Below are 230,686 nucleotides of genomic sequence, written 5' to 3'. Positions count from 1 at the left end.
GCCGTACAAGGTACTCCACTGCCATGGTGTAGCCCTGCGCACCGAGACCGGCGATCACGCCGCGGGCGATCGGAGAGAGGTAACTGTGGTGCCGGAAGGCCTCGCGGGCGTGGATGTTGGAGAGGTGGACCTCCACGAAACCCGGACCGTCGGCCACTTCGGCCAGGGCGTCGCGCAGGGCGACGGAGGTGTGGGTCAACCCGCCCGGGTTGATGATCACCGCGTCGCCGTCGTCGGCGGCCCGGTGCACCCGGTCGATCAACGCACCCTCGTGGTTGGACTGCAGGAAGTCGATGTCCACGCCGAGACGTGTGGCGTCGGCACGCAGCCCGTCCTCGATGTCGGCGAGGGTCATCGACCCGTAGATCTCGGGCTGGCGGCGGCCCAGGCGGTTGAGGTTGGGGCCGTTGAGGACGACGATGCGCATGGTGGTGTTCCTGTTCTACTGGTGGTTGTCAGGGGTGGTGTTGAGGTAGGCGGCGGTGAGGTCGTCCTGCGACGGGTCCACCAGCGTCCGGGGGGCATAGGAGCCGGTATCGTCGCTGACGACGACGATCCGCAGGCTGCCGTCCCTGTTCTTCTTGTCCCGGGCCATGACCTCGGCCAGTTCCTCCAGGGAGGCGTTACCGTAGCTGGTGGGCAGGCCCACGCTCTGCAGGATGCGCCGGTGCTGGTTGACGGCCTCCCCGCTGAGTAGGCCGGCGGCGTGGGCGAGCTCGGCCTCGAAGACCATGCCCACTGCGACCGCGTGGCCGTGCCGCCAGCGGTAGTTCTCATGCTGCTCGACGGCGTGACCGTAGGTGTGGCCGTAGTTGAGGATCTCACGCAGGGAGGACTCCCGGAGGTCCTGCCCCACCACGTCCGCCTTCACGGTGATCGCGGCCTCGATGAGCTCCGGCAGCGTGCCGTGGGGGTCGCATGCGGCGACCGGGTCTGACTCGTAGAGATCGAGGATATGACCGTCGCGGATGAAACCGGCCTTGATGATCTCCGCGCTGCCGGCGACGATCTCGGGGTGCGGGAGCGTCTCGAGCACGTCGAGATCGACGAGGACGGCCGAGGGCTCGTGGAAGGCACCGACGAGGTTCTTGCCCGCGGCGGTGTTGATGCCGGTCTTCCCGCCGACCGCCGCATCGACCATGGCCAGCAGCGTCGTCGGGTACTGGACGACGCGGATCCCGCGCATCCAGGTCGCCGCGATGAAACCGGCCAGGTCGGTGGTCGCCCCGCCCCCGACACCGACGATGACGTCCTGACGGGAGAGCCCAGCCCCGGCGCAGACGTCCCAGCAGGCCGCGGCACCCGCGACGGTCTTGGCCGCTTCGGCGTCCGGAGTCTCGTACAGGACCGGTTCGAGGCCGGCGGCGCGCAGCCCGTCGGCGACGCGGGCCGCGAGACCGGCCAGGGGCGGCTGGTGCAGGATCACGGCACGACGGGCGTCGGGGACGCTGTCAGCCACTGTGGCCGTCAGGTCGCGGCCGATGACCACGTCGTAGGGGTGGTCCGTGGCGACGTGCACGGTACGTGTGCTCGGTCCGGTCACAGCCGTGCCTCCTGCCCGGGGTCGTGTATGTCGCCGGCGTCGCCGGCGTCACCGGTGGCATCTGCATCATGGTCGCCGTGCACCCCGATGAGGGCGAGCACCTCGGCTACGGTGTGTCGCGGCGTCCGTCCGTCGGCGTCGACGATGTGGGTCGCGACCTCCCGGTAGAGCTCCTCACGTTGGGTGAGGATCTCGCGGTACCGCTCAGAGGGGTCCGCACCGTCGGCGGCGGCGAGTACCGGGCGAGTCGCCAGGTGCGCGGTGCGGCGTGTGCCCTCCTCTGCGGAGACCCGCAGGTAGACCACGGTATGCTCGGCGAGCAGCCGACGTGTCGCGGCAGACAGGACGGCACCACCGCCGAGGGACACGACACCGTCGGACATCAGTGCCTGGGCAACGTAAATCTCCTCGCGCCGCCGGAACTCCGGCTCCCCGAGCAGGGTGAACAGTTCACCGCAGGACATGCTGTTGTCGCGCTCGAGCAGTGTGTCTGAATCGACCACCCCGCAGCGCAGGACCTCGCCGAGGGCGTGTCCGACGGTGCTCTTCCCCGCACCGGGTGGGCCGACGAGGACGACCCGGGGAGCCGCCGCCGAATGGTCAGTACTGGCACTCATCTACGCTTCTCCCCAGGTCAGGCGCTTGTCCACGTCGTCCAGGTAGGACAGGTAGTTGCGGCGTGTCTCGGCGACACTGTCGCCGCCGAACTTCTCGAGCACGGCACGGGCCAGCACGAGGGCCACCATGGACTCGGCTACGACGCCGGCCGCCGGCACCGCGCACACGTCCGAGCGTTGGTGGATACCGGTGGCAGGGCGCCCGTCATCCATGTCGACCGTCGCCAGGGCACGCGGCACCGTGGAGATCGGCTTCATCGCGGCACGGACGCGCAGCTGTTCACCGTTGGTCATGCCGCCCTCGAGACCGCCTGCCCGGTTGGTCCGTCGTGACACACCGGAACTGTTGTCCACCCGGTCGATCTCGTCGTGCGCCTCCGAGCCCCGACGACGGGCCTCCTCGAACCCGTCGCCGACCTCCACTCCCTTGATGGCCTGGATGCTCATCAGCGCCTGGGCCAGCTGGCCGTCCAGGCGTGCGTCCCAACTGACGTGGGAGCCGAGCCCGATGGGCAGCCCCGAGACGACCACCTCGACGACGCCACCGAGGGTGTCACCGGACTTCCGGGCGGCCTCGATCTCGGCGATCATCGACTTTTCATGGCTGTCGCCGTGCACGGTGAAGGCGCGGACCGGCGAGCCGTCCACCGCGTCGAGGTCAGCCGGGGCCGGTGGTGGTCCGGTGTAGGTCTCCGACGGGCCGATCGACAGGACGTGACTGACGACCTCAGCGCCGGTGACCTCACGCAGCAGGGCGCGGGCGAAGGTTCCGGCGGCCACCCGGGCAGCGGTCTCGCGGGCGCTGGAGCGTTCCAGGACCGGACGGGCCTCGTCGTGCCCGTACTTGACCATGCCGGAGAAGTCGGCGTGGCCGGGACGCGGCCGGGTCAGGCGGGCGCCGCGGCCCGAATCCATCTCCTTGACCACGGCCTCGTCCGACATGTCGACCGGGTCGGCGGACATGATCGTGGTCCACTTCGGCCACTCGGTGTTGCCGATCATCACAGCGACCGGTGAGCCGATCGTCAGGCCGTGCCGCACACCGCCGAGGAAGGTCACCTCATCCGCCTCGAACTTCATGCGGGCGCCGCGGCCGTAACCGAGACGCCGTCGGGCGAGTTGCCGGGACACCTCGGCGCGGGTGACTGGCACCCCTGCCGGAATGTCCTCGACAACGGAAACAAGGGCCTGGCCGTGCGATTCCCCGGCAGTCGTCCATCGAAGCATGCCCTACATTGTCGCATGATCACCGGACCGACGTCACCACACCCCACTGTTTATGACCCCGGTCACCGCTGCCGTGGCGATGAGCATCCCCGGTCCGTGCGGCAGGGCGGAGGACCGGACCGTCGGGAACAGCGCGAACAGCAGCGTCACCGCCGACGCCGCAGCGATCGTGGCCGCCAGACCCACTACTCCCCCGGCGGCCGCGGCGACCGCTCCGAGGCTCAGGGCGAGTTTCGCATCGCCCCCACCGGCCCGGAGCCGGGCCGAAAGCATCCCCGGAAGCACGCACAACAGGAACCATGCCGCTCCTCCCACGACAGCCCAGCCGTGGCCGAGGAGAATGACCCCCACCCACGCCGCCGGCACCGCCGGCAGGGTCAACCAGTCCGGCAACCGCCTGTACCGGATGTCGTACACGGCCAGCGTGCCCGCCCACACCAGAACGATCAACCCCCCGATGACCCCCACCTGCAGTTAACTCCCCGTGTCCGCCGTGTACCCCGTGTCCCCCGACTGCGCCTCCAGGGTGCGTCGGTGCGCCCGCAGCAACCGGTACATCCCCTCGGTCGACGGCGTCTCCCCGGTGAACTGGCGGAACTGCTCCACACCCTGGCCGGCGAGCATCAGCAGCCCGTCGGACACCGGGCGTCCGGCACCCCGCGCCGCGAGCATCAACGGTGTGGGATACGGGTCGTAGATCACGTCGACCACCGCCGCCGCGGCCGCCAGATGCTCGGCCACGGCGGCGGCACCGGCCGCCGGGATCGTGGAGATCAGTGCGTCCGCGGAGGCACAGACCTCGCCCAGGCGGTCATCGTCCAGCCGCAGCCAGTCGAAGGTCATCCCGTAGGACTCCACCAGGCTCTGCAGGTTCAACGCCCGCTCGGACCGGGCGAGCACGGTGACCGAGGTGAAGCCCCCGGCGGCCAATGCGGCGACGGCCGGACGTGCCGTGCCGCCGTTCCCCACGACCACGCCCCGTCCCGCACCCGCGGCACGGTCCTCGCCGAGCACGGCACGCAGGCAGGCAGAGAGGCCGTCGACGTCGGTGTTGTCGGCCAGCCACGTTCCGGTCGGCTGTCCCCCGGCGTCCCGTACCGGGACGAGGGTGTTCGCGCTGCCGATGAGGGCGGCACGGTCGGTCACGGTGTCGGCGAGGTCATGGGCGGCGGACTTGCCGGGCATCGTCACCGAGAACCCGCGCACACAGGCAGGCGACTGCTGCATCAACCTACGGACCTCGGAAGGCTCCCCGGCGTCGACGCGGACGTACACCAGCGACTCGTTGCCCAGCATCGCGGCACTGCCCAGGTGGATCACGGGCGAGAGCGAGTGCCCCACCGGCCGTCCGAGCACGGCACACAGCTGGACGGCGGGTCCGTCCGGCGCATCCGCCTCGTCCTGGAGCCCGGCCGCCAGAGCGAGGAACTCCTCCACGCTGTACACCTCGGCCGCGTCATTCCCGGTTTCCCTCACCATGGTCCCATCCACCTCTCTGTCTACCGTGCGCTGTCCAGCACGCCGTTGCGCCGCGATTCCTCGATCGCCGCCTCATGGTCGGAGAACGACCGGTTGAACACCGTGCGCCCGTCCGTGTCCACGGTCACGAAGTACAGCCAGTCCCCCTCGGCCGGGTGCTCGACCGCCTGCAGGGCGGTGATGCCGGGCGAGGCGATCGGGGTGTCCGGCAGCCCCTTCTTCGCGTAGGTGTTCCACGGGGTGTCGCGTCCGCGGTCCTCGTCGGTGGTGGCGACCTCCTGGGCGGCGACGTCGTAGTTGACCGTGGAGTCGAACTCGAGCTGCTGGTCCTCGTCCAGCCGGTTGAGGATCACCCGGGCAACCTTGTCGAAGTCGCCCTCCGGAGCCTCACGCTCGATCAGCGAGGCGGCCGTGACCATCTCGTACGGGCTGAGACCCACACCCTCCGATGCCTCGAGCAGCCCGGTGCCCTCGTAGACCTCCGTGGAGTCCTCCAGCAGCGAGGTGAGGATCTCCTGCGGGCCTGCGGTCGGGTCGAAGAGGTGCACGCCCGGGGAAATGAGCCCCTCGATCCGTCGCGGGTCGTCCCCGCGGGCCTCGACATTGTCCACGGCCCACTCCGGGACACCCAGTTCGGCGGCCGGGGTCGTGGCGATGGTCTCGCGCAGGTCGTCGACGCTGACGCAGTCCTCCAGACCGTCCGTGAGGCCCTCCCGGCAGGAGTTGTTCGCGATGGAGGTGAAGATACCTTCGCGGGTCTCCCCTCCCACCACCGTGACGTCCTCGAGGGTGAGCCCGGTGGGGATGTCGATGACGCCGAGACGCCGTTCGTCGTCGGTGAGCGCCCCCATGGCGGCGTCCGCGGACATCTTCTGCTGGAGTGCGTAGTAGCCGGCCTCCAGACCACGGTTCTCGCCGCGCTGTTCGGCCTCGTCGGCCGCACTGAGCATCGCCGAACGGGAACCGACGACGTCATCCTCGAGCAGCTGCGGGATCAGACCGGAGACGGTGTCACCCTCGTCCACCCGGATGAGGACCGCGTTACCGTCGCCGGCCCCCTCGTAGTCGCGGGTGCCCACCACCTCGCGTTCGTAGTAGACGTAGGCCACGACGAAGACGAGCAGGAGGACCAGTGCGAGGCTGATGGCTATCGACCACTGTCTCCGACGGCGGTACCTGGGTTCGGTCCTGATCTTTCGAGGCAAGGTTCACTCCCACGTCTCTACTGTGTGTACAAGGTGTCAAAACGTCATGAAAACACTGTTGCGGGTCATTCTCGCACGAGGTGGCCGAAGTTCATTGATCGGACACCCGTTTACGGGCGGTTCGGGCGTCAAGCCAACCCTGCAGGATATGCACCGCCGCCGCCTGGTCGATACGTGCGCGCCCCTTACGCTCACTGACCCCGGACGCCCGCATCGCGCCGGTCGCCGCGACCGTGGACATCCGTTCGTCGACGAGCCGGACCGGGATCCCGTCCAGTGCCTCCTGCAGTGCAGCCGCGTAATTCTCGGCCCGCACGGTGCTCTCCGTCTTCCGCGACCGCAGTGTCACCGGTAGCCCGACGACGACCTCCACCACGAAGTTCTCCTCGACGAGTTCCAGGACCCGGCCGAACTCGGACCCCGGGCGCCTGCCGCTGCCCTTCTCCGCTGCGACGGTCTCCAGTGGCGTGGCGAGGATGCCGTCAGGGTCGGACAGTGCCACCCCGATACGCACGGTGCCCACGTCAAGTCCGAGACGACGGCCCCGACCGGGGTCGTCGTCACCGGGACGCTCCGGGACAGCCATCAGTTGGCGCCGGACAGGGCCGATTCGACGTGCGGACGGACGGCCGCGACCGCCGCGTCGATGCCCGACACGTCGCTGCCGGAGCCCTGCGCCATCGACGGCTTGCCGCCACCGCGACCGCCCATCAGCGGGCCGATCGCCTTGACGACCTCGCCGGCGGACAGGCCGCGGGCGACGGCGGCGTCGGTGACCGCGGCGATGAACGGGACCTTGCCGGAGTCCGGGTCGGCAGAGGCGAAGACAACCACGGCCTCGTCGGACCCGAACCGTGCCTTGGCGTCATTGGCGATCGTCCGCAGGTCCCCGCCGGCGATACCGTCGGCGACGCGGGCGGCGACGACGCGGACGCCGTCCACCGTGACAGCCTGCATGACGTAGTCACCCACCTTGGCGGTCAGCTCGGCCGTACGGAACTGGTTGATCCGCTTCTCCGCGGCCTGCAGCCGCTCGCTGATCTGGGCGAAACGCTCCGGAAGGTCCTCGGAGGTGACCTTCAGACGGGAGGCCAGGGAACCCGCCACGGCATTCTGGCCGGCCAGGTAACGCATCGAATCCATGCCGGTGTAGGCCTCGATACGCCGTGTCCCCGACCCCACCGACGACTCGCCCAGGATCGTGACCGGGCCCACCTGTGAGGAGTGGTCGACGTGGGTACCGCCGCACAGCTCCATGGAGAACGGGCCACCGATCTCGACCACACGGACGCGGGACCCGTAGTTCTCACCGAACAGGGCCATCGCACCCATGGCCTTCGCTTCGTCGAGGCTGGTCTCGATCGTGTTCACCGTGTAGTCGGTGTCCACGGCCTCATTGGAGATCTCCTGGATCCGACGCAGCTGGTCGTCGGTGAGCTGGGTGCCGTACGTGAAGTCGAAGCGCAGGTACCCCGGCTTGTTCATGGACCCCGCCTGCACCGCCGTCGGCCCCAGCACATCCCGGAGCGCGGCATGGATCAGGTGGGTGCCCGAGTGTGCCTGACGCGCGGCGTGACGCCAGGCGTGGTCGACATGGGCGGCGACCGTGTCGCCCACGGCCAGTTCACCGCCGGTGACGGTGACGCGGTGCAGGGAGACCTTGCGTCCGGTCTTCTGAACGTCCTGGACCTGAGCCAGACCACCGGGGCCGGTGAGGGTGCCGCGGTCGGCCATCTGGCCGCCGGACTCGGCGTAGAAGGGGGTGCGGTCCAGGATGACCTCGACCTCGCTGCCCTCCGGTGCCCGGTCCACGATCTGACCCCCGGAGACCAGGCCCAGGATATGGGCCTCCGCATCCGTGGTCTCGTAGCCCAGGAACACGGTGGGGTGGTTGTCGACGAAGGAACGGTACACGGACACGTCGGCGTGGACCTGCTTCTTCGCACGGTTGTCGGCCTTGGCCCGCGCACGCTGTTCGGCCATGCGGGTGTCGAAACCGTCCTTGTCGACCGTGAGACCGGACTCGGAGGCCATCTCGATGGTCAGGTCGATCGGGAACCCGTGGGTGTCGTGCAGCACGAAAGCGGCGTCGCCGCCGAGTTCAGTCCCGCCGGCAGCCTTGACCTTGGCAGCGGCATCCTCGAACAACCGGGTGCCGGACTCCAGCGTCTTGAGGAACGCCGTCTCCTCCCCGACGGCGACCGCCCGGATGCGCTCCCAGTTCTCGGTGATCTCCGGGTAGGACGGGGTCATGGTGCTGCGCACGGTGTCCATGAACTTCTCCATGGTGGCACCCGTGGCCCCGAGGAGCCGGGCAGACCGGATGATGCGGCGCAGCAGACGACGGAGAATGTAGCCGCGGCCCTCATTGCCCGGAGTCACGCCGTCGAGGATCAGCATGAGTGCGGTGCGGCTGTGGTCGGCGATGACACGGAAGCGCACGTCCTCGACGGAGTTCTCGACCCGTCCGTAGACCGAGCCGGTGAGCTGCTCGGCGACCCGGATGACCGGTGCCAGGAGATCCGTCTCGTAGACGTTCTCGACCCCCTGCAGGATGCAGGCGACCCGTTCGATGCCCATGCCGGTGTCGATGTTCTTCTGCGGCAGCTCGCCGATCGGCTCGAAGCCTTCCTTCGGGCTCTTCTCACCGCGGATGTCCTGCATGAACACCAGGTTCCAGATCTCGATGAACCGGTTCTCGTCCGCGGCCGGGCCGCCGTCGACACCGTACTCCGGCCCACGGTCGTAGAAGATTTCCGAGCACGGGCCGCCGGGCCCCGGTACACCCATGTCCCAGTAGTTGTCCTCGCCACCGCGGCGCTGGATCCGTTCCTCCGGGACCCCGATGTCCTCGTGCCAGATGGCGGCGGCTTCGTCGTCAGTGCGGTAGACGGTGGGCCACAGCCTGTCCGGGTCCATACCGAACCCACCCTCGGCGACCGGGTTGGTCAGCAGATCCCAGGCGAAACGGATGACTTCGCGCTTGAAGTAGTCGCCGAAGGAGAAGTTCCCCGCCATCTGGAAGAAAGTGTTGTGCCGGGTGGTGATGCCGACCTCCTCGATGTCCAGGGTGCGCACGCACTTCTGGATCGAGGTCGCCCGCGACGACGACGGTGTCTGCTCACCGAGGAAATAAGGCTTGAACGGGACCATACCGGCGTTGACGAACAGCAGGTTCGGGTCGTCCAGGATCAATGAGGCGCTGGGAACCTCGGTGTGACCTGCCTTCACGAAATGATTGAGGAATCGCTCGCGGATCTCATGAGTCTGCACAGTTACGGAACCTTCTTGATAGCTGAATCGTCGACACGGTGTCTTAACCGGAAACAGTCTACCCGTTACCCCGGACGATGCCGCGAAGGGTCTCCAGCCGGGTACGGAGGGTGTGCTCGCGACCGTGGTCGGTCGGCTCGTAGTACCGTGCCGCGGCGAGATCCTCCGGCAGATAGTCCTGCCGGAGGACACCACGGGGGTCGTCGTGCGGGTAGCGGTAGCCGACGGCATTGCCCAGTGCTTCCGCCCCGGAGTAGTGGCCGTCCCGCAGGTGCGGCGGCACCACCGGACCGCGGCCGTCCCGCACATCGGCCAAGGCGGCGTCGATACCCCGGATCACCGAGTTCGACTTGGCAGCGGTGGCGATGTGCACCGTGGCCTGCGCCAGGGGGATCCGTCCCTCCGGCATACCGATGAAGCTGACCGCCTGGTGGGCGGCCACGGCGACCTGCAGTGCCGTCGGATCGGCCATGCCGACGTCCTCGGAGGCGTGGATCACCAGCCGGCGGGCGATGAACCGGGGGTCCTCCCCCGCGTCGATCATGCGTGCCAGGTAGTGCAGGGCCGCATCCGGGTCCGAGCCGCGCAACGACTTCACGAAGGCGCTGGTGATGTCGTAGTGCTGGTCACCGTCCCGGTCGTACCGTGCCACGGCGCGGTCGGTGGAGGCCCGGACATCCTCGACGGTGAGTACCGTCCGGTCCCCGATCCCTTCGACCGCTGCCTCCAGGTAGGTCAACCCCCGTCGGGCGTCGCCGGCGGCGAGAGCCGCGAGCAGGTCACGGGCGTCGTCCTCGAGGGTCACCGCGCCGTCGTACCCCCGCGGATCGGCCGCGGCTCTGGAGAGCAGGGTGGCGATGTCGTCGTCCTGCAACGGTCGGAGCTGGACGAGAAGGGAGCGGGACAGCAACGGTGACACCACCGAGAAACTCGGGTTCTCGGTGGTGGCGGCGACCAGCAGCACGGTCCTGTTCTCCACCGCCCCCAGCAGGGCGTCCTGCTGGGTCTTGGAGAAACGGTGGACCTCGTCGATGAACAGCACCGTCGACTCCCCGCGGCTCAGGAGCCGCCGGGCATTGTCGATGACCGAGCGCACCTCCTTCACCCCGGCATTCAGGGCGGACAGCGCTTCGAACCGGCGGCCGGAGGCGCCGGCCACCAGGGAAGCCACCGTGGTCTTGCCCGTCCCGGGAGGGCCGTAGAGGATGACGGAGGAGTCCCCACGGCCGTCGATGAGACGACGCAGCGGAGAATTGTCCCCGAGGACATGGGACTGTCCGACGACCTCGTCCAGCGAACGCGGACGCATCCGGACCGCCAGCGGAGCGTGAGCCCCCGGGTGGAAGTAGGAGTCCGCCGACCGGGTCGGTGCGGGCTCACCGTCACCGCCACCCGCGGCAGGGACGTCGAAGAGGCTGTCGTCTCCGTTCATCACACCGACCGGCTCTAACGGATCTGTGGCTGTGCCCCGAGCTTGGCCAGGGTGGCCAGCAGCTCGGCGGCGAAGTCGCGGACGGCGGTGAACCGCTCGTCAACCTGGTTACGGTCGGCGAACCGACGTACGGCCTCCACTGTCGTGGCGAGGTCGGAGAGGTGCTCACTCGGCATGTGGTCGAGGCGACGCACCCCCTCGGCGGCGGAACCGGAGGTCTCGATGACCGCGAGAGTGCCGTGGTAGAGCAGGGACAGGCTCATCAGCGCCCAACCGACGAGAGAAGCCATCAACGCCTTCTCCAGACGGCCCTCCTCACGCACCGCGGGCCAGACCACCGACACCTCGGTCGACCACGACTCGATGAACTCGCGGAGTTCCTCGGAGTCCAGCAGCGGAGTGGTGATGTCGTGGGGGAAGCCGGCGATCACGCAGGCGACGTCCGAGACGATGTCACGGAACCCCGCCCACTCGTAGTCGAGGAAGACCACGGTGTCGGCGAGCATGATGTTGTCGGGGGTCAGGTCGAACGGGGTGAACGCCTGCACCCGGGTACGGGACTGGCGCTGACCGGCCTCGTGGGCGAACTCCTCCACCGTGGGGTCGACCGTGACACCGCTGCGACGGAGCAGGTCGAGACCCTGCTCGACCAGGGCGGCGACGTCGACGTCCCGGTCGGTCACGCGGGAGGCGGGAAGGTTGTGCCGCGAGTGCTGGCGACGGTTGAGCGTGTCGAAGGCCTCCTGGCCGTCTGCGGTCGCCACATGCATGCGTCCCAGGGCCCGCCCCAGCTTGCGCAGCGCGGCGGCCCGGTCCGTCTCATCGTCCATCGTGAGGATGTCGGAGTAGTTGCGTCCGTCACCCGAATCCGACAGCACCATGATGCGCTCGTCGATGTCATGGGCGAGCAGCTGTGGCCCGGGACGGTGCTCCTCGGCGAGGGTGTTGGTGTACTGGTAGGCCACCACCTCTCGGATCATCGCCGAGATGGCCTCGGCATCCGCGTCGCCGCGTCGGCCGTTCTCCCCCGACGTCACCGGTGGCAGCTGCTTGATGACGACCGTGCGCTCCTGGAGGAACGGGTTCGGCGAGACCTTCACCCGGATGACCAGCGAATCCCCGCTGCCCCCGAGATTCTCCGGGTGCGTCAGCTCCGGGGTACCGCCGAAACGGCTCCCCAGCAGGTGTGTGGCACGGGCCAGTGCGTCGTCTATGCTCAGCACGTCGTTGTCCTCTCTCGGACGTCCCTCCATGGTCGAAGGACTCAGGCGTTCTTCTTGGGTTTTGCGTCGATCCCGGACTCCTTGCGCTGCTGCGCGGTGATCTCGCCGGGGGCGTCGGTCAACGGGTCGACGCCGCCACCGGACTTAGGAAATGCGATGACGTCACGGATGGAGTCGTAACCGCCGAGGAGAGAGACGATGCGGTCCCAGCCGAAGGCGATGCCGCCGTGGGGCGGGGCTCCGAAGGCGAAGGCGTCGAGCAGGAAGCCGAACTTCTCGCGGGCCTCCTCCTCGGAGATGCCCATGACCGCGAAGACCCGCTCCTGGATGTCGCGGCGGTGGATACGGATCGACCCGCCACCGATCTCGTTGCCGTTGCAGACGATGTCGTAGGCGTAGGCGGTGGCCTCGCCGGGGTTCTCGTCGAAGGTGTCGATCCACTCAGGCTTCGGAGAGGTGAAGGCGTGGTGGACCGCGGTCCACGCCGAGTTCCCGAGTGCGACGTCGCCGGAGGCGGTGGCGTCGGCCGCGGGCTCGAACAGTGGCGCGTCCACGACCCAGGTGAATGCCCAGTCGCCGTCCTTGATCAGTCCGAGCCGCTCTGCGATCTCGCCGCGGGCGGCACCCAGCAGCGCGCGGGAGGACTTCACGTCGCCGGCGGCGAAGAAGATGCAGTCGCCCGGCTTCGCGCCGACATGTGCGGCAATGCCCTCACGTTCGGCCTCGGTGATGTTCTTGGCCACCGGGCCCGACAGCGTGCCGTCCTCGCCGACGAGGATGTAGGCCAGTCCCTTGGCCCCCCGCTGCTTGGCCCAGTCCTGCCAGGCGTCGAGGGTACGACGGGGCTGCGACGCACCGCCGTCCATGACCACGGCACCGACGTAGTCGGACTTGAAGACGCGGAAGGACGTGTTCTCGAAGAACTCGGTGCACTCGGTGATCTCGATGTCGAAACGCAGGTCAGGCTTGTCGGACCCGTAACGACGCATTGCGTCGGCGTAGGTGATCCGCGGGATGGGGGCGGAGATCTCGTAACCGATCTGCTTCCACACGGCGGCCAGGATCTCCTCGGCCAGGGCGATGACGTCCTCCTGGTCGACAAAGCTCATCTCCACGTCCAGCTGGGTGAACTCCGGCTGGCGGTCGGCACGGAAGTCTTCGTCGCGGTAGCATCGCGCGATCTGGAAGTAACGCTCCATGCCCGAGACCATCAGCAGCTGCTTGAACAGCTGGGGAGACTGCGGCAGGGCGTAGAAGCTTCCCGGGCGCAGGCGGGCCGGTACCAGGAAGTCCCGGGCCCCCTCGGGGGTGGAGCGGGTGAGGGTCGGCGTCTCGATCTCGGTGAAGTCCTGGTCGATCAGGACGCTGCGCGCCGCGGCATTCACCTTGGAGCGCAGACGCAGTGCGCGGGCCTGGTTGTCCCGGCGCAGGTCCAGGTAGCGGTACTTCAGGCGGGTCTCCTCGCCGACCTCTCCCCCGCTGGCGGAGTCGTCGATCTGGAACGGAAGTGCCGCGGACTCGTTGAGGATCTCGAGGCCGGAGACGTTGAGCTCGATGTCACCCGACGCCAGGTTCGGGTTCTCGGAACCTTCCGGGCGGGCTTCCACGACACCGGTGACACGCAGGCAGTACTCGCTACGCAGCGCGTGCGCCCGCTCGGCGACCTCGTTCTCACGGAACACCACCTGGGCGAGTCCGGAGCGGTCACGCAGGTCGATGAAGATCACTCCACCGTGGTCCCGTCGACGGGAGACCCATCCGGTGAGGGTTACCTCCTCGCCGATGTGGTCGGAGCGAAGGTCACCACAAAGATGGGTCCGCAGCACGTCGCGTTGTCCTTTCGGATAGTTCGGAATAACCCCGGTCGGCACGGTGATGCCGCCGGTGGCTCGATATCAGCGGCCCAGTGTACTACCCCGTCGCCGCACGGGGAACAACGGTGGCATGCTGGAGGGTGAGGTCGAAAGTCGACCGAGATGAAAGGACGGTCATCATGGCAGAGAATGCTTCCCCGACACCGGACGACGGCGCACAGGCCCAGGGGCGGCAACGCCACCCCGACTCCGACGGTATCGCCGACCAGGTCACCGTCGAGGACACGGTGGTCACTCCGTTGGATTCGCGGGACCCGTACCGACTGTTCTGGCTGACCAGTCAGATCGTCCTGTTCGTCTCCGCTCTGGTCGCCGCCGTCGCGCTGATCTACGGCATGGCGACAGGGACGGAGAGCTCCTGGATCAGCGGAATGGCCTGTCTCGGGATCAGCATGCTGTCGGTGATCGGTCTCCTGCTGGCGAGGTTGGGAAGCGATCTGAAATCGGCCGGGGTCATCTGACCGCCGCCAGGTCGGCACCCACCGTTACAGCCCGTCAGGCGCCGATGCCGTCCCAGTTGATCCGGCCCAGGGTGGCGTCGTAGATCTGCTGGGCGATGTCCCAGTTGCTGTAGGCCGCCCAGTCCCCTGCGTCGAGGGCCTGCTGTGCGAGGGCGATGATGTCCATTGTTCCGGTACTCCTGCGGGTCGTTGGGGGTCTCTGTCAGTCATCCCTGCCGTGATTCACGGCAGATGTGAATCGAAGTATAGTCTTCCGCGTCACAAAGCGCAGCTGCACCGTGCCACATGAGTCACATGAGCCACACGCGTCTACGCGTCCCTACGGTCGCCGCCTGCCCGCTACACTGCCACCATGTCCTTCAACAACAACCTGTCCGGTATGGGTGGACGGGCCCGCTCCGGTGGGAGTTCAGGCGGCGGTGGTTTCGGCATCGGTGGCGGTGGGCGCCCGGGCGGCAACCGCGGCGGTGGGATCCTGGGCATGCTCCTGATGAGCAGGGTCGGCCGGCGCTTCGGTATTCCCGGGATCCTTGTCGTGGCCGCTGTGATCTTCGTCGCCAACGGTGGGCTGGGCATGTTCAGCACGGACAGCGAACAGGGCCCGGACAGGGCGAGCGGGGCGGGCGGGAACCTGGAGCACTGCACCACCGTCGAGGACGCCAACACCTACGACGACTGCCGGATCGAAGGCACCGCCATCTCGCTCGACACCGTGTGGTCGTTCCTACTGCCCGAACAGTCCGGGATCAACTACTCGGAGCCTGGCCTGGTCATCGGTGACGGCCAGGTCAACACCGGATGCGGCACCGCGTCGACGGCGCAGACCGGACCGTTCTACTGCCCGGGCGACGAGACCGTCTACATCGGCGACGACTTCTTCTCGCAGCTGTCGTCCATGGGCGGATCCGACGGGCCGTTCGCACAGATGTACGTCGTCGCGCACGAGTTCGGTCACCACATCCAGAATCTCGAGGGGAACCTGGGACTGTCCGACTACGACGACCCGGGTGAAGACTCCAACGCCGTGAAGATGGAACTGCAGGCCGACTGCTACGCCGGCGTCTGGGCGTCCCATGCCGACAAGGGCGAGGACGCCGTCCTGGACCCGGTGACACCCGAGCAGGTCAACCAGGCCATCACCTCGGCCCAGGCGATCGGTGACGACGCGATCCAGAGTGCCGGGGGCGGGCAGGTCAACCCGGACGCCTGGACCCACGGTTCCTCCGAGCAGCGCCAGTACTGGTTCACCACCGGGTACGACAACGGAACCATGGCATCCTGCCGACAGGACTTCCGCTGACGTCCGGGAGACACGCCTAGGCTTCGCGGATCAGGTCGGCCGCCCGCTCGCCGATCAGCATGCAGGTGATGTTCGGGTTGACCGCCACCAGCTGCGGCATCACCGAGGCATCGACGACCCGCAGACCCGTCACACCCTTGACGCGCAGCTCCGGGTCCAACGGCGCCATCGGGTCATCCGTGGCACCCATACGCACTGTGCCGGCCGGGTGGTAGACGGTGTTGTGCGTCCTGGACACGTAGTCGGCGATGTCCTCGTCGGACTGGACGTCGGTCCCGGGGAACAGTTCCCGTCCCGCGTACTCCGCCATGGCGGGCTGCGCGACGATCTTCCGGGCGAGCTTGATTCCTTCCACCGCGATCCGCATGTCGTAACCGTCCTCGTCGGTGAAGTAGCGCGGATCCACCTTCGGTTTGTCCCGGAAGTCGCAGGAACGTAGCCGGACCGTGCCGCGTCCCTTGGCGTGGGTGATGTTCGGGGTCAGGCAGAACGACTCGTCGGCGGTGGGGTACCCCTGTCGCCGGGTATGCATGTCGAAAGGCATCGATCCGTAGTGCATCATCAGGTCCGGCAGGCCCAGGCCGTCGGCGCCACCGTCGTCCACCATGTCGAAGATGCCGATCTCCCACCACTGGGTGGCGTCGCGGGTCATCGGTACCTTCGACTCCCAGGAGATCACCGCTTCAGGGTGGTCCTGGAGATGCTCACCGACACCGGGTGCGTCCACCAGCGTCTCCACACCGACCTCGGCGAGATGCGCGGTCGGACCGATTCCGGACAGCATCAGGAGCTTCGGGCTGTCGATCGCGCCCGCAGAGATGATGACCTCGCGTGCGGCGGTCGCCGTCTTGAGCCGGCCGAAGGGGTTGTCCAGGTACTCGATGCCGACGGCCTGCGGGGTGCCGTCCTGCCCCTCGGAGAAGATCACCCGTGAGACCTGGCGATCGGTGAGGATGTCGAGGTTCTCCCGGTCGAGGACAGGGTGCAGGTAGGACACCGAGGAGGACGACCGGACATTCTCGTCCGTGGCGTTGATCTGGAACCAGTCGGCACCGTGGTTCACCGTGGCACCCTCGTTGAACGGGGTGTTGGGAAGCCCCTGCTGTCCACAGGCCTCGATGATCGCCGCACCCACGGGATCCTCGTGCGGGACCGAGCGCAACCTGACGGGACCGTCATGCCCGTGGTGCTCGCCCTCACGGTCATTGTTCTCCAGGCGTTTGATCAGCGGAAGCACGGTCTCCGAGTCCCAGCCGGAGGCACCCAGGGACACCCAGTGGTCGAGATCCTGCGCCGGGGTGTGGAAAGCGATGCAGGAGTTGTGCGACGAGCAGCCACCGAGAACCTTCGCCCGGGCGTGACGCATGTGGGAGTTCCCCTTCTCCTGGGGCTCGATTGGATAGTCCCAGTCGTACCCGGACTCCAGCAGACCGGGCCATTCCGCAAGGTTGAGGATCTCCGGTTTGTCCACGTCGGTGGGGCCCGCTTCGATCAACGCGACGGTCACGGCCGGGTCCTCGCTCAGACGGGACGCGACCACGGCTCCCGAAGAACCTGCTCCGACGACGATGTAGTCGTAGTTGTCTCGCATATCTTCTCCTTATCGTGTGTCCGGGTGCTACTTCTGGGGGAACCAGCCACTTGCGGCCGGTTCGGTGTTCTCGTAGATGTGCTTGGCCTCGCGGTACTCCTCAAGGCCGGCCAGCCCGAGCTCACGTCCGGTACCCGAGGCCTTGAATCCGCCCCACTCTGCCTGGGGCACGTAGGGGTGATAGTCGTTGATCCACACGGTGCCGTGGCGCAGTGCCCGCGACACCCGGTTGGCCACACCACGGTCAGAGGTCCACACCGCACCGGCCAGACCGTACTCGGTGTCGTTGGCGGTCGTGATCGCCTTCGCCTCCGTCGTGAAGGTCTCCACCGTGATGACCGGGCCGAATCCCTCCTCGACGACAGCAGGGTTGTCCGACGTGCAGTTGTCCAGGACCGTCGGCGCGTAGAAGCAGCCCTTCTCGTGCTCCGGGCCGCCCCAGTGGCCGCCACAGCGCAGTGTCGCGCCAGCCTCGATACCGCGCTGGACATAGTCGGTGACCTTGTCGCGGTGCTCCGCGGAGATCAGCGGGCCGGTCTCGGCCTTCTCGTCGAAGGGGCCTCCCATGACGATGCCCTCGGCCCGGCGGACCAGCTCGTCGACGAACTTCTCCTTGATGCTCTCCTCGACGATGAGACGGGTCCCCGCCGAGCACACCAGGCCGGAGTCGAGGAATCCCGCGTTCAGCGCGTTGTCCACCGCAGCGTCGAAGTCGGCGTCGGCGAAGACCACGTTCGGGTTCTTCCCGCCGAGCTCGAGTGCGACCTTCTTGACCGTCGGTGCCGCTGCCGCGGCGATCCGACGACCGGTGACCAGTCCACCGGTGAACGAGACCATGTCGACGTCCGGATGCGACGACAGTGGCGCACCCGCCTCGGCTCCGGCACCCAGCACCAGGTTGGCGACACCTGCCGGCACACCGAGCTTGTCGAGCACGTCGATGATCAGGATCGCGGTGTGCGGTGTCAGTTCAGCAGGCTTGAGCACGAAGGTGTTGCCGGCGGCGATCGCCGGGGCGATCTTCCAGCTGGCCTGCAGCAGCGGGAAATTCCACGGGGTGATCATGCCGCAGACACCGACCGGCTCGTAGACCACCCGCGAGATCACCGAGGAGTCGCCCGCATCGACGAGGCGGCCCGGGTGCTGGTCGGCGATCTTGCCGAAGAACCGGAAGCAGTTCATGATGTCGTCCATGTCGCCTTCGGCCTCGACCAGGCGCTTGCCGGTGTCCAGGGCCTCGGCGCGGGCGAATTCATCCTTGCGCTCCGCCATGGCGTCGGCGACCTTCAGGAGCAGATCTCCACGGTAGGCCGCCGAGGTGGACGACCACTCCCCCGCGTCGAAGGCGCGTCGGGCGGCCGCGATGGCCTTCTCCGTGTCAGCTGCGGTCGCCTCGGATACCTCGGCGACGACCGTGCCGTCAGCCGGGCAGGTGACTGTGCGTGTGCCGCCGTCGGTCGCGCCCACCCACTGTCCGTCGATGTAGAGCGTCTGTGGTGTGTCAGTCATGTGTGCTCGCTTCCTGTCTTTTCAGAGTCGTTGTCGTCGTCTGTCCAGAGTGCCGGTGCCGTTCCGTGGACATCGGCGGTCGGAGTACCTCTGTCACCGGTCAGGGACATGTACTCCACATGCGTATCGTAGGCGTCCAGGACGTCGGCGATCACCTGCTCCTTGGAGTACCCGAGGATGTTGTGGCCCCGGGAACCCGTGGCCGAGAAGATCTCCAGCGTGAAGTACACGTCGTGGTCCACGTTGAGGTTTACCGCGAAGTTCGGGACCTGCCCGGGCACCGGGTACGCCTGGTACTTGAAGTCGTCCTGCCCCGGGAACTTCACCAGGAGGTCGACGAAGTCGATCGGGTACTCGGGATGTGATTCCCGGGTGAGGGTGACATCCAGGCCGAGCTCGCGAAGTTCATCGGCGACCTCACCGATCGCGGGGGCCGCGGTGTTCTCGACATAGGCCTGGGTCTCGGCTGCCGACGGGAAACTCATCCTGCGTTTGAGCCGGTTTCTCCAGGCCAACCGTGGCTGTGGGGTTCCTGTCCGGTCCGACAGGGCCCCGGGCAACGACAACGAGCGGGACTGCAGCCAGTGTGCCTCGGCGCCCAGCACACGCCAGATACTGAACATCAGCAGATACATGATCACCGAGAACGGCAGTCCGATGAGCACCGTCGCCGCCTGCAGGGTGTACACGCCGCCGATGAGCAGCATCACCAGAGTGAGTGCGCCGGTCAGCACGGCCCACACGATGCGGAGCCACGGCGGGCCGTCGGAGTCCTCCACACTCGGCTTCGAGGTGATGTTGGCCATCACCAGCGACCCGGAGTCTGCGGAGGTGACGTAGAAGAGCAGGCCGGTGACCACGGCGAGTGCGACGGCGAAAGTCGCCCCGGGATACTGCTGCAGCAGGAGGAAGAACCCGGACTCGGGTGTGTTCACCGCGGTCTCGAGGAACTCCTCGTCGCCGTCCCGGAAGAATCCGAGGGCCGCGTTGCCGAAGATCGAGATCCAGACCGCGATGAACGTGAACGGGATGACCAGCACCCCCAGGATGAACTGGCGCAGGGTGCGGCCACGGGAGATCCTGGCCAGGAACAGACCGACGAACGGTGCCCAGGCGATCCACCAGGCCCAGAAGAACAGTGTCCAGTCCGACTGCCACTGGTCGGCCGGGTAATCGGCGGCGCCGTCGCTGTAGGCGAAGGTGTTCAGGATCATCGAGGGGAACCTGGAGACAAAGTCACCGATGTTCTGGACCAGTGCATTGAGCAGGTCGGCGGTCTTCCCCATCACCACGATCCACGCCATCAGGACCAGGGCGAGCCAGACGTTGAGCTCGGAGAGCCGACGGATGCCCTTGTCGACACCCGAGACCGTGGAAATCACGGTGATCAGGACGGACAGTCCGATCAGTGCGATCTGGACACCGGTGTTCGTCGGGATCCCGAAGATCTCGGAGAGCCCGTAGTTGAGGAAGACCACCCCGATGCCCAGGGACACGGCGATGCCGAACGCGGTTCCGATGGCCGCGGCAATGTCGACTCCGTGTCCGACAGCGCCGTGGATCCGTCGGCCGAACACCGGTGCGAGGGCGGAACGGATGCTCAACGGCATGTGGTAGCGGTACGCGAAAAGTCCGAAGGCCATCCCCATCAGGGCGTACATGGCCCACCCCGGGACTCCGTAGTGGAACATGGTCCACAACGGCGCCATGCGTGCCGCCTCGTCGGAGAGTTCAGCCGTCTCCGGCGGGGTGAGGAAGTTCGTCGCCGGGCCGGACACCCCGAAGAACATCAGGTCGACCCCGATGCCCGCGGCGAAGAGCATGGCGCCCCAGGTGAACAAACCGAAACGGGGTTGTGAGTGGTCGGGGCCGATCTTGGTGTTGCCGACCCGCCGGAACGCGATGATCAGGACGAACACCACGACGACACCGGCGGTGAGGACGTAGTACCAGCCCAGGTTGGTGGATACCCAGTCCTTCACCGCGTTGATCACGGTGTCCGCCTGGTCGGGTGCCAGCCACGCCCAGATGACGAACGCCGTCATCAGCCCGGCGGATACCGCGAACACGGGCCAGTTGACGGCGGAACTTTTCCCTGCGTGTGAAGATTCCTCATTCCCTGAAGAATAAGATTCAGCCATAAAATTACTCCTATGAGCTCAGTTTCAGATCTCTGTCATGAATAGAACTTTCAGGATTCAGAAACCAGGCTAGCGCACAGGCGCAGAAAACTCCCCCTGGGGGCAGGGTCAGCCCTCCGCCAGGGCCCTCTTCACCACGAGCTCCACGTCCTCGACGGTGACCTCCTCCTGCTGTCGGGTCGACAGGTCACGGACCACGACGGTGCCCTTGTCCAGCTCGTTCTCACCGAGGACCAGGGCGAAGAGAGCTCCGGCACGGTCGGCACCCTTCATCGCTCCCTTGAGCCCCCGGTCCCCGTAAGACATGTCCACGCTCACCCCGGCCCGACGCAGACGGTCCACGATCACGGCCATGCGACGCTTCGCGTCGACACCCATCGGGACGCCGTAGACGTCGACGCGCCGGCCTGTCGTGGGAGACACCCCCTCGGCCTCCAACGCCAGCACGGTCCGATCGACACCGAGGCCGAAGCCGATCCCGGAGAGGTCCTGGCCGCCGAGCTGGGCCATCAGCCCGTCATAGCGTCCACCCCCGCCGATCCCCGACTGTGCCCCGAGGCCGTCGTGGACGAACTCGAAGCAGGTCTTGGTGTAGTAGTCGAGCCCGCGGACCAGCCGCGGGTTGAGGGTGTAATCCACGCCCATGTCGTCCAGGGTGCCGGTGACGGTCTCGAAATGTCCACGTGCCGAGGTGGAGAGGTGGTCTGGCATCAGCGGGGCGTCAGCCATCATCTCCCGGACTTCCGGGCGCTTGTCGTCGAGCACGCGCAGCGGGTTGACCTCCGCCCGGCGACGCGTCTCCTCGTCCAGGGGCAGGGAGAACAGGAACTCCTGGAGCTTCGCCCGGTACTGCGGTCGACAGGTCTCGTCACCGAGGGTGGAGAGCTCCAGCCGGAATCCCGACAGGCCCAGCGCCCGGTAGCAGCGGTCAGCCATCGCGACGACCTCAGCGTCCAGGGCCGGGTCGTCCACCCCGATCGCCTCGACACCGACCTGCTGCAGCTGACGGTACCGCCCGGCCTGGGGCCGCTCGTACCGGAAGAACGGTCCGGAATAGGTCAACTTCACCGGCAGCTGCCCGCGGTCAAGGTTGTGCTCGATGACGGAACGCATCACTCCCGCGGTACCCTCCGGACGCAACGTGACCGAACGGCCGCCCCGGTCCTCGAAGGTGTACATCTCCTTGGAGACCACGTCGGTGGACTCCCCGACCCCCCGGGCGAACAAGGCGGTGTCCTCGAACACCGGCAGTTCGATGTGACCGTACCCCGACTTGTGGATGACGTCCTCGAAGGTGCTGCGCACAGCATGGAACGCCGCGGACGCCGGCGGTACGTAGTCCGGCACCCCCTTGGGGCCGGCGAACGTCTGGACCTGTCCGGTGGAACCGGTGCTGCTGGTGTCACTCACGGGGACCAACTATAGCGACCCGCCGACGGGCTCACACCACCCCCTGCAGGAACCCGTTCTGCTCCTTTTCAGCACCGACGGTCGTGGTGGGCCCGTGACCGGGTACGACGGTGTCGTCGTCCTCGAAGGTCGTCACCAGGCGCCGCAGGCTCTCCACCATCGCGGCCGGTTCCGAGAACGGGAGGTCGGTCCGTCCGACACCACCGCGGAACAGGACGTCGCCTCCGAGGATCAACCCCTGACCGTCCACGACACCCCGGAACATGACGGACCCCGGAGAGTGGCCCGGCATGTGGTGTGCGACGAACTCCACCCCGCAGATCGTCAGGACGTCCCCGTCCTCCACCGGGGTGGGAACCTCGGGGGTCTCCATCGTGGCGACGTCGTGGGCCTCCCCCGACGGGCCCATCCCGTCGAGCACCTCGCGCTGCAGGAAGACGTTGTCCGCCGGGTGCATGTGGGAGCTGACACCGTAAGCAGCCTGGACCACAGGCAGGTCGCGGACGTGGTCGATGTGGCCGTGGGTGAGCACGATCCCGGTGATCCGCAGCCCCTTCTGCTCGACTGCCCGGGCGATGAGTTCTCCGGCCCCCATCCCGGGGTCGACGACCGTCGCGTCCGCCCCGTCATGCAGCAGCAGACAGTTCATCTCGAAGGGACCGGTGGGCAGTACTTCCACAGTCAGATTCGCCATGGGAGCCACCCTACCGAGAAACCCGTCGGCGATCCCACGGGGAACACACAGCAACCAGGAGGCCTCGGTAGTGGAGTCGGAGGGGCCGGGGTGGAACAATGGGGCCGTTGATCTACGACCACCCCCGAGGGAAAGGCCACGGAGCTTTGTCCGACAACTCCTCCCGCCGCGATGCGGCACTCAAGAATCTCGACAAGGAACTGAAGTCGCGGTCCCGCCGCGAGAAGATGCGGCCCCTCGGCGTCACCCTGGCCACCCTGGTGGTCCTGGTCGTCCTCGTCGGTGGGATCTGGTTCGCCGCCACCCGTGGCAGCGACGACTCCGAGAATCTCGCGGACGACGCCCTCAACGGGGAGACCACCGCCGCCGAGGAGCCCCAGGGCCCCCAGGAGTGCGCCTACACCGAGTCCGGCGACGCCGCCAAGCAGGCCTCGGCCCCCGACGCCGACAACCTCCGGGAGGACGGCACCTCGGACATCACCCTGGCGACGAACAAGGGTGACATCGGCGTCACGGTGGACTACGCCCAGGCTCCGTGCGCCGCCAACAACTTCGAGAACCTCGCCTCACAGGACTACTTCAACGACACCGTCTGCCACCGCGTGGTCGTCAACGACGGCATGAGGATCCTGCAGTGCGGTGACCCTTCAGGCGACGGCGCCGGCGGCCCCGGCTACACCTTCCCCGACGAGTACCCTGTCTGGAACGAGGACGGTGAGAAGGTCGAGGACGAGGGCCTGTACAAGCGCGGCGTCCTGGCCATGGCCAACGGTGGTGAGAACACCAACGGCTCGCAGTTCTTCCTCGTCGACGACGAGACCCAGTTGCCCAACGACTACACCATCTTCGGCACGATCTCCGAGGACGGCCTGTCCACCCTGGACTCCATCATCGAGGAGAACGAGGGCGAGAACCAGGACAACAACGGCGACGGCGCACCGGTCGACGAGGTCCGCATCGAGACCGCGACGGTCGACGCCTGACCCGTCCCGTCTGCCGGGGGCTCAGCCGCCTGTCGTCACGCGGTAGACGTCGTAGACGCCCTCCACGTTGCGCAGCTGGTTCATCAGGTAGCCCAGCTGCTTGGTGTCGGAGACCTCGAAGGTGAACCGGCACATCGCCACCCGGTCCTCGGCGACATGGGTACTCGTCGCGATGATCGGTACCTTCTGCTCGCTGACCACCCTGGTGACCTCGCTGAGCAGTCCGGTGCGGTCCAACCCCTCGATCTGCAGGGTGACCACGAAAACCGCGTCGCGCACGTCCGAGGCCCAGGCCACGTCGATGAGCCTCTCGGGCTCGGAATGCAGCTTCTCGGCGTTGGTGCAGTCAGTGCGGTGCACCGACACCCCGCCCCCCTTGGTGATGAAACCGAAGATCTCGTCGCCGGGAACCGGGGTACAGCACTTGGCCAGTTTCGCCGAGAAGTCCGAGTTTCCCTGCACCAGCACGCCCGAACCGTCGCCCCGCCCGGACTGCACCGACTGCTGGGGGGTGGTGCGGCGCACCGTGGGCGCGGGGGCGACCGGGGAGTCGTCCTCGTCCGCGTCACCCTGGTAGATGTCCTGCAGCATGTGCACGACATGCCCGGCGGTGACACCCCCCTTGCCGATCGCATCGTAGAGGTCGTCCACCGAGTCGCGTGACAACTGTGTCGCCACCGTCCGCAGGGCCGCCGCGGTCACGAGCCGCTGCAACGGGATGCCGGTCCGTTGCGCCTCCGCGGCCAGCGCCTCCTTCCCCTTCTCCAGGGTCTCCTCGCGACGCTCCTTGTTGAACCACGCGCGGATCCTGTTGCGTGCCCGTGGCGACACCACGAACTTCTCCCAGTCCTTCGAGGGACCGGCGGTGGCGTCCTTCGAGGTGAAGATCTCCACCTTGTCCCCCGTCTTCAACGGGGACTCCAGTGCGACCAGCTTGCCGTTGACTTTCGCACCGATGCAGCGGTGCCCGACCTCGGTGTGCACCGCGTAGGCGAAGTCCACCGGTGTGGCGTCGGTGGGGAGCGTCACCGCGTCGCCGCGCGGCGTGAAGACGAAGATCTGGTTGGTCGACAGGTCGTAGCGCAGGGAATCCAGGAACTCATTGGGGTCGGCGGCTTCCTTCTGCCAGTCCAGCAGCTGGCGCATCCAGGCCATCTGGTCGACCTCGGCGGCATCGCCCTTGTGGGAACCCTTGGTCTCCTTGTAACGCCAGTGTGCCGCGATACCGTACTCGGCCTGGTAGTGCATCTCATGGGTGCGGATCTGCACTTCGAGTACCTTGGCGTCGGGACCGATCACCGTGGTGTGCAGCGACCGGTAGACGTCGAAACGGGGCTGGGAGATGTAGTCCTTGAACCGTCCGGGCATCGGCTGGTACTGGGAATGCACAGCACCGACCGCCGCATAGCAGTCCCGGATCTCGTCGACGAGGATCCGGATACCCACAAGGTCGAAGATCTCGTCGAAGTCGCGGCCGCGGACGATCATCTTCTGGTAGATCGACCAGTAGTGTTTCGGACGCCCCACGACTTCGGCGGTGATGTGCGATTCACGCAGCGTGGACTGGATCTCGTTGATGACCTTGGCCAGGTACTGGTCGCGCTTCGGGGCACGGTCGGCGACGAGACGGACGATCTCCTCGTACTTCTTCGGGTACAGGATCGCGAAGGACAGGTCCTCGAGCTCCCACTTGATCGTCGCCATACCCAGGCGGTGAGCGAGCGGGGCGATGACCTCCAGGGTCTGCCGCGCCTTCTTCGCCTGCTTCTCGGGCGGCAGGAAACGCATCGTGCGCATGTTGTGGAGACGGTCGGCGACCTTGATCACCAGGACCCGGGGGTCATGGGCCATGGCGACGATCATCTTGCGGATCGTCTCCGCCTCGGCCGCCGAGCCGAGAGCGACCTTGTCCAGCTTGGTGACCCCGTCGACCAGCAGGGTGACCTCGGCGCCGAAGTCGCGGGTGAGGTCGTCCAGCGAGTAGTCGGTGTCCTCCACCGTGTCGTGCAGCAGTGCCGCCACCAGTGTGGTGGTGTCCATGCCGATCTCCGCCGCGATGGTCGCGACCGCCAACGGGTGGGTGATGTACGGTTCCCCGGACTTACGTAGGACGCCGGCATGGAGACGCTCAGCCGTCGTGTACGCCTGATTCAGGATCTCGACGTCCGCCTTCGGGTGGTAACGCCGGTGCACGGCGATCAATGGGCCGAGGACCGGATTGATCTTGCTCTTGCCGGTGAGGCTGCGCGCAATACGCGCGGCCATCCACAGCGAGTTCTTCTCGTTCGTCATGCCTCACCGTTTCCCTACTGTGTGCAGCGTGTGAACGACAAGCCTACTGTCCGCGGGAAACCACGTACAACGGAAGGTCCCCCAAACGTTTCGCCCCTTCAAGTTCCTGCACTTCCAGGGCGACGGCGCCACCCACGACACGGGCTCCCGCAGTCTCCAGGAGCGCCCGTGCGGCCACCAGGGTACCGCCGGTGGCCAGCACGTCATCGACGAGGAGGACCCGACGTTCATGGAGATCAAGCCCCTCGGAGGGGATCTCCAGCGCGGCGGTGCCATACTCCAGGTCGTACTCCTGCCGGATCACCGGTGGCGGCAACTTCCCTGCCTTGCGGAGCGCCAGGACACCCACCCCGAGCTCCAGCGCCACAGCGGACCCCAGAAGAAATCCCCGGGCGTCCAGACCTGCGACGACGTCGACGTCGAGGGTGCGACAGACCTCCGCCATCTCGGTCACGATCGTCCGGAACGCCTCACCGTCGGCCAGCACCGGTGTGAGGTCCTGGAACATGATGCCGTCGCTCGGGAAATCCGGCACGAACCGGGTTCTTGCCGCCAGTGCCGATCTGGCGTCGGGGTACGCGCTCATGGTGTGTCCTCTGCAGTGGTCGCGGACGGTGCGGTGGACGTCGGGAAGTCCGGGGACACCCACCGGTCCATGTTCCAGCTCATTCCGGTCTCGCCCGGGTTGTCGACGACGTTGGACAACCCACGGTCCACGGCGACGGACCGCGGCTCAGCAGTCAGCGGCACCGTGGAGGTGGCGTCGGCCAAGGCATTCTCCGCGTCACGGAGCTGCCTGACGGTCGCCGTCCCGGACGCTCCGGACGACGCGGGGAACGACACCTCGGGGTTCTGCCCGAAAGCGGACCGGGTCTCCAGGAGGATGTCGTAGTCGGAGCCGAGTTCTCCGAAGTCGTCGACGCTCAACGGCACCGGCTCCACGGTCACGTCGGCGGCGGCGCATGAGTCGACCAGTGTGTCCACCATCGCGGCGTACCGGTCGACGTCGGCGAAGTATCCGACCCGGATCGTCGATCCCCCGAGCCTGTCCGAGGTCGGTCCGGTGTCGGTGTTGTTGTTGCGCGCCGCCACGTCCCCCAGGTTCTCCCCCGACTGTGCTCCGGGGGCGATCGTGCGGAACGGGGCCTCGTCGACGGCGATTCCTGACTCGGACGCGACGGCCTGCGCCATTGCCCGACGATCGACGCACCTGGCGAAGGCCTGCCGGTTCTCACGTGTCTCGAAGATCCCGGAGTCGGCGAGGGTCAGGCTGTCCACACGTGTCCCGGAGTCCCGGGTGACGGCGAAACGTCCCGATACATCGTCGGCGTCGGACAGGTCAGGGGCAGTTTCGTCGGCTCCCGCCCGGATCCCCTCATCATCCTCGTCTCCGTCTCCGCCGGCTGGGCTGTCGGACGGTTCAGGCGTCCCGGTGTCCGACGGGGGTCCCGACGAACTCGAGGTCTCGCTCGCTGCAGACGTGTCGGACGGCACGGCGAGTCCGGCTGAGACCGGATCGGTCTCCGGTGGCACATCGGCGACGTACAACTGGTAGTCGGCGGCGAGTTGTTCGAAGTCCGGCCCGTCGATGCCGGCGCCCGGTCCTGACCACATCACCACCTCGTCCAGGCCGGGACGCACGCCGGTCCACTCCGGGTTGACGGTCAGGACCAGGGACCCGTCCTCCCCGCGCGAGGACACACGGAACGGGCCGTAGGTGGGTACGTCCGCGGGGTCTGTCTCGGCCACGGTGAACGTGGACGACCATGCCTTTCCGAGCGCGGCCAGCTGGTCGGAGTTTCCCGAATCGATCGCCTCCACGACATTGTCCACCCCGGCACGTTGGCCGACCGTGTGGGAAGGAAGAACTTCACCCACGCTGAAGAGCTCCCGGTAGCGGCTCCCCATCCCCCGGTCGAACTCGATGGTGAAGTCACGGTCACCGGCGTCACAGTTGATGTCCTTCACCCGTTCGGTCAGACCGAGGTCCGATGAGAACAGGTCGGGGTATTTGGCTGCGACCCAGGTCAGCAGGAAATCGTCACACACCACCGGGGCGCCGTCCGAATACGTGGCCGACTCGCTGATGCGGTAGTCGACGATGTCACCGTTGTCCGGCGACGGCGTCGCGGTGACCAGGTCGGTGTTCGGCAGCAACCGGCCGTCGGGGCCGGTCAGGTAGGCGCCCGGGTAGAGACGCGCGGACACCTTCGCCGCATCGGTCGCCGCTCCGAGCGTACTTGCGGCGTTGAGGGTGACGATCGGACGTGGGAGGGCGTACCCGAACAGGGGGTCCGCCGCGTCCTCCACGCCGTCGTCAGAAGTGCAGGCGGTCACCCCGAAAGTGAGTGCCGCTGCTGTGAGCAAGACCGCCGGACGGCGGAACCGAAGCGTCATCGTTCCTGACTTCCTCTACATGCCGGGCCGCCAGGTGCGGCCCCTGTCCTCGCCGTTTACGCCGCTGTTCTCGCTGTCGGAACCGCGGGTGCGCGGAGGCAGCGTCACGGTCCGTCGCTGAGCAGCGTCGGTGTCATTCCCGGACTCTGCCGTACCGTCCTCCATCGGGGCTTGACTCTCCCCGGCAGCCGCCGGCACGTTCCCCCTGTCGGTGGCGAGCTCGCGGGCACGGGCGACCTTCCGGTCGTGCTCGACCATCTTCTTCTGCCGGCTCTTCAGGGTGACGAGCAGCGGCGCGGAGAAGTAGATCGAACTGAACGTTCCGGCGATCACGCCGACGAACTGCACCAGTGCCAGGTCCTTGAGGGTGCCGACACCCATCAGCCAGACTGCCACGACGAGCAACGACGCGATGGGGACCACCGAGAACAGCGACGTGTTCAGGGATCTCATCACGGTCTGGTTGACCGCGAGATTGACCTGTTCACCGTAGGTCGACCGTGTCGAACTCAACACGTCCTGGGTGTTCTCATGGACCTTGTCGAACACGATCACCGTGTCGTACAGGGAGTACGCCAGGATCGTCAACAGACCGATGATCGTCGCCGGCGACACCTCGAAACCGATCAGTGAGTAGATTCCGGCGACGAAGATGCCGTCCAACAGCAGGGTGACGATCGCGGAGATCGCCATGTCCCGCTCCATACGGATCGTGATGTACACGAACACGACCGCCAGGAACACCACCATGCCGATCACCATGCGTTGGGTGACGGACTGGCCCCAGGACTCCGAGACGGTCGAGTCACTGATGGCGTCGGGGCTGGGATTCCCCGTCTGATCGGCCGGCTGGAACTCGTCGTAGAGGGCGACACGGGCTTCGCGGATCTGGTCGTCCGACAACCGCTCCGAGGCGACCTCGATGTTCTGGCTGTTGCCTGTCCCCACCGTCTGCACCGACTGCGGGGTGACCCCCGTGGCGTCCTCGATCACCTGGGTGACCGAGGTCTCGGTCGCCCCGTCCGCCGGCGGCATCGTCAGTTTTGTGCCACCCTCGAGGTCGATCCCCAGGGTGAATCCCTTCAGTGCGATGACCAGGAAACACAACAGGGTCAACAGTGCGTAGATCCAGTACCAACGGCGGCGTTTGGCCACGAAGGCGAAGTTGCTTTCGCCGTTGTACATCTTCTCGAAGAAGCCGGCGGGCTTGGATTCGGTCGTCGCGTTCATGCTCACTGGTCCTTTCCGGTGTCAGTGGTGGACGAGATGCCGCCCTGGGGTTCGCTCTCCGGCAAAGAACCTGCCGTCGCATGTTCGTCGGCACGACGACGCTCCGCGGAGCGGAAGGCCGAGCGCAGGCCGTTGAGCCTGGGGGACGCGAACTTCTCCGAACGGGACATCAGGATCACCAGTGGTGCCGTGACCAGGAAGGCGATGACCACGTCGAAGACGGTCGACAGCCCCAGTGTGAAGGCGAAGCCCTTGACGTCGCCCACCGCCACGAAGTACAGCACCAGCGAGGCCGCGATCGACACGACGTTACCGGTGATGATCGTCGTACGGGCCCGCTTCCATGCGCGTGGGACAGCGGACCGGAAACTGTGGCCCTGCTGGATGACGTCCTTTATTCGTTCGAAGTAGACGACGAACGAGTCCGCGGTGGTACCGATACCGATGATCAGACCGGCGATACCGGCCAGATCCAGGCTGTAGTCGATCCACCGACCCAGCAGGATCAACGCCCCGTAGATCAGCAGCCCTGAAGCCACCAGTGAGAACACCGCGACCACACCGAAGCCCCGGTAGTAGATCAGCGACCAGATCGCCACGAGAATCAGACCGACGAGACCGGCGATCAGACCGGCCTGGAGTGAGGCACTGCCCATCGTCGGCGAAATGGTCTCGGCTGTACCGCCCTGTTCACCGTTTTCACCGGTGAAGCTCAACGGCAGGGCACCGTAGCGCAGGTTGTTGGCGAGATCGGAGGCTTCGCTCTCGGTGAAGTCACCGGTGATCTCGGAGTCGCGCCCGGGGGGCGTCGGCGACTGCATCACCGGTGCAGAGAGCACCTGGCTGTCCAGGGTGATTGCGACCTGCTTCTGTGCGTACTCCTGGCCGATGCGCTGCCAGGTCTCGCCACCGGGGGTCGCCTCCCCCGTCTTGAAGCGGAAGGTGATCTTGATCTGACCGGACTCCGAATCCAGGCCGCCGAAGATCTGGGAGTCGGTGTCGATCATGTCGCCGGTCAGGCGCGTACCGTTCGCCTCGTCCTCCTGACCGTTCAGCAACGGAGCCGGTTCCAGCAGGATCGGCTGCCCTTCGCTGCAACTGACCAGTGGGCGGGCCGGATCATCGGCACCCGCGAGCGGGTCGACGCCGTCGGAACAGGTCATCAGGAATGATGCCGCGATCTGGGCGTTGGTGTCCTCGGACTGCCGGTCGTCGCGGAGAACATCCGTGGTCTCCTGGCGACGGTCGGCCTCCTCGATCGAGTTGGCAGGCTCCGCAGGTTCCTCCGCGTTGACACTGAGGTCGCCGGCGGTCTCCATCCCCATCTGTTCCAGCGTGGCGGCGGCGTCCTCCAACTTGCCGTCGGCCTCGTCGGCGGTGAGGATGCCTGTGCTCACCCACCGGTCGGCCATCTCCGTCAGGACGTCCTCAAGACCGTCCTCCGGCATCCCGCCCTCCATCACCGGGCGGAACAGCAGCTGCGAGGTCTGGCCCAGTGTACGGGCCTCAGAGGAATCCTCGCCGGGGACGCTGATGACAAGCGTGTCTCCGTCGGAGACGACCTGTGCACCGCTGACACCCATACCGTTGACGCGGTTCTCCAGAATCCGGCGGGCCTGGTCGAGCTGGTCACCGGTGGGCTGCTCACCCTGGGGAACCAGCGTGACGCGGGTGCCTCCCTGGAGATCGATGCCCAGCTTCGGCGTGGGACTCTTGTCTCCGGTGAGGAAAACGAGGCCGTAGATGATGACCACGACGGCGATGAAGAGCAGAAGCGCCTTCTTCGGCCACGTTCTGGCCCGCGCGGCCGTTGAGCCCTGTGAACTCACTCGAGTTACTCCTGAAGTCTCGGGGATATCGGCGATGTAGGCATGAGAAAAGAACCACCGCCGTGTCGACGAATGAGTCTAGACCCTCTGTCTGGCAACGAGGGTCCCGGCGGTGCCCTGAGGGGATGAAAATGCTGGGGACGCGGACGCCGCGGCGTCAGGACTTCGGCGTGTCCCCGGAGTCCGGGCGGTCAGCCTCGTCGCCGTCACGTCCGGCGAACGGATTCTCCGCGGTGTCGTCGGTGTCGTCGGTGGCGTTGTCGGCCTTGTCTGTCTTGTCCTCGAACGGCGCGACCGTGTCGAAGTCCTCGAAGGTGGAGCTGTCGACCTGTTCTGCGGCGTCACCAACCTCCTGGACGTCGTCCTCGGGCGAGTCCGGGGTGTCCACGAGCTTCATGACGGCGCTGCGGTCCCAGGTCGTCGTGACACCGGGTGCCAGCTCCACGTCGACCGTGGTGGTACCCACCTCGGCGATACGTGCGTGGATGCCGGAGGTCATCTGGACGATCATCCCCGGTTCAAGTTGCGACTGGAACGACTTGATCTCGTTGATCTGCTTGGACTGCTTGCGCATCGACATGACCGGCAGACCCAGGAAGACCACGACGATGAGAATGAGAAGGAAAATTTCCATGTCGCCAGTCTGCCATACTGGGGTTTTGTCACCTATCAGCCGGTTGCTCGAGGCCGAGATGCCGCCAGGCTGCGGGTGTCGCGGTCCGTCCACGTGGCGTCCGGGAGACCATCCCCGCCCTCACGAGGTACGGTTCGCACACCTCCTCGACGGTGGAAGATTCCTCCCCTACCGCGACCGCCAGCGTGTTGACGCCCACCGGACCTCCGTTGTGGCCCCGCACCAGGGCATCGAGGACGGCACGGTCGAGGCGGTCAAGACCGAGTTCGTCCACGTCGAAGATCTCCAGCGCCGACCGCGCGACCTCCACCGTGATGATGCCGTCGCCCTCGACCTCCGCGTAGTCACGCACACGCCTCAGCAGCCGGTTGGCGATACGCGGTGTCCCCCGGGAACGGGACGCGATCTCGACCGCCGCATCGTCGGTGACGGTCACGCCGAGGATCCCGGCAGCTCGCGTGACAACCCGGGTGAGGTCAGGGGTGTCGTAGAACTCCATCTGCGCGGTGAACCCGAACCGGTCCCGCAGCGGCCCCGTGAGCATCCCTGCCCTCGTGGTCGCACCGACAAGGGTGAACTGCGGCAGCTCGATGGGGATCGATGTGGCTCCGGGGCCCTTGCCGACGATGACGTCGATACGGAAGTCCTCCATCGCCATGTAGAGCATCTCCTCGGCGGGCCGTGCCATCCGGTGGATCTCATCGATGAACAGGACGTCACCCTCGATGAGGTTGGACAGCATCGCCGCCAGGTCGCCAGCACGTTCCAGGGCAGGCCCCGAGGTCATCCTGACCGATGAACCGAGCTCCTGCGCGATGATCATGGCCATGGTCGTCTTGCCGAGTCCCGGAGGGCCTGCCAGCAGGACGTGGTCCGGCGAGACACCGCGTGCCTTGGCGCCTCCGAGAACCAGGTCAAGCTGACTGCGCACCTTGGGTTGCCCGATGAACTCGCGGAGCGACCGGGGCCGGAGTGACAGCTCTGCGTCACCCTCCCCCGGCTGCGGGACCGGCGAGAGGTCACCTCCAGGGAGCCCCTGTGGCGGTTCTGACGGCGCGGGGCCGGTATCGAATTCAGTGCGCTCGATATCACTCATGGTGTCGTGCCTTTCCCGCCACTACCGTCGTCCACCGAGGCGCGCCAGCGCCTGGCGCAGTACCGAAGCCGTGTCGAGACCGTCGGTATCCCCCAGCTCAAACAGGACCTTCTCCGCGTCACGCTCAGGAAAACCGAGCCCCGTCAGAGCTTCGACGACCTGCCGGGTAGATTCACTGTGGACAGGCGTCGCCTGTCCGTCCTCCTGCGCGGCAACCCCACCCACCAGCGCATCAGCGAACCCGTCGAGCTTGCCCTTGAGGTCGACAGCCATTCTCTCGGCGAGCCTCTTACCGACGCCGGGCGCACGCTGAAGGGCCTTGACGTCCCCGTCCGCCACGGCGTGGGACAGCTCCCCGGGACTCAGCACGGACATCACCCCCATCGCCAGCCGGGCACCGACGCCGGACACCGACTGGAGCAGTCCGAACACCTCGCGCGAGGCGGCGTCCGGGAAAGCGAACAGTGTCTGGGAATCCTCACGCACGACCATCGTGGTGAGCACGAACACCTCCTCGCCACGCGGGAGCGTGGCCAAGGTCGGAGCGGTGGCCTGACACAGGTACCCGACACCGGCGCACTCGATCACGACGGAATCCAGTCCCTTGTCGATGACGGTGCCTCTCAACGAAGCAATCACAGTGAACCTTTCCTCTCTGAGACCAGCGTAGAAAACGGGGAGCGCCAGCAGTGGCACACCGCCAGGGCCAACGCGTCCGCCGCATCCGCCGGTTTCGGCGGTTCCGACAACCCGAGGATACGGGTGATCATGTTGGTCATCTGGCGCTTGTCGGCCCGACCGTTCCCGGAGACGGCCTTCTTCACTTCACTGGGGGTGTACTGGTGCACGGGAAGGTCTCGACGCGCCGCACTGAGCATCAGCACCCCGACCGCATGAGCGGTGTTCATCACGGTGGACACATTGCCACGTTCGAAGACCCGTTCAATGGCGACGACATCCGGGCGGTAGTCGTCCATCCAGCTCTCCACGGCCTCCGACAGGCGCCGCAGGCGTAACGGCAGGGTCTCATCGGCCGGTGTCCGCACGACCCCGACCGCCACAGGAACGACGGAACGCCCCTGCCCGGACCGCACCACCGACAGGCCACACCGGGTGAGGCCCGGATCGATGCCCATCACCAGGGAGTTGTCGGCCTGTAGTTGTCCTGCCACTCTCCGGTGCCTCCTCGCACTGTCGTCCCCGGCGTATGTCGCACGCATGTCCGCAGAGCATGAACATAGCACACATGTGCGAAAGATGAGGCGTGCCCCACCCGTGGTGAGCCTCCGGGACTTAGTACTTATGTATCCGGTTCGGGTATCGTCATCTCTCGATGACACCTCTGAAAATATACCGGACCACCGCAATCATCGAAGCCGTGACCTGGGGACTCCTCATCCTCGGAATGGTTCTCAAGTACACCGGCGTCACCGAGGCCGGTGTCTCCGCAGCCGGCCCCGTCCACGGTCTCGCATTCCTGGCCTTCGTCGTCGTGACCATCCTGGTGTGGATGAACAACAGGTGGAGTGTGGGACAGGGACTGCTCGGACTGTTCTCCGCAGTGATCCCCTTCGCCACCGTCCCCTTCGAGCAGGCCGTCGCACGGCGCGGTGGCCTGGACGGTACCTGGCGAACCGATGCCGGTGCCGGCGCGCCGATGCGTGACCGGGTCCTCGCGGTACTCGTCGGTCGTCCGTATGCGTCAGCCGCCGCACTCGCCGTTGTGGTCCTCGTTGTCTTCGGTGCGCTCCTGATCGTCGGCCCGCCGTTCGGCTGAGCCTTCACCAGGGGCATCCGGTCAGGAGTCGAGCTCCGCCAACACCTCGTCTGACACATCCATGTTGGTGAAGACGTCCTGGACATCGTCCGACTCCTCGAGGGCGTCGATGAGACGGAAGATCTTCTTCGCACCGTCCGCGTCCAGGGGTACTTCGACGTCGGCACGGTAGTCGGGGTCGGCGGAGTCGTACTCGATACCGTTCTCGTCCAACGCCTCACGTACCTTGGTCAGGTCCGAGAGCTCGCAGACAACCTCGAACTTCTCCCCGAGGTCGTTGACTTCCTCGGCTCCGGCGTCCAATACCGCCATGAGAAGGTCATCCTCGGTGTTGTCCCCCTTGTCGAGGATAACGACACCCTTACGGTTGAACAGGTAGGACACCGAACCGGCATCCGCCATGTTGCCGCCGTTCTTGTTCATCGCGGTGCGGACATCCGTCGTCGCCCGGTTACGGTTGTCGGTGAGACATTCGATGAGGACCGCGACGCCGTTGGGCCCGTAGCCCTCGTAGACGATGGTTTCCCAGTCCGCTCCGCCGGCCTCTTCACCGGAACCGCGCTTACGGGCGCGTTCGATGTTGTCGTTGGGCACCGAGGCCTTCTTGGCCTTCTTGATCATGTCATCGAGGGTCGGGTTGGCGGAGGGATCTCCGCCACCGGTCCGGGCCGCCACCTCAATGTACTTGATCAGCTTGGCGAACTCCTTGCCTCGCTTGGCGTCATTCGCAGCTTTCTTGTGCTTGGTTGTCGCCCATTTCGAGTGGCCGCTCATCGTCTACCTGATCTCCCTTGGTCGGGTGCTTGACGAACCCATGATAGTGCACCAGGACGCTGTGCCGGGCCACCGCACCGCATCAGCCCGGTTTTACCCGCTGTTCCGCGACCATGCGGAGGAAGCAACGGTGCAGACGGTCATCGCCGGTGAGCTCCGGGTGGAAGGACAGGCCGAGCACCGCGCCCTGCCTCACGGCCACCACCGCGCCGTGTGCCGGACCACCGTCGCTGACACGTGACAGGACCTGAACCCCCGGACCGACCTCTTCGACCCAGGGGGCACGGATGAAGACCGCATGGACGGGAACATCCTCTGCAGCCCGTGTCCGCTCGTCCGGGGAGCCGGTGACACCGTCGACACTGAGGTCGGTCTCGAAGGAGTCGACCTGGCGTCCGAAAGCATTGCGTCGCACGGTGACGTCGAGCGCTCCCAGACTATGTGCGTCCGACCTGGTGTCGAGGACCTCGGTGGCCAGCAGAATCAGCCCGGCACAGGTGCCGTAGCACGGCAGGCCGGCGTCGATGAGGGTGCGGAGCGGCTCCAGCATTCCCCCGAGTTCGAGGAGCTTGGACATGGTGGTGGACTCACCGCCGGGGAAGACGAGACCGTCCAGTCCCTCCAGATGCTCCGGTCGGCGCACCAGCCGTGTCTGCGCACCACACCGCTCCAGCATCCTGACGTGTTCGACGACGCCTCCCTGCAGGGCGAGGACTCCGATCAAGGGGCTAGCGTCCACCTACTGCCCCTGCAGATCCGTCTTGATGGGGACCGACTGCTTCCCCTCCGCCAGTGTCCTGGTCAGCCCCTCCTGGGTGACCGATGCGACCAGGTCTCCACTCTGGTTGAAGATCCTGCCCGTCGTCAACGCACGGCCGCCGTGAGCGGACGGTGACGACTGGTCGTAGAGCAGCCATTCATCCGCCCGGAACGGACGCATGAACCACATGGCGTGGTCGAGCGACGCCTCCTGCACCGGCTCGTCCTTGTGCGGGACCAGCGCCGAACCCAGGAGCGTCATGTCCGACATGTAGGCCAACGTGCAGATATGGAACTTCTCGTCATCAGGCAACGGGACCTTGGACTTGAACCACACCACCTGCTGTGACGCCGCTCCGGGGCTCTGCTCCCACATGTCCTGCGGGACGATCCGGATGTCCCAGTCCTCCCAGTCCTTGGCGAAGGCGCGCCCGAGCGGACGGCCCCGGCCACCTTCCGGATCGATCTCGTCGGGCCCCGGGACACGCCGGACCATGTCGGAGTGCTCCGGACCTTCGTCGTCCCGGATGTGGAAACTCGCCTGCATGATGAACAGCGTCCGACCGTCCTGCACGGCCCGCACCGACCGCACGCGGAACGAGCGCCCGTTGCGCACCTCGTCAACGAGGTACACCGTCGGACGGTCCGAGTTCCCAGGGCCGACGAAGTAACCGTGCAGCGAATGGACCCGGTACTCCGACCCCACGGTCCTGGTCGCCGCGACCAGGGACTGGGCCGCGACCTGTCCGCCGAATGTCCGGGACAGCGCCGACGGAATCACCTGACCACGGAAGATCCCCGGCTCGATCTGTTCCAGGTCGAGAACGTCGGTGATACGGGGTCGACGACCGTGGGCCGCCTGCCCCTCGAGACCGGAGGACATCTACCAGCCCCGCTCTGCCAGACGGTGCGGCTCGGGGATCTCGTCGACGTTGAGCCCCACCATGGCCTCGCCGAGCCCCCGGGAGACCGAAGCGACCGTGGCGGCGTCCTCGTAGTTCAGTGTCGCCTGGACGATGGCGCGCGCACGCTTCTCCGGGTCGCCGGACTTGAAGATCCCCGAGCCCACGAAGACACCCTCCGCGCCCAGCTGCATCATCATCGCGGCGTCAGCCGGGGTGGCGATGCCGCCTGCGGTGAACAGAACCACCGGGAGCTTGCCGTTCTCGGCAACCTCACGGACCAGTTCGTAGGGGGCCTGGAGCTCCTTGGCCGCGACGTAGAGCTCGTCGGGTGCCATGGAGGTCAGCCGGTTGATCTCGGCACGGATCGTGCGCATGTGGGTCACCGCATTGGAGACGTCACCGGTGCCGGCCTCGCCCTTGGACCTGATCATCGCCGCACCCTCGTTGATACGCCGGAGCGCCTCGCCCAGGTTCGTCGCGCCGCAGACGAAAGGCACGGTGAAGTCGAACTTGTCGATGTGGTTCGAGTAGTCGGCGGGGGTGAGGACCTCGGACTCGTCGATGAAGTCGACGCCGAGGCTCTGCAGCACCTGCGCCTCGACGAAGTGGCCGATGCGGGCCTTCGCCATGACCGGGATGGTTACGGCCTCGATGATGCCCTCGATCATGTCGGGGTCTGACATCCGCGAGACACCGCCTTCGGCACGGATGTCGGCAGGCACTCGTTCCAGAGCCATCACGGCGGTCGCGCCGGCGTCCTCGGCGATCTTCGCCTGCTCAGGAGTGACCACGTCCATGATCACTCCCCCCTTGAGCATGTCGGCGAGTCCGCGCTTCACGCGACCGGTTCCCCTGGCGCCGACGGCGTCGGTACTGTTCTGCGTCATCATGACCTCTGATTCTCGAGTGACCTCGGTAGCCTAACGGTGATCAACGCGCATTCTACCGCTGACGACAGACCATGCGGTCCACAGGGTCGGTGATGCCATTCAGACCGTGCCGTCGCCCACCGACATCGCCTCGTAGAAGGCCGGCAGCGGGGCGGACCCGGCCAGGCGGAACGCGCGGACCACCGGACGTTTCCGCAGGTCGCGCGTGTCTCCCACGGCATCGTTGTAGAAACGTGCCGCGATGTCCACCTTCACCGACGCCTCGACGAACGCCGGATTGGTCACATCCTCGTCGCGCAGCTGACGCAGGAGGATGTTCTCGGCGTCGGAGCGGGCGTCCATGTCCGACGCCTTCAGGGCGACGGCGGTGGTACGTCCCGCCGCACGGACGAGGTCCGGGTGGATCGCGGACACCACCGCAGAACGTGCCTGGAGTGCCCCCTCAAGACTGAGCCGGGCAGCATCGGTGCGGATGTGCAGCCTGTTGAGGCGCGACGCCGTCAACGACAGCCACAGTCCCAGCAGCGCGGCGACCGCCACGACGATGACCAGAACCAGCGCCCACAGGGGAATCATGATCGCCGTACCTTTCGTCCGTCGGTGGCCACGGCCTCGTAGACACGTTCCACCTGAGTGGTCACGCGGTCCCAGTCGAAGTCGCGGCTGCGCTCATAGCCCCGCTTCACGAGCAGTTCACGGGTATCGCTGTCCTTGAGCACGGCGGTCACCGCGCGTGCCAGCTCCCTCCGGGAGCCGTTGGAGAACAACCGGCCCGCGTAGCCGTGATCGGTCACCGCCGCGAATGCGGGGATGTCGCTTGCGACGACGGCCGCCCCCGCAGCCATTGCCTCCACCAGCACGATCCCGAAGCTCTCGCCGCCGGTGTTCGGTGCGACGTAGACGTCCGACGCGGCCAGGGCCGCAGCCTTGTCGGCCTCACTGAGCCGTCCCAGGAGTCGGACGGTGGCGTCCGACTCCCCGACGCCCTCCACGTAGCTCACTCCGGCTTTCCGCAGAGACTGGATGAGTTCCCCAGTGTCCCCACCACCGACGACGACCACCTCGACCGCCGGGATGTCCCGGACAATCGCGGGCAGCGCCCGCATGAGCAGCGGGAACCCCTTCCGCGACTCCGTGAATCTGCCGAGGAACATTATCCGTGGCCGGGTGGGGTCGAGCGCCGGCATAGGGTCCGCCTCACGGTAGGTCACCGTGTCGACACCGTTGGGAATCAGCACCGGGTCCCCCGACAGCATCTCGACCTGCCACCGCCGCGCCTCCTCCGACACCGCGATCCCTCCCTGGATACGTTCCAGGAACGGTCGGAGCACCGGGAGGAAGATCCGCAGGATCAGCGACTCACTCGCTGACGCGTGGTAGGTCGCCACGATGGGCCCGTCAGCCTTGGCCAGGGTGATCATCGAGTAACTCGGGGAATTCGGTTCGTGGATGTGGACCACGTCAAAATCATGGCGGTCGATCCAGTCGCCGAGATGACGCCATGTCGAGGGGCCGAAGGCGAGCCGCGCGACAGACCCGTTGTAGGGGATCGGAATCGCGCCACCGCCCAGTTCCACGAAATCCGGGACGTCGGCATCCCCACCCCCGGGTCCGATCAGGCTCACCTCGTGTCCCCGACGGATCAGTTCCGTGCACAGGTCGAGCGCGTGGATCTGCACGCCACCGGGTTCATCGAAGGAGTACGGACAGACCATACCGATCTTCATCAGGCCTCCGCCTCGTGCCGGGCATCGCCAGCGCCCGGAGACTCCAGCCCCAGGCGTTGACGCCGTGACGTCGACAGGTCAGAGAACCACAGGGGCTGGAGCATGTGCCAGTCGGCAGGTGCAGCGGCGATGTTGCGTGCGAAGATATCAGCCTGCTGTTGGACGATGTCCGCCAACGGCACGCTGGTGTCGAGCTCCTCGCTGATACTCGATGCCCACCCGCCGGCCACGTACGACGAATGGTAGACCATCAGGGCCGCCCCGGTCTCCTGTGCCAGGCGTGCCGCCCCGGCGGGCATCGAGGTGCGTTCCCCGAAGAACGACACCTCGACTCCCCGACCAGACAGGTCCCGCTCACCGAGCAGACAGACGATCCCGCCTTCGTCGAGTACCTCCCGGAGACGTGCGAAGGGAGGTGCCTCACCGCCGGAGAGCGCCAGTACCTCGAATCCGAGCGATTCACGGTACTCCACGAACGCCTCGAACAGGCTCTCTGGTTTGAGCCGTTCGGCGACCGTGGCGAACTGACCGAAATGGTCGACCAGCCACACACCCGCCATGTCCCAGTTGCCCGAATGCGGCAGGCTCAGGACGACTCCCCTGCCGCGGCCGATGGCGTCATCGAGGCGCCGGACATCGGCAGCCCCGAAACCGGAGTGGACCTGTGCCGCCAACTCCGGTCCTGCGATACTCGGCAACTGGAAGGCTTCCCGCCAGTACCGCATGTAGGAACGCATCGAATCACGGACAAGCTCGCGGGTGACGTTGGCGTCACCGACCACGCGACCGAGGTTCGCACGCAACTGCTCCGGACCGCGGCCACCGTCCGAGACCTTGTCCGCCACCCAGGTGAACAGCCGGTCCGCGACCGGTGTCGGAAGGCGGCGCGTCAGCGCCCACCCCGCCTGGTAACCGAAGGAACTCAGTCGTTCGGCAAGAGTGCTCGAATCATTCATGGGTCCTGCTTCCCTCACTGTCGGTGTCAGCGGTGCTGTCGTCGCCATCATCGCCATCATCGCCATTGTCACCGAAGCTCTTGGCCCCCGTGGGCGGAGCAATGCGTTCTGACGCGGCATCCGAGCGGGAGACGATCACGAGACGTTCGAACACGGTGTAGACCGAACCGGCGGCGAGGAGGATGAGCCCGGCCCCCAGAATGTAGGGCACCCCGAGTCCAGACAGTCCGAGGGAGACCAGACCGATGATCAGTCTCTCGGGACGTTCGATCAGTCCACCGTCGACCTTGATCTGGGACGCTTCGGCGCGCGCCTTGACGTAGGAGGTCACCTGGCTGGCGATCATGATCACCAGCGCTGCGGCGAAAAGCCCCTTGTACGGCTCGTGGTCATGCTGGAAGGCCATCCACCAGGCGATCGCCCCGAAAAGTACACCGTCGGTGATCCGGTCGCAGGTGGCGTCGAGGGTGGCGCCGAACCTCGTGCCACCACCGAGCATCCGCGCCATCGTGCCGTCGATCATGTCGGTCGCCACGGTGATGCCCAACAGGATTCCGGCGAGGAAATGATGGCCCGTCGGGATCAGGGTCACGGCCAGGACCACAGCGACCCCGGTGGAGGTGACCGTCACAGCGTTGGGGGTGACACCCCAGTTAACCAACCGTCGGGCGATCGGCTCGATGACGACCGCCGCCGGCCGGCGTCCACGAACGCTCAACATGTCTCAGGTCTCCTTGCCGTGCTTTCTGACTTCATCTCCGCCGATATTCTCTCAGTTCCGTGTCAGTCGAGCTGTTGCCACGCCGTTGCGAGGAGCTCGCGGGTCTCCCCGAGGAGCTGAATGAGCACCTTGGAGCCTGACAGAACCGTCATGAAACTGGTGTCACCCTGCCACCGGGGCACGATGTGCTGGTGAAGGTGGCCCGGTACCGACCCACCCGACGCCCGTCCGAGGTTCATCCCGACATTCAGGGCGTCCGGCCCTGAGACAGCACGCAGGACACGGATGGCCTTCTTCGTGAACTCCGCCAGTTCCCGGGTCTCCGTGTCCGTGAGCTCCTCGTACGACGCCACCTTGCGGTACGGCAGCACCATCATGTGCCCGGGGTTGTACGGGTAGAGGTTCAGTATGCAGAACACCTTCTCCCCGCGGGCGACGATCAGGGCGTCCTCGTCCGACTTCGCGGGCAGCGAGGAGAACGGGTCGTCAGGGTCCGCAGACCCGCGGTCCCCGTCATCACCGCCGTTGCCCTGCTCCCCGAGATATGCGGACCGGTACGGGGCCCACAGTCGGGCAAGGCCGTCCGGTGCGCCGTCAGCTGAGCTCGCCAATGTTCTCTCCACTCGGCTGCTCATTGCGCCGGCCACGGACCCAGTCGGTGATGATACGGACCGCGTCCGCACGCGGCACACCGTTGACCTGGGTACCGTCCAGGAAGCGGAAGCTGACGGCGCCTGCCTCGACATCACGTCCGCCGGCCAGGAGCATGAAGGGAACCTTGCCGGTGGTGTGGTTACGGATCTTCTTCTGCATGCGGTCATCAGAGGTGTCCACGGCAGCTCGAATACCCTTGCTCCGCAGGTCAGCCGTTATGTCCTCCAGGTAGCCGACGAATTCGTCGGCCACCGGGATACCGGTGACCTGGTGCGGTGCCAGCCAGGCGGGGAACGCACCGGCGTAGTGCTCCAACAAGACACCGAAGAACCGCTCGATCGAGCCGAAGAGGGCACGGTGCACCATGATCGGCTGCTTCTTGGTCCCGTCGGAGGCGGTGTACTCGAGGTTGAACCGTTCCGGCATGTTGAAGTCCAGCTGCACGGTGGACATCTGCCAGGTCCGTCCAATGGCGTCCCGCGCCTGCACCGATATCTTCGGGCCGTAGAACGCGGCACCTTCCGGGTCCGGGACCAGCTCGAGGCCGGACTGGGTGGCCACCCGACGCAGCGTCTCGGTGGAACGTTCCCAGATCTCGTCCGAACCCACGGATTTCTTCGGGTCCCGGGTCGAGAGTTCGAGGTAGAAGTCGTCCAGGCCGTAGTCCCGCAGCAGGGAGATCACGAACTCGAGCACGGTGGTCAGCTCCTCCTCGAGCTGGTCCTCCGTGCAGTAGATGTGCGCGTCGTCCTGCGTGAAACCGCGGGCCCGCGTCAACCCCTGGATCACCCCGGACTTCTCGTAGCGGTACACCGTACCGAACTCGAACAACCGCAGCGGCAGCTCACGGTAGGACCTGCCGCGTGAGTCGAAGACCAGGTTGTGCATCGGGCAGTTCATGGGTTTGAGGTAGTAGTCCTGCGGCTGCTTGGTGCAGTTGCCGTCCTCGTCCCACTCGCCGTCGGCCTGCATCGGCGGGAACATCGCGTCCTTGTAGAAGCCCAGGTGACCCGAGCGCTCGTACAGGTCACCCTTGGTGATGTGCGGGGTGTTGACGAAGGAGTACCCGGCCTCGATGTGCCTGCGGCGCGAATGCTCCTCCATCTCCAGACGGACGATGCCTCCGTCCGGGTGGAAGACGGGGAGGCCCGAACCGAGGTCGTCCGGGAAACTGAAAAGGTCGAGCTCCTGGCCGAGACGCCGGTGGTCGCGCTTCTCGGCCTCCGCCAGCATGTGCTGGTACTCCTCGAGGGCCTCCCTGGACTCCCAGGCCGTCCCGTAGATCCGCTGCAGGTCTTCGCGGGACTGGTCGCCACGCCAGTACGCCGCCGACGACCGGGTGAGGGCGAAGGCCGGGATGTAGCGCGTCGTCGGGATGTGCGGGCCACGGCACAGGTCAGACCACTCCACCTCGCTGGTGCGCGGGTTGACGTTGTCGTAGGCGGTGAGCTCACCGGACCCGACTTCGGTGGCCTCGTCCGAATCCGGGTCGACGTTGCCCTTGTCCTGGATGAGCTCGAGTTTGAACGGCTCGGCGGCGAGCTCCTCAGCCGCGGCATCGGCCGAGTCATATACACGGCGCTCGAAACGCTGCCCTGACTTGATGATCTTCTTCATACGCTTCTCGAGCGTCTTGAGGTCCTCCGGGGTGAACGGCTCATCGACCTGGAAGTCGTAGTAGAACCCGTTCTCGATCGCGGGGCCGATGCCGAGTTTCGTCCCGGGGAACTCCTTCTGGACCGCCTGTGCCAGGACATGGGCACAGGAGTGCCGGATCACGGCGCGACCATCCGCGGTGTTTGCGGCGACAGCAGTGACCTCGGTATCGGTCTCCGGAACGAAAGCCAGGTCCCGCAGGGCCCCTTCGGTGTCCTTGACGCAGACGATGGCGTCGGTCCCCTTGTTCGGCAGTTCCAACGGACGCATGGCGGCCCCCGCCGACTCTCCGGCGGGAACGGTGAACGTCACAGGCGCCTTCACGGCGGGTTCCTGTGCGGCGTCCAGTGCTGATTCACTCACGGGTGGTGTGCTCCTTACACGGCAGATGATGACGGTCACATACCTGGTGACAGTCAGAAGTCGAGCACTACCTTACCTGCCGCCTCGCGTCTTGCGGCCACCCGGCCCGGACCGGCCCGGACGAGGTTCAGGAGTTCCGGCGTCCGTCATCGCCGGAATCGCCCGATTCGCCGGATGATCCCGAAGACATCGACCGGAAACGGGTGATCGCCACGACGAGGGCCCCCAGGACAACGATCACGCCGGCGATGCCGAGTGCGGGTCCTGCCCAGGACGGCATACCTGCATCGTCGTCGGCATTGTCTTCGGAATCGTCTGCCTCCTGAGACGGCTCGGAGCCGGAGCCACCACCGTCCGCGGCGAGAGTGAAGGCGTAGCTGCCGCGGGTGGCGTGACCGTCAGACGAGGTGATCTGGTAGCCGACGGTGTACTCGCCGTCGGACATCTCCACGTCTCCGGGGATGTCCAGGGTGAGGGTGCGTCCGTCAATCGTGGGTTCGCCGGTCACCAGCACCTCACCGTCACGTGACAGGGCGACGGTGTTGAAGTCGTCCCGCGGAATGCCGGAGAACTCGAGTTCAACGGAGTCGGGGGCCTCACTGACGGTACTGTCCTGTTCGGGAGTTGACCCGACCATCGCATCGTGCGCGGAGGCTTCCGGGAGGCCGGGAGAAGATCCCGCCCCGGAAACGACCGGCGCAGCCGCCAGGGCAAGGGCGACTGCTGGTGCGGCAATCAGACCGACACCGCTGGTCCCCCGTAGTGAGGATCGCCGGGGCGGACGATGGGACGGCAGACGGAACATTGACGGTCCTTTCCTTCGACTGGCACCGGGGAAGGTATGTCCACAGGTGTAGAGCACCCATCCTAACTGCACTTCCACGTGAAAGTCCCCCGGTGTGGCGCACTGCCCCGGACACGCCGAAAGCCCCCGGCCGGCAGTGCGTGGCACTGCCTGACGGAGGCGTTGAAGGTGGTCCCAGCTGGGATCGAACCAGCGACCTTTCCGGTGTGAACGGAACGCTCTTCCACTGAGCCATGGGACCTCGGTGGAACGAGAGGTAATCTATCATCACCGACCGTAAAGCGCGCAACTCCGCACGTCACAGCGGTGGCATGTGTTTCCGGGGACAGGGACTCCTCCAGAGCCCCGGGGGCGCGACATGTTGCACGACATATCGACGGGGCGAGCCGGTGCCACCGGGCCGCGCACCACTGTCGAATGACACCCGTGGTGTTCGAACCGTCGGCACAGTTCCTGCGACAGGTGCGCCTACCTGGCTGTTTGTGTGCGGTCGACGAAACCTATAGAGTTCTGGGTCGCACCGGTACTTCACGGTGCTTGCGGATGTAGCGCAGTTGGTAGCGCATAACCTTGCCAAGGTTAGGGTCGCGAGTTCGAGTCTCGTCATCCGCTCGGGTTCTCATTTCCTCTTCCGGTCCCCGACCGGTAGGGTCGAGATCCGGCACGAGGCGGCGACGCCACGGTGGAATGGCTGAGTGGCTTAGGCAACGGTCTGCAAAACCGTGTACACGGGTTCGATTCCCGTTTCCACCTCGCTCCACGCGCGTTTAGCTCAGCGGGAGAGCGCTTCCCTGACACGGAAGAGGTCACTGGTTCGATCCCAGTATCGCGCACGAACAGTCCCTCACGGGGCTGCTCAGCAGTAAGATTGCTAGAAAATGCGGATGTAGCGCAGTTGGTAGCGCATAACCTTGCCAAGGTTAGGGTCGCGAGTTCGAGTCTCGTCATCCGCTCCACTCCCCCGAACGGCACCCATCGGGTGCCGCGAGGATGGAGAGCCCGCGCGTTTAGCTCAGCGGGAGAGCGCTTCCCTGACACGGAAGAGGTCACTGGTTCGATCCCAGTATCGCGCACGAACAGTCCCTCACGGGGCTGCTCAGCAGTAAGATTGCTAGAAAATGCGGATGTAGCGCAGTTGGTAGCGCATAACCTTGCCAAGGTTAGGGTCGCGAGTTCGAGTCTCGTCATCCGCTCCATCGCCGAAGGCCCGTCGACCACCGTCGACGGGCCTTCGGCGTCCGTGCCGACCCGTGTTGACCCATGCCTTCCGGGGCCGCAGCGTGGGCCGGGTGCGTGGCGGTCCCGGGCATGCGCCCCTCAGCCACTAAAATTCACACAGTGACTGCACAGATGACCCCAGCCGATGCCGCTGGCGGTAACGGAGACACCGACAGCACCACGACGCACCGATCAGGTGGACTGCGTAGTTGTCTCCGGACACCGGCCGGCGCGTTCACCATGGCCGCCTGGCCGCTGGCTATCTTCACCATCATCCACCGGGTGTTCCTCAACCCGCAGAACAGCCACCCCACCGACGACTTCACGACCGTCTGGGACGCCCTGCACCGCTTCATCGACGGTGTACCGGTCTACGACGAGAACTACAGCTTCGTCGACCCCCACTACCTCTACTCCCCCGGCGGCACCCTCCTGCTCAGCCCCCTGGCCCTTCTGCCGTCCTGGGACATCGGCCGTATCCTCTTCATCTTCGCCAACGGCGTGGCCGTCCTCGTCGCGCTCGCCGTGTTGACGAAGCTGGCCCGTCGTCCCCTCACCGGACCGGTCCTCCCCGTGGCGGCGCTCCTGGTCTTCGCGAGCGAGTCCGTCACCAACACCCTGCTGTTCTCGAACATCAACGGGATTCTGCTGGTCGTCGAAGTAGTTTTCCTCTGGTGGCTGCTGGTCGGCTCCGGTAACCTCTCCTGGAGGTTCAGCCCCGGCACCGGGAAACGCAGCACGCTGGCCACGGTCCTCGCAGGCATCGCGGTGGGCCTGGCCATCACGGTCAAGCCGCAGTTCGCCGTCCTGCTCTTCCTCCCACTCGTCAAACGTCAATGGTGGGCACTCGTCTCCGGCATCGCGGTGCCAGTGGTGTTCAACCTGGCCGCCTGGCCACTGATGACACAACCCTCCGACTACCTCGACAAGCTCATGCCCTATCTGAGCGAAGTCCGCGACTACGCCAACTCGTCGATATCGGGCGTCGGGGTCTACTTCGGCATGGACGACTGGTTCATCACGGCGCTGCGCGCCATCTTCGCCCTCGGCGTCGCTGTCACCGTCCTCGGACTGCTGCGCTGGCGGAACTCCGACCCGCTGATGTGGGCGTCAACCACCACGGGCATCCTGATGACCGGGGTATTCATGGTGAGTTCGCTGGGGCAGATGTACTACTCCATGATGCTGCTGCCGATGATCTTCACCATCTTCTGCCGGTTGTCGGTGATGCACAATCCGGTCACCTGGATCGGGGTCTACTGGTGCATGTCCGGTGACTCGTGGAACTCCGACCGTTGGGAGTGGCCCGGGCGTATCGTCGAATACACACGCGGTACCGTCGGATGGGGCCTGATCATCCTCGCGGCGGCGACATCCGTCGTCGTCTGGCTCGTCACCGACTGGCGTCGTCAGACTAACGACCGTGACTCCACGACGGCACCGGGCGCAACCGAGGAACTCCGATCCGAACAGAGGTAACAACGATGACCGAGAACCGGCCCGACATCCGCCCATTCGAAGACTTCTCCACGCTCACTGACGCACAGTGGCGCGAGCGCCTGTCCCCCGATGAATTCCAGGTGCTGCGGAATTCGGCGACGGAACGTCCCTACACCAGTGAATACACCGACGCAGAGACGGAAGGCGTCTACCTGTGCCGCGGGTGCGGTGCAGAACTCTTCCGTTCCACCGAGAAGTTCCACTCCCACTGCGGGTGGCCGTCCTTCTTCGACCCGGCCGACTCCGACGCAGTGGAGACACGCGTCGACGACTCACTGGGGATGCGTAGGACCGAGGTCGTCTGCGCCACCTGCGGTGGGCACCTCGGTCACGTGTTCGAGGGCGAGGGCTACAACACTCCCACTGACCTGCGTTACTGCATCAACGGGATCGCCCTGCGCCTTCAGGAGAGCTGACTCGCCCCGACTCGCCTCAGGGAAGCTCGGAGATGAAAGTGGCGAGTTCGGCGGCGTCGCCGTTGACTCGACGCCCCGTGAAGAAGGGGACTTCCTCCCGGACGTGGCGCCGCGCCTCGGTGTAACGCATCTTGTACATCAGATCGACGATGCGGTCCAGGGTCGGGCTCTCGAAGGCGAGGATCCACTCGTAGTCACCCAAGGCGAAAGCGGGGACGGTGTTTGCGCGGACCTCGTCGTACCCCCGTGCCGCCATGCCGTGTTCAGCCAGGATCGTCCGGCGTTCCTTGTCCGGCAGCAGATACCACTCATAGGAACGGACGAACGGATACACCGCGATCCAGTCCCCCGGGTCCTCCCCCATGATGAACGAGGGAAGGTGGGACTTGTTGAATTCCGCCGGCCGGTGCAGAGCGGAATTCGACCAGTACCCGTCGCAGGCGCGGCCGAGGGTGGTCTCCCTGAGGAACCGACGGTACGCCCGCTGCAGGTCCTCGAACTTCTCGGCGTGCCACCAGATCATGATGTCCGCCTCCGCCCGCTGCCCGGTGAGGTCGTAGACACCGCGGACGGTCAGTTCCTCGTCGTCGAAGGAGGCGAGGAAGGATTCCAGGTCCGCGGCCACCGCAGCCCGGGCCTCACCGTCGTCCGGCAGCTCCCCGTTGCGGACCGTGAACACCGACCACATCGTGTACTGCAACTTCTCATTGAGTTCCCTGAAATCAAGCTTCGCCATGGTTCTCAACCACCTGTCCTGTCCGTCGACCTGTTGTATGTGTCCTGGCTGATCTTAGCCACCGTGTCCCGCGCCCCGACCAGCGGGAGCGCGGGACACACGTCGGAGTCCGTCAGAGTTCGTCAGCGATCTTGCGCGCCGCAGCCCGACCTGTCTCCGCGCAGGCGGGCACGCCGACACCGTGGAGGTACGCCCCAGCCACCGCAATTCTGGGAACCTCGTCGACCGCGGCCTCGGCGATGCCCATGAGTTCGGTGTGTCCCACACCGTAGACGGGAAGCCCGCCCCACCACCGCTGCACGAACGTCTCGGTAGGACGCCGGGTGACACCGGCGACACGTGCCAGGTCCTCGACGGCGTACCCCACGAGGGTGTCGTCGTCGGCGTCGAGGAGACGGCCGTCCCGGAACGTCCCGAAGCTGGCACGCACGAAACCGCCGTCCCTGCCGTGGCGCTCACCGATATGAGGCCATTTGCGGGAGGAGAACGTGAATGCCTTGGCGTGGGTGGGGCCGTCCGCACCGATGAGGATCCCCGACCGGTCGGGGATCCCTGCGCCACCGTCGGCACCGCCGTAGCTGAGACCGACCACTGCCGATCCTGCAAGGTCAACCCCACCGAGGATCTGCGCGGCATCCGGGACCAGGTCCTTGAGCAGAACCGACGCCGTCGGGGCCGGTGTCGCCACGACGACTGCATCAACGGTACCGACCGGTTCAAGGTAGATACGTCCGTTGTAACGGCCGATCTCCTCCACCTGTGTGTCGACATGTATGTCCGCACCGGAGAGTTCCGCGAGCCTGGTGATAAGCGTCCGGTACCCGGTCGCCAGTGAGTTGAACGCGGGTCCGGCGGCAGCCGTGGTGGACGACGCCCGCAGTGCCAGTGCCTCGGCCACTGCCGTGGACAGGTAGACGTCGTCCCCCCGTGCCGCGATATCGTCCATGGCCTCCGCGATCTGGGGAACCGTGGCCCGCAACCCGAGATCATCGGCCGAGGATGAGTACACCCCGCCGAGCATGGGAGACACCAGACGGTCGACGACTTCGTCGCAGTACCGTCGGCGTACCAGTTCACCCACGTTGACGTCGTCCCCGACGATCCACGGCAGCGCAGCGCCGTCGCGTTCGGAATCCACCATCGCCTGTGCAGACGGACTGAGCACACCGTCCACGTCTGAACCTCTCGCGGGAATGCCCATGACCGTCGCCGGCGGGATGTCCACGAGCTCACCGTCGACGAGGAACGCACTCCGCGCCCCCGAGGGTGTCCGGAGCTCCTCCCCCAGCCCGAGATCCTCGACAAGCTGTGCCATCCCGGTGTGTCTGGTCAGGAACGCCTCGGCCCCCATGTCAACCGGGCCGGTGGCGAAATCGACGGTCTTCAGTTTCCCGCCGAGTCTGCTGTACGCCTCGAGAACCAGGATCTGGGCACCGGGGCCCAGCCGACGCCGTAGTTCCCAGGCGGCGAACAGGCCACTGACGCCGCCTCCGACGACGGCGACACGCGGCCCGGTGCTGATACTCGGATCCGTCACTGCCCGTGCACCTCCGCGAAGGCCCGGGTGATCGCGTCCGGATCGGTTTCCGGGAGAACACCGTGCCCGAGGTTGAAGACATGGCCCCGGGCATCACCGGCGCTGACGGCCCGGTCGGCCTCTCGACAGACGCGGCGGACCTGGTCAGCGATCACCTCAGGTCCTGCCAGAAGGATGGCCGGATCCAGATTTCCCTGGATCGCACGGACACGCCGCTCAGCCGGGACCCGGGGGTCACCGGACTCGTGGGCGGTGGTCAAGGACGAGGTGACCCGGCGTGCAGCCACGTCCAGGGGGGTCTTCCAGTCGATGCCGACCACGTCCGGCCCCACTGCCGCCATCTCTCCGAGCAGCTCTCCGGTGTTCACCCCGAAGTGGATCACCGGAACACCGTACGGGCGCACAGCCTCGATGATCCTGTGCGAGTACGGGGCGACGAACTCACGGTAGTCGCGCAGGCTGAGGAATCCTGCCCAGGAATCGAAGAGCTGGACCGCATCCGCCCCTGCCTCGATCTGCACCTGCAGGAACCGGACCACGGTCGGTGTCAGCTTCTCCATCAGCGCGTGCCACAACTGTGGCTGTGAGTACATCATCGCCTTCGTCACACCGTGGTTCTTCGAGGGCCCGCCCTCGATCAGGTAGGACGCCAGAGTAAACGGAGCACCGGCGAAGCCGATGAGAACCTGGTCGTCCCGCAACTCCTCGAGGATCCCGCCGATCCCCTCGACGACGGCCCCGAGCTGCGAGGGATCGACGACCGGAAGTGTCTCGACCGCCTCCGCCGTGCGTACCGGTGATTCCAGGACCGGCCCACGTCCGGCGACGATGTCCACCCCCACCCCCGCCGCCTTCAACGGAACGACGATGTCGGAGAAGAGGATCGCCGCGTCAGCATCGTGGCGGCGCACCGGCTGCAGGGTGATCTCGGCGAGGAGGTCCGGACGGAAACAGGAGTCGAGCATCCCGACGTCCTTACGGATCTCGCGGTACTCGGGCAGGGAACGCCCGGCCTGGCGCATCATCCACATCGGACGACGGGACGGGACGTCCCCCCGGACGGCCGCCAGCAGCGGAGCATCGGGGGAGGCACGTCGGGCGGAGCGCGCCGTGCCGATCGCCTCTTCAGTCGGACGGAGATCGGCGACGCCGACCGGGGACGAATTCTGGTCAACCATGTCTCCAGATTATGCCAGTTCCCCGACGAAGTGGACCACCGACGGCGCGCCTGCACCACATCACGATTTGCGCCGGTTATGTTGACCCCTGTGAGCGTTGATTCAGAGACGACAGGTAACCCGGGTCAGGCCGCGACGGCCGATGCCACGGAGGCTGTCCCCGGCCCGTTCCGGGAGGCGGTCACCTCCATGCATGCCGCACCGGTCCGCAGTGGCATCACTGTGACCGACATCCGTCCGCCGCGGAAACTCGCCCCCTACAGCCATGCGATCGGCCTTGAAGTCGACCGATTACCGGGAGTGACCGACGCCGTCGGGACGTCCGGGCGCGACGGTGGGGAAGCCGCCGTGCCCACAGATTCCGAGGGTGACGCATTCGGCAGACTCATCCTGCTCCACGACCCCAGGGGGTCGGAGGGGCCGGGGATGATGAAGCTCGTGGCCTACATCCAGGCCGACCTCGACTCGGCGGTCGCCGAGGACCCGCTGCTTCCCGAGGTCGCCTGGGACTGGCTGACCGAAGGACTCACCGGCAACGCCGTCAGCGACCTCGGCGGCACCGTCACCGCCACCGCCTCCAGCCGTTTCGGGGACATCGGTGGCCCCGCCAACGCGTTCCAGATCGAGATGCGTGCCTCGTGGAGCGCGGCCGGCACCGACCTCTCCGGGCATGTCACCGCGTTCTCCAAGGTGCTCGCCAACGTCGCCGGTCTTCCTCCCGAAGGGGTGACCTCCATCAGCGGTCGGTAAGGTGACAGCTGTGGCTGAACACCTCTCCTCCCCCCGCGGCGGCGTCCCCGCCCTGTCCGACACACCGGAGACGGTGCACGCCGTCGCCGAGTCCCTCGCGCGCGGACGCGGCCCCGTCGCGGTCGACACGGAACGTGCGTCGGGTTTCCGGTTCGACGACCGGGCGTTCCTCGTCCAGCTGCGGCGGGACGGTGCCGGTACGCATCTGGTCGACCCCGCCACGGTGCCGCAGGCCGGAGAGATCCTCGCCCCGGTCATGGACACGGCACCGTGGATCCTGCACGCCGCCCACAGCGACCTTCCGGCGTTGACGTCGCTCGGTTGGCACACACCGGAACTCCACGACACCCAGATCGCCGGACGGTTGCTCGGTTACGGCCAGATCGGGCTGGCCGGCATGCTCGAGGAGTTTCTCGGGGTGACGGTGGCCAAGGACAAGGGGCGCGAAGACTGGTCTGCCCGCCCGATCCCCGATGCCATGCTCTCCTACGCCGCCCTTGACGTGGAGCTGCTCATCGAGTTGCGCGACGTCACCCTGTCCCGGCTCCGTGACCTCGGCCGGGACGACTGGTACCGGCAGGAGTGCGACCATGTCAGCAGGGGATGGTCCTTCCCCGTCCCCGAACCCGACTGGCGAAAACTCCGCGGTATCGGTCATGTCCGGGACCCCCGGGGGCTGGAGATCGTCCGACGTCTGGTCGACGCCCGGACCTCCGTCGCGCGGGACAGGGACGTGCCGCCCGAACACGTGCTGCGCGGTTCGTCGATTCTGGATCTGGCCCAACAGCCCGGGCGTGCGGACCAGCAGCTGCGGCGCGAGGTGTCCGGCGCCTCCCGCCTGGCGCGGACGTCGCGGGGACCGGGGCTCGCGCGTGAACTGACGGCAGTCCTGTCCTCCGCGGTGCGACAGGCGGTTTCTGCGGATCCGGCGAGCCTCCCGGACAGGCCGACATCGTCAGCCGGACGACCCGACCACCGCACGTGGGAGCGCGACCACCCGCTGGCCTACCGTCTGTCGACCGGTTTCCGCGACGCTCTCGCGGTGGTGTCCGACCGTACCGGGATCCGGGTCGAGGACCTTCTCACCGTCCGTGCCCTCCGGTCGGTGGCATGGGACGTCTCCTGTGCACTGCTCCGCGCCGGTAGGACACGCCCGTCGCTTGTCAGAGAGGGAACAGACGACCCGGTCAGCGAGCTGGAGGAGATGCTGGGACACGCACTCGAGGACCAGCAGTGCCGCCGGTGGCAGGTGAACCTGCTCATCGACGCTTTCGCCCCGGTCGTCGCCGACGAGGTCAGCTGACGTCGGTCGTCTCCGCGCGACGCCGAATCTCGCTGGCCGCCCAACTCCGGACCTGCTCCACCACGGACTCCGTGTCCAGGCCCACCTCGGCGAGCACCTCTGCCCTCGAACCGTGCGCGAGGAACCGCTGGTCAACGCCGAGATAGCGGATCGGCGTCGACACCGATGACTCGGACGCCGCGCGTGCGAGCATCTGGCCGGCCCCGCCGTGTACCCCGTTGTCCTCCACCGTGACCACCAGATCGACGTTCCGGGCCAGTTCAACGACATCCGGTGACACCGGAGTGACCCAGACCGGGTCGACCACGGTCACCGCGTGCCCTTCGGCGGCGAGTGCATCCGCGGCCGCGGCCGACTGTGCTGTCAACGGACCGTAGTTGACCACCAGCACCTTGAGTGAGTCGGCGTCCGCGAGATCCGTCTCCTCCGGTGCGACGAGGACGTCGTAGTCAGTGCAGGAGTCCACCGCCGGTACGTCGGCCGGGACCGCACCCTTCGAGAACCTGACCACGGAGGGGCCGTCCGAGACGGCGACGGCACGGTTGAGTGCCTCGACCAGGCGCCTGCCGTCCCGGGGGGCCGCCACCCGGATGCCCGGGACGACTCCCGTGATCGACAGGTCCCACATGCCGTTGTGGCTGGCGCCGTCGGACCCGGTGACACCGGCACGGTCAAGGACGAACGTCACCGGCATATGCAGCAGCGCCACATCCATGAGCAACTGGTCGAACGCCCGGTTCAGGAAGGTCGAGTACACCGCGACGACGGGGTGCAGTCCGCCGAGGGCGAGCCCGGCCGCCGAGGTCACCGCATGCTGCTCGGCGATCCCGACATCGAAAGTCCGTTCCGGGAACACCTCGGCGAAACGGGAGAGACCGGTCGGTCCCCCCATCGCCGCGGTGATCGCGACGACGTCGTCCCGGCGACGTCCGATCTCGATGAGCTCATCGGCGAAGACATCGGTCCAGCCACGGGCGCTGACCTGGACGGCCCGTCCGGTCACCGGGTCGATGACTCCGGTGGAGTGCATCTGGTCGGCTTCGTCGTTCTCAGCCGGGGCGTAGCCGTTGCCCTTCTTGGTGACGATATGGACGATGATCGGCCCGCCGTAGTCACGGGCGTAGGACAGCGCCGCTTCCACGGCACGCACATCATGTCCGTCAACGGGCCCGACGTACTTCAGGCCGAGGTTACTGAACAGCTCCTGGGGGATGACGGCATGCTTGACGCCCTCCTTGAAGCTGTGGAGCAGTTTGAACGCGTGCTCACCGACGGCTCCGAGGCGACCGAGAGAGTTCTTGCCCTGCTCCATGACCTTGTCGTAGGCCGGCTGCATCCGCATGCCGGCGAGGCTGTGTGCCAGCCCGCCGATCGTCGGAGAATAGGACCTGCCGTTATCGTTGACGATGACCGTCAAGGGGCGGTCCTTGCCTTCGGCGATGTTGTTCAATGCCTCCCAGGCCATTCCCCCGGTGAGGGCGCCGTCACCGATGACCGCGGCGACGCGCCGTTCGGTCTGGCCGGTCAACTCAAACGCCTTGGCCAGGCCGTCGGCGTAGGACAGGGACGCAGAGGCGTGGGAGGACTCGGTCCAGTCATGGGGGCTCTCCGCACGGTCCGGATATCCCGACAACCCGTCACGCTGACGGAGGGTGTCGAAGAGGTTCCTGCGGCCGGTGAGGATCTTGTGGACGTAGGACTGGTGGCCGGTGTCGAAGATGATCGGGTCCACCGGCGAGTCGAAGACGCGGTGCAGTGCGATCGTCAGCTCCACAACGCCGAGATTCGGTCCCAGGTGCCCACCGGTCGCGGACACCTTCTCGATGAGAAACTCCCGGATCTCGCCAGCGAGGGTTTCCAGCTGTCCTGGAGTCAGCGTCCGGAGGTCCGCCGGTGACGATATCTTTTCAAGAATCGACATACCCGTTCTCTCTTCTCCGTCCCTGTCGTCGCCGGCCCTCTGTGCCCCATGATTCCGGGGCACCGGGGGTCGACGGCCGACAACCTACGCTTCAGTCGTACTGCCTGAGTCACAGGCACTCCGCCCATCTTACGGGCCGACGCCGCGTTCACATCATCGGACCGCACTATTACGTCTGGGCCTGGGCATTCCCGGCCGCTTCCCCGGCGGCTTTCCCCGCACGGTCTAACGAACGTAACGTACGAGCACCTCGACGTGGTGGGTCAGACCGAAAGCGTCGACGACCGTGACGGAGTCCGGACAGTAGCCGTGTTCGGCGAAAACCGCGGCGTCACGCGCCGCCGTCGCCGGATCGCAGCCGATATGCAGGACGGTGGCGGGACCACGTGTAGCGACCGTCTCAATGACTTTCCGGCCCGCGCCGGTGCGCGGCGGGTCCAGGACGACCACCGACGGAGGCGTGGCCCCGGGCGCCGCCCCACGCAGTGTGTCGACGCGTCCCGCGACATCTCCGTTCACGAACCGGACGTCGCGGTCCGCCAGGGTGTCGCGCCCGGCCGCGGTGGCAGGCGAGGCGATATCCACGCAGTCGACAGCGACACCCGGTGCCGCATCGCAGAGTGCAGCGGCGAACACCCCGGCGCCGCCGTAGAGGTCCCAGGCCAGTTCACTGTCCACCGGAGTGTGCGCTGTCACCCATCCGGAGTACATCCCGGCAGCAGCGCGATGGGCCTGCCAGAACGCCTCGGCCGGAACATGCCAGGAGCGTCCCCCGACGGTGCGCACCACATCCCCGGTCCCGCTGAGCACCCGGCGCTGCACAGTGTCGTGACGACGGCCCCGGGCCCTGCCACGTTGTCGACTCCGCTGCGGGCGCGGTAGCGGTGGGACCTCGACGATACTGCGGGCACCGTCGTCCCCCAGCGCCACACATACCTCAGCGCCCGGGGTGAGACTGTGTGCAGCGAGTTCGGTGGACAGCCCCTCCGCCAGATCCGGCGCCCACTGGGCACACTGCACCGCCGGGCTGTCCGGGCCGTCCGGGCCGTTCAGGGGAATCACCGCGGCGCTGCTTCTGCGACGGAGACCGGCGCGCCCGTCGGGGTCAACGCCGAGGCGTACCCGGGTGCGGTAACCGGTGAACGGGTCCGCCGACACACACTCCGGAGCCTTCCCGTCCGAGGCGGTATTCAGGTCGATGCCACCGATTCGCTGGAACTGTTCGGCGACGACCCGCCGTTTGACAGCGAGTGACCCTTCCTGGTCCACGAAGTCCAGGTCACAGCACCCCGCCCCCGCGGCGGCCGCGGGGCAGAGGGCCGGTACACGGTGTGGAGAGGCCTCCCCGATAGCCCGGGCGTCCGTCACAGTGGCGGTGAGAAACCGCTTGCCGGCCTTTCCGTCGTCGATGTGGACAGGCACGCCCTTCTCACCGGGCAAGGCGCCACGGACGAACACCACCTGGCCGTCCACACGTGCCACACCGGCCCCTCCGTGGGCGGGACCGAGGATGTCGACGGTGGTGACTGGACCGGTCATGCCGCACGCTCAGAAGCATTGGCTTTCCGGACGGCCCACACGGTCACCAGGACCACGACTGCCGTCAACGGCAGGCCCATGATGATCCGTGTGACACCGAGCGCGCCGACGGCATCGTCCTGGACGTAGAGCCACTGCTGGACGATGAAGCGCCCGAAGAAGACCACGGACCAGGCGAAAGTCGCCAGGCTGTAGGCCCGCACCGCAGTCCGGTTACTCCGCCAACGGTGACCGGACCCGTTAATACCGTGCCAGATCACGGCCACGAGAGGCCACCTGACCACGATGGACACAATGAAGACGATGCCTGCCACCAGCGAGTACCAGATGCCGTACGCGAAGTACCCCTTGGCATCGCCCAACAACCAGGCGATGACCGCGCACAGCCCCACCCCCATCAGCCCCGACACCGCAGGCATCAGCGTCTCTTTGCGTGCCAGACGCCAGAGGAAGACCAGCACGGAGACGGCGACAGCGGCGATCAGTGCCGGAGCCAGGCCCCAGCGTGAGTTCACCGGCACCAGGACCAGCACGGGGAGCACGGAAGCGACGAGCCCCGACAGTCCTCCGAGTTGCTCCAGCACAGTCGGTGCGGCCGTCTCCTCCGACTCCTCCCGGGGGCCCGGGGTCCCGTCGGTCACTCCCCGTCCTCCGGCTTCGCCTTGGCGGCGTCCTTCTGCCGCTGCTCGACGACCTTACGCAGTTCCTCCGCCATGGCCGCAGGGATCGTGACCGGCAGCGCCTGGCCGGCGGGCAGAGGATCGTCGCCGCGGTAGACGAAGGTACGTGAGATGACCTCGTAGGCGAGTTCCGCAAGCTGGTCCGCCTTGTCCGCCGGGCCCGCCAGCGTCATCCGCAGCATCCACCGCGGGCCGTCGACACCCACCACACGCATGGTGCCGGCTTTCATGGTGCCGACAAGCTCGGTCCCCCAGAGACTCTGCCCCTGCCGCACCTCGAGGCCATCGGCACTCATCCCCTTGGTGATCTCGGGAATGTTCTCCTCCCACTGCCGTCCGGAACGGGGGGCCGCCAGAGCCACCGGGGTCAGTCGGCCGAAAGGAGTGAGAATATGGATCATCTGCGGCCCCTTGGGGCCCATCTCCACCTGGACCTCACCGTTGTGCGGCACCGGCACACGCAGGGATCCGAGATCCAGACCACTTTTCGCGAAATCCGAGTAGTCGAACGTGGAGTAGTCCACCTTGTCCCCGTCGAAGGGGCCGAAATCCCCGTTGACCGGGTCGTAGGCTGAAGCTGTTTCGGGAACAGACGGCAGCTCCTGCGATCCGGCGCTGTCTGGACCGGTGTCCGGAACAGGGGCGGTCGAGGGGGTCGACTCCGACTCGCCGGTCTCACCGGTGCCGGCGTCTGCACCGGCGTTACCGTCGTTCTTCTTGCTGAAGGGCCACATGGTTGGGTTACTCCTCACTTCTCGGGGAAAGGGACGGGGCGGGCACGATGGTGGACAGTGATGGGGTGGAAACTCGGACCACGGACATGCGACGGATATGTACGTATATTTTCAGTCGCCCGTAGAGCCGTGGCCACCCGCACCACGCGCCGTGTCTCCGAGCCCGGCGATGTCAGCCACTTCCTCCACGGAACAGAGCGACACCTCCTGCACCAGGAACTGGGCGATACGGTCACCGCGGTTGATCGTCGCCGGGACCGCAGGATCGAGGTTGATCAGACAGACCTTCACCTCACCACGGTAGTCCGCGTCCACAGTCCCCGGGGAGTTCACGATGGAGATCCCCTTCTTCCAGGCCAGACCACTCCGGGGGTGAACCAGGCCGACGGTCCCGACCGGGAGTGCGACGGCTACTCCGGTCCTCACCAGTGCCCGCTCGCCGGGAGCCAGCGTCACGTCCTCGGCGCAGTGCAGGTCAAGTCCGGCGTCGCTGGGATGTGCCCGCGACGGCACGGGCAGGTCAGGGTCGAGTCGCACAATGCGCAACGGTGTGTCGAGACTGTCGGTCATGGTCACGGAGTCTACCGTCGGCTCCCGGTTACTGACAGCAGCGCCCGCAGGTTAGACTAAGGGATCGTGAGCGAGCCCGAGGTGACAGGAGATGACGTGCCACAGGATTCCGGAGAGAGCCGGCCCGGCGTGACCGGTCCGACCGTTCTCTACCGCGAGCGTCAGCGCGTCCCGTTGTCCTGGTGGCTGATCGGCCTGGGCGTCAGCACGCTGATCGGCTTCCAGGGGCAGATGAGCCGTGAATGGTACTGGGGGCTCGCACTCGGTCTCCTCGTGCTCGCTGCGGTCGTCTGGGCACTTGTGCACCTGTCGAGCAACGAGCTGATCGTCGAACAGGACGCCGACGGGGAAACCTGGCTGCGTGCCGGGGAGGCTTCCCTACCGACCTCGGTCGTCAGTCGCAGCCTGCCGGTCCCCCCCTCCGCCCGGAGTGCTGCCATGGGTCGTCAACTCGACCCCGCCGCCTTCGTCTACCACCGCCCCTGGATCCCCTCCATGGCGATGCTGGTGCTGGAGGACCCTGACGACCCCACCCCCTACTGGCTGGTGTCCACCAGCGAACCCGAGCAGTTGTTGACTGCGTTGGGGACCCCCCAGGTCTAGAGGAGAGGCTGAGAAAGGCCTGTACAGCCCCGCGGCAGGCTCGGTGCGCACACCTCCGTGGCTACTTCCTCCGGCGGATCACGCGCAGTCGATGCAGACCAGGTTCCCCTTGCCGTCATCTTCGGCGATCCGGCTACGGTGCTGGACCAGGAAGCAGACGGAGCAGGTGAACTCGTCGGTCTGACGGGGAATCACCGAACCGCTGAGTTCCTCGCCGGACAAGTCCGCCATGGGTACGTCGATAGGTTCGACAATGTCTCCGTCGTCGGTGTCGTCGACGGCGGGTTCGGCCTTCTCTGCGGCCTTCAGCCCCTCAAGGGAGTCGGTCTCGATCTCGTCTTCGGGGCGGGTACGGGGTGAGTCGTAGTCAGTCGCCATGATGATGCTCCTTGGTTCCGTTACCCGGCGGGGACAGATCCGATGCCGGATAAGGCTGTGAAGTTACAGATATGCAGGTGTGGTCACGTGTCAGCGAGAGCCGGAGCCCGTCAAGTCACCGGAAACCCTCACGCAACGACCGTGGAACACCCTGCCGGTAACGAAGCGTCAGCGGCGGATATTCCCGGCGTTTGACGCGCATACTAAAGCAGCAGCGAACCATTGTCACTTCACCGCACCGCCATCACCGCCACCCACACCGGGTACAAGCCCGCGACCAGCGGGAAGACGGCCGGTCACGGGTGCCCCTCGGACACAGGAAAGGTGATGCCGAGCACTTTGCCTGCAAGCTCATCAGCGATACCCGGAGCGGCTGCGAGGATTCCCGCCCCCTCATCCTGACCGGCAACCAGCGCAGGCATGAACACCACAGCTCCTGACCGTGCCGCGATGAGACTGCCGGCAGCATGGTCCCACGGTCCCAACCCGTGTTCGTAGTACGCGTCGAGCCGTCCCGTCGCCACGGCACACAGGTCCAGCGCCGCGGACCCCATCCGCCGTATGTCGCGGATCTCCGGGAGGAGGTCGACGAGGAGTTCCGCCTGAGCACGTCGGCGGGAAGACACATAGGAGAAACCGGTTCCCACCAGGGCCGTGGACAAATGCTGCAGTGCCCTCGGTACGGTCCCGTCGGTCACGTGGTCCTCACCGCACACCGTCGTCACCAGGTCACCACCCGCGCATGCCGAGTACACGGTTGTGTGGGAGATGTCGGCCACCGCTCCCGCAACCGGCATGCCGTCGACGCACGCTGCGATACTCACGGCGCTCGCAGGAATTCCGTACACCAGGTTGACCGTGCCGTCCACCGGATCGACCACCCACGTGACTCCCTTGTCTGCCAGAGCCCCTCCGTCCTCTTCACCCAGAACAGGATCTGCACCGGCCCCGCGGTTGGTGAGCTCACGGAGACGTCCCCGGATCAGGTCCTCACTCGAACGGTCGATCGCGGTGACCGGGTCAACGTCGGACGACTTCGTGTCCTCGACGTCGAGGCGTCCTGAGGTGCCGACCGCGAGAGCCCGCTCGCCCTGTACATGTGCGGCGGCCTCGGAGGCAACCGCTGCAGCGATATGCCGGAGATCGTCCGGCGAACGGCCCGCGAGTCGCTTCTGCGGTGCGTGAGGGTCGGAGGCGGTCGTGTCCCGGTCAAGTCGGATCAGATCACTCATGCCCAACATCCTGCCAGCACCCTGCGTCCCCGCGCCCGGCCCCCATGACTGCGGTAGCATGCGTTGTCATGACTGAAACACCCACGCAGGAGTCAGTGAACACCGGATACGGGGTTGACATCGGGGGCAGCGGGATCAAGGGGGCCCTGGTCGATCTCGACACCGGGGAGTTCATCGGTGACCGGATCCGGGTCGACACTCCCCGGCCCGCCACTCCTGAAGCTGTCGCCGACACTGTGGCTGCGCTGCTGGACGACGCGGGGTGGACAGGTCCTGTCGGTCTCACCGTGCCGGCCGTGGTCCGTAACCAGGTCGCGGTCACCGCGGCGAACATCGATCCCGCGTGGATCGGCACCGACTGCCAGGAACTCTTCGGCGAGCGCCTGGCTGTCGACGGGCACCGTCGCAGCGTCAGCGTACTCAATGACGCCGACGCCGCCGGCATGGCCGAAGCTGCCTACGGTGACGCATCCACGAACCAGGGCACGGTGCTCTTCCTGACCTTCGGCACCGGGATCGGCTCCGCCCTGCTCTACAGCGGTTCACTGTTCCCGAACACCGAACTCGGGCACCTGAACTTTCCCGCGATGGACGCCGAGAAATGGGCGTCCTCCGCCGTACGGGACCGGGAGGACCTCAGCTACAAGGAATGGGCGAAGCGCGTGGACCGGCTTCTCCACGAATACGTCCGCATCCTCAATCCGGCCAGGATCATCGTCGGCGGCGGGATCTCGAAGAAGCACCACAAGTGGCTCCCCGAGCTCACCGTGGACGCCGAAGTGGTTCCCGCGGCACTACTCAACCGCGCCGGTATCGTGGGGGCCGCACTGGCCGTCCGTGACAAGATGCGGCCCTGATCGCTGAAATTCAGCGCAACTGGGTTATAATTGGGGGTCGACTGTGCTCCTGACCAAGGACCACACACTGCAAGTCCCCTGACCCCGCAAGAAAGGTCTTTCGTGGCGGCCCACACCAGTTCCACCTCCGGTAACGACGCCGAGGGCATCGACGCCCCCGGCACTTCGGCATCGTCGGCCGGTCGAAGGGTGGCCAAGAAGACCACCGCGAAGAAGACCGTCCGCACGGCCGCACGCAAGGCGGCGTCTCCGGTGGCCCCGACCGCGTCCTCGGCTCCAGCCGAGTCGTCCCCCGTCTCCTCCACCGCTCCTTCCACGGACGAGGGTGCCCCCAAGCAGTCTGCGGCCAAGAAGGCGACCCGCAAGACATCCCAGAAATCTGCGGTCAAGAAGACCGCCGCCAAGAAGACCGCCAGGAAAACCGCGGCGAAGAAGACAGCCGCGAAGAAGGTTGCTGGACGCGCGGCCACGTCCGCTGTGACCGGTGACGAGGATCTCGCGAACGTTTCCGAACAGACCCGGCGCCAGGCGAAGGACGCGGACCCGGACGCCGCCGACGGCCAGGATGACGAGGACGAGTCCGCCGACGGTTTCGACGACATCGATGAACTGGACGACGACCTCGAGATCGACGGAGATGACGTCGACGAGGTCGATGACGTGGACGACGAGGATGAGGACACCACGTCTCCGGCCGTCGTGACCCCGGCGGGCGCCGTCACCGACGGCGACGACGATGAGGACGATGACGACGCCAAACAGGAGTCCGGCAGCTTTGTCTGGGACGAGGACGAATCCGCCGCTCTCCGTCAGGCGCGTAAGGATGCGGAACTGACCGCATCCGCGGACTCCGTGCGTGCCTACCTCAAGCAGATCGGCAAGGTCGCTCTGCTCAATGCCGAGCAGGAGGTCTCCCTGGCCAAGCGCATCGAGGCCGGCCTGTACGCGCACCACAAGATGGACGAGCTCAAGCAGAGCGGTGAGAAAGTCTCGCCCATGCAGCGACGGGATTTCCGTGAGATCGAACGGGACGGTCGTAAGGCCAAGAACCACCTTCTCGAGGCGAACCTGCGTCTGGTGGTGTCTCTGGCGAAGCGCTACACGGGCCGCGGCATGGCTTTCCTGGACCTCATCCAGGAGGGCAACCTCGGTCTGATCCGCGCGGTCGAGAAGTTCGACTACACCAAGGGCTACAAGTTCTCCACCTACGCCACCTGGTGGATCCGCCAGGCGATCACCCGCGCCATGGCCGACCAGGCACGCACCATCCGTATCCCGGTGCACATGGTCGAGGTCATCAACAAGCTGGGCCGTATCCAGCGCGAGCTGCTCCAGGACCTGGGCCGCGAACCCACCCCGGACGAGTTGGCCCGCGAGATGGACATCACCGTGGACAAGGTGCTGGAGATCCAGCAGTACGCCCGGGAGCCGATCTCCCTCGACCAGACCATCGGTGATGAAGGCGACAGCCAGCTCGGCGACTTCATCGAGGACTCCGAAGCGGTCATCGCCGTGGACGCGGTGAGTTTCACCCTGCTGCAGGACCAGCTCCAGGATGTGCTGCACACCCTGTCGGAGCGCGAGGCGGGCGTGGTCAAGCTGCGCTTCGGCCTCACCGACGGTATGCCGCGCACCCTCGACGAGATCGGGCAGGTCTACGGGGTGACCCGTGAGCGCATCCGTCAGATCGAGTCGAAGACCATGTCCAAGCTGCGTCACCCCTCCCGCTCACAGGTGTTGCGCGACTACCTGGACTGAGCCCGGCCAGCGCTCCCCCGCTGTCACCCCCGGGTTGTGTCGGTTTCCCTCAGAACACCGACACGACCCGGGGGTGACGTCTATGTCGTGCCGTCGCGACGATCCTCCATGCACTGACGTAGTTCGTCAGTGGAGGTCGACGAGCAGTCCTCGAGCGACTGTGCGGTGCTGTTGGTCACGACACCGGCCAGTGCCACCGCAACGATGGAGACCGCGACCGCGACCATCGGATAACCACGGCTCCGGTGTGTCGAACGCAGCGCGACGATCAGGGAGATCAGGGAAACCAGCAGGACGACTACACTGATGATCAGGCCCAGCCACGGGAACAGTGCCGCAGGCAGGGCCAGCACCGCCAGGACGACAGCCGCCAGTCCCAGTCTGCTCTGGGTGCGCGGAGAACCCGGTACCGACGTTCCGGGATTGTCGGGACGCCGTCCGGGAGTATTCTTCGCCATACCGCCAGTTTAACCGACGCAACCCGCTGTCCCGGAAGCGATCACCAGTCCCGGAGGTACGCGATACGGTCGCGGAGCTGCTCCGCGGTACAGAGGGCTGTCGGTGGGCCACCGCAGTTCCGTCGCACCTCGTTGTGGATGGCTCCGTGAGGCCGTCCGGTGCGCTGGGACTTCGCGCCGACGAGTGCGTTGAGTTTCTTGCGTAACGCGGGAAGCTCCTCACTGGCGACCTTCTTCCGGGACCTGTCGTCACCGCCTTCCGAACCGGCAGCCCGTGCCTGCCCTGCCTGTCTGGCCTCGCGCTCCCGGTTGTCCAGTTGACTGGACTGCCGTGCCCGGAGCAGCGTCCTCATCTGTTCGGCGTCAAGAAGTCCCGGCAGCCCGAGATACTCCTGTTCCTCCGCGGATCCGGTCATCGTGGCGGTGCCGTAGGTGGACCCGTCGAAGATGAGGCTCTCCAGCTCCGCCTCCGCCCCCAGGGTCTCGTAACCACCGGGCTCGTCGGGTTCCGTCTCCTCCCTGTTCGCCTGTGCCAGCAACTCGTCGTCCCACCCTTCGTTGGGACGGTCCGGCTTACCGAGGACGTGATTTCGCTGACGCTCCATGTTGGACGCCAGGTCAAGCAGCACCGGCACGCTGGGAAGGAAGACGCTGGCGGACTCGCCAGGTCGCCGAGAACGAACGAAACGGCCGATGGCCTGTGCGAAGAAGAGGGGAGTCGATGCCGAGGTCGCGTAGACGCCGACCGCGAGACGTGGAACGTCAACTCCCTCGGAGACCATGCGCACCGCGACCATCCACTGTTCGGTGGAATCGGAGAACTCCTTGATCCGGTCACTGGAGCCCTGCTCGTCGGACAGGACGACCGTCACCTTCGTACCGGTGATCTTCTCCAGAATCGCGGCATACGCACGTGCCGTCGTCGTGTCCGTGGCGATGACCAGGCCACCGGCATCCGGAATCGACTCGCGCAGCTGCATCAGGCGGGTATGCGCTGCACTGAGCACAGCGGGGATCCACTCGCCCTTGGGGTCCAACGCAGTCTTCCAGGCACGCGCGGTCTGCTCGGCGTTCAGAGGAGTTCCCAGGCGAGCCTCGTACTCCTCACCCGCGCTGTCCCGCCACCGTGCCTGACCCGAGTAGGCCAGGAAGACCACCGGCCGCACGACACCGTCCGCGAGTGCGTCTGAGTAGCCGTAGGTGTAGTCGGACTGGGAGACCAAGGCCCCGTCGACGTCCTTGTACTGGACGAAAGGGATCTCCGAATCGTCCGACCGGAACGGGGTGCCGGTCAGGGCGAGTCGACGTTCAGCCTGTTCATAGGCGAAACGTACGCCGTCACCCCAGCTCTTCGCGTCGCCGGCGTGATGTATCTCGTCGAGAATCACCAACGTCTTGCGGGCGGTGGCGACCTGGTAGTGCTTCGTCGGTTTCATCCCGACCTGGGCGTACGTCACCGCCACACCGTCGTGGGCGTTGTTCACCGCCGATGAGTTGGTGAACTCCGCGTCAATGGATATCCCCTGCCGCGCGGCGGCCTGGGACCACTGGGTCTTGAGGTGCTCGGTCGGCACCACGATGACCAGTCGCTGCACGACGCGGCTGTCGAGCAGCATGCGGGCGACCGTCAACGCGAAGGTGGTCTTTCCCGCACCAGGAGTCGCCACCGCGAGGTAATCCTGCGGTGCAGCGTCGATGTAACGTCGGAGTGCGGCCTGCTGCCAGGCACGGAGTGTGCCGTATGCGGTGGCCTGACTCACTTCTTCCGGAGCCCCTGGTAGATGCTCTCGCAGTCGGGACAGACCGGGGATCCGGGCTTCGCCTGTTTGGTCACCGGGAAGGTCTCGCCGCAGAGGGCGACAACCATCTTCCCGTTGATCGCGGAGTCGACGATCTTGTCCTTCTTGACGTAGTGGAAGAACTTCGGGGTGTCGTCCGAGGTCTTGTCTTCGGTCCGGACGTCGGGCCGCTCAATCGTTGTCGTTCCAGGAGTAGTCACGTCCCCATGATGCCCTCCCCTGCCCGTGTTTTCCACCCGCGCCGGTCGACGAATGCTTCTGCGGGCGGTCCCGAGGGTTGTGGTCGGCGGGCACGGGACTACGGTTGTGGCCATGTCCCAGCACCAGTCCCGTCGGCGTCGAGGTGACGACGTGTCGGTCATCACCGATGCCCGTCGGTCGCCCCTGGACGACTGGCGCCACCGACGGCACCTGTATGCGGCACTGCAGCTGGCACGCATTCCGCTCCTCGGCGCCGCGGTCGCGGCATACGCCTGGCTGCACAGTCCCGCCCTCGCTGCAGTCTTCGCGGTGATCTCCCTGCCGCTCCCCTGGGTTGCGGTCCTGTTGGCCAACGAAAAGACCGACGACCGGGAGAAGGGCCAGCCCAAGGTGTACAAACCGGCGCTCGCCCGGCAGTACCGCGACAGCATCAGCAATCCCCAGGTGGGCGGTACCGTCCGCGGACAACTCGACGCACCGCGTGAAGGGACCGGGTACACCGTGATCGACGCAGAAACTGACGGGCCCATCCACCCTGATCCCACTGACAACCCCGATACCTCCGCATGGGAGAGACATGAAGACGCCGACGACACCGACCACCCAGACGACACTGGCCGTTGACGCCGTTGACGCCGTTGACGCCGATGCCCCATGCCTCGGAGACCTCGTTCTCGCGCTCACGGCCATGGACTACGGCACCCCGCTGCTTCTCCGGAGTCTCGGGAGACAGGGCCATGCCGAGGCGCTCGCCGGCAACCCGGGAGGTGCCGAATGGCACCTTGAGAACCGTGCCACCGCAGAAGGCGGGAGCGTCTCACCCCGCGACGTCCTGGTCACGCGTGCTTTCTTCCTGCGTATGCCCGTCGACCGTGGTGAACTCGCCCGGGTCCTGGGAACCTCGCTCGTCGAGGAACTGTTCACGGCCGGTGCTCTGTCCACTGCACCGGACACCGAAGGACCGACCGCGGTCCGTTCGCAGGTCGACGTCCGGCCCGTGGCGCACAGTGCGCACCGGCCGGACGGCAGTGAGACACTTGTCGTCTCGGACCCGGACGCCTCGCTTGAAGTGAGAATTCCTCGCGCCGACCATGTGCCGGGCGTCGGACAAGCGCCGTTGACGCTGCTCAACCAGGTCCCGTCCACACCCGCCGGTCGGCTACTCGACCTCGGCACCGGCTCCGGCGTTCTGGCGATGATGGTGGACGCTGACGAGACCGTCGCCACGGACATTCACAACCGCGCACTGGGATTCGCCCGGGCCTCGCAGCGCTCAGTGGCTGACCGAACCATCGACTGGCGTCGGGGAAGCTGGTTCGAACCGGTATCAGGCGAAGAGTTCGACCGTATCGTCTCCAATCCACCGTTCGTCGTCGGCCCTCCCGTGGACGGCCAGATCTACCGCGACTCCGGTCTCGACCTCGACGACGCCACCCGCACAGTAGTACAGGGCGCGGTCAAGCACCTCTCCCCCGGCGGCACCGCCCACCTCCTCGGGGCGTGGGCGACATCCCTCGCTGAATCCGCCGCCAGCCGTGTCGCCAGCTGGATCCCTGCAGAGGGGATCCGCGCCTGGATTGTCCAGCGCGATGAGGTCACCCCGTCGTTCTATGTCCGTACCTGGACCGCCGACGCGTCAGTCGACCTACGGACGCAGACGGGCCAGGCACAAGTACGGCGGTGGCTCGACTACCTCGGCAGCCGGGACATCGCCAGGATCGGCATGGGGTACGTCCACCTGCAACGCATTGACGGCCCGTCCGAAGTCACGTTCGAGGTTATCGACTCGCCTGATCTCGGTTACTTCGGGGACGAGGTCGCAGAGTACTTCACACGCGCAGAATGGCTGGCCCACCAGGACGCCGAGGACATCCTGGACAACCGGTTCCAGCTGCGCCCCGGACTCGCCCGCGAGAACATCGAGCTCTCGCGGGCCGGAGTGCCCGGCGACGACACCGACCCCGGCACCGACCCCGGCTTCCGGCCTGAAACCATCAGGATCACCCGGACCGACGGCCCCGGCTTCAGCCACGACATCGACGAAGCCCTCTCATCCGTGCTCGCCGGACTCTCTCCCCACGGCCTGAGTCTCCGGGACATCGCCGGACTGTACTGTGCGGTCAACGACCTCGACGATCACGACTTCACCCGGGCGCTTGTCCCGCTGATCGTCGATCTCGTACGCCACGGCATGGTTCTCCCCTCGGCGCTCCTCGAGGACGCCCGATGAAGGCCGTCATCAGTACAGTCGGCAGCGCACACGTGACGGTCGACGGCGTGACCGTGGGTTCGGTCGATGCCGACCGGAACGGTGAAGGACGGGGTGCTCTCCTGGCCCTGCTAGGTGTCGGGCGTGACGACAGCCCCGACGCCTGGCGGACCATGGCCAGGAAGATCGCGGAGCTACGGATCCTCCCACCTGTCGGGGCGTCATGGGAGGAAGGCCGCGATGCAGGCGCCCAGGACAACGGTGCCGAGATCCTCCTGGTCAGCCAGTTCACCCTCATGGGTGCCACCGCCAAAGGGCGGCGCCCGTCCTGGTCAGCCGCCGCACCGGGGAGCGTCGCTGAAGAAGTGATCTCCCGGATCACCGAGGACCTCCGCAACCGTGGCCTCCGGGTCGAGACCGGAACTTTCGGGGCCATGATGGAGGTCAGTTCAACCAATCTCGGCCCTTACACGGTCACGGTCGACGCCCCCTAAGGGCGGGGGTGGCCGCACGATAGTGACACCCCCCACAATAGGGGAACCGAAAGTGCTTTTACGCGCCCTCCACCTGCGCATTCACTCCCCTTTCCCGCGAGACACTTAGGCCCGGAACAATTTCCGGCCGCGACCCGTTGGACTGGTCAGAGCTTCCGACACCGAACCCAGGAGGTCAACCAGATGGGCACCCGCACGACGAAGAACTCCGGCACACCGGACGAGAACGACATCTTGGAGACCACCCGAGACAGCGCGGATACCCCGGCGGAAATCGACGAGCTCGGGGATGTCACAGCCACACCGTCAGACGAAGGCACCTCGGACAACATTACCGAGAACGCATCGGACGACGAGGCCTCCGAGGACAAGGGCCGCCGCCGGGGCAACAACGAGAACCCGTCGGCCGACCTGGTCCGTGTCTACCTCAACGGCATCGGGAAGACGGCACTGCTGACCGCCGACGACGAGGTGGAACTGTCCAAGCGCATCGAGGTCGGCCTGTACGCCGAACACCTTCTTGAGAGTGGTGACAAGCTGACTCGCGCAGCCAAGCGTGATATGAAGGTCCTCGCCCGTGAGGGTCGTGCAGCGCGCACCCATCTCCTGGAAGCGAACCTCCGGCTCGTCGTTTCCCTGGCGAAGCGCTACACAGGCCGTGGCATGCCACTGCTCGACCTGATCCAGGAAGGAAATCTCGGGCTCATCCGTGCGATGGAGAAGTTCGACTACGCCAAGGGATTCAAGTTCTCGACCTACGCCACCTGGTGGATCCGCCAGGCGATCACGCGGGGCATGGCTGACCAGTCCCGGACAATCCGGCTGCCTGTGCATCTCGTCGAGCAGGTCAACAAGCTTTCCCGGATCAAGAGGGAGATGTACCAGCACCTGGGACGTGAGGCGACCAATGAGGAACTCGCCGATGAGTCGGGGATCGACGAGTCGAAGATCGAGATGCTCCTCAAACAGTCCCGCGACCCGGTAAGCCTCGACATGCCTGTCGGTTCCGACGAGGAGGCACCGCTGGGTGACTTCATCGAGGATTCCGAGGCGACCGACGCCGAGGCTGCGGTCGTCGCTTCTCTGCGCCACTCAGACGTCCGTGCCGTACTCGACACGCTGGAGGAGCGGGAACAGGACGTGATCAAACTGCGTTACGGGCTCGACGACGGCATGCCCCGTACTCTCGATCAGATCGGCCGGAGTTTCGGCCTGTCGCGAGAGCGCGTGCGACAGATCGAGCGCGAGGTCATGACGAAGCTCCGTGAAGGTGACCGGGCAGCCCGGCTGCGCGAATACGCGGTCTGACGGGGAGGGACGAGCTCTCGACCCGACCGCCTCGCTGGGCGGGTCCGACCACTCAACCACGTGCGTCCTTAACCGTGTACGTTGTAGGTCACCACTGTGTGAATAAACCCGCGAATGCGACCGTGAATCTCTCTGGTCGCATATGTCAGAGAAAGGCCATGGTCGAGTGAAGGACCTCGTCGATACCACCGAGATGTACCTCCGGACGATCTATGAACTGGAGGAGGAGGGCATTCCTCCGCTCCGCGCGCGGATCGCCGAGCGTCTTGAGCAGTCCGGTCCAACTGTGAGCCAGACCGTGGCCCGCATGGAACGGGACAACCTGCTCTGGATCGCAGACGACCGCTCCCTCAAGTTGACGGAGGAAGGCCGGGAGCACGCTACCGCGGTAATGCGTAAGCACCGTCTGGCCGAGCGCCTGCTCGTCGACGTGATCGGGCTGCCGTGGGAGTCCGTCCACGATGAGGCATGCCGGTGGGAGCACGTCATGGGCGATGAGGTCGAGAAGCGTCTGCTGGCGGTCCTCGACGACCACAACACCTCTCCGTTCGGCAACCCGGTGCCGGGTCTCGAGAAGCTCGGCGAGTCTTCTGTCGGCAACCCGGACAATTCCCACCGCGCCTCAGATATCGACCTGAGCTCCCCGCGCAAGGCCACGATCGTCAGTTTCAACGAGATCGTCCAGGTCGAACACAAGGTCATCGGCAAGCTGGGACAGCACGGTATCCGACCAGGAACCACCGTGACGATCCAGGACACACCGGAGGGCCTCACGCTGCAGACACCCGAAGGTGACAGTGTGGTCGTCCCGGAGGAACTGGGCCATGCCATCCGTATCGTCGTCGAGGAGAACTAGTCGCTGATGGGGCTCGTTGAAGGAGACCACGTCCTCGTCACCGGCGGTGCCGGGTATGTCGGGAGCGTGTGCGCCACAGTGCTCTGTGAACACGGATACCGGGTGACGGTGATCGACGACCTTTCCACCGGTAACCGTGAGGCCGTCCCTGCCGCCGCGGCTTTCCTTGAGGGCGATGTCCTGGATCGGGCTCCCGAAGCTCTCGCGGACGACTGCGCCGCAGTGTTTCACTTCGCCGCGAAATCCCTCGTCGGCGAATCCGTCGAGTCACCTGACATCTACTGGCACGGCAACGTGGTCACCTCGTTGCAACTTCTCGACCTGATGCGGGCCCACGGAGTGGACAATCTGGTCTTCTCCTCGACTGCGGCCTGCTACGGCGAGCCCGGGGAAGTTCCGATCACCGAGGAGATGCCCACCTCCCCGACGAACCCCTACGGTGCCTCCAAACTGTCGATCGACCAGATCATCACCTCTTACGCGCACGCCTACGGGCTCGGCGCGACGAGTCTGCGTTACTTCAACGTGGCCGGTGCGTACGGCCCCACCGGCGAGAACCGTGTGGTGGAAACACATCTGATCCCTTTGGTTCTTCAGGTTGCGCTGGACGCACGTGACCGGATCATGGTCTTCGGCGACGACTGGCCGACCTCTGACGGCACGTGCGTCCGTGACTACATCCACATCCGGGATCTCGCCGATGCGCATCTACTCGCCGCACGTTCGAACTCCGCCGGTACTCACCGCATCTTCAATCTCGGCTCAGGGGACGGCTACAGCGTCCAACAGGTCATCGACACCTGCAGGGAGGTCACCGGGCACCCCATTCCGGCGGTCACCGCACCCCGCCGCGCCGGCGACCCCGCGACACTGATCGCGTCCTCTGCCCGTGCAATCAACGAGCTCGGCTGGTCCCCCACGCGTAGCGACCTGCACACCATCGTCTCGGATGCGTGGGCTTTCACTTCCCGGCTCGGCGACCGAGCGCATTTCGCACGACGGTGAGCGCCTGACGGTCCAGGATCGAACCCAGTAGTCGCGCATAGCCGCTGTCGGTGCCTGCCGGATCCCGTTTCTTCTCGTCGTCGAGCTGGGTAATTCCCTGGTCCAGGATGCTCCGGACCGCCCTGGCGGCAGACCCGTCCGACACCCCGTCCCATATGACGCCCGCCAGTGACATCGTCAACAGCTCATCCCCGAGCTGTTCGGTATTGTCGATGACCTCAGGCAACATTCCCGCGCCACGTCCCTCGTCCATCTCCTGGAGACACCGTCGTACTGCACGGTGTCCCAAGGCCCCGTGATTTCCGCACCATCCCAGTACCGAGATCAGGAGGAGGGCGCGACTCCGGAGCGAGCGCCGTCCCAACGCCGCTGTCTCCAGCAGCAGTGCCATCACGACGGTCGCGCTACCCCCCGCTGCCAGCGCCACCAGCGACGGGAACAAACTGACCCGGGTACAGAACGTGAAAAGCTGTTCGGCCGTGCCTGGTACGGCGAGTGCCCGCCGAACCTCACGACGCGCGCTGAGGAGCATGGAGGTGTCCCCCGGGTCCCGCGACTCCACCTCCCCACGTATCCCTGCCACCAGTCGGCAGACGTCCTCCGGAGACCAGGATCTGCCGTGTCCGGGAGTGGCAACACCGGTGGTCCAGCTCGCCGGGAGCAGCGACCGCACCACCTCATCGTCGACCGGGTCAAGTTCCCTGTCCATCGACTCCGATGTGGCCCCCGAGTCGTGCACCGTCGTATCCCCCGACGACAGGATCGGACTGACCTGCGGATCATCGATGCTGCCCCGACAGTGGATCCGCCATCCATCGTCCTGGCCCTCCTGGTGGACATGGCACCACACACCGCCGTCATGAAGGGTTTCAGTGACATATACCCCACTCACATCGACCGCGTTGTCGTACAACTCGCACAGTGCCGCTCCGAGTACGTCCGACGTAAGACCGTCAAAGGGCCAGACACCGGGAGCGACGACAACGACCGCTGCCTTTGCGCCGGGCATGTCGTACACTGCCCCGCACAACGCGTCTGCGCCCGCAGCTGCCGCCTCCGGTACAAGATCGGTTCGAACGACAGGTCCGACGGACTCGAGGCGCTCCTGGTGGTAGGTCAGGCCGATAAGGACGATGCTGGCCGTCGGGGTGAAGCCGAGAAGTCCAGGGACCGCAGCGATGAGCCCACCGGGACCACTGTCTATGACGACGGGCGTACCGGAATCCCTGGATTCGCGCCGGCCCCCGGCACCGGGAATTCCGGGGCCGCGCGATCTGTTGTGCTGTGTGGAAGTCATGGAGACATCCTCCACCGGAGAACAGCCCGCGATTCTTCTGCTCCGACGGTTCAGCCAGGAGCATGTGGACAATCCGCACCCTGTGGAGATCCCCTGGTGCGGGAACGGCGACTGGTAGAGTAGTTGCACTGCGTCGCACGTCAGTGAAGGGAGCACACCGCATATGTCCGACAGCAATCGTATGTACGAACTTGAGTACCCCGGCCCCTCGGCTCAGTCCGGCGACGGAGAAGACGGTCTGTCAATGGTCATCGCTCTCCAGGGTTACGCCGACGCCGGTCAGGGGGTGCGGCAGGCAAGCCAGCACCTCCTCCAGGCGCTCGATCACTCAGCGGTAGCCACGTTCAATGTCGACGAACTGATCGACTACCGGTCGCGACGCCCCGGGGTCACCCTCGACCACGGGCGGGTCGTGGACCGGGAGAACCTGACACTGACCCTGTACCGCATGGAGGATTCGGACGGCCAGCCGTTCATGCTGCTCTCCGGGCCTGAGCCGGATCTACGGTGGGAGGCCTTCAGCAGGGCTGTCGCCGAACTCGCCTCACGCTCCGGGGTTGACCGTGTCGTCACGTTCTACGCCGCACCGATGACCGTGCCTCACACACGTCCTCTGATCGTCACGGCCCACGGCTCAGACTCCTCCCTGACCCGGGACCTGCGTAGCTGGGAGTCACGGATGATCATTCCCGGGTCCGCGATGCTGGACGTCGAACTGCTGTTGTCGCGGGGCGGCCTCTCCACTCTGGGGCTCACCGCCCACGTCCCCCACTACATCGCGGCATCTGACTACCCGGAAGCTGCCTACGGCCTGCTCCACACCCTCGAGTCTGTCGCCGACCTCAACCTGCCCCTCCGCGCCCTGGAAGCGGACATGGACAAGGTCCGCCAGCAGCTGGCGGACCAGGTCGACGACTCGGCTGAGATCGCCTCCGTCGTCGGTGCCCTCGAGCGGCAGTACGATGAGGACCAGTCCCGCCAGCGCAAGCGGAAGGACAACGCACTCCTCGCTCCCGGCCAAGAGGTGCCGTCGGGTGAGGAGATCAGCGCCGAAGTCGAGCGGTTCCTCGCCAGTGCCATCGACGCGAGCGACGATGGCGACGGGTCAGCTGACGACAGCGACGATGGCGACGATGCCGAGAACGGCCAGCATCCCACAGACGACGATCCCGACAACCGCGACAGGTAACGACACAGGTGACGACACCCGCAACTGACTCCACGCTCTCCGCCCTCCTGCCCGATCTCGATGAAGTGCCGGAGAGTCTGGTCGATGACGCGGTTCTCGAGTCGTTCCTGGCCTGGGCCCGCGACCGCGGGCTCTCCCTGTATCCCGCTCAGGAGGAGGCTGCGGTGGCTCTCGCCGCCGGCGACAACGTTATTCTGGCGACCCCGACCGGGTCCGGGAAGTCGTTGGTGGCCACTGCAGCCCACTTCATCGCCCTCGCACACGGCCAACGTACCTTCTACACCGCACCGATCAAGGCGCTGGTCAGTGAGAAGTTCTTTTCCCTCTGTGAGATCTTCGGTCCTGCGCATGTCGGCATGATGACCGGCGACGCCACGGTCAACGGTAACGCGCCCGTCATTTGCGCGACAGCCGAGGTCGTCGCCAATATCGCGCTCCGCGACGGTGCTGCAGCGGATATAGACCAGGTGGTGATGGATGAGTTCCACTACTACTCGGAGCCGGATCGCGGGTGGGCATGGCAGGTGCCGCTTCTCAGTCTTCCCCGGGCCCAGTTCCTCCTCATGAGTGCGACCCTGGGCAACACGACGTGGTTGGAAGACGACCTCACTCGTCGCACCGGGCGGACGACAACACCGGTGACTGGAACCGTCCGACCCGTGCCACTGGACTTCGACTTCGTGTACTCGCCGGTGCACGAGACCCTGCAGGACCTCGTCGACGCAGGGAAAGCACCGGTGTACATCGTCCATTTCTCCCAGCGTGAAGCTGTCGAACGCGCACAGGCACTGACCAGCATGACCTTCGTCGACAAAGAGCGCAAGGCAGAGATCGCATCGGCCATCGGCGACTTCCGGTTCACCTCGGCCTTCGGTAAGACGCTGTCCGGCCTTCTGAGGAAGGGGATCGGCATCCACCATGCGGGGATGCTGCCGAAGTACCGGAGGCTGGTCGAGAAGCTCGCTCAACAGGGACTGCTCAGCGTGATCTCGGGCACCGACACACTCGGCGTCGGCATCAACGTGCCGATTCGCACGGTGTTGATGACCGGGTTGGCGAAGTACGACGGAATCAAGCACCGCATTCTCAAGTCCCGTGAGTTCCATCAGATCGCGGGCCGCGCGGGGCGTGCCGGCTACGACACCGAGGGCACCGTGGTGGTGGAGGCACCGGAGCACGAGATCGAGAACTACCGTCTCCGTCAACGGGCCGGATCAGACCCGAAGAAACTGAAGAAACTCCGGAAGAAGTCGGCCCCCGAGGGTCGGGCGACGTGGACGAAGTCGACGTTCGACAGGCTCACCACCGCCGAACCCGAAGAACTCGTCAGCCAGTTCCAGATGTCACACTCGATGTTGATCAACGTGGTCGCCCGAGATGAGTGGACCTATTCCGCGTTGAAAGGACTCCTGAGGGACAACCACGACACCCGTGCCAAACAGAACCGGGACATTCTGATGACCATCGACCTGTACCGCGGGCTGCTGCGCACCCAGATCGTCGAGGAGGTCGAGGCTGACACGCCATCCGGGAAGGACGCAGGGTTGACCCGGGAGCTACAACGGGACTTCGCCCTCAACCAGCCCCTGTCGCCTTTCGCCCTCGCTGCTTTCGATCTCCTCGATCCGGAATCCGACACCTACACGCTCGACGTGATCAGCACCGTCGAGGCCATCCTGGACAATCCGAACCAGGTCCTCACTGCGCAGCAGCGCGAGCGTCGGGGTCAGGAGATCGCCGCGCTGAAGGCCGAAGGGGTCGACTACACCGAACGCATGGCCATCGTCGAAGACATCACGTGGCCGAAACCCCTCGAAGAGGAACTTGAGCAGGCCTACGACATCTTCTGCGAGTCCAACCCCTGGGCGACGGAGTTCGACCTGGCACCGAAGTCAGTGGTCCGGGACATGATAGAGAGGGCCATGACCTTCTCCGACCTGATCGCCACCTACTCACTGGCGAGATCAGAAGGCGTGGTGCTGCGGTATCTCACGGATGCCTGGCGCACCCTCTCGCACACCGTCCCGCCGGAGCACCGCAGCGATGAGCTGGAGGACATCATCGTCTGGCTCGGCGAACTCATTCGCCAGGTTGACTCGTCGCTGGTCGATGAATGGTCTGCAATGGCGGATCCGGACAAACCGGTCACCGACGAACAGGTGGCGGAGCACGCTTTCGGCGTGGACGACCCGACCAGGCTCAGTGCCAATCCCCGGGCTCTACGCCGCATGGTGAAGAACCACTTCTTCAGGCATGTGGAACTGTTCGCCTTCGAGAAGGAGAACGAGCTCGCGGCAATGGACGACTACCTCACCGATCCTCCGGACTGGCCCGCGGAGATGGACGCCTACTTTGACGAATACGCCGATATCGGGGTCGATGCCGGGGCGCGCTCCCCTGACATGGTCATCATCACTGAGGAACCGAAGTACTGGAATGTCCGGCAGATTCTCGACGACCCCGACGGTGACCACGGTTGGGCGTTTGAAGGCGTCGTGGACCTGGACGCCTCTGACGAGGCCGGGGATGTCCGGCTCAGTGCGCTCCGGGTGATCCAGGGCTGAGACGGGATTCCAGTACCTCCCGGTTCGTCGCCACACCCGATTTGAAGGCACCGGTCACGATGCCACCGATGGTCCTGAAGGCATCGTCCCGATTGGAGCTGGAACGGTAGCTCAGATTGACGGTCCTCCCCGCAGTCGCAGCACCACCGTCGAATGTCGCCAGCGCGACCCCGGGGCGATCGCACTCGGCCGCGACCGCACTGATCGGCACCAGTGTGCAGCCCAGACCGCCGATGACACACTGAACCACCGTCGACAGGCTCGCCGCCCTGGTAACTGACCGTGCGGGATCGACGGTGAGCGACGCCGACCGGCACAGGTCCAGCACCTGGTCACGGAGACAGTGCCCGTCGTCCAGTAGCAGCAGGTCAAGGGAGTCCAGCTCATCAAGGGTCACATCACGTCGGCCCGCGAGACGGTGGTTCTCCGGAAGTACGAGGACAAATTCCTCACGGTAGAGCTCGATCTGTTCGATACCGGCGCCCGCGACAGGAGAAGCGACGACCACAGCATCCAGCCCGCCTTGGCGGAGGGAGTCGACGAGGCTGCTCGTCTTCTCCTCGACGATCTTCGGCTCGAGTTCGGGTGCCACCGAGGGGAGCGACTGAAGCAGAGCCGGCAGGATGAAGGGTGCGATGGTGGGGATGATCCCCAGTGCCATGGAACCGGCCAGCCCACCGTGAGCTCCCCGTGCATGGCTGATGAAAGTGTCGAGACTGTCAAGGGTGGCCTGCGCATACGGCAGCAGGTCCCGTCCGACGTCGGTGACGATGACTTTCCGGGTTGACCTCTCGATCAACTGGACCCCCAGACCGTTCTCCAGCGCGGCGAGCCCCTGCGACAGCGATGGCTGGGAGATCCCCAGCTGCTGGGCCGCAGCGCCGAAATGCCCGTGTTCAGCCACGGTGGCGAAGGTCCTCAATTGCGCGATCGTCGGCCGGTAATCCTTATTGACCATGCCTATCACTTTACATTATCCACGAAAGTTAAACCTATCCACTATGGACGATAGGACATAGCTATCTGTCTGCGACGATCAATCAGTTATACCTTTGCACAAGTTCTGGATTCATGGCATAATCGACCGTGCTCAAGACGACAACGAGCGTCCGAATTTCACGACCCCAGGAGGCATGAACCATGTCCATTCTCACCGTCGGTGACCATTTCCCCGAGTTCAATCTCACCGCGCTCAAGGGCGGCGACCTGCACGAGGCGAACGCCCAGCAGCCGGACGACTACTTCGAGGACGTGAGCCTCGACAAGTACCAGGGCAAGTGGAAGGTCGTGTTCTTCTACCCGAAGGACTTCACTTTCGTCTGCCCCACCGAGATCGCCGCTTTCGGCAAGCTGGACGAGGAGTTCCAGGACCGCGACACGCAGATCCTCGGCGGCTCGACCGACAACGAGTTCGCCCACTTCAACTGGCGTGCAACCCACCCCGAACTCAAGGGTGTCCCGTTCCCCATGTTCGCTGATGTGCGTCACGACCTGATCCGCGCCCTGGGTGTCGAGAACGCCGACGGCGTCGCGGACCGCGCCACCTACATCGTCGACCCCGACAACGTCATCCAGTTCGTCTCGGTGACCCCGGATGCTGTCGGCCGCAATGTCGACGAGGTGCTGCGTGTCCTCGATGCACTGCAGTCCGAAGAGGTCTGTGCCTGCAACTGGCAGGCCAACGACCCCACCAAGAACATCAACAAGATGGACGTCGTCCAGGAGGCACTGAAGTAATATGTCGATCGACAACCTGAAGTCCGGTCTGCCCGAGTACGCCAAGGACCTGAAGCTCAACCTCAGCAGCCTCGCACGCTCCACGGAGCTGACCGAGCAGCAGTTGTGGGGTACCTTCGTCGCCTCCGCGGCGGCATCCCGCAACGACCAGGTTCTGTCCGAGATCTCCGACGAGGCCAAGTCGCACCTGTCCGACGAGGCCTACGAAGCCGCACTCGCTGCAGCGTCGATCATGGCGATGAACAACGTCGCCTACCGTGCCCGTGGCTGGCTCGGTGACGACTACACCCAGGTCCGTATGGGTCTGCGGATGAACGTCATCAGCAAGCCGGGAATCGAGAAAGTCGACTTCGAACTCTTCTCGCTGGCCGTGTCGACCATCAACGGTTGCGAGCACTGCACCATCGCCCACGAGAAGACCGTGCGCGATGAAGGTCTGACCAAGGAGCAGGTCTTCGAGGCAGTCAAGGTCGCCGCCGTGGTCCAGGGTGTCGCCCAGGCGATCGACATCGAGGACGCACGCTAGAGCGTTGCCGTCTGCCCGTCGCGCACCGGTGTGCGACGGGCTTTTTCACGTCCAGTGGTAGAATCGTCGGGTGGTTTCCGACGAAGACAATGCAGGTGGCAGCAGGCCGAAAGGCCGCAGGAGGGGCCGGGGGCGCCAACGCGGCTCGAAGTCAGGACATGCTCCACGGCGGTCTCCGCGGTTGAACCTGGCCGACAACCTCTCTTTCCCGGGATCTCTTCCCGTGTCGGCCCGCAGGGACGAGATCATGACGGCGATCAGGGACAACCAGGTTGTCATCGTCGCCGGAGAAACCGGGTCCGGGAAAACGACACAGCTACCGAAGATGTGTCTCGAACTCGGACGCGGTGCGGACAAGAGGATCGGTCACACCCAACCCCGGCGTATCGCCGCCCGCAGCGTCGCCGACCGTATCGCCGACGAACTCGGTGAGAAGGCCGGCGAGCCCGGTAGCCGCGTCGGTTACAAGATCCGCTTCGACGACCATGTCAACCGGTCGACGGCGGTCAAGCTGATGACCGACGGCATCCTCCTGGCCGAGATCCAGCGTGACCGGCTTCTGAAAGCCTACGACACGATCATTGTCGATGAAGCACACGAGCGCAGCCTGAACATCGACTTCCTCCTGGGCTACCTGCGGGAGCTTCTCCCCCGACGGCCCGATCTGAAAGTCATCATCACATCGGCGACGATCGACCCGGAGTCCTTCGCCACACACTTCGCCGACGCCGACGGCACCCCCGCACCGGTGATCGAGGTCTCCGGCCGTACCTACCCGGTGGAGGTGCGTTACCGTCCGCTGACCCGCCTGGTTGAAGACAACAGGAGCGGCGCGGACACCCCGGCGTTCCGGGAGGTCGAGACCGATCCGCTCGAGGGTCTGCTCGATGCGACCCGTGAGCTCATCGCCGAAGGACCGGGAGACATCCTCTGTTTCTTCTCCGGTGAGCGCGAGATTCGCGACGCGGCGGATGCCCTGCAGGACGAGAAGTTCCGTGGCGTGGACGTGCTTCCGCTCTTCGGACGTCTGTCGTCAGCGGAACAACACCGTGTCTTCTCCCCCGGTAGTCGTCGCCGCATCGTGCTGGCGACGAACATCGCCGAGACCTCACTCACGGTCCCTGGTATCAAGTACGTGATCGATACCGGTTATGCGCGCATCTCGCGGTACTCGCACCGCACGAAGGTCCAGCGTCTGCCCGTCGAGGAGATCAGCCAGGCCTCCGCCAAACAACGCTCGGGCCGGTGCGGGCGCACATCCGACGGTATCGCGATACGTCTGTACTCGGAGGAGAACTTCGAGGCACGGCCGGAGTTCACTGATCCGGAGATCCTTCGTACCCACCTCGCCAGCGTCATCCTGTCCATGGCCGCACTCGACCTCGGCGACATCCGGAAGTTCCCGTTCCTCCAGCCGCCGGACTCCAAGTCGGTCCGTGACGGCGTGCAACTTCTCCAGGAGCTCGGAGCGCTCGACACGGCCGACACATCGACGTCGACGCCGTCCCTGACCGACACCGGTCGGGACATGGCGCGCATCCCGACGGACCCCCGCCTGGCGAAGATGCTCTCCTCGGCTCATGACAACGGGGTGCTCGAACAGATCGCCGTCATTGTCGCGGCGTTGAGTATCCAGGACGTCCGGGAACGCCCGGCGGAGCACCAGGCCCGTGCAGACCAGCTCCACGCGAGGTTCTCCGCGAACTCCGACTTCATTTCCGTTCTTAAGTTGTGGAACTATCTGCAGGCACGTCGCCAGGAGCTTTCTGGGAACAAATTCCGCAGATTGTGCCGTGACGAGTTCATCCACTACGTCCGCGTCCTCGAGTGGATGGACCTCGTCCGCCAGCTCTTCACCGTGATCCAGGAGCTGAGATGGTCGATCCCCAATGTCCGTCATTTCCGCGAACTGACCTTCGACCTCGGGGAGGACGAGGGCTCACCGGTTTCCCCCGACGAGACCGGAATCCATAAATCCCTGCTGGCCGGGCTCGTCACCAACGTCGGCATGCGCCAGGGGAACTCCCGTCAGTTCACCGGGACCCGCAACACCTCCTTCGTGATACATCCCTCCTCGCATCTCGCGAAGAAGCCGCCCCAGTGGGTGATGGCCGCTGAACTCGTGGAAACATCGCAGGTCTTCGCCCGGACCGTGGCACCTGTGGTGCCGGAGTGGATCGAGGAGATCGCCCCACAGCTGATGCGGTACTCCTACGCTGAACCGTTCTGGTCCAGTAAGCAAGGAGCCGCACTGGCGGTCGAGAAGGCATCGATGCTCGGTCTTCCCGTCATCAGCGACCGGCGGGTCAACCTGTCCAAGACGGACCCTGAGGGCGCCCGGGACATGTTCATCCGGAATGCGCTCGTCGAAGGTGAGTGGCGCACCAACCACCGCTTCTTCCGGCATAACCGTGAGCTTCTGGACGAGGCCGGCCAACTGGAGGACAAGGCACGTCGTCGGGACATCGTCGTTGACGACGAAACGATCTACAGCTTCTACGATGAGCGTCTCCCGGCGAGTATCGTCTCGGCCCGACACTTCGACTCCTGGTGGAAGAAGGCCCGGCAGAAAAACCCGCACCTGCTGGACATGACCCCTGAGGCCCTCATCGGTTCGGATGGAGGAGCCGCCCAGGCCCGTGAGTTCCCCGACACGTGGCGTCAGGGTTCGATGGAGTTCGACCTGACGTACGTCTTCCGTCCAGGGGACCCCGCGGACGGAATCACCATGCGCATTCCACTTCCTTTGTTGGCAGGCGTGACCGACCGCGACACCAAGTGGCTGGTCTCCGGTATGCGTGAGGAGCTCTGCGTCGCTCTGATCCGGACCCTGCCGAAACCGTTACGGACATCTGTGGTCCCGGCGGCCCAGTTCGCCCGCGCCGCGCTGGACCGCATGACCCCCTATGACGGCCCGGTCGACCAGGCGCTTGCTGACGCACTCCGCTCTTTGGGAGGCACCGGGATCGGCGCCACCGACTTTGACTGGAATCGGGTTCCGGCCCACCTGCGCATGACATATGCGGCGGTGGACCGACGCGGCAAGGTCATTGCGGCCTCCAAGGATCTCGGTGAGCTCCAGGAGAGACTCTCCGGCGAAATCACCCAGTCGATCGCGTCGGCGACCGCGCGTTCATCGCAGGGCCACGACCCGTCCAGCCCCAGTCCCCGCGATTCCGCTGCCCACCAGCATTCGGGAAAGAGAAAGAAGGACCAGCGCGGTTCTGCGGGGGGAGGCGGAATACTCGCCAGGTCGGAGGACTGGACAGCCGAGGGAATCGGAACGATACCTGAGTCCGTGGAAACGGTGGTGGACGGTCAGACGACATCCGCCTACCCCGCGCTCGTTGCGGCCGCTCCAGGAGGGCGGGACGGTGTTGTTCTCAAGGCATTTCCGACACTCCAGGCGGCCGCCGGTCAACAGTTCTCGACGGTCCTCGAGATGATGGTGGACGCGTGCCAGGTGTCCACCAAACAGACGGTCAAGGGGCTGCCGTTGAGGCAGCGCGTCGCGGTCGACACGTATCCCCACGGCGGCCCGGAAGCTCTGGTGGATGATTGCCGTGTCCTCGCGTGCCGCGAGTTGCTGAACCGTTTCGGCCCGGTCATCCGCGACCCGGAACGCTGCGCAGAAGCAGTGACGGCAGCACGCGAGAAGGGCCCGGGGCTGGTGCGGCAGATCTTCGTGGCGATCTCCCCCGCTGTCCTGGCTGTCTCAGATATGTCGCAGGAACTGGAGGGCTGGGACGGCGCGGCGATCGATGAGATGAGGGGGCAGTTGGACTTCTATCTCGGGCCCCATCGTGTCGCGAAGAACGGAGTAGAGAACCTACGCCATGTGCCGCGCTATGTGGCCGCGATGAAGTCCCGGCTTTCGATGATGGAGTCTGACCCGGACCGTGAGGCGGCGCTAGATGACCAGGTCAGGGAGTGCACGGAGGCCATTGCCGAGACCCGGAAGCGGCTCCCCGCCGCACGCTCGGCGTCTCCCCAGTTCAAGGACGTTGAGTGGTTGGTCGAGGAGTTCCGGGTGTCATTGTTCGCCCAGAACCTGGGAACCTCGCGTCCTGCCAGTGCGGCACGGGTGAAGAAGGCGCTCGCGAAGATCCGCTGACTTATTCAGCGGCGTCTTCACGACGCTGACGAAGGGCCCGGATCTCCGTCTCGAAGTCCTCGGTGGACCGGAAGGACTTGTACACTGAGGCGAACCTCAGGTACGCGACTTCATTGAGGTTACGCAGAGGCTCGAGAATCGCCAGGCCGATATCGTCCGCAGCCACCTGCGAACCGTAGGACGCACGAAGCGACTGCTCGACGTCATGCGCGAGTATCTTGAGATCGTCCCCGGAGACATCGAGCCCCTGACAGGCGCGGCCTACACCCCTGATGACCTTGTCGCGGCGGAACTCTTCGGTCACGCCACTTCGTTTGGTCACCAGGAGCACCGAGCGTTCAAGTGTCGTGAACCTGGTTCTGCAGGTCAGACATTCGCGTCGACGGCGGATCGCCGAACCGGATTCGACCGTACGCGAATCCACCACCCGGGAGTCTTCGGAGCGGCACGCGGGACAAAGCACGACGTTCTCCCTTACAGAGATCAGTGGAACGGTACGGCCTCATATGCTACCCCTGGAGCCTTCCCCGACCATTGTCCGGTCAGTAGACTGGGATCACGACCTGTGGCGTGGCCCCCGCACCGGTGTGGCCACCACCGTCCGCACCGAATTCACTGACGTCGTTGAGAGACGCGATCCTCGCCACTGCGTCACCCACCGACGCCCCCGGGACGTGCTCCCTGGCGATGTCGGCCAAGCTGGTGTCGTCCCCGACCGTGACCGTCGCAGTCCTGGCAGGTGTGACAGCCCCCTCATCCGGACCTGTCAACACCGGTGACGCGGCGAGCATCACCACCAGCGACGCGAGTGACACCAGCGTAACGCCCGGAGAACCGAGGACAGAAGACATACGGCGACGTACGCGACGCACCCGCGACACGGTATCGAACGGACGTTCTTCACACGCCCCGCGGAACCTGCGACGTTCCATCTGAACTGCAGAGGGATGCCGCACCGCACCGTGCCCCCAGGTGTTCGATCGCCCCGTCTCGACGACACGTGTCCACTCGGGACGACGGTAGACAGGGAGACGGTCAATATCCGGGCGATTACGTACCGACGTCGTGCTCATGACAACCCACTTTCCGTGAAAACGAACCTGATCTGCGGAATCTGACAGGACCATGACAGCACTGCAGTCGGACATCATCTCGCGCCATGATCGCAATCTTCGTTCGTGTGTTCGAACTTTGATCTACGCCCCAGACGCTAGCACGGGTGTTCGAAGAAGTCCACAACTTCTGCGACACGTTCGAACACCCTTATGAACAATGTCGGTGCGGTGATGTACTGTCGACACCACGATCGGTACAACAAGACCAGGAGTGGGTCAGATGGCAGAGAAACAGAAGTCCTCCACGGGGGCAGCTCCGGGAGGCAGAAAGCGTGCCGCCCTCGCCAGTGCGGGAGCTGGTAGCGACGACAAGGGCAGGGAGAAGCTCTCCGACCGTCAGCGCCGCATCATGGACGTCATCAAGGACGCCACGCGGTTCCGGGGCTACCCGCCGAGCATCCGGGAGATCTGCGATGCCGTGGGCCTGAACTCCACGTCATCGGTGTCGTACCACCTGCGAGAACTGGAAAGGAAGGGATATCTCCGGCGCGAGGACAACAAACCTCGCGCTGTGGACATCCGGGATTTCGAGGACGAGGTGGGGTCCCGACCGGGTCCCAAGCCTGCATCCACCCCTCGCCCGGAAGGGATGCCCGCTCCGTCGTTCGTCCCTGTGGTGGGCCAGATCGCTGCCGGTTCACCGATCCTGGCCGAGGAACACGTGGAAGCTCACTTTCCGCTCCCGCAGGAACTGGTGGGCAGCGGCGAACTGTTCCTCCTGCAGGTGGTGGGAGAGTCCATGCGGGACGCAGGTATTTTCAACGGCGACTGGGTCGCCGTGCGGTCACAGAAGGTCGCCGAACTCGGAGACTTCGTGGCGGCCATGATTGACGGCGAGGCAACAGTCAAGGAGTTCCAGAAGGACGGCAGCGGTGTCTGGCTTCTCCCCCACAATGATCTCTTCGAGCCCATTCCCGGTGACAACGCCGACATCCTCGGCCGCGTCGTCGCTGTCCTCCGTAAGATCTGACCGGCCCGTCGACGGACCTCCTCAGGGTTCCTGACACCACCGACGGCGTGGAACTAGAGGCCGAGGACCGCCGCTGCGGCGGTCTTCGCCTCTTCTGCCCCGTCAGCGTCAAGCGCTGCCGCCGCCATTTCCCGGCACACCGCGAAATCGATCTCACCAAGCTGAGCGCCGACTGCCGCCAACGCCGGCGGAGCTGCCGAGAGGGACGTCACCCCGAGCCCCGCCAGAACGCACGCGAGCATCGGGTCGGCAGCTGCTTCACCACACACCCCGACTGCTGTGCGCGTCACCGCACCGGCGCGGCAGGTGGTGTGCACCAACCTCAGCACTGCCGGCTGCCACGGGTCTGTCAGATGGGCGAGGGACGCTGACATACGGTCGGCCGCCATCGTGTACTGCGTCAGATCATTTGTACCGATGGAGACGAAGTCCAGGTAGGGCATCATCTTGTCTGCCATCAACGCCGCCGCGGGAACCTCGATCATTGCGCCCGCAACGAGTCCCCGCTCATGGCACAACGCTGCGAACCACTGTGCCTCGTACACCGTAGCCACCATCGGCGCCATGACCCAGGTCTGCGCGGACGACTCCTCCCGGCCCGACTTCTTCAGGGCCAGCGCAATCCCGTCGAGCTGACGCTCGAGCAGCTCCTGATTCGTCCGTGCGATACGGAGCCCACGGACACCGAGTGCCGGATTCTCCTCGCTCTCCGCCATCACGTAAGGAACCGGCTTGTCCGACCCCGCATCCAGCGTCCGGATGACCACCTTGCCCTCCGGGAAGGCACTCAACACCTCTGCATAACGATCCGCCTGCTCCTCGACCGACGGCTCCGTCGTTTCGCTGAGGAAGCCGAGCTCGGTCCGGAACAGCCCGATGCCTTCCGCGACTGACTCCGCGGCCTGCCTCGCGGCGGCACCGTCCTGCACGTTGGCGAGAAGCTGAACCCGGTGACCATCGGCAGTTTCAGCCGGTCCGTGCCATCCACGCACCTTCGAGGCAAGTTCGGCGGCCGCCGTCACCCTCTTTTCGACGTCGGCCGGATCCACTCCTGTCTCCACGGTGCCCATGGCCGCGTCAACCAGTACCTCGGTTTCCGCGGCGATGGAACGTAGATTCGACCCGATAGCCACAATGCACGGAATGTCCAGCTGACGGGCGATGATCGCGGTATGACTCGTCGCTCCGCCCTTCTCCGTGACCACAGCGACGATCAGTTCAGGATCAAGGGTCGCGGTATCTGCGGGGGCCAGGTCATCAGCGAAGAGGACATGGGGAGAATCGACGTCAGGGATCCCCGGCTCGGGTTCTCCACGAAGCTCCGCGATCACACGGTCGCGGACATCCATCAGATCGGTGACCCTCTCAGCCATCACACCGCCCGCCTTGAGGAACATCTCGACAAAATCGTCCGTCGCCTGTTTGACCGCGTAGACATTGGTCTGACCTGCGTTGACCGACTTACGAACCTTCTTGGCCCACGCACGGTCTTTCGCGATGGCGACCGTGGCTTCAAGCACCTGGCGGGCATTGCCCTCGACTGTCGCGGCACGTGCACTGAGTCGCCCCGAGACGGTGTCGACGGCCCTGGTGAACGCCTCGAACTCTGACTCCCTCTCCCCTTCGGCGACCGTCTTGTCCGGCCCCGGCAGCTCCGGGCGGTCCGTCACCCAGGTCACCGGTGCGAAGACAGTACCGGGGACCACTGATTTCCCCTTCAGAGCGACGGGCTCACCGTCGCTGGAGGGTGCGGAGGTTTTCGTGTCTGCCATAGTGTCTGGTCTCCCACAAGTATTCAGGATGGACATCTGAAAAGACATCGGTTGACGTATTAGGTTGACGTCCACAGTACCCTCTTCTCCCCCTCTTTTCGGGGCTCGCCGGGGCCACCCCGTCAGGCTCCTCACCCCCGAATCGAGGTTTGCACCCCCTCGACCCCATACAATGCACATCATGAACTCAGAGGAACGTCGCCGCCAGATCGCGTCACTGACCGCAGTCAACGGGCGTGTCACCGTGGTCGAACTCGCGGAGCGTTTTGCCGTCACCCCCGAGACGATCCGTCGTGACCTGACGGTCCTCGACAATGACGGTGCACTGCACCGGGTCCACGGCGGGGCAGTGCCCACCAATACATTCCAGACCCGCGAGACACCGATCGAGCTACGCAGCACAACCTCCACCGAGGCGAAGATCCGGATCGGGAGGGCGGCAACAGAACTTCTGCCGAGGACCGGCACCGTGTTCCTCGACGCCGGCACAACCACCGCCATGCTCGCACACGCCATCGCAGAGGCGGGGCGTCCCGACGACAACCCGTACCGGAACCTGACGGTACTGACCAACTTCCTCCCCCTCGCCGTCCGTCTGTCCGCGGCCGGGCTGTCGGATGTCCAGCTGATCGGCGGACACATCCGCCCCATCACCCAGGCCGTCGTCGGTGACATCGCGTTGCGCACCATCGGCGTCCACCATGCCGACATCGCGTTCATCGGTACCAACGCCCTGTCCATGGACCATGGTCTATCGACAGCAGACGCGGAGGAAGCCGCGGTGAAACGGGCGATGATCGCGAACTCGGACCGCGTCGTCGCCATGTGCGACTCCACGAAGTTCGGCAGGGACTACCTCGTCAGCTTCGCCAATGTGCCCGAGATCGACGTCCTCGTGACCGACGACGCGGCTCCGCACCAGTACCTCGAGGCGTTTACAGCGGAAGACGTCACAGTCGTCACGGCGTGACGACGGCGACGGCCCTGACGACCGGGGGACTCTCCGGAGGGCGCAGGTAGGTGCAGCACAACTCGCCGCCGTTCAGCTACGCTGTCTGGAAGGGAGTGAGGCGCTCCACACTCGGCGCGCCCGCACTTTCGATGACACGATACGACGACTCGAAAAGGACCTGAGAACCATGGCCTCCACCACTGTCACCGTCGGCTCCACCGTCGGCCTGCATGCCCGTCCCGCCACCATCATCGCGGAGGCAGCGGCCAACTACGACGATGAGATCCTGCTCTCCCTCCCGGGGGAGGACGACGACGAGCCGTCGGACGCATCATCCTCGCTGATGATCATGGCGCTGGGCGCCGAGCACGGTGACGAGGTCACCGTCTCCTCCGACAATGCCGAAGCCGTCGAGGCCATCGCCGCGCTCATCACCAAGAACCTCGACGAGGAGTAGCGCGAAGGTCAGGACTTCAGGTGGTAGTCCCGGACCGACAGGTCTCGGCCTTCACCGATGTTCTCGAACAGCCACCTCAGGATCGGGTACCCGACGATGATGCCCACGGAGCCCCAGGCGATGCCTTCGAGCTCCAGTGAGCCGATCTGCAGGGTGAGGTTCCCGATCCCCGCCGTCAGGGCCACGGCCGCTGCCGAGAGATTCACCGGGTTGGTCAGGTTCACGTTGTTGTCCTGCCAGATCCGGATGCCCAGCAGACCGATCATCCCGTAGAGGACCATTGTCGCCCCTCCCAGCACGCCTGCCGGGATCGTGTTGATCACCGCCCCGAATTTCGGGACGAAGGCCAGGATCACCGCGGTCGCCGCGGCGACCCAGTAGGCGGCTGTCGAATAGACTTTCGTCGCGGCCATCACCCCGATGTTCTCCGCGTAGGTTGTGGTGCCTGATCCACCGAACCCGCCGGCCAGCGTGGTCGCCAGCCCGTCGCCGATAAGTGCCGGGCCTGCCTGGTCGTCGAGGTTTCTCTTCGTCATCCCGGCAACTGCCTTCACGTGTCCCACGTTCTCCGCGATGAGGACAACCACGACAGGCAAGGTCAGCAGAACCGCGCTGGCGTGGAACTCCGGGGTGTGGAAGTCAGGGAGACCGAACCATGCGGCATCGCCGATGACACCGCGTGCATCGTCGGCGATGTTCCCGGTGACCACGGCGAAGACCCATCCGATGATGACGCCGATGAGGATCCCGAGACGCCCGATCATGCCTCGTCCGGCAACTGTGACAATGAGCACCGCACACATCGTGACGGCGGCGACCAACGGCTGTTCCGCGAAGTTGGACGTCGCTGCCGGTGCAAGGTTCAGCCCGATCAACGCGACGATGGCACCTGTCACCGCCGGCGGCATGACGGCGTCGAGGACACGACGGCCGGCAGCCTTGACCAGTACACCGACGAGGATCAGTACGAGACCGGCGACGAGCACACCGCCGAGCTGGGCCGCGAACCCTTCCGCCTGGGTCGCCGTCAACGGCGCGATGAAAGCGAAGGAGCTGCCCAGGTAGGACGGGACCCGGTTGCGGGTGATCAGCAGGAAGAGAATCGTGCCGATCCCGGAGAACAGCAGTGTCGTGTTGACCGGGAATCCGGTGAGCGCGGGCACCAGGAGCGTCGCCCCGAACATCGCGATGACGTGCTGCATGCCGATGCCGACGGTCCGTGGCCACGTCAACCGTTCCTCCGGGGCGACGACCGCCCCGGGCCTGATGTTTCTTCCGTCTCCGTGCATCCTCCACCCGAAGAAAGCTCCTCGCGGGGCTTGCTCGGGGACGCGGTCCGTCCGCGTGTTCATCTCGTCCATTCGGACGAGCTTATTCTGTCCCCTCGCCGACCGCGATTCGCAGGTCCGACAGTTCGGCCGCGATGATCCCGGGCAGGCGCACCTCCACGCGGGTGCCGTCCTCGGTGTACTCCTGGCTCAGCACGGTGCCGTACTCGTGCAGGCGTGCCACGACGTCACCCCGGTCAAATGGCACCTGCAGCACCACATGGTCGTCACGGGAGTTGAGGAAGAGCTCCAACCTGCTCTCGAGTGCCGGAATGCCTTCCCCGGTGGCGGCCGAAACGAACAGCACGTCATCCAGCCGACTGCGAAGTTCAGCCAGCACCAGTGGATCCGCGGCATCGACCTTGTTGATCACGAGGATCTCCGGTGGCGCCGGCTCCCCGGTCTCCTCAGCAATTTCACCGATGACTTTGTTGACCGCAGCGATCTGCTCCATCGGGAATGGGTCGGATCCGTCGACGACGTGCAGGACGACATCGGCGGCCATGACCTCCTCCAGGGTGGAACGGAAGGCTTCGACCAGTTGTGTCGGCAGGAACCGGATGAAACCGACCGTGTCCGAAAAGACCACCGCGCGCCCGTCGGCAAGCTCGGCGCGGCGGGTCGTGGGGTCGAGGGTCGCGAACAACGCGTCCTCCACCAGGACCCCGGCACCGGTCAGCGAGTTCAGCAAGGACGACTTGCCTGCGTTGGTGTAGCCCGCGATGGCGACTTTCGCTATGGCGGACGCGTCACGACGACCACGTTTGATGTCACGGGACTTCTTCATGCCCTGGATCTCGCGACGTAGCCGGGCCATCTCGCTGCGCAGTCGCCGACGGTCGGCCTCGATCTTGGTTTCACCAGGTCCACGGAGTCCGACTCCGCCGTTGGAGCCCGCACGTCCACCGGCCTGCCGTGACAGGGCACCGCCCCAACCACGCACGCGGGTGATGAGGTACTCCAGCTGTGCGAGAGCGACCTGTGCCTTGCCCTCCTTGGACTTGGCGTGCTGCGCGAAGATGTCGAGGATCAGCATCGTCCGGTCGATGACCTTGACGTCGAGTGCCTTCTCCAGGGCGATCATCTGCCCCGGACTGAGCTCACCGTCGGCGACGACCGTGTCCGCGTTGGTCTCGACGACGATCTGGCGGAGTTCCTCCACCTTGCCGGACCCGATGTAGGTGCCTGCATCCGGTTTGTCCCGTCGCTGGTAGAGCATGTCGGCGATCTCGGAGCCGGCGGTCTCCGCCAGTGCCGCCAGTTCTGCGAGGCGGGCTTCGATCTGTTCGAGACTGCCTTCGGTCCACACACCGACGAGCACGACCTTCTCGAGCCGGAGCTTACGGTACTCGACGTCATAGCCGTCGTCCTGTTCGGTGGAGTGGACGTTCGTCCCACGGCTGAGTCTCCGGAGACTCGACCGCTGCTCGAGGTCCAGCTCTCCGACTGTCGTCTCCGCGTGGATCTCTTCAGGGTTCTGGTTCATGCTTGTCATTACCCACCATCTTTCCACGAGTCGCGGCCACAGAGTAGAGTCACTCCCATGATTCCGGAACTGAAAAGTGTGGGGTTGGATTTCAGCCGTTGGCAGGATGCTCTCGAGGCAGCGTACGGGACAGGGGCTTTACGGGTCACCGGCGAGGTCCGCGACGGACAGGTACTGCAGTACGACGACCCGAGTGGTGCACGTCTGGTCATCCTCGCTGTCCCACCCTACGGTTCCTTCGCCAGCTTCAGCGGTGGTGCGGAAGCCTCTGCGCACCTCAGCATGGTCGACGACATCGTCGGTGTACTCGACATCGTGGCCGACTCTCCCCTCCTGCAGGTCCGGGCCGAGGGCGCACCTGTGATCGCGTCGCTGACCGCCACCATCGCTCAGGGTCCCCTGTTGTCGGACGAGGGGACGTTGACCTACCAGCCGATGCAGGTGACCGCGCTCGCCGCGGACGTGGCCGTCCACCGCACGCGGGACGACGCCGCTCGTGCGGGCGTCCTGCGGGTCGGTTCAGTGGAGTCCACCGGTCTCACCGACCTGAACTCCGGGGCAGTCACGCCCCATGCGGCGGCGTCGGTGGCAGTGGAGGTCTCCACCGCCGAGCGCAGGACGGCAGCTTTGACCGGCCAGTCCTTCTGGGTGTGCACGGTCGCGGCCCCGTTCGAGTTCACCGTGGTCGTTCCTGACGACGGCGGTGACGACCTCCTGCCCGGCACGATCCTTGCCGGGTCAGTCCAGTTCACCGCCACTGCCGTGGATCCCGCATCCTGTTCCTCCGGCGGGTGTGGTTGCGGGTCAGGAGGTTGCGGAGGATCCTGTGGTTAGGAGCGTCCCGAAGATCCTGCTCGTGGCGGCGTTCGTGGTCGTACTGTCATGGGTCGTGATCAGTTCCCTCGGCCGACTCGGCATACTCATCGCGGTCATCCTGGTGATCACCGCCTCAGTCACGGTCATCAGGCAGGATTCCGAGCGCGAGATCGCGTCGCTGAAGCGGTCCATTGACCTGTCGGCCACCGATATCGCGGCGATTCTCGACGACTGGGACGACTTCCGGAACTCCAGTGACCCAGCCCGGGTACGTGACCGTCAGCTGCACCGTCCGGAGCTCTGCGACGCCCGCTCCGGGATCTCCAGCGTGTCACGGTTCCATGCGGCCGCCGGATCATGTGAGCGGTTCCTCCGGCATCTTCCCGAACGCACGACGTCCTTGTCGACGGTCACATCCCTGACAGAACTCCTGCATGAGACGGACCAACGCGCGCTGAGTCTGCAGAGACTCTGGGACCGCGCCCGCCAGGACTCCGTCAGTTCACGTCATCACTGACCTGACCAGAGGCCCCAGAACACTGGCCTCAGAGCACTGCAGCGGTGACCGTTGTGGTGAACACGAGACGTGACGGCCCTCTGAGTGTGGCGGGGACCGGCCGCCCGGCCTCGTCCGCACCCACCGTGACGGCCACTTCCCCTCCGGGAATGACGACACGCACGGTCTCCTCCCACGCTTCCGGTGCCCGCGACGGGCCGTCGAACCGGTCATGCAGGGCAGCGACGGCGGCTGCGACAGTGCCGGTACCACAGGACAATGTCTCGCCGACTCCACGTTCGTGCACTCTCATGTGCACGCACCCGTCTTCCAGCGCTGTCAGGATCTCCAGGTTCACCCCCGTCGGGAAGAATGACCTGTCGTAGTCGGGGCGCAGGTCAACCCTGAGCTCAGCGAGTTCCGTCGAGGTGAGCCCGGGAACGACGCAGGCCAGGTGGGGGTTCCCCATGTCGACTCCGACACCCTCGTACCGGACACCGTCCAGTGTCGCCACGGAGGAGCCCGTGATGCATGGCACGCCCATGTCCACACTGACCTCAGCATCAGTGGCGGTCGCGGCATGGATCTTCACGTCGCGACGTCCGGCCCGGGTACCGACCGGCCAGGTTCCGTCGGCATTCCGGTAGTCCGGCGTCGTCAGGGACAGTGCGCTGAGAGCATGGGCGAAAACGCGGACTCCGTTGCCGCACATCTCCGCCACAGACCCGTCAGCGTTGCGGTAGTCCATGAACCAGTCCCCGTTCCGCACACCGTCGGGCAGACGTGCCAGAACGCCCTGGCGGACGAGCACTCCCGCCGTGGAGATCCTGATCACTCCGTCAGCACCGATGCCTCGATGACGGTCAGCCAGCGAGCGCACGAGGTCATCCGTGAGGTCCACCGTCGCCTCAGGGTCAGGGATCAGGAGGAAGTCATTACCGGTTCCGTGTCCCTTGATTACCTCTAGCTGTGTGCGCCCATCCATGGTTGAGAGTCTAACGCCTCGCCGACTCCCCCGACGTCTGACCCACCGCCTCGAGCACCGCGGCCACCACCTGCTCGGAGACGTCAGGAGCGGAAGCGTCGAACCACGTGATCCGGGGGTCGCGCCGGAACCACGCCCGTTGACGTCGGGCGTAGCGGCGGGTCCCTGTCACCGTGCGTTCGACGGCCTCGTCGAGGGTCAGCTCCCCGGAGAGATGGTCGAGAACCTGTGCGTAGCCGATGGCCTGTCCCGCTGTCGACGACCGTCGCAGCCCCCGGTCCACCAGTGAGCGGACCTCCTGGACGAGTCCCTGCTCGAACATGCGGTTGACGCGGGTCTCCAGTCGCGGATTCAACCAGTCCGCCGTCGCGGACAGTCCGACAATCGCCGTACGCCACCGCGTCGGTCGGTCCTTCGGTGGCTGGGAGGCCGCGAACGGCCGGCCGGTGAGTTCAATGACCTCCAACGCCCGCACCGTCCGGCGTCTGTCCCTGGTCTCGATGACCGCCGCCGCCTCCGGATCCCTCTGCGCCAGTACGGCGTGCAGCCGTTCTACCCCGATGCGGTCGCACTCCTGCTCCCACCGGCGACGTACTGCCGCGTCCGTGGGTGGAAGATCCCAGTCGTCGAGGAGTGCCTGGATGTACATCATCGACCCACCGACCACCACCGGCGTCCGTCCCCGTCCGCGGACGGCCTCCACGTCAGCGATTGCCGCGTCGCGGTAACGGGCGACAGAGGCTGTCTCCGTGACGTCGAGAACGTCGAGCTGGTGGTGCGGTATCCCGCGCCTGTCCTCGGGCGGAAGTTTCGCCGTGCCGATGTCCATTCCCCGGTACAGCTGCATGGAGTCGATGTTGACGATCTCGCCGTCAACCGCCTCCGCCACGGCCAGAGCGGTGTCGGACTTCCCTGCCCCCGTCGGCCCGACCACCGCCACAGGACGGGGCAGTCGCTGGTGTTCTGTCATGTCACCTGAGTCTACGGCCGGTACCGACAGTGCGGTAATGGTACCCGACGGGGTCTGCCATAATGTCAGGCAGAACCGTCAACCGACCGAAGGACCACCGATGAATGCCCCGAAGCCCGGCCCCCGACCCGGAGCACGTCCCGGAGTGCGTCCCGGGCCCCAGGCCGGCGCTGCCCCCGTCAGCACGACCGTCGCTCCCTCCGTGGAGGACGCCGCCGCCCACGGCCGCATCGACGCTGCGGGGGTCGTGTGGCTCACCGTCCCCGCCGCTGACGGGGACGGCCCGTCCACGGAGCGTCGCATCGGGGAATGGAAGGCCGGCACCGTCGCCGAAGGCCTCGCCCACTATGCGCGGCGCTTCGCCGACCTCGCCACCGAGGTGGAGGTCTTGGTCGCACGGCTGGGTACCCACCCGGAGGACGTCGCACGGGTCCGGGACGACGCACGGCGACTGCGGGAAGGCCTGCCCGAGGCCGCGGTCCTCGGCGACGTAGCACGGCTCGACCGACGACTCTCAGAACTACTCACGACCGCCGATCAGGTGGAGGCCCGGGTGGCCGAGCACCGTGTCGAACTGGTGGTGGAGGCGGAGCGGATCGCCGACTCCGGTTCGGACTGGAAGTCGGACGGTAACCGGTTGAAGGAGATCGGCGAGCGCTGGAACGCCGCCGGTGGAGACCGGGCGGCCGGAAAGGACCTGGCGGCGCGTTTCCGCGTCGCCCGTGAGACGTTCAACAGTCGACGAGGCAGCCATTTCGCTGATCTCGACAAACAACGGGACGCTGCCCGCAGGGCCAAGGAGAAGCTCGTCGCACAGGCCGTTGCCCTGCAGGATTCGACGAACTGGAACGAGACCGCGCGAGCCTACCGGGACCTGATGGCAGAATGGAAGGCCGCAGGACGCGCCCGCCGCGCGGATGACGACCGGCTGTGGGCCGAGTTCCGGCATGCGCAGGACGTCTTCTTCGGCGCACGGGACGAGGACAACCGTCGCAAGGATGCGGAGTTCGAGCAGAACGCTGAAGCCAAGCAGTCCCTCCTGGACGAGTACGACGCACGTATCGACCCGGCTGCCGGCCAGGACCGTGCCCGTGATCTCCTGCGGGAACTCCAGGAGAAATGGGACGCGATCGGCTTCGTCCCCCGCGCGCGCGTCCAGGAGTTCGAGGACAAGATCGGGGCGTTGGAGTCACGGGTCAGCGACTATGCCGAGCAGCAGTGGCGCAGGACCGATCCGGAAGTCGAGGCACGGGTCGCGCAGTTCCAGGCGAAAGTCGACCAGCTGACCGCTGATGCGGACGCGGCCGAGGCCCGGGGACGCGACGCGAAGGCCGCGGAGCTACGGGGCCAGGCAGAACAATGGCGCTCCTGGGCACAGACAGCGGCCGACGCCGCCCGCGGCTAGTTGCGACTAGTTGTCGTCTTCCGGATCCTCCGGGGCATCCGGTTGCTCCGGACCGTCAGCACCATTTCCGGTGTCACCGGTACGCTCAGCCCGTTGTCTCCGGGCACGCACCTTGTCCCTGCGGTCGTCGACGAGTTCGGTGTCCTGACGCGGGGCAAGACCGGTGCGCAGTACCAGCTGCGCTGCCCTGGACTCCTCGTCCTTCCCTGCTTCAGCCCGCCGCCTGGCGGCGATCGCCTTCTGCACGGCGCCACGCCGTAGCAGCCTGCTCGACAGGGCGATGAAGATCACCACCATCCCCACGAATCCCATGATGAGTCCGAAAGACGGGCCGTCGCCTGGTTCTGTCGGTGGACGCGACTGACGCATACCGATCGCGAGGACCGCGTAGACCCATCCTATTCCCGTCAAGATCCAGTTGAGCCACGCCACCAGGGACGAGCGGGAGATGACCGTTCCCAGTGTCAGCAGGACTCCACCGACCAGCGCGAGCCACACGTACACACGCTCAGGCAGTGTCGTGACGAACGTCTGTGCCGTGTCCGAGTAGAACAGGACATCGTACCCGTGCACCTCGCCGGAATGCGGCATGAAGATCGACACGAGAACGACGATCATCCCGCACAGCAGGACCGGCAACGAGGATCCGAGCACGATCGTCCCCGCAGCACGCCGTTCGGCCTTGGCGAGGTCGCCACCTGCGTCACGTTCGAGTTTCTCTAGGTGCTTGTCCAGCGCCTCGACGCGCCGCCTGTTGATCGCCTCACGGCTGTCACCGCTCTTGTCCACTGCTTTACTCACAACCACAGCCTCCACTCTGTGTCGTCCGGGTGGCAGGCCGGCCGATACCGGGGAGCCCCAGGCCGACCCCGCCCACCGGGCCGGTGGTAGGCACGGTACCCGCCTCCGACATGTCGCCGGCGACCGTCCGCCGATGGGTGTGGACAGCGGAATCCGCCAGAAGGAAGTGCGGTGCCGAGCCCGTGACGGTGACCTCCACGACGTCACCGGGGCGCACCTTCGTCTCCCCCGGCGAGAAGTGGACCAGACGACCGTCGCGCGCGCGCCCGGACATGCGCCGGGTCTGTGCGTTCTTCCGTCCTCCACCATCCTGTACGAGGAGTTCGACCTGTCGGCCCACCTGGGCCGCATTGTCCTCGCCGCTGATACGCTCCTGCAGTCGTTCCAGTCGCTCGTAGCGGTCCTGTACCACGGCCTTGGGGATCTGGTCGGACAGTGTTGCCGCCGGAGTCCCGGGCCGCGGTGAGTACTGGAACGTATAGGCACTGGTGAAACGCGACTCCTCGACGACACGCAGCGTCTCCCGGAAGTCCTCCTCCGTCTCGCCGGGGAAGCCCACGATGATGTCGGTGGTGATGGCCGCGTCCGGCATCTGCGCGCGTACCTTCTCCAGGATCCCCAGGAACTTCTTCGATCGGTAGGACCGTCGCATCGCCTTGAGGATTCGGTCGGACCCGGACTGCAGAGGCATGTGCAGTTGCGGGCACACTGCAGGGGTATCCACCATCGCCTCGATCACGTCATCGGTGAATTCCGCGGGGTGGGGGCTGGTGAACCGCAGTCGTTCCAGCCCCTCGATCTCCCCGCAGGCACGGAGAAGTCTCGAGAATGCTGTCCGGTCACGGTCCAGTGACGGGTCGGAGAAGTTCACACCGTAGGCATTGACATTCTGCCCGAGCAACGTGACCTCGGTGACCCCCTGGTCGACCAAAGCCTTGACCTCGGCGAGGATGTCGCCGGGACGACGGTCCTGCTCCGCGCCACGGAGAGACGGGACGATGCAGAAGGTACAGGTGTTGTTGCACCCGACCGACACACTCACCCAACCGGCGTAGGCGGACTCACGCTTCGCAGGGAGAACGGACGGGAACTGTTCAAGCGAGTCGGCGATCTCCACTTCAGCGCGGTTGTTGTGTGCACTGCGCGAGAGCAGGGCAGGCAACGACCCCATGTTGTGCGTGCCGAAGACGACATCCACCCACGGTGCCTTGTCGACGACGACGTCCTTGTCCTTCTGCGCCATGCACCCCCCGACGGCGATCTGCATGCCGGGGTTCCGGTCCTTGACCTCCTTGAGCTGGCCAAGCGTCCCGTAGAGACGGTTATCGGCGTTCTCGCGCACCGCACAGGTGTTGAACACGACGACGTCGGGAGTCGCTTCGCCGGCGACGGGGACGTAACCGGAGTCCTCCAGCAGCCCCGACAATCGCTCGGAGTCATGGACGTTCATCTGACACCCGAAGGTGCGGACCTCGTACGTTCGGGTGCTCCGGCGGTCAGACCGGGTCATTTCTGCAGTACTACGGGATTCAACCACGGTCCCCGAGTGTAGTCCAGCACCCCCGGGAGACCGAACGGGCACCCTCGACGTACCAGGCCGGAACTGCGAATACCCGGTGTTTACGAGATTGTAACGTGACTCAGACCTCACGGGGTTCACCAGAATGGCGGAGATAACATTAGACTCCACCTATGACTGTTCAAGAGAATGCATCAAGCATGATCACCCTTACCGGGGTGAACAAGTACTTCGGCGACTTCCAGGCATTGAAGGACATCAACCTGGACATCCCCTCAGGCCAGGTGGTTGTGGTGCTGGGACCGTCCGGCTCCGGCAAGTCCACCCTGTGCCGGACGATCAACCGGCTCGAAACCATCGACACCGGCGAGATCCACATCGACGGCGAGCTCCTGCCCGAAGAGGGCAAAGACCTCGCCCGTCTGAGATCGGACGTCGGCATGGTGTTCCAGTCGTTCAACCTGTTCAGCCACATGACCATCCGGGACAACGTCACTCTGGCTCCGATGAAGGTCCGGAAGACGTCCAAGGCCGATGCTTCGGAGAGCGCCGACCGCCTCCTCGACCGCGTCGGTATCGCCGTACAGGCTGACAAGTACCCCGCACAGCTCTCGGGTGGTCAGCAGCAGCGTGTCGCCATCGCCCGTGCTCTGGCGATGGAACCGAAGGTGATGCTCTTCGACGAGCCGACCTCGGCCCTGGACCCCGAGATGATCAACGAAGTCCTCGATGTCATGGCTGACCTCGCCGCGGGCGGTATGACGATGGTGGTGGTCACCCACGAGATGGGCTTCGCCCGCCGCGCGGCTGACCGCATCCTCTTCATGGCCGACGGTGCCATCGTCGAGGACACCGACCCGGAGACCTTCTTCACCAACCCGGAGTCGGACCGTGCCAAGGACTTCCTGGCGAAGATCGTCGGACACTAGGAGGTGGTGACATCCATGAAGAAGAACAGCAGATTCCTGCGTCGGGTCGCTGCCACCGTCATCGTCGCTGCCGGAGCAGTCAGTCTGGCGGCCTGCGGAAACTCGGAGCCACGCTCGCTGCTCAATGACATCGAGAACGGCAGTGTCACCCTCGGCACGAAGTTCGATCAACCCGGTCTGGGTGAGCGCACGCCGGACAAGGATTTCGAGGGGATGGACGTCGATGTCTCGCGGTACGTCATCACCTACATCGCCGACAAGCACGGTTGGAACGTCCCCGACATGGAATGGCGGGAGACCCCGTCAGCACAGCGTGAAACGCTGATCAACAACGGCGAAGTCAACATGATCACGGCAAGCTACTCGATCAACGCCGGACGTCTGGCCGCCGTCGATTTCGCCGGCCCGTACATGGTGACCCACCAGGGTCTCCTCATTGAGGCCGATACAGGCATCACCGGCCTTGCCGACGTCAAGGACGGTATGCGGCTGTGCTCGGTGTCCGGTTCCACCCCGGCGCAGAAGGTCAAGGATGCGCTGCCGGGAGTCCAGCTCCAGGAGTTCGACACCTACGCAGCCTGCGCCGAAGGCGTGAAACAGGGCGTCGTGGATGCGTTGACCACTGATGCGACGATCCTCGCAGGCTTCGCGGAGCGGTACAAGGAACGCTACGACGACGACTTCCGCGTCATTCAACTGCAGAATCCGGACGGCTCTTTCTGGACGGACGAGCACTACGGCATCGGTCTGCCCAAGGGCGACGGCACCGACCGCGAGGCGGTCAACGAGGCGCTGGAGGAGATGTACGACTCCGGAGCATTCGATGAGATCGTCAAGGACAACCTCGGGGATGACTTCGAGATCGGGCCGAAGCCTGACATCGGCGACCTCTCGTTCACGGAAGACTGAATCCACCACTGAAAGGAAGGAGGTCCCGACATGAATCCCGATCTCTGGGCCGAAATGGGCCCGCAGCTGCTACCGGTGTTCTGGGTCACCATCAAACTCACCCTCTGGTCTGCCGTCGGCGCGTTGATCCTCGGCACGATCCTCACTGCGATGCGCGTCTGCCCCGTGGGCATCCTGCGCACGGTCGCGACCGTCTACATCAACACCGTCCGCAACACCCCCCTGACCCTCATCGCCTTGTTGATGGCACTGGGTCTCTACTACCAGCTGAACCTGTTGCTCGCATCGAACTCCAGTGAGAGCTTCATCGAGCAGCAGAACTTCCGACTCGCGGTGCTGGCGTTCATCCTCTACACCTCGACCTTCGTCGCGGAGTCTCTCCGGTCGGGCATCAACACCGTGCCTTTCGGCCAGGCAGAGGCCGCCCGGTCCCTGGGACTGAGTTTCACTCAGAATTTCCGCTACGTCGTGTTCCCCCAGGCCTTCCGTGGCGCCATCGTCCCGTTGGGCAACACCCTGATCGCCCTGATCAAGAATACGACGATCGCCTCAGTCATCGGCGTGGGAGAAGCGTCCCTGCTGATGAAGACCATGACGGAGAACTACGCCAGTGACCTGCTCGTCATCTTCGCAATCATCGCGGCAGGATTCATCATCCTCACCCTGCCTACCGGACTGTTGTTCGGCTGGGCCGGGAAACGTTGGGCGGTGAAGCGCTGATGTCCACACGCGCGACAGTCCTCTACGACACACCCGGCCCCAAGGCCGTGAGATTCAACCGTATCCTCACCGTGGCGACGGTCGTTGTCCTCCTCCTGATCCTGGCCTCTGTGCTGTGGAAGCTCGGTGACGGAGGTCAGCTGGACAGGGACAAGTGGGAGATCTTCTTCTACTCCACCACGTGGACGACCTACATCCTTCCTGGTCTCCTCAACACGATTGTCGCGGCCGTATTCTCCATCATCCTGGCCCTGCTCATCGGAGCGGTTCTGGGTATCGGCCGCCTGTCCACGATTCGTGCAGTCCGATGGGTCTGCGGCATCATCGTCGAATTTTTCCGGGCCATTCCGGTGCTGGTGCTGATGCTGTTCGCCTACGCCCTCTTCGGTCTTTACGCGGTGTTCCCGTCATCGATGATGGGCTTCGCTGCGGTGGTCTTCGCCTTGACGATGTACAACGGCTCGGTGATCGCCGAGGTCCTTCGCTCCGGTATCGAGTCTCTGCCGAAGGGACAGTCTGAGGCGGCTTCTGCGCTCGGCCTCTCCTGGGGCCAGACGATGCGCAAGATCCTTCTGCCACAGGCCGTTGCCGCCATGCTCCCGGCGATCGTCTCGCAGATGGTCATCGCCTTGAAGGATTCTGCCCTGGGCTACATGATCGGATTCGTCGAAGTCGTCCGGTCGGGGCGCCAGCTCGGTGAGTTTTACGGAGCGATGCTTCCTGCGCTGCTGGTTACCGCGGCGATCATGATCCTGATCAACTTCGCACTGTCCAAGCTGGCGGAGCGTATCGAACAGCAGCTGCGCGCCGGCCGTGCTCGCCGGAATATTGCCGCGAAGGTCCCGCACCAGAAAGATCAGGGTATCGACACGAAGGACACGGTGAACGTCGACTGGCATGCAGAGGGACACAAGGACCTCAGATCAACAGCTGACTAGTTCCTCGATCCCGCGGATCATCCGCCGAGTTCTTCGATTCTGAGCTCGAGGGCTTCCCGGGCTACCGCGAGGCTCCGCCCCTCGGGGAATCCTCGCCTCGCTGCTACCCCCACGATGCGGCGAAGAGCCTTGTCGTATTCGCGTCGGTCAGCGGGCACCTGGGACACGGTGCCCGCCTTCTTCGTGACCACATCCCGCAGGATGGCGTCCTGGTCACCCTCGTCAATCTGGTCGAGTGCACTTTCAATCACCGGAGCAGACACCCCCTTGTCAACCAGCTCGCGTCGGAGAACAGACACGGACTTTCGTTGGTTCTGTTGCCGCTGCCGCACCCATTCGTGAGCGAAACGTGCGTCGTCGAGCATGCCGTTGGCGATACACCGTTCGATCACCAACTCCACCAGATCGGGATCGGCGGTCCCGCCGTCCGGGCCTGTCGTATCGGACAGCCGTCGGCGGAGTTCCTCCACCGACCGGTCGCGGTGGCTGATGAGGCGGGTCGCTTTATTCTTCAACGGCGCAAGATGCTCCTCCAGCCGCTCGTCGATGATGTCACCGTTGCCTTCACCGCGCTGGACTGCGGCGATAGCAGCCTGAAGCTGCTCAATGGTGGATGCAGTGTCGCCATCCGACCGAGACATTCGATCCACCCGACCTAGTCGTCGTCCTCATCGTCAAAGGTGGGGACCACGCTGATCGGAACATTGTCGGGATCCTCGATGCCAGGCACGTCCATGGCTCCCTCGTCCTCCGTGGCTGCCGTATCAGCTGAATTACCGGCGGCATACGGCCCCACCTGGAGGGTACGCATGATGCTGTCCTCGATCTCGGCAGACAAGTCAGGGTTACCCTTGAGGAACTCGCGGGCCTTCTCCTTGCCCTGCCCCAGCTGGTCGCCCTTGTAGGTGTACCAGGACCCGGACTTCTTCACCAGACCGTTGTCGACACCGAGGTCGATGATCGACCCCTCCCGTGAAACGCCCTCTCCGTAGAGGATGTCGAACTCAGCGATCTTGAATGGCGGGGAGACCTTGTTCTTCACGATCTTCATTTTGGTACGGTTGCCGACCGCATCCTGCCCGTCCTTCAGCGTCTGGATCCGTCGGACGTCACAGCGCACGGAGGCATAGAACTTCAACGCCTTACCACCGGTGGTGGTCTCCGGGGAGCCGAACATGACACCGATCTTCTCGCGGAGCTGGTTGATGAAGATAGCGGTGGTGCCGGTCTGATGCAGGGCGCCGGTCATCTTGCGCAGCGCCTGACTCATAAGACGCGCCTGGAGACCGACGTGGCTGTCGCCCATGTCCCCGTCGATCTCGGCCTTCGGGGTCAAGGCAGCCACGGAGTCGACCACGATGATGTCGATGGCACCGGACCGCACGAGCATATCGGCGATCTCCAGCGCCTGCTCACCGGTATCGGGCTGCGAGACCAGGAGGTTGTCGGTGTCGACGCCCAGCTTCTTGGCGTAATCCGGGTCAAGTGCGTGCTCGGCGTCGACGAAGGCTGCGATTCCCCCGGCTTTCTGCGCCTCGGCGATCGCGTGCAGGGCCACCGTCGTCTTACCGGAGGATTCCGGGCCGTAGATCTCGACGACACGGCCACGGGGGAAACCACCGAGGCCCAGTGCCACGTTGATCGCGATATTTCCCGACGAGATGACCTGGATCGGAGGGCGGTTGTCATCACCCAGACGCATCACCGCGCCCTTGCCGAAATCCTTCTCGATCTGCGACATCGCCAGATCAAGTGCCTTCTGACGGTCAGCACCGGCGTTACCGGAGGTACTCTTCTTCTTGGTGGCCATGGCCATGTGCCCTCATTTCCGTTCTCGTTCTCGACACTGCCGGTAAGCAGCGGCCGTTGTTCCCTCAGTGCAGAGAGACTCTCCGGCGCCCCCGGAGGTTCCCTCCACGGGACTGTCGGCATCGAAGAATACATCTACCGTGCCGAGTGGACACACCAGACAATACACGAACCTGTGTTCGATAACAGATCACACGCGCCGGACGCCGGATCGCGCGGTCAGACATCCTCACCGAGACGGCGTTCCGGCGGAACATCAAAGTCGTCGCACAGTGCCAGCCACACGTCCCTGAGGTCGTGCCCTTGTTCGATCAGCTCCCCCGGTGTCGCCCCCATGCCCGCCAGGACGTGACTCCCGGCGATCCAGCTACCGAAAGAGTCCCCGAACTCCCCGTGGACAAGTCGGTCGAACTCGGTACGTCGCATGGCCACCACGCTAACAGACGCGCCGCGGGGACCACGATCTTGAACGGCGTACAAGTTTCGGTCTAGAGTTCTTCACATGGTGAACTCTTCGATCCGTTCCCGGGCGTTGCCCGCACGCCGGTCCCCCGCCGCGGACATCGCTCTGATGGCGACCTTTGCTGCACTGATCATCGTGCTCGGCGCCGTGACGATCCCCGTCGGCGGACTCGGTGTGCCCATCGTCCTGCAGAACATGGGGGTGGCCCTGACAGCAATGATCCTGGGTTGGAAGCGTGGCGGACTTGCCGTGGCACTGTTCATCGCCGTCGGTTTCGTCGGCGTCCCGAACATGGCCGGCTGGAAACCCGCTCTGGCTGCCGTGGCAGGGCCGACGGTCGGATACGTTCTCGGGTACATCGTGTCCGCCGTCGTCATCGGGGCGATCGCCCAGTACGCACCACGCCGTCATGTCGGCCGTGTCGTCGTTTTCGTCGTAGCGGGGCTCGTCGGAGTCTGCGTGCAGTACCTCTGCGGCAGTGTCGGTCTGGTGTTCCGCACCGGCATGGACTTCACCGGTGCACTCATGTCGAATACGCCGTTCATTCCCGGTGACCTCGTGAAGGTGCTCGTCGCTGCCGTTATCGCCGCAGCAGTCGTCCGTGCCGTCCCTGACCTTCTCCCCTCGTCCCGGCACACAGGGGTGACACAGTGACTGTCCGCTTCCGTGACGCGTCGGTCGCCGTTGACGGCACAACCATCCTGCACCCGGTCAGCCTGGACCTCACGGAACAGCGCATCAGCATCATCGGTGCAAACGGGTCAGGTAAGTCGACTCTGATCCGGATGATCAACGGACTGACGTCGGCGACATCCGGTTCCGTGGAGGTCAACGGCGTTCCCGTCGGCCGCCGGGGAAGGAAGGTGAGAGGCGCTGTCGGCTTTCTGTTCTCCGACCCGGACAATCAGATCATCATGCCCAGCGTCGCCGAAGACGTCGCCTTCTCACTCCGCGGCGCCGGCCTGACACGTGATCAGGTCACGGAGCGGGTCACTGCATCATTGACCATGGCAGGCCTGACAGGCAAAGAGGAACAGTCGCCTCACCTGCTCTCCGGAGGTGAGAAGCAGATGCTGGCCCTGGCATCGATCACGGCTCTCGACCCACAGGTCATCGTCGCTGATGAACCGTCCTGTCTTCTCGACCTGGTCAACCGCAACCAGCTCCGGAAGACCCTCGGTTCCCTCTCTCAACAAGTCATCACGGTCACCCACGACCTGGAGCTCGCCGCCGACGCAGAGCGCACGATCTGTGTCGCGGACGGCCGGGTGATTGACGACGGGCCCCCGGACGAGGTCATATCCGCCTACGTCCGACGGATGAATGAGGCCAGCACACCATGATCAGCCCCTCACGGGTGCCACTCGGGGTCTACCACCCCGGTGCCTCCCCCCTTCACCGCCTCTCCCCCGGAATCAAGCTGGCCGTACTCAGCATCTTCCTGGTCGTGTCTGCAGTTGCCGTGGATTCATGGGTCGGCGGAGCCGTCAGCGTCGCGTTCGTCGCCCTGGCTGCATTCGTCGGACGCCTTCCTCCCAGACTGTTGATGCGTCAGCTAGCTGGCGCCCTACCGCTCCTGGTCTTCCTCGGACTCATGCTCTGGTGGAGAGCCGACGGTCACCAGGCCGCCACCATGGTCCTGGTCCTTTTCGCCGCCGTCGCAGGAGCCGTCACGCTCACGTTGACGACCCGTGTCTCTGAGCTGATGGACACCTTTGACCACCTCCTGGCCCCGTGTGCACGTATCGGAGTTCCGGTCGAACAGGTCAGTCTGGCGCTCACGCTGACGATCAGACTCATTCCCCTGCAGGTTCAGGCGGTCAATGAAGTCCTGGACGCGCGGAAAGCCCGTGGAAACCGTTCAGTCGGGCTGTCGTTGACCGCTTTCGGCGTACCGGTGATCGTGAGGACGATTCTGCGTGCCCGGGCGATCGCCGATGCTCTCCGGGCCCGCGGAGCAGCAGACTGAACGCCCGTCCGAAAGCTGAACCGACGCTACTCGCCGCGGAGCTCCCGCATCTTCTGGGCGACGGCGTCATTGTTGACGGCCTGTGCCTGAGGCTGCGCCTGATTGATCGCCTGCTGGGCGTTGTTGCCGCCCGCCACGGCGTTCTGGCCGGCGTTTCCCGACCCCATCTCAGCACGCAGCTGCTCGAGACGCGAGTGGCCGGCCATCTGAACACCTGCCTGCTCGACCTCAGCCATGCGGCCCTGGACGGAGTTCTCAGCCAGCTCAGCCTGTCCCAGTGCATTGGAGTAACGCCGCTCGATCTTCTCACGGACCTGGTCCAGGTTCGGCGAATCCGCACTGGCGGCGCGGTCCATCGACTGCAGCGACTCCGCAACCTTCTCCTGCATCTTCGCCTGCTCCAGCTGGCTCAACAGCTTCGTGCGCTCGGACACCTTCTGCTGGAGCTGCATGGAGTTCCGCTCCACGGCCTTCTTCGCCTGGTCAGCCTGCTGCAGCGACTGGTCGTGGAGCTGCTTCATGTCCTCCACGGACTGCTCCGCCGTCACCAGCTGGGCGGCGAAAGCCTCAGCCGCGTTCTCGTACTCGACGGCCTTCTGGTTGTCCCCTTCAGAACGCGCCTTGTCGGACAAGGTCAGTGCCTGCTTCGTATTGGCCTGAAGCTTCTCGATCTCCGCCAGCTGGCGGTTCAGCTTCATCTCGAGCTGCCGCTGGTTGCCGATGACGGCGGCCGCCTGCTGCGACAACTGCCGGTGCTGGTTCTGCGCCTCGCGGATGGCCTGTTCAATCTGCACCTTCGGGTCTGCATTCTCCTCGATCTTCGAGTCGAACAGCGCCATGAGGTACTTCCAGGCCTTAGAGAACGGGTTTGCCATGAGTCTGAACGTCTCCTTCGGACGGGGCGGGGCAGTCGCAGGGTTGTCGTGAACCAGGAAAGTATATCAGTGGGAAGCCACGGACACCGGTTCGACCGGTGTTGCCGCGGTAAGTTCGGCCGCGGCAGCATCGAACGCCATCATCGCCGCCGCCTCGATGATGACCTGCGACACCCTGATCCCCAACGCCATGCAGACGCTGGCCAGGAGTTCTGAGGAGACCTCCTTGCGGCCACGCTCCAGTTCCGAGAGGTAGCCCGGGCTCACGTTCGCGGCGACCGCAAGTTCGCGGAGGGTGCGGTGGGAATCCTCCCGGAAGCCGCGGAGCGTCGCTCCCAGGGCCTCACGCAGGAGCGGTTCGGCGAGGGTCGTTGAGACCGCGTCAACTCCCGCCAGGTCGACGTCGGGTCGTTCTTTCTCGAGTACCGAAGTGTGCTTTGCCATCACCGTCTCCAACGGTTGGGGATCCCTTTTTGTTCCCGTCCAAGTCTAGTCCACCGTCTCCACCGGCGTCGCGGTAACCGTGCCACGGGGCTCTCAGTCGTCGTCCGCCACCGCGGTGAGTGCATCAAGGGCGTCGACGGCATCGACGGCCAGTGACAGTGCACGTGCGGTCGTCGCTGAACGGATGGCCCCCCGCTGGTCCTGCCCCTGCTGGCGGGACGAGCTGAGCTCCGCGTCACCGAGGGACACCACGTGGTCGATCGCCTCCTCCCCGTGACGGGGCGCGGACCACACCGCGATGTAGACCTCACCAACGGGGTGACCGTCCTGCCTGTCAGGGCCCGCGACACCGGTGACGCCGAGCCCGATATCAGCGCCACACCGGCTCGCCGCGCCCCTCGCCAAAGCGCGTGCCACATCAGGGTCGACGGCACCCTGGGCCGACAACAGGGACTCGTCGACGCCTGCGAGCGTCGCCTTGAGGTCCGTCGCGTACACGACGAGGCCACCCCGGAGCACGGCAGACGCACCGGGGACGCCCGCGATGGTCGACGCGATGTCACCGGCGGTCAACGACTCCGCGGTCGCCACCGTGACCCCGGCCGACGTCGCGGACGACACCAGCCGACGCGCGAGGATCGCGGGAAGGGACGGGCCCGACGGCTCAGGCATCGGACCGGTTCCGGGAATCCAGGAGATACTGCACGCCGGTCACCACGGTCACCAGGACCGCCACGGCGATCAGGGGGTAGGTGAGCCAGTTGGTCCAGTCCGGCAACGGCGCGATGACCATCGCAACGGCCAGCGTCTGCAACACGGTCTTGAGCTTTCCGCCCTTCGACGCCGGAACGACTTTGCCCTTACGTGCCAGAACCATCCGCCATACCGTGATGCCGAGCTCCCGGAAGACGATGACTACGGTGACAGACCACCACAGGTCGCCCAGGATGTTCAGCGACACCATCGCCGAGATCATCAACGCCTTGTCTGCGATCGGGTCAGCGAGCTTCCCGTAGTCGGTGATCACCTCGTAACGGCGCGCCAGGAAACCGTCCAGCTGATCCGTGGCCATGAGCACACAGAAAGACAACAGGGCCCACCAGCGCAACGCGCTGTCGAGGTCCCGGTCCCCCGCCAGTGGCCCGGCCGCGATCAACAGCCAGACGAAGACCGGGATCAGGATGATCCGGACCGTGGTCAGGACATTCGGGAGGTTGAACCGGTGGACGGCGCGACCGAACTGCGACCTGCCGACACCGACCGGTGCCCCATGGTGGCCGCTGTTGCCGTTCCCGTCACTGTTCTGCATCTCGTGCTGCGTCTCTTGCACCCTTCACATCCTACCCAGTGCACGCGGAAGTTGGTGCACCGGCGCTAGCTGGTGTCAGTCGCGAGCGGCGCTCTCGACGGAGGAGTCCGCTGCTGGAGCAGACTCTTTCGCTGCGTCGCGCTTCGACTTCACCAGACTGGCGACCACAGTTACGGCCAGGACGCCGACGATGACCAACAGGGAGACCACCGTCTCCACCTCCGGCGCATTGAGCACGGGGTCGCCACCGTTGATGAAAGGAAGACCGTTCTCGTGCAGAGCATGCAGCACAAGCTTCACACCGATGAAGGCCAGGATGATGCCCAGCCCGTAGGGCAGGTACACCAGCCGGTCAAGGAGGCCGTCCAGCAGGAAGTACATCTGCCGCAGGCCCAGCAGCGCGAAGGCGTTCGTGGTGAAGACGATGTACGGCTCCTGGGTGATGCCGTAGATCGCCGGGATGGAGTCGAGGGCGAACATGAGGTCCGTCATGCCGATGGCGACGAGGCAGACCAGCAGGGGAGTCACCGCACGCTTGCCCAGCCGGCGCACCAGCAGCTTGTCACCGCTGTAGTCGTCAGCGACGGGGACCGCCTTGTTGAGGACCTTGATCAGCTTCATGTCACTGGGATCGCGGGCGGGCTTGTCCGACAGCTCATCCCGGACCACGGTGTATGCCGTCCACAGCAGCCAGATCCCGAAGATGTAGAACACGTCGGACCAGGCTTCAATGGCTGCAGCACCGAAAGCGATGAAGATGCCGCGGAAGACCAGGGCGAGAGCGATCCCGATCAACAGCACCTTCTGCTGGTATTCGCGGGGGACCTTGAACGTGCCCATGATCAAGGCGAAGATGAACAGATTGTCCACGCTCAAGGCCTTCTCGGTCACGTACCCGGTGAAGAACTCGACACCGTGTGCGTGCGGGTCTCCCGGTTCACCCCAGGTGAACCAGAGGAAGACGCCGAACGCGCAGGCCAGCCCGACGTAGAACAGGCTCCACCAGGCTGACTCTTTGATGGAGGGCGCGTGGGGTGTACGCACGTGGGTGTAGAAATCGAAGATGAAGAACCCGGCGATCACCGCAATGGTGATGATCCAGGTGAGTGCATTGACTTCCATGACTGGTCGAAACCTCCGGTCGGCTAGGTGGACCGGAGGTCTCCCCCACCACCACGGACTACTCGTGATGGCCGGCACGACCGGGGACCGAAGGCGGTCGCCGTGTTGACGATCAGTGCCGCGGGCGGGGTACTCCCCTCCTGACAGATTCGGACTCTACCAGAAGACTGCTAGAAAGCACCCGTCGTATGAGAGGGATCCGCCCGGACGACTCTGGTCTGACCGTCATCGACCACGGGAATTTCACCGGTGGGGTCACCGTCCTGACCGGTGTAGCCACCCGGAGCGGCAGCGGGTGCATCGTATTCTGCGCCGTCATCTGCATCTCCCTGGAGTTCCCTGGGCGCCTCGGCGGGGTCAGCTCCCTTGAGCATCCAGACGATGGTGTCCAGTTCCTCCGGCTTCACCAGCACGTCCCGGGCCTTGGAGCCTTCGGACGGCCCCACGACACCATGGGTCTCCATGAGGTCCATCAGCCGTCCTGCCTTGGCGAATCCGATCCGCAGCTTACGTTGCAGCATCGAGGTGGACCCGAACTGACTGGTGACAACGAGCTCCACGGCCTGCAGCAGGTCCTCGAGGTCATTGCCGATGTCCGGGTCGATGTCCTTCTTCGCCTCGGCGGCCTTGTCCTCGGTGACACCGTCGGTGTAGTCGGGTTCCGCCTGGTCCTTGGCGGCGTCGACCACGGCCTGGACTTCCTCGTCGGTCACGAAGGCGCCCTGCATGCGCAACGGCTTACCCGCGCCCTGCGGAATGAACAGTCCGTCGCCCATGCCGATGAGCTTCTCCGCCCCGCCCTGGTCGAGGATCACCCGCGAGTCAGTCAGCGAAGACGTCGCGAAAGCCAGGCGGGACGGGACGTTGGTCTTGATCAGTCCCGTGACCACGTCGACCGACGGCCGCTGCGTCGCCAGAACGAGGTGGATGCCTGCAGCGCGCGCCTTCTGGGTGATCCGGACGATCGCGTCCTCGATCTCCTTCGGCGCCGTCATCATCAGGTCGGCCAGCTCGTCGACCACACACACGATGTACGGGTAGGGACGGTACTCCCGCTCCGACCCGGCTGGAGTGGTGATCTCACCGGACTTGACCTTGCGGTTGAAGTCCTTGATGTGACGCACCCGGGTGGACTTCATGTCCATGTACCGCTGCTCCATCTCCTCGACCAGCCAGGTCAGTGCCGCAGCAGCCTTCTTCGGCTGGGTGATGATCGGCGTAACCAGGTGCGGGATCCCCTCGTAGGGAGTCAGCTCGACCATCTTCGGGTCGATGAGGATCAGTCGCACCTCCTCCGGGGTGGCGCGGGTCAGCAACGACACCAGGAGGGAGTTCACGAACGCGGACTTACCCGAGCCGGTGGACCCCGCGACCAGCAGGTGCGGCATCTTCTGGATCGAGTGGGCCACGAATGTGCCCTCGATGTCCTTACCCAGGCCGATGAGCATCGGGTCAGGGTCAGCGCTCACGTTCTGGGCGGTGAGCACGTCGCCGAGACGCACCATCTCGCGGTCGGAGTTCGGCACCTCGATACCCACGGCGGACTTTCCGGGGATCGGTGTGAGCAGCCGGACGTTGTCCGTCGCTGCAGCATACGCCAGATTCGACTGCAGGTTGGTGATCTTGGAGACCTTCACTCCTGGTCCGAGTTCGATCTCGTAGCGCGTCACCGTCGGACCCCGGGAGAATCCGGTGACCTGGGCGTCGATCTTGAATTCCTCGAAGACGTCGGTGATCGCCTCGATCATGCGGTCATTGGCGGCGCTGTGGGTCTTCGCCGTCTCTCCCGGCACGAGCAGTTCCGTGGACGGCAGGAGGTACTCCGCGGAGGTGACGTCCGTGGCACGCCCGACGTCGTCCCCGTCGCCGGCCGTCCCCGCACCCGGACCGTCGGCGGACGGCGCAGTGACGTCGGCACCCGAACGCGCCAGGATGCGTCGCCTGGTCTCCTCCCGTTCATCGGCGGCCGACTGTGCGCCCGCCGTCGGCCGCTCCGTCGGAACAACGGGGGCCGGCCGTGCCGGAGAGGTGGGCTCGGTCGGCGCCGATTCCTCGGTCGCCGGAGTTGCCGTTGACGTGACCGGCGAGGCGAGCAGGTCGTCGTCAATGGTCGACGTCGTCTCGGTAGCCCGACGGGCTGTCCGGGACGGGCGGGCCGCCGCAGCCCGCCCGGTGTCAGTGGACGCCGCGTCGTCCACGGTGGGTGCCTCGAGGTCGTCCTCGACAGGAGCCGTGGCTGCATCACCGCGGAAGACGAGGGTCGCCTGGTCGTCTGCCTCCGAATCGACGGGGTAGTTGTCCATCGGCGTCGCCGCGCGCGACGGCCGGGGACGGGACCTCGGTCGGTACGGAGCGTCGGCGGACGGGCTGTGACGCTCACGCGACGTCGCCCGCGGGGCACGGTCCTGCCGCACCGCATCGTCCAGTTCACGGTCCACGGATGCGTACTCGTCGTACTCGTCATCGTCGGACCCGTCGTAGGAATCGTAGGGGTCGTAGCCGTCGCGGCGGCCGCGTGCACGGTACCCCAGCCAGCCCGCGAGCGAGCCGACCAGTTGCCGTACCGTCATACCCGTCAGCTGGAGAGCACCGTAGACGATCACCATCAGCAGCAGCGGAACGGCGACATACTCACTGAATCCGACGGCCATGGGGGTACCGACGAACTGGCCGACGATCCCGCCGGCGGACGCCCGCCCCTCGATCTCCGACGGTTGCCCGGCGAGGATGTGGATCGTCCCGAGGACAGCGAGCACGATGATGCCGATGCCGATACCGAGACGCAGCCGCGAACGCTGCGTGGTGTCGACGCCCACCATGAGCACCCACGACGTCCCTGCGAGCAACACCGGGACAAGCAATGCCGCTGCGCCGATGAGGTACGTCAGCACGAAGTCGATGCCGCTTCCCACCGTGCCGCCGACCCCGAACCACGAGGTGCCCGCGATGATCAGTGCCAGCGCGAGAGCCCCCAGGGCGGCACCGTCGGAATGGCCGCCCACACGAACCCTGGTCCCGCGACTGTCGTCGTGTTCCGTCGGCTGTTCAGCACCATCCGGGGTGGCATGGGCCTCCACGTCGTCGTTCGCTCCTTTCGACCGGGTGCGGGCTGCTTTCTTCTTCTTCGAGACGCTGGCCCGGTCCAGCACGGTGGTCGGCAACTCGTCGGGCGCGTCGTCCTGTACCACGCCGGTATCGGGGGCGTCCGGAACCTTCACCGAGAGCTTCCGCGCGAGACCACCGAGGCCGCGGGACACTCCCCCCACCATGGAACCGACGGACGACCCGACCGCGCCAAAGGCACCGCCGGTCCGTTCAAAGTCGGCGGTGTCGTACGACGGGGTCCGTCGGGTACGGGCAGTGGCCGACGGTGTTTTCGCCGACGAACCCGTGGACGGACGGGATGATCGCCCAGTGGAGCGCCGGGAGGAGGCCCCGGGAGAAGTACGCGTGCGACTGGTCGTTGACATGCGCGCCAGTTTAGCCCGAGGACCCCACCTTTAACAGTCGCAACACGCGTCACACCAGTGACACTTACAACACCATCACTCAAAGACTGATCCGACGGACCGCATCCTCATCCCCGACCACAGTCACGTCACAAGCCTTGATCCTCCCGTAAATCCACAGCAACAGTTCGCCCGTTTCACCCGTCACGGTGACCTCCTGCGAGCCGTTACCTACTTTCACGGACTCGCCCGCCCCGTCGGTACGCACCAGGTTCACCGCGACACCAGAGCCCCGGATGAGACCACGGGAGATCTGTCTCACCGCTCCCCACAGCGTCTCCCTGGTCTCTCGGGGCAGGCCACGGGGCGACCACTCCCCTCCCCCGCGACGTACATCCTCATGGTGGACGAAATTCTCCCCCAGGTTGATGAACCGGTCGCCGAGGCGCATCGGGTTCCACACCGGCGGTCCTGCGCGGTAGAGCTCCACCAGTTCCTCGAAATCCCGGCTTTCGTACTGTCGACTCAGCGACGCCAGGTGCCCCGCCAACGGCGGCAGGAACATCCCCGCCATCGCGTCCGGACGGTACTCACGCAGGACGAGGTGAATCGCCATGTCGCGGGTCATCCACCCCTCACACAGCGTGGGCTGGTCGGGGCCCAGGGACAACAGAAGGTCCGCCAGCGCCTGGCGTTCGTCATGGGAGACTGTCATGTCTCCCGATGCTACGCGGGCTGCTGGCGGACCGTCGGCGTCCGAGGCAGGTCCTACAGGGAGGGGACGTGGTCCTCGGGGTCGAGCTCCTCGACGATCTCGCTCGTCATCGGCACAACCGTCGGAACGATGAAGGGCTCACGCTTCCACTTGTCCTTGACGAACTTGCCGACCTTCCGGCGCAGGGTCTGCGCCATCCGGTAGGGGTCGTTCTCGCCCTGGCCGGAGAGGTCCAGCATGACGTTGTCGACAAGTTCAGCGACCTGACGCATCATGTCCTTGGACGCGTCCGAGAAACCACGGGCCTGGACCTGCGGGTCCTCCAGCGGCCGTCCGGTCCGGTTGTCGATGACCACGGTCACCGAGATCAGGCCACCCTCCGACATCGCTGTCCGGTCCTCGAGCTCCTCAGCTCCCACGTCACCCATGGTGACGCCGTCGACGTAGAGGTTGCCGACCGGAATCTGTCCCACGACCGAGGCCTGACCGTTGACGAGGTCGACGACGACACCGTTCTGCGCCAGGACGGTGTGGTCACGTGCCACACCGGTGGAGACCGCGAGTTCACGGTTGGCACGCAGGTGCCGCCACTCGCCGTGCACCGGCATGGCGTTGCGCGGGCGTGCGGCGTTGTACAGGAACAGCAGTTCCCCGGAGTAGCCGTGACCCGAGGTGTGCACCATGGCGTCCTTGCCCGTGATGACCTCTGCACCGATCTGCGACAGCATGTTGATGACCCCGAAAACGGCTTCTTCGTTGCCGGGCACCAGCGAGGAGGACAGGACGATCAGGTCGCCGGGCCTCACGGTGATCTGGCGGTGCTCACGACGTGCCATACGGGAGAGGGCGGCCATCGGCTCACCCTGGGTGCCGGTGGTGATCAGCACGACCTTGTGCGGAGCCATACGGCTGGCCTCGTCCATCGAGACGATGGTGCCACGCGGAGCGGTCAGCAGTCCGAGCCGTTCGGCGATCTCCATGTTGCGGATCATTGATCGACCGTTGAACGCTACCTTGCGTCCGGCGGCCACGGCCGCGTCGACAGCCATCTGCACACGGGCGACGTTGGAGGCGAACGACGCGATGATGACGCGCTGCTTCGCCTCAGTGACGATGCGCCGGAGGTTCGGCCCGATGGCCGCTTCCGACGGCGAGACACCCGGTGTGGTGGCGTTGGTCGAGTCGCAGAGGAACAGGTCGATGCCTTCGTCACCGAACCGGGACAGAGCCGGGAGGTCGGTCGGACGCCCGTCCGCGGGAGTCTGGTCGAGCTTCACGTCACCGGTGTGGACGAGCAGCCCCGCACCGGTCTTCAACGCGATGCCGAGGCACTCCGGGATGGAGTGACCGACGTTGAAGAAACGGAGGTCGAAGGGACCGCGGCTCTCGTGGGAGGTGTCGTCGACCTCGATGAGCTTCGGGCGCAGCCGGTGCTCCTGGCACTTCGCGGCGATCAGCGCGCATGTGAACCGCGAGCCGATGATCGGGATGTCCGCACGCTGCTTCAACAGCCACGGGATGGCGCCGATGTGGTCCTCGTGACCGTGGGTGACCACGAGAGCCTCCACACGGTCCCACTTGTCGTCGAGGTAGGAGAAGTCCGGCAGGATCAGGTCCACACCCGGCTCCCCCGACGAGGGGAAGAGGACACCGCAGTCGATGATGATGATGCGGTTGTGGTACTCGAAGACGGTCATGTTGCGGCCGATCTCGGAGATACCGCCGAGCGCGATGATGCGCAGGCCGTCCTTCGGGGCCTTCGGCGGTTTGGGCAGCCGCTGGGTCAGGTCCGCACCCTGCATCGTCTGCACGGCGTTGCGACGACGGTCGCCACCCTGGTTGTTCCGGTTACCCCGGTTACGGTTGCCACCGCCCTGGTTGCCCTGGTTGCCCTGGCCCCCCTGGTTACGGCCTCCGCGGTTACGGCTGTTGCCGCCCTGGTTGTTGCCAGCGTTGTTGGCGTTGTTTCCGCCGTTTCCGCCGTTGTTACCGCGGCCCCTGGATCGGCGTGACCGGGAGCGGCTTCCACCGCCGGAGTTGTTGCCGGAGTTTGTGTCCGCGTTGGACGACGCCGAGGGACCGGAGTCCGACGCGCCGTCGGTGTTACCGGTATTGCTGTTCGTCTCCGGAGCGGAGTCAGTGGCCTGTCCGCCGTCATTGAAGGTGGCGGTCACGTCCGCGGCACTGGTGTCAGCGCTCGGCGGAGCGGCCTTCCGGGTCACCTTGCGTGCCCGGGAACGGTTCTCAGTCATAGTGTCCTTATACCCCTGCGTTCCGCAGGTCTTCTGCCAGTCGGTCGATGTCCGCCGACGTGGGTTCGATGATGGGCAGGCGCGGTGCGCCCACCTCAATTCCATGAAGTGTGAGTGCCGCCTTGGCGAATGCCACCCCACCGAGCCGGGCCTGGGCGCGGGTCAGTGGGATCAGGCGGTTGGCGATCGACCGGGCGCCGGTGATGTCACCGGCGTCGACGGCGTCGCGGAGTGCGCGCAGCTGTGGGGCGGCGACATGTCCGATGACGGAAATCATGCCGGTTGCGCCGACAGCGAGCCACGGCACGTTCAACGGGTCATCCCCGGAGTACCACGCCAGTTCCGTCTCCTCCAGCAACTGCATCGCTGCAGGAAGATCACCTTTGGCGTCCTTGACCGCCTGGATGTTCGGGTGGTCGGCGAGCCGACGAAGTGTGTCGGACTCGATGGGGACCACGGACCGGGACGGAATGTCGTAGAGGCAGATCGGGGTGTCCACCGCATCCGCCACAGCGGTGAAATGCTGGTAGAGCCCTTCCTGACTCGGTCGGGAGTAGTAGGGGGTGACCACGAGCAGGCCGTCCGCACCGGCAGCCGCCGATGCCTTCGACAGCTCCACGGAGTCCGCGGTGCTGTAGGTACCGCTGCCGGCGACGAGTTTCACCCGGTCGCCGAGCTCAGCGCGGACCGCCTTGAGCAGGTCGATCTTCTCCGAGGGGCGGACCGTGGGTGACTCACCCGTGGTGCCGCTCAGAACAAGAGCGTCACAACCCTGGTCCACCAGGTGTCCCGCCAGGGATACACCGGCGTCCAGGTCGATGCTGCCGTCCTTCGCGAAGGGCGTCACCATCGCCACAGAGACCGTGCCGAAGAACTCGGCTCCTCTTGTCGCTGTCATACCTGTGCTCATGTCAGCATAGGTTACCGCCCACGGGCCCCGATGTGTACCAGGACCCCCGGCGACGCGCCGGGGCCGTCAGATGTCGGCGACGTATGGGCTGGTCGCCATCATGGTGCCGTCGCGCAGTTCAGTGACCGTGAAATCATCGAAGATCTCCGGACTGACCCCGCGCAGCAGGCCGAGACATTCTACGGCGACGCGGCGGATCTCCGGGTCGGCATGCTCTGCGGCGCGCATCCCGATGAAGTGGCGCCATGAACGCATGTTCCCCGTCATCACGAAACGGGTCTCAGTGGCATTGGGCAGGACCGCACGGGCGGCCTGACGGGCCTGCTTGGCCCGCAGTACGGAGTTGGCCTCGGTGGTGGACCGGGCCTCAAGCGCCTCCAGCAGTTCCTCGTAGGCGTCCCGTGCGACATCGGTGGCGTGGAGCAGCAGTTCGGCGATCTCGGGGTCGGCGCCGATCGTGTCGGGGACCACGACCTCCGACTGTCCCGGCGGCACGTAGCGCTGTGAGAGCTGGCTGAAGGAGAAGTGGCGGTGCCGCATGATCTCGTGTGCACATGACCGTGAGACACCGCGCAGGTACACCCCGGCCGAGGCGTGTTCCAGCAGACTCAGGTGACCGACATCAAGGATGTGCCGGATGTAGGCGGCGTTCTCCGCGGTATGCGGGTTGGGGCGGTCCCACGTCTCGTAGCACGCGCGACCGGCGAACTCGACGAGGTTCGACGCGTCTCCGCCCGTCTCCGAGGGCTCCCAGGGCACATCCACTGGAGGCAGGAACGTCGTCTGTGAAACAAGCCTGGCGGAGAACTCGGAGGTGGTGGGCATCGCCTGTGTACGCTTCCCTGTCGTTCGAAGGTGTCTGGGGAGGGGCAGCGCGACCTACTCGGCGGGAGTACCGAGCGAGTCGAGACCGAGGAACTTCTCCAGGCCGACGGTCAGCCCCGGAGTCGACGCGATCTTGTCGACGCCCAGCAGCACGCCGGGCACGAAGGACTCCCGGTCGTAGGAATCCTGCTTGATGGTCAGGGTCTGTCCGGCAGCACCCAGAATGACCTGCTCGTGAGCGACCATGCCGGTCATACGCACCGCATGAACCGGGACACCGTCGACATCGGCGCCACGGGCACCGTCCAGTGACTGGTCGGTGGCGTCAGGCTGCGCTCCCAGGCCTGCCGCACGCCGGGCCCGTGCCACGCCCTCCGCGGTGTGCACCGCGGTCCCGGACGGCGCATCCTTCTTGTTGGGATGGTGGAGTTCGATGACCTCGGCGGAATCAAAGTACGGCGCGGCGATCTCAGCGAGCTTCATCGTGAGCACCGCGGAGATGGCGAAGTTCGGGGCGACCAGGACTCCGGTCGCGGGTGAGTCCTCCAGCCACCCCCGGACCGTGTCATAGCGTTCCGGCGTCCAGCCCGTGGTTCCGACGACCGCGTGGATGCCGTGCGCGACACAGAATTCCAGGTTGCCCATGACGGCGTCCGGAACGGTGAAGTCGACGACAACCTCGGTACCGCTGTCGACCAACGCCGCGAGGTCATCCCCGTGGTCGAGGGCCGCAGACAGTTCGAGACCGTCTGTCTTCTCCACGGCGGCGACGACGGCGGTGCCGACCCTGCCGTGGGCTCCGAGAACTCCGACTTTCGTCATGTGCATCTACTCCTGAATCATTCCGGTGGTGTGTGGCTGGCGGTTGACGTCCGGAGAGGTCAGTTGGCGTCAACGAGGACCAGGGAAATCTTTCCCCGGTTGTCGATGTCGGCGATCTCGACCTCGAGGGCCTGACCGACCGAGACCTCGTCCTCGACCTTCTCGACCCGACGGTCGCCGCCGAGGTTCGAGATGTGGATCAGTCCGTCCTTGCCCGGGAGCAGGGAGATGAAGGCACCGAAGGCCGTGGTCTTCACCACGGTGCCCAGGTACCGGTCCCCGACCTTCGGCAACTGCGGGTTGGCGATCGAGTTCACCTTGTCGACGGCTGCGTCGGCTGCCTTGCCGTCCGCAGCAGAGATGAAGACTGTTCCGTCATCTTCGATGGAGATGTTGGCACCGGTCTCCTCGGTGATCTGGTTGATCGTCTTGCCCTTCGGTCCGATGAGCTCACCGATCTTGTTCTGCGGGACGCTGACCGTGGTGATCCGCGGGGCGAACTCGCTCATTTCCTCCGGTCCTGCCACAGCTTCACCCATGGTGGACAGGATCTCCAGGCGCGCGCTGCGGGCCTGGGCCAACGCAGCGACGAGAACGTCTGACGGAATGCCGTCGACCTTCGTGTCCAGCTGCAGGGCGGTGACGTAGTCGGCGGTGCCGGCGACCTTGAAGTCCATGTCGCCGAAAGCGTCCTCGGCACCGAGGATGTCGGTGAGGGTGACGTAGCTTTCCTTGCCGTCGACTTCACCGGTGACCAGACCCATGGCGATGCCCGCCACCGGAGCCTTGAGAGGCACGCCGGCGTTGTAGAGCGACAGGGTGGAGGCACAGACTGATCCCATGGACGTCGATCCGTTCGAGCTCAGTGCCTCGGACACCTGCCGGATCGCGTACGGGAACTCCTCGCGGGAGGGGATCACCGGCAGCAGGGCACGCTCGGCCAGGGCACCGTGACCGATCTCGCGACGCTTCGGGGATCCGACACGTCCGGTCTCACCGGTGGAGTACGGCGGGAAGTTGTAGTGGTGGATGTACCGCTTCGAGTCCACCGGACCGAGGCTGTCGATGCTCTGCTCCATCTTGAGCATGTCCAGTGTGGTCACGCCCAGGATCTGGGTCTCGCCCCGCTCGAAGAGGGCGGAACCGTGTGCACGCGGCACCAGGTCGATCATCACGCCGAGATCGCGGATGGCCGTGGCGTCACGGCCGTCGATGCGGAAGCCGTCAGTGAGGATGCGGGTCCGCACCAGCTGGCGGGTGACCTCGTTGTGGGCGTTGCGGATCTCGGAGATGCGGCCCTCGAACTGGTCCTCCAGCGCCTCGACGGTCGCGGCCATGTCCTCGGACAGCGCGTCATCGCGCTCGGCCTTGTCGGCGATGGACATGATGCCGGAGAGCTTGTCTGCGGACTCGGACTCGACGGCTGCGAACACATCCTCGCCGAAGGGCGGGAACAGCTCGAAAGCGCGTGCCTGGGCATCGACCGCGGTGGCCAGTGCCGCCTGGGCACCGCAGAGTTCAGCGATGAAGGGACGTGCGGCGTCAATGCCCTGGGCGACGACGGCCTCCGTCGGCGCCGGGGCGCCTTCTGAGACGCGCTGGACGACGGAGTCGGTGGCCCCGGCCTCAACCATCATGATGGCGACGTTCTCACCGGGAACGGGCTTGCGGCGACCACGTCCCTTACGGACCGGCTCGACGACGCGGCCTGCGACGACAAGTTCGAAGACCGCCTGTTCCTGCTGCTGACGGGTCGGGAAGGCCACCCACTGGCCTTCGGCATGGTCCTCGTCGACGACGAGGGCCATCCGGACGCCACCGACCGGGCCGGAGACCGGCAGGCCGGAGAGCTGCGTGGACGCGGAGGCGGCGTTGATGGCGACCACGTCGTACATGTCGTCGGGATCCATGGACATGACCGTGACCACGACCTGGACCTCGTTGCGGATTCCCTTGGCGAAGGTCGGGCGTAGCGGCCGGTCAATCAGACGGCAGGCCAGGATGGCTTCGGTGCCGGGCCGGCCTTCGCGACGGAAGAAGCTGCCGGGGATGCGCCCTGCGGCGTACATGCGCTCTTCGACGTCGACCGTCAGCGGGAAGAAGTCGAGGTTCTCCTTCGGCTTCTTCGATGCGGTGGTCGTCGACAGCATCATGGTGTCGTCGTCGAGGTAGGCGGTGACGGCCCCGTCCGCCTGGCGTGCCAGCAGACCGGTCTCGAAGGAGACCGTCCGGGTACCGAAGTCACCGTTGTCGAGGGTTGCGGTGGACTCCCAGATACCGGACTCGGCGTCGATGAGTTCAGCCGTGTGGGTCGGCGCGACCGGCGTCTTGGTCGCCGGCGTCTTCTTCTCCGGAGCAGCCTTCGCGGGAGCCTTCTTCGCCTGCGTCTTCTTCGCGGGAGCCTTCTTGGCCGGGGCCTTGGCAGCTCCCGTCGCCCCCGCAGCAGCCGTCTTCTTCGCTGGTGCCTTCTTCGCAGCGGTCTTCTTGGCCGGTGCCTTCTTCGTCGAGGCCTTCTTCGGCTGGGTGTCGTTCTCGTTCTGCGATGTCACGTTGGTGCGTATACCTTCTGCGTCTTTTTCGGTCCCTGTGCCGGTCGTCGGTGCCGGCCTCGGGTACGGATTCTAGTGTTCTGGACAATTACCGCAGATCATCCTACACCACCACCGGCTGAAACACGCCCTCTGAATACTGGGACGACAAAACCCCGCACACCGTCAGTGACGGTCTGCGGGGTCAGTGCCGGCGCTGGGGACGTCTAGCGACGCAGACCCAGGCGCTCGATCAGGGAACGGTAACGCTCGACGTTGTTCTCCTGCAGGTACTTCAGCAGCCTCTTGCGACGACCGACCAGCAGCAGCAGTCCGCGGCGGGAGTGGTGGTCGTGCTTGTGGAACTTGAGGTGCTCGGTCAGCTGACGGATACGCACCGTCATCAGCGCGACCTGCGCCTCAGGCGAGCCGGTGTCGGTCTCATGGACGCCGAATTCCTTGAGGGTCTCGGCCTTCTGGTCCTTGGTCAGAGCCATGGTGATTCTCCTGATGGTTGTTTCAGTCCGCGCGAAAAATGAGGACGTACCGCCCTGGGGCGAGCGCCGTTGTGACTACCGCGAACCACAGTCACAGACCGGATGACACTATCATCCCCGCTCGCGGGGCACCAATCTCCGTGTGGCCTCGACATCATTGCCGATGGCCTCGACGAGTTCATCGAGTCCGTCGTAGTTCTCCATGCCACGGATGTGGTCGATGAAACTGACGGTGACTTTCCTGCCGTAGAGGTCGGCTTCATGGTCCAGGACGAATGCCTCCACGCTACGGGTCTCGTCGCCGAACGTAGGGTTCGTACCGACCGAAATCGCCGCAGGAAGGTGGACGTCGACGGGCATGTCGCCGACCAGGGCGCCGACAGGATCTTTCTGGGTCGGCAGGATACGGAGGTCCCCGGCGTAGACGCCGTCCGCCGGCAGGGCCTGACTGTCCGGGAAATACAGGTTCGCCGTCGGGAACCCCAGGGCGGCACCTCCCCTGCCTGCCCCCCTGGTCACGACACCTCGGACGGTGAAGTTCCGCCCCAGGGCACCTGCAGCACCTGCGACATTCCCCGCGGCGAGCTGCTGACGGATCCAGGATGAACACACAGTGTGACCGTCGGTGCCGTCGCCGTCACGCAGCAGTCCGTGGACAGTGACGTCCACACCGTAGCGCTTCCCCAGTTCCTTCATCGTCTCCGAGGTGCCGGACGCCTGGCTCCCGAAGGTGAAGTTGTCCCCCACCACCACGGCCTTAGCCTTGAAGAGATCGACGATGACCCGCCGGAAGTACTCTTCCGGGCTCCAGGAGATGATCTCGTCGTCGAAGGCGACCACGAGCATCGCGTCGATACCGTACCGGGCGGCACTCACCGCCCGCTGTTCGACCGTGGCAAGCAACGGCGGGACGCTCTTCGGCAGGAAGATCACCGTCGGGTGGGGGTCGAAAGTCATCATCACCGCCGGCACACCGAGCTCCCGTGCCTTGGTGACCGCCGTGTCGATCAACGTCTGGTGCCCACGGTGCACTCCGTCGAAGACACCGATCGTCACCACGCTTCCCTGGAGGTCCGAGGGAACCTCGTCCAGTCCGTTCCAGATATCCACGGACACCACACTACGACACTTCCGGAGACCACCTAGACTGTGCTCCATGCCTGGAAGAGAATCAGCCGACGGGATCATCGCCCGGTCCGGTCTCGTCATCGTCGACAAACCCGCCGGAATGACCAGTCACGACGTCGTCTCACGGTGTCGACGCATCTTCGGCACACGACGGGTCGGGCACTCCGGAACCCTGGACCCGATGGCCACCGGCGTCCTCGTCGTCGGAGTCGAACGCGGCACCAAGTTCCTCGCACACGTGGTGACACACGACAAACGGTACGACGCGACGGTCCGCTTCGGGTCGGCCACCGTCACCGACGACATCGAGGGCGACACGATCTCCACGGCACCTGCCGAGGCGATGGACTCCCTGACGGTCGACGGTGTCCGGGAGGCCTTCGCCACACAGTCCGGCGAGATCATGCAACGCCCCAGCAGTGTCAGTTCAATCAAGGTCAACGGCCGTCGGGCCCACGAACTCGTCCGGGAGGGTGTGGATGTCGTGCTGCCCGAGCGACCCGTGACCGTCCACGAACTCGTCGTCACCGACATCCGGATCGACGGTGAGGGCGAGGAGCGGGTCGCCGAGGCGGACATCAGCGTGCACTGCTCTTCGGGCACCTACATCCGGTCAATCGCACGGGATGTCGGTGAGAACCTCGGTGTCGGCGGTCATCTGAGCGCACTGCGGCGTACGAGCGCAGGACCCTTCGCCGTAACCGAGGCCCGGACGCTGGATGAGCTCTCCGCCGTCCGCGACGACACCGACGCCTCCCCCGCACTGACGATGTCCCTGGACGAGGCGATGTCGACCTGCTTCCCGGTCCGTGAGGTCTCCGGTGCGGACGGAGACGCACTGTCGTTGGGTAAGTGGCTCTCCCCGGTCGGGAGGCGCGGCGTCTATGCCGCCGTCACCCCTGACGGCAGGGCCGTGGCCCTCCTCGAGGAGAAAGGCACACGCGCAGCCAGCGTCTTCGTGGCACGCCCGGCGGGAATGGACTGAGTCGTCCGGTCGTGCCGGTGGGGTCGGCGGTCATGACTGTCCTTCCGTGCGCGTGGTGGAGACCTTCCCCAGAGCGGAGGTCAAGTCGGTGACCTGACGGTTGTCGAGGTCATGGACGATGTCACTGATCTCGTCGCGTAGCGCCCGGTCAGCGAATGGCGCGGTGAGGACGTTGAATTTCACGCAGGCCGCGTCCCAGCCCAGGGGGCGGGTGAAGAATCCGTCGTAGGCGGATTTCTCGGCACTGAACTCCGTCCCGTCATCGAGGGTGACGGTGACTTCCGCAGGCATCTCCTCCGGGAAGCGGTCGGACAACGCGTCGTCCGGCGTGATCGTGACCTTGGCCATGAGCTGCTGGACGTCCTCGGCGACGATGCGCGACGGGTCATACTGACCAGGATTGAGTTCACCGTCGAGGAGAGCGACGGCCAGCATCCACGGGAGCGAGTGGTCCGCCTCCTCCTTGGTGCGGATGGTCTGTTTGTCCCCCTCCTCGCCGCCGCCGATGATCGAATACGCGACGTCGAACGTGGACAGCCTGACAGTGTCGATATGCGACGGGTCGAAGCCCTCCCGGGAGCGGATATCCAGGACGGCCTCCAATGCGGACTGCGAATGTATCTCGGCGTTGTACTTCTTGATGATTGTCCGGGTGACACTCTCCAGGTCCTCGGACGACCAGTCCAGCGTGTAGTCGCCTGCGAGATCCTTGAATCCCTTGTTGCCCTCGAAGACCTCTCCGGGCCCGGTGATCCCTCGGGACGCCAACAATGCCGACCACACCCCCTCCTTGGCGACATGCGGGTACGCCAGCCCCTTCCAGTGGCTGAGGTTGCCGGTGCGCGTGACACGCAGGGCCACATTCGCCGTGCCTGCCATGGCGGCGGCATTCGCGATCTGGTCAGCTTCGAGACCGAGTGCCTTGGCCGCCGAACACGCTGCTGCGAAGGCCCCCTGGGTGGTGTGGTCGAATCCGAGGGCGCGGACCGGTGCCACGTCCGAGAGGCGGGTATGGACCTGGTACGCCACCGCGAAAGCGGTGAGCAGCTCCGCCCCACTGGCATCAACGCTCTCGGCCGCGGCGAGGACTGCCCCGAAGTTGTCTGAGGGGTGGTTGGTCTCACCTTTCGCGAGATAGGCATCCATGAAGTCGAGGTAGCGGCTGAGCGCACTGTTGAAGAAGGCCGCTTTCTCGGGCGAGGTCTTTCCCCCGCCGATCAATGTCGCCTGTTCACTCCCGCCGAGGTCCTCCAGGAGCCCCCTGATCGCGTTGACCGGTTCAGCGTCGAGCGCACCGACGGCAACTCCGAGTGTGTCGAGCACCCGGATCTTGAGTTGTTCAAGAGCTTCCGGGCTGAGGTCACTGAGATCTGCCTTTTCCACGAAAGTGGCGAGTTCCTGTACTTCTGTCATCACCTGCTCCTTTCCTCTGAGGCATCCCGGAATGGACGACAGCGACCATTAGGCTTGCCTCACCTCCCATACTGGACCTCATGACGCCAAGTTCAACCCTTTGTGACATATCGCACCCGGCCACCGACGTCGCAACGGTGCTCCCCGGCCCCGATTCAGCAGGCGCCGCAACGGTGCACTAGAATGCCAGAACGTGAGATAGCTTCTCCCGACCAGTGAGACGCTGTCACCCCGAGATGCACCCGAACAACAGTTGGACTTCAGAGAGGAACACATGGCAGAGAACGAGAACTCCCGCCAGATCCAGTGGAATGGTGGACTGCAGCAGGAGGCCGTCGACCTGCTCCGTACCCCGGGACATATCGTGGTCACCCCGACCAAGGTCGGCTACATCATCGCCACGAGCGACCGTGAGGGCCTGGAGCGCAAGTTCGCTGTCAAGCACCGCAAGCGCAACAAACCCGGTGTCGTGTTGTGCGGGTCGATCGAGCAGCTCAAGGAACTCGCTCAATTGACCCCCGAGATCGAGAAGTTCTACCAGACCTGCGTGGACCGCGACATCCTGATGGGCTGCATCCTCCCGTGGAAGGAAGGCGCCCAGGACAAGTACATGCCGGAAGGCGCCGGTGAACTCGCCTCCGACACCCGCAACACCAGTTGCTTCGTGCTCAAGTTCGGCACGCCTGGCGAGAACATCGCGCGCGAACTGTGGGAGAAGGACCGCCGCCTGGTCTTCGCGTCATCGGCCAACCCCTCCGGCCAGGGCAACCGCGGACTGATCGAGGGCATCGGCGAGGAGATCGCGGGCGAAGCCGACCTGATCATCGAGGGCAATGACTATGTCGCCTCGATCCAGCCGGACAAGAACATCGACACCCGCTACGAGCAGGGCGTCATGGTTTCCATGGTTGACGACGACGGCACGCTGATTCCCGAGCAGAACGGGCAACGCGGCATCACCCCCTGCCCCACACTCATCCGCAAGGGCATCTACAACGACGAGATCGTGCTGATCCTCGCCGAGCAGTTCAACTCCTGGGACTTCCGCCAGGGCGGGTACTACTGACGTACCCCTGCTGAACCACGCCGGTGTCACCCCGGGATCGCACAGACGGTCACCACGAAACCGTCCCGGATCACCCACTGCCCCTCGACGGTGGGCACCGGGCTCGGCTGGGACAGCACGCGGGCATGCCAACCTCCGCCGACCTCGTCGACGGAGGTTGTGTCGTCCCGCGGACTCACATCAAGGTGAAGCTCGACTTCATCGAAGTCGAGGAACCGTCCGACCAGAGGAAACCACGCCTTGTAGACCGCTTCCTTCGCGCTGAACAGCACCGTGCCCAGTGAACGCCCCGGTGCCCGTTGCGCCGCGCGTTGGAGCGACCGGCGTTCCAGCGGGGAACTGACGGCCGACAACACACCGTCCGGCAGTCGCTGTGCGACCTCCACATCCAGACCCAGGCTGCGCCACCGGTCCGTCCGGCCGACGAGTGCGACGCGCAGGCCCCGGGTGTGCGAGATGGTGCCGGTGACCGGCCCCGGAAACAGAGGCCGTCCCTTGTCACCGCGCAGGATGGGGCCGTCGATCCCCAGACCGCGCAGCGCGCGGTGAGCACACCACCGACCGTCGCCGAACTCGGCTTTGCGGGAATCCACTGCCGCGCCGACGATTCGTCTCTCCTCCTCGTCGAGCTCGTCGTAGTGGGTCAGGTCGATGACCCGCCCCGGGTGGTACTCCACCAGGCCGGCGTCGGCGGGGATGAGGTCGCGGGGAACGACCGGAGTCCGGTCAGTGTCACCGAACCCCACAGCGACATACGGTGCTGAGATGATCATCCCGCTTCCTCTCCGGCTGACTCGGTCAGCACCGGATACGGCCAGAGGTTCCGTTCGCGGCGCTGGTCGAGGGTCCGCTCACGTTCCCGTGGGTAGCCCAGCGACACCTCGACATGGCGGACACCGTCCACCTCGGTCACGACCGGGATGTGCAGGTGCCCGTAAATCACCGTCTCCGCACCGAAGCGCACCGGCCAGTCCTGTGTATGCCGGCTCCCCGACCACAACGCGACTTCCGGCAGCCGGAGCCGCGCAGTGACCTCACGCACCAACGGCCAGTGGTTGACCAGCACCGTCGGCCCCGACACCTTCGACAGTCGACGCACAGTGTATCCCAGGCGACGTTGGCACCAGAGCGGAACGTCGACATAGGGGGCGATCGCGACCTGGTCGGTGAACACCACGCCGTTGCCCTCCGCCGCGGAGAGGGCCCGCTCCACCGTGATCAGCGGGTCCCGCCACGAATGGTCGTACAGCGTGAACATCGGCACGATGGTGCGTCCGGCGAACCTCGGGTACGGGTCCTCAGGGGTGAGCACGCCGATCGACTGGCAGCCTTTGACCAGTTCATCGTACTTCTGTGCCGCATGCACCTCATCGGACGACCGGGAGAACAGCTCATGGTTGCCGGGGACCCAGATGACCTGGGCGAACTTCTCCGACAACGAGCGGAGGGTCTCAAGGATCGTGGACGTGCGTTCCGCGACATCGCCGGCCACGATCAGCCAGTCACCGGGGTTCTCCGGGCGTACGGTGCGTTCGACGAGTTCCCGGTTGCCGCGGGCCGCCACGTGCAGGTCCGAGACCGCCCACAGCGTCCGGCGCTGCACGCCGGTGTCTGTCTCGGCACTCTCTTCCACGTCGCTCCCACTCACCATTTACGCCACTCTAGTCACTTCAACCACATACGTCACTTCTGAAACAGAAATCAGTCTCCGGTGCGGACCCACCGTCCACTCCTGTAGCGCCATACCACCGCGGCCAACCGGATCACGATGAAAGCGAGCAGACCGCACCAGACCCCGGTAAGCCCCAGATCGAAGATCCAGGACAGCCACACGCCCGGGAGGAAACCTGCCAGCACCGAGACAATCGAGGCGGTCCGGAGGAACGCTACATCCCCCGCACCCAGCAGGACGCCGTCGATCGCGAAGACGACACCGCCGAGCCCGACCATCGTCACGAGGATCCACCATGGACCCCACATCGTCGACAACACCGTCTCATCGGCGGTGAAGACCCCCGGGATGAAGAACGCGCCGGCCGCCAACAGGGCGGCGAGGGCCAGGCCGGCCCCCACGGAGAAACGCAGAACGCGGTGGCCGACCTGCCAGGCCGCCCGCACCGACGCAGAACCCAACGCCGCCCCGACCAGGGTCTGGGCCGCGACCGCAACCGAGTCCAGTACCAGCGTCAGGAAGTTCCACAGTTGCAGCATCACCTGGTGGGCGGCGAGGGAGGCGTCCCCCATCCGACCGGCGACCGCTGCGGCGGAGATGAAGGCGACCTGGAAACTCATCGACCTCAAGATGAGGTCACGGCCCATCGACAACTGGGGGCGGATGACCGCCCAGCTGGGCCGCAGGGACCGGCCGTCGCCGACCTTGCGCCAGGTCACGATGACCGCCACCACGAAACACGTCGCGGTGATCAGCTCACCGAGCACATTGGCGTACGCCGAACCGACCAGGCCGTAGCGGTCCACGGCCCACGGGACCGTCACCACCATCGGCACGACACCGGCCAGCGTGAAGTACAGCGGTGCGCGGGTGTTGGCCACGCCACGCAGCCACCCGTTGCCGGCCATCGTCAGCAACGCCGGGATCACCGACAGCGATGTCACCCGCAACCAGGAGGCCGCTTCGTCAGCGACCACGGATCCACCGTCGGCGGATCCACCGGTCAACCAGCCCGTCACCGGCGTGGCGAAGACCGCGACCAGGACCGCAAGGACGGCCCCCACACCGACGGCGACCCAGGAAGCCTGGACGCCCTCGGCGACAGCTCCCGCGCTGTCCCCTGCGCCGTACTTACGCGCCGCACGGGCCGTCGTCCCGTACGACAGGAAGGTCAGCTGCACGGTGACCTGGGCCAGCACGGTCGCGCCCGCCGCCAGGGCGGCCAGGTCCGTGGCACCGAGCCGTCCGACCACCGCGGTGTCCCACAGCAGGTACAGCGGGGTCGCCGCTAAGACCGCGAGGGCGGGCCACGCCAGACCGAGAATGGTCCGGGTGTCCGCCCTCACACCGGCAGGAGGTGCCGCACTCACTCCTCTGTCTCGTCCGCGGGTGAGCGGTACGGATCCGCCTCCCCCGCCGGGGTCGCGCCTTCCGCCTGGGCCCGCACCCTGGAATCGATGTCGCGGGCCTTGGCCAGCAGCTCCTCCAGGTGGGCGGACGCCTCCGGAACGGTGTCCAGCTCGAACCGCAGCGTCGGAGTGAACCGGACGGAGAGCTGATCGCCGACGGTCTTCCGGAGCTGCCCGCGGGCACGGTGGAGAGCCTCAGCCGCAGCCTCCGTGTCGGGCTCCTCCTCCACCGTCCGACCACGCACGGTGTAGAACACCGTGGCGTCATGCAGGTCGCCGGTGACCCGGCAGTCCGTCACGGTGACGAACTCCAGCCGCGGGTCCTTCACGTCGCGCTCGATCGCCGACGCGACAATGGTCATGATGCGCTTGGCCATACGGGCGGCGCGGGCGTGGTCTGCCATCGGTGGCACCCCTTCTGATTGTTGGTGTGGTCGAGCTTCCCGACGATGATTCTAGCCGCAGACACAGCGACACCCCGGTGCCGGGGGACATATCTTCATACGTCCCCCGGCACCGGGGTGGCGGGGCCGGGTGGAAAGGACCTCTAGCTGTTCTAGCTGTCCTTGCCGTCCTTCTTCACCTGGTCGCGCGGAACCTCGACGAGCTCGTACGCCTGGATCGTGTCCCCGACCTGGATGTCCGGGTAGGACAGGACCATACCGCACTCGTAGCCGTGGTTGACCTCGGTGACGTCGTCCTTCTCACGTCGCAGCGACTCGATCGTGGCCTTCTCCGTGACGACACTGCCGTCGCGGATGAGGCGCACCTGCGCATTGCGGCGCATCTTCCCGGTCTGGACCATCGAACCGGCGATCAGGCCGACAGCCGAAGCCTTGAACAGCTGACGGATCTCGGCGGTGCCGATCTCCCGCTCCTCGTACACCGGCTTGAGCATGCCCTTGAGCGCCTGCTCGACCTCGTCGATCGCATCGTAGATGACCGAGTAGTAGCGGATCTCGACGCCCTCGGAGTTGGCGACCTCAGTGGCCTTACCCTCTGCGCGGACGTTGAAGCCGATGATGATCGCGTCGGACGCGGCAGCCAGGTCGACGTTGGTCTGGGTGACGGCACCCACGCCACGGTCGATGATGTTCAGGCTGACCTCGTCGTCGACGTCGATCTGCAACAACGAATCCTCCAGCGCCTCGACCGTACCGGCGTTGTCGCCCTTGAGGATGAGGTTGAGCTGGCTGGTCTCCTTGAGCACCTTGTCCAGGTCCTCGAGGCTGATCCGTTTGCGGGAACGGGCCTGCATGGCGTTACGGCGACGGGCGTTGCGCTGGTCGGCGATCTGCCGGGCGGTCCGGTCATCGTCCACGGCGAGCAGGTTGTCACCGGCACCCGAGACGCTGGTGAGTCCGAGGACCTGCACCGGCATCGAGGGACCTGCCTCCTTGACGTCCTCACCGTGCTCGTCGACCATACGACGCACACGTCCGTGGGCGTCACCGACGACGATCGAGTCACCGACGCGCAGGGTACCGCGCTGGATGATGACGTTGGCCACCGGGCCACGTCCACGGTCGAGGTGTGCCTCGATGGCCACACCCTGGGCGGGCATGTCGGGGTTGGCGACGAGCTCCAGCGACGCATCGGCGGTGAGCACCACGGCCTCGAGGAGGCTCTCGATGTTCGTGCCCTGCTTCGCCGAGATGTCGACGAACATGGTCTCGCCGCCGTACTCCTCGGGGACCAGGCCGTACTCGGTGAGCTGACCACGGATCTTGTCCGGGGACGCGCCCTCCTTGTCGATCTTGTTCACCGCGACCACGACCGGGACGTCGGCCGCCTTGGCGTGGTTGATCGCCTCCACGGTCTGCGGCATGACGCCGTCGTCCGCGGCGACAACCAGGATCGCGATATCCGTCGCCTTGGCACCACGGGCACGCATGGCGGTGAACGCCTCGTGACCGGGGGTGTCGAGCAGCGTCAGCAGGCGCTCTTCCTCGTTGACCTCGACCGGCACCTGGTAGGCACCGATGTGCTGGGTGATGCCACCGGCCTCGCCACCGCCGACGTTCGTCTTGCGGATGGTGTCGAGCAGGCGGGTCTTACCGTGGTCGACGTGACCCATGACGGTGACCACCGGCGGCCGGTGCTGCAGGTCGTCCTGACCACCGACATCCTCACCGAACTGCAGGTCGAACGACTCCAGCAGCTCACGGTCCTCGTCCTCGGGGGAGACGACCTCGACGGTGTAGGCCATCTCGTCACCGAGCAGCTTCAGGGTGTCGTCCGGGACAGACGCGGTCGCGGTGACCATCTCACCGAGGTTGAACATCGCCTGCACCAGCGCAGCCGGATCGGCGTTGATCTTCTCGGCGAAGTCCGACAGCGACGCACCACGACGCAGACGGATCTTGGCGCCCTTGCCGTTCGGCAGCTTGACACCACCGACGACACTCGGAGCCTGCATCGCCTCGTACTCGTTACGCTTCTGCCGCTTCGACTTACGCCCACGACGAGGTGCGCCACCGGGACGACCGAAGGCACCTGCGGTACCGCCACGACGTCCGCCGCGACCACCACGGGGGCCTCCCGGACCACCGGTACCGGGACCGCCCTGGCCACCACGGCCACGGCCGCCGCCACCACCGGTGCTGGCCTTCGCCGGCATCTGCCCGGGGCTGGGGTGACTGGGCATCGACGCGGGGCTCGGACGACGTCCGCCCGGTTTCGCCGCGCCACTACCACCCGGACGCGGGGACGGGCGTCCTGCTGAACCGCCGGGGCGCGGCATGTCAGACTTACCGCCCTGTCCGCCCTGACCACCCTGGGGACGCGGGGACGGCCGTTCGGTCCCGGAGGAGAACGGGTTGTTGGCGACACGGGGTGCGCGGCCACCGGGCTTCGGACCCGGCTTGGCACCCGGACGGGCAGCACCGGGCTTCGGGCCGGGACGCGGGCCCGGCTTCGAGGACGGCGCGTCCTGCGGGGCGGACTTCGCGGCAGGCTTCGCCGCACCCGGCTTCGGGCGGTCAGCCTGCGGCTTCGGGCTCGGCGCGGCCTTCTCGGCTGCCGCCGGCGACGCAGCCGCGGTGGTGGACGGGCGTGCATCGGCAGGCGTCGGCTTGGCGGACGCACCGGGCTTGGCCGATGTCTTGGCGGGGCCGGGCCGGGCCGAGGCACCGGGCTTGGCTGCCCCCGGCTTCGCGGCACCGGGCTTCGGACCCGGCTTCGCTGCGCCGGGGGTTGAGCCGGCCGGCTCGGCCGTCGTCGCGGTAGAGCTGGATGCCTGGGCGGTCGGCTGACCGCTCAGGTCCGGAAGCGCGGCGTCGTCCTTCTTGGACTCCGCACCCGCTCCGTAGTGGTTCTTCATTTTCTTGACGACCGGCGGTTCCACCGTCGAGGACGCCGACTTCACGAACTCACCCTGCTCCTTGAGCGTGGCGAGAAGTTCCTTGCTTGTCGTTCCGAGCTGCTTCGCAAGCTCATGGACACGTAGCTTTCCGGGCACTGCTCTCCTTCGTAATGGTGGAGTCGCAGGCCGGCCACCCGTGGTTCTTCATTCCACGAGGACGACTACGTACGACTCCAGGTCAGTTGGACACTCATCGCTGATGCTGCTTCATCGTGCGCTCATCAGTAATCGGTTTCCTTTTCCTTCTCGGCCACCGGGCTGGTGGTCAGATGCGGCACCTTCCGAGACATCGACGCTCCGTTCCCCCGGTTCTCACCGAGGAGCCGGAGATACTCCAGGACCGGAGCCGTGTCCGCCTCGACAGGCACTTTCAGCGCCCTCGCAAAAGCACGACGCTGTACGGCGGTCTCATACGCGCTGACCGTCGCGGTGATCCACGCACCACGACCGGGCAGGCGCCGTCCGGGATCGGGGACTACACGTACCGACCCCGATCCTCCACCCTCATTGTTCCTCTCGACGACACAGCGCAACAGCGCCGTCGCCGGGTGAACCTGACGGGTGGCGATGCAGGTCCGTAGCGGACCCGCATCCGGCGGGGAGCCGGGAACACGATCAGACATGCGTGTTCTCCTTCTCCTCGTCGTCAGACCGGTACACAGTCTAACGCGCGACGGCCCCGCGGGGCCAACCGCCACGACGAGGCATCTCTGCAGGACGGGCGACGATGCTCCTGACCAGCCATAGCGTGGCGGAGGCACCGTCCTCCACACCTGCCCGCACGGCCGGTCGTGAATGACAACGGTGTCAGATCTGCGGCAGGGCTTCGTCAGTGCCGTCAGTGCCGTCGGCACCGTCAGCACCCTCATCAGGGGCGGACTCTGGGCGGATGTCGATCTTCCACCCGGTCAGCCGAGCGGCCAGACGCGCGTTCTGCCCCTCCTTGCCGATCGCCAGTGACAGCTGGTGATCCGGCACGACGGCCCGGGCGATCTGCATGTCATGGTCGGTGACGTCGACCCGGACAACCTTCGCCGGCGCCAGCGCATTACCGACGTAGACCGCCGGGTTGGTGGAGTGGTCCACGATGTCGATCTTCTCTCCACCGAGTGCCTCCATGATCGCGGTGACCCGCTGTCCACGCGGACCGATGCAGGCACCCTTGGCATTGAGCCCGTTGACCGTGGAGGTCACGGCGATCTTCGACCGGTGGCCCGCCTCCCGTGCGATCGCGGTGATGTCCACTGACCCGTCCGCGACCTCGGGAACCTCGAGAGCGAACAGTCCGCGCACCAGTTCCGGGTGGGTCCGGGACAGCAGGATCTGCACGCCACGCTGGCCACGGTTCACGGCGGTGACGTAGCACTTCACCCGGTCGCCGTGCTCCAGCTTCTCACCGGGCATGTGCTCGGCGGCGAGGATCAGACCGTCCTGCCCGTCTGCCTCGGTGCCGAGGTGGACCACGGTGATACCGCGGTCGTTGGCTCGTGCGTCACGGTTCACCACGCCCGAGACCACAGTGCTCTCCAGGTCCGCGTACTTCGTGTACGTGGTGTCCGCCCGGGCGATGTTGATCTGTCCACGGATGGCGTCCCGGACCGCCTTCGCGGCGGCGCGACCGAAATCCTCCGGAGTGTCGTCGAACTCGCCGGTGGTGTTGCCGTCCTCGTCCTTCTCCAGTCGCAGGACGGTGACCGTCCCGTCGGTACGGTCGATCTCCACGCGGGCAGGTCCGTCCACCTTGGTCAGCTCGCGGTAGGAGTCCAGCAGTGCCGCGGAGATCGCGCCCAGCAGCGCGCTTCTGCGCACGTGCTCGATGTTCTCCAGGGCGGTCAGGGCACTCAGGTCAATTTTCACTTGTCGTCCTTCTGCGCTCGTAGCGCACGGTACTTCTCGGGATCAAGACCCACCAGGTCACGTTGTTCGGCCGGGGGTTCGGAAAACTCAACTTCTACCAAAGCCCCCGCCACCGAAGCCAATCCGCGGACCTCGACCTGCGGGGCGTCCTTCTTCTTCTCCCCCGGACGGATCAGCCAGACCTCGTCGGTGTCCCCGTCCACTGCTGCGATACGCACCTGCGCCCCGTCGACGTTCACCAGGCGGCCGACATTGCGGCGGAAATGCCGCAGCGCAGTCAGCGGGGTCTCCAGCCCGGGTGTGGTCACCTCGAAGGTGTAGCCCGGTCCGAAGTTCAGTGCCCCGGAAGATTCACGGACGTCGAGTTCCTCGGACACCGCCTTGCTGAGCTCCTCGAGCTGGTCGAGGTCCGGCCGGTCGTCGGCGTCGACGGCCACACGGACCGCGGACTTCGCCCCCGCCCTGGTCACGGTGATCGATTCAAGGTCGAGGCCGAGCTCCCCGGCCAGCGGGCCGACAACCTCGGCAAGGTCCTGTTCAGAAGGGAAAGCCATGCCGTGAACCTTATCACCGACCGGGGATGGCACTATGGGACCGTGCACGTCTCCTCACCCACCTCCGCCTCCGCCACCGCGATGCAACGGCGTCGTCCCGCCGCCCGACGGGTGCTTGCCGTCGGCGCAGCGCTCTCCGTCGCGGCAGCGTCGGTCACCGCCTGCTCCACAGAGCCTCCACGGCCCGACGAGAACCTGGAGTCGCTCGTCCAGCAGCTCGACGCCCTCGACGGCACACCCGTCGCCGGCGGCACAGCGATATTCGCCGACCAGTCCGAGGCGATCTCCGGGGAGATCGTCCGCCAGTGCGGCACCGACCGGGACGGCCAGCCCCCGGAGAACTGCGGGGCGCAGACTCTCGAGGCCCTCGCGGACGCCCCGGCGGTAGAGGACGTCCGGTCCCGGATGCTCCGGCTCATCGACGGCGAGGATGCCGACAGTGACACCGCACCCGACGACGACGGCGAACGTGACCGCGCCGTCCTACTCACCGGGCTGCATGCCGCACTCGCCACCGTCGACGACAGTTCCGCCGGCGGCCCCGCGATCGACCAGGACATGATCGACGCAGGGTTCGACGGTGGTACTGACGTCTCCGAGGACACCGCTTCCGCACTCGCCCCGGCGACGGAACTGGTGAACCAGGCGGTGTACCTCTCCGGGGTCGTGCTGCCAGTCGCCGGTGCGAACCGGGACACCGTCACGACAGTCAGCACCCGGATGCGGACCATCCGCGACACGGTGACCCCCGCGTCCGGCGTCGCCGCCGAGGCCGGGTACAGCACACCTGACGACTTCACAGCCCCCACCGACGCGTCGTCCGCCGCATCCGTTCTTCTCGACGCCGTGCACGCGGTGACCGTGTCCCTGCGCGACGCCGTCGACGAGGTCAGCGACGACGACCGGGCCCTGGCCGCGATGCTCTGTGCCGTGTCAGCACGCTCCGAGGCTGCCCTGGAGGACGCACTGGGCGAGGATCCGCTGGCCGTCAGCATCCGGGGCGAGTAGACGGTCCCGGCACGCGGGAAGGGCCCGCCGGGTGTTCCGGCAGGCCCTTCGGTCGTACTGTTTCCTCTTGTCGGGGATGCGTCGTGCCCGGGTGCGTAGCTTCAGGTGCTCCTGCAGCTGCTCCGGCGACATCTTCCAGTTCGCGTGGTCCGAGAATCTCACCTCCCGCGTCCGGTCACGGGTCGTCCTGCGGAGACGCCCCTGGTACAGGACGCAGACTAGCAGGCGTGTCCGGGCTCTACCGCCCGCGGCGCTCCAGGAAAAGATCCACGGCGGTGTTGTAGGCGATGTTGTCGACGTCACCGGTCAAGCGGTTCCGCAGCTCGACCGTCCCGTCGGCGAACCCACGGCCGACCACGAACACCAGCGGCACGCCCAGCAGTTCAGCGTCCTTGAACTTCACACCCGGGCTCACCTTCGGACGGTCGTCGAAGAGGACTTCAAGCCCCGCCTCCGCCAGCCGGTCGACCAGGTTCTCCGCCGCCTCGCCGGCGGCGGCGTCCTTGTTCGCGATGACGACATGGACGTCATAGGGCGCCACCTCACTGGGCCACCGTAGTCCCTTCTCGTCGTGCATCTGCTCTGCCATCACGGCGATGAGCCGTGAGACCCCCAGCCCGTAGGAGCCCATGGTGGGGACCGAACGCTTGCCGTTGACGTCGAGGATCTGCATGTCGAAGGCCTCGGTGTACTTGCGGCCGAGCTGGAAGATGTGGCCGATCTCGATGCCCCGCTCCAGGGTCAGCGTGCCCATCCCGTCCGGGGCTGCGTCACCTTCGCGGACGTTCGCCGCCTCGATGTAGCCGTCCGGGGTGAAGTCCCGCCCGGCCACCATGTTCACCACGTGGTGGTTCTTCCTGTCTGCACCTGTGATCCAGGACGTGCCGGTCACGATGCGCGGATCCGCGAGTACCCGCACGTCGTTGTCCGCCAGCCCCTTCGGGCCCACGTACCCCTTGGCCAGGAACGGGTTGGCCTCGAAGTCCTTGTCCTCGGCGAGCTCCACCGTCGCCGGTTCCAGCGACGCCTCCAACCGCTTCATGTCGGCCTCGCGGTCCCCCGGCAGCAGGATACCCGTCAACTCCGGCTCACCGCCGGGTTCGGTCACCTTGACGACCAGGCACTTGAGCGTGTCCGCGAGCTCGACGTCGCGGCCGTCCACGGTAATGCCTTCAGACCTCGCCCACTCCACCAGTGTGTCCATCGTCGGCGCGTCCGGGGTCTCGTAGACCGTCGCCTCCGGCAGACCCTCGACCGGCCTCGTCTCAGGGTGGGGTGTGACCACGGCCTCGACATTGGCGGCGTAGTTCCCCTCGGACGCACGCACGAACGTGTCTTCACCGTTCGCAGAGACCGCGAGGAACTCCTCGGAAGCCGACCCACCCATGGCTCCGGACGTGGCGGCGCAGATCGCGTACTCCACTCCGAGCCGGTCGAAGACGGCCTGATAGGCACGCCGGTGTGCCTGGTAAGCCTCCTCGAGCCCTTCGTCGTCCATCGTGAAGGAGTAGGAGTCCTTCATGATGAACTCGCGCCCCCGCAGGATGCCCGCACGGGGGCGCTCCTCGTCCCGGTACTTCGTCTGGATCTGGAAGAGGGTGACGGGGAAGTCCTTGTAGGAGCTGTACTCCCCCTTGACCAGCGACGCGAACAACTCCTCGTGGGTCGGGCCGAGAAGGTAGTCCTGCCCCTTGCGGTCCTTGAGACGGAACAACGCGTCGCCGTACTCCGTCCAGCGCCCCGTCGTCTCATACGGCTCCCGTGGCAGCAGAGCCGGCAGACTGATCTCCTGGGCGCCGATGGCGCCCATCTCCTCGCGCACGACCTTCTCCACGTTGCGCAGCACCCGCAGCCCCAGCGGCAGCCACGAGTACACGCCCGGAGCCGCCCGCCGGATATACCCCGCACGAACGAGAAGCTTGTGGCTGGGGACCTCCGCATCGGCGGGATCATCGCGCAGCGTGCGCAGGAAAAGAGACGACATCCGGGTGATCATGACCGGTACTCTAGTTCAAAGCACTATGTGTGTATCGCTAGGGTGTAGCGCATGTTTATCCTGCTCCCCCCGTCCGAAACCAAGGCGTCCGGCGGCGACGGCCCCGCACTGGATATCGAGGGACTTTCCTTCCCCTCCCTCAACGAGGTCCGGCGGCAGAACATCGAGGATCTCTCCGCCCTCGACCCCGACGATGCGCTGCAGGTTCTCGGTATCTCGGAGAAGCTCCGCGGGGAAGCCGAGGCGAACAACCGGCTGCGCGAGGCACCGACCGTCCCGGCCGTCATGCGCTACACCGGGGTCCTCTACGACGCTCTCGACGTATCTACCCTGGCCCCCTCCGCGCGCACGCGACTGGGGGTGGGGTCGGCGTTGTTCGGTCTGCTCTCCGCCGATGACCCGGTGCCGCACTACCGGTTGTCCGCCGGGACGAAACTGCCGTACTCCGGGACCGCAACGGACAGGCTGCCGACGATGAAGGCGCGCTGGGGATCGGCCGTCACCGACGCGCTGCGACAGGTCCCCGGCACCGTCGTCGACCTGCGCTCCGGCGGCTACCAGCAACTGGGGCGACTGCCCGGTGCGGTGACCGTGCGCGTCGAGTCCGTCCGCGAGGACGGCTCCCGGAAAGTTGTCAGCCACTTCAACAAGCACTACAAGGGACTGCTGGCCCGCGAACTGGCCTCCGCCGACACCGATCTGAGCACCCCCGGGGATGTCGAGGGCGTGGCCGACATCGCACGGCGCGCCGGGATGACCGTGGAAGTCAATGACGGGGATTCCGCGAAGGACTCGTTGACACTGGTGGTGTGAGCAGTGACAGCTGAGTGTAACTGGGGCGGAGCCGGCGAAGTGTTACCGTTTTTCAGAGTTCTTCTTCCGCGAAAGGCCAGGTCAGAGAAAAACCTATCACTCTGAAGTGGTAAGACTTCCCGTGGCCGCCACCATAGGGCCAGGTGGTTGACCGGGCGTGGATTCTCAAATTCTCAATCCGTCAACACTTCTCAAATTCTCAAAGTCTCAATCGACGGAGGCATCGGCGCTACACTCGGTGACATGACCAACCCTTTCCGACCGACCTTCGGAGCGTCCCCGCACTACTGGGCTGGCAGACGGATCATCCTCGACGACTACGCCGACGCCCTGGCCTCCGGCCCCGGCGCAGCCGCACGCACACTGGTGATCACCGGATCACGTGGGATCGGCAAGACCGTCCTGCTCAACGAACTCGAGGACATCGCCGCGACCCACGGCTGGATCATCCTGCGCGCCTCCGCCCGCGGCGACATCGTCGCCGAGCTCGTCGACTCGGTGATACCGGCGAAGATCCAGGAGCTCAGTCCACCGACGACCCGTCGGGTCACCGGTGTCGGCATCACCGGCCTCGGCTCGGTGAAGACCTCTCTCACCGGCCCGGACGAGCACGACCTCCCCCGTCCTACGCTCGACTCACGGCTACGGGATCTGCTGGCGCTGATGTCCGGCACAGGGGTGCTGATCACCGTCGACGAGATCCAGGACGCCGACCGCGATGCACTGAGTCGGCTTGCCACGACCTACCAGAACCTCATCCGTGACGACCTGGAGATCTCCCTGGCCATGGCGGGACTCACCCACGGGGTGGAAGCACTGCTCGACCTGCCCGGCACAACCTTCATGCGACGGGCACACCGCTACGACCTGGGGCCACTGACCAGGGAGGATGCCACAGACGTGCTGGCCACCTCATCACGGGACTCCGGTCTGGCATTCGACGGAGCGGGCCTCGCCTCTGCCGTCGACCTCGCCGCCGGCTACCCCTACCTGGTGCAGCTGGTGGGATCCCTGGCCTGGAACGCCGCCCGCCGTGCCGATACGGACGTGATCTCAGCACAGCAGGTTGACTCGATCAGGGACGAGGCGGTGTCGACGATGGGTGCCCAGGTGCACCACCCGTCACTGAAAGGGGTGCCCACCGTTCAACGGGAGTACCTCGAGGCAATGGCTGCGCTTGCGGTCGACGGACCTGAGGACGCGGACGGCCCGGTCGCCACCGCCGCGATCGCCGGACGCCTCGGCAAGACCCAGCGGGCCGCCAGCGATCCACGGGCGAAGTTGATCGACCGGGACCTGATCTCCCCCGCCGGCTGGGGCAAGGTGCAGTTCACACTGCCCTACCTGGGCGACTGGCTCCGGGGCAGCGGGACGGTACGACGGATCAGCTGAACAGCCCCGCGGCGTCGACCCGCCGGGCCGCGACCTCACCGATGACGATAATCGCCGGCGATCCCAGCCCCTCGCGTTCGATGGTCTCGCCGAGGGTGGCCAACGTGGCCTCCGTGACCCGCTGCTGCGGGGTCGACGCATGTTCGACGACGACCGCCGGAGTCGCGCCGTCACGTCCACGGTCGATGAGTTCCGCGGCGATAGCCCCGGCGTGGCGCATCGCCATGATCAGGACCAGGGTGCCGGTGAGACCGGCGACGGCCGACCAGTTCACCAGTGATTTCGCGTGTCCCGGCGGCACGTGGCCGGAGACCACGGTGACGTCGTGGTTCAGCCCCCGGTGGGTCAGCGAGATTCCCGCTGCCGCCGGCGCGGACGTCACCGACGTCACGCCCGGGATCACCCTCACGGGAATCCCTGCTTCCGCGCACGCCACGACCTCTTCATGGCCCCGCCCGAAGATGTAGGCGTCCCCACCCTTGAGACGTACCACGTGCTTGCCGGCCGTCGCCCGGTCGATCATCAGCGCATTGATGCGCTCCTGCGGGACCTGGGTGGAGTACGGGATCTTGGCGACGTCGATGACCTCGGCTCCCCGCTCTGCGGCGTCCTCGGCGAGTGCGACAGCTCCGAGATGGTCGGTGAGGACGACGTCGGCCTCCCGCACCGCCCGGGTTCCGGCGACGGTGACCAGATCCGCGTCCCCCGGGCCGCCGCCGACGAGGGTGACAGTGCCGACCCCACTGTCAGCGGCAGTGTGCGTCCCGCGCGCAGAGCCCGCTTCGGGATCCGACGGCGTCTCCCCCGCCCCCCGCCGGTCATCCACCGGTACACCGTGGGCTGACGCCCAGTCCAGGGCGTCGGCAGCCGCAGCAGGCGGTGTGCCCGCAGGCACCCGCACCAGGGCGATATGCGCATCCGCCGGCACGGAACCGACAGTCGGGACGGCACCCTGGTCACGGAGCAGCTCGGCGGCGACGGAGGCGTCCGGGCCGTCCACCACGAGCACCGGCACGCCGGTCAACACAAGACTCATGGGTTCAGAGTCTAGTCCCCTGCTACTTCTCGAGCTTCAGGGTCTTCTGGCTGCGCTCCCACTGCTCGTTGAATAGCGCGGTGTCCTTGGAGATACGACCGCCGTAGGACGGGATCATCTCCTTGAGCTTCGGGGCCCAGTCTGCCATCCGGTTACCGAAGCACCGCTCCAGCACCTCGATCATCGCCGAGGGGGCGATGGATGCTCCCGGGGATGCGCCCATCAGACCGGCGATGCTGCCGTCACCGGAGTTGACCAGTGCGGTGCCGAACTCCAGTGAACCGAACTTCGGTGCACCGATCGGCTTGATCACCTGGACGCGCTGTCCGGCGGTGACCAGCTCCCAGTCGTCGCCGTTGACGTTGGGCATGTACTCGCGCAGCGACTCGACACGGGCCGCCTGGTCCTTGAGGACCTCCTCGACCAGGTACTTGGTCAGGCCCATCTCCTGGACCGCCACACCCAGGTAGGACGGGATGTTGCCCGGGCGCAGGGACTTGAACAGGTCCAGGAAGGAGCCGTTCTTCAGGAACTTCGGGGTCCAGCCGGCGTACGGGCCGAAGAGCAGGCCCTTCTTGCCGTCGATGATGCGGGTGTCCAGGTGCGGCACCGACATCGGCGGGGCGCCCTTGGCGGCCTTGCCGTAGACCTTCGCGGAGTGCTGTTCGATGACCTCCTCGTTGGTGCACCGCAGCCACTCGCCGGAGATCGGGAAACCGGCGTAACCGCGGATCTCCGGGATGCCGGCCTTCTGCAGAAGCGGCAGGGCCATACCGCCGGCGCCGACGAACACGAAGTTCGCGCGCACGGTGGAGGTGTCACCGTTGTGCAGGTTCTTCACCTCCAGCTTCCAGCCCGCACCGTCGCGGGTGACGTTGGTGACGTTGTTGCCGTAGCGGACCTCGACACCTTCGGCGGTGACGGCGTCCAGGTACTGGCGGGTCAGCGCACCGTAGTTGATGTCGGTACCGGCGTCGGTCCAGGAGATCGCCACCGGCTCGGAGAAGTCACGGCCGTCCGCCATGAGCGGGAGCTTCTCGCTGAAGACCTCCTCCGAGTCGGTGTACTGCATGTCCGGGAAGAGCGGGTGGTCCTTCAGTGCCTCATAGCGGGCCTTGATGTAGTCCGCCTGTGCGGCACCGTGACCGAAGGACATGTGCGGGGTGCGGTTGATCCACTCGCTGGGCTCGCCGAGGGTGCCGTTCTCCACGAGGTAGGACCAGAACTGACGGGAGGCCTGGAACTTCTCGTTGATGCCGACAGCCTTGGAGATGTCGATCTTGCCGTTGACCTCGGGCGTGTAGTTGAGCTCGCACAGGGCCGAGTGGCCGGTGCCGGCGTTGTTCCACGGCGAGGAGGACTCTGCACCGGGGACGTCCATGCGCTCGATGATCAGCTGGCTCCAGTCAGGCTGGAGCTGACGCAGCATCACGGACAGGGTGGTGGAGATGACACCGGCGCCGATGAGGGCGACGTCGACGTGATCATTCTGGGAAGGTGACACGTTAAGCTCAATCCTTTTCATCGCTGCTTGTTCGCCGCAGCCGGTGGCGTTCTGGGCACTGCCATAAACCACACGCGGCGTCCACAATGGCACGATGATACGTGCCATCGTGGCTACCGGTACAACCCGCCCCTGCGCCCGTGTAAACCACGGGCCTTCTTCTGAACCGGTTCCGACGCACGAACACAGGCGGTCAGGGGCATTACACTGGCATCCCGTGAATGCTCTCAGCCACCAGAATCTCGCCACCGTACTTTCCCATCCATTGGGACAAAGTGTCCATGAACTGGACTTTGCGCCGGATATCCTGGGCGACGGGTACACGCGCCACACCATCGACTTCGGTGCCGACCCGGACGGCGAGCCCGAGGCTGCACCGGGCACAGTGTGCGCCACACTCGTCCGTTACCGACCGACAGACACACCGGAATGGGGGGAGCGCCCCGCCGTCCTGTTCGTCCACGGAATGACCGACTTCTTCTTCCAGACCCACGTCGCCGAGCACTTCCACGACCTGGGTTACGCCGTCTACGGTATCGACCTGCGCAAGTGCGGACGGTCGCATCGCGAGGGGCAGACCTGGCACCATGTGACCTCCCAGTCACTCTATGACGAGGACCTCGCGGTCGCACTGTCACTGCTCAGCGCCGGACACGGCTCCACCACCCTGGTCGGCCATTCGACCGGCGGACTGGATGTGACGATGTTCGTCTCCCGACTGCACGCGGCGACACAGCTCGGTGACACCGCGCGTGCCGCGCTGCACGCCAGCATTGACGCGGTGATCCTGAACAGCCCGTGGCTGGACCTGCAGTTCGACCGGGCGACGAACCTGATCATCCGCCGCATCTTCCCCCATCTCGCCCGCTTCTGGCCGACCTGGCACGTCCCCGGCGGCATCAATCCGACCTACGGGCAGAGCCTGCATGTCTCCAAGCACGGTGAATGGGACTACGACCTGGAGTTCAAGCCACCGCTCCCCCGTCCGAAACAGGTCAGCTGGCTGGTGGGTGTCAGCCGGGAGATCAACAAGCTGCACAGCGGGTCGTTCTCCACCGGAGTCCCAACACTGCTGTTGTGCTCGGACGCCCACAGTGCAGGGAAGATGGTGGCCGACGGCAGGGGCACCGGCGTAGACGTCCCGGAACAGCAGGCCTTCGTGACCGACACGGTGCTGAAACCGTCACAGATGCAGGCGGCCGCCCCTCTGGTGGACCCGGACTGCGAGGTCCGTGTCATCCCCGGAGCGATGCATGACGTCTTCCTCTCACGTCCGGATGTCAGGGCCGCGGCCTTTGCCGCCATCGACGCGTGGGTGGACGTACCATCGGTGCCATGACTGACACGCCTGAACACTTTGACCTCATCATCGTCGGCACCGGCTCGGGGAATTCCATTCCCGAGGACCTGAACGACCGGAAGATCGCCGTTGTCGAGAAAGGTGTCTTCGGCGGCACCTGCATCAACGTCGGCTGTATTCCGACCAAGATGTACGTCTACGCCGCCGATGTGGCGCGCGAGCTGGCGGACGCCGGCCGGTACAACCTCTATCCGATCGGCGGGGCGGCGGCCGCGCCGATGCCGGTGGCCGGTTGGCGGGTGAACTGGGACGACCTCAAGGAGCGGGTCTTCGAGAAACGTATCGACCCGATCTCCCGGGGCGGTGAGGAGTACCGGCGCGGTGACGAGACCCCGAATATCACCCTGTTCAGTGACATGGCCTCCTTCACCGGCGAGCGCACGCTGCGTATCGGCGAGGGCGACGGCGCCCGGACAATCACCGGTGACCAGATTGTCCTGGCCACGGGCACGCGGACGTGGGTGCCGGAGGTGATCGAGGAATCAGGCATCCCCTACCGCACGAACGCCGACATCATGAGGATGGACGAGCTGCCGCGCACGCTGGTGATCCTGGGTGGCGGGATCATCGCGGTGGAGTTCGCCCACATCTTCTCTGCGCTGGGTGTGGAGGTGATCGTCATCAACCGGTCGGAGTCCCTGCTGCGCCGTTTCGACGCGACCGTATCCTCGAGATTCACCGAGTTGGCGGGGTCGCAGTGGACGAATCTCCTGGGGCACACAGTCACCGCTGCCCGTGCCGAGGGTGGCCTGGTCACGCTCACGCTGGACGACGGCAGGGAGATCGACTGCGATGAGGTGCTGCTCGCCCAGGGGCGCGTACCCAACGGCGACCTGTTGAACGCCTCGGCCGGTGGCGTGGACCTGGCGGAGGACGGCAGAATCCTCGTCGACGACTACGGCCGGACGTCCGCGGACGGGGTGTGGGCACTCGGCGATGCCGCCAATGAGCTGCAGCTCAAGCATGTGGCGAACCAGGAGGCCCGCGCGGTCTTCCACAATGTTGCCGAGGTCGGCAAGGTCGGCGCATCGGAGGGCGAGCTGGAGAAGTTCAAGCACGACAACGTCCCGGGCGGGATCTTCACCCACCCCCAGATCGGGTATGTCGGCATGACGGAGGACGAGGCGCGTACCTGGGCACAGGAGAACGGCCGTACCGTGACCGTGAAGGTGCAGGAGTACGCCGATATCGCCTACGGGTGGGCGATGGAGGACACCACCGGGTTCTGCAAGCTGATCGCGGACGCTGACTCGCACCGCCTGCTCGGGGCCCACATCATGGGCCCGCAGGCCGCGACGCTGATTCAGCTGCTGGTGACCGCCATCGAGTTCGACCTGGATCTCGCCGAGTTCGCCACCAGGCAGTACTGGCCGCACCCCTCGTTGAGCGAGCTGGTGGAGAACGCCGTCCTGGGCCTGGATCTGCGCTAGGTTTGTAGGGGAACCTAGTGTGCGGTCGGGTCGACGCCGGTCGCCGGAAAGGGAACGACGATGCGGTGTGTGGTCACGGGAGCGGCGTCCGGTATCGGGCGCGAGGTCGCGTTACTCCTGGCGCGTGAGGGGCACGAGGTGATGATCACCGACCGGGACGAGGACGGCCTGGACACGACGGCGCACGACATCACCGACATCCGTCCGGGGGCGTTACTGGACGACCAGGCCCTGGACATCACCGAGATCGACGAGGTCCGTTCCTGGGTGTCGCGGATCACCGGTGAGTTCGGGGCTCCGGACGAGGTCTTCCATGTCGCCGGCATCGCGATCTGGGGTGATCCCCGGACCCTGCCGCACGAGAAGTGGGCGAAGGTCATCGACGTGAACCTGATGGGTACAGTGCACATCGTCGAGACTCTTGTCCCGGCGATGACGGAGGCGGGGAAGGTCGGGACGGGTCGGCGGGCGCGGCCACGCCGCCTGTGTTGCGTGTCCTCGGCCGCGGGGCTCATCGGGCTGCCGTGGCACGCGGCGTACTCCGCCTCGAAGGGCGGGGTACTGGGTATGTGTGAGGTCCTGCGTTTCGACCTCGCCCCGCACGGTGTGAGTGTGCATGTCGCTGTCCCCGGGGCGGTGGACACTCCCCTCGTGCGAACCATCGACATCGACGGGGTGGACCAGACCGCGGAGCGGGTGCAGAAGGTCAAGAAGCTGTTCCAGGGGCATGCGGCGACCCCTTCACAGGCCGCGCAGAAGATCGTCGACGGGACGCGGAAAGGCAGGTACCTGCTCTACACCAGCGGCGATATCCGTCTGGGGCGCTGGGCGCAGGTCAATCTCCCGTGGGCGTACCGGGGAGTGATGCGGCTACTGAACCGGGGGTTCCGCTGGGCCGCCGCAGACGCAGAACAGGGGCGCACCCGTTAGGAAAGAGTGCGGCCCCTGCGTGCTGTTCCCGGATTGTCCGGACTACTCGGACGATCCCGAGCTGCCGATGACACCGGCGATGGAGCCTGCGACGTCCTGGTTGTGCTCACCGCTGCCGATGCCGTTCTCCAGTTCCGCCGCACTGCCGCCGACGGTGTCGATCAGCTGCTTGAAGCCCTGCCACAGGCCGTGGAGGAGCGTGGAGATTCCGTCGCCGAGGGAACTGATGATGCTGGTGTCCATAAGATTTTACCTTTCAGAAAGTGGGAGAGAGCTGACTCTTTCAGTGTCTCAACTCAGAGTATAGACCGCCCCACGGCGTTGTGCCTTTCCCCGGTGAACGACAGTACCCCCGGGGTCGGCCGCTCCCTGTCCTACCGGCATGGTGGGACCCTCTACACCAGCATGTAGCCCTCGCGATCCCGACCATAGCGGCCGGTGCTGGTGAGGATCATGATGAACTCCACCATCGTCCAGATCCAGAGAGCTCCCATCATCAGGTAGCCCAGGATCGCGAGAAGCCCGCCGCCGATGATCATGTCCGGGTCCTCGTCAACGTAATAGGTCTCGCCGGAGTAGGTCCTGACCATCTCGGTACCGGTACCGGCGATGGCGAGCGAATACCCCACGATCACGATCACCCAGGTGACGATGAGGAAGATCAGCTGGGCGATCGCGCGGCCCTTATTGCCGATGTAGAAGTTGTGGGCGCCCGTGCCGCCCAGGAAGAACGCCAGCAGTGCCGCCACGACCTTCTTCTTGGTGGACGGTGGCGGGGCGGGATACCCCGGGTACATGGCGGCGCCCGCGTAGGGGCCGGGCTGGCCCGGGTTGCCGTACTGCCCCGGGTAGCCGGGCAGGCCGTTCCCGGGCCCCTGGGGAGCGCCGTACGCTTGGGTCTGGTTTCCCGTGGCGGGGCTACCGTAAGGACTACCCGGCATAGCCTCTCCGGACCACCGCCCTCCGGCGCCATCTGCACTACGTTCATTGTCGGAGCCTTGAGAGCTCTGGAATTCCGGGCCAGTCACAGTGTGTTCTCCCACCTAGTATCGAAAATATAAGAGTGTGCACAGACTACCGTGGCAGGGAAGCTTATTAAGCGCCGGCGTCCAGGAGCGCTGTGACCAGGCGGTAGCTGGCTGCGTACGCTCCTGCCCACTCGCTGGCGCGCGGTCCCGCGATATTCACCACGAGTCCACTCCCCTGTTGTCGCAGCCACTCTGACACATCGTGTGCAACTGCCGTCATGTCGCTCCGGCCCCATGCTGAGGCGTCGAGGACCAGGTGGGGACGCTGCCAATGGCTCGCGAACCCCACCGTCAGATCGGTCCCCGGAGACGTCCCGCCCGGAGCGGTCAGTATGAGCGAGACGTCACTGTCACGGACGTTCCACTCGGTGCGTTGCCTCGTCTCCGAGGACGGAGTCTCCGTCAACTCCGGGTAGTCCGTCAGGAGCCCCGGAGGCGTCGGGTGATCCTCCGCCCATCCGCCTGCAGGGCACCAGCCCACGACGGGAGTACCAGCAGCTCGGGCAGCATCGAGGGCTCCCCTGTCGACACCCGACTGGCCGCCGGAGCGGATGGTAGCGATCATCTGCGCTGCTTTCCTCGGGTACACACGGAACTGACATTCACAACGGATACACTAAGGGAAATCTGACCGCCAGGATGGCCAACATCGCACACCTGCACCACATGGCCCTACCCTCATTGAGTCGGCGCCCAATCTAACAGGGTCCGGCCCGCACCAGAATGCCGCCGATACACTGAAGTCAGAAGACATTCATCCTGTTGCCCACGCTGGCGGGCGCGACGCTCACGCGATTGTTGGCTGAATCCGGCAAGGCCGACTACCGGCAATCCGTCTCACAAGTGAATGACTCCAATGAACTGTGTCGTCAATTGGCGACACATCCCAGGATTGTCAGTAAGCGGCACTGACCATCATGAGCTTGAGAGACGGCGTCACCGTAGGCGTGCCCCCACACTTTCAACCAGTAGTCTCATTCCAGCCGGCCAACCCACCGCTCAGTCGCCTCCAGCAGCCGCGCCACCACGGAACTCCCGTACCTGCTGACGCTGTCCACGTCTGCCGCCGCATGCATACTATCGACGAGACGCGCCATCTGCCGATCAATCTCCGTGACCATCCAGTCAGGATCCACATGGAGGTGCATCGCCTCGTCAACCCCACCGTCGGCGGGTCAGTAGGGACGCCCGGAAGATGCCGTCGATCCCCATCGACAGATCGCTGGAACCCCCGTCGGTGTAAGCAAGATGGGAGTTGACGTCATACAGCGGGGCGAGCCGCACGTTCCCACCACGCAGAACAACTGAGTAATTCCGCGCATGGGCGTCTGTTCCGCAGATCAACCAGTTGAAGATCAACGCCTGGACGAAACGCCGAGTGTCTTCGTGGGCGTTACTGCTGACATTCGCGATAAGTTCCGCCACCTCGCGTGCACCCGGGCCCCGCTGTGACTCATACTTGCTAAATTGCGGTGTCCCTGTTGCCTGGCACATATCCTCCAGGTGCACGCGTACCCACCGGCCGTCAGGAAGACGAGCGCGGCCGTAGCGTTCGACGACGACACCGGAAGATCCGCCATCGCCCTACGCAACATGTCGCCGACCTCGGAGTTGCCCACGGGTCGTAGGCCGCCACTGCGTGACAACGCGGCCTCCAGTCGCTCTGAACGGACGGACCGTGCCGACGACCCTGCCGTTCATCACGACGGCCAGGGTTTCTTCGGAGCGAGGGCCGGGCCGCGCGCTCAATGTTCCAGCGTCCTGTCAAGCAACTCATTCAGGTCAATGAGATCGTCATCGGGGTCGGGGTGTGGCGCAGGCTCCGGCACCATCTCCACCGTAACCTCCAGGGCGCTCAACACCCGATAGACCATGTCCAACGGCGCAGTCCACTTGTCCCCCAACTCAAACGCATTGAGCCACTCGCGTCCAACCTTCGCCTTCGCCGCCAACGCTGACTGCGTGACCCCCAGCTCCAGGCGGACATCCCCGAGCAGAGGCCCGAGATCGTCGGGGCGATGGACACTTATTGTCGTCATACAGCGACAACACCATATGTCGCCGTATGGCGACTTATTGTCCCGGTACATTTGACCTCTTTCCGTCGATGAGACCACATGAAACACACGGTGATGAACCCATCGTCATGACAGCCTCGACTAAGTCGGAGCAGGTGCAGCAGGTCGCCGCCCAGATCGAGCAGTGGAAGGAGTCCGCCGCGGGCGAGGTGAGTGTCGTCGTGCTAGCCCGGTCCCGCGCCCATGTCCGGAAGCTGGCGAGTGCCCTGTATGCAGCGGGCCTGGATGCGACGGACACGAAACAGGCCTCCGTGGCTGCCCAGCAGGCCGTATCGGTGATGATCATGCACTCCGCGAAGGGACTGGAGTTCACCCACGTGGTACTGATGGGAGTCGACGCTACGTCGATGCCTCAGCAGTCCCGGATGCGAGGGCTCGCTGATGCGGAGAAGGAGGACATCTTGCAGCGCGAACAGGCACTCCTTTATGTGGCTGCCTCACGCGCTCGAGATGGGCTGATGGTGACAGTGTTGGGCCAGCCCTCGGGACTACTCCCCACACCGTCACCATAACGAATAATTTACTTAACGGATGTGCCAATTTCCGCAATGGTTGCGTATTAGAAATCACAACAACTTCAAAAAGTTACCGTATTCGACAGGAAAGGTCCTAGGTTCTTAAATGTCAGAGTTTCTATCCAAAATTATAGAAGTCATAATACCCATCATTCCCCTCCTTACCGCAGCACTTGCTGCAGTATTTAATCTAAATACAGGAAAGAAGCTAAGAAGACTACCGGAAAATACAGTAACCACGAGTTCCCTATGGGAGCCATCTGGATATGTTTCTCAGGACATCAAATGGGCGCAAGTCGACCTAGAGTCCCGCCTGTTCTCCCAGTACAATATCCAACCCAGCAGATGGTGGATTTTCTCACTCGTCAGTTTTCTCTTCTGCGGATTTCTATACCTACTCGGCCTTTATGCATTTATAGAAAATGCTTCTTCAAACCGCGGAGAAGAAAATGAGCATATCCCCCTAGGCGGGTTCTTCGACAGTGGAGTCGGCGTGTCCGATATTGCAGCAACAACGACTCAGCTATTTTTAATATCCATACTTGCTTGCATTCTTCTAGTATGCGCTCGTCACCGTTCAGTGAATTCAGAGGCGGAAAGGAGAAATGTCTACCTAGACAAGGTTCTTGCATCTCGACCCAACCATAGGAAGTTTTCGAAGAACTACGAATATTACAGAAAGAAGATAATCGTATCCGTCGAGAAGGCCTCCGGATGGAACCTCTCACTCTCCAAAAACAATATTCGTATTGCGATACTTGTTTCTTGCCTATCGCCACTGATTCCACTCTTCTATGTCTTTTCCTGCCTTAGTCACCTTGTGAGTATGAATAACTATTCCTCGAACTCCGATGCTCCTTGGATAAACGCGGTAGTTATACTGACTGTTGCCTCGGTATTTTCGGCAATAATGTACCTATTACAGAGTCTTTTAGTTTCCAGAATCCAGCTATCTTCTCCCAATTTAAGGGTCGACGGAATAATAAGAAACGTCGATTCTTCTCATGGTCACAGCAATTCGCCAGTGCATTGCAGGGTAGCTGAAAAACTTCGATCCGCACTGTCTCGCCCCTCAAAAACGGAAGGGGAGAATCGATAAGGTAGGTGATGTTTCTTCAGTGCGCTTCCTTCCCTCAACTCATTCTTTCCACATTTCTTTACTTAGTTTGGCGCCTCAGAACACCGCTAATCTACCGCACCTGAATCCGGAACTTAAGATAGGACTACACCTCGAAATAATCCACTTTCCATCCCATGCTCGAAATTGGCCATTCTTGCTAGGTTCTCCTACTGAAATAAAAGATTCATCACAATAGCCGCGACCCGTTCGCATCATCGAAGCAGCACTCGGGCCGGTGAGTCCCCCTACCCCATTTCCCCACGATGGCCATGATGGTCACCACGACCAGATACTACACCGCAACCCGACCTTTTACCGAGAGTCAGAGGCCGCAAACAGATCAGCTTCCAAGAACGCATCTGGATCTAATCCGCACTCAACGACGGCAAGTCCCTATGACCCATCGCCCCCACCTGAGCACCAGGACGCTGACACGGCACACCACCCCCGGCGGGGACAGAGGTCACTCTGAGCAAGCGTATCCTACGGGCCTTAGGGAGCTACCGCGGCTGCCACCGTGTGGTTCTGTCTGTGGTGTGCCAGTCCGTTCCAGGATTCTCACGTAGCGAACAGTCGATTCGAAAGAATAGTTCAGTTCAGGGGGAAATCGGGACCTCCGAGATCGGCCCGGTCACATCTCCAGCTCCACACCCGTCGCCGCCACGACCTCCTCCACCGTCACACCCGGCGCGACTTCCCGCAGGGCCAGGTGGCCACCCAGCACCGCACCACCGGCACCCGCGCCACCCTCACGCACCACGTCAATGACCGCCAGGTCGGTGATGATGCGGTCGACCACTCCCTGTCCGGTCAGTGGCAGCGTGCATTCGGGCAGGATCTTCGGTGAACCGTCCTTCGCCACATGGTTCATCAGCACGATGACTTTCCGGGCTCCGTGCACCAGGTCCATGGCCCCGCCCATGCCTTTGACCATCTTTCCGGGCACCATCCAGTTCGCCAGGTCCCCGTGCCGGGAGACCTCCATTCCTCCCAACACCGCAACATCCACGTGTCCCCCGCGGATCATGCCGAAGGACAGGGAGGAGTCGAAGAACGCCGCACCCGGGTTCACGGTCACCGTCTCCTTGCCCGCGTTGATGAGATCTGGGTCCAGCTCCGTCGGAGTCGGGTACGGTCCGGTGCCGAGGATGCCGTTCTCGCTGTGCAGGACGAGGTGCACGCCGTCGGGCAGGTGGTTCGGGATCAGCGTGGGCATGCCGATGCCGAGGTTCACGTACTGGCCGTTCTCGAGTTCCTGCGCGGCGCGTGCCGCCATCTGTTCTTTCGTCCAGCTCATCGCTTCTGCTCGCTCTCGTGGTTGTCGTCCCGCACGGTCCTCTTCTCGATCCTCTTTTCTTGCGGACCGGTCTCCACGACGCGTTGCACGAAGATGCCGGGAAGGTGGACCTGCGCCGGATCGATCTCACCGGGTTCCACGAGCCGCTCCACCTCGGCGATGGTGACCGTTCCCGCCATGGCGCACAGGGGGTTGAAGTTCATCGCGGACTTCGCGAACACCAGGTTGCCTTCGGTGTCGCCGATCTCTGCGTGAATCAGGGCGACGTCCGCGGGCAGTGCCTCTTCCAGGACGTACCGGCGTCCGCCGAACTCGCGGACCTCCTTGGGCGGGGAGGCGACGGCGACCGAGCCGTCCTCCCGGTACTTCCACGGCAGTCCGCCGTCGGCGATGGGTGTGCCCACCCCGGCCGGGGTGTAGAAGGCGGGGACGCCGATACCGGCGGCACGCAGCTTCTCGGCCAAGGTGCCCTGCGGGGTCAGTTCAACCTCGAGTTCCCCGGCGAGGTACTGGCGGGCGAACTCCCTGTTCTCCCCCACGTACGATGCGACGACGCGGCGGACCTGGCGGTTGTTGAGCAGCAGGCCCAGACCCCAGCCGTCGACGCCGCAGTTGTTGGAGTAGATCTCCAGGTCGCCGACGCCGGTGTCGACGAGGGCGGCGATGAGGGTGTCGGGGATGCCGTTGAGTCCGAAGCCGCCGACGGCGAGGCGTGCACCGTCGGCGATGTCGCGGACGGCCTTCTGCGGTGTCGCGACGACTTTCGCTGCGAGGCTGGTGTGGTGAGGCGAGTCGGTCATCGTTGTTCTCCTTCTCGGTCGTCGTGCTCACGGATCGGGAGGGTGAGCATGTGGTAGCTGAGTGTCTTCCCGTGCCCGTCGAGCACCGGGGAGCCGGTGACGCCGCCGCCGAGCACGCCGCGCAGTTCGCAGACGAAGGATTCGACGGTGGCCACGTCCCGGACGGTGACGTCCCGGACATCGCAGCAGAAGTGCTCTGCCACGGCGTCTTCGGTGAGGTGTGCGCGCAGCTGCCGGTAGTTGTGAGGGGTGCGGGGCAGGACGGCGACGATGAGGGTGTCACCTTTGTCGCCGGTGCGCGCGTCGGCGTAGTCGTCGAGCGTGTTCATCAGCGGTCTCCTTTCACGGTGGTGACCTGGGCGGCGATACGTTCGCGGGGCAGCAGTGCCGAGCGGATGGCGAGGACTTCACTGCTCGCGGTGCGTGCTCCCCCGCCGGCGGCGGGTCCGGCACAGTAGAGAGCCTCGACCTCCCAGCCGATCGCGCGGGCCTGGGTGGCGGTGTCCACGCGTGCGGCCACGCGCAGGCGGACCTCCGGCGGGTCGGGACGGTCCGTCACCGGCATCATGCCGCGGAAGGCGGCGCCGTCGCCGATGAATTCCACGCTGACGGTCGCCGGGTCGATGCCGTGAACGTGCTCCAGCCGGTGCCGGACGATGTCCCAGGCCATCTCCGCGCGCTGTCGGGCGCGAGGCCCGGCGTAGGTGATCTGTCCTTCACCGAGCCAGCCGCCCCGGAACCCCAGGGTGACTTTCAGCGTCCCGGTGCGGGGACGTCCGGTCGCCCCGCTGACCCGTACCGCGTCGGCCCCCACCTCCTCGAGGTGGACGCCGGAGAAGTCGGCGGTCACGTCCGGGGTGAGGTAGGCCGACGGGTCGGCGACTTCGTAGAGCATCTGTTCACGCACCGTCTGCCGGGTGAGCATGCCGCCGGTGTCGGCGATTTTGCCCAGCACCGCGGTGCCGTCGTCGCTGATGTCGGCGAAGGGGAACCCGAGGTCCGCCATGCCGGGCACGGGCTTGGTCACCGGGTCGGCGAAGTAGCCGCCGGTGACCTGCCCGGCGCATTCCAGCAGGTGGCCGACGAACGTCCCCGCGCCCAGCCGCGCCCAGTCGTCGAGCTGCCAGCCGAATTCGTGGACCATGGGCGCCAGGAACAGAGAGGGGTCGGCCAGCCGTCCGGTGACGATGACGTCCGCACCTGCCCCGAAAGCCGGCAGGACGTGCTCGACGCCGAGGTAGGCGTGCGCAGAGACCAGTCCGGCGTCGTCGGACGACAGCGGCCAGCCGGTCTCCCAGACGTCCGGATCCTCGGAGCGGATCTCGGACAGGACACTGTCGCCGGTCAGGTAGGCCACGGTGACCGTCCGGTCCGGCACCACCTCGGCGGCCACACGGGCGATCAGCCGGGCGGCGGCTTCGGGATTTGCGGCACCCGAGTTCGTCACCACGGTCGTTCCCTGGGCCACGGTGTGCGGAAGGACGGCACGCATCCTGGTCTCCAGCAGCGGGTCGTAGCCGGTGTTCGGGTCGCTGAGTCGGCGGAGCTGCCCGGCGGCGACGGTGCGTTCCCCGAGGCACTCGAACACGAGGTAGTCGAGGTCGCCGTCCTGGGCCAGTTTCACGGCCGGGTCGAGACGGTCACCGGCGAATCCTGCACCGGATCCGATTCTGATGGTTGGCATCGAAGATATCTCCTAGAAAGCTAGAACGTCAGGGCGCCGGTGATGATCGCGGTCACGGTGATCACCAGGGTGGTACCCCATGCCCAGAGGAATGTGAAGCGCTGGTGTTTACCCAGTTCCACCTTCGCCATGCCGATGAGGATGAACGTGGAGGCGGTCAGCGGGCTGAGCGGGAAGCCGGTGGTCATCTGCCCGGCGATGGCACCGCGGGCGATCATCGCCGGGTCGGCGCCCATGACGTCCGCGGTATGGGCGAAGACCGGCAGGACACCGAAGTAGAAGGCGTCCGGGGTGAACACCAGGCTCAGCGGCATCGAGACGATCGACACCAGGACGGGCAGGAATCCGCCGAAGCTCTCGGGGATGACGTCCGCCAGGCTCTGGGCCATGTTCTCGATCATCCCGGTGTTGCCGAGGATGCCGGTGAACACGCCGGCGGCGAAGACCATGGAGGTCACCAGGACCACGTTGGCTCCGTGGTCACGGAACAGCTGCTGCTGGTCCTTCCACTTCGGGATGTTCACGCAGGCGGCGACGGTGAACGCCACAATGAAGCAGACCTCCATCGGGACCGCGTGGGTGAACAGCACGACCACCAGCGCCAGAGTGAGGATCAGGTTGACCGCCATGCGCCACCGCGGGACATCGTGGTCGCGCCGGGCATGATCGGCATGATCCTCTTCCGCGGGAGTAACGACGGTTCCGTCGTCCGCGGGGATCTCGTCGCCTCCGGAGCCCACTGCCACCGGTGCCGGGGTGTCCAGGGAGATCGTCCCGAGGCGCCTGCGCTCCATGCGCCCGATGAGATAGCTGGCGACGAGGACCCACACGCCACCGGCGATCATCGGGATGATCATCGGGGTGAAGACGTCCGACGCCGACAGGTCGAGCGCGGCCATCGCGCGGATCGTCGGCCCGCCCCAGGGCAGCATGTTCATCAGCCCGGCCCCGAGGGCGACGATGGCGGTGAGTGCCAGCGGTCGCATACCGATGCGCCGGTAGATCGGCAGGAAGGCCGACAGTGTGATCAGGAAGGTCGCCGCACCGTCGCCGTCGAGGTGGACGCACATGGTGACCAGTGCGGTTCCGATCGCGATCTTGACAGGGTCCCCTTTGGCCCAGCTGACCATCCGTCGGATCAGCGGGTCGAACAGGCCTGCCTCCATCATCACGCTGAAGAACAGGATGGCGAAGGTCATCATCACCGCAATGGGAGCGACCTGCAGCAGGCCGTGGCCGATGAAGTCCCCGAGGTCCCCGCCGTGCCCGGCGAGGACCGCGAAGATGATCGGCACGAGCACCAGGCCCACCAGGACCGAGGTCCGGGTGAACAGGGTCAGCGCCAGGAAGATTCCCACCGTGAGGAATCCGAACAGAGCAAGCACGTGGCTCTCCTATCGACGTAATGGCGACCCTGTGGCCTGGAACAGGCTCCAACAACCTGTGACTGCCTGTGACCTGGGTCGCGTGGACGTCCTCAGTATGAACAATGCCATTTAGTTGCGTCAAACAACAATATTGCATAGATTCTTGCAGTATGCGGATAACTGACATCACAGTCGACCAGATGCGAGTCATCGCGTGTGTCGCCGACCAGGGAGGTTTCACCCCCGCCGCCGAACGGTTGAGCCAGTCCCAGTCTTCCCTGAGCAGGATCGTCTCGCAGGTGGAGAAGGCCGCCGGGACCCGGCTGTTCGAGCGGACCACACGCAGTTTCGCCCTGACCGACGCCGGCACCGAGTTCCTCCGCGCCGCGCGGGTGATCCTGCAGACCTATGACAGGGAGATGAACAACGTCGCCAGTTACATCAGCGGCCCCAACGGTCATCTGCGTCTTGCCACACTGCCGTCACTGGCTGCGACACTCCTGCCCCCGTTCATCGACCGGTTCCGGCGCGTCTTCCCCAACGTCAGCATCAACCTCCAGGACCTCATGGCGGCGAACATCATCGAGGAATGCCGCTACGGCTCCGTGGACCTCGCCATCACCGCCGAGGACCCGGAACTCATCGGAAGCCTGCCGGACCACTTCGACTTCTCCCCCATCGCCGAGGAGCGCTTCGCCTGCATCCTGCCCGCCACCCATACCCTGGCCCAGAAGCCCGGCATCGACTGGGACGATCTGGCGGGGCGCTCCTTCGTCTCCTTCACCGAAGCCAGCTCGGTGCGACGTATCACCGACCGCGAGCTGGCGGCCCGCGGCATCCACCCGTCCCAGACAGTGACCGCCGGGACGATCTCCGCCGTCACGGGACTGTGCGCGGCGAATCTGGGGATCTCCGCGGTCCCCGGCTTCGTCATCCCGATGACCCGCGTGCCGGGCGTCGCCCTCCGCCCGTTCCGGGGAGAGCCCGTGACCCGCAGAATCGGTGTCCTGGTGGACACCACGCGCACGCTCTCCCCCGCCGCCGAAGAATTCCTGGCGCTCATCACGGCCACACCACCGGACGAGGTCTCGCTGCCGGACTTCACCACCTGGACGGGATTGCCCCGTTAGCCACGGGACCGTAGTTGCAGCTCGGTCAACAGTCTGTCCCCCGGGTCACGGAGATCCAGGCCCGAGAGTTGCTGAGCGCGTTCCACCCGGTAACGCAGGGTATTGGGGTGCACCGTCAGTTCTGCAGCGGCGTCGCGGACGTTCCTTCCCGCCCGAAGGTACGCGTCCACGCTCGCCACCAGTGACGCGCCGTGCTGTTCGTCATATGCTGTCACCTGCGCCAACCGCGGATCCTCGAGCTCCGGGTGCTCACTCAGGAGCCCGAACACCTCCCCCAGCAACACTGACGTCCGGGACTGCTTCAGCGACGTCACCCGATGCCGACGGGCCGCCGGGGAGTCCAACACCCGGTCAACTTCGCGGCGTGCCGACGCGACAGCATCGAGGCCCTCCACCGGGGAGGCGACCGCGACCCGGACCTGCCTGGTGTCGACCCGGTCATCATCGTCGAAACGGCGGAGCAACCGCTCCACCCACGGAAAGAGACGGGAGTCGTCCGCCGTCTCCGGAACCAGTACATAGGCGCGTTGCCCGAGAAGAGCCACCAGTCCGGCAGAAGCGTAGGCGCGTACATGGAGTTGGAGACGCTGCCCGAGGAACTCCAGGACCTCGGTCGAGGTGTCGGCCCCACCGTGCCCGGAGGTGAACCCGAGCACCGCGTAGCGGTCTTCGTCGGACACCTGCAGTAGCGTTGCCGCGGTCCGCCCGTCTACCCCGCCGTCGTCGCCGAACAGTCGCCGGATCATCACCTCCTGCTTCGACGATGGAGCCACTCGTGCCTGGATCATCAGTGCGGCCGCACTCACAGCGCCGCCACGCAGCATCACCTCAGCGTCCTCGGCGAACTCCCTCTCCCCCTGTTGGACCCACACTGACCCCAACGGTTCCCCCTCCGGTCCGTGGATCCCGGTCACCAGCCGTCGCCGCATGCCGATATCCGGATTCGCCGGCAGCGACACCACCTCTGTCGTACTCGCCAGGGTCTGCACGACCCCCAACCTGGTGAACGCTTCCATGACCTCAGGCGGGGCCGCACGTCCGAGAATCGCGCGGGTCCGCAGTTCGTCGGCCGTGCTCTCCGACGGTGAGTACGCCAACACCCGGTTTGTCCGGTTCTCGATGGTGACCATCCCGTGCACACCATCGGCGATCAGGTTCGCCAGTCCGGACAAACTCCCCACGGAACCGTGCACTCCGTCGGCCGGGTTCACCCCCGGCGTCTCCGAGTCTTCGTCAAGCATGCGCCGGATACGTGAGAAGACCACGTCCCACCGTGCCCGAGTGTCGACAGCAACCACCACCACCCCGACTGCGTCAGCCGCCCTGCGAAGCGCCTGTCCGACGGCATCCTCCTTGACCATGAGGACAACAGGGTGATCCAACAGGGATTCCAGCCACTGGACCGCCAACTCCTCCGTGACACCGACAGTCATCACCAGATCCACGTCCGGCAGCACAGGCTGACGGAACTCCACCTGGGACCGGATGTCCCCTGGGTCGACCATCGCGACTGTTGCCACCGGTCGTACCCGGTCCATCGGCGACACCGCTGTGACCAGCGGATCCAGCGTAGACACCAGAACTTCGACCTCTATCCCGACGTCGTCGCCTTCTTCCACGACCGCTCACCTCACTTACCGCCCGACCCGGATCTTTGTGCGAACCTCCAATTGACTCCAGAATACTTCAGCGAGTTGCACGAAGCGTGGATCACAGGGTGACTGCTTCAATGATGCACACCACACACCCCAGGAAGGACCCCGTCGTCATGCCGCAGACAGGTGACCGGAAACTCTCACCACTCAGAATCCTGGCTCTCGGACTACTGCTCTTCGCGATGTTCCTAGGAGCCGGGAACATCATCTTCGCCCCGATGGTCGGCCAGGCCGCGGGAAACACGATGTGGAAACCCATGAGTGGCTTCCTCATCACCGGCGTCGGACTTGTCCTGCTGGCCGTCATCGCCCTGACCGCTGTCCGCGGTGACGTCTTCCGACTCGCCGGCAGAGTCTCCCCACGGTTCGCCGCCGCCTTCTGCTTCCTCCTGTTCCTGACCCTCGGGCCGTTGTACGTCATCCCCCGCACAACCTCCGTGGTCCACGAAATCACGGTGAAGCCGAATCTCCCCGCCGATCTGGCAGGGAGCGCCTGGGTGCTGCTGATCTTCTCTGCGCTGTTCACCGCCGTGTCGATCTACCTGGCACTGAGCCCGGGCAAACTCGTCGACCGTATCGGGAAGTTCCTCACACCGGTGTTCTCAGTCCTGCTGGTGACCATCATCGTCCGGTCCCTGGTCGCCCCGATGGGCTCCCTCCACGACCCTGTCGCGCCCTACGACGAAGGTGGCTTCCTACTCGGCCTCACCGAGGGCTATCTGACCATGGATGTCCTGGCTGCACTGGTGTTCGCCGGTGTCTTCATCCAACAGATCAATCTGCAGGGCGTAACCTCCCGCACCGGCACCGCCTCCGTCTTCCTCAAGGCAGGTGTCATTACCGCCGTGGGGCTGGCGCTGCTGCACATCTCCACCGCCTGGCTCGGCGGTTCCGGCGTGGACGCCATCGGCCGCCCCGACAACGGAGGTACCGTCCTGGCGGAATCGGCTCGCACGCTGCTGGGCACGCCGGGACTCGCGATGATCGGCACTGTCGTCCTCCTCACCGGCCTGACAACCAATGTCGCCTGCATCACCTCCGTGGCCGACTACTTCTCCCGCCGCTTCGCCTGGCTGACCTACCGGCAGTGGGTGCTCGTTCACGCCGGACTGGGACTGGTGGTCGCCAACTTCGGGCTGCAGACGGTCCTCGACACCGCGCTGCCGATCCTCTTCCTGCTCTATCCGCTGGGAATGACCCTCATCGTGCTGACGTTGCTCGACCGCTTCTTCGGGGGACGACGGCCTGTCTACGTCGGTGCTGTCATCGGTGCCGGGCTCGTCGCCGTGCTTGACGCCGCCAAGACCGCCGGAATCCTCACCGACCAGATCAACGACTGGTTCTCCTTCCTCCCGTTGTTCACCGACAACGCAGGTTGGGTTCTGCCTGCGGTCATCGGTGGCATCGTCGGCCTCATATGGGCCCGGGCGACGAACTCCCCTATCCTGCCGGTCGACCGCGACGCGTTCCCGGAAGACCCGGCGGGCGCTGGCACCGGTACAGACCCTGACAATGATTCTGACATTGACCCGAATGAACGAAAGGCCAAGATTTCATGACTTCCCGCACCGCCGTTGTCCTCGGAGCCGGCTCCATCGGCCTTTCCAGTGCCTACTACCTCAGGAAAACCGGTTTCGACGTCACCGTCATCGACCCGGAGCCTCTCGCGGCCCGGGCATCCGGGCACAACGCCGGCTGGCTGATTCCCAGCATGTCGACGCCTGTGCCTGCCCCGGGCGTCCTCCCCCAGGCACTGAAATGGATGACGAAGAAGGACAGCCCTCTCTACATCAGCCCGTCCGCCGACCCCCACTTCCTCGGTTTTCTCCTGCGCATGCTGCAGCACTGCACAGAGTCCAGGTTCAACCGCGGAGCGGAGACCCTCGCCCGGCTCAGCGCAGGTTCACTACCTCTGTTCGACGACCTCGCCGCAGACGGTGTGGAGTTCGAACGCCACCGTGACCCGCTGACTATGCTCTTCACCGACCAGCACAAAGTCGACGGGCGGGTGCACGAACTCGAGACGTTGGACGGGAAGCTCCCGGGGTTCTCGTGGCGCCACATGAGTCGCGGCGAACTGAACGAACACGCACCGTCACTCTCGGATACCGTCGTCGCCGGCATCCAGTCCGAGGGCGACCAGTCGGTGGACCCCGCATCCTTCGTCCGTGGACTCGCCGCGGCGTGCGAACGTGACGGAGTGGAACTCCGGCTCGGTGAGTCCGCCGCCCTGGTCACAAGTCCCGCAGCACAGGGTCGCGGCCACAACGGAGTCGAGGTTTCCGTTCAGGTTGGCGGACAACGGCTACGGGCGGACAAGGTCGTCGTCGCCGCAGGGGCATGGACCAATGAACTCCTCTCTGGAATCGGAGAACGGGTCGCTCTCCAGGCGGGGAAGGGATACGGCTACGATCTCCCCGTCGTCGACCACGGTCCGAGTGAACCCGTCTACCTCGCCGAGGCGAAGGTCGCGATCACCCCCCTCAACGACCGCGTACGACTGGCAGGCACGATGGGGTTCTCAGGCATCGACGAGACGGTCGATCCGGTGCGGGCCGGAGGAATCCTCTCCGGGGCGCGGGAGTACTTCACTGACTGGATCCAGCGTGCCGAACAGGCCGCCGTCGACGACACCGGGCATGCCAGGACACCCTGGACAGGCCTACGCCCCACGACCCCGGACGGAGTGCCGATGATCGGGCCACTGGCCGGCCACCCGGATGTGCTCGTCGCCACGGGGCATGTGATGCTGGGGATCAGCCTCGGCCCCACCACCGGCCGGCTCATCGCCGAACTAGCCTCGGGCGAAACCTCTGCCGACACTCTCACCGATCTGTCTCCCAACCGATTCTGAATGAGGACCACCATGACTATCCCCTTCATCTCCGCCGACACTGTCCGTGAACGGGTACCGATGACCGCGGCCGTCGATGCGATCGAGCAGACCCTGTACGACGGGTTCGACGCCGCCACGGCGCCGCCACGCAGCAGCGTCCCCCTCGATCGCGGGAGTTTCCTCCTCATGCCCGCCGAGATCAACGGCTCCGCCGGGGTGAAGGTCGCCTCGGTCGCCCCGGCCAACCCGGCCGCCGGGCTACCGAAGATCCAGGGACTCTACCTCCTCTTCGACGGTGAGACACTGGAACCGGCCGCGGTGATGGAAGGAAGTTCACTTACCGAGATCCGCACTCCTGCCCTGTCCGCTCTGGGCGTCCGCCATCTGGCAGCGGACAAACCGCTCGATGTCGTTCTCTTCGGTACCGGGCCGCAGGCCTACCACCACGTCCATGCCACCGCCGCTGTGCGCGACATCGCTTCGGTCACGGTGTTCGGACGTCGCGAGGAGAAGGTCACGCAGTTGGTGGACCGCCTTGCCGCTGACGGTGTCACCGCCCGGGCCGGCACGGATGCGACACAGAATATCCCCGCAGCCGATCTGGTGCTCTGCTGCACCAGTGCCCGCAAGCCATTGTTCGACGGTGCCCTGGTCAGCGACGGCGCACTGGTGGTGGCGATGGGGTCGCACGAACCCGACGCCCGCGAGACCGACGATGCCCTGTTGGCACGATCGACGGTCTATGTGGAGGACGTCGACACCGCCCTGCGCGAGGCCGGTGATGTACGTATCGCGGTCGACAACGGGACAGTCAGCGTCGATGCGCTGCACGCTCTCAGTGACCTGGTGAACCACGGACCGGTCGACGCCCCCGGGCCGAGGTTCTTCAAGACGGTCGGCATGGGTTGGCAGGATCTCGCCGTGGCGCAGGTGGCCTACCGTCCGGAGGGATGACCGGTACGGCGACGGCCGACGAGGCCGGTGACAGCTCCGGCCCCCCTGTCGTATCGTGGTCGGACAGGGTGCCCACCGCCACCGTCGCCAGGACAGGAAACCACCATGATCACCCGCGTACTTGCCCACTGCACCGTCTCCGACCTTGACCGAGTCGTCTTCTTCGGGACCTAGACGATGGGACGGATTCAGCGGGCAGGAGACCGTCAACGTGTGGTCATCGCCGGCACCGTTCTCGCGGTGACGCTCCCCCTCTCCGCCTGCATGCCGGATGCTCTCACCGGAGGTGGCAGTAGCACCGCCACAGTGGAAAGGAACGACACCGTGTCCCCAATGTCCTCCGGCGCCTACACACGCCACTCCACCACAGTCAACGACATCGAACGCACCTGGGGCGTCTACACCCCCGACAGGGGCGACACCGACCGTACATCGATGCCGGTGGTGCTGGTCGTCCACGGCACCGGCGACACCGGTGACGGTATCCGCTCCGGTATCGGCGAAGATCTTGAACGCGAGGCCGACGAGCACGGATTCGTCATCGCCTACATCGACGGCCACGAGAACAACTGGAATGAGTGCCGCGCCGAAGGAGAGTGGGCGGCGAAGGAGAAGGACCTCGACGATGTCGGCCTGATGCGCCACGTCGTCGACCGTATCCACCATGATCTCGGCGCGGACACCGTCGACGTCTCCAGGACATTTGCGGTCGGTTTCTCCAGTGGCGGGCACATGGTGCAACGGTTGGCCTACGAAGCTCCGGACCTGGTCACAGGCATCGCCTCGGTGAACGCGAACGTCCCCACTGACGACAACAACGCCTGCACAGACTCTGGCGAGCCTGTCCCCGCCATCTTCATCCAGGGCCGCGAGGACCCGATGAACCCCTTCGACGGCGGCGAGGTCATCGTCGGCTCGGGCTTCTTCGCGGAGAGCCGGGGTGAGGTCCGTTCCGCCCACGACAGTGCCGAGTGGTTCGCCCAGCGCAACGGCCTCCCGGCCGAAGCCACGTCCTCGCCCACACGCGACGGCGACGCCGAAATCACCACCTGGGACGGCGAGTTTCGTGTCCGGCTCGTCGCGGTGGACCACAGCGGCCATTCCTTCCCCACCGCGACCGGACGTTGGGGCAACACCGGTGGCGCCCGCTACGACGGTCCCGGCGCCATCTGGGAGTTCTTCGCAGGCAGGTAGAGCCGGCTACGGCTGCCCCACGCACAACCGCCCTACGCGAGGGTTCTGTGGCCCCTGCACGGCGTGGGTGCGAACGCCGCCCTCGACACGTCGCTGCATGTGTGAACGGGGGTAACACATACCCGGTCGGGCTCTTGTCTGGGCTGTTTCAGCTGTAGTAGGTTCGGTACGGCCTACTACAAGTAACCGTAGCCTACGGTTATCTACGTTTCGCCGAAACAACAGCCCGGCAGAGTGCCGACCACGGTACTCGCGCCCTCCTCGCCGGGCAGGAGAGGAACCCCCTTCATGCTGCATACCGCCCGTCGCTTCCCCATGCGAACCGTCCGTCGGACGTTGACCGCCACCGTCCTCGCCAGTGGCCTGGTCCTCGCCGGCTGCTCCTCCGATGACTCCGACAACGGCTCGGATAACAACACCTCCTCCGACAGTGCCGCTGCCAGCGCCGAGGAGTCCGAGGTCACCATCGAGAACATGTACGGTGAGGCGACCTACAACACCAACCCGGAGACCGTTGTCGCCATCGGCACCGCGGTGGACAATCTCCTGGCACTCGGCATCACGCCCGACGTCATCGTCGAACGCGGCGACGACGCCGACGCAGACTGGAAGAACCCGCAGTTGGAGGGCGTCGAACGCATCCCGGTGTCGGAGGATTTTCCGCTCGAGGAGGTCGCTTCCCACGACCCCGACCTGGTTGTCGGTGATACCTACCGCATCGACGAGGACACCTACAACGAACTGTCCAAGGTCACGAACGTGCTGCCCGGCATGGACCAGGATGCGAACTGGGAGCCGCAGCTGCAGGCCCTCGGGGAAATCTACGGCCTCGAGGATGAGGCCCAGCAGGTCATCGATGACGATGAGGAGGCGTTCGCTGCTGTGCGCGAGGAACTGCCCGGTCTCGAGGGCAAGACTGCTCTGACCGTGCAGGATCGCGGCGGTCAGTTCGTCGCTATCGCAGGGGCAGATAATATCGCCAACAAGTTCTACTCCCGACTGGGAATGACGCTGCCGGCATCGTTCACCGACGGCACCCTGAAGGTCGAGAACGGGCGGGCTCCGATCTCCTACGAGCGTGTGTCGGACCTGGCGGCGAATTTCATGGGCATGTACGCCACGGAGGGCATGGACAAGATCCGTGCTATCGCCGGCTACGACCAGCTGCCGCAGGTGGAGTCTGGTGCCGTGGTCGAGGACAACAAGCCGATTATGGCTGCGCTGAACATCCCGTCGTCCTTGTCGAATGCGTGGCTGCTCGAACAGCTGCGTGACCAGCTCGAGATCGTCGACGGCGAGGACGCGGTCGACGCGGAATAGAACGACTCTGTAGTGCGCAGTACTACCCGCGCTACAGAAAGGGGCCCGGAGATCATTCACTGATCTTCGGGCCCCTCGTTGTACAGGGGGCTGCCAGACGGCCCCGACTGAACCCAGGGCTACCGGATAACCTTTTTCACTGTTGTCCTCTTCTCTCCCAGGAACTGGCGGCGGAAATAGGTCTCCAGCAGGGAGCTGCCTGTCTTCGTCCCACGGGACTTCGGCCGGCTACCCTGCCCGCTACCAAACAGGGAACCTGTCGAAGCACTTTTTCCTTGGCCCGTTCTGGTCCCCTTGTGCCCGGCTGCACCGACAGGTGCGGTACCGGCGCTGCCCGCACGATGACCGTGATTACTGCTGCTGTTTCCTGCTGCGGGTGCTGCCCCGCCAACTCCGGGGGAGCTGCCTCGTGCGCCGGCTCCATTGTGGGAAGTGCCTGGCCCCGCACCTTGGTGAGGACCGCCGCCCGTGGCGTGGCCCGGCGAGGGTGAGCCGGGCGCGGTGATACTGACACCTCGCGGGAGCAGGGGTTGCGTGACGCCGCCGCCGATGGGCCGGGGGTTCGCCGGCGATGCGACGCTAGTGGACGTTGACCGAGGGGCATTGGCTCCCTGGCCGGTGGCGACACCGTTCGTCGCCGGTTGTGCCACAGTGGTGGAGGCGGGTGAGGTCGCCCGCATTCCACCAGGAACATTCTGGGTGCCGCCGGCCGGACCCACGGGCGCTTGTCCGATCTGGGCTGCCTGTGAGGCACCGGCAGGAGTCGTAGCAACTTGTCCGGCCTGTGGCGCTGCAGTATTGGGCTGGGCCGCCGCCTGACTGACTCCGGGAGCTGTGGCACCACCGGCGACCTGGGTGATGGACTCCTGGGCAGCCATGGTCGCAGCACCTCCAGAGTTCAGAGCCCCGCCGCCAGTGTGATTGACCACTGGAACGGACAGATTGGTTACCAGGGGACGTGCCGTGTCGAGCGCGGGTTGCAGGTAACCGGCGACGAATGCTGCGACCTGGGCCTGGGATTTTGCTGCAATGGCAGCGGCACCCGCCCCGCCGGTGGCAGCACCCGCTGCGGTGGTTTCGGCCGCCAGCTCGGCTTCCATGGCGATAAGTTGGGCGTGTGCCGCCGCTCTGATGGGCGGCAGTTGGAGCATGGAGGTTGACATTGCCGTTGAGTTAGCCGCAACTGTCGCGCATTGGTTGGCTATGGTCGATATCGCTTGTTCCGCCATGGCGAAAGCACTACCTTCGGTGGTACCGGCGATAAGAGCCGCGGCGCTCTGGAGAGATTCCGAGGCCTGGAGCATACGACGGCTTGCGGAGGCCCAGGATTCGGAGGCGGCAATTATTCCACTGTCATCTCCGGCGAACATCGCGGTGAGAGCTTTCAGCGGAGTGGCGGCTTCGATTGCCGCTACCGGCGGCACGTAGGCGAGGTCGAGTACCGGAACTTCCGGTCGCGGTGGCATCCCGAAGTGGACTTCCTTGTCTGGTGCGTCCGTGTAACTGAGCATCCCGGTAAATGTGTCCACTGACAGGTACTCCTGTTCCGTCAATGCTCCGATCAACGGTACGAGCGAATCGTGCAACCACTGTACGTTTGTGGTTGCCGCCTGCGTCGCAACGGTCAGAGACCCAGGATGCGCACCCAGGTACGCAGAGTACTGCGTAGCCACTGCACCGAGTGCGGGTGAGGTTGTGAATGTAGTGGCAGCAAGACCGCTGTTCCGCACAGAACGAAGCGAGAGATCTGCCTCGACAATTGACCGCACGACATCACGTAGACTTCCATCATTAAACTTCATTAGAATAACACTCCCCCAACAGCATTTTTAAATATATTCTTAGTAGAGTTTGAACTCGAGCATCCATTTATATAGGACAGGGGGGATACTACAGAAAAAGCAAAGTACTTATCTCCGATCGAAGACTCGTACGAAATGCATCCCAGCTCTTCTGCCCTTTCGCCAAAATCGATAAATCCCGAATCTAGATCTTGTCCCTTATTCCAATCTTCCACCATCGAGTACCCAACAATGTCCCCTGTCACGCCCCACTCGAAAGATATATTCGAGGAAGGTTTTATCGATAACTTAAATCCGGCGCATTGTGCATACCCATAGCTGACGTCGTCATCTTCAAAAATGTCGACACCAAGCTCTTCCATCCTCCGGATCACCTCCGGATGGCACGGGTCAGGCATGTCCTCCCACTGCGGTAGCAGCGCCCTCTCCCCGATCGGTTCCAGAGCAACCGGGTGACCGACGAAACGTTGCGACTCATAGACCAGCTTCTCCAACGGGTCAGCAGGCTCCGTCTCAAACCAGAGTCCCGTGTGCCCAGTCGGCTGGATCATCCGACCGTCCTCCGTCACCACGGGCTCGTCAACCCCCTCTCCCACCGGTGGAGCTGCGGCAGCCGCAGTGGGCCACTCTTCTTCCCCGGAAGATTCCCCGGCGCCCGCTCTTTCTCCCACCGATGAACAGGCCGTAACCATCAGCACCAACACCAGCACGACCAGGGCGCACGGCACCACCAGCAACCGGTGCGAACCGTCATCCCCCACAACAGAATCCTGGTGGACCATAGGCCCCACCCCACCCCTTCACTACGTCCAGACAGCCACTGTTCCCCGTGGCCCCCGCCCACACCCCCAATGGGTCAGACCATCACACAGTAACCCACATTCACAGTCACGTCCAGAGGCAAAACTACCCTCGTTGCCCTTTCTTCCTGTCGACCGGAGTACCCAGCACCGACAACGCCGTCGCCAGACCCGAGTAGTTCGTTACCAGCATCACCAGAGCCACAAGCTCCCGGTCAGACAGATAGCTGGCCAGAGCCGACCAGGTCGATTCATCGACTTCACCGACGGTCACGATCTGATCCACCGCATCCAGGATCACGCCCCAACGACGTGTCTGCCCGTGTGACTCCCCTTCCATCGCCTGGATCTGGGCACCGGTCAGCCCGACCGACGCACCGAGCTTCCGATGGTGGGCCGCTTCATACTCCGACCCCTTCAGGTGAGCGACACGGAGGATCACCAACTCCGTCTCCTTACGTGACAGGTAGCCGAACGGCATCATCGTCGCCGAATACGCCAGCCACGCCTTGAACAGGCGGCGGGCCCGCCCGATCGTGGAGAAGACCCCCATCGTCTCCGTGCCCTGCACCCGGGCTCCGAGACGCGCAATGAGGTGGTTGACAACCCCCAGCTCTCGCACACCCGGCACTTTCTCGCCGGGACGCACGATACGCCTCGCACCCTCCATGGACACTGACTCGGAACCAGATACGTTCATACCCCAACACGCTACCTGAGACCCCACACCGGCGACGTCGTTCAGCGAATTCGTCCCTGGGCAGCCGGTGGGCGCTACTTGACCGTCTGGTCCTTCTCGTCTTCACGCAGGGTCAGAACGTCCACACCGGTCTCCGTGACGACCATCGTGTGCTCGAACTGAGCCGACCACTTGCCGTCCTTGTTCTGCACGGTCCAGTCGTCGTCCCAGATATCGTAGGGAAGATCGCCGAGATTCAGCATCGGCTCGATCGTCAACGTCATCCCCGGCTCCAGAACCGTGTCATAGGCCGGCTCTTCGTGGTGCAGTACCACCAGGCCGTTGTGGAACGTCGGGCCGACACCGTGGCCGGTGAAATCGCGGACCACGGAGTACCCGAACCGCTTCGCGTACGCTTCGATCACCCGGCCGATCACATTGATCTCCCGACCGGGCTTCACCGCCTTGATGCCCCGCCACATCGCGGCATAGGTCCGCTCGACCAGCAGACGGTGCTCCTCTGCCACATCCCCCGCCAGGTACGTTGCGTTCGTGTCACCGTGCACGCCGTTCTTGTAGGCGGTGACGTCGATGTTCACGATGTCGCCGTCCTGAACCACGGTGGTGTCCGGAATGCCGTGGCAGACGATCTCATTGAGGCTGACGCACGACGCCTTCGGGAAACCCCGGTAGCCCAGGCACGACGGGTAGGCACCGTGGTCGCACATGTACTCGTGCGCGACACGGTCGATCTCGTCGGTGGTCACCCCCGGAGCCACCACAGCTCCGGCAGCGGACAGTGCGCCGGCGGCGATCCGCGACGACTCACGCATCGCCTCCACGACCTCCGGCGTCTGCACCCACGGCTCACCGACGTTCTCCCGGACGGAGTCCTTCCACACGTACTCCGGACGGTCAATACTGTCCGGAACCTTGCGGATCGGGGTGGGTGTACCGGGTGTCAGAAGCGCTCTACTCATGAGGCCCCAGCCTACTCCCCGTCAAGATTGTCGAAGAACTGTTGGGTCACCGCCACCGAATGCTCGGAGCCACCGCCCAACACGATCATCGTCGCGAAGGCCAGGTCATCGCGGTAGCCCATGAACCACGCGTGGGACCCCTCGTTGATCTCAGCCTCACCGGTCTTGCCGTAAACCTCGCCGGCACCCGAGATCGCCGAACCTGAGCCGCTGGTCACCACCGCCCGCATCATGTCCCGCAGGTTATCCAGGACGTGCGGGTCCAGCGGTTCGCCCTCCACGGCATCCTTGCCGTCGGGGTCCAGGGTGTGCACGTCATCGGTGTCGATGAGGTTCGGCACCGGGGTACGGCCGTTCGCGGCCGTGGCAGCCACCAGCGCCATACCGAACGGGCTGGCCAGGTCGAGCCCCTGGCCGTACCCTGCCTCGGTCCGGTCGAGCATGACCTCACCCTCCGGCACCTGACCGGTCATGGTGGTCAGTCCCGGGATGTCGTAGTCGCGTCCCAGACCGAACTTCCTGGCCTCCTCCTTCAGCTCCCCTGGTGCCATGTCCGTCGAGATACGGGCGAACGTGGTGTTGCAGGACTGCGCGAACGCGTTGCGCATCGAGGTATCCCCGAGCGAGAAGGAGTTGTAGTTGGTGACGATACGTCCACCGATGTCCTGGGTCGACGGGCAGGACACCGTCGAGTCGGCGGTCAGATTCTCCTTCTCCACTCCGGCCGCGGCGGTAATCACCTTGAAGGTCGAACCCGGCGGGTACTGTCCCGACAACGCCACGTCACCCTGCTTGTCCGCTTCCGCTGTCTGCGCGACGGCAAGCACCTCCCCGGTGGAGGGACGCATCACCACCATCATCGCCTGGTCATTCGGACGGGTGTCGACTGCCTTCTGAGCCGCCTCCTGCACCTGCCTCGACAAGCTCACCTTGACCGCGGGTGACGGTTCGGCGGCGGTACGTTCCATGGTGCGAACCACCGACGCGTTCTGGTTGACAGCAACGACCTCCCATCCCGGTTCACCTGCCAGCTCGGGCTCTACCAGTTGGGTGACACGGGACATGATGTCCGGCGCGAAACCGGGATCCGGGCGCACCATGTCGGGCTCTTCGTTCAGCCGGACACCACTGACAGACTCCAGGTCCTGTCGGACACGGTCACCGAATTCTCCCGGGATCGTCGTCACCGAGTAGGTCCCGTCGGCGTCCAACGCCGCCGAGGACACCCTCGCTGTGTCGATCGTGGGGATCGCCTCTTCGTCTGCGTGTGCTGCATCGAGCACACGTGCGATCTGATCGACCGTCCCCTGGATGCCGCCGTTCTCCTTCGCTTCATCCGTGTCCAGCAGAATCCGCCAGGTTGTGCCGGGAGTGGCGAGGACGGCACCGTCGGAGCCGACGATGTCAGCGACCTGAGCCTCGACGCGACGCAGTTCAAGATGCTGGTCCGCCCCGAGGTCGGGATGCAGGACGGACGACCGCCACCGCACCGTCCAGTCACCGTCGGTGCGGGTGGCGGTCAGGGTCGCGTCATACCGGAAGGTGCGGTCTCCCGGCAGGGTCCAGGCCATCGTGTAGTCGGCGGTGGCCACGTTGTCGTCGGTCCGGACGTCGCGCACTTCGGCGTCGAGGGACTCCGCCTGCAGCGCCGACCAGGATTCGTCCAACGCCGTGGACGCCACCGGTGAATCATCGGTGAGGTCAGCGGCCGCATCGATGTCCCGTGACTCGACGGCAGCGAGGAAGTCGCCGATGACGTCGTCGGCGACATCCGGACGTGGGGTACACGCGGTGGCGGCGACAGTGACGGTGGTGAGGATCAGACACAGGACGGTGGCGGCGATGGTGCGTCTCGGGGCCTGCGTCCCCGGAATCTGGATCATGCTCCGACGCTAGCAGCGCACAGCGCTGCTTCCCCGCACAAACACGAACGCATCATCTGCCACGCTGTCGCGGCGGATGATGCGTCCAGGACGAGTGTCTAGCTGGTGACCTTGACCTGTGGGGTGCCGGTGAGACCGGCCGCGGCGAGAACCTCGGGGTCCATGTCCTCGGCGATCTTCATCGCCTCCTCGATGAGGACCTCCACGATCTCGTCCTCCGGAACGGTACGGATGACCTCGCCCTTGACGAAGATCTGGCCCTTGCCGTTACCCGAGGCGACACCCAGGTCAGCGTCCCGGGCCTCACCCGGACCGTTGACCACGCAGCCCATCACGGCGACACGCAGCGGGACCTCCATGCCCTCCAGACCGGCGGTGACCCGCTCGGCGAGACTGTAGACGTCCACCTGGGCGCGTCCACAGGACGGGCAGGACACGATCTCCAGCTTCCGGGGACGCAGGTTCAACGACTGCAGGATCTGGTCGCCGACCTTGATCTCCTCCACCGGGTCAGCCGACAGGGAGGTACGGATCGTGTCGCCGATGCCCTCCGCCAGCAGTGCACCGAACGCCACCGCGGACTTGATGGTGCCCTGGAAGGCAGGGCCTGCCTCGGTGACACCGAGGTGCAGCGGGTAATCAGACTGCGCAGCCAGCTGACGGTAGGCCTCGACCATAATCACCGGGTCGTTGTGCTTCACCGAGATCTTCAGGTCGCCGAAGCCATGTTCCTCGAACAGGCTCGCCTCCCAGAGCGCCGACTCGACCAGCGCCTCCGGGGTCGCCTTGCCGTACTTCTCCATGATGCGCTTGTCGAGGGAACCGGCGTTGACACCGATACGGATCGGGATGCCGGCGTCTCCGGCAGCCTTGGCGACCTCCTTGACCCGACCGTCGAACTCCTTGATATTGCCCGGGTTCACCCGCACCGCGGCACAGCCGGCGTCGATCGCGGCGAAGATGTACTTGGGCTGGAAATGGATGTCCGCGATCACCGGGATCGGCGACTTCTTGGCGATGGCGGGCAGCGCCTCGGCATCGATGGTCTTCGGGCAGGCGACGCGCACCATGTCGCAGCCGGACGCGGTCAGCTGGGCGATCTGCTGGAGGGTCGCGTTGACGTCGTGCGTCTTCGTCGTCGTCATCGACTGGACGCTGACAGGGTAGTCACTTCCGACGCCGACGTTGCCGACCATGAGCTGGCGGGTCTTGCGACGGGGAGCCAGCACCGGCGGCGGGGCGTCGGGCAAACCGAGGGAAATTCCGGTCATGTGTGGTCTAGTCCTTCTTTCCGTGTGGATCTACGTGCTCAGTCTACTCCCGCCTACCGTGACGGGCTAAAACAGCTGCAGTGGGTTCACCACGTCGGCGACGATCACCGTCAGCCCGAACACCAGCAGGATCGCGGTGGCGACGTAAGTCACCGGCATCACCTTGACGTAGTCGACCGGACCACCGGCCTCCAGCCCCCGCAGCCGCCGCAACCGGTCACGGAGCTTCTCGTAGATGACGATGACCGCATGCCCACCGTCCAGGGGCGGCAGCGGCACCAGGTTGAACACCGCGAGGAAGAAGTTGAGGTTCGCCAGAAGCAGCAGGAAGCTCATCCACTGGCTCTGCTCCACCATCTGCCCACCAATGTGGGAGGCACCGACCACGCTGACCGGGCTGTCCATCTGACGCTCGGCGCCGAAGATGGACTGCACGACCGGCCAGTAACGCTGCGGCAGGTCAATGAGGGCATCCACTGTCTGTTTGCCGAGGTTCCAGGTGAAGTCCGCAGTGCCTCCGACAGCGGTCACAGGGTTGTAGTCGACGTTCGGCGTGGGCTGGGGCTCGAACTGCACACCGATAGCGCCGACGGTCTGGCCATCGCGCTCGACGAGTTCCACCTGCAGATCCAGGTTCCGGTCCTGCCCGTCGCGCTCGATGGTCGCGGGGACGGTGACGGTATCCCCCACGGCCGCTCCGCCGTCACCGGCGGCTCGTCCAGCATCCTGGACCGCGGCGACAGCATCCGGAAACTCTTCGGTCGCCTCACCGTCGATCTCGCGGAACGTGTCACCGACATGCACACCGGACGCGGCCGCAGAACCCTCGCCGGAGCAGGACGTGTCCCCCTGGTCGCTCTCCGGGGAACAGACCAGATCGGCAGCTGTGGCAGGCTGCGGCGGCGGGGTGGTGTCGGGCAGGCCGAAACTCACCGCAACGCCGAAGATGATCAGGACGCCGAGCACGATGTTCACGATGATCCCCGCCATCATCACGAAGACCCGCTTCCACGCGGACTTGTTGATCATCAGGTGGGGTTCTTCCTCCTCCGTCCACGGGTCATTCACCGTCATCCCGGCGATGTCGCAGAAACCACCCAGAGGAATGGCCTTGAGCCCGTACTCGGTGTGTCCACGCGTGGTGGACCACACCGTCGGGCCGAAGCCGATGAAGTAGCGCCGCACGCGCATGCCGCACACCCGTGCGGCGACCATGTGGCCCGCCTCGTGCAGGGCGATCGTGACACCGATACCCAGGGCGAAGAGGATGACGCCTAGCGCAAAGCTCACCGGCCCATCCTCTCGTGGGCCCTGGCGCGTGCCTCGCGTTCCGCATCGAGGACGTCCCCGATGTCGCGGGGGCGACCGACCCGGTCGGCACAGTCCTCCATGACGTCGGCGATGGTGTCCACGATCCGGGGGAAAGCCAATGCACCGGCGAGGAACTCCACGGCCGCCTCCTCGTTCGCGGCGTTGTACACGGCCGGCATACACCCGCCGGCGGACACCGCCTCCCGCGCCAACCGGACCGCCGGGAACACCTCATCGTCGAGAGGCTCGAACTCCCAGCTGGAGGCCGTGGCGAAGTCCAGGGCACGTTGGGCGCCGGGAACCCGTTCCGGCCAGCCCAACGCCAGACTGATCGGCAACTTCATGGACGGCGGCGATGCCTGGGCTATCGTCGCGCCGTCCCGGAAGGTCACCATCGAATGCACGATCGACTGGGGATGCACGGTCACGTCGATCCTGTCCGCCGGAACGCCGAACAGCAGCGACGCCTCAATGAGTTCGAGTCCCTTGTTGACCATCGACGACGAGTTGAGCGTGTTCATCTGCCCCATGGACCAGGTCGGATGATTCGCCGCCTGCAACGGGGTCACGTCCTGCAGCTGTTCACGCGTCCATCCGCGGAAGGGCCCGCCGGACGCGGTGAGCACCAGGGAGTCCACGTCCTCGTGACGTCCGGACCAGAGGCACTGCGCCATCGCCGAATGCTCGGAATCCACCGGCACCAGCTGTCCCTCCGCCGCCGCAGTGAGCACGAGTTCACCTCCGGCGACCAGGGACTCCTTGTTGGCCAGCGCCAGCCGCACCTGCCCGTTGAGCGTCGCCAGGGTGGCGTCCAGCCCCAGCGAACCGACGAGAGCATTCAGGACGACATCCTCGGCACCCAGACCCAGCGAGTCGGTCAGTCCCTCCACCAGCTGGCGGGCGGAATCCACCCCGCGGACGACATGACCGTCCAACTCCCGGTCGACCTCGTCAGCGGTGCGCTCACTGGCGACGGCCACCTGATGGGGCGCCAGGCCGAAGGCCCGGATCTGGTCAAGCAGGACGTCCGGCTTCGACCCGTGTGCAGAGACCCCGACCAGGTCGAAGCGGTCAGGGTTCTGTGCGATGATCTCGAGCGCCTGGGTACCAATCGAACCGGTGCTTCCGAGCACCACTACTCGTTTCTTCACCCGGCCCATTGTTCCACGCCTCCACGACCGCGCGGTAGCCGGGAGGCCACGCCTGCAACTCCCCCAGGAGACCTCCAGCAAGCCTCCAGCTGCCGGTCAGCAAGAGGATGAGGACGGCGCGGGCTGGGTCACGGGCGCGGAACGGACCCAAACGGGGGAACCCGCACCGGGTCGGAAGTTCTCCCCACCGCGGGGATGTGTCACAATGGAACCGATAATTCGGCAGGTGACCACTGCCGTCCTAGTTCAGGAGGATATCGACGTGGCCGATCACGGAAATCATGGCACGAAGGTGGCAGTGTACAACGGCGTCTCCACCGAGGATGAGCCGTCCGCTGCCTGGGGCTGGCACCAGTTCCCCCGGAAGACGACGATCGTCGTCGGTTACCTCGGCGGGCTCTCCATGTTCGGCATGTTGTTCGGTAACCACCAGGGTCACGTGGAGAACATCTGGCTGATCGCCATCGGTGTCCTCGTCCTGCTGGGAACCACGCTGTACGCACGCCACTCCTCCCCCAACTGGAAGCCGAAGCCTGCCCGTGCGACGGTGACCGCGCACAACAAGCCGGCCGGACACCAGGAACCGGACTGGGCCGCCGATCAGCGTAACCTCACCGGCGCCTACGCCAACATGACCACCGCAGAGCTCCGTTCCTGGAACCTGCCCGGTGTCGGGTCCGACGGTGTCGAGAACGTCGAGACGCCGAAGCACGCACTGCACCACTAACGGAGTCGCCACTCCGGCGTCGACGAAGCCCCGCACCGTCCGTTGATGACCGGATGGTGCGGGGCTTCGTCGGTCCCGGGCCCCTGAACCCGGACAGCGCGGACGGCACGGACGACACACAGACGCTCCCGGTTGGTTCCAGTCCAGGAAACCAACCGGGAGCGTCTGTGTCAGGAGCCGGCGGGGGCGATCAGCGTTCCTCAGCCGCGAGCTGTCCGCAGGCGGCTGCGATCTCCTGGCCGCGGGTGTCACGCACGGTGCACGCGACACCCTGTGCCACGACCCGCCGGACGAACTCGTCCTGCACAGGCTTCGGCGACGCATCCCACTTCGAGCCGGGCGTAGGGTTCAACGGGATCAGGTTCACGTGCACCTGGTTGCCGAGCGCTCCCCGCAGCTTCTTGCCGAGCAGGTCGGCACGCCACGGGTGGTCGTTGATGTCACGGATCAGTGCGTACTCGATGGAGACGCGACGACCGGACTTGTCGGCGTAGTACCGTGCCGCCTCGAGGACTTCGTCGACGGACCAACGATTGTTGACCGGGACGAGGGTGTCGCGGAGTTCGTCGTCCGGGCAGTGCAGGCTCACAGCCAGGCGCATGTGCATGCCCTCGTCCGCAAGCTTACGGATCGCCGGTGCGAGCCCCACGGTCGAGACCGTGATGTTGCGTGCCGAGATACCGAAACCTTCCGGAGACGGCGAGGTGATGCGCCTGATCGCCTTGACCACGCGCTTGTAGTTGGCGAGCGGCTCCCCCATCCCCATGAAGACGATATTCGACAGGCGTCCCTCGCCACCCTCGACGTCGCCGTCGCGCATCGCCTTGGCTGCCGCACGGACCTGTTCGACGATCTCCGCGGTGGACAGGTTACGGTCCAATCCGCCCTGACCGGTGGCACAGAAAGGGCAGGCCATGCCGCAACCTGCCTGGGAGGAGATACAGAGGGTCGCGCGGTCCGGGTAACGCATCAGGACGGACTCGAGCATCGTGGCGTCGTGCAACTTCCACAGTGTCTTACGGGTCTGGCCCTCGTCGCAGGAAATGTTGCGCACCGACTCCATCAACGTGGGGAACAACGTGTCCTTGACGGTGCCACGCAGGCTCTCCGGAAGGTCCGTCATCTGCGACGGATCCCCCTCGAGGCGCCCGTAGTACTGACGCGCGATCTGGTTGGCACGGAAACCGGGCAAACCGGCATCGGTGACCGCCGACTTGACCTCGTCGTCAGTGAGGTCAGCCAGATGGGTGGGTGGCATGCCCCTGGTGGGGGCACGGAACTGCAGTTGTACCGGTGTAGTCATGGTGTCGGCCATTATTGCACGTCGAGGAGGGGGTGAGCACATCGTGTCTTGGCACTACACTGGGCGGCATGACTACGAGCCCCGGGAATGATTACTCAGACGACCTGTCCGTCCCCGCCACCGATGCGGCGGAAGCAGCTGAGAACGGCGAAAGCAGTACCGGCACCACTGGCACAGACCTCGCCGAGACGACAGCTTCGGAGACCCGTCCCGACACCGTGGACACCGGAGCCACGGGGGAATCAGCAGTCTCGGAGTCGCCTGCCGACGACAAGCCGAGCGTTGCAGGCTCGATCGCGGGGTCGACGTGGGTGGGCCTGACCATCGGCGCCGTCATCCTGATTCTGCTGCTCGTCTTCATCCTGCAGAACCAGGACTCGGTCCGGCTGCAGATGTTCGTCTGGCAGTGGAACTTCCCCATCGGCGTCGGCATGCTGATCGCCGCCATCGCCGGAGCACTCGTCATGGCATGTGTCGGCGCGGTGAGGATCCTGCAGCTACGACGCCAGATCAACCATCCGGACAGCGCCCGCGGGAAGGGAACCAAGGGAAAGAACCGCTGACCCCCGGGTCCGCTCTCACAGTGCCGCGACGGCGGTCATCACGATCCAGGTGAGCATCGCCGCCGGCAGCATCCCGTCGAGACGGTCCATCAGTCCACCGTGGCCCGGAATCATCGCGGACATGTCCTTGATCTTCAGGTCGCGCTTGAACTGCGACTCAACGAGGTCCCCCACGGTGGCGCAGAGTGCCAGTCCGGCGCCCAGCGACAGTCCCAGCACGTAGTGCATCGGGTCGCGCAGGTCCAGAAGGAACAGCACCGACAGCATGCCGACCAGTGCCGCGAAAATGACCGAGCCGGCGAACCCCTCCCAGGATTTCTTCGGGCTGATCGCGGGCACCATCGGATGGCTTCCGAAAAACACACCGGCGGCGTACCCGCCCACATCCGAGGCAATCACGCAGAGCATGAACGTCAGGACGAGGCTCCACCAGGGAACATCCTGGTAGGTCAGCTGCGACAGCATTCCTGCGAAAGCGCCGCACATCGGTATCCACACCAGGACGAACAGCGAGATGCCGATGTCGCGTAACCAGTTCGTCGGTGGCACCGTCCTGCCGTTGTGGAAGAGTCGTGCCACCACCGACGCCACGGCGCTCAGTGCGAAGGCCGAGATGAGCCCCGTCACGCCGAATGGCCAGGACAGCCAAATCATGGCCTGTCCACCGATGAGGAGGACCGGAAGGTTGACTCCGTAGCCATTCTCCCGCAGTCGGCTCCAGACCTCGTAGGTGGCCAACCCCATGGCCGCGGCGATCAGCGGGTACCAGACGTACGGGATCGCGAGGCCCGCCACCACCAGGGCGCCGAGGGCGACCCCACTGGCGATGGCGACGGGAAGGTTCCGCCCGGCGGAGTTCTTCGGCTGCGGCAGGCGGTAGCCGTCCCGTCCCACGGTGTTCGCGGCATTCACGGCGGCGTCTGGCTCTGATGGACGTCCAGCAGACACTAGACCTCCATCAACTCCTTTTCCTTCGACTCTACGACGGCATCGACCTGCCCGACGTACTGCTGGGTGACCTTGTCCAGCTCCTTCTCTGCCGCCTTGACCTCGTCCTCGCCGGCCTCCCCGTCCTTCTGGATCTTCGACAGGCTGTCCATGCCCTTCCGGCGGATGTTGCGGATCGCGATCTTCGCGTCCTCACCCTTCGACTTCGCGACCTTGACCAGGTCGCGACGCCGCTCCTCCGTCAGCTGCGGTACCGTCACGCGCAGGACGTGGCCGTCGTTGGTGGGGTTCACCCCGAGGTCGGAATTGCGGATCGCGTTCTCGACCTCCTGCATCGCCGACATCTCGTAGGGTTTGATGATCAGCATGCGGGGCTCCGGAACGCTGATCGTCGCCATCTGGGTGATCGGGGTGCGCACACCGTAGTACTCGGCGAATACGCCGTTGAACATGGCGGGGTTCGCGCGGCCGGTCCGGATGGTCATCAGGTCCTCGCGGACGTGCTCCACCGAGCGGCTCATGTAGTCCTCGGACTCGAGCAGGGTGTCGTCAATCATTGCTGTCCTCTTGTCGAAGATGAAACTGTTGCGGGCAGGTCTTGCTGTTCCAGTGACGAATCTACCAGTCACCGGACGTGAGTTTCCCAGAAGTTCACCACTACCTCATGCAGGGGTGGTCAATTCTGCCGTCAGAGACGGTCGCGGAGATCAGGATGCCGGCGTCGCGACCAGGGTGCCGATCTGCTCCCCCGCCACGGCACGGGCGATGTTCCCGTCGGTGAGGAGGTTGAAGACGAGCATCGGCATGTTGTTGTCCATGCAGAGGCTGAAGGCCGTGGCATCGGCGACCTTGAGGCCACGCTCGATGACCTCGCGGTGGCTGATCTCGTGGAAAAGCTCGGCGTCCGGATTGGTGCGCGGGTCGTCGTTGTAGACACCGTCGACACCCTTGGCCATCAACAGGACCTCACAGCCGATCTCCAGGGCACGCTGGGCGGCCGTGGTGTCCGTCGAGAAGTACGGCATGCCCATACCCGCACCGAAGATCACCACGCGACCTTTCTCGAGGTGCCGGTCGGCGCGCAGCGGGAGGTACGGCTCAGACACCTGCGCCATGTTGATGGCAGTCTGGACCCGGGAGTCGATGCCCTGCTGCTCCAGGAAGTCCTGCAGCGCCAGGCAGTTCATCACCGTACCCAGCATCCCCATGTAGTCGGAACGTGCGCGGTCGAGGCCGCGCTGCTGCAGTTCGGCACCCCGGAAGAAGTTACCGCCACCGATCACCACGGCGATCTCCGCACCGGTGGCCGCAACCTCGGCGATCTGGCGGGCCACGTTCTCGACGACGTCAGGGTCGATACCGACCTTGCCGCCGCCGAACATCTCTCCCCCCAGCTTCAACATGACCCTCTTGTAGCCGGTCGAGGTGTCTCCAGTGCTTGCAGTGCTTTCGGCCACCGTGGGATCTCCTTGTGGGGTGTAGGTGCGGTCTGTATCCGATTGATCATCCTAGCGTGCCGCACTGCTCCAGACAGCACTGAACCCGCCGACCCCGGATGAGCGGGGGCGACGGGTCCAGTGCCGTTTCGCCTGTGGGCGGGACGAGGGTGCCGGGAGCTTAGCTCTGGCCGACCTCGAAGCGCACGAAACCGTTCAGCGTGACGCCGGCCTCGTCCATGACCTGCTTGACGGTCTTCTTGGACTCGGTGACGGACGGCTGATCCAGCAGGCAGGCGTCCTTGAAGTAGCCCTTGAGGCGTCCTTCGATGATGTTCGGCAGAGCCTTCTCCGGCTTGCCTTCCTCGCGAGCGGTGGCCTCGGCGATCTCGCGCTCCTTGGCGACGGTCTCCTCCGGGACGTCCTCGCTGGACAGGTAGGTGGCCTTCAGGGCGGCGACCTGCATGGCAGCTGCCTTGGCTGCACCCTCGTCGTCACCGGTGTAGGAGACGAGCACGCCGACTGCCGGGGGCAGGTCGGACGAACGGTGGTGCAGGTAGACGGCAACCTTGTCACCGTCGATGGTGACGGCGCGCCGCAGCTCGAGCTTCTCGCCGATCTTGGCGGACAGCTCCTGGATGACGGTCTCGGCGGACTTGCCGTCGACGTCGGCAGCTGCGAGAGCCTCCGGGCTGTTGGCCTTGGCTGCGGCAGCAGCCTCGGCGATGCGGTTGGCCAGTTCGATGAACTCGGAGTTCTTCGCGACGAAGTCGGTCTCCGAGTTGATCTCGACCATGGTGTTACCGGAGACCGCGATCAGGCCCTCGGCCGCGGTGCGCTCAGCGCGCTTGCCCACGTCCTTGGCACCCTTGATGCGCAGGATCTCGACAGCCTTGTCGAAGTCCCCTTCAGACTCTTCGAGGGCCTTCTTGCAGGCCATCATGCCGGAGCCGGTGAGCTCGCGGAGCTTCTTGACGTCGGCGGCGGTGTAGTTCGCCATGTGAGGCGATCCTCCTTCAGATGGTGGAAGTGAAAAGTACAGACGTGGAGAGAATTACTCTGCAGACTCGGCTGCGGGGGTCTCCGCAGCAGCGTCAGCCTCGGGAGCCTCAGCCTGTTCCGTCTTCTCGGTCTTCTCTGCCTTCTCGGCGTCGCCGGCGGACTCCTTGGCTGCAGCGGCCTGACGCTCGGCACGTGCGGTGCGCCCTGCCTCGACAGCGGAGGAGATCACGGAGGTCAGCACCGTGGTGGCGCGGATGGCGTCGTCGTTGCCCGGGATCGGGAAGTTGACGTCGTCCGGGTCACAGTTGGTGTCGAGGATGGCGACGACCGGGATGTTGAGCTTCTTCGCCTCGGAGACGGCGATGTGCTCCTTGTTGGTGTCCACGATCCACAGTGCGGAGGGGACCTTGGACATGTCGGAGATGCCGCCCAGGACGCGCTCGAGCTTGTTACGCTCGCGGGTCAGCATCAGGACCTCCTTCTTGGTGCGGCCCTTGTAGCCGTCCTCGGCGGCCTCCATTGCCTGGAGCTCCTTGAGACGGTGCAGACGCTTCGCGACAGTCTGGAAGTTGGTGAGCATGCCGCCGAGCCAACGGTGGTTGACGTAGGGCATACCGACGCGCTCCGCCTCGGTGGCGATAGCTTCCTGGGCCTGCTTCTTGGTGCCGACGTAGAGGATGTTGCCGCCGTGGGCAACGGTCTCCTTGACGAACTCGTAGGCCTCGTCGATGAAGGTCAGAGTCTGCTGCAGGTCGATGATGTAGATGCCGTTACGGTCGGTGAAGATGAAACGCTTCATCTTCGGGTTCCAACGACGGGTCTGGTGACCGAAGTGGACGCCGGCGTCCAGCAGTTCGCGCATGGTGACAACAGCCATGATAGTTCAGGAGAGTTCGCTGACCGGGGGATTCTCCCGGCCGCCGCTCCCCTTCCTCGCTTTCAAAAGTTCAGGTTGACGGTTCTTCTACGGCCGACTTGCCCACGGTATCCGTCGGTTCATCGGTCGTCCTGGCAGGCATCCCCGGGTTGTCCCCGCCCACTTAACCCCGCTGGTTCAGCGGGGACCGTTAAAGGACGGGCCACAGAGTCGGATCACGCGATACCTACGCGATGTCAGTACACCCGCCGGAAGCGGCGTTTCGGGCCCTCCCCCGTTCCTGGCACAGATCGCGTGTGGCTGTGACATTCCCGGAGACCGTTCTCGGCAACCGACGGGACGCGCCGGCTGAGTGCCGCGCCGTACTGGCGGACATACTGCGGGTGTTGAATCTACCTGCTGCCAGGGGATCCCACAACTCTTTCACCGGCGGGTGTGCGCAAATCCCACCAGGCACCGGACAGGCGTCGACACCCCGGGACTCTGCGGCCCCACCCGCCACTCTGGCCCCGTCCCGGTGCCGCTGCTCCGACGTGGACGGGCGAGTTGTCCACATCTTCGGCATCGCCCCGACATATGCTCTGCAGACAGGAGAGAATGAGGCCATGACGGGGATGACGGGGACACATCGACAGCGACGACCGAGACTATTCACCGCATGGCTTGGTGTGATGCTCGCGGTGTCGTCACTGACCCCGGCGGGAGCCCAGACCGAACGCCACCACGTGCGGCCGGTACCGGGACAGGTGGTGCGTCCGGCGGACATCCCGACAGAGAACTGGCTTCGGGGACACCGGGGCGTGGACCTCCACGCTCTTCCCGGGGACGCGGTGGCAGCCAGTGCCGGGGGAACTGTGCATTTCGCCGGAGTAGTGGCCGGAAACCCTGTGGTCTCGATCAATCACTCCCCGGCCCTGCGCACCACATACGAGCCGGTCATAGCCAGCGTGTCGGCAGGTGACCACGTTTCTTCGGGCGAGGTCATCGGTGTCCTCGCCGATGCCGGCTCGCTGCCGGAGACGGCCCGGCGCGAGGACGGGCTGTCATGGGGTGCACGCACGGGCGACGGTTATGAACGTTACATCGACCCGATGAGTCTGCTCGCACCCGTTGTTGTGCGGCTGTGGAGCTGACGGTGTCGCTGGTGGCAGAAAAAGGGGGCCCGGGCGTTGTTCCGTCAGCGCTGGTATCCGGACCGGGGGTGGGCCTGCCGGTAGACCTGACGGAGCCGTTCCGAACCGACGTGCGTGTATATCTGGGTCGTCTGCATCGACGCGTGTCCGAGAAGTTCCTGGACTACCCGGAGGTCGGCGCCCCCTTCCAGGACGGCGGTAGCGCTGCTGTGTCGGAGCCCGTGTGGGGAGATGCCGGGAGTTCCTGCCTCATTCGCTGCAGTATGGACGATCTCACGGACCCGTCGTTGGTCGATTCTTCCTCCCCTGCTGCCGAGGAACAGTGCGGGCACCGTGGGTTGGCTGCCGGACCGGCGTGCCGACAAGCGAGGGCGGACGGCGATCCAGGCGTCCATCGCTTCGCGTGCCCTGGAACCGAACGGGACCACGCGGGTCTTGTTTCCTTTTCCCGTTACCCGGAGGTCGCGGTCCCCGAGGTCCGCCAGGTCGGCGCTGCAGAGTTCAGAGACCCGGATACCGCTGGCGTAGAGTAGTTCCAGGATCGCCCAGTCGCGCAGGGCCAGGGTGCGGCGGTGGTCGTCTGCCGGATTGTCCGGGTCAGCGGGCGTCGACTCGGCCCGTTCCCGTGCATGGTCGAGCAGAGTGTCCGCCTGGTCGTTGTCGAGCACTCTCGGCAGATGCCGCTGGGGGCCGGGGGCTTGTAGTGCGGAGACCGGGTTATGCGGGAGTCGTCCGGTGTGGCTGAGCCAGCTGCCGAATCCTCGCATACTGGAAACGAGTCGCGCCACGGAGGCCCGGGACGCCCCGGATTCCAGGGCCCAGTCCAGGACGTCGCGACCTCGGTCGAGGGTGAACTGGTCGATGTTGTCGAGCCCTTCGCAGGCAGCGCGGAGATCCCGACCGTAGGCGGTGACGGTGTTGGCTGCACGCCCTTTCACCAGCGACAGATACTCGAGGTAGGAGTCGATGGCTTCGTTGACGGGGCCGGTCACGGGGCCCGCGTCGGCGGGATCTTCGGGGGCACGGTGACTGCTCATGACCACTGATTCTAGTCCTCCGTGCCCGGTTCCGACGTCCTTATGTCCGGCTGCTGGGCTCCCTGGTCTTGATCCATCGGTCCCGGGACCGGGTCACCAGATTCAATGTCTCGAGGTCCGTGATGATCCTCGCCACCGCGTTGATCGGGAGGGAGGTCTCGGCGCTGATCTGTTCCAACCCACCGAGCGTGTCGTTGTCCACCCCGCAGGCGTCGTAGACCCGGAGCTGGTCCGCGTTGAGCTGCTGTACGGGCGTGGCGCCGAACTCCAGGCTGAGCTGACGTTCGGTGTCGACGGTCCCGAGCGGCTCAAGGATTTCACGGATGTCCGCGGCCCGGGTGATCAGTATCCCTGCGCCGTCGCGGATCCGCTTGTGGCATCCGATGTAGTCGGCGGAATCGACCGGCCCCGGCAGCACCATGACCGGCCGGTACATCGTGTCGGCCCAGTTCGCCGTGTTCACTGCGCCCGACCGGTATCCCGCAGCCAGCAGGACGGTGCCCTGTGAGAGTGCCGCGACGAGGCGGTTACGGGTGAGGAAGCGGTGCCGGGCCGCCCGTTGGTGTGGCGGGTATTCCGAAAGCACCAGTCCTCTGCCGCACGCCGCGTGGAACAGACGTTCATTGGACCTGGGGTAAACCTGGCCGGGCCCGGTGGCTGTGACCACGACCGTCCGTCCTCCGGCACTGAGTGCTCCGGAGTGGGCCGCGGTGTCGATGCCCAGAGCGCCACCGGACACCACCGTGTACCCGGCGCTGGCGAGTTCACCCGCCATGGCATGGGTGGTGCGGTTGCCGTACGCCGTCGATGACCGTGTACCGACCATCGCCACGCTGCGGTCGACTACCTCGTTGAGCTTCGCGGTGCCGGTGGCCCAGAGCGCGAAGGGCTGTGTGGCCTGCCCCCGGATTCCGTCGACCATCGTGTCCGGTCCGATGTTCATGAACGACGCGGCGAGCAACTCCGTGGGCCACTCATCAGAGTCCGGTGTGACCAGTCTCCACCCGTTTTCCCGGGCGAATCTGAGATCACTTTCGGCATCGACGTCGGCTCGACGGCAGGTACTCTCCAGAAGGGCGTCCGGTAGAGCGGGATCACGCCGACGGATCATGCCAGCCGCTCGTTCAACATCTGCTGGTGCGGTCGTGTCCACGCACGCGGGTGTCCCGTCTTGCCCGTCGTCAGGCCACAGCAGTTCCAGCAGTTCCGTCTGGGAGGCCTCCACCACCCGGCGCAGGTACATCCATGCTTTCTGTCTCGACACGTCATTGTCCCCCATTTCTGTCCCCATCTCTGTCTCCCTCATACTCCCCTCACACCCCGTCCCGGTCGACCGGACTGGTGTACAACTCAAGTGCATCCAGGACCTGGGAAGTCCCGGGCCTGACGTCGCCGCTGAGGTCTGCCATCGTCCATGCGACGCGCAGGGTGCGGTCGACCCCACGGTGCGATACCACCCCCACCCGCAATTTCTCCTGCAGAAGTGCCATACCGGCGTCGTCGGCGGGATACTCCCGGCGCAGGATCGGGCCCGGCACCGCAGCATTGGAGGCCCAGTGTTTCCACCGGTGCACCGAGCGGTTCCTCGCCTCGGTGACCCGGTCCCGGACCCTGGCGCTCGGCTCCCCGGACACAGGTGCCACGTCACCGGCGGGGACGAGGCAACTGGTGGGGTCGGTCCAGGTGCGCACAGACAGGTCCACCCGGTCCAGCAGCGGCCCCGACAGCCTGTGAAGGTAACGGTCCCGGAGGCCTCCCCGACACCGGCAGTCCACCGGCTCCGCCGCTCCACAGGGACACGGGTTCGAGGCAAGCTTGTGACGGGTGTTTGGCAGTGTCCACTGTCCTGACGACACTGCCCGCAGTATACTATCTTTTTGTGAACCTCTCAACACCCGCGTGGAGCCTCCACCGTGTTAGCGACGTACTCACGGAGCCAACCTCGACGGCCGATGTGGACCTCCCCCAAGGTGTGGATTGGCAGACCTGGCGAGCCACCCACGGCGTGCCCCTCGGTACCCCATACCTCATGTCACCGGAGCTACAGTACGACATTCAACTCAACAAGTTTTTCTACTCCGCAGACATGCTCACCGCACGCATGCTCACTCGCCTCGGCTACGCGCGGGACATTAAAGCGTTCCTAAACTTCCTCCAGTACGCACGCGGGAAGAAAGATTGGCGCGCCGCCACATCCGACGATCACCTCGCTTATCTAGTATGGCGACGAGAAGACGCGGATGGACCGAGAGTCAGCCCGTCCACGTGGGATAGAGAAGTCAGCGCGGTGGATCGCTTCTACAAATGGCAGATACTTGGAGGACACGCACTCGAGAATCCGATCCCACAGCGCCAAAAACGCTCTGGGAGCTACCACCAAGGACGCCAAGGAAACGCGCAGACCCCAGCGACATACTCACGCTCGGCACGACGAGAAGACGTCAGTTGGCTACCTGCATCGTCCTATAGGCAGTGGCGCGACGTTGGCCTACGTGGGTACACCGCTCATGGAACTCCCGATCCGGAGTTCCGGGGCCGATGGGCAGAAAGAAACGCAGCGTTCAGCGATCTAATGGTCCGCACAGGGCTCCGTCTCACCGAACAATCCTCACTTATTACACCAGAGATTCCGAGCGATTCCGGGAAGCACGGATACGAACGATTCAGGCTACCTGGCGCCATCGCAAAGGGTGGGTCAGCACGATGGATATACATCCCAACGAAGGTACTGCGATCACTATTGGGGTACATCAACATCGACCGGCGCGCTTGCGTAAAACAAGCACAGAAAAAGGGGACCTACGACAACGTTGCCACCAGATATATTTATATCGCGGAACATCGAAAAACCAGCACTGTCCACAGTAAACGAACCAATGAAATATGCAACGCAAGAATTTCCCAATTATCCACCGAAGAACGACAGCGCCTAATGGTAGAAGGGCCAGACGGGTGGGAACCGGCGTCACTTTGGCTAACTGAAGCAGGACTCCCGATGTCTTCGTCGACATGGCAGGATATCTTCCATACAGCGAACCGCCGCTGTGCAAAACATGGCGTCGACGCACGCGCTCACCCCCACAAACTCCGCCACACGTTCGCAGTACTTACCCTGGAGCAGCTTCAACGCGGGCATATCGCCGAACTCGGCCAGCTGCAACAACACCAGCGCACCCAATACACCAGAGTGTTCGGGGACCCCCTCGACTGGGTCCGCCAACGCCTTGGGCACAAGAGCGTTACGACAACCCAAGAGTACCTGCATGCACTAGAGGAGCTCGAGCTAGAGACCCGCACGAAGCTACTCAGAGATGATGCGACCGACATCGCTGAAAGCAGCACGGCGACTACCCCAATCGACGGGGGTTACTTATGAGCCCACGAGGAACCACTGGAAAAGGGCGCGCCGCACGACTGCCGCGTGGAAGGTACGAGCCCCCCTCACCCATTTCAGGCCTAGTTGTCCGCTTCCACGGAGAAGACGGAAGAAGCCACTCGTTCGATATCAGCAAGCTACCACTACCAGGGTGGCACGAGGCCGTCGCCCAAAGTTGGTCGCGACGAATAGGACCGGCGGGATCCTTACGCACACATTCCTCCGCTCGATCTGGGTGGGGCAGCCTCGGAAGGCTCATACGATTTCTAGACACAGTCCCGAATCCACCACGTAAGCCTCAGGACCTGACCGTTCGCCATATCGAGCTTTACGAAGAGTCCCGCCGGCAAAGGCTTGACGAGCCATCGACCCGGATAGAACTCCACATGGCTGCACTCACCTTTGATTATCCACCACTATCTGAACTGGTTAAGCCGGATGTGCGCGATAGGCTTCGACCAAAGATGCTACCAAAGCATGGACCGGTACCCGGGTACACAGATCGCGAACTGAGGGATATAATATCTGCTGCACGTGCCGACGTTACCCTTATCAAAGAGCGAGTATTCGGAAATAACGGCGGCGCGCTAAACAGCGACAAAAATTCGCGAGGAAAAAGCCAATCTACCGGTCAACTGACCAGTGCTCAATCCGACGGCGGCGATGCTAATACCGACGAACAGATCTCAAGTTCCAGACCATTCGTGACACGCAGCGAATTAGTCCCAATGCTAGTACTATTGGTCGCTGCAACTGGTTGGAACGTCGAGACAATCAAGGAGCTGCCGTCCAAGTATCGCAAGATAAACGACATCGCGGTCGAGCTATCCCTTATCAAACGCCGACGCGGCGCTGGAAAATGGCATCAAACCGTTACTTGGGAAATCGGGCCGCCTAATAAACAGCTATCGTCGCCAGGCGGCCTATACCTTCTGTTCCATGAGATCATGTCTGAAGCGCGATCGCTGCTGGAAGGGGAACCATTCTGGGCCATTTCGAGTAGTTATTCTTCCCCACAGTTCCGTAATCCATTCGGCGTAGCGATAAGCGGACATCTCAAGAACGGACCTTGGACAAGGAAGCACGGACTGACGGAAGATAGCAGCGAAAACCAGCACCCCGCACCCCTGAGGCTAACCTTCAACCGTCTCAAGACAAGTATCGACGTACGACGCACACGGCACCTAGGAGGCCACCTCCCATCTGCAGCACGGAGTAACACCACCGGCGTATTATTCCGAAACTATCTCTCCGGCGATCCATCGACCATAGACTGGGCACACGGGGTCATGACAGACACATTGATTGATGTTGAAAATGCCGCATGGCAGGCCCACCAACGCAATCTAAACTCACACGGAAGAACACATTTAGATATCCGGACAGAAGATTCAACCACTCTTGGTCCCGCCGCCACGCAAACTCCCTGGACAACTTGCAGCGACTACCAACACCACCCAGTGACCGGGAAAGAATGCACAGTCAGCTTCCTTGACTGTTTCCATTGTGCGAACTGTGTCATTACTGGCGACCACCTACCCCAACTACTCAGCCTACTGGACGCCCTGGAAACCAGAAGATCCCAAATGAGCGACGATTCGTGGTGGAGAAAATATGGTGCGACGTGGGCCGCAATCCGCCATGAAGTTATGCCGTCCTTCAGCGAGGCAGAAATCAATAACGCAAACCTCGATAAACCCGACGATAGCCACATCGATCTCGCCGAGCCAAGTTGGGAGCACCCTTGAGCACCCCATTGAACAACGCCGCCAAAGACAACCATAACGAGACCGTATACGTCCTCCACGCACGCCCCCTACGCCCCGGGACCGACATAACTGAGACAGCGCGCTATGCAGATGACGAATGGCCGCTGGCACCCGCAGCCATACAAGGCCAGCAACGTGGCCTGACCCTCCGATTCAACACCGTGACCGACGTGTATCAGGAAGCCTTGAAAAAATTTGCCTATACGGGGCTGTCTGGCGATCTGCCTTTCGATGAGGAACGCCCGTCGATCGGAACCATTGTTTCACATTACTACAATTTGGCCGTTTTCCTCCGCTGGCTCACCGAACATCACAAATCACCGCGCCTAGATGGCATCTCCGAGGAGATTCTACGTTCATACCAGCAGTACATTCTTACGACCTATCGCAGCGCGACACGTCGAAATATGCTACGTTCCGCCGTCGTTTTCCTGTGGCGCTATCGATGCGGACTCGGTCCAGATGCACTGTCATTCGACCCACGTCTGATCAACGGCTGGAAAGAACGCTACGCCGCCCCAGCTGAAAACACCACTCCGCGAATCCCCGAGGAAGTGCATAGCAGGTTACTTATCTGGTCGTTGCGATTCGTGGACAACTTCGCCGAAGACATACTGCAGGCGATATCCATCTGGGATCGACGGCGACAACGGAGCGCTGGTGCGAGCGGACCGCGAGGTACAGCTCTGAAGAACTTGCAGGAATTCCTAGCCAAGTCACGCAAGGAGCACCAACCGCTCCCCGGGGTTAACGGAAACCTGAACACTATAGCTCTGTCTCGAATTATTGGTTGCGACCGCAGCGTTATAACTCGACACATAGACCAGGTTTCTGAAACCATATCCATAGTGGGGGTCTCCGACTACGCAGCTCTTGGTGTGGACGTCACCGGACACCTCGAAGCAGCACCGTGGATCGAGGGCGTCTCACTGGACCCAGCCCGCGACGATTCACTGACCGTGCTAACCCAGATGCTGCAGGCCGCGTGCTATATTTTGGTCGCGTTCCTCTCTGGCATGCGAGACAGTGAAGTGAAGCACTTGCGCACCGGGTGTTGTCAGACACATCTTGGCGGCGATGGCCAACCATATCGTTGGACTGTTACAAGTCGTGCATTTAAGGGCGAGCAGGATCCGACCGGGGTCACTGCCACGTGGGTCATCGGTGGACCCGCTGCTCGTGCCATCTCGGTCCTTGAACGCGTGCACCAGCAGCGCGGTCACGGACACACCGACTGGCTGTTCGCTCCAGTGAAGACAGGGCCAGGTACCGGGTCGGCTGGTCGTGGCGGGAACCCCGCGATGACTAGCGCAGGCAGCAATCGGCAGCTCAACCGGTTCATCGCCTGGGTCAATTCCTACTGCGATCGACGCAATCGCAACGACCCGATTCCCGACGTCGACGGAAAGCCCTGGGTGCTAAGTACCGCGCAATTCCGACGTACTCTAGCGTGGTACATAGCGCGAAGGCCCGGAGGATCAATCGCTGGCGCGATCGCTTACAGACACCACAGCATTCAGATGTTCGAAGGCTACGCTGGCACGAGCGAATCTGGGTTTCGTGCCGAGGTTGAAGCGGAGGAAGCTCTCGCGCGGGGCGAAGAACTGTTGGCCTTGATCGACCGGAATGAACACACAGAGCTAGCGGGGCCAGCCGCGGGCGAGGCTAGACGTCGTCTCGAGGCAATGCAGCACAATCCGGCGTTTCTCGGCACTGTGAGCACAGACCGGCACAGGTTCCTGCGATTGATCACACACAATGGCCCCTCGGTGTACCCCGGGAAATACGTAACCTGTGTCTACACCAAGGAACGTGCTCTTTGCCGGAGCGCTTCTCCTGATCCAGAAGACGTGCCAGACATGTCCAACTGCAAGCCCTTAACATGTCGAAATGTTGCATTGACAGGCGAAAACATCAAGACCTGGCGTGAGGAGCTTCACAAGCTCGACGGCATCCTCGCCTCGCCGGGACTTCTGCCCCCAGCCCTTGGGGCCCGTTTGACGACCCGCCGCGAGAAGGTTGCTTCCTACCTCTCACGACACCAGGAGACCCAGTGACACCGCGAATAACATTACCCTCAGACCAAGAGGTACTGGACGTACTGGCGACGCTGCGCACCTCGAGTCTCAAGCCAGTAAGCGCAAGCGCTCTTGCGACTGAGCTAGGGCTTTCCAACCCTACCTTTTGGCGACACTTCCGAGATATCGCCCAGCAGGTCGCTGACGCTCGCCGTGCGCACCTGCGCGGGGGTACGGACGTGAAGCGGGAGCTGCGCGGACCTGACAGTCAGCCCAGTGACCCAGCTCATCGCTTACGACGGGAGCTGAAGCAGACGCAGGACCGACTCGAGTTAGCAATCGCTCACATTCAACGCCTCACGCTCGAGAATGATCGACTCCAGAACACGCTCCACGACCACGGCAGCGTCACCCGGATCGCCAGCACTCGATCCTGAGACGCCCGATAGGTTGTACGCCTCACCTCAGGATCGTTCCTACGCGATCATCTCCGTCACAGCTGACCCAATGAGCGGAAGTTGAAGATTCAACGCGGCCGAGTCGAGTACCATGCGCTACTCCCCCCCCCCCGTAAACGAGAGGCTATGCATTCGGGAATGCCCCTCCTGCCGATAGAGCTGAATCAAAACCAACCGAGTTAGGCATAGGCCGACAGCTCAATGCGCACCGACCTCTAATAACAGACATGCCGACGTCTCGATTAATCTAAAATGAAATAGGTACGCCGATTAGAGCTTCGTTGACGAAAAATGGCTCTTCGGCTTCCGGAGTGCGTAGGAGGTGTGAAGCACCTGGGGTAGGTCACCACAACATCTAGGGGCATGGCGTGAGCGATTGAAGGACCCTGCAGTGACAAGATGAAGGTGTCGAATCACCATCCAGTCACTCCAGGATCCATGCCCCAGACTACCGTCACCCCTGCCGCCGCCCCGAACATTGTCGCCGACACGATCTGCCGCACCGCAGACCTCGGCCTGAGTATCGACGACGCCGCCGACGCTGGCGATGTCACCCACCTGTACTGCCGCCCGTCGCGCATCGACACCACCTGTCCTGGCTGCGGGCACTCTTGCCGGGTCCGCGACCATGTCGAACCTCGCCTGACTGACCTGCCGATCGCCGGGCACCCCAGCCTGCTGCAGGTGCGCGTGCCCCGACTGATCTGCGGCAACGACGCCTGCCTGGTGGGGATCTTCCGCATGCGCCTGGCCCACACCGCTGGTGACAAGCAGTCGATGATCTGGCGGGTCACCCGCTGGATCCTGCAGCGCATGGCCACTGACGGGATGAGCGTGAGAGCCTGCACCAGAGCCCTGGGCATCGGCTGGAGGAAGGCCTGCAGCTTGGCGGTGTCGGCCTGCCGCGATCTGGCCTACGGCGATCCGGCCCGGATCGAACACGTCCGTGTCCTCGGTGTCGATGAGCACACGTGGAAGCACGTCCGCGGTGACGGTGCTCCGGGTTTCGTCACGGTGATTGTGGACCTGACCCCGACTGTGGACGGCACCGGACCAGCCCGGTTGTTGGACATGGTGCCCGGCCGTAGTGCTGATGCGTTCGGCGACTGGCTGGCCGCCCGACCGCAGCGCTTCCGGGACACGGTCAAGACCGTGACGATGGACGGCTACTCCGGCTACGCTAAAGCCGCCAGTCACCAGGTCGGGAAGGCCAGGCAGGTGATGGACCCGTTCCATGTGGTGCACCTGGCCGCCGGCAAGCTGGATCTGTGTCGTCAGCGGGTGCAGAACGAAACCCTGGGGCATCGGGGCCGTAAGGGCGATCCGTTGTACGGCATCCGCCGGGCGATGCTGACCCGCCGCAGCCTGGTCACCCCGACACGGGCGGAACGTCTCGACGGTGTGCTGACCGCAGAGGAGCACGTGGCAGTGCAGGTGACCTGGGACTTCTATCAGGAGGTCATCGCCGCTTATGACGAGCAGCGGCCGCGGGACGGCGAAAAGCGCCTGTTCAAGCTGATCAAGCGAATCAAGTCCGGGGTGCCCAAGGGACTGGCGGAGCTGGCGAGGTCGGGGCGGACGTTGTGGCGTAAGCGGGCGGCAATCCTGGCCTATTTCGATACCGGGGCATCGAACGGGCCGGTCGAAGCGATCAACGGGCGGTTGGAGCATCTGCGTGGGATCGCTCTGGGATTCAGGAACATGAACCACTACATCTCGCGGTCACTGATTCATTCAGGCGGGTTGCGGAACGTGATCGACGCACTCTAGAAGACGAAGAGCCCCTTATCTGACTCAGGCACCCCAACGAATCCTCTGCGGCTTACTGTTGTACGCAAGCCCACCCGACTTCCGGGAGGATTACGCAGCTATCCCAGTATTCGCAGGACCTAAGCACAAGAAAACGCTACCCGAGTACCCCCACCAGATGCGGGTCCAGTGGAGCGACTGGAGTGACCAGCGCAAGAAAATCTTCAAGGACCGCTACCAGGAATACCGGACAGCCCAGCACCAACAGCAGAACTCGACCGTGTACGTCTTCGGCTTCGCGCAACCCGAGCTCGCCAACGAAACAGACTTCGTCATTGACTCCCCTCACGGCTTCTGCATCGCCGTCAGCCAACACCTCTCACAAGGCAAGGGGAGGAGTTCAGAGAATTAGACTCAGCCGCACTGCAACCTGGGCATCAGACTTATCAGCGCCTGAAACAAGCCGCTCCGTCATGGTCATTGGTAGGCTTGGAGTCGTTTCAGCAGCGAGGGGACCGCTGAAGACGGTTGTAGGCCCTGTGAAAAACCGGGTTCGTGGAAGCGGACGCAGATGACGCAAGCGAAGCTGGCAGCCGATGTGGCGCGACGCCTCGGAGTCGTCACCCACCCCGCGGTGACGCAGCTCGCAGAGGCTGTCGCGCTGTTCGCGCCGCTGGGATGGGCGATGTGCGGTCGATGGAATCATCCTGGAACGGTCCGCGTCCTGCACCTTGCTGCGGAAGGCGCCGACCCCACAACGATTGATGAGGCGATCACCGACGTCTGGAACTCCGATAATCAAGTGCTTCTCCGCCATGCTGCGGCACCCATCCGACGATGGTCGAACTCTCACTACCCGTTCAAACAGGTGCTCTGGGATCGGGTAGCCCTCATCGAGAAAGCGATCGAGCATCATCTCGCCGGTGCGTATGAGGCATCCACCCCGATCATCCTGGCGCAGATCGACGGGATGAGTCGCGACCTGACCGGCCAGTCCTTTTTCTCTAAGGCCAACGCGGACTCCTACCTTGACGATGCCACTCTGTCAGGGATGGAGGAGAACCTGCCGGTCGTCCGCCGCGTCTTCTCCGAGGATGTAAAGAGGTCCGGCGCCTTCGGCCTCGTCTCCCGCCACGGCGTACTGCACGGTCGAGACCTTGGTTACGCGACGCGAGTGAACTCGACCAAGACGATCGTGCTCGTCGCGGCTCTGGCCGAGTATTTCCCGCGCATCGCGAATGACGCCGGCGCTCGGTTGCGCCGACTCCACGAAGAGTCCGTTGCCGGCTCGAAGGAACTCGATGAGATGGGTCGAATGGTCGATGACCGCCACATCCCCGAGCTGCACAACTTCGCCTGTGACTTCGACACTGCTTATCTCAACGCTGTATTGCTTCACCCCGGCCCGTTCAATGCACACGCCGTGCTCGCAGAGCTTGCCAGGAAGTACAGCTTCGATCCCGAAGCATTCACCGTCCGGCAAGATCGCGTCGGATGCTGGTGGCATTACACCGTCCCCGCAGGACAAACGCTCGGCTTCGCAGCACGGCCGACGACCAGCACCAAACGACGTCATCCTGACATATGGCGATGGGACGCCACCGGTTCACCTACTCAACCGCCGTGGACGAGCGAGGAAGGATGGCGCTCAGACGATGACTGCCCGCGATCGCCCAACTGGGAGCCCAATCTTGTCACCTGAGGAGGTGGCGGTCGCAAGACAGAAAAAGCACTGGCGGCAGTGCCGCACTGTTCTGAAAACCTCGGAGCCCCGGCGATGTCCGCCTGGACCTGGCTGATCAGCAATGAATGCGGGAGAATGAGACACATTCAGCCTCGGGGATGCATCATCCGAGGAGATCAACGACGCCGAAAGCCGGAAGAAGCCTACAGCGACGGCAGGACCGTGCCAGGGTCGCGGTAAACGCGAGCAAGCTCACCGGTGATATCTTGTCGCGCAGGATCTACGAACTGGCCAGAACGAAGGCGTCAGACAATGCGTCAAACCACACCCAGCGAACAGCGGAACTCAAGTAGCCCCTGCCACCGGGCGCAGCTCACCAACCGCATCCAGCAGAGCCGACGCTACGCGCCATGCAGGCCCCGCTCAATCTGCTCCGCCTTACGCTCCTCCCTTGCCCCCAGCAAGACAACAACCTCCCGAGTCACTACTGCCCCTTCGCTCTCCACTGCCGTCACTCCCACGTTCCTGACTCCATGCCCGGAGAAGGTTACCTCCTCTAGCGAAGTTAATGATGATCGTCCGCAGCCTCTAGCTCGTCACACAGGGTTCCTCATTGCAGGCACCTCCCCGGGAACTACACCTAGATGTAGGTACAGGTCATCCTGCGCAGAACTCGCCACACGATGCTCCCTGTTCCCTTTACCCCGAGTACGACGTATTATGTCTTGTTCATCACCAGCAGTGGGAGGCCCTGTGCCGGAGAACCACCCCACTGCCGTGACTGATACCCCCACGCTCATCGACTACAACGGCCTGGCCCACCGCGGCGAATCCCACGCCGATCGAGACACTCTTGCCGCTGCCCTCAACCAGCCGACCACTCCGGTGGACAGGACACTCGCCAACGAGCATGATGCAGTACTGTGTCGTGCACTGCCCGACCACCAGGATGACCCCGAAACAGGGATGGCGATCACCAATGCCCAACAATTCCCACCAACCCGTGTCCGGCCTCACCTCACCATCAGTCGGATATAACCGCCACGGATCCGAAACCGCGCAGCAGTCCCAACATGACGACAGCCAGGACACATACCCGCCGACGTCACAACCTGAGTCGACCGCCGTGACCGAGCAATCCGACCGCGACTTGCCGACGGATGCCGAGGAAGCTGTGTGCGCACGTACGATCGCCGCTGCGACCCTCGACGACATCGCTGAGACTCGTCGCGAACTGCTCGATAGACTCGCCCGGACCTGACCTACCTAGAAATAGGCCCGGACCAATTCCCAGGAACAGATCTACTACCTCTGAAACAACCATCGTCCTCCCCAGCGCATGTTTGCCAAGACGATCAGTAAGGCGTAGGGGCGCCCGCGCAGCTCGCCCCATGGGTCGCCGCAGTCTGGACCATTACGCCTGAGGCCGATGACCTACTCGAGAAGATTAATCCCGGAGCCCAAGGAGCCTTGGACCACAAGTCGAACCGCATCACGGCCTGGATTAGCATTCAATTAATACGCCATAATCAGAACGGTACCGAGCTCTCGGAGCGATAACCGGCTTACATCCACGGCGACCTTGTCGAGTTATATTTATATAGGCATGGTTGTTCCAGACACCAGCCACTGCCGAATCCAGTCCACAAATACCGCCCATTGACCACTCACGAGAAGAATTCCTACGATAACCAGCATCACCCCACCGGCGATCTGGATCGTTCGAGAGTGGCGCCGCAACCACCCGACACCCCTCAGTGCCGTGACCGACCCGAGGGCTACCAAAATAAACGGCACCCCCAACCCAAAACAGTAAGCGACAATGAGCACTACTCCACGCGCTGCAGTCATTCCCTCAGTACCTGCAGATACAGAGATTATGGCTGCAAGTGTCGGACCAAGGCACGGTGTCCATCCCAATGCGAAAACCGCCCCGAGCAGAGGAGCCCCAGCGACCGTTGACCACCGTCGGGGTGCAATTCGAGTGTCATTCTGCAGTGGTTGAATAAAGCCCATGAAAACCGCGCCCATCAGGATGGTTACCACACCACCGATGCGCATCAGGATTTCCTGATTCATCTGAATAGTTTGTATCACTCCGAAGACCGTTGCAGTCGCGAGACTGAACACCACGGTGAAACCTGCCACGAAGAGCAGTGCAGCACCACCGACCCGACCGCGGTGCTGCTTGACGAGTGCGCCGTCAGTCGTGTGCTCGGTTTTTGTTCCCACAATCCCCGCAAGATAGGATACATACCCCGGCACCAGTGGAATGACACACGGGGAAGCAAACGACACAAGCCCCGCTGCCGCAGCCGCAAGAAGGCCAAGTAGTATCGGCCCGCTAACAACAAGATCGGCTAACGTAGATCCTAGTTCAGACATGCTTGATCCTTTCTCTGCGACTATTCATTGAGCAGCGGCTCCACAGCGTTCCAGAGATCTTCGTCGGACACTTCACGAAGGAATATCTTCGCCGGACGATGTTGCTTGTCTAGTACGATCGTCGTCGGAATAACTGAGGCGGGAAAACCTCCCAGGGCCAAGGCAGACTTAAATGGCGGATCATAAATTGACGGGTACGTGAGAGCATTATCAGCGACAAAGTCTTGGGCTTTCTCCCGCACTGAGTCACGAACATTGATCCCTAACAGGGTTCCTCCACCATCAGCGACGAGGCGTTCTTGGACCCGCTCGAGGTCATCTGCTTCGCTGCGACATGGGCCACACCACTGCCCCCAGGCGTTGAGGACAACGACTTTACCCTCGAAGTCATCCAGGCCGATCATCTCGCCTGCGTCCATCAGCGATTCGCCACGCAGGTTCCCGACGGGCTGCCGATCAGCTTCGGCGTAGGTGATGTCGGTCTGACCTCCCGGAGACACAAACTGGAATGTATCGTCTGCACTACTTTGTCCACAGCCGGAGAGCCCAAGAGCCAAGACGACAGCAGTTAGTAACGGACCTATGGTTTTCCCCCATCCGTAAACGAACGAAGGGCTGTACCGAGTGGGCATCTCTGGGACTCCTGGTCAGGGTGTAGGACGATATGCAGGTGTATCGCATAGGGTGGAAGCAGGGTTGTGGCTGAGCCCGCCGGGGCGCTTAGCTCCGTCGGCGACCGGGTGTACACGTGGTTCGAAGTGTCACCACAGTGGTGTGCTTGTTTGACGCTGACTGGGTCATTATGTGGAGGGTTGGCTTACCCGTCGGCCATCGAACGCTGAGAGGCCCTCACAGATGCCGGCCGTCGGGTGGCCCGCACCCCGTTGAGGATCACGACAATCTCCGCGACCTCATGAACCAGAACCACCCCCGCCAGACCAAGGACGCCGAACAGAGCCAGCGGGAACAGAAGGACGATGATCGCCAACGCCAGGACGATATTGGCCGTCATGATCCTCCGACCACGCCTGGCATGCGCCAGCGCTCCCGGGATCAGACGGAGATCGTGACCTGTGAAGGCGATATCGGCGGACTCGATCGCCGCCGCCGACCCCTTGGCACCCATGGCGATACCCACCGTCGCGTTCGCCAACGCCGGCGCGTCGTTGATCCCGTCGCCGATCATCGCCGTCGGACGTTCCGCGGCAAGAGCCGTCACAGCGTCAGCCTTGTCCTTCGGCAGCTGGTCCGCATGCACGTCGGTGATCCCCGCCAGATCCGCCACTGCACCCGCGGTACGTTCATTGTCGCCGGTGAGCATCACCGTACGAAGACCCTGTGCATGCAGCTGCCGGATCGTCTCGGCGGATTCGGTCCGGAGCTCGTCGCGGATGCCGATCACCCCGACAATTCGGCCATCGGCCTCGACGACCACCACCGTCATTCCGTTGTCGGCCATCGACCCGGCCTCGACCTCGAGCCCCCGGGGGTACAGCCAGCGGGTGTTGCCGACCCGGACAGTCCTCTCCCCCAGACGACCACTGATACCGTGACCGGCGTTTTCCACGACGTCCCGGGCCGAGAGCACGTGATGGGGATGCGCTGCGGCAGCGGTGGTGATCGCCGCGGCGAGCGGGTGCACGCTGTCCGTCTCCAGGGCGGCTGCGAAGGCAATGACCTCGTCCCCCTCCCATCCAGCGGCGGTCCGGACGTCAACGACCCGAGGCTCATTACGGGTCAGCGTGCCGGTCTTGTCCAGGGCCACCGTCCTGATCGTCCCGAACTGCTCGAACGCCTCACCAGACTTGATGACCACGCCGAACTTCGAGGCCGAACCGATCGCACTGATCACGGTCACCGGTACCGCGATAGCCAAGGCACATGGTGAGGCGGCGACGAGAACCACCAGCGCCCGCTCAATCCAGGTGGCGGGATCACCGAGCATGCTCCCGATCAGCGCGACCAGTGCGGAGGCGATCAACACCGTCGGCACCAGGGGGCGTGCGATGGTGTCGGCCAACCGGGCACGTTCGCCCTTCCTGGCATGGGCCTGCTCGACGAGACTGACGATCTGGGTCAAGGAATTATCGACCCCGTCCGCTGTCGCCTCGATACGCAGCGTGGCAGCGCCGTTGACCGCCCCAGCAGGGACCTCGTCACCTGGTTCGACGGCGACAGGAATGGATTCGCCGGTCACCGCGGAGGTGTCAATACTCGAGCTACCCTCCACCACCACGCCGTCAGTGGCGATGCGTTCGCCGGCGCCCACGATCAGGACGTCGGATCTGCGGACCTCGGCGGCGGCGACAGTGACTGTCCGTGTGCCGCGGGCGACACGCACCGTATCGGGGATCAGGGCCAGCAGTGCCCGCAGTTTCTCCTGGGCACGGCCCATCGCCCGGTCCTCGAGTGCTTCTGCCAGGGAGAACAGGAAAGCCAGTGCAGCGGCCTCCCCGACATGCCCCAGCACCACCGCACCGACCGCGGCAATGGTCATCAGCAGCCCCACCCCCAGACGGCCCCGTGACAGTTGGCGCAGGGCTCCGGGAACGAAGGTGTAGGCACCGGCGAGGAGAGCGATCCACTGCAGTACCTCAGCGGCGATTGGGGCATCTGACCAGAACAGAAGGTAACCGGCAACCAGGGCCACGCCACTGATCGCCGACGGGAGCAGTTCGGTGTCCCGCCACCAGGGCGGTGTCACCTCCTGGTCGACGTCCGGGTCAGCCTCGTCGGGACCACAGCAGGCGTCACCACCGCTGTAGCGCACAGGCGTTCGGCCCGGTGTAGCGGTGTCCTGCCCGTCGCAACACGGGCCGTGACTGGTGGAGGGTGTCTCGGCCAGGGTGCTCAACTGCAGGCGGTGTCGATCAGAATCTCCTGTACCAGGCCGACTGGACTTGTTAGCTGGTGTATGTGGTTCCTCTGGTCCGCAGCAGAACTCGCTCATGCCAGATCCTTCCGGCCCGATCCCCCATCGAAGTGGGCAAGAGACTCGTTGGCATCGTCCGAGCAGTCCGCGCAGCACCCCGGCACCTCACAGTGCTCGTCGGTGCAGGCTTCTCCGCCCTCGTCGACAGCCAGAACAACATTGACCAGAGCCTGCAGTGCCTGACTCAGATGCGGGTCCGCGATCTCGTAGCGGGTGCGGCGTCCCTCCGGGGTGGCGACCACCAAGCCACACCCACGCAGACACGCCAGGTGGTTGGACACATTGGTACGCGACAAGTCCAGATAACGGGACAGTTGCGCGGGGTAACCGGGCGCCTCTAACAGGCTCAGAAGTATCCGGGAGCGGTTCGGGTCAGCCATCGCCCGACCCAGCCGGTTCATGACGTCAATTCGTGAAGCAATGGTCAGCATGCAGTGACCATACATTGGTTAGTGACTATTCGGCAAGGTCGATCTCACCTGTCAACGGCAGGCGACAGGGCAGCGACCGCGACCGACCATGAGGTCGACTACGGGCACGCAGTCGAACGCGCCCACCCATAGTAGGCTGCCCAAGCATGACCAACACCGCCGGTGAGTCCAGCCCCCGAACCCGTCGTCGAATCCCCGCTTCCACCAGGGCGCCCGTCGTTCTCTGGCTGCTGGCAGCCGGTGTTGCCGGGATTACCGGTGCCGCGATTGGAGTGTCTTTTCTCGGCCAGTCTCTGGCAGCGTTGGGCATACCCGACCCGGGGCCGGCCACCTCGTGGGGTCTACCACTGGTTCGCTCTGCCGGCACTTTCTTCGCCTGCCTGGGCATCGGAAGTTTCCTTGTCAGCGCGTTCGGCCTCCCCGCACGCGCTGACGGCTTCCTCGATTTTGACGGATACCGTGCCGCCCGAACCGGTAGCCTCTCCATGCTGGCCTGGGCGATCTGCTGCTTACTGCTCATTCCGCTGTACCTTTCGGACGTCTCCGCAACCCCACTGAGCCAGACTCTCCATCCGTCGATGTGGATCACCGCAGTCAGCCAGGTTTCTACCGCCACCGCGATGCTCCAGGTCGCCGTCATCGCTGGGGTAACCGCTCTTATTTCGCTACCTGCCCGTCGTTGGGCCTGGCAGCCGGCATTTTTTCTTCTGTCCATCACCTCCCTGATCCCGGTGGCTGTGGAAGGCCACTCAGCCTCAGGTGGAAACCACGACATCGGCGTGAACTCACTGTTGTGGCACATCATCCTCGCCGCACTGTGGATCGGAGGGCTCGCGGCACTGATCGCACATGCCGCGCGCAAAGGGCCCCACCTTGCTCGACTGGTCCGCCGGTACTCCACCCTGGCACTGATCTGCATCACCGGCATCGCTGCCTCCGGGGTCGTTAACGCCGCCGTACGCCTGGATTTCACCGAATGGTTCACCACCGACTACGGACGCATCGTCGCAGTGAAAGCGGCCCTGACCATCATCCTGGCTGTGATCGGGCTCCGTCACCGCCAATCAACTCTTCCCGCCCTTGAAAGCTCCCCGACGCCTCAGCCCACCGGTTCACCAAAACGACGTCATCCATTTGTCCGTCTGGCGGTCGTCGAGCTTGTGGTCATGGCCGCCACAGTGGGCGTCGCAGTCTCTCTGTCGCGAATTCCCCCGCCAGTGGAGTACAACGCCGACATCACCCAGGCAGAGATGGTGCTGGGCTTTGCGGTCACCGCCGCCTTCAACCTCTCCGAGGTCGTGACCAATTGGAGGTTCGATCTTGTTTTCGGTGTCGTCGCCCTGATGCTGCAGCTAGGTTACCTGTGGGCATGGCAGAACATTCGTCGCCGTGGACTGACGTGGCCGGCCCACCGGGTGCTCTGGTGGACCCTGGGAAACCTCGTGCTTATCGTGGCCACGTGCTCGGGACTCGGACGCTATGCTATGGCGCTGTTCACCCCCCACATGATTCAGCACATTCTGCTCAGCATCGTCATACCACTGCTCTGGGTCGCTGCCGCCCCGATAACACTGTTGCGCACCACCCTGCCCTCAACGACACCTGCTGGCGGCGTCAGCGATACACCACGCCCAGGCTCCTCAGGGCTGCCCGATGCCTCGCAGTGGTTGACCTGGTTGAGTGACAATCCCGTCACCCGTTGCCTCACCCACCCGATTGTCGCTGTTATCCAGTTTACCGGTGTCTTCTTCGGCATCTATTTCACCGGGCTTTTCGATGTCCTGACCGCCGAACATGCCGGCCATGTCGGACTGGTGGCAATGTTCCTTTTGTCCGGTGTACTGTTCTTCTGGGGCTTCATTAGTAAGAACAGTCCACCTCGGCGACTCAGCTCGAAGTCCCGGTGCTGCATTGGACTCGCAACAACCGTGATCCACATTGTCGCCAGTACTGCATTGATGCAGATCGACCCCCCTATCGCCGCCGAGTACTACCTATCCCTGCAGCTGCCGTTCCCGGTGGACCTGGCGGAACAGCAATACACAGCTTCTCTGGTGTCCAGCTGGATCGGTGGTGGCAGCCTCGCACTAGTCAGTGCGGCATGCATCATCGCTGCTCTGCGCCAACGATCAGCCACAGAACCCCGACGAGCGCACGACACCCTGTCGGTGGGCACCCCCCGGAAGAACTAGTCAGGATTCACTGGTCAGTCAGTGACTGCTGTACTGTCGTTTCTTGCGCACACAGTTCGGGAGTCTTGTGTCCTGTCCTTGACCGTCCACCAACGAAGAGTTGATGTCACGTTGAACAAGAACGTCACCCTGTCCGCCATCCTGATCGTCCTGGCCATCGTCGTCGTCGGGGGGCTGTTGTACTTCTCGGGTCGAGACGATGACGCCCCTGAGACCACCGACGCCACCGCCGTCAATTCGGGCCAGCTGGTACGCGACGACAGCGCGGTATTGTCCAGCGGCGACGAGGCGGTGTTCGTCGAGTTCCTCGACTTCGAGTGCGAAGCCTGCATCGCCCTGTTTCCGGTTATCGAACAGCTCCGTGCCGAGTACGGTGATCGGGTGAGTTTCGTGGTGCGCCAGATGCCGCTGCACGGCAACTCTCTCAACGCCGCCAAAGCTGCCGAAGCAGCTGGTGAGCAGGGAAAGTTTGAGGAAATGTACACCCGGCTGTTCGAGACCCCGGAAGAATGGGGCCACAAGGAAGAATCGCAGGAGGACGTCTTCGCTGGCTACGCCGAGGATATGGGCCTGGACATGCAGCGCTACCGCGAGGATCTGGCGGACCCGGCGATCGCCGAACGCATCGATCAGAGCCTGCAGGACGGCAAGGACGTTGGTGTCGAGGGGACCCCGACGTTCTTCCTCGACGGTGAGCGCCTGGAACCGGAAACGGTCGATGATCTGAAGAGAAGTTTCGATGACGCTCTCGCCGACTGAGCAGGCCACACCGCCCCGACCAACCTCGCAGATCTCGCCGACGTCCTCACCAAGAGTGCTCCGGCCACTGGGAATCCTGCTTCTGGTTTGCGGACTCACCGGGCTCGTTGCTGCTTCTGCCCTACTGGTCGAGAAGATCAGCGTCCTTGAGGACCCCGAACACATTCCCAGCTGCAACGTCAGCCCTGTGCTGTCCTGTGGCTCGGTCATGAACACCGCCCAGGCCGAAGCCTTTGGTATCCCCAACCCGATCATCGGTATCGCCGGTTTCGCTGTCTTGGCGATGACCGGAACCGTTCTTGTCGCCGGATTCACAATGCCGCGCTGGTTCCGGGTGTCCCTGCAACTCGGGGTCACTTTCGCGGTGATTTTCGTGCACTGGTTGATCGCTCAGAGTCTCTACAGTATCGGCGCGTTGTGCCCCTACTGCATGGTCGTCTGGGCAGTGACGATCCCGGCATTCTGGTACACCACCGTTGCCTTACTCCAGTCAGTCAGGCACACCGGACCACCGTGGGTTCACCGAGCAGTCATACTGGTCACTGACTACCGCGGCACCCTGCTGACTGTCTGGCTCCTGGTCATCGTCGCCCTGGTGACACACCGGTTCTGGGACTACTGGAGCAGCCTGCTATGACTACTCGCGCACCCTGCAGAGCACACCGCCTCGGCACCGACATCCTCATCGTCATTTCACCGCCTGTACCTGTCCGAAAGGATCCCGCTTAATGCCCCGTTCACTATCCACCCCACGGCTGTCTCCCACAAAAACACCGACACCACGCTCGTGGCGAGGAACCCGGAGAGTCATGACGGTCGCTCTCAGTGCCCTAGCGATCACCGCACTCGGATTGAGTACAGTTTCATGCACCACGGACGACCCCGAAACCAGCGTATCCGCCGGGCCATCCACCCCCGCTTCTACCGATAACAGTTCGGTCACAGCCGAGGACGCCGGACTTGAGCTCAGGAATGGGTATGTGGGGGCAAAAGCACCCGACCAGGACATGACAGCGGTGTTTGGTGAACTGGTCAACACCACCGACGAGGACATCCACCTCACCGAAGCCGCTGGAAATATCCAGGGACTGTTCCAGTACCACGAGGTGACAGGTGGAATCATGAAGCAGACCGACGACGGCCTCACCGTGCCGGCGCAGGGGTCCTTGGCGCTGGCCCCTGGTGAACACCACATCATGATCCTGCAGAACCATGACGACATTGCCGCCGGTGATGCTGTCACCCTGACGCTGACCGCCGAGGACGGCACCACCTACGAGCTGACTGATCTGCCGGTACGTGTGCAACAGTCCAGCCACGAAGACTACGCACCAGACAGCAGCGACAGTGGCGACAGTGGCGACAGTGGCGACGACGAGCATGCCGGGCACTGACCCGCACACCGTGGCACGGGGACTGACCCGCCGCGGTTTCCTCGGCGGACTCGGCACTCTCGGCGTCCTCGGCACTGCCGCGGTGACGACATCCTGCTCCGACGGGCAGGACGCCGCCGCAGAACCGGAGACGGCCACAGTCCCCTTCGACGGTGACCATCAAGCCGGCATCGCCACCCCACCCCAGGCACACAACACCACCGTCGCATTCTCACTGCGTGACGGTGCCGACCGCAGGGCCGTCCAACGCCTGCTTCGCATCTGGACCGGGGATGCCCGACGCCTCTGCGCCGGCACGCCCGTGCTGGCCGACCTGGAACCGGAACTCGCCTCCAACCCCGGCAACCTCACCGTCACCTGCGGTTTCGGCCTGGGACTCTACGCCGCCGCCGGGATCTCCGACAAAGCCCCCTCCTGGCTGAAGCCGCTGCCGCACTTCACCGGCGACCGGCTCGACGACACCTGGGGCGACCGCGACATCGTCCTGCAGATCTGCGGCGACGACCGCACCACGGTCTCCCACGCGCTGCGCGTCCTCGTCCGCGGCGGCGCCGACTACGCCCGACCGTCCTGGAGCCAGACCGGATTCCTGGACGTGCAGGACGGCACCCCGCGCAACCTCTTCGGTTTCAAGGACGGCACCGTCAACCCTCACTCGGAGAAGGAGTTCGACGCCCAGGTCTGGAACGACGACGGCGGGACCTGCATGATCGTCCGTCGCGTCGCCTTCGACATGCCCGAATGGGAGTCCGTGGACCGCAGCACCCGGGAAGTCGCGATGGGACGCACCATCGTCGAGGGAGCACCACTGAGCGGCGGCGACGAGTTCACCGCCGTCGACGTGAACAAGATCGGCGACGACGGCCTCCCCCTCATCGACGCGCACTCCCACGTGGCCGTGGCGACCTCACGCAACGGTGACGCTGAACGTATGCTGCGTCGTGCCTACAACTACGATCTTCCCGTCACCGCCGGACCAGCCGGCCTGCAGGACGCTGACCTGATCGATCTCTCCGACACCGGCTTGATCTTCACCTGTTTCCAACGTGACCCGGGTACCTCCTTCATCCCCGTGCAGCGACGTCTCGCCGAGGGCGACCGGTTGAATGAGTGGATCACCCACGTCGGCTCCGCCGTATTCCACGTCCCGGGCGGGACGTCCGAGGACAGCTACTGGGGTGAGGACCTGCTGGGGTAAGAAGTCTAAACACCCTGGTCAAGTGCAGACAGGGTGCCCCTGTAGCACAGCACGCGGTGATTCCGCTCCCCCAACTTCCCATAATCGCCGAACGGCGATATAATCGCCACATGTCGATTAGTGAACACACGGAGAATCCAGGCGGTTCCGGGAACTTCGATGCCGTGACATACGCGCACCTTTTCCAGGCCCTGTCAGACCCCAGTCGCCTTGCGATCGTTGACCACCTTGCCACCGGCGAACACAGAGTCGGCGATCTTGCCGACCACATGGGACTGGCCCAGTCAACCGTGAGCAAGCACATTAAGTTCCTGCAGAAGTGTCATCTTCTGAGTATGCGCCCTGATGGCCGGGCGACCTGGTATTACCTGTCCGAACCGGCACTGCTGCGCATCCTCCTCGCCGCCGCCGACAAGATGCTCGACTCGACAGGAGGTCGGCAACAACCCTGTTCCCACCTCGTTCACACCAGACCCCAAGACACCACCCCACCGTCAACAGAGAATGGAAAATCATGAGTTCAGGCCACGCACACAATCACCAACACTCCCCCGCCGGCGCAGGCAGCCCTCGGGACCATCGCACGAAGCTGTGGATCGCCTTCACGATCACTTCGGTAATCGTCATCGCTCAGGCCGTAGGGTCTGTAGTGACCGGTAGCCTAGCACTGTTGACGGACACTGCTCACGCCCTGGCAGACGCCTCTGGCCTACTGGTAGCCCTGATTGCAGCAACGCTAATGCTACGGCCTGCCACAAGCACACGCACCTGGGGCTACCGTCGCATCGAAGTCATCGCAGCACTGGGACAAGCTATCCTACTCTTAATCGTAGGTGCCTACGCAGCAATTGAAGGGGTTCGACGACTTTTCGAACCTCCGGAAGTACCAGCTACTGAACTGCTGATATTCGGCATCATTGGGCTTTCGGCGAATATCGTCGCCATCGTGATTCTGTCATCAAGCAGAGGCGCAAACTTCAACATGCGAGCAGCATTCCTGGAAGTACTCAACGATGCACTCGGGTCACTGGGGGTAATTGTGGCCGCGGTGGTCATCGCGACCACCGACTTCACTCGTGCTGACGCCATTGCCGGCTTACTAATTGCAGCGCTGATCGTTCCGCGTGCATTCATTCTGATGCGCGAGACGATGAGTGTACTGATGGAGTTCACTCCCAAGGGACTAGACCTCGATAAAGTGCGCGACCAGATCCTAGGGGTCGAGGGGGTAATAGAAGTCCACGACCTCCACTCCTCCACTGTGGCTACCGGCCTACTCACCCTGAGTGCTCACATTGTCATCGAAGATGAACTCCTAGGAAACGAAAGCGTCGAAAGGATACTTACTGACGCAAAGTCAGCCATTACCGAACATTCAGGTATTGCGATAGATCATATTGTATTGCAGATCGAGTCGGAGAATATCTCGAAAGAAGAACGAATGTAAGTTAGTGAAAGTTACCTTACCTTTGTTCCCGCTTCGAGAACAGGCTCGCCCTACGAAACGTCGACTCACACCACCGGATAGCCAGAATATACCCCGCGGGGGTATCGTCTCGGACTGCATATCGATATCCGCAGCTGTCACCCACGCCGCCTCACGAAAAGGAGCCTTCCGCCCATGGCGACAACGAGAACACCAACCAGCTGGGTGATCCCCTTGCTGGTGATCGCCACAGCCCAACTGATGCTCGTGCTCGACGACTCCATCGTGAACATCGCCCTGCCCAGCATCCAGAACGAACTGCACGTCGATGCCGTCCACCTGCCCTGGATCGTCAACGCCTACATCCTCGCCTTCGGCGCACTGCTCCTACTCGGCGGACGCATCGGCGACCTGTGGGGACGCCAACGCACCCTGCAGCTCGGAATCACCGTCTTCGTCATCGCCTCCCTGCTCGGCGGGTTGGGTCAGAACACCGAAATGCTCATCGCCGCCCGCGCCGTCCAGGGACTCGGTGCCGCAATGACCGCACCCAACGCCCTGGCCCTGATCACCACCACCTTCGACGACCGCAAGAAACAGGACACCGCCCTGTCGCTCTACGGCGCGATGTCCGGGCTGGGCATCGTACTCGGACTGGTCCTCGGCGGCGTGCTCACCGACATGTTGAACTGGCGGTGGGTGTTTTTCATCAACGTGCCCATCGGCCTGCTGGTCCTGCTGGGTAGCCGCCACCTGATCACCGCCGACCGCCACACCGGCCGCCTCGGCGGGATCGGTGCCGCCCTGGGCACCGGCGGTCTACTGGCACTGGTCTACGCGATCACCCGCTTCGGCGAGGAAGGTTTCAGCGACCCGGTGGCCTACATCCTCGTGGCCGCTGCCGTGGTCCTGCTGATCCTGTTCATCCTCAGCCAGCGTGCCAGCACCCAACCGTTGCTCCCGCTGTCACTGTTCGGCGACACCAACCGCACCGGGGCGTACCTGACGATGCTGTGCCTGGCGATCGGACCGATGGGTACCTTCTACGTCATCACCTTGTACCTGCAACAGGTCCGAGAGTTCAGCCCCCTGCGCACCGGAATCTCCTGGCTCCCCTTCGCCTTGGGTATCGTCGTCGGTGCGGCAATAGCACCACAACTGCTGCAGAAAATCGGCCCACGCTATATCGCCGGGACCGCTGCCCTGGTCTCCGCCGGCGGGGCACTGTGGTTCTCGTTCATCAGCACCGACACCGGCTACTGGACCGGCATGGCCCCGGCGATGTTCCTCGTCGCCCTCGGCTTCGGCATCGGCTCGATCACCCTGACCCAGGCAGCGGTCTACCGGGTCGACCCGGACAAATCCGGTATCGCCTCGGCCCTGTTGAACACGTCCCAACAAATCGGTGTAGCCCTCGGACTAGCTCTCCTGGCCGCCGTGGCAGCCACCGTCACTGCCGGACAGCCAACCCCAGCAAGCCATGAGGCCCTGGTCGACGGGTACAGCACGGCCCTGCTCACCGGCACCGGCGTCCTGCTGCTCGCCGCCGTACTGGCAGTCACAACGCTAAGCCGTGAACCCCAGTCCGACAGCACCGTCACTGCAGCAACCGCACCGTAGAACAACCCGTCACCCTCATTCTCCACTCGATCCCTCCAAGGAGGCCTTGATGACCACCACCACATTCACCGTCACCAGCACCTGCCCTGGACCTGGGACTCCACAGGATTGGTTTCGTCGTCAGTTGTTCCCCTGAAGGCTCAGCATCCGTAGCCCACGGTGCGGCCAGAATCTCTGTGCGGATAATTCCTGCTTTAGGTTCTATACCCTAGGGGGGGTAAAGAGATCGGCGCAGCGTCTCTGGATTAAGGTGAATACATGATGGTTCTCTCTGTATTGCTCGTCGTGTTCGGTATCGGCCTTCTTGCTGTCGGGATCTTGGCGACCATGGTCAAGCTTCCCGGCAACAACTGGATAAGACTGCGGCTTCAGGAAACGAGGAAGACGCGAGAAATGTGGAACACCGGCCATCGCATCGCCGGTCCGCCCTGGGTTGGTGCGGGAATAGCCCTGGTTGCTGCTGGCGCGGTGAGCCTGCGAGGTGGATGGCTGTGGGCGATCGCCGGACTGCTGATTGTCGGTGCACTATTCCTGATCGGCCTGGGCGCTGCGCTGGCTGCCCAGGCGCTGGCAAAGATCGATCACGCCAAGGCGCAGGATGTCGAAGCAGCGCGTCAATCTGGGAGCTGTTCGGTGAGCGGCGTTGTTGTCGACACGGGTCACTCTCTAGGGCGTGTCTCCTAAATAGTCGACTCGGTGCGTGACAGCCTGGAATGTATGAACGAAACACGCCTCCATCAGTTCACCGACGCCCAGTGGTCACGCATCGAAGAACTCCTGCCCTCCTCCGACGGTCGGCGGGGCCGACCGTTTTCCAACAACCGACGGGTCGTTGAAGGCATCATCTACCGTTACCGGGCCGGCATCGCCTGGCGGGACCTGCCCGACTACTTCGGCCCCTGGCAGACAGTATGGAAACGCCAACGCCGCTATGCCGCCGACGGCACCTGGGACGCCGTACTGGCAAAGATCCTGGCTGACGCGGATGCTGCCGGAGACATCGACTGGACCATATCCGTCGACGCGACAATCAACCGTGCCCACCAGCATGCGACGAACACAACCCGTCCGGAGCAGCACACAGGGGGCACGGGCGAATTACACGAAGCAGGGTTTTCTTCCGACTGAACCTGCAGGTCATGGTATAGGCCGGTCACGGGGCGGACTGTCTACGAAGAGCCACGTCGGGGTCGACGGTGTCGGCCGGCCGCTGTCGGTGGTGGTCACCGGCGGGCAGCGCAACGACGGTGCAGTACTGCGCGAGATCATCGACGACATCCGGGTGCCCCGGGTCGGCGGTGGTCGGCCACGCACCACCCCGGATGCGGTGTTGGCTGACCGGGCCTATCCATCGCGGGGAACGCGGGAGTACCTGCGCAGCCGGGGAATCAAGACTGTCATCCCCGACAAGGTCGACCACGTCCGGGCCCGCAAGAGGAAAGGTTCGGCCGGTGGCAGGCCACCGGGGTTCGACGCTGAGGCGTACAAGGGCCGCAATGTTGTCGAGCGGGCGTTCAACAAGGTCAAGCAGTGGCGCGGGTTGGCGACCCGTTACGACAAGTTGGCGGTGGTGTACCGGGCGGCGGCGGTGTTGTCCACGATCGTCGCCTGGCTCGCACCTTTAGGAGACACGGCCTAGCGGACAACCTGCGCGACTCTGGGACAGTCGAGCATCACTAAACACTGTCCAGACGTATACAAAACACCACCAGCTGGAACCGTGCGGGGAAGCGCACTGTGCCATGATGGCGTGCCACGTCGATATGACCGGTCTCCATCGGGGTGCGCAGCAACTCCAGTGTCCCGGCGGCGACCTCAGGGGCCTCGTCGATGAAGAGCACACCGTTGTGTGCGATGCTCACGGCTCCGGGACGGATCCTGCCGCTGCCGCCACCTGTCAACGCCGCTCGTGTGACCGAGTGGTGTGGCGCGACGAACGGCCGTTGACCACACGAGACCTGCTCCAACCTGTCCCTGGCACCGGCGACCGAGTGCACCGCCGCCGTTTCGAGCTGTTCGTCCTCCCGGAGAGGCGGGAGAATACCCGGCAGTCGTTCTGCCAGCATCGATTTACCAATCCCCCTTTTGAGGTACCCCTCCTGCACGGGGTGCTCCCACGAGCACATAGATGAACTCCACCGATTCTGGCCTGCAGAACGCCTACGCCACTAAGTCAATTCGAGCACTGCAACTTCCCTCAAGGCATCAAGTGCAGCATCAAACCTCCCCGGCACATACCTGCTAGTTCCGCGCCCCTCCTTCCTCGGCTTAGTAATAGACGCGCCAATATACACAGAATCATCTCGCAATAGCTGTTGAACTTTCCGTGCACCATCTTTCACTAGATCATTAGATAGAGACATGTACATTATCTCCCATTCATTATGCATATCGATTCGGAGCTTTGCGTTCGAGAGTTTAAATCTAAGCTCGTCAGCGCCGAAATTATGCTGATGAATGATCGATTTCGCTTCGGATTTAGAAGACTTCCCCCGAAAAAGTCCGAGACTCATAGTCAGGCTTCTCAAGCGAGACCGAAACCACCTCGCGGACTTCGAAACAGCGCGATACGCGGCCTGTTCTCGTCGCATAGATTCCAACCGATCCCTAACAGCTTGGGTATAGGTCAGGGGAATCGCCTCGTACAACGAGTCCATTCTGAGAACATGAACCCTCTCCATAAATGTCCTGACGGCGTTTAATTGCTCGCTTCTTGCAGCTTCCAACTGTTCACGCTGTAGACGCTTAAGCTCTTTCCCATTTGTCAGAAGTTGTCCGCCGAGTCCCGCCAGAAGCGTTGAAACTGCTGTAATTGTAGCTACCCATACGGTGTCGTTCATGCGATCATTATATACTAGGGCCCTGATCCCGTTTTATTCTGCCGCCGTAGGTTCGCGTGAGTAGTCGGTTCACCCGCTTCCACCACGATTCGTAGTAACCCGATCCATCACCCTGCTCAAAGGTTGACTCGTACAACCACGCACGCGCTATCTCCACCACTTGATCGGTCACCTCTGTGAAGTTCGACAGCTTGCTATCCACCTCGGCGGCGGTATCCATTGCCGCGGCATATGACGCGCTCGCTCCGATTTCCGCCCTGATCTGCTTGTAAAGCTTGTCGAACTCATCGACCTCGGCGATCACACTGTCTAAGGCGAAACGCACTCCCCTGTCAGGCGCGCTGTATTTTGCGACTGCAACCCCGGCACGTACCTGCTCGAAGAAACCCTCGTGCGACGACAGCGCCACGGAGGGTTCGTGATGGTCGCCCGAGCGTTCGACTCTGTCGAAGATGTCTACAAGGGGTCGCAGGTGACGGTGCCCCTCGTAGGCATCTACGGCGAAGTCGCGGGCTTTCTCGAACTGATCGACCCTGATCGCGTTCATTCGCTCATGTTTTGCGCGACGAGATTGGAACCTCTCGGCGATCACAGCCCCGATCCCCGCGCCAAACAGACCGCTCGCTGCCGGAATAACCACGTCCATACTCATGCCGTGATCTTATGGTGCCCGGCGTACCCGCAGACCTGCAGCCCCACATACGACGACACCCCGGCGAGAACAGACCTAGTGTCCTCGCCGGGGGCGTCGCTGTCGATACCGGTACGTTTTCTCGACACCACAACCCTACCGGCGGGTCGTCCAGCTCCGCAGCGAGTGGTGTGAGACATTCAGGTCACGGGCAGCGTCGATGTAACTGCACCCGCCGTCGGTCATTGCCTTCGCGAGGGCTACCAGTGCCGCCTTGTCCGCCGGGTCGCGGTCGGTGCGGGTGAAGTGCCGCTGTCTCACCGGTGGCTCGTACACATCGGGCCACCGGTTACCGTTCACGGCGTTGTTGACGCTCGTTGGACTAACGCCGATCTGCGCCGCTATAGCTCGGATCGGCTCACCCCCACGGACGCGCCTGCGCATGTCACCGACCAGCTGCGGGGTCAGCTTCGCTACAGGACTACCCGCGCCTGTATGCGAACGTCCCGGTACGCGTGGCTCGGTCTCGTCGACACTCGCCCACGTCGTGCCACGCACCGCGGCCCCGATCGTGGGTGCAGGTATCCCGGTCGACCGGGACAGCTGTTGGATAGTCTCACCCCCACGGACACGCTGTCGTAGCTCGATCACGAGCGGCACCGACAGCCGCGCTCCGCCTGCTGCGTGATGCGGACGACGTCCCGGATGACCGAGCAGATTCGCCAGCAACCCCGGTGTCAGCCCGAGATCTACCGCGACCTCGTCGGTGCCAGCCCCGGCGGCGATCATCTCCGTCGCGAAGGCTGTCAGGGCGGCACGGTCGGTGTCGTCGAGGGTCGAGTTTCCCGTCAGCCACCGCGTGCGGCCCGCAGGTGTGCCCTGCGCGGTGCTCTGCTGCCGTTGAACCGGGGCCGCGACGTTGTCGAGGTGACCGAACAGCCTGCCGGTGACGGCGTCGCGCACAGTCCGGCGGGCCACTCCGTAACGCCGGGCAAGCTGCGCGATCGACCTTGATTCCTCGGCGACGGCGATCCTGGCTTCGATCACCTGCATGTCGGTGAGCAACGCTATCCCTGCGCCCTGCGGTGTCGAGATAGCCACGCCCGCAGCGTCGAGGGCTGTAAGTCGAGCAGCCGGGCGATCGCCGCGGTCGTGAGGGTCGGGTGCTGACGCTGGATCGTCAGCGCCCGACCAACTACCGATGCCCGCTGCTCGTCGGTGTAGTGCTCGCGATCCGTGGGTAGGTTTCGCCGCACCGGCGGCACTACGGAATCGACCGACGACCAACTGCGACCGGTCACCGCAGCGCACAACGTCGTGTGCTTGATCCCGATGTCCGCAGCAACGGCGGACACCAACTCGCCCGCAGCGACCCGCTGCCGGGCACCTGCGACCAATTCGGCGGTTAGCACCCGACGTCCGGTGTCGATGTTGTCGTCAGGCACCATCTCACTCACCCCTGACCCGCCGAGCGCCCCGCCCGGCGAGGACTTCGGCGACGCCGAATAGCTGGATCAAGTCGACGAGGGAGGTGTGTGCCGCCTTCACCGGGTCTTCGGGGTCAAGAATCCCCCGCACCGCGCAGGGGTCGCGGCCGATCAACCCGGCGGCGGTCTGCAGGCGTTCGGCGGCGCGCACCATGCGATCGCTGACCTGCCGTCGTGCTGTCGACACCGTTACGGCCTGCAGCGTCTTGTCGGTGTCGGCGAGCGCTGTGCCGTGACGATCTTGTAGCTGTCGGCGAAGCTCGCCGACCGTCAGTTCATCGCCGGGGGTCTGGTCTGTCGTGGCGTCACTGGTCATCGTCGGCCCCTTCCAGCGACTCGACGAGGTCGAGCAGTTCGGACAGCTCGCGGACGTAGCCGCGAAGCACCTGCCACTGTTCGGCGTCGTCGCCGAACGGCAGCAGGTGCCCCATCCGATTCCTGCCAATGCGGCTCCGAATGTCATGCACGCGGGCTTTTGCCCCGGCGAGGGCGACATCAGCAGGCAGGGTTACGGTCTTGTTCGTGCTGGTCATAGCGATATTCTCCTAGTTAGTTGTCATACATATTCGACACGATCGATTCGATGCGCCGTTGGTCTACGCCGTTCATTCCCCGTTGACCGGTCAGTTCGCCTACATAGTCGGGCACGTCAGGCTCGGGCGGCTGTGGTCCCCTGCGAAGCTCGGTGCGATAGGGCAGGTTTCCCGTCCGGCGGGTCACGCCGTGGCCCCCGTCCCGGCTCGCAGGGCAACAGCAAGCCGATTGACCGATTCCGAGTGCCACCGTGGGATTCCAGCAATGGGCGACCCCGTGACCTTCAGCCGCGAGCCGTTTACCTGCCACCACGAGGGCGATACCCCGAGGACGGACAACATCTGTGCAGTCGAACAGACCTCGCTAACGTGCCTGAGCCTGACCACGGACGAGGTCAAATACAAGCCCGGCGAGGTGCGTCGAATCTCGTGTTTCCGGGCAGCGACGCCGATGGATCGCTCGCTGATTCCCAACCACTCGGCAACCTCTCGGGTCGTCATGGTCGGCGAGGTGGGCCGCTCGACCTCGTCGCCCTCCCCCGGCAGCGCAAAGAACCCGTCGGGGGTCAGGTCGCCGTCGGCAAATAGCTGACCGCTCATCGCGCCGACAGCCTGAACATCTCGACTGCCCGCAGCGGCGGAGCGGACAGCCGCGACTTCAGTTCAGCCTGCCGGGCGGCGTCCATGAGGTACGCGGCTTCGACCTCGACAGCGATAGTCCACTCATTGCGCCAGTTCAGGAACTCGCGGGCACGGCGGCGACGGCGGGCGTATTCCTCGGCGTCGCCGCCGTCGCCGAACGGGTCGCTGATCGGCTTCAGTTCCCCCACCAGCCCGGCGGCCATAGCGGGCGCGAGCTTCACCCCGGCTGCGGCGAACAGCACGTCGTCACCATCGAGTAGCAGCAGCTCGGGCACATAGTCAGCCTGTGCGGTTTCTGCACCGCTCTTGTACTTCACCTGTGCACCCATACCCGAATACACATCGGCGGAAAACTCACCGTGGGCGAGGTACCACCAGCCGTTGAAGGTGTCATCGGCCTGCAGCCACCGGAACGCGGCGGACGCCCGACGGACGGCGTCGAGGTCTGCCCCGCGGACGCCGGAGACGTTGCCGCCGGGCGCAATGACCTGAATCGCGGCGGCGAACGGGTCCGCGGTCAACGGTCCCAAGGTCTCGCCGTAGCCGTTGCCGCTGCGCTGCGTCAGGTGATCCTTCACAACCTGCGGCAACTTCGCGAGAGATTCGGACATCTCGTCGGCGAGGGCGACCATGCGGTCTCGGACGATCGGGGCGCAGGAACGGGCGAGGTTCGGCACGCTCCACTCATCGCGGTCCGCCGTCGCTCGTGCGGTGCGTTCGACCTCCGCGCACAGCTTGTCCACCTTCGCCGGAGCGGGCGCGACGAGAGTCTTTGCCGCCTGCGCCGGGGTGTGGGTGCCGTCGACGATCTTCGATGCGATCCCGGCGTAGTCCGGGACACTCGCGAGCGACCCGCGCACCTTCTCGACGATCTTCTCGACCTCGACGTCGGCGGCGATCAGTTCGGGGGTTGCCGGGGCCTGAATCGGCCCGAGGGCGAGAGCTTCCAGCCCCTCGGCGACCTCGTCGGCCCTTTGCTGAAATGAAGTGTGTGCCATATCTCGGTGTTTCTCCTTAGTCCGATTGCAGTGTCGGAATTATCACAGCACTACACGCAGCCCTCCCCCGCTTACCGCACCTCGAATATCCCCGCCGACCTGCGGTCCCTCGACTACTACCAGCTGCCCTGCGGTGGTCACCGAGCACCCGGCGAGCGCGGGGCCGAACGGGCGAACCTTAAGGCAAGATGAGTATGTTTTTGGGTCGGAACTCTTGCCCGTCTCGGATTCATGGCAATACCGGGGGGAGCCAGGCAAGGGGACCGCGGGGAGGTACCCGCCACCCCTGCGATCTTCGACACCCCGAACCCAAAGAAAACTTACCTTCGCGATCGTTCACGAACAACGTTCATCAACGCAATTTCGATAGAAATTGATTTTACATCGAGCGACAAAGTTCAGTTGCTTTCGTCCTGCTGTTCATCGTTCGTTTCGATCATCGTCGAGCTGTTCGTCGCGCTGAAGTTCTGTTGCTGTTTGCTGTTCATCATCACTTCAGCGCGAACCAAACCATGACCAAACCGCGCCCAAACCATCTATATGCGTGCACGCGATTTATTCGATTCATGCGGTGTCACAGGTCGCTCGTCTGTTCGCCGCTGCTGCTGCTGCCCTCGTGCTGCTCGTGCTCGTCGTGCTGCTGTCACCGTCTCGCGCTGCTCGTGCTGCTGCTGTCGCTGTGCGGCCCGTCTGCGGCGTCGAAGGGGGCGAACCTACACACGAGTACTCGACGGGGCCTACAGGCTCGCAGGTGGAGAGTGGGCCGGTGTCGCGGGGCGTCGAGGGGACACACGCGCAGCCGGGTACAGCTCGGGCCTTGCGAAGGGGGGATCGCTACTCAACCGAGCAGACCACCGGGACCAGATACGAAACGGTGACCCCCCGGCTGCACGTGCAAGGTCATCATCTCACCGCCCCGGCTGTAGCGCAGCCGTTCGGCGAATCCGGTAGTCCGTCAACCCCGGCGGAATATCTATCTCCATCCGCTCGCCCCACACAGCCCGCGTGTGGGGGTTCCCTAAAGGGAACCCCACACATACGCAGGGGTAGCACTGTAGGTGTGTGAGATTAGCTGTGTTCCCCACACGATTAGATCCTGCCGGGTACATACTCTCACCTGCGGTAACTGGGTGATTTTGGTGTGGGGAAACGTGCGGACAATCGACCCCGCGCCCACAGCCCACAGCTGTGGGCACACAGGTAGTCAGCTCCCACAGATTTTTCCCACAGCGTCAGGCACTATTCCAGCGGCCCGAATAGCTCGCCAGGCTGGTCTATCTCGCCGACTGCCCGAAGCGCGTCGAGCACGGCGACCGCGTCACCCGGCAGCGCGTCGCGGTCGCTGCGTAGCCGCTTGTGGTTGCCGCTCGCCCATACGACCTGACCGGACTTCTTCGCCCGGTCAAGGTAGGTCTTCAGGTGCCCGCCGCGCTTCCACGGGGCGTACGTCGCCGGGGCGATCACCTTCAGCTGTTGTTCAAGCTCCGCACGGGTGACGCCGTCCTCGCCGCCGAGGTGCGCGATCGCTACAGCGACGAGGACGGGGTTCGTCAGCCCGACGCCCTTCTCGGACACAATGCGGTCCATGACACCCGGCTGCGTGTCTGCGAGCCGCCGGGCCGTCTGTGCGCTGTGCCACTTCGCCGCCCCGTCCGGCCCGACGAGCGCAGCGACGAACTGCCCTTCGGCCCCGCTGGTGTCGGTAGTCACCGAGAACTGCCCGAACAGGTGCCCGTGGTCGATGTACGCGCTATGTGCGAACACACCACCGTGACGATCCTTGGTCACCGACACGTCCAATCGGGCGTGCGCGACTGCCGCCGGGTCTTCGACGACGTCGACACGGAATGCCGCACCGGTAATGTCACCGAGTTTCGACTGTGCCCCGATCGCGTAGCGGCCCGGCGAGCTACCCTGCCGCGACTTCGCGAGGTGGTCAACCATGACGACGACGGCGTCGTCGGTGTGGTCGGCGATGTAGCGCGGAACTTCGCGGTTCCACATCGTCGCTTCGCCGTTGTCGTTGCCGTTGAACCCGGCGAGAGACAGCGCGTTCGTCACCCCGTCGAGCACGACGAGGGAATAGTCGTGCTCGACGAGCATCGCGTCGAACGCCTTGTGAATCCCGAGCACCACCGCCGAGGTCTCCCCCGCCTTCGGGGTGCTCGGGTGCTCGTCCGGCTCGCGGTGATGGAAGTACCGTACGACGTCGTCACCGTTGGCACCGAGCAGCCGCAGCCGGTTGTACGCTGTCTGCCGACCATCCTCGTAGTCGAGGTACAGCACGTGCCGCCCTGCGGCGATCTGCTCGGCGGCGGCAGCGAGCACCAGCCACGACTTACCGCTGCCCGGCTCGCCGTAGACCGAGTGCGTCTTGCCGGGGTAGAACATCGCAGCCCCGTCGACTCGGGCCATGACCGACGGGGTAGGCTGCTCGACCTCCCCGGCGAACACAGCGGCCACAAGCTCGCTGTCGTCGTCACGAGCACCCCACGAATCGCCGGGGCGGCGTCCGGCTTCCTCGTACTGCGCGGCGAGCTTTTCGGCGTTGCGCAGCTGCTTTGCTTCGTCATCATCGCGAAGCCGCTTCAGTTTCTCCGTCACCGTCTTCGACCGCTTGCGCTGGGTACGCTGCCGTTCACCGTCGAGGGACGCAGCCACCGTGTCGGCTTCGGTTGCACCGTTGTACAGCGCCACCGCACCCACAGCGTCGATAGTGTCGTGCTTGTTCACCGACTTTGTCCTGCGTACCGTCGTGACACGGGTGTCGTGAATGAACCGGTAGGTGCCCGGCAGTTCGTCCACCTGCTCGGCGCGGGTGTTCCCTGCCTTGTCGACGAGCACCCGGCGGTCGCCGTCCTTTGTCTCCTGTTTCAGCCCGAGCTTGCCGAGGTGGTCGTCGAACTCGCCCTTCGACCATTGCTCGTTGAACATGCGCCGGGTCGCCGGGTCGAGAATCTGGTCACTCATTGCCGACCACCTCCTCGACGGTCTCGGCCTTATCATGCTGGTCAGGTGCTATACTGGTCATGATCGCCCGGTCTCCTACCCGCTGGTCGCGGTCGTAACGTGCAAGTGTCAGGTACTCGCCCCCGTTGTTGGTCGCATCGGGGGCGTTGCCATGTCTCGGCGGTTTCACGCTGCGACACCTCCCCCGGCACGGACTACGGCGACGATGCGGTCGAGTTGCGCGTCAGATAGCGGCGGGGCGTCCGCGACCACCCGGCGCGCATACTCGACGACAGCGGGGTCGGGGGTGTGCTGCTCGGGGGCCGGGGCGGTCATGATGACACCACCCGCCCGAGCAGTCGGTCGACAAAGTACGCGACCTGTTCAGGGCGTAGGGCGGCGACGTTGTAGTCGCTCATGATCTGGTCTAAGGCGACGTCGAGACGTGCCGCTACGACGTCCTGCTCGACGGCGAAGTGATCGGTGTCAGGGTGCCACCGGCGCAGCTGACCGAGACGTGACGCTAGCTCTTTAGCTCGCCGCCCCGCCGGGCTGACCGGGGTCGTTTTCGTGGGTGTGCTCGTGGACACGGGTAGCTCCGTTGCAAGGTAGCCCCGGCTCTAGCGCCGACGAGGGCGCGAGCAGGGGGCATGAGTGATTTCCTTGCAGGACGGGTGCGGCCATTCCAGCCGGGCAGTGCCGTATTCCGAGCCTTCGCGTGTCGCCTGACAGAACACTAGTGCGGCCAACTCGGGGCGTATGGGAATGACCATACAACATATGGATACTCACGCGCCAAGTATCGGTAGTGAGTAACAGTGCAGGTAAACACCATATGTTCTGTGGATTGCACTGTTACCAATGCCCTACTAACTGCGGCAACGTCGAGTGTTGATAGGAGGTAACACCACAACATGTAGTGGTCGAAGATACTTCTTGTCATTCGCCGTTCACGACGTCGTCGCCGGTTTTCCAGCGGAACACGACCCGCTCGGGGTCGAAAGTCTTACGCCCCGGCGTGCCGTGCGTGATCGTGATGTCGACCAGCGACCGTAACACTGCCCGGCGCAGGTCGAGGTCCGCACCGGCCCACCACTGACGTACATCGTCGGTCTCGGCGAGCGGGGCGAGCGCGTTGTCGTGCCCTGCAAGCTCCGCGAGCTGTGCGTCAAGCTCGGCGACCTGCTGCTCGACTTTCGGGGCGACACGCGCATACGCCGCCGGGGTGATCGCCCCGAGGGCGACCTGATCGTCGAGGTCGTCGAGACGTTGCCGCACCTGCGCCCGCTTGTCGGTCAGCCGACTAACCTCGTCCACCCGGCCCGAGGTCAGCGCGAGGTGTGCGCGTATGTCGGTCTTCTCCAACCGCTGCAGCACGACCTCGACAACGGTCCCGTCGACATAGTCACCGTGTATCGACGAGTGAAACCCGCTCGCCGGGGCGCGCAGCGGCTCGCGACGACGGCAGGTATAGCGCCGGAACTGTGTACCATCAGCCTTCGTCTTGTACTTAATTTGCAGGGTGTCACCACATTCGCACCGATAAATGCCGCTGCCGAGGTGTTTGTTCTTGTTGCCCCGGCGATTCATTTCCTTCGCCGGGTTGTCGAGGACGTCGCAGACGGCCCGCCACGTGTCGACGTCGAGGATCGGCTGCCATTGCCCGGTGACACCGTCGAGAATCTGCCGGTTGTAGCGCAGCCGTTTTCCCTTGCGATCCTTCGGATTCCAGCTGACCAGCCCGGCGACTCGCGGTGTCTTGATCGTATCCCGCAACGACTCGGGGTTCATCGGGTTACCTCGGGTCGACGTGATCCCCTCGTCCGCCATTCGCAGGGCTACCTGCCGTAGCGACACCCCGGCGAGAATCTGCCGGGCTGCTTCGCGCAGCGCTTCAGCTTCGCGCTCGTCGACGACGTACTCGCCGTCGACGAAGTGGTAGCCGAACGATCGCCGACCGTCAGTGCGCGGCTTGCCTGCCTGCCGGGCCTGTAGCTGCGCAGCGAGGACACGCTCCGCACGTAGTTCGGACTCGTACGCGGCGAGGTCGCCGAGTACACGAGCCGACATCCTGCCCCCGGCTGTCGACAAGTCCCAATGCCCCGCGTTGACCGTGTGCGTCGACACCCCTACCTGCTCTGTGGCGTCGATGTACTCGTTCAGCTCGATCGGACGGCGGTGCAAGCGATCGGGTGCCCATGCCACCACCCGGTCGAACTCGCCACGGGCCACGGCGTCGAGCAGTGACCGGTATCCCGGTCGCTTCGCTCCGCTGTATGCGCTGACCGAGTTGTCGGCGTAGACCTTCGTTACCGCCCACCCCTCACGCTCCGCTAGCGCCCGGCACGCCTGCTCTTGCCGCTCGACGCCGAGTCCTTCACCGCCCTTGTCGCGACTGATACGGCAGTAGATCGCTGCCCTGACCTGCTGCGGTTGTTCCTGTGTAGGTGTCATGGTCATAACGTACCCTGAAACCGGGTCGGGCTTTCCGGACCCTGGCGGCCCTGACAACCACAGGTGATGTCCTCCTGCGGCCGCGATCTCGAGGCCACGACGTGCCTCGTCCTGACCACACACCTCCGAAAGGTCCGGTCCGGGGGCGGACGACGGCAGGACATCTCGCTGCTGCAGTTCACCGGTATCGACGGCCTCCACCAGTTCACCGCGGATCCACGGGGCCAGGTCTCGTAGATGGGTAAGGCCGACGACCTCCAGACCGGTCACCCTCGCGGCACGGGATGCTTCGACCTGGTTCCCCCGCGGAACCGCTGCACGGCAGAAGCCGGCGCGGTCCGCTGCCAGGAGCATCGGCAACACACCGTCCACGGGCCGCACCGTACCGTCGAGACCGAGTTCTCCAAGCACGATCGTCGACCGGGATTCCTCGGCCGGGACCACTCCCTGTGCCACGAGTATCGCCAGGACCATCGGAAGATCGAACCCCGACCCCCTCTTGGGGACAGAAGCCGGCGACAGACTCATGACAACCCTGCTCTTCGGCCACTCCAGGCCGCTGTTGATCATCGCTGAACGTACACGGTCACGCGCCTGGACAACCGCCGTGTCACCCAGTCCCACGATGCTCATCCCGGGCAGCCCCCTGCTGATGTCGCATTCCACCATCACCGGCGTGCCACTGACCCCGCTCAGGGCCATTCCGCGCGCCTGCCCCACCCGTACCGGAGAACGTTCACTGAACGTGGTCACCAGCCCACCCCCTCATAGTGGGTGATGTCACCTGCGGTGATATCCAGGACATCGAAGCGCACCACCGGGGCCCTGTGGCCCGGATTGCGGCGGAGCCACTCTGCGCCGGCGTGCCGCATCGCCGCGAGCTTGGCCGGAGTCACCGCCTCCGCACCGGTGCCGTAGCGACCGTCAAGACGCCACTTGACCTCTACGAAAACGATGGTGTCGTCGTTGTCCCCGTCACCACCGGCGAGAACGATGTCCACCTCGCCACGCGCGGTGAAGAAGTTGCGGTCGAGCAAGCGGTACCCACGATCAACGAAATAGGCGGCTGCCTCATCCTCACCGGCTTTCCCGACCTGCCGGAGATTTCTTCGCGGACGTATCCCGCGGGAGGCCGGACCTGCAGACGGGTCCTGGGGACCACGGTGACTGTGGTGGTTGTAGTTGGGAGGGTTCGTGGCTGGCGACATAGCTCAGCACTCTGGCACACCATCGGGACTGCATCGTGCCCGTTCACCGGCATTTCCGCACGATGCTGTGGAGAACCGCGTGCCTGTGGACAGACGGGCCATCAGCCCCGGCCGACGGCCCCGCTCAGGGGGTCAGTCAGGCATACGCAGATCAGGCTTGTCGAGTTCCTCGATATTGACGTCCTTGTAGGTGATCACCCGGACATAGCGGACGAACCGGGCCGGGCGGTACATGTCCCACACCCAGGCATCCGACATCCGTACCTCGTAGTAGACCTCTCCGTTTGCGTTACGGGGCAACAGCTCCACGGCATTGGCGAGGTAGAACCGACGCTCGGTCTCCACAACGTAACTGAACTGGCTGACCACGTCCCGGTACTCGCGGTACATGGACAGCTCCACGTTGGCCTCGTAGTCCTCAAGCTCCTCGGCGCTCACGGTTGCTGGTCATCTCCCTCTTCGATCGGCGGTCCGGCCTGCCACCGTCGGTGGGCGGCGGCCACATTGGAGTAAGTGTAACGGTGCTCGGGGGTCCCACCGAGCAGACTCACCGAGGCCATGTGCGACGCGGTACCGTAACCCTTGTGTCCGGCCAGTCCGTAACCGGGATATTCACTGTCCATCCGGCCCATCAGCCGGTCGCGCGAGACCTTCGCCAACACACTTGCCGCGGAGATACACCGGGCGATCAGGTCCCCTTTGACCACGGGAAGGTGCGGACGTGAAAAACCGTTGACCTTCATCGCGTCGGTGAGGATATAGCCGGGACGTACGTCGAGACGCGCCACGGCGCGTCGCATCCCGCCCAGATTCGCGTGCTGGATCCCCAGGTGTCCACGTAGGACGCCGGGACATGCACCACCGCCCAGTCCTCGGCGACCTCCCTGACGACGTCGAAGTAGTGATCACGCTTCTTCGGTGACAGCTTCTTGGAGTCGGTCAGTCCGGAGAGCTCAGGAATCGGGCCGGGAGGAAGGACGCAGGCCGCGACGGTCACGGGACCGCAGCACGCACCGCGTCCTGCCTCGTCGACGCCTGCGACCGGCCCCAGACCGGCCTTGTGCACAGCCCACTCCAGCGTCCTGCCGTCCGGCATACTCCGCACCGGTGCCACCTCTACTGCTGGATATCCGGCGAAGCGACACCGCCGATACGGTCCAACGGCCAGATCCTGGCCGTGACCTTGCCGACGACATCGTCGACCGGCACCGTTCCCTGGCGTTCATCACCGATGTGGAACCGTGAGTCGCCGGAGTTCGTCCGGTTGTCACCCATGACCCACAGGTTCCCCTCCGGCACGGTCACCGGACCGAAGTAGGCGCCCTGACATGCGTCCGAGCCGGTCATCGGATCGACCTGGTACGTCAGTGGTGAACGCGTGTAGGAATCGTCGACCTTCTTACCGTCGACCATCACCCCGGGGTCACCCGCCTGACACTGCACCGTCTGCCCTCCCGTAGCAATGACCCGCTTGACCAGTGCATTCTCGTCAGGAGCGAGGATGCCGATGTAGGACAACGCGGTCTGGAGACCGCTGACCACGCTGTTGTCGGACCGCTGTGAGACATACTGGTCGTTCCAGGACTCGGGGCCGTTGAAGACGACGACATCGCCCGGCGACGGCTCACCCCCGAAACTGTAGGACAGCTTGTTGACGAAGATCCTGTCACCGACGCAGTCCTCACACCCGTGCAACGTGGGTTCCATCGACTCCGAGGGAATCAGATAGGGGCGCCCGACAAACGAGTTGAACAGCGCCAGCAACACCAGCGCGATCACCAGGATGATGGGGAACTCGACCCACCACGGGTACGTCCGCTTCTTCTTCCGCGCAGCCTCCTCCCGTCGCGCGGCCACCTTCTGCCGTTCCGTCATCGGGGCCTGCTCGACGGCGCTCGGAGTACTCTGACGGGACCCCCACGTGTCGTCCACGTCTGTCGTGTCCGGCACATCAGCGCGGCCTGCGCTTCCTGCAGCAGCGCCGTCGGTCGTGGTGCCCGTGTCATCGGGGTCGTTCGGATCAGTCACGGCAACAGACGTTACCAGTCGAGGACGTCAGTTCCGCTTCGCAGTGGAAGCCTGTCTCCCCCGTTTCTACCCGGTTGCCGGCTCAGAAATCTGCGAAGCGCCAGTACAGCTTCTGGTCCTTGAACGCCGCGTTGATCCAGGTGTCGTAGGCGTGGATGCCGACCGGGGTGTAGGTGATGGTCACATTGTCTTTACCATTCAACCTGGTCCACAGGTCCCACGCCGCCGTGGCCCCGAGGCTGCCGATCTCGATGACGGCCCCGTCGACAGTCGTTCGAAGCGGGTAGCTGCTGCGTGGATCGGGGAGCCCCGTAGCCACCGCCATGTGCACCGGCATGGTGAGGTTGTCGACATTGATCCACGGGTTGTCCTGCATCCGGGAACGTTCTGAGTCCCATGGAACACCGGCGTTGTCCTCGCCGTGGGTGATCGCGGTGCCGTCCACCGCCAGTCGTCCGGCCAGCATCTGGTTGTTGTAGAAGCCGCTCAGCGCCAGAACAGACCGGTACATCCCCGGGTGTTTCGAGGCGAGGTTCACCGCCGAATACGCTCCCATACTCAAGCCCACCACCCCCGTGCGTTCACGTCCGCCGTTCGGCACATCGAACTCGGTCTCGAGATAGGCCGGCAGCTCCCGCGTGAGAAAGGTCTCGTACTTGAGTTCTTTGCCGTTCGGTGCGGTGGAGTCCCAGTCGACCCAGAAAGACCGTGAGTCTGCCGAGGGGAAGACGATCGTCGCGTCATCGTCGGCGACGTAGTCCATCGCCCTGCTGCTCCACCCGTCTCCCCCGTGGACGCCGTCGAGAAACTGGATGACCCTGTCATTGCCCGGCGTGCTCGCGGGCTTCACCACAACAGGAATGTATCTCTGCATTGAATCGGACCAGACCTCACAGGTCACCGAAACCGCAGTATGGTTACGGCAGGTGTCAGGAGTGTCAGCAGCTGCACCGGGAACTCCGGTGAACAATGCTGCTCCAGTAGCGGCCACCACAGCGGCCAGGGCAGTGCGGGCGATGCTCCCGAACGAAATCGTCATAGTGGAAATGTACAGTGATACCCCGGTCGGTATGACACATCCGCAACAATTCCTCCGGGCATCACACCCGGGCCGGTATACCCAGCGCGTTACAATGAACCTCGTTCCAGCACCGACCCCGGAATAACCTGCACGGGGTCGGACGGGGGGTCACCGGACTCGATCATGTCCAGCACCATAGCCACAGCTGCCCGCCCCATCTGTCGCTGAGGCGCATCAAATGTGGTGATCCCTGGTCCCAGGAGTCGATACCATTCCGGATCATCGAACGCAGCGACGGCGATGTCACCGGGAAAACTCATCTCCCTCGCCCCCAGCACCGCGGCAACACCCGCCATCAGGCGAGGAGACGCCACGATCACTGCATCGGGCCGCTCGCTGCCGTCCGAAGTGTCGAGGAGTTCTTCCATCATCTCCCGGCCCGAGTCTGCGGTATAGCTGCCGTAACAGTAGCGCACGCGGGCGTCGGTGCCGGAGACTGCGCCGTGCACGCCTGCGGCGCGTGCCACCGTCGTCGACATCGCGGAGTCGCCCAGCAGCACAGCGATATCCCGGTAGCCGTGATGGATCACAAGCTCCGCGAGTCGACGAAACCCGTCCTCGTCATCGCACAGGACGCAAGGAACATCGGCTCCCAGTTCCGAGCGGTTGAACTGCACCAGTGGCAGACCCGACACGACTGAAGCCCCCACCACGGGGACTTGGATAATGCCGGCGACCTGCTGCTGCGCCAGAGACGACACCAGCGCGTCCTGCCCCGTGGACGTCGCGTCGGCGACAGTGATCATCTGGTAGCCCGCGGCCGCGAGCGCATGGTGAATCGTGTCGAGCGCTTCGGTGTAGTATTCGTTGCCCAGATCCGGTAAGACCAGCCCGATGAACGTAGTGCGCTGACGGCGTAGTGCACGGCCGAGCATGTTCGGTACGTAGCCCAAGGATTCGGCGGCGTCCAGCACACGTTGCCTCGTCTCGGGGGCTACCGGCCCGGACCCGGACAGGCTACGGGACGCGGTACCGTACCCGACGCCTGCTCGTTCAGCAACGGCCTTGAGTGACGGACGGGAGGATTGCTGTCGGGGCATCGTCGCTCACCAGATCCCGATGAGATTCATCCACACACCGCCGACGACGAGCCAGATACTCAGTGAGACGACTCCGGCAATGAAGCCGACACGCCACCACTGCGCCACAGTGTTGTACTTCGTCCCGAACAATGTCGGGGAGGCACCACCCGCGTAGTGGGTCAGCGACTGGAAGATATTCGAACAGTAACCGAGGATCAGTGCGGCCAGCAGCGGTGGTGCGCCAAGGGAGAGTGCGGCGCCAAGGAAGGCGATGTACATCGCCGAAATATGTGCTGTGGCGGACGCGAAGAAGTAGTGGGCAAAGAAGTAGATGACGACAAGCAGCACGAGGGCGGGGATCCAGCTCATCGCTCCCAGGGACCCGGCAATCAGCTCGGAGACCCAGTCGATGAAACCATAGGCCGACAGTGTTGTCGCCATCATGTACAACACCGCGAACCATGTCATTGTGTCCCAGGCCGCCTTCTCACGGATGATATCCTCCCAGGTCAGAACATGAAAGACCATAAGAAGGATCACCCCGAGGAAAGCCGTGGTCGTCGCGGAAACCCCCAGGACCAGGTCGCCGACCGTCCAGAGCAGCAACAGGACCAGAAACGTGGCAGCCAGCACCTTCTCCCCGTAGGACATCGGCCCGAGAGCGTCGAGTTCATCGCGCGCCATCTGCTTGACCTTCGGGGTGCTCTTCAGCTCCGGAGGATAGATGACGTAGATCACCAGCGGTACAACGATCAGAGCAGTCAGCCCTGGGACAATGGCTCCGAGAGCCCATGTCGCCCAGGAAATCTCCACACCCTGCTGGGCCGCCAGCGATGCGATCAAGGGGTTCCCCGCCATGGCGGTGAGGAACATCGCGCAGGTGATCGAGTTAGCGTTCGACGACACCAGGGACAGGAACGACCCGGCTCGGCGTGCTGTGGGACCGGGTTCGGAGTCATACGTCATCGCCACGGACGTCATGATCGGCGCCATTATTCCACCGCCACGCGCCGTGGCGGAGGGGATAGCCGGGGACATCACCAGGTCAGCAAGGCTGAGACCGTAGCCGACACCGAGCATACGTCCGCCGAACTTGGAGACGAAGAAGAGGGCGATACGCCGTCCGAAGCCTGTCTTGATGAATCCCCGGGACAACAGGAACGCCATCACGATCAGCCAGATGGTGGCGTTACTGAAACCGACCAATGCATACGGGGCACCTGGGTCATCGCTACTCGGTCCCAAGGGGACCAGGCCCAGCAAGACGGCGGCGATCATACCGATAAGCGTGACCGCGCCCATGGGCATGGGGGCGATGATGATGCAGACGATGGTGGCGACGAAGAGACCGAACATACGCCATGCCTGGTCGGTCAGCTCAGCCGGGTGTGGACTGAACCAGAAGATCACGGTGATGAGGATCGGTATCCCGAACCCGATGAGGATCGTCTTCCAGTGTGACACCGGTGGGGCGTCAACCCGGGGATGCTCCTCGGGGGCTGCTGCTGTCGCGGTGGGCATGTCGCAGATTCCTTTGCATGAGATGATCCGGTGCAACGGTGGAGTTCTCATCTACTCGATGATGGATTCGTTTCCACCGCACTATTGGAATCGTATCCATGCCCCCTTACCTCGGACAAGGGCCTTTGGCCGTGACTTCTGACACGTACTGCCCTCCACCCCACGGATACACGAAAGAACCCCGGACCGCGGGACGTCCGAGTCAGACGACACGCAGGCCGGGGCCCGTGTTCAGTGCGGCTGTGCCGCGGAAGCTTAGCGCTTCTCCTTGATCTTGGCTGCCTTACCGCGGTTGAGTCCCCTAGTGTCGCGTTTCTGAAGTTGGTTGCCGGTTCGCTTTCGCCAGGATCTCGTCAGCCGTTTTCGTCCACACGAACGGGTGCTTGCGCTTGTTCCACCCGGTGATAAACTCCCGGATCTTCGCATTCAAGTCCTTGACAGAAGTGAACACG

At 64.8% G+C, this 230,686-nt stretch carries 218 protein-coding genes, 7 tRNA genes and 3 pseudogenes (1 of these 228 cut by a window edge); 80 read left to right on the top strand and 148 right to left on the bottom strand.

Going from position 1 to position 230,686, the window contains the following annotated elements; genetic code table 11:
• The 12 genes from aroQ to aspS form a co-directional block, all read right to left on the bottom strand.
• A protein-coding gene (aroQ, locus tag FS507_RS01100) for a type II 3-dehydroquinate dehydratase (RefSeq protein WP_145940999.1) crosses the window boundary here: on the bottom strand, positions 1-427 show its 5' portion. The gene continues 20 nt to the left of window position 1, outside the view; 427 of the gene's 447 nt are visible here — the first part of the coding sequence; the start codon lies at positions 425-427; the stop codon falls past the left edge of the window.
• Positions 428-442: 15 nt separating this feature from the next.
• Entirely contained in the window at positions 443-1,543 is a 1,101-nt protein-coding gene (gene aroB, locus FS507_RS01095) for a 3-dehydroquinate synthase (protein WP_186314504.1), read from the bottom strand.
• A complete protein-coding gene (locus FS507_RS01090; RefSeq protein ID WP_145940998.1) occupies positions 1,540-2,160 on the bottom strand; it encodes a shikimate kinase in 621 nt (206 codons plus the stop codon). The genes aroB and FS507_RS01090 overlap by 4 nt, the downstream gene beginning before the upstream one ends.
• Complete coding sequence (gene aroC, locus FS507_RS01085) at positions 2,161-3,387, bottom strand: chorismate synthase (RefSeq protein WP_145940997.1); 1,227 nt, start codon at positions 3,385-3,387, stop codon at positions 2,161-2,163.
• A 33-nt stretch (positions 3,388-3,420) separates the two neighbouring features.
• Entirely contained in the window at positions 3,421-3,855 is a 435-nt protein-coding gene (locus tag FS507_RS01080) for a prepilin peptidase (protein ID WP_260853085.1), read from the bottom strand.
• A 6-nt stretch (positions 3,856-3,861) separates the two neighbouring features.
• Positions 3,862-4,866, bottom strand: a complete 1,005-nt coding sequence (locus FS507_RS01075; RefSeq protein ID WP_145940996.1) for a shikimate dehydrogenase — start codon at positions 4,864-4,866, stop codon at positions 3,862-3,864.
• Positions 4,867-4,886: 20 nt separating this feature from the next.
• Positions 4,887-6,071 (bottom strand): endolytic transglycosylase MltG, encoded by a 1,185-nt coding sequence (gene mltG / locus FS507_RS01070; RefSeq protein ID WP_145940995.1) that lies wholly within the window; start codon positions 6,069-6,071, stop codon positions 4,887-4,889.
• A gap of 91 nt (positions 6,072-6,162) precedes the next feature.
• A complete protein-coding gene (gene ruvX / locus FS507_RS01065; RefSeq protein ID WP_145940994.1) occupies positions 6,163-6,657 on the bottom strand; it encodes a Holliday junction resolvase RuvX in 495 nt (164 codons plus the stop codon).
• The gene (gene alaS / locus FS507_RS01060) at positions 6,657-9,344 is read right to left on the bottom strand and encodes an alanine--tRNA ligase (RefSeq protein ID WP_145940993.1); all 2,688 of its coding nucleotides are present in this window, start codon (positions 9,342-9,344) and stop codon (positions 6,657-6,659) included. The genes ruvX and alaS overlap by 1 nt, the downstream gene beginning before the upstream one ends.
• Before the next feature lie 58 nt (positions 9,345-9,402).
• Positions 9,403-10,776, bottom strand: coding sequence for a replication-associated recombination protein A (locus tag FS507_RS01055; RefSeq protein WP_145941146.1), 1,374 nt, complete (start codon positions 10,774-10,776; stop codon positions 9,403-9,405).
• A gap of 14 nt (positions 10,777-10,790) precedes the next feature.
• Positions 10,791-11,999, bottom strand: coding sequence for a phosphotransferase (locus tag FS507_RS01050; protein ID WP_145940992.1), 1,209 nt, complete (start codon positions 11,997-11,999; stop codon positions 10,791-10,793).
• 41 nt (positions 12,000-12,040) lie between these two features.
• A complete protein-coding gene (gene aspS / locus FS507_RS01045) occupies positions 12,041-13,825 on the bottom strand; it encodes an aspartate--tRNA ligase (RefSeq protein ID WP_145940991.1) in 1,785 nt (594 codons plus the stop codon).
• A 167-nt stretch (positions 13,826-13,992) separates the two neighbouring features.
• Here aspS and FS507_RS01040 point away from each other — a divergent pair, with 167 nt between their 5' ends.
• Positions 13,993-14,334, top strand: a complete 342-nt coding sequence (locus FS507_RS01040) for a hypothetical protein (RefSeq protein WP_186314503.1) — start codon at positions 13,993-13,995, stop codon at positions 14,332-14,334.
• Positions 14,335-14,368: 34 nt separating this feature from the next.
• Here FS507_RS01040 and FS507_RS18395 read toward each other — a convergent pair whose 3' ends face one another.
• Complete coding sequence (locus FS507_RS18395) at positions 14,369-14,500, bottom strand: hypothetical protein (RefSeq protein ID WP_255372692.1); 132 nt, start codon at positions 14,498-14,500, stop codon at positions 14,369-14,371.
• A gap of 186 nt (positions 14,501-14,686) precedes the next feature.
• Between FS507_RS18395 and ypfJ the strand changes: the two genes are divergently transcribed.
• Positions 14,687-15,634 carry a KPN_02809 family neutral zinc metallopeptidase gene (ypfJ, locus tag FS507_RS01035; RefSeq protein WP_145940990.1) on the top strand — a complete coding sequence of 316 codons (948 nt, stop codon included), beginning with the start codon at positions 14,687-14,689 and terminating at the stop codon, positions 15,632-15,634.
• Positions 15,635-15,650: 16 nt separating this feature from the next.
• Here ypfJ and FS507_RS01030 read toward each other — a convergent pair whose 3' ends face one another.
• The 5 genes from FS507_RS01030 to FS507_RS01010 form a co-directional block, all read right to left on the bottom strand.
• Positions 15,651-17,225: a GMC family oxidoreductase gene (locus FS507_RS01030; protein ID WP_145940989.1), complete on the bottom strand. Its 1,575-nt coding sequence runs from the start codon at positions 17,223-17,225 to the stop codon at positions 15,651-15,653.
• Between the two features lie 27 nt (positions 17,226-17,252).
• A complete protein-coding gene (locus tag FS507_RS01025) occupies positions 17,253-18,734 on the bottom strand; it encodes an aldehyde dehydrogenase family protein (protein ID WP_145940988.1) in 1,482 nt (493 codons plus the stop codon).
• Positions 18,731-20,875, bottom strand: a complete 2,145-nt coding sequence (betT, locus tag FS507_RS01020; protein WP_145940987.1) for a choline BCCT transporter BetT — start codon at positions 20,873-20,875, stop codon at positions 18,731-18,733. Before betT ends, FS507_RS01025 begins: the two co-directional genes overlap by 4 nt.
• Before the next feature lie 108 nt (positions 20,876-20,983).
• A complete protein-coding gene (hisS, locus tag FS507_RS01015) occupies positions 20,984-22,285 on the bottom strand; it encodes a histidine--tRNA ligase (protein ID WP_145940986.1) in 1,302 nt (433 codons plus the stop codon).
• Between the two features lie 31 nt (positions 22,286-22,316).
• On the bottom strand, positions 22,317-22,979 hold the full coding sequence (locus FS507_RS01010) for an MBL fold metallo-hydrolase (RefSeq protein ID WP_145940985.1): 663 nt from the start codon (positions 22,977-22,979) through the stop codon (positions 22,317-22,319).
• A 146-nt stretch (positions 22,980-23,125) separates the two neighbouring features.
• Between FS507_RS01010 and FS507_RS01005 the strand changes: the two genes are divergently transcribed.
• Positions 23,126-23,962, top strand: a complete 837-nt coding sequence (locus tag FS507_RS01005) for a peptidylprolyl isomerase (RefSeq protein WP_145940984.1) — start codon at positions 23,126-23,128, stop codon at positions 23,960-23,962.
• Between the two features lie 21 nt (positions 23,963-23,983).
• Here FS507_RS01005 and FS507_RS01000 read toward each other — a convergent pair whose 3' ends face one another.
• The 9 genes from FS507_RS01000 to ruvC all read right to left on the bottom strand — a co-directional run bounded on the left by FS507_RS01000 (position 23,984) and on the right by ruvC (position 34,576).
• The gene (locus FS507_RS01000) at positions 23,984-26,254 is read right to left on the bottom strand and encodes a RelA/SpoT family protein (protein ID WP_145940983.1); all 2,271 of its coding nucleotides are present in this window, start codon (positions 26,252-26,254) and stop codon (positions 23,984-23,986) included.
• 43 nt (positions 26,255-26,297) lie between these two features.
• A complete protein-coding gene (locus tag FS507_RS00995) occupies positions 26,298-26,840 on the bottom strand; it encodes an adenine phosphoribosyltransferase (RefSeq protein ID WP_145940982.1) in 543 nt (180 codons plus the stop codon).
• The gene (locus tag FS507_RS00990) at positions 26,837-28,651 is read right to left on the bottom strand and encodes a hypothetical protein (protein WP_145940981.1); all 1,815 of its coding nucleotides are present in this window, start codon (positions 28,649-28,651) and stop codon (positions 26,837-26,839) included. Before FS507_RS00990 ends, FS507_RS00995 begins: the two co-directional genes overlap by 4 nt.
• Positions 28,652-28,666: 15 nt before the next feature.
• Complete coding sequence (gene secF / locus FS507_RS00985; RefSeq protein ID WP_145940980.1) at positions 28,667-29,881, bottom strand: protein translocase subunit SecF; 1,215 nt, start codon at positions 29,879-29,881, stop codon at positions 28,667-28,669.
• A gap of 2 nt (positions 29,882-29,883) precedes the next feature.
• Positions 29,884-31,710 carry a protein translocase subunit SecD gene (gene secD / locus FS507_RS00980; protein WP_145940979.1) on the bottom strand — a complete coding sequence of 609 codons (1,827 nt, stop codon included), beginning with the start codon at positions 31,708-31,710 and terminating at the stop codon, positions 29,884-29,886.
• Between the two features lie 157 nt (positions 31,711-31,867).
• Entirely contained in the window at positions 31,868-32,344 is a 477-nt protein-coding gene (yajC, locus tag FS507_RS00975; RefSeq protein ID WP_145940978.1) for a preprotein translocase subunit YajC, read from the bottom strand.
• A gap of 28 nt (positions 32,345-32,372) precedes the next feature.
• On the bottom strand, positions 32,373-33,440 hold the full coding sequence (ruvB, locus tag FS507_RS00970; RefSeq protein WP_145940977.1) for a Holliday junction branch migration DNA helicase RuvB: 1,068 nt from the start codon (positions 33,438-33,440) through the stop codon (positions 32,373-32,375).
• A gap of 21 nt (positions 33,441-33,461) precedes the next feature.
• Positions 33,462-34,079, bottom strand: a complete 618-nt coding sequence (gene ruvA, locus FS507_RS00965; protein ID WP_145940976.1) for a Holliday junction branch migration protein RuvA — start codon at positions 34,077-34,079, stop codon at positions 33,462-33,464.
• The gene (gene ruvC, locus FS507_RS00960) at positions 34,076-34,576 is read right to left on the bottom strand and encodes a crossover junction endodeoxyribonuclease RuvC (RefSeq protein WP_145941144.1); all 501 of its coding nucleotides are present in this window, start codon (positions 34,574-34,576) and stop codon (positions 34,076-34,078) included. The genes ruvA and ruvC overlap by 4 nt, the downstream gene beginning before the upstream one ends.
• A gap of 197 nt (positions 34,577-34,773) precedes the next feature.
• Here ruvC and FS507_RS00955 point away from each other — a divergent pair, with 197 nt between their 5' ends.
• The gene (locus tag FS507_RS00955) at positions 34,774-35,217 is read left to right on the top strand and encodes a DUF3817 domain-containing protein (RefSeq protein ID WP_145940975.1); all 444 of its coding nucleotides are present in this window, start codon (positions 34,774-34,776) and stop codon (positions 35,215-35,217) included.
• 21 nt (positions 35,218-35,238) lie between these two features.
• Here FS507_RS00955 and FS507_RS00950 read toward each other — a convergent pair whose 3' ends face one another.
• The 12 genes from FS507_RS00950 to FS507_RS00895 all read right to left on the bottom strand — a co-directional run bounded on the left by FS507_RS00950 (position 35,239) and on the right by FS507_RS00895 (position 45,668).
• Positions 35,239-35,991, bottom strand: coding sequence for a YebC/PmpR family DNA-binding transcriptional regulator (locus FS507_RS00950; protein ID WP_145940974.1), 753 nt, complete (start codon positions 35,989-35,991; stop codon positions 35,239-35,241).
• 82 nt (positions 35,992-36,073) lie between these two features.
• Complete coding sequence (pdxT, locus tag FS507_RS00945) at positions 36,074-36,730, bottom strand: pyridoxal 5'-phosphate synthase glutaminase subunit PdxT (protein WP_260853083.1); 657 nt, start codon at positions 36,728-36,730, stop codon at positions 36,074-36,076.
• Positions 36,731-37,633, bottom strand: a complete 903-nt coding sequence (locus tag FS507_RS00940; RefSeq protein ID WP_145940973.1) for an acyl-CoA thioesterase — start codon at positions 37,631-37,633, stop codon at positions 36,731-36,733.
• On the bottom strand, positions 37,634-38,542 hold the full coding sequence (pdxS, locus tag FS507_RS00935) for a pyridoxal 5'-phosphate synthase lyase subunit PdxS (protein ID WP_145941142.1): 909 nt from the start codon (positions 38,540-38,542) through the stop codon (positions 37,634-37,636).
• Positions 38,543-38,644: 102 nt separating this feature from the next.
• Complete coding sequence (locus FS507_RS00930) at positions 38,645-39,121, bottom strand: hypothetical protein (protein ID WP_145940972.1); 477 nt, start codon at positions 39,119-39,121, stop codon at positions 38,645-38,647.
• On the bottom strand, positions 39,118-40,272 hold the full coding sequence (locus FS507_RS00925; RefSeq protein ID WP_145940971.1) for a glycosyltransferase family 4 protein: 1,155 nt from the start codon (positions 40,270-40,272) through the stop codon (positions 39,118-39,120). The genes FS507_RS00930 and FS507_RS00925 overlap by 4 nt, the downstream gene beginning before the upstream one ends.
• Positions 40,272-41,228, bottom strand: coding sequence for a phosphatidylinositol mannoside acyltransferase (locus FS507_RS00920; protein WP_145940970.1), 957 nt, complete (start codon positions 41,226-41,228; stop codon positions 40,272-40,274). Before FS507_RS00920 ends, FS507_RS00925 begins: the two co-directional genes overlap by 1 nt.
• Positions 41,221-41,949, bottom strand: coding sequence for a phosphatidylinositol phosphate synthase (pgsA, locus tag FS507_RS00915; RefSeq protein WP_145940969.1), 729 nt, complete (start codon positions 41,947-41,949; stop codon positions 41,221-41,223). Before pgsA (FS507_RS00915) ends, FS507_RS00920 begins: the two co-directional genes overlap by 8 nt.
• Before the next feature lie 62 nt (positions 41,950-42,011).
• The gene (locus FS507_RS00910; protein WP_145940968.1) at positions 42,012-42,584 is read right to left on the bottom strand and encodes an HIT family protein; all 573 of its coding nucleotides are present in this window, start codon (positions 42,582-42,584) and stop codon (positions 42,012-42,014) included.
• Positions 42,544-44,622, bottom strand: coding sequence for a threonine--tRNA ligase (gene thrS, locus FS507_RS00905; RefSeq protein WP_260853081.1), 2,079 nt, complete (start codon positions 44,620-44,622; stop codon positions 42,544-42,546). The genes FS507_RS00910 and thrS overlap by 41 nt, the downstream gene beginning before the upstream one ends.
• A gap of 127 nt (positions 44,623-44,749) precedes the next feature.
• On the bottom strand, positions 44,750-45,427 hold the full coding sequence (locus FS507_RS00900) for a copper resistance CopC family protein (RefSeq protein ID WP_145940967.1): 678 nt from the start codon (positions 45,425-45,427) through the stop codon (positions 44,750-44,752).
• Positions 45,428-45,596: 169 nt separating this feature from the next.
• Positions 45,597-45,668, bottom strand: a tRNA-Val gene (locus FS507_RS00895).
• A gap of 298 nt (positions 45,669-45,966) precedes the next feature.
• Here FS507_RS00895 and FS507_RS00890 point away from each other — a divergent pair.
• From FS507_RS00890 to msrB, 8 genes are all read left to right on the top strand, one after another.
• Positions 45,967-46,039, top strand: a tRNA-Gly gene (locus FS507_RS00890).
• A 69-nt stretch (positions 46,040-46,108) separates the two neighbouring features.
• A tRNA-Cys gene (locus FS507_RS00885) sits at positions 46,109-46,180 on the top strand.
• Between the two features lie 8 nt (positions 46,181-46,188).
• A tRNA-Val gene (locus FS507_RS00880) sits at positions 46,189-46,260 on the top strand.
• A gap of 47 nt (positions 46,261-46,307) precedes the next feature.
• A tRNA-Gly gene (locus FS507_RS00875) sits at positions 46,308-46,383 on the top strand.
• A 45-nt stretch (positions 46,384-46,428) separates the two neighbouring features.
• Positions 46,429-46,500: transfer RNA gene (locus FS507_RS00870), tRNA-Val, on the top strand.
• A gap of 47 nt (positions 46,501-46,547) precedes the next feature.
• Positions 46,548-46,623: transfer RNA gene (locus tag FS507_RS00865), tRNA-Gly, on the top strand.
• Positions 46,624-46,765: 142 nt separating this feature from the next.
• A complete protein-coding gene (locus tag FS507_RS00860) occupies positions 46,766-48,124 on the top strand; it encodes a glycosyltransferase family 87 protein (RefSeq protein WP_260853080.1) in 1,359 nt (452 codons plus the stop codon).
• Positions 48,125-48,129: 5 nt separating this feature from the next.
• On the top strand, positions 48,130-48,561 hold the full coding sequence (msrB, locus tag FS507_RS00855; protein ID WP_145940966.1) for a peptide-methionine (R)-S-oxide reductase MsrB: 432 nt from the start codon (positions 48,130-48,132) through the stop codon (positions 48,559-48,561).
• 16 nt (positions 48,562-48,577) lie between these two features.
• Here msrB and hemQ read toward each other — a convergent pair whose 3' ends face one another.
• From hemQ to hemE, 3 genes are all read right to left on the bottom strand, one after another.
• Positions 48,578-49,297, bottom strand: coding sequence for a hydrogen peroxide-dependent heme synthase (hemQ, locus tag FS507_RS00850; RefSeq protein ID WP_145940965.1), 720 nt, complete (start codon positions 49,295-49,297; stop codon positions 48,578-48,580).
• A gap of 112 nt (positions 49,298-49,409) precedes the next feature.
• Positions 49,410-50,834 carry a protoporphyrinogen oxidase gene (hemG, locus tag FS507_RS00845; protein WP_260853079.1) on the bottom strand — a complete coding sequence of 475 codons (1,425 nt, stop codon included), beginning with the start codon at positions 50,832-50,834 and terminating at the stop codon, positions 49,410-49,412.
• Positions 50,831-52,012 carry a uroporphyrinogen decarboxylase gene (hemE, locus tag FS507_RS00840; RefSeq protein ID WP_145940964.1) on the bottom strand — a complete coding sequence of 394 codons (1,182 nt, stop codon included), beginning with the start codon at positions 52,010-52,012 and terminating at the stop codon, positions 50,831-50,833. The genes hemG and hemE overlap by 4 nt, the downstream gene beginning before the upstream one ends.
• A gap of 78 nt (positions 52,013-52,090) precedes the next feature.
• Between hemE and FS507_RS00835 the strand changes: the two genes are divergently transcribed.
• Together FS507_RS00835 and FS507_RS00830 are read left to right on the top strand one after the other, a co-directional pair.
• Positions 52,091-52,762, top strand: coding sequence for a DUF3000 domain-containing protein (locus FS507_RS00835; protein WP_145940963.1), 672 nt, complete (start codon positions 52,091-52,093; stop codon positions 52,760-52,762).
• A gap of 10 nt (positions 52,763-52,772) precedes the next feature.
• Complete coding sequence (locus FS507_RS00830; RefSeq protein WP_260853078.1) at positions 52,773-54,065, top strand: ribonuclease D; 1,293 nt, start codon at positions 52,773-52,775, stop codon at positions 54,063-54,065.
• Here FS507_RS00830 and dxs read toward each other — a convergent pair.
• The 5 genes from dxs to dut all read right to left on the bottom strand — a co-directional run bounded on the left by dxs (position 54,058) and on the right by dut (position 59,509).
• A complete protein-coding gene (gene dxs, locus FS507_RS00825; RefSeq protein WP_145940961.1) occupies positions 54,058-55,986 on the bottom strand; it encodes a 1-deoxy-D-xylulose-5-phosphate synthase in 1,929 nt (642 codons plus the stop codon). The genes FS507_RS00830 and dxs overlap by 8 nt on opposite strands.
• A 225-nt stretch (positions 55,987-56,211) precedes the next feature.
• The gene (locus FS507_RS00820; RefSeq protein ID WP_145940960.1) at positions 56,212-57,525 is read right to left on the bottom strand and encodes a class I SAM-dependent RNA methyltransferase; all 1,314 of its coding nucleotides are present in this window, start codon (positions 57,523-57,525) and stop codon (positions 56,212-56,214) included.
• Entirely contained in the window at positions 57,522-58,166 is a 645-nt protein-coding gene (locus tag FS507_RS00815; RefSeq protein WP_145940959.1) for a DUF3159 domain-containing protein, read from the bottom strand. Before FS507_RS00815 ends, FS507_RS00820 begins: the two co-directional genes overlap by 4 nt.
• Positions 58,163-58,939, bottom strand: a complete 777-nt coding sequence (locus tag FS507_RS00810; RefSeq protein WP_145940958.1) for a DUF3710 domain-containing protein — start codon at positions 58,937-58,939, stop codon at positions 58,163-58,165. The genes FS507_RS00815 and FS507_RS00810 overlap by 4 nt, the downstream gene beginning before the upstream one ends.
• 111 nt (positions 58,940-59,050) lie before the next feature.
• Positions 59,051-59,509, bottom strand: coding sequence for a dUTP diphosphatase (dut, locus tag FS507_RS00805; RefSeq protein WP_145940957.1), 459 nt, complete (start codon positions 59,507-59,509; stop codon positions 59,051-59,053).
• Between the two features lie 66 nt (positions 59,510-59,575).
• On the opposite strand from dut, the gene FS507_RS00800 reads away from it, so the two are divergent.
• Complete coding sequence (locus FS507_RS00800; RefSeq protein WP_145940956.1) at positions 59,576-60,112, top strand: DUF3093 domain-containing protein; 537 nt, start codon at positions 59,576-59,578, stop codon at positions 60,110-60,112.
• Between the two features lie 78 nt (positions 60,113-60,190).
• On the opposite strand, the gene FS507_RS00795 is transcribed toward FS507_RS00800, so the two are convergent.
• Positions 60,191-60,490 (bottom strand): DUF4193 domain-containing protein, encoded by a 300-nt coding sequence (locus tag FS507_RS00795; protein WP_145940955.1) that lies wholly within the window; start codon positions 60,488-60,490, stop codon positions 60,191-60,193.
• A 296-nt stretch (positions 60,491-60,786) separates the two neighbouring features.
• Positions 60,787-61,722 (bottom strand): inositol monophosphatase family protein, encoded by a 936-nt coding sequence (locus FS507_RS00790; protein ID WP_145940954.1) that lies wholly within the window; start codon positions 61,720-61,722, stop codon positions 60,787-60,789.
• Positions 61,723-61,790: 68 nt separating this feature from the next.
• On the opposite strand from FS507_RS00790, the gene ppgK reads away from it, so the two are divergent.
• Positions 61,791-62,579, top strand: a complete 789-nt coding sequence (ppgK, locus tag FS507_RS00785; protein ID WP_145940953.1) for a polyphosphate--glucose phosphotransferase — start codon at positions 61,791-61,793, stop codon at positions 62,577-62,579.
• Positions 62,580-62,681: 102 nt separating this feature from the next.
• The gene (locus FS507_RS00780) at positions 62,682-64,337 is read left to right on the top strand and encodes an RNA polymerase sigma factor (RefSeq protein WP_145940952.1); all 1,656 of its coding nucleotides are present in this window, start codon (positions 62,682-62,684) and stop codon (positions 64,335-64,337) included.
• A gap of 80 nt (positions 64,338-64,417) precedes the next feature.
• On the opposite strand, the gene FS507_RS00775 is transcribed toward FS507_RS00780, so the two are convergent.
• From FS507_RS00775 to FS507_RS00765, 3 genes are read right to left on the bottom strand one after another with little or no spacing between them, the layout of a single operon-like run.
• Positions 64,418-64,795, bottom strand: a complete 378-nt coding sequence (locus FS507_RS00775) for a hypothetical protein (RefSeq protein WP_145940951.1) — start codon at positions 64,793-64,795, stop codon at positions 64,418-64,420.
• A 41-nt stretch (positions 64,796-64,836) separates the two neighbouring features.
• A complete protein-coding gene (locus tag FS507_RS00770) occupies positions 64,837-66,555 on the bottom strand; it encodes a DEAD/DEAH box helicase (RefSeq protein WP_145940950.1) in 1,719 nt (572 codons plus the stop codon).
• Positions 66,552-66,794, bottom strand: a complete 243-nt coding sequence (locus FS507_RS00765) for a DUF3039 domain-containing protein (RefSeq protein WP_038548366.1) — start codon at positions 66,792-66,794, stop codon at positions 66,552-66,554. The genes FS507_RS00770 and FS507_RS00765 overlap by 4 nt, the downstream gene beginning before the upstream one ends.
• Before the next feature lie 112 nt (positions 66,795-66,906).
• Between FS507_RS00765 and FS507_RS00760 the strand changes: the two genes are divergently transcribed.
• The 6 genes from FS507_RS00760 to galE all read left to right on the top strand — a co-directional run bounded on the left by FS507_RS00760 (position 66,907) and on the right by galE (position 72,667).
• Complete coding sequence (locus FS507_RS00760; protein WP_260853077.1) at positions 66,907-67,419, top strand: DUF3099 domain-containing protein; 513 nt, start codon at positions 66,907-66,909, stop codon at positions 67,417-67,419.
• On the top strand, positions 67,373-69,025 hold the full coding sequence (locus tag FS507_RS00755) for a DUF7782 domain-containing protein (protein WP_145940949.1): 1,653 nt from the start codon (positions 67,373-67,375) through the stop codon (positions 69,023-69,025). The genes FS507_RS00760 and FS507_RS00755 overlap by 47 nt, the downstream gene beginning before the upstream one ends.
• Positions 69,022-69,498, top strand: a complete 477-nt coding sequence (gene dtd / locus FS507_RS00750; protein WP_145940948.1) for a D-aminoacyl-tRNA deacylase — start codon at positions 69,022-69,024, stop codon at positions 69,496-69,498. The genes FS507_RS00755 and dtd overlap by 4 nt, the downstream gene beginning before the upstream one ends.
• 183 nt (positions 69,499-69,681) lie before the next feature.
• A complete protein-coding gene (locus tag FS507_RS00745; RefSeq protein WP_260853076.1) occupies positions 69,682-70,806 on the top strand; it encodes a sigma-70 family RNA polymerase sigma factor in 1,125 nt (374 codons plus the stop codon).
• A 166-nt stretch (positions 70,807-70,972) separates the two neighbouring features.
• Complete coding sequence (locus FS507_RS00740; protein WP_145940947.1) at positions 70,973-71,662, top strand: metal-dependent transcriptional regulator; 690 nt, start codon at positions 70,973-70,975, stop codon at positions 71,660-71,662.
• A 6-nt stretch (positions 71,663-71,668) separates the two neighbouring features.
• Positions 71,669-72,667: a UDP-glucose 4-epimerase GalE gene (galE, locus tag FS507_RS00735; RefSeq protein ID WP_145940946.1), complete on the top strand. Its 999-nt coding sequence runs from the start codon at positions 71,669-71,671 to the stop codon at positions 72,665-72,667.
• Here the strand turns inward: galE and FS507_RS00730 are convergent.
• On the bottom strand, positions 72,624-73,964 hold the full coding sequence (locus FS507_RS00730) for a DUF4192 family protein (RefSeq protein ID WP_145940945.1): 1,341 nt from the start codon (positions 73,962-73,964) through the stop codon (positions 72,624-72,626). The two genes, galE and FS507_RS00730, sit on opposite strands and share 44 nt — an antisense overlap.
• Before the next feature lie 163 nt (positions 73,965-74,127).
• On the opposite strand from FS507_RS00730, the gene FS507_RS00725 reads away from it, so the two are divergent.
• Both FS507_RS00725 and FS507_RS00720 read left to right on the top strand, forming a co-directional pair.
• On the top strand, positions 74,128-75,153 hold the full coding sequence (locus FS507_RS00725; RefSeq protein ID WP_145940944.1) for a PAC2 family protein: 1,026 nt from the start codon (positions 74,128-74,130) through the stop codon (positions 75,151-75,153).
• Positions 75,154-75,161: 8 nt separating this feature from the next.
• Positions 75,162-77,717: a DEAD/DEAH box helicase gene (locus FS507_RS00720; RefSeq protein ID WP_145940943.1), complete on the top strand. Its 2,556-nt coding sequence runs from the start codon at positions 75,162-75,164 to the stop codon at positions 77,715-77,717.
• Here the strand turns inward: FS507_RS00720 and FS507_RS00715 are convergent.
• Positions 77,689-78,675 carry a hydrogen peroxide-inducible genes activator gene (locus tag FS507_RS00715; protein ID WP_145940942.1) on the bottom strand — a complete coding sequence of 329 codons (987 nt, stop codon included), beginning with the start codon at positions 78,673-78,675 and terminating at the stop codon, positions 77,689-77,691. The two genes, FS507_RS00720 and FS507_RS00715, sit on opposite strands and share 29 nt — an antisense overlap.
• Positions 78,676-78,857: 182 nt before the next feature.
• Between FS507_RS00715 and FS507_RS00710 the strand changes: the two genes are divergently transcribed.
• The 3 genes from FS507_RS00710 (at position 78,858) to hrpA (ending at position 84,094) form a co-directional block, all read left to right on the top strand.
• The gene (locus FS507_RS00710) at positions 78,858-79,454 is read left to right on the top strand and encodes a peroxiredoxin (protein ID WP_145940941.1); all 597 of its coding nucleotides are present in this window, start codon (positions 78,858-78,860) and stop codon (positions 79,452-79,454) included.
• Between the two features lies 1 nt (position 79,455).
• A complete protein-coding gene (locus FS507_RS00705) occupies positions 79,456-79,980 on the top strand; it encodes a carboxymuconolactone decarboxylase family protein (protein WP_145940940.1) in 525 nt (174 codons plus the stop codon).
• Between the two features lie 70 nt (positions 79,981-80,050).
• Positions 80,051-84,094 carry an ATP-dependent RNA helicase HrpA gene (hrpA, locus tag FS507_RS00700; protein ID WP_145940939.1) on the top strand — a complete coding sequence of 1,348 codons (4,044 nt, stop codon included), beginning with the start codon at positions 80,051-80,053 and terminating at the stop codon, positions 84,092-84,094.
• A 1-nt stretch (position 84,095) separates the two neighbouring features.
• On the opposite strand, the gene nrdR is transcribed toward hrpA, so the two are convergent.
• Together nrdR and FS507_RS00690 are read right to left on the bottom strand one after the other, a co-directional pair.
• Complete coding sequence (nrdR, locus tag FS507_RS00695; protein ID WP_075812697.1) at positions 84,096-84,557, bottom strand: transcriptional regulator NrdR; 462 nt, start codon at positions 84,555-84,557, stop codon at positions 84,096-84,098.
• A gap of 79 nt (positions 84,558-84,636) precedes the next feature.
• The gene (locus FS507_RS00690; RefSeq protein ID WP_145940938.1) at positions 84,637-85,167 is read right to left on the bottom strand and encodes a hypothetical protein; all 531 of its coding nucleotides are present in this window, start codon (positions 85,165-85,167) and stop codon (positions 84,637-84,639) included.
• 391 nt (positions 85,168-85,558) lie between these two features.
• Here FS507_RS00690 and lexA point away from each other — a divergent pair, with 391 nt between their 5' ends.
• The gene (gene lexA, locus FS507_RS00685; RefSeq protein ID WP_396164621.1) at positions 85,559-86,179 is read left to right on the top strand and encodes a transcriptional repressor LexA; all 621 of its coding nucleotides are present in this window, start codon (positions 85,559-85,561) and stop codon (positions 86,177-86,179) included.
• Between the two features lie 53 nt (positions 86,180-86,232).
• On the opposite strand, the gene ptsP is transcribed toward lexA, so the two are convergent.
• Positions 86,233-87,951, bottom strand: coding sequence for a phosphoenolpyruvate--protein phosphotransferase (ptsP, locus tag FS507_RS00680; RefSeq protein WP_145940936.1), 1,719 nt, complete (start codon positions 87,949-87,951; stop codon positions 86,233-86,235).
• Positions 87,952-88,132: 181 nt separating this feature from the next.
• On the opposite strand from ptsP, the gene FS507_RS00675 reads away from it, so the two are divergent.
• Together FS507_RS00675 and FS507_RS00670 are read left to right on the top strand one after the other, a co-directional pair.
• Complete coding sequence (locus FS507_RS00675) at positions 88,133-88,921, top strand: DeoR/GlpR family DNA-binding transcription regulator (RefSeq protein WP_038551994.1); 789 nt, start codon at positions 88,133-88,135, stop codon at positions 88,919-88,921.
• Positions 88,922-89,090: 169 nt separating this feature from the next.
• Complete coding sequence (locus tag FS507_RS00670) at positions 89,091-89,360, top strand: HPr family phosphocarrier protein (protein ID WP_038548319.1); 270 nt, start codon at positions 89,091-89,093, stop codon at positions 89,358-89,360.
• Between the two features lie 8 nt (positions 89,361-89,368).
• Here the strand turns inward: FS507_RS00670 and FS507_RS00665 are convergent, their stop codons facing one another.
• Both FS507_RS00665 and hflX read right to left on the bottom strand, forming a co-directional pair.
• Positions 89,369-90,712, bottom strand: a complete 1,344-nt coding sequence (locus FS507_RS00665) for a uracil-xanthine permease family protein (RefSeq protein ID WP_145941136.1) — start codon at positions 90,710-90,712, stop codon at positions 89,369-89,371.
• A gap of 19 nt (positions 90,713-90,731) precedes the next feature.
• On the bottom strand, positions 90,732-92,183 hold the full coding sequence (gene hflX / locus FS507_RS00660) for a GTPase HflX (RefSeq protein WP_145940935.1): 1,452 nt from the start codon (positions 92,181-92,183) through the stop codon (positions 90,732-90,734).
• Positions 92,184-92,231: 48 nt separating this feature from the next.
• Between hflX and FS507_RS00655 the strand changes: the two genes are divergently transcribed.
• Positions 92,232-93,008, top strand: a complete 777-nt coding sequence (locus FS507_RS00655; RefSeq protein ID WP_145940934.1) for a hypothetical protein — start codon at positions 92,232-92,234, stop codon at positions 93,006-93,008.
• Positions 93,001-93,507, top strand: a complete 507-nt coding sequence (locus FS507_RS00650; protein WP_145940933.1) for a hypothetical protein — start codon at positions 93,001-93,003, stop codon at positions 93,505-93,507. The genes FS507_RS00655 and FS507_RS00650 overlap by 8 nt, the downstream gene beginning before the upstream one ends.
• Positions 93,508-93,535: 28 nt before the next feature.
• On the opposite strand, the gene dapF is transcribed toward FS507_RS00650, so the two are convergent.
• Both dapF and miaA read right to left on the bottom strand, forming a co-directional pair.
• Positions 93,536-94,471: a diaminopimelate epimerase gene (gene dapF, locus FS507_RS00645; RefSeq protein WP_145940932.1), complete on the bottom strand. Its 936-nt coding sequence runs from the start codon at positions 94,469-94,471 to the stop codon at positions 93,536-93,538.
• 10 nt (positions 94,472-94,481) lie between these two features.
• Entirely contained in the window at positions 94,482-95,423 is a 942-nt protein-coding gene (gene miaA / locus FS507_RS00640) for a tRNA (adenosine(37)-N6)-dimethylallyltransferase MiaA (RefSeq protein ID WP_440130328.1), read from the bottom strand.
• 118 nt (positions 95,424-95,541) lie between these two features.
• Between miaA and FS507_RS00635 the strand changes: the two genes are divergently transcribed.
• Complete coding sequence (locus FS507_RS00635; protein WP_145940930.1) at positions 95,542-96,846, top strand: DUF349 domain-containing protein; 1,305 nt, start codon at positions 95,542-95,544, stop codon at positions 96,844-96,846.
• Positions 96,847-96,852: 6 nt separating this feature from the next.
• Here the strand turns inward: FS507_RS00635 and FS507_RS00630 are convergent, their stop codons facing one another.
• Together FS507_RS00630 and miaB are read right to left on the bottom strand one after the other, a co-directional pair.
• A complete protein-coding gene (locus tag FS507_RS00630) occupies positions 96,853-97,647 on the bottom strand; it encodes an Rv2732c family membrane protein (RefSeq protein WP_186314501.1) in 795 nt (264 codons plus the stop codon).
• Entirely contained in the window at positions 97,640-99,157 is a 1,518-nt protein-coding gene (gene miaB / locus FS507_RS00625; protein WP_145941135.1) for a tRNA (N6-isopentenyl adenosine(37)-C2)-methylthiotransferase MiaB, read from the bottom strand. The genes FS507_RS00630 and miaB overlap by 8 nt, the downstream gene beginning before the upstream one ends.
• A 209-nt stretch (positions 99,158-99,366) precedes the next feature.
• Between miaB and FS507_RS00620 the strand changes: the two genes are divergently transcribed.
• Genes FS507_RS00620 through FS507_RS00605 form a run of 4 tightly spaced genes read left to right on the top strand, consistent with a single transcriptional unit; the run spans position 99,367 to position 102,662 of the window.
• Positions 99,367-100,095, top strand: coding sequence for an amino acid ABC transporter ATP-binding protein (locus FS507_RS00620; protein WP_145941134.1), 729 nt, complete (start codon positions 99,367-99,369; stop codon positions 100,093-100,095).
• Between the two features lie 15 nt (positions 100,096-100,110).
• A complete protein-coding gene (locus FS507_RS00615; RefSeq protein ID WP_145940929.1) occupies positions 100,111-101,004 on the top strand; it encodes a transporter substrate-binding domain-containing protein in 894 nt (297 codons plus the stop codon).
• A 30-nt stretch (positions 101,005-101,034) separates the two neighbouring features.
• The gene (locus tag FS507_RS00610; protein ID WP_145940928.1) at positions 101,035-101,724 is read left to right on the top strand and encodes an amino acid ABC transporter permease; all 690 of its coding nucleotides are present in this window, start codon (positions 101,035-101,037) and stop codon (positions 101,722-101,724) included.
• On the top strand, positions 101,724-102,662 hold the full coding sequence (locus tag FS507_RS00605; RefSeq protein ID WP_145940927.1) for an amino acid ABC transporter permease: 939 nt from the start codon (positions 101,724-101,726) through the stop codon (positions 102,660-102,662). The genes FS507_RS00610 and FS507_RS00605 overlap by 1 nt, the downstream gene beginning before the upstream one ends.
• A 17-nt stretch (positions 102,663-102,679) precedes the next feature.
• On the opposite strand, the gene FS507_RS00600 is transcribed toward FS507_RS00605, so the two are convergent.
• The 3 genes from FS507_RS00600 to FS507_RS00590 form a co-directional block, all read right to left on the bottom strand.
• Positions 102,680-103,303: a regulatory protein RecX gene (locus FS507_RS00600; protein WP_145940926.1), complete on the bottom strand. Its 624-nt coding sequence runs from the start codon at positions 103,301-103,303 to the stop codon at positions 102,680-102,682.
• Between the two features lie 14 nt (positions 103,304-103,317).
• On the bottom strand, positions 103,318-104,472 hold the full coding sequence (gene recA, locus FS507_RS00595) for a recombinase RecA (RefSeq protein ID WP_145940925.1): 1,155 nt from the start codon (positions 104,470-104,472) through the stop codon (positions 103,318-103,320).
• A 218-nt stretch (positions 104,473-104,690) separates the two neighbouring features.
• Positions 104,691-104,897 (bottom strand): DUF3046 domain-containing protein, encoded by a 207-nt coding sequence (locus FS507_RS00590; protein ID WP_145940924.1) that lies wholly within the window; start codon positions 104,895-104,897, stop codon positions 104,691-104,693.
• A gap of 76 nt (positions 104,898-104,973) precedes the next feature.
• Between FS507_RS00590 and FS507_RS00585 the strand changes: the two genes are divergently transcribed.
• From FS507_RS00585 to FS507_RS00575, 3 genes are read left to right on the top strand one after another with little or no spacing between them, the layout of a single operon-like run.
• Positions 104,974-105,588, top strand: a complete 615-nt coding sequence (locus tag FS507_RS00585; RefSeq protein WP_145940923.1) for a biotin transporter BioY — start codon at positions 104,974-104,976, stop codon at positions 105,586-105,588.
• Positions 105,585-106,277: an energy-coupling factor ABC transporter ATP-binding protein gene (locus tag FS507_RS00580; RefSeq protein ID WP_145940922.1), complete on the top strand. Its 693-nt coding sequence runs from the start codon at positions 105,585-105,587 to the stop codon at positions 106,275-106,277. Before FS507_RS00585 ends, FS507_RS00580 begins: the two co-directional genes overlap by 4 nt.
• Complete coding sequence (locus FS507_RS00575) at positions 106,274-106,903, top strand: energy-coupling factor transporter transmembrane component T family protein (RefSeq protein WP_145940921.1); 630 nt, start codon at positions 106,274-106,276, stop codon at positions 106,901-106,903. The genes FS507_RS00580 and FS507_RS00575 overlap by 4 nt, the downstream gene beginning before the upstream one ends.
• Before the next feature lie 26 nt (positions 106,904-106,929).
• Here FS507_RS00575 and FS507_RS00570 read toward each other — a convergent pair whose 3' ends face one another.
• The 14 genes from FS507_RS00570 to FS507_RS00505 all read right to left on the bottom strand — a co-directional run bounded on the left by FS507_RS00570 (position 106,930) and on the right by FS507_RS00505 (position 123,761).
• Positions 106,930-107,778 (bottom strand): PspA/IM30 family protein, encoded by an 849-nt coding sequence (locus FS507_RS00570; protein ID WP_145940920.1) that lies wholly within the window; start codon positions 107,776-107,778, stop codon positions 106,930-106,932.
• Positions 107,779-107,844: 66 nt separating this feature from the next.
• Complete coding sequence (locus FS507_RS00565) at positions 107,845-108,222, bottom strand: helix-turn-helix domain-containing protein (protein WP_038548257.1); 378 nt, start codon at positions 108,220-108,222, stop codon at positions 107,845-107,847.
• Positions 108,223-108,315: 93 nt separating this feature from the next.
• A complete protein-coding gene (locus tag FS507_RS00560; RefSeq protein WP_145940919.1) occupies positions 108,316-108,894 on the bottom strand; it encodes a CinA family protein in 579 nt (192 codons plus the stop codon).
• The gene (gene pgsA / locus FS507_RS00555) at positions 108,887-109,531 is read right to left on the bottom strand and encodes a CDP-diacylglycerol--glycerol-3-phosphate 3-phosphatidyltransferase (RefSeq protein ID WP_145941133.1); all 645 of its coding nucleotides are present in this window, start codon (positions 109,529-109,531) and stop codon (positions 108,887-108,889) included. The genes FS507_RS00560 and pgsA (FS507_RS00555) overlap by 8 nt, the downstream gene beginning before the upstream one ends.
• 75 nt (positions 109,532-109,606) lie before the next feature.
• Positions 109,607-110,653 (bottom strand): TerC family protein, encoded by a 1,047-nt coding sequence (locus tag FS507_RS00550; protein WP_145940918.1) that lies wholly within the window; start codon positions 110,651-110,653, stop codon positions 109,607-109,609.
• Between the two features lie 170 nt (positions 110,654-110,823).
• Complete coding sequence (locus tag FS507_RS00545) at positions 110,824-114,123, bottom strand: DNA translocase FtsK (protein WP_145940917.1); 3,300 nt, start codon at positions 114,121-114,123, stop codon at positions 110,824-110,826.
• A gap of 79 nt (positions 114,124-114,202) precedes the next feature.
• On the bottom strand, positions 114,203-114,817 hold the full coding sequence (locus FS507_RS00540; RefSeq protein WP_145940916.1) for a TIGR03085 family metal-binding protein: 615 nt from the start codon (positions 114,815-114,817) through the stop codon (positions 114,203-114,205).
• A 53-nt stretch (positions 114,818-114,870) separates the two neighbouring features.
• Positions 114,871-117,069 carry a ribonuclease J gene (locus FS507_RS00535; RefSeq protein ID WP_145940915.1) on the bottom strand — a complete coding sequence of 733 codons (2,199 nt, stop codon included), beginning with the start codon at positions 117,067-117,069 and terminating at the stop codon, positions 114,871-114,873.
• A gap of 7 nt (positions 117,070-117,076) precedes the next feature.
• Complete coding sequence (gene dapA, locus FS507_RS00530) at positions 117,077-117,979, bottom strand: 4-hydroxy-tetrahydrodipicolinate synthase (protein WP_145940914.1); 903 nt, start codon at positions 117,977-117,979, stop codon at positions 117,077-117,079.
• Between the two features lie 66 nt (positions 117,980-118,045).
• The gene (gene thyX / locus FS507_RS00525; RefSeq protein WP_145940913.1) at positions 118,046-118,804 is read right to left on the bottom strand and encodes an FAD-dependent thymidylate synthase; all 759 of its coding nucleotides are present in this window, start codon (positions 118,802-118,804) and stop codon (positions 118,046-118,048) included.
• Between the two features lie 54 nt (positions 118,805-118,858).
• Positions 118,859-119,626: a 4-hydroxy-tetrahydrodipicolinate reductase gene (gene dapB, locus FS507_RS00520; protein ID WP_145940912.1), complete on the bottom strand. Its 768-nt coding sequence runs from the start codon at positions 119,624-119,626 to the stop codon at positions 118,859-118,861.
• 59 nt (positions 119,627-119,685) lie between these two features.
• On the bottom strand, positions 119,686-121,920 hold the full coding sequence (locus FS507_RS00515; protein WP_145941132.1) for a polyribonucleotide nucleotidyltransferase: 2,235 nt from the start codon (positions 121,918-121,920) through the stop codon (positions 119,686-119,688).
• Positions 121,921-122,381: 461 nt separating this feature from the next.
• Positions 122,382-122,651, bottom strand: a complete 270-nt coding sequence (rpsO, locus tag FS507_RS00510) for a 30S ribosomal protein S15 (protein WP_038548233.1) — start codon at positions 122,649-122,651, stop codon at positions 122,382-122,384.
• A gap of 111 nt (positions 122,652-122,762) precedes the next feature.
• Positions 122,763-123,761 carry a bifunctional riboflavin kinase/FAD synthetase gene (locus FS507_RS00505; RefSeq protein WP_186314500.1) on the bottom strand — a complete coding sequence of 333 codons (999 nt, stop codon included), beginning with the start codon at positions 123,759-123,761 and terminating at the stop codon, positions 122,763-122,765.
• Between the two features lie 46 nt (positions 123,762-123,807).
• Between FS507_RS00505 and truB the strand changes: the two genes are divergently transcribed.
• Entirely contained in the window at positions 123,808-124,764 is a 957-nt protein-coding gene (truB, locus tag FS507_RS00500) for a tRNA pseudouridine(55) synthase TruB (protein WP_186314499.1), read from the top strand.
• A 30-nt stretch (positions 124,765-124,794) separates the two neighbouring features.
• On the opposite strand, the gene FS507_RS00495 is transcribed toward truB, so the two are convergent.
• A complete protein-coding gene (locus FS507_RS00495; RefSeq protein ID WP_145940910.1) occupies positions 124,795-126,177 on the bottom strand; it encodes an MmgE/PrpD family protein in 1,383 nt (460 codons plus the stop codon).
• A 274-nt stretch (positions 126,178-126,451) separates the two neighbouring features.
• On the opposite strand from FS507_RS00495, the gene FS507_RS00490 reads away from it, so the two are divergent.
• Positions 126,452-127,243: an L-threonylcarbamoyladenylate synthase gene (locus FS507_RS00490; protein WP_145940909.1), complete on the top strand. Its 792-nt coding sequence runs from the start codon at positions 126,452-126,454 to the stop codon at positions 127,241-127,243.
• A gap of 26 nt (positions 127,244-127,269) precedes the next feature.
• Here the strand turns inward: FS507_RS00490 and FS507_RS00485 are convergent, their stop codons facing one another.
• From FS507_RS00485 to rimP, 8 genes are all read right to left on the bottom strand, one after another.
• Positions 127,270-128,016 carry a 4'-phosphopantetheinyl transferase family protein gene (locus FS507_RS00485; protein WP_145940908.1) on the bottom strand — a complete coding sequence of 249 codons (747 nt, stop codon included), beginning with the start codon at positions 128,014-128,016 and terminating at the stop codon, positions 127,270-127,272.
• Complete coding sequence (locus tag FS507_RS00480; protein WP_145940907.1) at positions 128,013-128,894, bottom strand: metallophosphoesterase family protein; 882 nt, start codon at positions 128,892-128,894, stop codon at positions 128,013-128,015. The genes FS507_RS00485 and FS507_RS00480 overlap by 4 nt, the downstream gene beginning before the upstream one ends.
• Before the next feature lie 50 nt (positions 128,895-128,944).
• Positions 128,945-130,285, bottom strand: a complete 1,341-nt coding sequence (locus FS507_RS00475) for an MATE family efflux transporter (RefSeq protein ID WP_260853074.1) — start codon at positions 130,283-130,285, stop codon at positions 128,945-128,947.
• Positions 130,282-130,728, bottom strand: coding sequence for a 30S ribosome-binding factor RbfA (gene rbfA / locus FS507_RS00470; RefSeq protein WP_145940906.1), 447 nt, complete (start codon positions 130,726-130,728; stop codon positions 130,282-130,284). The genes FS507_RS00475 and rbfA overlap by 4 nt, the downstream gene beginning before the upstream one ends.
• A gap of 152 nt (positions 130,729-130,880) precedes the next feature.
• Entirely contained in the window at positions 130,881-133,784 is a 2,904-nt protein-coding gene (gene infB / locus FS507_RS00465) for a translation initiation factor IF-2 (protein ID WP_145940905.1), read from the bottom strand.
• Positions 133,785-133,909: 125 nt separating this feature from the next.
• On the bottom strand, positions 133,910-134,311 hold the full coding sequence (locus FS507_RS00460; RefSeq protein WP_145940904.1) for a YlxR family protein: 402 nt from the start codon (positions 134,309-134,311) through the stop codon (positions 133,910-133,912).
• A 184-nt stretch (positions 134,312-134,495) separates the two neighbouring features.
• Positions 134,496-135,545, bottom strand: coding sequence for a transcription termination factor NusA (gene nusA, locus FS507_RS00455; protein WP_145940903.1), 1,050 nt, complete (start codon positions 135,543-135,545; stop codon positions 134,496-134,498).
• The gene (gene rimP / locus FS507_RS00450; RefSeq protein ID WP_145940902.1) at positions 135,542-136,099 is read right to left on the bottom strand and encodes a ribosome maturation factor RimP; all 558 of its coding nucleotides are present in this window, start codon (positions 136,097-136,099) and stop codon (positions 135,542-135,544) included. The genes nusA and rimP overlap by 4 nt, the downstream gene beginning before the upstream one ends.
• Before the next feature lie 42 nt (positions 136,100-136,141).
• Between rimP and FS507_RS00445 the strand changes: the two genes are divergently transcribed.
• On the top strand, positions 136,142-137,107 hold the full coding sequence (locus tag FS507_RS00445; RefSeq protein ID WP_260853073.1) for a hypothetical protein: 966 nt from the start codon (positions 136,142-136,144) through the stop codon (positions 137,105-137,107).
• On the opposite strand, the gene FS507_RS18390 is transcribed toward FS507_RS00445, so the two are convergent.
• A complete protein-coding gene (locus FS507_RS18390; RefSeq protein WP_260853110.1) occupies positions 137,033-137,239 on the bottom strand; it encodes a hypothetical protein in 207 nt (68 codons plus the stop codon). The genes FS507_RS00445 and FS507_RS18390 overlap by 75 nt on opposite strands.
• A gap of 106 nt (positions 137,240-137,345) precedes the next feature.
• Positions 137,346-139,103, bottom strand: coding sequence for a proline--tRNA ligase (locus FS507_RS00435; RefSeq protein WP_145940900.1), 1,758 nt, complete (start codon positions 139,101-139,103; stop codon positions 137,346-137,348).
• 51 nt (positions 139,104-139,154) lie between these two features.
• Between FS507_RS00435 and yaaA the strand changes: the two genes are divergently transcribed.
• Together yaaA and FS507_RS00425 are read left to right on the top strand one after the other, a co-directional pair.
• Positions 139,155-139,916 carry a peroxide stress protein YaaA gene (yaaA, locus tag FS507_RS00430; protein ID WP_145940899.1) on the top strand — a complete coding sequence of 254 codons (762 nt, stop codon included), beginning with the start codon at positions 139,155-139,157 and terminating at the stop codon, positions 139,914-139,916.
• A gap of 243 nt (positions 139,917-140,159) precedes the next feature.
• A complete protein-coding gene (locus FS507_RS00425) occupies positions 140,160-141,308 on the top strand; it encodes an ATP-binding protein (protein ID WP_145940898.1) in 1,149 nt (382 codons plus the stop codon).
• Here the strand turns inward: FS507_RS00425 and cobA are convergent.
• Both cobA and mqo read right to left on the bottom strand, forming a co-directional pair.
• Positions 141,301-142,344, bottom strand: a complete 1,044-nt coding sequence (gene cobA, locus FS507_RS00420) for a uroporphyrinogen-III C-methyltransferase (protein ID WP_145940897.1) — start codon at positions 142,342-142,344, stop codon at positions 141,301-141,303. The two genes, FS507_RS00425 and cobA, sit on opposite strands and share 8 nt — an antisense overlap.
• A gap of 22 nt (positions 142,345-142,366) precedes the next feature.
• Positions 142,367-143,869 carry a malate dehydrogenase (quinone) gene (mqo, locus tag FS507_RS00415; RefSeq protein WP_186314509.1) on the bottom strand — a complete coding sequence of 501 codons (1,503 nt, stop codon included), beginning with the start codon at positions 143,867-143,869 and terminating at the stop codon, positions 142,367-142,369.
• 196 nt (positions 143,870-144,065) lie between these two features.
• Here mqo and FS507_RS00410 point away from each other — a divergent pair, with 196 nt between their 5' ends.
• Genes FS507_RS00410 through FS507_RS00400 form a run of 3 tightly spaced genes read left to right on the top strand, consistent with a single transcriptional unit; the run spans position 144,066 to position 147,568 of the window.
• A complete protein-coding gene (locus tag FS507_RS00410; protein WP_260853072.1) occupies positions 144,066-145,187 on the top strand; it encodes an alpha/beta hydrolase in 1,122 nt (373 codons plus the stop codon).
• A complete protein-coding gene (gene mtr / locus FS507_RS00405) occupies positions 145,184-146,638 on the top strand; it encodes a mycothione reductase (protein WP_145940894.1) in 1,455 nt (484 codons plus the stop codon). The genes FS507_RS00410 and mtr overlap by 4 nt, the downstream gene beginning before the upstream one ends.
• 60 nt (positions 146,639-146,698) lie before the next feature.
• Positions 146,699-147,568 carry an SDR family oxidoreductase gene (locus FS507_RS00400; RefSeq protein WP_145940893.1) on the top strand — a complete coding sequence of 290 codons (870 nt, stop codon included), beginning with the start codon at positions 146,699-146,701 and terminating at the stop codon, positions 147,566-147,568.
• 42 nt (positions 147,569-147,610) lie between these two features.
• Here the strand turns inward: FS507_RS00400 and FS507_RS00395 are convergent, their stop codons facing one another.
• The 6 genes and pseudogenes from FS507_RS00395 to FS507_RS00375 form a co-directional block, all read right to left on the bottom strand.
• Complete coding sequence (locus tag FS507_RS00395; RefSeq protein ID WP_145940892.1) at positions 147,611-147,811, bottom strand: hypothetical protein; 201 nt, start codon at positions 147,809-147,811, stop codon at positions 147,611-147,613.
• Between the two features lie 152 nt (positions 147,812-147,963).
• Positions 147,964-148,509: a TM2 domain-containing protein gene (locus tag FS507_RS00390; RefSeq protein ID WP_145940891.1), complete on the bottom strand. Its 546-nt coding sequence runs from the start codon at positions 148,507-148,509 to the stop codon at positions 147,964-147,966.
• Between the two features lie 154 nt (positions 148,510-148,663).
• Entirely contained in the window at positions 148,664-149,161 is a 498-nt protein-coding gene (locus FS507_RS00385) for a putative molybdenum carrier protein (RefSeq protein ID WP_145940890.1), read from the bottom strand.
• Between the two features lie 409 nt (positions 149,162-149,570).
• Positions 149,571-149,717 carry a hypothetical protein gene (locus FS507_RS17485; protein ID WP_186314498.1) on the bottom strand — a complete coding sequence of 49 codons (147 nt, stop codon included), beginning with the start codon at positions 149,715-149,717 and terminating at the stop codon, positions 149,571-149,573.
• Between the two features lie 34 nt (positions 149,718-149,751).
• Positions 149,752-150,147: pseudogene (locus FS507_RS00380) on the bottom strand (HipA domain-containing protein); the annotation flags it as partial.
• A 194-nt stretch (positions 150,148-150,341) separates the two neighbouring features.
• Entirely contained in the window at positions 150,342-150,635 is a 294-nt protein-coding gene (locus FS507_RS00375; protein WP_145940888.1) for a helix-turn-helix domain-containing protein, read from the bottom strand.
• A 107-nt stretch (positions 150,636-150,742) separates the two neighbouring features.
• On the opposite strand from FS507_RS00375, the gene FS507_RS00370 reads away from it, so the two are divergent.
• Both FS507_RS00370 and FS507_RS00365 read left to right on the top strand, forming a co-directional pair.
• On the top strand, positions 150,743-151,186 hold the full coding sequence (locus FS507_RS00370) for a 3'-5' exonuclease (RefSeq protein WP_260853071.1): 444 nt from the start codon (positions 150,743-150,745) through the stop codon (positions 151,184-151,186).
• A 109-nt stretch (positions 151,187-151,295) separates the two neighbouring features.
• Positions 151,296-152,288: a hypothetical protein gene (locus FS507_RS00365; RefSeq protein ID WP_145940886.1), complete on the top strand. Its 993-nt coding sequence runs from the start codon at positions 151,296-151,298 to the stop codon at positions 152,286-152,288.
• A 652-nt stretch (positions 152,289-152,940) separates the two neighbouring features.
• On the opposite strand, the gene FS507_RS00360 is transcribed toward FS507_RS00365, so the two are convergent.
• Genes FS507_RS00360 through FS507_RS00340 form a run of 5 tightly spaced genes read right to left on the bottom strand, consistent with a single transcriptional unit; the run spans position 152,941 to position 157,475 of the window.
• Positions 152,941-153,606 carry a CoA transferase subunit B gene (locus tag FS507_RS00360; protein ID WP_145940885.1) on the bottom strand — a complete coding sequence of 222 codons (666 nt, stop codon included), beginning with the start codon at positions 153,604-153,606 and terminating at the stop codon, positions 152,941-152,943.
• A complete protein-coding gene (locus FS507_RS00355; protein ID WP_145940884.1) occupies positions 153,603-154,406 on the bottom strand; it encodes a CoA transferase subunit A in 804 nt (267 codons plus the stop codon). Before FS507_RS00355 ends, FS507_RS00360 begins: the two co-directional genes overlap by 4 nt.
• On the bottom strand, positions 154,403-154,735 hold the full coding sequence (locus FS507_RS00350) for an AtuA-related protein (RefSeq protein ID WP_145940883.1): 333 nt from the start codon (positions 154,733-154,735) through the stop codon (positions 154,403-154,405). Before FS507_RS00350 ends, FS507_RS00355 begins: the two co-directional genes overlap by 4 nt.
• Entirely contained in the window at positions 154,735-156,090 is a 1,356-nt protein-coding gene (locus tag FS507_RS00345; protein WP_145940882.1) for an acyclic terpene utilization AtuA family protein, read from the bottom strand. The genes FS507_RS00350 and FS507_RS00345 overlap by 1 nt, the downstream gene beginning before the upstream one ends.
• A gap of 20 nt (positions 156,091-156,110) precedes the next feature.
• A complete protein-coding gene (locus FS507_RS00340; RefSeq protein ID WP_145940881.1) occupies positions 156,111-157,475 on the bottom strand; it encodes a CitMHS family transporter in 1,365 nt (454 codons plus the stop codon).
• A 152-nt stretch (positions 157,476-157,627) separates the two neighbouring features.
• Between FS507_RS00340 and FS507_RS00335 the strand changes: the two genes are divergently transcribed.
• Entirely contained in the window at positions 157,628-158,587 is a 960-nt protein-coding gene (locus FS507_RS00335; RefSeq protein WP_186314497.1) for a LysR family transcriptional regulator, read from the top strand.
• Here the strand turns inward: FS507_RS00335 and FS507_RS00330 are convergent.
• Positions 158,584-160,206 (bottom strand): PucR family transcriptional regulator, encoded by a 1,623-nt coding sequence (locus FS507_RS00330; protein ID WP_145940879.1) that lies wholly within the window; start codon positions 160,204-160,206, stop codon positions 158,584-158,586. The two genes, FS507_RS00335 and FS507_RS00330, sit on opposite strands and share 4 nt — an antisense overlap.
• 149 nt (positions 160,207-160,355) lie before the next feature.
• Between FS507_RS00330 and brnQ the strand changes: the two genes are divergently transcribed.
• The 5 genes from brnQ to FS507_RS00305 all read left to right on the top strand — a co-directional run bounded on the left by brnQ (position 160,356) and on the right by FS507_RS00305 (position 166,546).
• Positions 160,356-161,801, top strand: coding sequence for a branched-chain amino acid transport system II carrier protein (gene brnQ, locus FS507_RS00325; protein WP_145940878.1), 1,446 nt, complete (start codon positions 160,356-160,358; stop codon positions 161,799-161,801).
• The gene (locus FS507_RS00320) at positions 161,798-163,096 is read left to right on the top strand and encodes an NAD(P)/FAD-dependent oxidoreductase (protein WP_145940877.1); all 1,299 of its coding nucleotides are present in this window, start codon (positions 161,798-161,800) and stop codon (positions 163,094-163,096) included. The genes brnQ and FS507_RS00320 overlap by 4 nt, the downstream gene beginning before the upstream one ends.
• A gap of 12 nt (positions 163,097-163,108) precedes the next feature.
• The gene (locus tag FS507_RS00315) at positions 163,109-164,032 is read left to right on the top strand and encodes an ornithine cyclodeaminase family protein (protein WP_145940876.1); all 924 of its coding nucleotides are present in this window, start codon (positions 163,109-163,111) and stop codon (positions 164,030-164,032) included.
• Positions 164,033-164,209: 177 nt separating this feature from the next.
• Positions 164,210-165,226, top strand: coding sequence for an alpha/beta hydrolase family esterase (locus tag FS507_RS00310; protein ID WP_145940875.1), 1,017 nt, complete (start codon positions 164,210-164,212; stop codon positions 165,224-165,226).
• A gap of 288 nt (positions 165,227-165,514) precedes the next feature.
• A complete protein-coding gene (locus FS507_RS00305) occupies positions 165,515-166,546 on the top strand; it encodes an ABC transporter substrate-binding protein (RefSeq protein WP_145940874.1) in 1,032 nt (343 codons plus the stop codon).
• Positions 166,547-166,665: 119 nt separating this feature from the next.
• On the opposite strand, the gene FS507_RS00300 is transcribed toward FS507_RS00305, so the two are convergent.
• The 8 genes from FS507_RS00300 to dxr all read right to left on the bottom strand — a co-directional run bounded on the left by FS507_RS00300 (position 166,666) and on the right by dxr (position 176,432).
• Positions 166,666-168,132, bottom strand: a complete 1,467-nt coding sequence (locus tag FS507_RS00300) for a hypothetical protein (protein ID WP_145940873.1) — start codon at positions 168,130-168,132, stop codon at positions 166,666-166,668.
• A gap of 215 nt (positions 168,133-168,347) precedes the next feature.
• Entirely contained in the window at positions 168,348-169,130 is a 783-nt protein-coding gene (locus FS507_RS00295) for a hypothetical protein (protein WP_145940872.1), read from the bottom strand.
• 124 nt (positions 169,131-169,254) lie between these two features.
• A complete protein-coding gene (locus FS507_RS00290; RefSeq protein WP_260853070.1) occupies positions 169,255-169,848 on the bottom strand; it encodes a carboxymuconolactone decarboxylase family protein in 594 nt (197 codons plus the stop codon).
• 74 nt (positions 169,849-169,922) lie between these two features.
• The gene (gene map, locus FS507_RS00285) at positions 169,923-170,807 is read right to left on the bottom strand and encodes a type I methionyl aminopeptidase (RefSeq protein WP_145940871.1); all 885 of its coding nucleotides are present in this window, start codon (positions 170,805-170,807) and stop codon (positions 169,923-169,925) included.
• Between the two features lie 11 nt (positions 170,808-170,818).
• Entirely contained in the window at positions 170,819-172,690 is a 1,872-nt protein-coding gene (locus FS507_RS00280; protein WP_145940870.1) for a penicillin-binding transpeptidase domain-containing protein, read from the bottom strand.
• 98 nt (positions 172,691-172,788) lie between these two features.
• Positions 172,789-173,961 (bottom strand): flavodoxin-dependent (E)-4-hydroxy-3-methylbut-2-enyl-diphosphate synthase, encoded by a 1,173-nt coding sequence (gene ispG / locus FS507_RS00275; RefSeq protein WP_145940869.1) that lies wholly within the window; start codon positions 173,959-173,961, stop codon positions 172,789-172,791.
• A 66-nt stretch (positions 173,962-174,027) separates the two neighbouring features.
• A complete protein-coding gene (locus tag FS507_RS00270) occupies positions 174,028-175,251 on the bottom strand; it encodes a M50 family metallopeptidase (RefSeq protein ID WP_145940868.1) in 1,224 nt (407 codons plus the stop codon).
• On the bottom strand, positions 175,248-176,432 hold the full coding sequence (gene dxr, locus FS507_RS00265; RefSeq protein ID WP_145940867.1) for a 1-deoxy-D-xylulose-5-phosphate reductoisomerase: 1,185 nt from the start codon (positions 176,430-176,432) through the stop codon (positions 175,248-175,250). The genes FS507_RS00270 and dxr overlap by 4 nt, the downstream gene beginning before the upstream one ends.
• 217 nt (positions 176,433-176,649) lie before the next feature.
• On the opposite strand from dxr, the gene FS507_RS00260 reads away from it, so the two are divergent.
• Positions 176,650-177,150, top strand: coding sequence for a DUF2631 domain-containing protein (locus FS507_RS00260; protein ID WP_440130325.1), 501 nt, complete (start codon positions 176,650-176,652; stop codon positions 177,148-177,150).
• 190 nt (positions 177,151-177,340) lie between these two features.
• Here FS507_RS00260 and rlmN read toward each other — a convergent pair whose 3' ends face one another.
• Positions 177,341-178,453 (bottom strand): 23S rRNA (adenine(2503)-C(2))-methyltransferase RlmN, encoded by a 1,113-nt coding sequence (rlmN, locus tag FS507_RS00255; RefSeq protein ID WP_145940865.1) that lies wholly within the window; start codon positions 178,451-178,453, stop codon positions 177,341-177,343.
• A 68-nt stretch (positions 178,454-178,521) separates the two neighbouring features.
• On the opposite strand from rlmN, the gene FS507_RS00250 reads away from it, so the two are divergent.
• Entirely contained in the window at positions 178,522-179,016 is a 495-nt protein-coding gene (locus FS507_RS00250) for a LapA family protein (protein WP_260853069.1), read from the top strand.
• Positions 179,017-179,031: 15 nt separating this feature from the next.
• Here FS507_RS00250 and FS507_RS00245 read toward each other — a convergent pair whose 3' ends face one another.
• The 5 genes from FS507_RS00245 to rpsB all read right to left on the bottom strand — a co-directional run bounded on the left by FS507_RS00245 (position 179,032) and on the right by rpsB (position 183,279).
• Positions 179,032-179,928, bottom strand: coding sequence for a phosphatidate cytidylyltransferase (locus FS507_RS00245; RefSeq protein ID WP_260853108.1), 897 nt, complete (start codon positions 179,926-179,928; stop codon positions 179,032-179,034).
• Between the two features lie 35 nt (positions 179,929-179,963).
• A complete protein-coding gene (gene frr / locus FS507_RS00240; protein WP_075812851.1) occupies positions 179,964-180,521 on the bottom strand; it encodes a ribosome recycling factor in 558 nt (185 codons plus the stop codon).
• A gap of 150 nt (positions 180,522-180,671) precedes the next feature.
• A complete protein-coding gene (gene pyrH, locus FS507_RS00235) occupies positions 180,672-181,367 on the bottom strand; it encodes a UMP kinase (RefSeq protein WP_222121374.1) in 696 nt (231 codons plus the stop codon).
• Positions 181,368-181,581: 214 nt separating this feature from the next.
• Positions 181,582-182,400, bottom strand: a complete 819-nt coding sequence (gene tsf / locus FS507_RS00230; protein WP_145940863.1) for a translation elongation factor Ts — start codon at positions 182,398-182,400, stop codon at positions 181,582-181,584.
• A gap of 54 nt (positions 182,401-182,454) precedes the next feature.
• On the bottom strand, positions 182,455-183,279 hold the full coding sequence (rpsB, locus tag FS507_RS00225) for a 30S ribosomal protein S2 (protein WP_145940862.1): 825 nt from the start codon (positions 183,277-183,279) through the stop codon (positions 182,455-182,457).
• A 296-nt stretch (positions 183,280-183,575) separates the two neighbouring features.
• On the opposite strand from rpsB, the gene FS507_RS18385 reads away from it, so the two are divergent.
• Complete coding sequence (locus tag FS507_RS18385) at positions 183,576-184,412, top strand: peptidoglycan DD-metalloendopeptidase family protein (RefSeq protein ID WP_260853068.1); 837 nt, start codon at positions 183,576-183,578, stop codon at positions 184,410-184,412.
• A gap of 44 nt (positions 184,413-184,456) precedes the next feature.
• Here the strand turns inward: FS507_RS18385 and FS507_RS00215 are convergent, their stop codons facing one another.
• The 3 genes from FS507_RS00215 to FS507_RS00205 are packed head-to-tail and all read right to left on the bottom strand — an operon-like array spanning position 184,457 to position 187,305.
• On the bottom strand, positions 184,457-185,449 hold the full coding sequence (locus FS507_RS00215) for a tyrosine recombinase XerC (protein ID WP_145940861.1): 993 nt from the start codon (positions 185,447-185,449) through the stop codon (positions 184,457-184,459).
• 40 nt (positions 185,450-185,489) lie between these two features.
• Positions 185,490-186,740 (bottom strand): DNA-processing protein DprA, encoded by a 1,251-nt coding sequence (gene dprA / locus FS507_RS00210; RefSeq protein ID WP_260853067.1) that lies wholly within the window; start codon positions 186,738-186,740, stop codon positions 185,490-185,492.
• A gap of 22 nt (positions 186,741-186,762) precedes the next feature.
• Positions 186,763-187,305 (bottom strand): ATP-binding protein, encoded by a 543-nt coding sequence (locus FS507_RS00205; protein WP_260853066.1) that lies wholly within the window; start codon positions 187,303-187,305, stop codon positions 186,763-186,765.
• Positions 187,306-187,478: 173 nt separating this feature from the next.
• Here FS507_RS00205 and FS507_RS19065 point away from each other — a divergent pair, with 173 nt between their 5' ends.
• From FS507_RS19065 to FS507_RS18380, 8 genes are all read left to right on the top strand, one after another.
• Entirely contained in the window at positions 187,479-188,825 is a 1,347-nt protein-coding gene (locus tag FS507_RS19065) for a tyrosine-type recombinase/integrase (protein WP_369008422.1), read from the top strand.
• A gap of 386 nt (positions 188,826-189,211) precedes the next feature.
• Positions 189,212-190,573 (top strand): hypothetical protein, encoded by a 1,362-nt coding sequence (locus FS507_RS00195; RefSeq protein ID WP_145940857.1) that lies wholly within the window; start codon positions 189,212-189,214, stop codon positions 190,571-190,573.
• Complete coding sequence (locus tag FS507_RS00190; protein WP_145940856.1) at positions 190,570-192,651, top strand: hypothetical protein; 2,082 nt, start codon at positions 190,570-190,572, stop codon at positions 192,649-192,651. Before FS507_RS00195 ends, FS507_RS00190 begins: the two co-directional genes overlap by 4 nt.
• Before the next feature lie 857 nt (positions 192,652-193,508).
• Positions 193,509-194,840 (top strand): ISL3 family transposase, encoded by a 1,332-nt coding sequence (locus FS507_RS00185; RefSeq protein WP_145940855.1) that lies wholly within the window; start codon positions 193,509-193,511, stop codon positions 194,838-194,840.
• A 157-nt stretch (positions 194,841-194,997) separates the two neighbouring features.
• Positions 194,998-195,231, top strand: a complete 234-nt coding sequence (locus FS507_RS00180; RefSeq protein ID WP_145940854.1) for a hypothetical protein — start codon at positions 194,998-195,000, stop codon at positions 195,229-195,231.
• A 159-nt stretch (positions 195,232-195,390) separates the two neighbouring features.
• A complete protein-coding gene (locus FS507_RS00175; RefSeq protein ID WP_145940853.1) occupies positions 195,391-196,521 on the top strand; it encodes a hypothetical protein in 1,131 nt (376 codons plus the stop codon).
• Positions 196,522-197,280: 759 nt separating this feature from the next.
• Positions 197,281-197,541: a hypothetical protein gene (locus tag FS507_RS00170; protein WP_145940852.1), complete on the top strand. Its 261-nt coding sequence runs from the start codon at positions 197,281-197,283 to the stop codon at positions 197,539-197,541.
• A gap of 88 nt (positions 197,542-197,629) precedes the next feature.
• The gene (locus FS507_RS18380; protein ID WP_260853065.1) at positions 197,630-197,764 is read left to right on the top strand and encodes a hypothetical protein; all 135 of its coding nucleotides are present in this window, start codon (positions 197,630-197,632) and stop codon (positions 197,762-197,764) included.
• Positions 197,765-198,099: 335 nt separating this feature from the next.
• On the opposite strand, the gene FS507_RS00165 is transcribed toward FS507_RS18380, so the two are convergent.
• From FS507_RS00165 to cmtR, 4 genes are all read right to left on the bottom strand, one after another.
• Positions 198,100-198,888 carry a cytochrome c biogenesis CcdA family protein gene (locus tag FS507_RS00165; RefSeq protein WP_145940851.1) on the bottom strand — a complete coding sequence of 263 codons (789 nt, stop codon included), beginning with the start codon at positions 198,886-198,888 and terminating at the stop codon, positions 198,100-198,102.
• 20 nt (positions 198,889-198,908) lie between these two features.
• Positions 198,909-199,520: a redoxin domain-containing protein gene (locus FS507_RS00160; protein WP_145940850.1), complete on the bottom strand. Its 612-nt coding sequence runs from the start codon at positions 199,518-199,520 to the stop codon at positions 198,909-198,911.
• Positions 199,521-199,705: 185 nt separating this feature from the next.
• A complete protein-coding gene (locus FS507_RS00155) occupies positions 199,706-201,658 on the bottom strand; it encodes a heavy metal translocating P-type ATPase (RefSeq protein WP_440130327.1) in 1,953 nt (650 codons plus the stop codon).
• A 176-nt stretch (positions 201,659-201,834) separates the two neighbouring features.
• Complete coding sequence (cmtR, locus tag FS507_RS00150; RefSeq protein WP_145940848.1) at positions 201,835-202,251, bottom strand: Cd(II)/Pb(II)-sensing metalloregulatory transcriptional regulator CmtR; 417 nt, start codon at positions 202,249-202,251, stop codon at positions 201,835-201,837.
• A 146-nt stretch (positions 202,252-202,397) separates the two neighbouring features.
• Between cmtR and FS507_RS00145 the strand changes: the two genes are divergently transcribed.
• From FS507_RS00145 to FS507_RS19745, 11 genes are all read left to right on the top strand, one after another.
• Entirely contained in the window at positions 202,398-204,443 is a 2,046-nt protein-coding gene (locus FS507_RS00145; protein WP_145940847.1) for a cytochrome c oxidase assembly protein, read from the top strand.
• Between the two features lie 111 nt (positions 204,444-204,554).
• Positions 204,555-205,202 carry a DsbA family protein gene (locus FS507_RS00140; RefSeq protein ID WP_145940846.1) on the top strand — a complete coding sequence of 216 codons (648 nt, stop codon included), beginning with the start codon at positions 204,555-204,557 and terminating at the stop codon, positions 205,200-205,202.
• On the top strand, positions 205,183-205,839 hold the full coding sequence (locus FS507_RS00135; protein ID WP_145940845.1) for a vitamin K epoxide reductase family protein: 657 nt from the start codon (positions 205,183-205,185) through the stop codon (positions 205,837-205,839). The genes FS507_RS00140 and FS507_RS00135 overlap by 20 nt, the downstream gene beginning before the upstream one ends.
• 91 nt (positions 205,840-205,930) lie before the next feature.
• Positions 205,931-206,596 (top strand): copper chaperone PCu(A)C, encoded by a 666-nt coding sequence (locus FS507_RS00130; RefSeq protein WP_313958059.1) that lies wholly within the window; start codon positions 205,931-205,933, stop codon positions 206,594-206,596.
• Complete coding sequence (locus FS507_RS00125; protein ID WP_145941124.1) at positions 206,583-207,794, top strand: Dyp-type peroxidase; 1,212 nt, start codon at positions 206,583-206,585, stop codon at positions 207,792-207,794. Before FS507_RS00130 ends, FS507_RS00125 begins: the two co-directional genes overlap by 14 nt.
• Before the next feature lie 110 nt (positions 207,795-207,904).
• A complete protein-coding gene (locus tag FS507_RS00120; RefSeq protein ID WP_145940843.1) occupies positions 207,905-208,312 on the top strand; it encodes an ArsR/SmtB family transcription factor in 408 nt (135 codons plus the stop codon).
• Positions 208,309-209,241 (top strand): cation diffusion facilitator family transporter, encoded by a 933-nt coding sequence (locus FS507_RS00115; RefSeq protein WP_145940842.1) that lies wholly within the window; start codon positions 208,309-208,311, stop codon positions 209,239-209,241. The genes FS507_RS00120 and FS507_RS00115 overlap by 4 nt, the downstream gene beginning before the upstream one ends.
• A gap of 174 nt (positions 209,242-209,415) precedes the next feature.
• Entirely contained in the window at positions 209,416-210,840 is a 1,425-nt protein-coding gene (locus tag FS507_RS00110) for an MFS transporter (RefSeq protein ID WP_145940841.1), read from the top strand.
• A 258-nt stretch (positions 210,841-211,098) separates the two neighbouring features.
• Positions 211,099-211,524 carry an SdpI family protein gene (locus FS507_RS00105; RefSeq protein WP_145940840.1) on the top strand — a complete coding sequence of 142 codons (426 nt, stop codon included), beginning with the start codon at positions 211,099-211,101 and terminating at the stop codon, positions 211,522-211,524.
• A 33-nt stretch (positions 211,525-211,557) separates the two neighbouring features.
• Positions 211,558-211,968, top strand: coding sequence for an IS5 family transposase (locus tag FS507_RS19800; RefSeq protein ID WP_440130324.1), 411 nt, complete (start codon positions 211,558-211,560; stop codon positions 211,966-211,968).
• On the top strand, positions 211,889-212,479 hold the full coding sequence (locus FS507_RS19745; protein WP_440130323.1) for an IS5 family transposase: 591 nt from the start codon (positions 211,889-211,891) through the stop codon (positions 212,477-212,479). The genes FS507_RS19800 and FS507_RS19745 overlap by 80 nt, the downstream gene beginning before the upstream one ends.
• A gap of 37 nt (positions 212,480-212,516) precedes the next feature.
• Here FS507_RS19745 and FS507_RS00095 read toward each other — a convergent pair whose 3' ends face one another.
• Genes FS507_RS00095 through FS507_RS00065 form a run of 8 tightly spaced genes read right to left on the bottom strand, consistent with a single transcriptional unit; the run spans position 212,517 to position 216,331 of the window.
• The gene (locus FS507_RS00095; RefSeq protein WP_145940839.1) at positions 212,517-212,966 is read right to left on the bottom strand and encodes an ATP-binding protein; all 450 of its coding nucleotides are present in this window, start codon (positions 212,964-212,966) and stop codon (positions 212,517-212,519) included.
• Between the two features lie 42 nt (positions 212,967-213,008).
• Complete coding sequence (locus FS507_RS00090; protein ID WP_145940838.1) at positions 213,009-213,680, bottom strand: hypothetical protein; 672 nt, start codon at positions 213,678-213,680, stop codon at positions 213,009-213,011.
• Between the two features lie 7 nt (positions 213,681-213,687).
• Positions 213,688-214,332 carry a hypothetical protein gene (locus FS507_RS00085; protein WP_145940837.1) on the bottom strand — a complete coding sequence of 215 codons (645 nt, stop codon included), beginning with the start codon at positions 214,330-214,332 and terminating at the stop codon, positions 213,688-213,690.
• Positions 214,329-214,460: a hypothetical protein gene (locus FS507_RS18375; protein ID WP_260853064.1), complete on the bottom strand. Its 132-nt coding sequence runs from the start codon at positions 214,458-214,460 to the stop codon at positions 214,329-214,331. Before FS507_RS18375 ends, FS507_RS00085 begins: the two co-directional genes overlap by 4 nt.
• Before the next feature lie 7 nt (positions 214,461-214,467).
• A complete protein-coding gene (locus FS507_RS00080; protein WP_145940836.1) occupies positions 214,468-215,412 on the bottom strand; it encodes a hypothetical protein in 945 nt (314 codons plus the stop codon).
• The gene (locus tag FS507_RS00075; RefSeq protein WP_145940835.1) at positions 215,379-215,768 is read right to left on the bottom strand and encodes a hypothetical protein; all 390 of its coding nucleotides are present in this window, start codon (positions 215,766-215,768) and stop codon (positions 215,379-215,381) included. The genes FS507_RS00080 and FS507_RS00075 overlap by 34 nt, the downstream gene beginning before the upstream one ends.
• Positions 215,761-216,114: a hypothetical protein gene (locus FS507_RS00070; protein ID WP_145940834.1), complete on the bottom strand. Its 354-nt coding sequence runs from the start codon at positions 216,112-216,114 to the stop codon at positions 215,761-215,763. Before FS507_RS00070 ends, FS507_RS00075 begins: the two co-directional genes overlap by 8 nt.
• A complete protein-coding gene (locus FS507_RS00065) occupies positions 216,104-216,331 on the bottom strand; it encodes a hypothetical protein (protein WP_145940833.1) in 228 nt (75 codons plus the stop codon). Before FS507_RS00065 ends, FS507_RS00070 begins: the two co-directional genes overlap by 11 nt.
• A 429-nt stretch (positions 216,332-216,760) precedes the next feature.
• On the opposite strand from FS507_RS00065, the gene FS507_RS17480 reads away from it, so the two are divergent.
• Positions 216,761-216,919: a hypothetical protein gene (locus tag FS507_RS17480; protein ID WP_186314496.1), complete on the top strand. Its 159-nt coding sequence runs from the start codon at positions 216,761-216,763 to the stop codon at positions 216,917-216,919.
• Between the two features lie 8 nt (positions 216,920-216,927).
• On the opposite strand, the gene FS507_RS00060 is transcribed toward FS507_RS17480, so the two are convergent.
• The 14 genes and pseudogenes from FS507_RS00060 to FS507_RS18370 form a co-directional block, all read right to left on the bottom strand.
• Positions 216,928-217,971: a hypothetical protein gene (locus FS507_RS00060; RefSeq protein ID WP_145940832.1), complete on the bottom strand. Its 1,044-nt coding sequence runs from the start codon at positions 217,969-217,971 to the stop codon at positions 216,928-216,930.
• Between the two features lie 1,239 nt (positions 217,972-219,210).
• Positions 219,211-220,941, bottom strand: a complete 1,731-nt coding sequence (locus tag FS507_RS00055) for an AAA family ATPase (protein WP_186314495.1) — start codon at positions 220,939-220,941, stop codon at positions 219,211-219,213.
• The gene (locus FS507_RS17475) at positions 220,934-221,110 is read right to left on the bottom strand and encodes a hypothetical protein (RefSeq protein WP_186314494.1); all 177 of its coding nucleotides are present in this window, start codon (positions 221,108-221,110) and stop codon (positions 220,934-220,936) included. Before FS507_RS17475 ends, FS507_RS00055 begins: the two co-directional genes overlap by 8 nt.
• The gene (locus FS507_RS17470) at positions 221,107-221,256 is read right to left on the bottom strand and encodes a hypothetical protein (RefSeq protein ID WP_186314493.1); all 150 of its coding nucleotides are present in this window, start codon (positions 221,254-221,256) and stop codon (positions 221,107-221,109) included. The genes FS507_RS17475 and FS507_RS17470 overlap by 4 nt, the downstream gene beginning before the upstream one ends.
• The gene (locus FS507_RS00050; RefSeq protein ID WP_145940830.1) at positions 221,253-221,510 is read right to left on the bottom strand and encodes a hypothetical protein; all 258 of its coding nucleotides are present in this window, start codon (positions 221,508-221,510) and stop codon (positions 221,253-221,255) included. Before FS507_RS00050 ends, FS507_RS17470 begins: the two co-directional genes overlap by 4 nt.
• A 349-nt stretch (positions 221,511-221,859) precedes the next feature.
• Complete coding sequence (locus FS507_RS00045; protein WP_145940829.1) at positions 221,860-224,127, bottom strand: magnesium chelatase domain-containing protein; 2,268 nt, start codon at positions 224,125-224,127, stop codon at positions 221,860-221,862.
• Entirely contained in the window at positions 224,124-224,582 is a 459-nt protein-coding gene (locus FS507_RS00040) for a YraN family protein (RefSeq protein WP_145940828.1), read from the bottom strand. The genes FS507_RS00045 and FS507_RS00040 overlap by 4 nt, the downstream gene beginning before the upstream one ends.
• Positions 224,583-224,714: 132 nt before the next feature.
• Positions 224,715-225,020, bottom strand: coding sequence for a DUF2469 domain-containing protein (locus FS507_RS00035; RefSeq protein ID WP_038548047.1), 306 nt, complete (start codon positions 225,018-225,020; stop codon positions 224,715-224,717).
• Positions 225,017-225,660 (bottom strand): annotated as a pseudogene (locus FS507_RS00030) (ribonuclease HII). The gene FS507_RS00035 and the pseudogene FS507_RS00030 overlap by 4 nt, the downstream one beginning before the upstream one ends.
• Before the next feature lie 38 nt (positions 225,661-225,698).
• Positions 225,699-226,457: a signal peptidase I gene (gene lepB, locus FS507_RS00025; protein ID WP_075813362.1), complete on the bottom strand. Its 759-nt coding sequence runs from the start codon at positions 226,455-226,457 to the stop codon at positions 225,699-225,701.
• Between the two features lie 235 nt (positions 226,458-226,692).
• Positions 226,693-227,649, bottom strand: coding sequence for an alpha/beta hydrolase (locus tag FS507_RS00020; protein ID WP_145940827.1), 957 nt, complete (start codon positions 227,647-227,649; stop codon positions 226,693-226,695).
• 89 nt (positions 227,650-227,738) lie between these two features.
• Positions 227,739-228,731 (bottom strand): LacI family DNA-binding transcriptional regulator, encoded by a 993-nt coding sequence (locus FS507_RS00015; protein WP_145940826.1) that lies wholly within the window; start codon positions 228,729-228,731, stop codon positions 227,739-227,741.
• 6 nt (positions 228,732-228,737) lie between these two features.
• Positions 228,738-230,234: an anion permease gene (locus FS507_RS00010; RefSeq protein ID WP_144692381.1), complete on the bottom strand. Its 1,497-nt coding sequence runs from the start codon at positions 230,232-230,234 to the stop codon at positions 228,738-228,740.
• A gap of 301 nt (positions 230,235-230,535) precedes the next feature.
• A pseudogene (locus FS507_RS18370) lies at positions 230,536-230,686 on the bottom strand (IS630 family transposase); the annotation flags it as partial.

Source organism: Corynebacterium glyciniphilum AJ 3170, from assembly GCF_007673095.1.
In the GTDB taxonomy this organism is placed as follows: domain Bacteria; phylum Actinomycetota; class Actinomycetes; order Mycobacteriales; family Mycobacteriaceae; genus Corynebacterium.
The sequence above is the reverse complement of the archived record's forward strand: the minus strand, read 5'-3'. Positions and strand labels throughout refer to the sequence as shown.

Bases quoted from the DNA above. Each gene is read 5' to 3' on its own strand.
- FS507_RS00305 (WP_145940874.1), top strand. From the start codon at position 165,515: ATGCTGCATACCGCCCGTCGCTTCCCCATGCGAACCGTCCGTCGGACG.
- FS507_RS00545 (WP_145940917.1), bottom strand. From the start codon at position 114,123: ATGTCAACGACCAGTCGCACGCGTACTTCTCCCGGGGCCTCCTCCCGG.
- FS507_RS00610 (WP_145940928.1), top strand. From the start codon at position 101,035: ATGAATCCCGATCTCTGGGCCGAAATGGGCCCGCAGCTGCTACCGGTG.
- FS507_RS00485 (WP_145940908.1), bottom strand. From the start codon at position 128,016: ATGATCATCTCAGCACCGTATGTCGCTGTGGGGTTCGGTGACACTGAC.
- secF (WP_145940980.1), bottom strand. From the start codon at position 29,881: ATGAACGCGACGACCGAATCCAAGCCCGCCGGCTTCTTCGAGAAGATG.
- FS507_RS00665 (WP_145941136.1), bottom strand. From the start codon at position 90,712: ATGAACACGCGGACGGACCGCGTCCCCGAGCAAGCCCCGCGAGGAGCT.
- FS507_RS17485 (WP_186314498.1), bottom strand. From the start codon at position 149,717: ATGGTCACGGAGATTGATCGGCAGATGGCGCGTCTCGTCGATAGTATG.
- FS507_RS00690 (WP_145940938.1), bottom strand. From the start codon at position 85,167: ATGAGCACGACGTCGGTACGTAATCGCCCGGATATTGACCGTCTCCCT.
- FS507_RS00185 (WP_145940855.1), top strand. From the start codon at position 193,509: ATGCCCCAGACTACCGTCACCCCTGCCGCCGCCCCGAACATTGTCGCC.
- rimP (WP_145940902.1), bottom strand. From the start codon at position 136,099: ATGGCTTTCCCTTCTGAACAGGACCTTGCCGAGGTTGTCGGCCCGCTG.
- FS507_RS00480 (WP_145940907.1), bottom strand. From the start codon at position 128,894: ATGGTGAGTGGGAGCGACGTGGAAGAGAGTGCCGAGACAGACACCGGC.
- FS507_RS00165 (WP_145940851.1), bottom strand. From the start codon at position 198,888: ATGTCTGAACTAGGATCTACGTTAGCCGATCTTGTTGTTAGCGGGCCG.
- FS507_RS00570 (WP_145940920.1), bottom strand. From the start codon at position 107,778: ATGGCAAACCCGTTCTCTAAGGCCTGGAAGTACCTCATGGCGCTGTTC.
- betT (WP_145940987.1), bottom strand. From the start codon at position 20,875: ATGGCTGAATCTTATTCTTCAGGGAATGAGGAATCTTCACACGCAGGG.
- FS507_RS00215 (WP_145940861.1), bottom strand. From the start codon at position 185,449: ATGAGCAGTCACCGTGCCCCCGAAGATCCCGCCGACGCGGGCCCCGTG.
- FS507_RS00655 (WP_145940934.1), top strand. From the start codon at position 92,232: ATGATTCCGGAACTGAAAAGTGTGGGGTTGGATTTCAGCCGTTGGCAG.
- dprA (WP_260853067.1), bottom strand. From the start codon at position 186,740: ATGGGGACAGAAATGGGGGACAATGACGTGTCGAGACAGAAAGCATGG.
- aroC (WP_145940997.1), bottom strand. From the start codon at position 3,387: ATGCTTCGATGGACGACTGCCGGGGAATCGCACGGCCAGGCCCTTGTT.
- ruvB (WP_145940977.1), bottom strand. From the start codon at position 33,440: ATGAGTGATATCGAGCGCACTGAATTCGATACCGGCCCCGCGCCGTCA.
- rbfA (WP_145940906.1), bottom strand. From the start codon at position 130,728: ATGGCAGACCACGCCCGCGCCGCCCGTATGGCCAAGCGCATCATGACC.
- FS507_RS00320 (WP_145940877.1), top strand. From the start codon at position 161,798: ATGACTTCCCGCACCGCCGTTGTCCTCGGAGCCGGCTCCATCGGCCTT.
- dut (WP_145940957.1), bottom strand. From the start codon at position 59,509: ATGACCGACAGTCTCGACACACCGTTGCGCATTGTGCGACTCGACCCT.
- FS507_RS00955 (WP_145940975.1), top strand. From the start codon at position 34,774: ATGACACCTCTGAAAATATACCGGACCACCGCAATCATCGAAGCCGTG.
- FS507_RS00675 (WP_038551994.1), top strand. From the start codon at position 88,133: ATGAACTCAGAGGAACGTCGCCGCCAGATCGCGTCACTGACCGCAGTC.
- tsf (WP_145940863.1), bottom strand. From the start codon at position 182,400: ATGGCGAACTACACCGCCGCCGACGTCAAGAAGCTCCGCGAGCTCACC.
- FS507_RS00015 (WP_145940826.1), bottom strand. From the start codon at position 228,731: ATGCCCCGACAGCAATCCTCCCGTCCGTCACTCAAGGCCGTTGCTGAA.
- hflX (WP_145940935.1), bottom strand. From the start codon at position 92,183: ATGACAAGCATGAACCAGAACCCTGAAGAGATCCACGCGGAGACGACA.
- FS507_RS00395 (WP_145940892.1), bottom strand. From the start codon at position 147,811: ATGGACACCAGCATCATCAGTTCCCTCGGCGACGGAATCTCCACGCTC.
- FS507_RS00065 (WP_145940833.1), bottom strand. From the start codon at position 216,331: ATGACCAGCACGAACAAGACCGTAACCCTGCCTGCTGATGTCGCCCTC.
- dapB (WP_145940912.1), bottom strand. From the start codon at position 119,626: ATGACGAAAGTCGGAGTTCTCGGAGCCCACGGCAGGGTCGGCACCGCC.
- FS507_RS00490 (WP_145940909.1), top strand. From the start codon at position 126,452: ATGGCAGAGAACGAGAACTCCCGCCAGATCCAGTGGAATGGTGGACTG.
- FS507_RS00600 (WP_145940926.1), bottom strand. From the start codon at position 103,303: ATGTCTCGGTCGGATGGCGACACTGCATCCACCATTGAGCAGCTTCAG.
- FS507_RS00355 (WP_145940884.1), bottom strand. From the start codon at position 154,406: ATGACCGACTCGCCTCACCACACCAGCCTCGCAGCGAAAGTCGTCGCG.
- FS507_RS00920 (WP_145940970.1), bottom strand. From the start codon at position 41,228: ATGAATGATTCGAGCACTCTTGCCGAACGACTGAGTTCCTTCGGTTAC.
- brnQ (WP_145940878.1), top strand. From the start codon at position 160,356: ATGCCGCAGACAGGTGACCGGAAACTCTCACCACTCAGAATCCTGGCT.
- FS507_RS19745 (WP_440130323.1), top strand. From the start codon at position 211,889: ATGCGACGAACACAACCCGTCCGGAGCAGCACACAGGGGGCACGGGCG.
- miaB (WP_145941135.1), bottom strand. From the start codon at position 99,157: ATGACCCGGTCTGACCGCCGGAGCACCCGAACGTACGAGGTCCGCACC.
- ruvC (WP_145941144.1), bottom strand. From the start codon at position 34,576: ATGGGCATCGATCCGGGCCTCACCCGGTGTGGCCTGTCGGTGGTGCGG.
- FS507_RS18390 (WP_260853110.1), bottom strand. From the start codon at position 137,239: ATGTCGCCGGAGCAGCTGCAGGAGCACCTGAAGCTACGCACCCGGGCA.
- FS507_RS00310 (WP_145940875.1), top strand. From the start codon at position 164,210: ATGGGACGGATTCAGCGGGCAGGAGACCGTCAACGTGTGGTCATCGCC.
- cobA (WP_145940897.1), bottom strand. From the start codon at position 142,344: ATGAGTCTTGTGTTGACCGGCGTGCCGGTGCTCGTGGTGGACGGCCCG.
- FS507_RS19065 (WP_369008422.1), top strand. From the start codon at position 187,479: ATGTCACCGGAGCTACAGTACGACATTCAACTCAACAAGTTTTTCTAC.
- FS507_RS01025 (WP_145940988.1), bottom strand. From the start codon at position 18,734: ATGACTGACACACCACAGACGCTCTACATCGACGGACAGTGGGTGGGC.
- FS507_RS00835 (WP_145940963.1), top strand. From the start codon at position 52,091: ATGTTGACCCCTGTGAGCGTTGATTCAGAGACGACAGGTAACCCGGGT.
- FS507_RS01075 (WP_145940996.1), bottom strand. From the start codon at position 4,866: ATGGTGAGGGAAACCGGGAATGACGCGGCCGAGGTGTACAGCGTGGAG.
- FS507_RS00290 (WP_260853070.1), bottom strand. From the start codon at position 169,848: ATGAACGTATCTGGTTCCGAGTCAGTGTCCATGGAGGGTGCGAGGCGT.
- pgsA (WP_145941133.1), bottom strand. From the start codon at position 109,531: ATGCAGAACAGTGACGGGAACGGCAACAGCGGCCACCATGGGGCACCG.
- FS507_RS00390 (WP_145940891.1), bottom strand. From the start codon at position 148,509: ATGCCGGGTAGTCCTTACGGTAGCCCCGCCACGGGAAACCAGACCCAA.
- lepB (WP_075813362.1), bottom strand. From the start codon at position 226,457: ATGACGGAACGGCAGAAGGTGGCCGCGCGACGGGAGGAGGCTGCGCGG.
- dxr (WP_145940867.1), bottom strand. From the start codon at position 176,432: ATGGGCCGGGTGAAGAAACGAGTAGTGGTGCTCGGAAGCACCGGTTCG.
- FS507_RS00495 (WP_145940910.1), bottom strand. From the start codon at position 126,177: ATGACAGAAGTACAGGAACTCGCCACTTTCGTGGAAAAGGCAGATCTC.
- msrB (WP_145940966.1), top strand. From the start codon at position 48,130: ATGACCGAGAACCGGCCCGACATCCGCCCATTCGAAGACTTCTCCACG.
- FS507_RS00585 (WP_145940923.1), top strand. From the start codon at position 104,974: ATGGTGAACTCTTCGATCCGTTCCCGGGCGTTGCCCGCACGCCGGTCC.
- thyX (WP_145940913.1), bottom strand. From the start codon at position 118,804: ATGCCCACCACCTCCGAGTTCTCCGCCAGGCTTGTTTCACAGACGACG.
- FS507_RS00550 (WP_145940918.1), bottom strand. From the start codon at position 110,653: ATGGAAGTCAATGCACTCACCTGGATCATCACCATTGCGGTGATCGCC.
- FS507_RS00135 (WP_145940845.1), top strand. From the start codon at position 205,183: ATGACGCTCTCGCCGACTGAGCAGGCCACACCGCCCCGACCAACCTCG.
- FS507_RS00730 (WP_145940945.1), bottom strand. From the start codon at position 73,964: ATGACTTCCACACAGCACAACAGATCGCGCGGCCCCGGAATTCCCGGT.
- frr (WP_075812851.1), bottom strand. From the start codon at position 180,521: ATGATTGACGACACCCTGCTCGAGTCCGAGGACTACATGAGCCGCTCG.
- mqo (WP_186314509.1), bottom strand. From the start codon at position 143,869: ATGAAAAGGATTGAGCTTAACGTGTCACCTTCCCAGAATGATCACGTC.
- FS507_RS00090 (WP_145940838.1), bottom strand. From the start codon at position 213,680: ATGAACGACACCGTATGGGTAGCTACAATTACAGCAGTTTCAACGCTT.
- pgsA (WP_145940969.1), bottom strand. From the start codon at position 41,949: ATGTTGAGCGTTCGTGGACGCCGGCCGGCGGCGGTCGTCATCGAGCCG.
- FS507_RS00605 (WP_145940927.1), top strand. From the start codon at position 101,724: ATGTCCACACGCGCGACAGTCCTCTACGACACACCCGGCCCCAAGGCC.
- FS507_RS00020 (WP_145940827.1), bottom strand. From the start codon at position 227,649: ATGACGATTTCGTTCGGGAGCATCGCCCGCACTGCCCTGGCCGCTGTG.
- FS507_RS00795 (WP_145940955.1), bottom strand. From the start codon at position 60,490: ATGGCGACTGACTACGACTCACCCCGTACCCGCCCCGAAGACGAGATC.
- FS507_RS00435 (WP_145940900.1), bottom strand. From the start codon at position 139,103: ATGATCACCCGGATGTCGTCTCTTTTCCTGCGCACGCTGCGCGATGAT.
- FS507_RS00560 (WP_145940919.1), bottom strand. From the start codon at position 108,894: ATGCCTGAGCCGTCGGGCCCGTCCCTTCCCGCGATCCTCGCGCGTCGG.
- FS507_RS00115 (WP_145940842.1), top strand. From the start codon at position 208,309: ATGAGTTCAGGCCACGCACACAATCACCAACACTCCCCCGCCGGCGCA.
- FS507_RS01030 (WP_145940989.1), bottom strand. From the start codon at position 17,225: ATGCGAGACAACTACGACTACATCGTCGTCGGAGCAGGTTCTTCGGGA.
- FS507_RS00055 (WP_186314495.1), bottom strand. From the start codon at position 220,941: ATGAGTGACCAGATTCTCGACCCGGCGACCCGGCGCATGTTCAACGAG.
- FS507_RS00365 (WP_145940886.1), top strand. From the start codon at position 151,296: ATGTCAGAGTTTCTATCCAAAATTATAGAAGTCATAATACCCATCATT.
- FS507_RS00095 (WP_145940839.1), bottom strand. From the start codon at position 212,966: ATGTGCTCGTGGGAGCACCCCGTGCAGGAGGGGTACCTCAAAAGGGGG.
- yajC (WP_145940978.1), bottom strand. From the start codon at position 32,344: ATGGAAATTTTCCTTCTCATTCTCATCGTCGTGGTCTTCCTGGGTCTG.
- FS507_RS00085 (WP_145940837.1), bottom strand. From the start codon at position 214,332: ATGAGTATGGACGTGGTTATTCCGGCAGCGAGCGGTCTGTTTGGCGCG.
- pdxS (WP_145941142.1), bottom strand. From the start codon at position 38,542: ATGACGCAGAACAGTACCGACGCCGTCGGCGCCAGGGGAACCGGTCGC.
- FS507_RS00775 (WP_145940951.1), bottom strand. From the start codon at position 64,795: ATGGCGAAGAATACTCCCGGACGGCGTCCCGACAATCCCGGAACGTCG.
- FS507_RS00940 (WP_145940973.1), bottom strand. From the start codon at position 37,633: ATGTCCTCCGGTCTCGAGGGGCAGGCGGCCCACGGTCGTCGACCCCGT.
- FS507_RS00130 (WP_313958059.1), top strand. From the start codon at position 205,931: ATGCCCCGTTCACTATCCACCCCACGGCTGTCTCCCACAAAAACACCG.
- ppgK (WP_145940953.1), top strand. From the start codon at position 61,791: ATGACTGAAACACCCACGCAGGAGTCAGTGAACACCGGATACGGGGTT.
- FS507_RS00360 (WP_145940885.1), bottom strand. From the start codon at position 153,606: ATGAGCTGGACGAAAGAACAGATGGCGGCACGCGCCGCGCAGGAACTC.
- FS507_RS19800 (WP_440130324.1), top strand. From the start codon at position 211,558: ATGAACGAAACACGCCTCCATCAGTTCACCGACGCCCAGTGGTCACGC.
- FS507_RS00120 (WP_145940843.1), top strand. From the start codon at position 207,905: ATGTCGATTAGTGAACACACGGAGAATCCAGGCGGTTCCGGGAACTTC.
- ptsP (WP_145940936.1), bottom strand. From the start codon at position 87,951: ATGGCAGACACGAAAACCTCCGCACCCTCCAGCGACGGTGAGCCCGTC.
- FS507_RS00620 (WP_145941134.1), top strand. From the start codon at position 99,367: ATGATCACCCTTACCGGGGTGAACAAGTACTTCGGCGACTTCCAGGCA.
- FS507_RS00280 (WP_145940870.1), bottom strand. From the start codon at position 172,690: ATGATCCAGATTCCGGGGACGCAGGCCCCGAGACGCACCATCGCCGCC.
- FS507_RS00995 (WP_145940982.1), bottom strand. From the start codon at position 26,840: ATGAGCGCGTACCCCGACGCCAGATCGGCACTGGCGGCAAGAACCCGG.
- dtd (WP_145940948.1), top strand. From the start codon at position 69,022: ATGAAGGCCGTCATCAGTACAGTCGGCAGCGCACACGTGACGGTCGAC.
- dapA (WP_145940914.1), bottom strand. From the start codon at position 117,979: ATGAGCACAGGTATGACAGCGACAAGAGGAGCCGAGTTCTTCGGCACG.
- FS507_RS00010 (WP_144692381.1), bottom strand. From the start codon at position 230,234: ATGCCCACCGCGACAGCAGCAGCCCCCGAGGAGCATCCCCGGGTTGAC.
- FS507_RS00345 (WP_145940882.1), bottom strand. From the start codon at position 156,090: ATGCCAACCATCAGAATCGGATCCGGTGCAGGATTCGCCGGTGACCGT.
- FS507_RS00925 (WP_145940971.1), bottom strand. From the start codon at position 40,272: ATGAAGATCGGTATGGTCTGTCCGTACTCCTTCGATGAACCCGGTGGC.
- FS507_RS00160 (WP_145940850.1), bottom strand. From the start codon at position 199,520: ATGCCCACTCGGTACAGCCCTTCGTTCGTTTACGGATGGGGGAAAACC.
- FS507_RS00575 (WP_145940921.1), top strand. From the start codon at position 106,274: ATGATCAGCCCCTCACGGGTGCCACTCGGGGTCTACCACCCCGGTGCC.
- FS507_RS01040 (WP_186314503.1), top strand. From the start codon at position 13,993: ATGGCAGAGAATGCTTCCCCGACACCGGACGACGGCGCACAGGCCCAG.
- FS507_RS00060 (WP_145940832.1), bottom strand. From the start codon at position 217,971: ATGGCACACACTTCATTTCAGCAAAGGGCCGACGAGGTCGCCGAGGGG.
- lexA (WP_396164621.1), top strand. From the start codon at position 85,559: ATGGACGTCATCAAGGACGCCACGCGGTTCCGGGGCTACCCGCCGAGC.
- FS507_RS00460 (WP_145940904.1), bottom strand. From the start codon at position 134,311: ATGTCTGATCGTGTTCCCGGCTCCCCGCCGGATGCGGGTCCGCTACGG.
- FS507_RS17470 (WP_186314493.1), bottom strand. From the start codon at position 221,256: ATGACCGCCCCGGCCCCCGAGCAGCACACCCCCGACCCCGCTGTCGTC.
- FS507_RS00350 (WP_145940883.1), bottom strand. From the start codon at position 154,735: ATGAACACGCTCGACGACTACGCCGACGCGCGCACCGGCGACAAAGGT.
- FS507_RS01055 (WP_145941146.1), bottom strand. From the start codon at position 10,776: ATGAACGGAGACGACAGCCTCTTCGACGTCCCTGCCGCGGGTGGCGGT.
- FS507_RS00125 (WP_145941124.1), top strand. From the start codon at position 206,583: ATGCCGGGCACTGACCCGCACACCGTGGCACGGGGACTGACCCGCCGC.
- FS507_RS00710 (WP_145940941.1), top strand. From the start codon at position 78,858: ATGTCCATTCTCACCGTCGGTGACCATTTCCCCGAGTTCAATCTCACC.
- FS507_RS00315 (WP_145940876.1), top strand. From the start codon at position 163,109: ATGACTATCCCCTTCATCTCCGCCGACACTGTCCGTGAACGGGTACCG.
- rpsO (WP_038548233.1), bottom strand. From the start codon at position 122,651: ATGGCTCTGACCAAGGACCAGAAGGCCGAGACCCTCAAGGAATTCGGC.
- FS507_RS00335 (WP_186314497.1), top strand. From the start codon at position 157,628: ATGCGGATAACTGACATCACAGTCGACCAGATGCGAGTCATCGCGTGT.
- FS507_RS00375 (WP_145940888.1), bottom strand. From the start codon at position 150,635: ATGACGACAATAAGTGTCCATCGCCCCGACGATCTCGGGCCTCTGCTC.
- ruvX (WP_145940994.1), bottom strand. From the start codon at position 6,657: ATGGCTGTCCCGGAGCGTCCCGGTGACGACGACCCCGGTCGGGGCCGT.
- FS507_RS00535 (WP_145940915.1), bottom strand. From the start codon at position 117,069: ATGACTGAGAACCGTTCCCGGGCACGCAAGGTGACCCGGAAGGCCGCT.
- FS507_RS01010 (WP_145940985.1), bottom strand. From the start codon at position 22,979: ATGGCGAATCTGACTGTGGAAGTACTGCCCACCGGTCCCTTCGAGATG.
- FS507_RS00790 (WP_145940954.1), bottom strand. From the start codon at position 61,722: ATGAGTGATCTGATCCGACTTGACCGGGACACGACCGCCTCCGACCCT.
- FS507_RS00950 (WP_145940974.1), bottom strand. From the start codon at position 35,991: ATGAGCGGCCACTCGAAATGGGCGACAACCAAGCACAAGAAAGCTGCG.
- FS507_RS00425 (WP_145940898.1), top strand. From the start codon at position 140,160: ATGACCAACCCTTTCCGACCGACCTTCGGAGCGTCCCCGCACTACTGG.
- FS507_RS00385 (WP_145940890.1), bottom strand. From the start codon at position 149,161: ATGATCGCTACCATCCGCTCCGGCGGCCAGTCGGGTGTCGACAGGGGA.
- FS507_RS01090 (WP_145940998.1), bottom strand. From the start codon at position 2,160: ATGAGTGCCAGTACTGACCATTCGGCGGCGGCTCCCCGGGTCGTCCTC.
- FS507_RS00250 (WP_260853069.1), top strand. From the start codon at position 178,522: ATGACTACGAGCCCCGGGAATGATTACTCAGACGACCTGTCCGTCCCC.
- rpsB (WP_145940862.1), bottom strand. From the start codon at position 183,279: ATGGCTGTTGTCACCATGCGCGAACTGCTGGACGCCGGCGTCCACTTC.
- hemQ (WP_145940965.1), bottom strand. From the start codon at position 49,297: ATGGCGAAGCTTGATTTCAGGGAACTCAATGAGAAGTTGCAGTACACG.
- truB (WP_186314499.1), top strand. From the start codon at position 123,808: ATGCCTGGAAGAGAATCAGCCGACGGGATCATCGCCCGGTCCGGTCTC.
- FS507_RS00820 (WP_145940960.1), bottom strand. From the start codon at position 57,525: ATGACCGGTCCAGTCACCACCGTCGACATCCTCGGTCCCGCCCACGGA.
- FS507_RS00930 (WP_145940972.1), bottom strand. From the start codon at position 39,121: ATGATTCCCCTGTGGGCGCTGGTTCTGGTCATCGTCGTGGCGGTCGCC.
- FS507_RS00635 (WP_145940930.1), top strand. From the start codon at position 95,542: ATGAATGCCCCGAAGCCCGGCCCCCGACCCGGAGCACGTCCCGGAGTG.
- map (WP_145940871.1), bottom strand. From the start codon at position 170,807: ATGAGTAGAGCGCTTCTGACACCCGGTACACCCACCCCGATCCGCAAG.
- FS507_RS00295 (WP_145940872.1), bottom strand. From the start codon at position 169,130: ATGGTCCACCAGGATTCTGTTGTGGGGGATGACGGTTCGCACCGGTTG.
- FS507_RS00705 (WP_145940940.1), top strand. From the start codon at position 79,456: ATGTCGATCGACAACCTGAAGTCCGGTCTGCCCGAGTACGCCAAGGAC.
- FS507_RS00725 (WP_145940944.1), top strand. From the start codon at position 74,128: ATGTCCGACAGCAATCGTATGTACGAACTTGAGTACCCCGGCCCCTCG.
- FS507_RS00590 (WP_145940924.1), bottom strand. From the start codon at position 104,897: ATGCGACGTACCGAGTTCGACCGACTTGTCCACGGGGAGTTCGGGGAC.
- FS507_RS00070 (WP_145940834.1), bottom strand. From the start codon at position 216,114: ATGACCAGTGACGCCACGACAGACCAGACCCCCGGCGATGAACTGACG.
- galE (WP_145940946.1), top strand. From the start codon at position 71,669: ATGGGGCTCGTTGAAGGAGACCACGTCCTCGTCACCGGCGGTGCCGGG.
- FS507_RS00715 (WP_145940942.1), bottom strand. From the start codon at position 78,675: ATGGTCAATAAGGATTACCGGCCGACGATCGCGCAATTGAGGACCTTC.
- rlmN (WP_145940865.1), bottom strand. From the start codon at position 178,453: ATGACTACACCGGTACAACTGCAGTTCCGTGCCCCCACCAGGGGCATG.
- FS507_RS00370 (WP_260853071.1), top strand. From the start codon at position 150,743: ATGACAGCCTCGACTAAGTCGGAGCAGGTGCAGCAGGTCGCCGCCCAG.
- FS507_RS00180 (WP_145940854.1), top strand. From the start codon at position 194,998: ATGCGGGTCCAGTGGAGCGACTGGAGTGACCAGCGCAAGAAAATCTTC.
- FS507_RS00670 (WP_038548319.1), top strand. From the start codon at position 89,091: ATGGCCTCCACCACTGTCACCGTCGGCTCCACCGTCGGCCTGCATGCC.
- FS507_RS00105 (WP_145940840.1), top strand. From the start codon at position 211,099: ATGATGGTTCTCTCTGTATTGCTCGTCGTGTTCGGTATCGGCCTTCTT.
- FS507_RS00040 (WP_145940828.1), bottom strand. From the start codon at position 224,582: ATGTCGCCAGCCACGAACCCTCCCAACTACAACCACCACAGTCACCGT.
- hemE (WP_145940964.1), bottom strand. From the start codon at position 52,012: ATGGTTGACCAGAATTCGTCCCCGGTCGGCGTCGCCGATCTCCGTCCG.
- FS507_RS00745 (WP_260853076.1), top strand. From the start codon at position 69,682: ATGGGCACCCGCACGACGAAGAACTCCGGCACACCGGACGAGAACGAC.
- FS507_RS00145 (WP_145940847.1), top strand. From the start codon at position 202,398: ATGACCAACACCGCCGGTGAGTCCAGCCCCCGAACCCGTCGTCGAATC.
- FS507_RS00195 (WP_145940857.1), top strand. From the start codon at position 189,212: ATGGCTGCACTCACCTTTGATTATCCACCACTATCTGAACTGGTTAAG.
- pyrH (WP_222121374.1), bottom strand. From the start codon at position 181,367: ATGTTGAAGCTGGGGGGAGAGATGTTCGGCGGCGGCAAGGTCGGTATC.
- FS507_RS00615 (WP_145940929.1), top strand. From the start codon at position 100,111: ATGAAGAAGAACAGCAGATTCCTGCGTCGGGTCGCTGCCACCGTCATC.
- dxs (WP_145940961.1), bottom strand. From the start codon at position 55,986: ATGTCGATTCTTGAAAAGATATCGTCACCGGCGGACCTCCGGACGCTG.
- cmtR (WP_145940848.1), bottom strand. From the start codon at position 202,251: ATGCTGACCATTGCTTCACGAATTGACGTCATGAACCGGCTGGGTCGG.
- FS507_RS00760 (WP_260853077.1), top strand. From the start codon at position 66,907: ATGTCCCAGCACCAGTCCCGTCGGCGTCGAGGTGACGACGTGTCGGTC.
- mtr (WP_145940894.1), top strand. From the start codon at position 145,184: ATGACTGACACGCCTGAACACTTTGACCTCATCATCGTCGGCACCGGC.
- ypfJ (WP_145940990.1), top strand. From the start codon at position 14,687: ATGTCCTTCAACAACAACCTGTCCGGTATGGGTGGACGGGCCCGCTCC.
- FS507_RS01000 (WP_145940983.1), bottom strand. From the start codon at position 26,254: ATGACGAACGAGAAGAACTCGCTGTGGATGGCCGCGCGTATTGCGCGC.
- yaaA (WP_145940899.1), top strand. From the start codon at position 139,155: ATGTTTATCCTGCTCCCCCCGTCCGAAACCAAGGCGTCCGGCGGCGAC.
- recA (WP_145940925.1), bottom strand. From the start codon at position 104,472: ATGGCCACCAAGAAGAAGAGTACCTCCGGTAACGCCGGTGCTGACCGT.
- FS507_RS00175 (WP_145940853.1), top strand. From the start codon at position 195,391: ATGACGCAAGCGAAGCTGGCAGCCGATGTGGCGCGACGCCTCGGAGTC.
- FS507_RS00400 (WP_145940893.1), top strand. From the start codon at position 146,699: ATGCGGTGTGTGGTCACGGGAGCGGCGTCCGGTATCGGGCGCGAGGTC.
- FS507_RS00540 (WP_145940916.1), bottom strand. From the start codon at position 114,817: ATGACAGTCTCCCATGACGAACGCCAGGCGCTGGCGGACCTTCTGTTG.
- FS507_RS00900 (WP_145940967.1), bottom strand. From the start codon at position 45,427: ATGTTCCGTCTGCCGTCCCATCGTCCGCCCCGGCGATCCTCACTACGG.
- FS507_RS00810 (WP_145940958.1), bottom strand. From the start codon at position 58,939: ATGTGGCCCTTCAGCAAGAAGAACGACGGTAACGCCGGTGCAGACGCC.
- FS507_RS00910 (WP_145940968.1), bottom strand. From the start codon at position 42,584: ATGAGCAGCCGAGTGGAGAGAACATTGGCGAGCTCAGCTGACGGCGCA.
- dapF (WP_145940932.1), bottom strand. From the start codon at position 94,471: ATGGATGGGCGCACACAGCTAGAGGTAATCAAGGGACACGGAACCGGT.
- ispG (WP_145940869.1), bottom strand. From the start codon at position 173,961: ATGACCGGAATTTCCCTCGGTTTGCCCGACGCCCCGCCGCCGGTGCTG.
- FS507_RS00755 (WP_145940949.1), top strand. From the start codon at position 67,373: ATGAAGACGCCGACGACACCGACCACCCAGACGACACTGGCCGTTGAC.
- FS507_RS00990 (WP_145940981.1), bottom strand. From the start codon at position 28,651: ATGACGCTTCGGTTCCGCCGTCCGGCGGTCTTGCTCACAGCAGCGGCA.
- FS507_RS00110 (WP_145940841.1), top strand. From the start codon at position 209,416: ATGGCGACAACGAGAACACCAACCAGCTGGGTGATCCCCTTGCTGGTG.
- FS507_RS00565 (WP_038548257.1), bottom strand. From the start codon at position 108,222: ATGGCAAAGCACACTTCGGTACTCGAGAAAGAACGACCCGACGTCGAC.
- FS507_RS18395 (WP_255372692.1), bottom strand. From the start codon at position 14,500: ATGGACATCATCGCCCTCGCACAGCAGGCCCTCGACGCAGGGGACTGG.